Source organism: Salinicola rhizosphaerae (assembly GCF_014652715.1).
Classification (GTDB): Bacteria; Pseudomonadota; Gammaproteobacteria; order Pseudomonadales; family Halomonadaceae; genus Salinicola; species Salinicola rhizosphaerae.
In genome coordinates, this window is the sequence record NZ_BMZI01000006.1 from 214,753 (window position 1) to 397,655 (window position 182,903).

The following is a 182,903-nucleotide window of genomic DNA, read 5'->3' on the forward strand; positions in this document are numbered from 1 at the left end:
GCCCCCCGCCATGAAGCAGGTGCTCCACGGCGACCGTATCGAGGCGGTGATCAAGGAAGATGGCGACAAGAAGCAGGCCGATCCCGAATCCCTGATCGAAGCGTCGCTCGAACGCTTCGTGGCACGCGTCCAGAAGCGTGACGGCCGCCTGGCCGTCATTCCGGATCATCCGTCGATCAATCTGGCGCTGAAAGCACGGATCAAGCGCTCGCTCGACGAGTCGACCATCGCTGACGGCGACTGGGTCGTGGCGCGCTTGATCCGCCACCCGCTGCGCCCCGATGATCGCGGCTTTTTCACCCAGATCGACGAACTGGTGGTGAAGAGTGACGACCCGGCCGTGCCGTGGCGCGTCACGCTGGCCCGCCACGCCCTCGAGCAGGAGTGCCCGCCGGCCGCCGAGAGCTGGCCGATGGCCGACGAGGGCATCGAGCGTGAAGACCTTACCGCCGAGCCCTTCTTCACCATCGATGGCGAGAAGACCCGCGACATGGACGATGCGTTGCGCATCGAGGCGGCCGATGACGGCTGGCACCTGACGGTGGCCATCGCCGACCCGACCGCGTACGTGGACGAGTCTCATCCTGCCGACAAGGAAGCCCGCACGCGCGCTTTCACCGTCTACCTGCCGGGACAGAACGTGACCATGCTGCCGGAGGCACTGGCAGACGACCTGTGCTCGCTGAAGCCGGACGTCGAGCGGCCGGTGCTGGCCTGTCGGCTGCACGTGGCAAGCGATGGCACTCTCGGCGAATACCGCTTCTTCGGCGCGACGATTCGGTCGCAGGCGCGCCTGGTTTACGACCACGTCTCCGACTGGCTCGAAGGCAGTGCCGAGGCCGATGCCCCTGCCGAACCGATCGCCACGCAACTCAAGGCACTAGCCGACATGGCGGGCGCTCGTGCGGCGTGGCGCGAAGCCAATACGCTGGTGTTCAAGGATCGCCCTGACTACGCCTTCGACCTCGACGACGCCGGCAACGTGCTCGGCATCCGCGTCGAACAGCGCCGGGTCGCGCAGCGCATGATCGAAGAGGCGATGATCGTCGCCAACGCCTGCTGCGCCGATCTGCTGGCAAAAGAAGTCGGTCACGGCATCTTCAACGTGCACAACGCATTCGATCCGGAAAAGGTCGACCAGGCTCTCGAGTTCCTGACCGCACAGGAAATCGCCGTCGAGCGCGAGCAGCTGACGGAACTGGCGCGCTATCGCGAGCTGCGTCGAGCGCTCGACGACCGCGAGGATGCCTGGCTGGATGCGCGCCTGCGACGCTTCCAGGGTTACACCAACATGTCGGCACGCCCCGGGCCACATTTCGGCCTGGGACTACCGGCTTACGCCACCTGGACGTCGCCGATTCGCAAGTATGGCGACATGGTCAATCACCGTCTGATCAAGCGCGTGCTGAAATCCGAGGCCGCGCCGGAAGAGGCCAGCCTGCGCCTGACCGAGCAGCTCACCGAGCGTCGACGACTGAACCGAATGGCAGAACGCGACGTCAAAGATTGGCTTTACGTGCGCTACCTGGGCGCCACGCTCGAGCACGGCGAGATTTTCGATGCCGATATCATCGATATCCGCCGCGGCGGTATGCGGGTTCGACTGATCGCCAACGGCGCCACCGCCTTCGTGCCGGCGCCGCTGATCCACTCGGACCGCAGTCAGGTCGTGATCGATGACAAGGAAGGCCGCATTCAAGTGGCCGGCGAAGCGCGCTACCAGCTTGGTGGTTCGCTGCGCGTCAAGCTCACGGAAGCGCGTGAAGCCACGCGCTCACTGGTGGCAACGCCCGCCGAGTGAGCGCAGCCCGATTCTGCCGGGGCAGGGAGCGCCCTCGGCAGGCTACCACCATGGTGTTAAATCCCTGTGTCAGCGACACGGTATACTCAAGTTTGCGTCACAGTCGTTGAAGTCATCATCGTTGAAGTCACCGCCATTCAGCCGAATGCGCCTCATCAACAGGGACGATCTTGACAGGGATGGTTTTCAAGAGGAGCGGCTCGTTGCACATTGCCGACGTCACGATGTTCTATGCCCCTGCCAGCGGCGGGGTTCGTACCTATCTCGATGCCAAGCATCGGCGTCTTGCCAGACTGCCCGGCGTCACCTGTAGTCTGCTGATCCCCGGCCCGCAGCTGTTCAGCCACAACGGCATTCACGAAGTTCCCTCTCCCCCGCTTCCGTTCAGCCAAGGTTACCGTTTTCCGCTGCGTCGCCGTGGTTGGGAGCGCGAGCTGCTGCGCGTCGCGCCGGATATCATCGAGGCGGGGGATCCTTACGTCACCGGCTGGGCAGCGATCGATGCCGGACGCAAGCTCGATGTACCGGTGGTCGGCTTCTATCACTCTGACCTGCCTCGCCTGATCAGCAACCGCATCGGCTGCGGCAGCGACAAGCTGGTCGAGCGCTACGTCTATCAGCTCTACAAGCGCTTCGATAAGGTACTCGCCCCGAGCCGCGTGATGGCCGAGCGCCTGACACGTCTGGGTATCGAGCAGGTCGAAATCCAGCCACTGGGCGTCGACCTGGAGACGTTCCATCCGAGTCGCCGCGACGATGCGCTACGTGACCAGCTCAATCTGCCCGAAGACACCAAGCTGATGGTTTTCGTCGGTCGAGGATCGCGCGAGAAGAATCTCCAGTACCTGCTCGAGACGGCGCGCCGACTCGGCAAGGGCTACCATCTCTTGCTGGTCGGGCCGAGCATGCCCAACCAGGTACCCGACAACGTCAGCGTGATCGACCGCTACACGCCGACCGAGGAGGTCGCGAGCTGGCTGGCTTCGAGCGACGTGCTGGTGCACGCCGGCACGCAGGAGACCTTCGGCCTGGTCGCGCTGGAGGCGATGGCGAGCGGCATTCCGGTGGTGGCCGCGCGCGCAGGAGCACTGGCAGAGAACGTGCCGCTCGGCTGTGGCCTGCTCAGCGAGCCCCATGATCCGGCAGATATGGCACGGGCGGTGCGCGAGCTGTTCGCCAATCATGATGCTGCCAACGCCGGCCGCCGGGCGCGTCGCTACGTCGAACGCCATCATGACTGGGACATCGTCATCGACGGCCTGATGACACACTACCGTCGCCTCAGCAGTGCCACGGCCACGACGACTGAAGCACGCCAAGGCTCCCAGCATGGCTGAGCAACACTTCGCTCTGGTGCTTCACGATATCGCGCCGGAAACCTGGCCCGACTACAAGCCGTTCGTCGAGGCGATAGACCGCCTCGCCGAGCGTTACGGCCCCATCCCGATGACCTGGCTGGTCGTGCCCAACTTCCATGGCCGCGGCGAATGCCGGGATAGCCGCACCTTGAGAGGCGTGCTCGACGCGCGTCTGGCGAAAGGCGATGAACTCGCCCTGCACGGCTATTACCACCGCGACGATGCGCCATCGCCACGCTCGTTGCGGGCCTACTACATGCGCCGCATCTATACCTGGGAGGGCGAGTTCTACACGCTCGACAAGGCAACGGCAGGCGCCCTGCTCGATGATGGCCTGGCCCAGTTCGAAACCTGCGGATGGCCGCACGGCGGCTTCGTCGCACCGGCCTGGCTCATGAGCCAGGGCACGCGTGAGGCGCTTCGCACGCGCCCGTTCAGTTACACCAGCGATCCGCAGCACCTGTTTCGTCTGCCGAACTTCCAGACACTCGAGGCGCCCGGTATCGTCTGGAGTGCTCGCAGCGCCTGGCGGCGGCAGATGTCACGTGTCGTCAGCGCCGTCCAGTATCGTCGCATACAGCACGCCCCGCTGCTGCGTCTGGCACTGCATCCGGTGGACATGCGCCATCGGACCTCCTTCGACTACTGGTACAACCTGGTCGAGCAGCTGTTGGCTGGCGGGCGCGAAGCCGTCACCAAGGAGGCCTGGCTGACACGCTGGGCGCCCGATCTTCCCACCATGGCGAGCCGGGACCGCGACGCGGCATGAAACGGATTGTCTGGTTTCTGGCGCTGGGGTTGATCGCAGCGCTGACGATTCCGATTCTGATCGGCGGCGGCGGCATCGTCGATGAACTCCGCGGTTTCCCCACATCGCAACTGTTGCTGATGCTGGGGATGATCGTGGTGTGCTGGAATCTCAATGCTCTGCGCTTGCGCGTGCTGCTGGCCGGACGCGCGGGGCGGCTGCCGCAGTGGCGCGCCTTTTCCATTGTCATGGCGACCGAATTTGCCATCTGCGCCACGCCCGGTGGCACCGGTGGTCCATTGACGCTCCTGGGGCTGCTGGCTCGTCGCGGTGTCAGACCGGCCCAGGCCTCGGCGATTTTCGCCGTCGATCAGTTGACCGACCTGCTGTTCTTTCTCTCCGGTCTCATCGGCGTCGCGATCTACGTATTGATCGAGGCGGTCAACCTGGAACTCGGCTGGCTGGTCGGGCTGCCGACACTGCTGCTGATCACAGCGCTGGTTCTGCTGTGGCTGACGCTGAGCAACTATGCCCGCGTAATGCAGATCACCGGACGCTGGCTGGAGAAGCTCAACGTCAAGCGACGCTCGCGCTTTGGTCTCGCCAGACGTCTGCTGCATTTTCGCAACTCGCTGGTAGAGACGCTGCAACTCCCGCGCTGGCAATTGCTGGCCGTATTCCTCCTCTGCTGCGCCCACTGGCTGATTCGCTACAGCATCCTCTACCTGGTCATTCAGGGCCTTGGGCAGCATATCGACTGGGCCTGGACATTCCTGGTACAGATGGTATCCATGGCGGCCGGCCAGCTCAGCTTCCTTCCCGGTGGCGCCGGTGGCGCGGAGCTCACCTCGTCGGCCATGCTCACACCCTTGATCGGCGCGCAGAGCGCCGCCGCGGCCGTGCTGATCTGGCGCTTCGTCACCTACTATTTCTATCTACTCGCGGGCTTTCCGATCTTTCTTGCCACCGCAGGCAAGGCATTTCTCCGCATGATGAACAAGCGCAAGCGCGGCTGACCGAAGCTTCGCGCGCAAGCCATCACGCCTCCCGGCACTTCCATCTTCGCTGCTGCCATTGCGGCAGTCTTCGCTGCTGCCGCTTGCCCTGTTACCGGCCGGCTTCCCAAACGACAACGGCCCGCCGGGCGATGCCTGGCGGGCCGTTGTCGAGACGATGAAACGCTTACCAGCCGGTAGCGGCCTTCAGCGCATCGCCGATTTCGGCCAGCGAACGCACGGTCTTGACGCCGGCGTCTTCCAGCGCGGCGAATTTCTCGTCCGCCGTGCCCTTGCCACCGGAGATGATGGCACCGGCATGACCCATGCGCTTGCCCGGAGGCGCCGTGACACCAGCGATGTAGGAAACGACCGGCTTGGAGACATTGGCCTTGATGTAGGCTGCCGCTTCTTCCTCGGCGGTGCCGCCGATCTCGCCGATCATGACGATAGCCTCGGTCTGCGGATCACCCTCGAACATCTCGAGGATGTCGATGAAGGTCGAGCCCGGGATCGGGTCGCCACCGATGCCCACGCAGGTGGACTGGCCGAAACCATGATCGGTGGTCTGCTTGACCGCTTCATAGGTCAGGGTACCGGAGCGCGACACGATACCGACCTTGCCGGGCTTGTGGATGTGGCCCGGCATGATGCCGATCTTGGTTTCGCCCGGTGTGATGACACCCGGGCAGTTCGGGCCGATCAGGCGTACGCCCAGCTCGTCGCACTTCACCTTGACGTCAAGCATGTCGAGCGTCGGGATGCCTTCGGTGATGCAGACGATCAGCTTGATGCCCGCGTTGGCGGCTTCCAGGATCGAGTCCTTGCAGAACGGCGCCGGCACGTAGATGACGGACGCTTCAGCACCCGTCTTCTCGACCGCCTCCTTGACGGTATCGAACACCGGCAGGCCCAGATGTTCCTGGCCGCCCTTGCCCGGCGTCACACCACCGACCATGTTGGTGCCGTAGGCGATCGCCTGCTCGGAGTGGAAGGTCCCCTGGCCACCGGTGAAACCCTGGCAGATGACCTTGGTGCTCTTGTCGATCAGGATACTCATTACTTGCCCTCCGCCGCTTTGACGACCTGCTGAGCCGCGTCAGTCAGGCTGGTAGCAGCGATGATGTTCAGACCGCTGGAAGCCAGCTTCTCGGCGCCCAGCTCGGCGTTGTTACCTTCCAGACGCACCACGACCGGCACGTTGACGCCGACCTGCTCGACGGCACCGATGATGCCTTCCGCGATCATGTCGCAACGTACGATACCGCCGAAGATGTTGACCAGTACGGCTTTGACGTTGGTGTCGGAGAGGATGATCTTGAACGCTTCCGCCACGCGCTCTTTGGTAGCACCGCCGCCCACGTCGAGGAAGTTGGCCGGGCTACCGCCGTTGAGGTTGACGATGTCCATGGTGCCCATGGCCAGACCGGCGCCATTGACCATGCAGCCGATGTTGCCGTCGAGCGCGACGTAGTTGAGCTCCCACTCCTGGGCGTGTGCTTCGCGCTCATCTTCTTGCGACGGGTCACGCATCGCCTGCAGGTCCGGATGGCGGTACATGGCGTTGGCGTCGAGGTTGATCTTGGCGTCGAGGCAGTGCAGGTTGCCCTCGTCGGTGATCACCAACGGGTTGATCTCCAGAAGCGCCAGATCCTTGTCGTGGAACAGCTTGGACAGTCCCAGGAAGATTTTGGTGAACTGCTTGATCTGCTCCTTGTTCAGGCCGAGCTGGAATGCCAGCTCGCGCGCCTGGTAAGGCTGGGCGCCGACCAGCGGATCGATTTCGGCCTTGAGGATCTTCTCGGGTGTTTCCTCGGCGACCTTCTCGATCTCGACACCACCTTCGGTCGAGGCCATGAACACCACGCGGCGCGTGGCGCGGTCGACGACCGCGCCGAGATAGAGCTCGCTGGCGATGTCGGTGCAGTTCTCGACCAGAATCTTGGCGACCGGCTGACCCTTCTCGTCAGTCTGATAGGTCACCAGGTTCTTGCCGAGCCACTGCTCGGCGAACGCCTTGGCTTCGTCAGCGCTGGTGACCAGCTTGACGCCACCGGCCTTGCCGCGGCCGCCCGCGTGAACCTGTGCCTTGACGACCCACTTGTCGCCACCGATTTTCTTGCAAGCCTGAGCGGCTTCCTCGGGAGTGTCGACGGCAAAGCCCTTGGACACCGGAAGACCGTAATCGGCAAACAGCTGTTTACCCTGATACTCGTGAAGGTTCATCGATTCATGCCATTAGGTTGCATGTGACTCGAATGGCAGCGGGTCGTGACAATGACCCGCCGCCCCCGTGCCGCGTCCCAGTCGAGAGAGCGGCACCTCAATGCAAGAAGCCAGCGGGAAACTTACTTGCGCTTCTTGCGGTTGGCCATGTGGATGGCGTGACCATCGACAGCCAGTGCCGCCTCGTGCACCGCTTCGGATAGCGTCGGGTGCGCGAAGCAGGTCAGAGCCAGATCCTCGGCGCTGGAGCCGAACTCCATCGCGATCACGCCCTGAGCGATCATCTCGCCGGCGTGCTGACCGAGAATGTGCACGCCCAGAACGCGGTCGGTCTCGGCATCGGCGATGACCTTGACCATCCCTTCCGGCGCGTTGTTGGCGAGCGCGCGGCCGCTGGCGGAGAACGGGAACGACCCGGTCTTGACCTCGATGCCCTGCTCTTTCGCCTGCTGCTCGTTCATGCCGACCCAGGCCACTTCCGGCGCGGTATAGATCACACTGGGAATGGCGTCGTAGTTCATCTCCGGCTTCTGGCCAGCGATGATGTCGGCCACCATCACGCCCTCTTCGGACGCCTTGTGCGCAAGCATCGGACCGCGCACCACGTCACCGATCGCATAGACGCCGGAGACGTTGGTCCGGCACTGGTCGTCGACGAAGACGAAGCCGCGCTCGTCGAGCTTGATGCCGGCGCTGTCGTCGAGCAGGTTCTCGGTGTAAGGCTTGCGTCCCACGCACACGATCAGCTTGTCGAAGGTCTGCTCCTGCTCGCCTTCACTGTCGGTGTACTTGACCACGACTTCCCGCTTGTCGCCCTTGCCCTTGATGTCGGAGCCGGTGACACGCGCCCCCAGCTTGATGTCCAGACCCTGCTTCTTGAGCAGTTTCAGCGTCTCCTTGGAGATCGCCTGGTCGACCATCGGCAGGAAGCTATCGAGCGCTTCGAGCACGGTGACCTCGCTGCCCAGACGGCTCCAGACGCTGCCAAGCTCGAGGCCGATGACGCCGGCACCGATCACGCCGAGCCGCTTGGGCGCTTCGCTGAACTCCAGCGCGCCGGCGGAATCGACGATGATGTCGTCGGTCATGGGCGCCGGCGGAATGTTCACCGGCACCGAACCGGAGGCGATCACCACGTTATCGGCTTCGTAGGTCTGGCTCTTGCCGTCGTGGCCGGTGACCTCGACCTTCTTGCCGTCGAGCAGCTTGCCGGTACCTTCCAGCGCGGTCACGCCGTTGGCCTTGAACAGCATGCTGATACCGCCGGTGTTCTTGGCGATGACGCTGTTCTTGAACTCGAGCATCTTCTTCACGTCGGTCGAGACGTCGCCGACGTTGATGCCGATCTCGGCAAAGTGATCGCGCGTCTCGACGAACTTGTGCGAGGTCTCGAGCAGCGCTTTCGACGGGATGCAGCCCACGTTCAGACAGGTGCCGCCGTGGACGGTCTTGCCTTCCTTGTTGACCCACTTCTCGACGCAGGCCGTCTTGAGCCCCAGCTGCGCGGCATGAATCGCGGCCACGTAGCCGCCGGGGCCCGCGCCAATGACGATGACATCGAATTTATCGGCCATTATCGGTTTCCTGTTCGCTTCGTCGATCCTTCGCCGGGACGTGCCCGGCAAAAGATCAAAAATGACGAGATGAGTGGCTATCGGCTATCGCGCGACGCTTAGATATCGAGCAGCAGCCGTGCCGGATCTTCCAGCAGCGACTTGATCGCGACGAGGAACTGCACGGCGTCCTTGCCATCGATCATGCGGTGGTCGTAGGAGACGGCGAGATACATCATCGGTCGAATTTCGACCTTGCCGTTCACCGCCATCGGACGCTCCTGAATCTTGTGCATGCCCAGGATCGCGGTCTGCGGCGGATTGAGAATCGGCGTCGACATCAGCGAACCGAAGATGCCGCCGTTGGTGATGGTGAAGGTGCCGCCCTGCATATCTTCAATGCCGAGCTTGCCCTCGCGACCGCGCTTGCCGAAGTCGCCGATCGCCTTCTCGACGTCAGCGAGCTTCATGCTATCGGTATCGCGCAGCACCGGCACGACCAGACCGCGCGGCGTGGAGACCGCAACGCCGATATCCTGATAGCCGTGGTAGACGATATCGGTGCCGTCGATCGAGGCGTTGACGTCGGGGAAGCGCTTGAGCGCCTCCGTGGCCGCCTTGACGAAGAAGCCCATGAAACCGAGCTTGACGTCGTGCGCCTTGAGGAAGGTGTCCTTGTACTGGCTGCGCAGCGACATCACCGCACTCATGTCCACCTCGTTGTAGGTGGTGAGCATGGCGGCGGTCTGCTGGGCCTGGACCAGTCGCTTGGCGATGGTCTGGCGCAGGCGGCTCATCGGCACGCGCTGCTCCGGACGCTCGCCCTCGACGGCAGGCGCCTTGGGCGCGGCTGCACCGCTCTTGGTAGCAGGCGCCGGCGCGGCAGACTTCTTCGCCGAGCCGTCCTTGATCGCTTTCTGGACATCCTCCTTCAACACGCGGCCACCCTTGCCGGTGCCGGTGATCTTGCTGACATCGAGATCGTTCTCGGCGGCCAGCTTGCGTGCTGCAGGCGCCAGAATCTTGCCGTCGACCTGAGTGTCGTCTTCACTGCCTTCGGCGGCGGATGCCTGATCCTGATCGTCAGCGGACTCGGCAGACGCCGCGCTGCCGCTCGCGCCTTCCGCGAATACGGCCAGCAGCGCTTCGGATTCGACCTGCTCGCCTTCCTGAACCTTGATCTCGGAGAGCGCGCCATCCGCGGGGGCGACCACTTCGAGCACGACCTTGTCGGTCTCGATCTCGGCCAGCACCTCGTCACGCTTCACCGCCTCACCGACCTTCTTGGTCCAGCTGGCAACGGTCCCTTCCTGAACCGACTCCGGAAAGCTCGGCGCCTTGACGTCATGACTCTTGCCGGCGGCGGCCGGCTTGCTGTCACCGCCTGCCGGCTTGCTGTCCGCTTTCGCGTCGGCGGCGGGCTTCGCTTCTTTCTGGCCACCTTCGCCGGCAGCACCCAGCACGCCAAGCACCTGCTCGGATTCGCAGGTGTCCCCTTCCTCGATCTTGATCTCGGAGAGCGTACCCGCCTCCGGCGCCACGACTTCCAGCACCACCTTGTCGGTCTCGATCTCGACGATCAGTTCATCGCGCTCGACGCTGTCTCCCACCTTCTTGTGCCAGGTGGCAACGGTCCCCTCGGCAACGGATTCGGGGAACGTCGGCGCTTTGATATCAGTAGCCATGTCGTATCCTTAGTCTCATTTCTCTCGCATCTGTCTCAGCGGCATGGCGCCTCAGGCGTTGAAGGCGTCGTCGACCAGCTGGCTCTGTTGTGCAACGTGGACAGACATATAGCCTGCGGCTGGCGCGGCGGAAGCCGGACGACCAGCGAACTTGAGGCTGTGGTCCAAACCGTCCCGCACCATGCTCGCCACCAGGCGCAGATGATGCTGGCTCTGATACCAGGCGCCCTGGTTGAGCGGCTCTTCCTGACACCAGACGACCTGTTCCAGGTTCGGAAAGGCCTTGAGCGCTTCGAAAAGCTCTTCCTTGGGGAAGGGATAGAGCTGCTCGACGCGGATGATCGCCGTATCGTCGCGCTCGTTCTCGGACCGGTAGGTCGCGAGGTCGTAATACACCTTGCCCGAGCAGAGGACGGCGCGTTTGACGCCTTGCGGGTCGCGTTCGCCGACATCGGGAATGACCATCTGGAAGCGGCCTTCTGCCAGCTCTTCCATGGTCGAAGTCGCATCCTTGTGACGCAGCAGGCTCTTCGGCGACATGACGATCAGCGGCTTGCGCAGCGGACGGATGACCTGACGGCGCAGCAGATGGAAAATCTGTGCCGGCGTGGTCGGTACGCAAACCTGCATGTTGTGCTCCGCGCAGAGCTGCAGGAAGCGCTCGAGGCGAGCCGAGGAGTGCTCGGGACCCTGACCTTCGTAGCCGTGCGGCAGCAGCAGCGTCAGGCCGCAAAGACGCGCCCACTTCGACTCGCCGGAGGAGATGAACTGATCGACGACGACCTGCGCGCCGTTGAAGAAGTCACCGAACTGCGCCTCCCAGACGATCAGCGCGTTGGGCGTGGTCGTGGCGTAGCCATACTCGAACGCGAGTACGGCCTCTTCGGACAGGAAGGAGTCATGGATCGTGAACGCCGGCTGACCTTCCTTGATGTGCTGCAGCGGAATATAGGTCGACCCATCGGCCTGGTTGTGAACGACGGCGTGACGATGCGAGAAAGTCCCGCGGCCGGAGTCCTGGCCGGTCAGGCGGACCGGATGATCGGCATCGACCAGCGTGGCGTAGGCGAGCGTCTCGGCAAAGCCCCAGTTCATCGGCTGAGCGCCGGCCAGCATCTTACGACGCTCTTCGTAGACGCGTGCGACCTGGCGCTGCACTTCTACGCCATCCGGAATCTCGCTCATGCGCTGCGCCAATTGCGTCAGATGCTCGAGATCACAGCTGGTGTCGGTATCACCGCTCCACTCATGGCCGAGATAGGGCGTCCAGTCGACGAAGAGCCCCGTGTTGGGCTGCTTGACCAGGGCGTTGGCAACGTGATTGCCAGCCAGCAGATCATCGCGATACTGCTCGCCCATCTGCTTCGCCTGCTCTTCGCTGAGGAAACCTTCCTTGATCAACTGCTCGACATAGAGCGTGCGCGTCGACTTGTGCGACTTGATGGTCGCGTACATCAACGGCTGCGTGCCGGACGGCTCATCGGCCTCGTTGTGGCCGCGACGGCGATAGCAGACCAGGTCGATGACCACGTCACGCTGAAACTCCTTGCGGTAATCGACCGCCACCTGCGTGGCATGAAGAACCGCCTCGGGGTCGTCGCCGTTGACGTGAAAGATCGGCGCCTGAACCATCTTGGCGATGTCGGTGCAGTACTCGGTGGAGCGCGCATCGTCGGCGCGCGAGGTGGTGAAACCGACCTGATTGTTGATCACCACGTGCAGCGTGCCGCCGGTCTTGTAACCGCGGGTCTGCGACATCTGGAAGGTTTCCATCACCACGCCCTGCCCGGCGAAGGCGGCATCCCCGTGAACCACGACCGGGAGTACCTGCTTGCCGTCGCCATCGTCACGACGATCCTGGCGGGCACGCACGGAGCCCTCGACCACCGGCGAAACAATCTCGAGGTGAGACGGATTGAAGGCCAGCGCCAGATGGACTTCGCCGCCCGGCGTCATCACGTTGGAACTGAAACCCTGGTGATACTTGACGTCACCGGAGCCGCGTTCGATCTGTTTCTTGCCGTCGAATTCGTCGATCAGCTCGGACGGGCTCTTGCCGAGGATGTTGATCAACAAGTTGAGACGGCCGCGGTGGGCCATGCCGATCACGACTTCCTTGACGCCGTAGTTGCCGCTGCGCTGGATGACTTCATCCATCATCGGGATAAAGGACTCGCCGCCTTCCAGCCCGAAACGTTTCGTGCCCGGGTACTTGGACGCGAGATAGCTTTCGAGCCCTTCGGCCGCGGTCAGACGCTCGAGCAGATGCTCGCGCTCGCTCTGGCTGTATTTCGGCTTCGAGCGCACCGATTCGAAACGCTGCTGCAGCCAGCGCTTCTCCTCGGTGTTGACGATGTGCATGAATTCACAGCCGATCGAACGGCAGTAAGTCTGCTCGAGCGCCTCGACGATCTCCTTCAGCGGTGCTTCATCCTTGCCCAGGAACAGCGATCCCGTTTGGAACGCGGTGTTCATGTCAGCCTGGGTCAGGTCATGGAAGGAGAGGTCGAGATCCGGCACTGACTCGGAGCGCCGCAGACCCAACGGATCGATGTCCGCCCGCTGATGGCCGCGAAAGCGGTAGGCGTTGATCAGCTGGAGTACCTTGACCTGCTTGCGGTTCTCGCTGCTCGCGGTACCGCTCGCCGCGGCGCCTCGACGCTCGCGCGCCAGCTGGTAGAACTGGTCCCGGATGGGACCGAGGGGAACATCGTGGGCGGGGGTTCCTTCGAGGCGCGGCAGCTGGTCAAAGGTCTGGCGCCATTCGTCGGGGACAGTCGAGGGGTCGTTCAGATACTGCTCGTAGAGCGCTTCTACATAGTGGGCGTTGCCGCCGCTCATATGAGAAGTGCGCCACATCAACTCCATTATGCCTTCTTGCATCTCTCGTTCACCCTGCACTGATGGGGTGTTGTCGGCGCCGGTCGCGGTGGTGCGTCACGGCGTCACTCCGGAACCGTCGCGAGACGGCGTCACGATCATGCCCCACGAGGCGTCGTCATGATCGTCAAAGGCCGGTGCACACGGCACCGGCCAGCATTCTAGGGTTCGCGAACCCTGCGACAACGCGTCGCAGGGTTCGGCGGGAGCCCATGATAACAAGTCATGCTCTACGATTTAAGTCGTAGTTCATCTGCTCGCCGCTCAGGTCGCGTTGGAAAGCAGCATTTCACGAATCTTGCCGATGGCGCGCGTCGGATTGAGCCCCTTGGGACAGACCGATACGCAGTTCATGATGCCGCGGCAGCGAAACAGACTGAACGGGTCCTCGAGCTCGGCAAGGCGCGCCTGCGTGGCGTTGTCGCGCGAGTCGGCAAGGAAGCGGTAAGCCTGCAGCAGCCCCGCCGGGCCGACGAACTTGTCCGGGTTCCACCAGAACGAAGGGCAAGAGGTCGAACAGCACGCGCACAGAATGCACTCGTAGAGCCCGTCGAGCTTGTCGCGCTCTTCCGGCGACTGCAGACGCTCGATCGCAGGTGCTGCGGTGTCGTTCTGCAGATAGGGCTGCATACGCTCGTACTGCTTGTAGAACAGCCCCATGTCGACCACGAGGTCGCGCATGACCGGTAGCCCCGGCAGCGGACGAAGCACCAGCTTGTTGTCCTTGACCACGTCGGAGAGCGGCGTGATGCAGGCCAGACCATTGGAGCCGTTCATGTTCATGCCGTCGGAGCCACAGACCCCTTCGCGGCAGCTACGGCGAAAGGCCAGCGAGCTGTCCTGATCCTTGATCATGGTCAACACGTTGAGAACCATGATGTCGCGCCCCTGCGTATCGACCTGAAACTCTTGCATGTAAGGCGCGGAGTCGGTCTCGGGGTTGTAGCGATAGACGGAAACCTGAAGTGTGGACATCGGTGACAACCCCCTTAGTAGGTGCGGATTTTCGGCTCGAACGTATCGACCGTCTTCGGCGTGAAGTTGACTTCTCGCTTGGTCACGCTCTTCTCGCCCGGATGGTACAGCGAGTGCTTCAGCCAATTGGCGTCGTCGCGGTCCGGGTAGTCATAGCGAGAGTGCGCACCGCGACTCTCCTTGCGTTCGAGCGCAGCGATCGCCGTCGCTTCGGCCACCTCGAGCAGGTTGTCGAGCTCCAGCGCCTCGACGCGAGCGGTATTGAACGCGTTGGACTTGTCGCCCAGATGGGCCTGTCCGATACGCTCCCGCAGCTCGGCAAGTTTCTTCACGCCTTCCTGCATCGAGTCTTCCTGTCGGAAGACGCCGAAGGCGTTCTGCATGACGTTCTGCAGCTCGGTCTTGAGATCGTAGACGGACTCGCCGCCGCTCGACTCGTTCCAGCGCGCCATGCGGCTCATCGCCTGGTCGACATCGGACTGCGACGCGTCGAGGTACTCGATGCCCTCGTTCAACGCAGACTCGATGTGAATACCCGCGGCACGACCGAAGACGACCAGGTCGAGCAGCGAGTTGCCGCCAAGACGGTTGGCACCGTGAACCGACACACAGGCCGCTTCACCACAGGCGAACAGCCCGTTGATGATCTTGTCGTTGCCGTCGCCGTCCTGCATCAACGCCTGGCCGTGAACGTTGGTCGGGATACCGCCCATCATGTAGTGACAGGTCGGCGTGACCGGGATGGGCTCCTTGACCGGGTCGACGTGGGCGAAGGTCTTGGAGAGTTCGACGATACCCGGCAGCCGCTTCATCAGCACCTCCTCGCCGAGGTGATCGAGCTTGAGCATGACGTGGTCGGCATTCTCGCCGCAGCCACGCCCTTCGAGCACCTCCATGACCATGGCGCGGGCAACCACATCACGGCCTGCCAGGTCCTTGGCGTTGGGCGCATAGCGCTCCATGAAGCGCTCGCCATCCTTGTTGATCAGGTAGCCGCCCTCGCCGCGGCACCCTTCGGTCACCAGGCAACCAGCGCCGTGGATACCGGTCGGGTGGAACTGCCACATCTCGATGTCCTGCACCGGGAAACCCGCGCGCAGCGCCATGCCGATGCCGTCACCGGTGTTGATCAGGGCGTTGGTGGTCGAGGCGTAGATACGGCCCGCACCGCCGGTCGCCAGCACGGTCGCTTTCGACTTGACGTGCACGACTTCGCCAGTCTCGATGCAGAGCGCGATGCAGCCGACCACGTCACCGTTGGCATTCTTGACCAGATCGACGGCGTACCACTCGTCGAGGAACACCGTGTTGTTCTTCAGATTGTTCTGATAGAGCGTGTGCAGCAGCGCATGGCCGGTACGGTCGGCCGCGGCACAGGTCCGCGCGGCCTGACCGCCCTTGCCGAAATCCTTGGACTGGCCACCGAAGGGACGCTGGTAGATGCGACCGTTGTCGAAGCGCGAGAACGGCAGCCCCATGTGCTCCAGCTCGAAGACCGCCTTGGGACCTTCGTTGCACATGTACTCGATCGCGTCCTGATCCCCGATATAGTCGGAGCCCTTGACGGTATCGTACATATGCCAACGCCAGTCATCGTTGGGATCGGCGGAGGCGATCGCACAGGTGATGCCACCCTGGGCGGAAACGGTGTGCGAGCGGGTCGGGAAGACCTTGGAAAGTACAGCGGTTTTCTTGCCGGATTTGGCCAGTTCGAGCGCTGCTCGCAGGCCGGAACCGCCGCCACCGATGATGATGGCGTCGAAAGTCAGGTTACGCATGGTAGACATGGATCAGGCTCCCCAGAGGACTTGAACGCCCCACACCAGAAAAACGAAGATGGCGAGAATCACGACGACCTGAAAGCCGAAGCGAGCACCGGTGTGCTTGAGATAGTCGGTGGAGATCGTCCACAGACCGACCCAGGCGTGAGCGGCCATCGAGATGAAGGCCAGCAGGGAGAAGATGCGCATCCAGGTCTGGGCGAACAGACCGCTCCAGGCGGCGTAGTCCAGATTCGGATGGAACAGCAGGTACGCCACCATGAACAGGGCGTAGACCGCGAGAACGATGGCCGATACGCGCTGGATCAGCCAGTCGGATAGGCCACTGCGACCCAGATTCGTGATGTTGGTTACCATACCCACACTCCCGCCAGGACCACCAGGACGGCACTGATCACGACGGTGATCTGCGCCTTGCGATTACCGCCTTCGAGGTCGACACCGTAACCCGCGTCCATCAGCAGATGCTTGATGCCGGCAACGAAGTGGAAGCCCAGTGCCGACAGCAGGCCCCAGGCGATCAGTTTGGCCAGCACATTGTGCGCCAGCGCGTCGCGCACCGAAGCGAACCCCTCAGGGGAAGAGAGTGAAGCGTCCAACGCCCAGAAGCCGAAAATCAGCCCGACGAAAAGAATGACGCCTGTCACGCGGTGCGTAATGGAGGTTAAAGCGGGGAGTGGGAAATGGATGGTGGATAGGTCGAGGTTTACTGGACGTTTGCTATTCACGGCTCTCAAACACTCTCTTGTCCCAAGCGGGCCAAGCCCGTCAGGGGCGGTGGTTTTTAGAAGCAGGAACTCGGTCGCGGGATGCCTAGCGCGACGATCCCGATGCGGCCCAGGCCGGCTGACGATGCCAAATCGCGCGGACTGATTATAGGGTTTGGTCTGCAGTATGACAAACAGCCGCACCCCGCCCGACAGGGTGAAAAGGCTCGTTCGCCGTCACTGGATCACCTTTCAACCCTGTCAGAATGAGTCCGATCAGTTGTCGACACTGGGTCCGCGAGCGTGCATTGTGATCTTTTCGAAACCATCCTTGGCGAGAACGAGAATTTCGCTGAACCCGGCTCGGGGCCGCCAACGCCAGCGAGCGCCCGCCCAATCTCCCGGAAATCATTTCCATATTGGCGCAAAATCCCGCGCAAGCCCGCTGTCAAGGCGACTTAGGCGAATTGACAAACCACGGCGGAAATCTATAGTGGGCAAACTATTTTTCGCCCGTGCGGCAAGAAAGACAACGGCTTACGTCACGTTAAAGGAGGCCACAAAATGGCTGACAGAAAAGCGAAACTATCGGTCGATGGTGTCGACAATGCGATCGAGCTACCGGTCTATACCGGCACTATCGGCCCCGACGTCATCGATGTCCGCAGCCTCACGGGTGAGGGCCTGTTCACCTATGATCCCGGCTTCGTGGCTACCGCTTCCTGCGAGTCAGGCATCACCTATATCGATGGCGGCGCCGGCACCCTCCTCCATCGCGGCTACCCGATCGAGCAGCTGGCGGAGAACTCCAACTATGTCGAGCTCTGCTATCTACTGATGTTCGGCGAGCTGCCGACGGCTGAAGAATACGAAACATTCAGTAGCACGATCAGCCGTCACACGATGGTTCATGAGCAGATCGTCAATTTCTACAAGGGGTTTCGACGCGACGCCCACCCCATGGCGGTACTATGCGGTGTCGTCGGCGGCCTTGCGGCGTTCTATCACGACAACCTGGACATCACCCAGGCCGATCAGCGCAATGTGAGTGCGATCCGACTCATCGCCAAGATGCCGACCCTGGCAGCGATGTGTCACAAGTACAATATCGGCCAGCCGTTCATGTACCCGCGCAACGATCTCAGCTACTCAGAGAACTTCCTTCACATGATGTTCGGCAACCCGTGCGAGGCGTACCAGGTCAACCCGATCATCGCGAAGGCCATGGACCGGATCTTCATGCTGCACGCGGATCATGAACAGAATGCGTCGACCTCCACGGTTCGTCTCGCCGGCTCGACGGGCGCCAACCCGTTCGCCTGCATCAGCGCGGGTATCGCCGCGCTCTGGGGACCAGCACACGGCGGTGCCAATGAAGCCGTGCTCGCGATGCTCGACGAGATCGGCGACGACTCCGAAGAGAACATTCAGCGATTCATCGACAAGGCCAAGGACAAGAACGATCCGTTCAAGCTGATGGGCTTCGGTCACCGCGTCTACCGCAACTTCGACCCGCGCGCCAAGGTCATGAAAGAGACCTGTGACGAGGTGCTCGGCGAACTCGGCATCGGCGACGACCCGCAGCTGCAGATCGCCAAGCGGCTGGAACAGATCGCGCTGGAGGACGAGTACTTCATCGAGCGTAAGCTCTACCCCAACGTCGATTTCTACTCGGGCATCATTCTCAAGGCAGTCGGAATACCGACCAATATGTTCACCGTGATCTTTGCCATGGCGCGAACCGTTGGCTGGATCTCCCACTGGAACGAGATGATCACCAACGGCTATCGTATCAGCCGCCCTCGCCAGCTCTATACCGGCTACGACAAGCGCGATTACCCAAAGGAGTAGTCTCGCCAGCCCCAACGCCATCCCCCTACGAAAGTCCCGCAGACTTCCTCGACCGCCGACTGGATCGGCGGTTTTTTATGCCTACCGGTGCGTGGCGGACATCATGATCCTTGCCCGGCGGCAGACGGCCGCCCGCGAGATTTGCCCCACTGAACTGCCGGTGGCGTCGGGGCGGGAAGATTTCCACACATTCTGTGGATAAGCCTGTTAGCAACCACTAGATAATGTCACTCAGGCACCACCAGAACCGCCCTGCGAACAGATTGCTTAAATTTTAATCAAATATAACTGACTGATTTTAAAGGATTAAGCGGCAGAGACACGACAATTCAGCCAGTTACGACAGCGACAGACCAGAAAACCGCAATCAGTGGAAAAGCCACAGCCATGTCAAGCGTTTTCTGGAGGGTGAGCGGAAAGTTATCAACAGGCATGACGCAGCGGACCGCTACGATGCGAGCAGAATCAAACGAGGGAGATAAAGACAAGAAGTGGCGTCCCATAGGGGGTTCGAACCCCTGTTACCGCCGTGAAAGGGCGGTGTCCTGGACCACTAGACGAATGGGACGCTAAATAGGACTGATACGGTTCTTGGTGGAGCCTAGCGGGATCGAACCGCTGACCTCAACACTGCCAGTGTTGCGCTCTCCCAGCTGAGCTAAGGCCCCGTCTCAAGAACGGGGCAAACTATACGAGTATCTGGCTGATTCGTCAACGCTTTATGGCGAAGAATCTTTTCTATGCGGCCCCCGGGTCAACCCAGCTCTCGATAGCGCTTCTCGAACCGCTTGGCCTGCTTCTTGGATACGCCGCCCAGCACCTCGATGGCATGGCGCAGCCTGGCGCGTGTCATGTCGGAGCCAAGAATCGCCATGGCGTCGAGCACGGAAGTCGAATGCGCACTCCCGGTGACAGCGATGAATACCGGCGCCAGAAACGCTTTCATCTTCAGCTCGAAATGACCGGCGAGCTCCTTTACCTCGCCGAGCAGAGCCTCCTTGTTCCAGTCGCCGACCGCCTCGAACCGCCAGACGAGGAACTGAAGCAGCTCGAGCAACGTCTCGCGCTCCAGGTCGATACCCTCGAAACTCGTCTCGCTCACCGCCGGCAGGCCGGCGAAGAAGTGCCCGGCCAGCGGCATCGCGTCGGAGAGCGTCGAGATGCGCGGGCGAATCTGCGGCAGTATCTCGCCGACATAGCGTTCGTTAAACGCCCAGGCCTGCAGAGCCCGCATCAGGGCTGCGTCGTCCAGATCCTCGCGGATATAGACGCCGTTGAGCCAGGTGAGCTTCTCGAGATCGAAGACCGGACCGCCCAACGACACCCGATGAATATCGAAACTGGCCATCATCTCGTCGAGCGAGAACTTCTCCCGATCATCGGGCATCGACCAGCCCATACGGCCCAGATAGTTGGTGACGGCCTGCGGCAGAAAGCCCATCCGACGGTAGTAGTTGATCGAGGTCGGGTTCTTGCGCTTGGAGAGCTTGGACTTGTCCGGATTGCGCAGCAGCGGCATGTGGCAGAGTTGCGGTAGCGTCCAGCCAAAGTACTCGTAGAGCAGCTTGTGCTTGGGCGCGGAGTTGATCCACTCCTCGCCACGCAGCACATGCGTAATCCCCATGAGGTGGTCGTCGACTACGTTGGCCAGGTGGTAGGTCGGCATGCCATCGGACTTGAGCAGAATCTGCGCGTCCACCTGCGCCCAGTCGACCTCGATACGCCCCCGAAGCATGTCGTCGATCACGCAGACGCCGTCGCTTGGCACCTGCATGCGGACCACGTAGGGGTATCCCTCCGCCTCGCGGCGCGACTGCTCGGCCGGATCCAGGGCCAGGTCTTGTGGCTTGAGTGCCAGATGCAGGCCTGCTTCGCGACGCGACTCGCGCAGCGCCTCGAGCTCGTCGGCTGTGCGGTAGCACTTGAAGGCATGACCCTGCTCGATCAACCAGTCGGCATGCTCGGTATAGATAGCCCCTCGTTCGCTCTGCCGATACGGCCCATGTGGCCCCCCGACATCGGGGCCCTCGTCCCAGTCGAGCCCGAGCCAGCGCAGGGAGTCGAGAATCATCTGCTCCGAGGCCTGGGTCGAGCGAACCCGGTCGGTGTCTTCGATACGCAGAATGAACTGCCCACCGTGTTGTCTGGCGAAACAGAGATTGAACAGCGCGATGTAGGCCGTGCCGACGTGCGGATCGCCGGTCGGTGAAGGCGCGATGCGAGTGCGTACCGTCATGAAATCCATCCATCTTGAAGCGAGTCGCGATATTATACGCTTCCTCTACGGCCCCATGCAGCGCCTCGGATATTCGGATAACGTGTGATCGACCGTTTCGGCAGCACTAATAGAGCGGCAGCATCAGCAGAGCGGCAGCATCAGCAGAGCGGCAGCATCAGCAGAGCGGCGGCATTGACAGAAAAACTGGCGCTGGTCGGCCGATTACGCTGTCCTGATGGGGTGCGCTGTCGAGGAGGTCGCGGCGAGAATGCGCTATCGTGACAAGGGTACAAAGACGAACGTCACCCGGGCGCCGCCCTACCTACGCGGCAGTCGAATCAGAAAATGAGATTATTCTAAAACAACGTAAGATACGCGAAAATCGGCCATTCAACCCGAAACATACTTCGGCGATGAGTGGATATGCTATCGCATCGATACGCAGGCGAGATTGATGGATGGATGGGCTAGGACCACGAATCAAACAGCTTCGACTCCAGGCCGGACTGAGCAAGGCAGCGCTCGCAAGGCGCGTCGGTGTCTCTGACGTCACCATTTCCTACTGGGAATCGGGCACCATCAAGCAGATCGGTCACGAGCGCCTGGTCGCTCTGACAAGCGCGCTGGACTGCTCCATTCGCCAGCTGCTGGATGACGACTCACTGCAGGCAATGGCCTCGGCTCCCATGGGTGATCCCCAGAATCTGATGAGCCTGCATGCCGACATGCTAGCGCCCTGGGAACAACGGACACCGACCTCTGAACCCCCGGAGCAACTCGCGATGGCGCAGGTCATCATGCGAGGCTGCTACCTAGTCACGCCAGCCGATGGCGAGACTTTCGATTTCCTGTACGAAGGAGATCTTGCCGCCGTAGCGCCATGCGAACAGTTTCAGCAGGATGGCCTCTACCTGATCGAGCGTGAGGGCAAGCTCCAGATTCAGTATCTCGAGCGCTTGGCCGCCGGACGGCTGCGCGTCAGCGGCGAGCAGCTCAATGGCGTCATGGTCGAAAGCGTGCGCCACCCGCCCTTCCGGCTCGTGGGTTACGTGCGCGCTCGCTGGAGTCGCCAGTAAGCGATCGTGCTTCTGACTCCGTGAGTTGACCGTCACGCAGGCCGGCGCGCTGCGTAACCGCCGAACGACCTGAAGCCCCGCTCGCCGCTGCCGACAAGCGGGGCCTGCGCCTGTCTAGCCCAGCCGCTGCTGTTGGCGGTAGGCGAAGAAGAACACGACCAGTCCGCCAAGCGCCGCTGCCGCTCCGACATAGCCCGTCACGGTCCACCCCATCCCGGCGGAGATCGCCAGGCCGCCCATCCAGGGGCCCAAGGCATTGGCGACGTTGAACGCGGCATGGTTGGAAGCCGCAGCCAACGTCTGCGCGTCGGCGGCGACATCCATCAAGCGCGTCTGCAGCGCGGGCGACAGCGAGACCATCGTGCCCACGGCAAAGGTCACCGGCAGAATCGTCCACAGTGAATGCGCGGCGATCGGGAACAGCAACAGGATGGCAACGCACCAGAGCAGCAGCCACCCGACGCCGCGCAGCTGCATGCGGTCGTAGAGCTTGCCGCCAACGATATTGCCGACGATGGCGCCTGCGCCGAAGGCGGCCTGCGCGATCGGTATCCAGTATGACGGTGCCTGCGTCACGTTGATCAGCACCGGGGCCAGATAACTGAACACACAGAACATGCCGGCAAAACCGATCGCGCCGATCCCCAACGTCAGCCACACCTGGGAGCGGCGAAACGCCATCAGCTCCTGGCCGGGACTGTTGCGGCGCTCCTGACGATTCAACGGCAAGTAGATGAAAACCAGGATGACGGTCAAGATCGCGATCGCCCCGACGAGCGCAAACGCCAGCCGCCAGCTGAAGAGCTGACTCAGCCAGGTTGCGAGCGGATTGCCCAACAGCGTGGCGATCGTCAGCCCCGACAGCACACGGCTGACCGCCTGGGCGCGCTTGTGCGGTGGCACCAGCGACGCCGCCACCAGGGAGGCTACGCCGAAATAGGCACCATGCGGCAGGCCCGAGATGAAGCGGAACACCATCAGCGTGTGATAGTTCGGGGCCAGCGCGCTGGCGATATTGCCAATCGCGAAGAATACCATCAGCATCAGCAGCAGATGGCGCCGATAGAAATGGGAGCCCATGACCGCGATCAGCGGAGCCCCGACCACCACGCCCAGCGCATAGGCACTGATGACGTTACCCACCTGGGGCTCGGTAATGTTCAAGGCACTTGCCACATTCGGCATGAGTCCCATGATCGTGAACTCACCGACCCCGATGGCAAAACCACCGACGGCGAGCGCCAGTTCGATCAATAGCGTCGAGCGCCGCGAAGGCTTCGCAGCACCGACTTCCGCAGCATCAGCCACAAAGCCCTCCTACTTTAGTCTAACCAAGAAAGTCCCGACATTATTCACACCTGCCCATCGATTGGGAACCGCTGGCACCGAGAGAATCCTGCCGACACCGCAATGTCCTTGGGTGGCGGGACAGTTCACAGGATTGAAAGACGCTTGGCTATTCGATCCTATGGAAAACGCAGTTGTTGATTGCGGAAAAATAAACGAACGACTGTATTAAATGCCGATTTGATTTCCGCACTAGATACGGCAATGCCGACAATGTTTGAATCCTCGTTATCCATCGAAAAACGGGCGCATCATTCGCGACTCATCATAACTTATGAGAAATATCTAAAATGCGACGCTGCTTTTCTGCGGGCGTCTGCGAATAACGACACATGAGACGATGCCACCGAGAAAACTATCGACAAAACCGCCGTAAAGCCTGGCGTCACGGCATGCACTGGAGGCGAACCCCATACCAATTCGGCATCGGGAATCGCAAAGATTTCGTGCTAACTTTCTTTGGCAACATATCAAACTACAATCCTCTCAACGTCATTTCATAACATTAACTATGCCCATGACCGAGAAAACCGTAGCACCGTTTATTTCCCATCGACACGTCGTCCAATCGATGTCGCGATGGCTTACAACCAATGGTTATCAGTGCGAGAGCAAGCGCCTGGGAACGCGCAGCGAAATCGATCTTGAAGCCAAACATTCGTTCGAACGTCGTCGCCTGATCATCGACTGTCGAGGCGAGTTCGATCGCACGGCCAGCCACGACGCCTGGGCCGAGCTCTCTCAGGCCTTCTTCTACCTGATCCGTGACAGTGAAGATCCCGACGACCCAACCCATGTTTCCATGGCACTACCCGATACCACTGACTTCCGCCGTCGCATGGCCGGCATGAAAGCCTTCTGCGAGCGCCAGGGAATCACCATCTTCTGGATCAACGAGACGGGGTCCATCCGACAGTGGCAAGGCATCTCCGACGAGCCACACGGCGCGCAGGCTGCGGTCTGACCGTTTGATTCGCGCTCGTCGCCCCCGAAACCAGCAAGTCAAGGAACTTTTTGCGCGGCCCCGACTCTCAGTTAACAAGAGATTTCATCCGCAGTCGCTGATGAGTTCATCTCGAGTTTACTGTTCATAGATCGTTTCGCCGCCTTCGGGCGGCGATTTTTTTGCCCGGCTCCAGCATTCAGCCCTACCTCCCAGCAATAGCGTGTCGCGCCGCCAGCCCAAGATACGCCACTCCTCTATCCGGGATTTGCCCCGCAACCGCTAGCGTAAAAGCCAATGGAACGAATGGGCTCGATCCGGTAGTGTCGCGCGACCGCTCCCACGCGGACCATAACGATAGCCAGACCCGCTGATGACACATGAAGGGAAACGATCGATGCTTCTACAATCCCTCGCTGAGCCGGCTCCCGGTTCGCTGCATAGCCCCCACCCCCAGCGACGACACTCGACACTGAAGAGGCTTGCACTCGTGCTGCTTCTGGCCCTGGCCGGCTCGGTGCAGCCAGCCATGGCTCAAACCGGCCCCTCGGGCAAGGTCGACTGTATCGCGCCAGCCCAGCCCGGCGGCGGCTGGGACTTCACCTGCCGCTCGGTGGCCCGCACGCTGCAGACGCTCTCGCTCATTCCCGCCGCCATGCAGACAATCAACGTTCCTGGTGCCAGCGGCGGCGTCGCCTATAGCCATGTTCGGGCGAAGCGCTCGAGCGACGACGATCTGATCGTGGCGGCCTCGACGGCAACGACCACGCAGCTTGCGCTAGGCAATTATCCCGATGGCAGCGCGGACAAGGTGCGATGGGCAGCAGCGCTAGGCGCCGACTACGGCGTCATCGCCGTTGCCAAGGGTTCTCCCTACCACTCGCTGACTCAGATGCTCGATGATCTCAAGGCCGACCCCGGCAGCGTCACGTTCTCGGGCGGCGACGTGGCCGGTGGCTTCGACCACATCAAGGTACTGATGGCGGCGCGCAAGGCTGGCGTTAAACACATTCGACAGATCAAGTATCTGGCATTCGACTCGGGCTCGGTCGCCATCACCCAGCTCCTTGGTGGCCATATCGATGCCTTCACCGGCGACCTCAGTGAGGCCAAGAGTTTCGTCGACAGCGGCGATCTACGCATCCTCGCGGTGTTCGCCGAGGATCGACTACCTGGCGAGCTGGCCGACATACCGACCGCCCGGGAACAGGGTATCGACGTGGTTGCCCCGAACTGGCGCGGCTTCTACACGCCTGCCGGCGCCTCCGAGGAAAGTTATCGGTGGTGGGTGAAGACGCTCGACGCGCTCTATGCCAGCCCACAGTGGCAACAGGTGATGACACGCAACGGCCTGCTCCCCTTCCACAAATCCGGCGACAAGTTGACGGCGTTCGTGAATCAGCAGATCAGTGACATTCGCGAGATCGGCAGCGAACTGGGCATGGCGAAATAAGCCCCTTGAAGCCCTCTTCGGCCGACATGGTAAACTAGCGATTCGCTATGTCGGCCCGAGGCTCGATGTCTCGAATGCCCATCGAAGAGGTCCGGAGATGCCGATCTACCTGCTCGTTTTCGCGGTCTGCCTTCTGGTCAGCCTGGCTACCGTAGCCGCGCTGATGCTATCGCGCACGCCCCGATATCGTACGCAGGCGGAGGATCTTCTCGAGCTCTTCGATGCCGTCCTCGACAAGCGTGCCAGCGAGGCACGCTGGCATACGCTCATCGGTTATCCGATTCGCCACGATGCCTATCTGGAAAATCTGCGCCGCCGCGCTCAGCACCTGATGGATGAATATGGCCGACCGTGGCAGGTAGCGCACGGCGGTTCCCTGCTCTCGCGCAGCGGCCGCGAGGAGCTTTCGGCACTGCGCGATCATCTCGTCGCGCACCAGGCACTCCATCAGCGGCCGGAACGTCAGGACATCCCCAGCGGCGAATATCGCGCGTAATGGCGAGGGAGCCACGGCCATGAACGACGCCATTCGGCTGACGCCACTGGATAACGCCATCCAGCATCACCATCACGCGCATCACCAGATCGTGATCGGGCTCTCCGGCTACGCCGAATTCGAGATCGCCGGCCACGGCGGCGTGGTGGCACCGCTATCGGGCTGTCTGGTCCCGGCCGACGTCGAACACTACTACGAGGGCGTTGGCGACAACCGCCAGCTGATCATCGACCTACCCGACGATGCCAATGCGATAACGGGAAGCCATCGGGCGCTGCGCGCGCTGTTCGATCGTCCGGGCTACTTCGCACTCGATGAATCACTGCAGCACTATCTGCACTTCCTGGTCCAGGAGATGGCGCGCCCGCGCCATGCGCCGGGCGAGATGCTGGTCACGACGCTATTGAGCTCGATACACGCACGCCATCACGCGGCGCCACTGCGCCCCCGTGTGCCCAGGCGTCTGGCTCGAGCGCTCGAGATCGAAGCCCTCGAGCAGTTCGTCAAAGCGCGGCTCGACCGCCCGCTGAGCGTCTCCGATCTCGCGCGTACGGTGAGCCTGAGCGAGGCGCACTTCAGCGAACGGTTTCGTGTCCAGACCGGGCTCAGCCCCTATCAGTTCATCCTGCGCCTGCGCCTGGAGCGCGTGCATGAACTCGTCAGCGCCACCGCAATGCCACTGACGGAGATCGCGGCACTGACCGGCTTCGCCAACCCCAGCGCCCTGAGCCACGCCTTTCGACGTCGCTACGGCCACCCGCCAACGACCCTACGCCGCGCCTGACTCTCACCTTTTGAACACACCGACCTTTTTTGACCACACCGACTTTTTTTGACCACACCGATCTTTTGACCACACCGACCTTTTGACAAGGAATCCCCGAGGAATTGGCAAGAATCCTCGAGGTGCTTCACGCTAGAGTCATCGATCATGCCTTCCCGTTCCGTTCGTGCCGACCTCGCCCTCCTGAGCGCGTGACCGCCGACACCGACCATCTTGGGGTTGAATAATGCTAAAAGCCGATCAGATGCTCTCGCCCGCCACCTGGCAAACGTCTCTCGACACGCTGTTCGCGCGCGTCAGCGAACACTATCTCGTCGATGAAGACGCCTTTTTGACAGAGCTGACCGCGCTGCTCGGCAGCGACGACGCCGATTTCGCCCGCATCGGCGATAAAGCCGGGCAGCTCGTTCGCGACGTTCGCGAGATGGACACCGCCAGCGATTCCATCGATGACCTGCTGCAGCAGTACAGCCTCGATACGCAGGAAGGGGTACTGCTCATGTGTCTGGCCGAGGCGCTGCTCCGCGTGCCGGACAAGGCCACCGCCGATGCCCTGATCGAGGACAAGCTCGGCGTGGCCGACTGGAAGCGCTACATTGGCCAGAGCGAGTCCTGGTTCGTCAACGCCTCGACCTGGGGACTTCTGATGACCGGCAACGTGATTCAGATGGACAAGCCGAGAGAGGGCAAACCGGCCGGCTTCATCAACCGCATGGTCAATCGCATGGGCGAGCCGGTCATTCGCAGCGCCATGGTTCAAGCCATGAAGGTCATGGGCCAGCAGTTCGTGCTCGGCCGCACCATCGACGAGGCGCTCAAGCGCTCCAAACCGCTTTTCAACCAGGGTTTCACCTACTCCTACGACATGCTCGGCGAAGCCGCGCGAACGCGGCACGATGCCAAGCGCTACTTCGACGACTATGCCTCCGCCATCCGTCAGGTCGGCGAGACCAGCCGCAAGCTCGACGAGCGCACGCCGGCGCCTTCGGTCTCGATCAAGCTCTCGGCGCTGCATCCGCGCTACGAGTTCGGGCGTCGCACTCAGGTGCTCGAGGAGCTGGTCGACACGGTCAAGGCACTGGTCGAGATGGCGCGTGAACGTCAGGTCGCCATCACCATCGACGCCGAGGAGGTTGACCGCCTCGAGCTTTCGCTCGAGGTATTCCGCGCCGTCTACGAGAGCGATATCTGCCGCGGCTGGGGACACTTCGGACTCGTCGTCCAGGCCTACTCCAAGCGCTGCCTGCCGGTGCTGCATTACATCAACCGACTCGCCGACCAGCAGGGCGACGAAATTCCGCTGCGGCTGGTCAAGGGCGCCTACTGGGATACCGAGATCAAGGAGTCACAGAAGCTCGGTGTGGATGGCTACCCGGTCTACACCCGCAAGGCGTGCACTGACGTTGCCTACCTCGTCTGCGCGCGCTTTCTGCTGTCGGAAAATACCCGCGGACGTATCTTCCCGCAGTTCGCGACCCACAATGCCCACACCATCACCGCCATTCTGGAACAGGCCAACGACGCCGATCGCGCTTTCGAATTCCAGCGACTCCACGGCATGGGCGAGGCGCTCTACGAAGCCGCGCTGACCCGTGCACCCCAGGGCACCTACTGCCGCATCTATGCTCCGGTCGGCGCGCACAAGGACCTGTTGCCCTACCTGGTACGACGGTTGCTTGAGAACGGCGCCAACTCCTCTTTCGTCCACCAGTTGGTCGACCCACGCGTGCCGGTGGAGTCGCTCTGCGTCCATCCGGTCGCGACGCTCAGACAGTACGCAAGCTTTGCCAATTCCAGAATACCGCTACCCCACGACATCTACGGCTCTGCCCGCAAGAACTCCAAAGGCGTCAACTTGAACATCAACAGCGAATACCAGCCGCTCGTCGATCGTATGGGCGAATTCATGGAGCGCGAGTATCACGCACGACCGCTGCTCGGATTCGAGATCGAGGAAGATGCAGCGCAGCGTCAGACGGTCACCAGCCCCTATGACCGACGCCAGCCGGTCGGCAGTGTGCAGTGGGCGACGAAGGCGCAGGCCGAGCGCGCCGTCGACGTCGCCTGGCAGGCATTTCCCGCCTGGAGCGAAACCCCGGTCGAGACGCGAGCGACCATCCTGGAGCGCCTGGCTGACCTGATGGAAACGCATCTGGCCGAGCTGATGACGCTCTGCTCGCGTGAAGGGGGAAAGCTGTTGACCGACGGTGTCGACGAAATTCGGGAAGCCGTCGACTTCTGTCGCTACTACGCCGCTCGCGCGCGGGAACTCTTCGCCGAGCCGACTCAACTACCCGGCCCGACCGGCGAGTCCAACGAGCTGATGATGAACGGCAAGGGCGTCTTCGCCGCCATCAGTCCCTGGAACTTTCCGGTGGCAATCTTTACCGGTCAGCTGGTCGCCGCGGCGGTCGCCGGCAACACGGTACTTGCCAAACCCGCCGAGCAGACTTCGCTGGTCGCCCACCGGGTCATCGAACTGCTCCATGAAGCCGGCATGCCGCGAGAGGTGGTGCAGTTGCTGCCGGGAGACGGGCCGACCGTTGGCAGCGTGCTGAGTAGCGATCCGCGCATCACCGGCGTGGTCTTCACCGGCTCCACCGATACTGCGCAGATCATCAACCGGTCGTTGGCCGCGCGCGACAATGCCGCCCTACCCACGCTGATCGCCGAGACCGGCGGACTGAACGCGATGATCGTGGACTCCACCGCGCTGCCGGAACAGGTCGTGGCCGACGTCGTCCACTCCGCATTCCAGAGTGCCGGCCAGCGCTGCTCGGCGCTGCGCGTGCTCTATCTGCAGGAAGACATCGCCGAGCGAGTGATCGACATTCTGCGCGGTGCCATGGCCGAACTGAGAATTGGCGATCCACGCGATCTGGGCACCGATGTCGGGCCGGTGATCGACGAGGAGGCCCGCCAGGGTCTGCTCGCGCACGTCGAGAAGATGAAAGCCGAAGATCGCCTGCTGGCAGCGTCCGAACTCGATCCTGCGCAGACCGAACATGGCACCTTCGTGGCGCCGATGGCGTTCGCCATCGATGGCATCGACACCCTGGACGAGGAGCAGTTCGGGCCGCTGCTGCATATCGCCCGCTACCGTTCGGATCAGCTCGATGCCGTGATCGACACCATCAACGCCAGAGGCTACGGACTCACGTTCGGCGTTCATAGCCGTAATGAAAGCTTCACGCGTCACGTGGCCAGCCGAATTCGCGTCGGCAATGTCTATGTCAATCGCGACATCATCGGCGCCGTCGTTGGCGTGCAGCCCTTCGGCGGTCAAGGCTTTTCCGGCACCGGACCGAAGGCGGGCGGCCCGCACTATCTGTTACGATTCGCTACCGAGAAGACCCGCACGATCAATACGGCAGCGCTCGGCGGCAATGCGTCCCTGCTGGCGATGGGAGACTAATAGACGCAGCTTCCATGACGTCGGCCGATAGCGTGAGCCCGCACTGGTCAATAACAATACCCACGCGGGCTCGACAGCCCGCCGGAGCTTTTATCCGGTTGAAGGAAGCGTCGCGGCGATCGTCGGCCGGGTTCTACTCCGCCCTGCTATCGACCACACGCTTCTCCAATAATTAAGAAACAGGAGACGCCTTTATGGCTATTGGGGTTTGGATCAGTCTGATTGCCTATTTCGTGCTCATGATCGCCATCGGCTTGTACGCCATGCGCACGTCCACTTCCACCTCCGAAGATTACATGCTGGGGGGGCGAACCCTCAGTCCTCAGGTGGCGGCATTATCCGCCGGCGCCTCGGACATGAGCGGCTGGCTGCTGCTGGGCCTGCCCGGCGCAATGTTCGTTTCCGGCCTGGGCTCCGCGTGGATCGGTATCGGGCTGTTCGTCGGCGCCTTCTTCAACTGGCTGCTGGTGGCACCGCGCCTGCGCGAGCAAACCGTGCACTACGGTAACGCGATCACCATCCCCGCGTTTCTGGCCAACCGATTCCCGACGCGCGCGATGTCGCTACGCACGATCTCGGCCATCGTGATCGTGGTGTTCTTCTCGATCTATACGGCCTCCGGACTGGTCGCCGGCGGCAAGCTCTTCGACAGCGCCTTCGCCGGCGTGATCAACATCGGCGGGCTCAGCGACTACGCCACCGGCGTGATCATCACCCTTGGCGTGGTACTGGTCTACACGGTCGTCGGAGGATTTCTCGCGGTCAGCATGACCGACTTCGTGCAGGGCTGCATCATGATGCTGGCACTGGTCATCATGCCTGCCGTCGTCCTGTTCGGTGAGGGCGGTGGCGGCTTCTCGCAGGCCTCGCAGACACTCAACGAAGTCGACCCCTCGCTGCTCTCCTGGACCAGCGGTCTGACCTTCATCGGCTGGCTCTCTGCCGTCACCTGGGGTCTTGGCTACTTCGGTCAGCCGCATATCATCGTGCGCTTCATGGCGATCCGCTCGCTCAAGGACGTCCCCGTCGCCCGTAATATCGGCATGAGCTGGATGCTGATCTCGCTGATCGGCGCGGTCTCCGTCGGCATCTTCGGCCGCGCCTACGCCGTGCGCAACGGCCTGGACGTCCAGGACCCGGAGACGATCTTCATCGTGCTCGCGGATCTGCTGTTCAACCCGCTGATCACCGGCTTCCTCTACGCGGCCCTGCTCGCGGCGATCATGAGCACGATCTCCAGTCAGCTACTCGTGGCGTCCTCCTCGCTGACCGAGGACTTCTATCGCCTCTTCCTGCGCGAGGAGGCGACCGAGAAGGAAACCGTTCTCGTCGGACGACTCAGTGTCGTTGCCGTCGGTATCGTCGCGGCGATCATCGCCTCCGACCCGAACTCCCAGGTACTCGGATTGGTCAGCAACGCCTGGGCCGGTTTCGGCGCCGCCTTCGGACCGCTGATCATCCTGTCGCTGATGTGGTCGCGTACCAACGGCGCGGGTGCCATCGCCGGCATGGTCGTGGGGGCAGTCACTGTCATCGTCTGGATCTCGCTCGGCTGGAGCGCGTCGTTCCTCGGCGGCCCGGGAGTCTACGAGATCATCCCCGGCTTCATTGCCTCGTTCGTCGCGATCCTCGTGGTCAGCAGCGCAACGAGCGACGCCGGCGAGTACAAGGCGATCTCGCGATAAGCGCAGCGGATCGACGCCTGCCGGCGTCGGTCTCAAGCCTCGCCACTCCGGCATACGCCGGACAATGGGCTCCTGCGGGAGCCCATTGTGTTGTCGGACGGTCGAGATATCGTCTGCCTGTCGGGACTGCGTTTGCCACTGTCAGCGCCGCTCAGCCGCGCCGCTCGCGAAAGGCCCAGAGCCGCGACCCGATGTAGGTCACGATCGGCACGCTCAGGGTCGCAATGACGATCGCGCTGAAGCCACGAAAGGTTGTCGCCGCGAGCAACGACGCCAGTACGCCGTTATTGAGCAGGAAACCCAGCAGGGCGAGCACGAAGAATCGGCGCGCGCTCCCGCGACGCTGGAAGGTCAGTCGACGGTGGCCAGCCAGTGAAATCTGGAAGGCCACCAGAAATCCGCAGACATTGACGATGAACTCCGAAAGCGTCGGCCAGAGCGCGCTCAGCGCAGCGGCGATCAGCAGGTGCGCCGCCGTCGCCGAGCCGCCGACCAGACCGAATCGCGTTACGGTCTTCGCCTCGCGGACAATCCGCCGCTTCACGCAGCAAGCACCATCGAGAGACGCTCGTTGAAGCGCTGCCGGGTGAACGGCCTCACTGACCGTCGCCCGCGCGACCGAGACTCTCCAGACTGTCCTCCGCCACCAGGTAGAGCGGGCGCTGCTTGGCCTCGATGAAAAGCCGGCCGATGTACTCGCCGAGAATCCCGATCGAGAGCAGCTGCATGCCCCCGAAGAAGAGGATGGCGGTCATGATCGACGCGTAACCCGGCACATCATTGCCGACCACGATGACGCGGCCAACCAGGAGGAGGATGTAAAGAAAGGCGATGGCGGCGATGACGGCGCCGAAGTACATCCAGATCCGCAGCGGCCAGGTCGAGAAGCTGACGAAGCCGTCGATCGCGAAATTCCATAGCTTCCAGTAATTGAACTTGCTCTTGCCGCTCTCCCGCGCGGGGCGCGCATAGGGGACGCCGCAGGCACGATAGCCCGGCCAGTTGAACAGCCCCTTCATGAACCGGTTGCGCTCCGGCAATCGTTTGATCGCCTCGACCACCCGCCGGTCCATCAGTCGGAAATCACCGGCATTGCTCGGAATGGGCGATTCCGCCAGGCGGTTGAAGAAACGATAGAAGAGTCCGGCGGTCGCTCGCTTGGCCTGGGTATCCTCACCACGGGCCCCGCGCACCCCGTAGACCATGTCGTAGCCGCCCTCCCGCCACTGGCGGATGAATTCGAGAATCAGCGCCGGAGGGTCCTGAAGGTCGACATCCATCGGCACGACCGCATCGCCTCGAGCATGATCCAGCCCGGCGCTCATCGCCGCCTCCTTGCCGAAGTTGCGCGTCAGCGACAGGACTCTTACCCGCGGATCTCGGATTGCCGCCTCGCGCAACACGCCAAGCGTTGCATCGGTCGAACCATCGTCGATGAACAGGATCTCGAGTTCGGGCACTCGCCCCCCCAGTTCGGCATCGATCGCCGCGAGGAAATCGCCGATGGCGGCCTCCTCGTTCATGACCGGCACCACGATCGACAGCATCCAGTCTGCTTCACGGTTGTCCATGTCGCTTCCTCACGCGCCTCATACGAAATTGGCAAGCTCCGGGACGAGCAGCTACGGTAATCGTAGCGGGTCGAACCTATCCGCGCTCGGCAGTGATTTTGCCTGCCACCCGGTAAAAAAACGCTGTTTCAAAATTTTACTGGACTTAAAGAACACCGTTTCCTATCATGAGCGGCGTCAACTCAACGAATGTGAAGACCGGTGACACGGCTTCATGATGTAAGAAAGGGAGTACTTGATCATGACCAAGACCAAACTGTTCTCTGCGATGGTGGTTGCCGGCGCTTGCGCATTCGGAGCCCAGGCCGCGTTCGCCTACGGCGCCGGTGATTTCTACGGTCGTCTGGGTGTCGCCAAATCCGATTCCGACACCGGTTACATGGACGACAATGACAAGGGCGCCTACCTGGACCTGGGCTACCTGGTCACCGACAAGTTCGGCGTACAGCTGAGCTCCATGAGCGAGACCAAGGTCCACGCTGAAGGCGGCGACTTCAAGCAGGTTCCGGTCAACCTGACCGCGCAATACTACCCGCTGGGTGGCATGGACTCGCGCGTTCAGCCGTATGCCGGCGTCGGTGTCAACTACACCACGTTCTCCGACGAGAACGGCGTGGGTGACGTCGATGACTCCTGGGGCGCCGTTGGCCAGCTAGGTGTCGACCTCAACGTGACCGACAACTTCGGCTTCAACGCCTTCGCCCAGTACGCCGACGTCGATGCCGACATCAGCGGCGGTCGCAACATCGATGTCGACCCGGTCACCGTCGGTGCCGGTGTCATGGCTCGCTTCTAAGCGACCCGTCAGCCCGGGGCCTTCATACAGCCCCGGGCGACCAGACAGTGTCAAAAACCGGGCCTCGGCCCGGTTTTTTCATGCCCGCCTTTCTCGCTCGTCGCCTCAAGCCTCGGTCACGATGCGGTCGACTTCGGCGAGATCCCGTAGAAGACCATCGGCATCTTCGACGCGTACCTCTTTCAACCATACTTCCACCGCCGGCGCGACGGCGCAGGTTGCCGGTAACCCGGCGCGCGCATCCACCAGTGCCCAGAGCCGCGCGATGAAGACGTAGCGCAGCCAAGCGGGTAGCGTCATGGTGTCTAGGCAGAACGGCTGCTGGCTTTCGAAAGCCGCGGGCTCGGGGCGCCCGATATCCCAGATGCCGTTGTCCTGCAGCGTCTGTTCGAGCTGCCTCAGTGCGGTAGCCAGTGCCTGATGAGCGGACATGTTAACTCCTTGATGTTCGACGATTCGGGTTGCTCACAGATTCTCTGAAAGAGCTTGTGGATAAACTTGGGATACATCCGCGCGGCCGGCCGTTGATGGCCTTGACCAAGCATTGGTGCTTTTTTGATCAACCTCTGTTCAGCGGTTTCACCACGCGGTACAGTGCGCGCCTCTCAGAAGCGCCAAACGCTTCGGCAAGCAGGATCACTCACCAGAGACGACTCGACGTCGTGCCTCCACCGCGACGACAAGATTGCATGAGAACGCTGAGCGATTTTTTCAACCAGAGCCAGGCCGACCTGGCGATATCGAGCCTGGGCCGGCGCGTCGCGCCGATCTCGGCCGAGACGTTTGCGGCCTTCGAGCGCGAAGAACAGCCCTGGCCGCTTCCCTGGACCGGCAAGGCGCAGTTCGCCTGCGCCATGCGTTGGCCGGAGAGCGGAGCAGACCCGCTGATCTGGTTCCTCGCGCTCCCGCTCGACGAACAGGGCCAGCTGCTGCCTGCGCCCAGAGATGCCCTACTCGATCGCCTGCTCAAGACCCTGGAGACCCGCCCCGGCGTCGCAGGCGACAATCTGATGAAGGACAATCCGGTCGCGTTCGAACCCGAGCTGCATCAGCGTGCGGTGCTGCATGCTCGCCTGTCACGACGCTTCGAGCAACCGCTCGGCGCGCAGGCGGATCTGGCCAGACGCTATCTGCTGGGTGACGATGCGATCAACTGGCAGATGCTCGGCCTGCAGGGACTCGCCAACCAGGTTGTCGGTGCCGATGCTGCCATCGAGCGCGCGCTCGTCGACCGGCTGGAACAGCTGCCACGCGATGTGATCCTGCCGCTGTGCTATCTGCTGGAGCATGGAGACACGCCGTCTTCGCTGGTCCCCGGGCTGCAGCTCATGCTCGACGAGGCGCGGCAACAGCAGGACCTGGAGCGCTACTGCGCGCTCCTCCGCGCGCTGGTGGGCAGCGACGACGCCAGTGTCGGGGCATGGCTGGACGCCTGGCTCGAGGACGACGAGCTGATGGCCGCGGACTGCCTGGCCGCCGTCGCGGCGCGCGGCTGGCAATTCCTGGAGCACGAGACACGTCTGATTCGCTACCTCGAGCGGCTCGCGACGTGCGAGGAAGCCAATTTTCGCAGCGTGGTTCGCGACCTGGCATTGATACCGCGGCTGCGGCTGCCGATACTGATGTCACTGCGACAGGCACCTGGTGATTCTGCCATCGGCCGCCGTCTCGGACAGTTGCCCGATCACTAGCCCAAGGAACGGACTCATCGATGCCATGAAAGCGCTACCCTACACGGCGCAAGCCGTCATCGGCCGACGCGAAATGGTCACGCTACCCGATCTCCAGCTGACGCTCTGCTGCAAGGCGGATACCGGTGCCAGGACCTCGGCGCTTCACGCCGAGGCCATCGAGGCCTTCGAGGAGCACGGACACCCCTGGGTACGGTTCCTGACCCGCACCAGCGGCGGCGCTACCCCGCCGCACGAGTGCCAACTGCCACTGCACGATCGTCGCAAGGTGAAGAGCTCCAACGGTCAGGAGGAGTGGCGCTATGTCATCCGCACACGGCTACTTCTCGGCAGTCTCGACTTCCCGATCGAGTTGACCTTGACCGACCGCAGCAACATGCGCCATCCCATGCTGCTGGGGCGTCGGGCCATGCGACGGCTGCTGGTGGCGCCCGGCGCCGCCTTCCTTCACGGCGAACCCTGAATCGCGACGACCCGCCGACGACGCACGGGCTTTTTGATACTTCCCCGGCTAGGCTTACTCGACGCAGGCCACGATTCGGCCGCGCCGCCTTCTCATCGATCTCGACGCTCGACGTCGACATCCGGAGCACTGGTTCATGCATATCGGCATTCTGTCTCGTAACCGCAACCTCTACTCTACACGCCGGCTGATCGAGGCCGCCGAGCAACGCGGCCACGGCGTTCGGGTCGTCGACACCCTGCGCTGCTACATGAACATCGCCTCGCACCGCCCTTCGATCCACTACAAGGGGGAAGAGCTCGAGCCGTTCGATGCGATCATCCCGCGCATCGGCGCCTCGGTGACCTTCTACGGCTGCGCAGTGCTGCGTCAGTTCGAGATGATGAGCACCTACGTGCTCAACGACTCGGTCGCCATCACCCGCTCACGCGACAAGCTGCGCTCGCTGCAGCTGCTCTCGCGCAAGGGGCTGGGACTTCCGGTCACCGGCTTCGCTCACTCACCCGACGATATCCCCGACCTCATCACCATGGTCAAGGGCGCGCCGTTGGTGATCAAGCTGCTGGAGGGGACGCAGGGCATCGGCGTCGTACTCGCCGAGACCAATCAGGCCGCCGAATCGGTCATTCAGGCATTCATGGGCATGAAGGCCAACATCATGGTCCAGGAGTACATCAAGGAAGCCAAGGGCGCCGACATTCGCTGCTTCGTGATCGGCGACAAGGTCGTCGCGGCAATGAAGCGCCAGGCCGCCGAGGGCGAGTTCCGCTCGAATCTGCATCGTGGCGGTACCGCCAGCGTCATTCGGATCACCCCGGAAGAGCGCTCGACCGCCATTCGCGCCGCCAAGGCGATGGGCTTGCGCGTCGCCGGCGTCGACCTGCTGCGCTCCAACCACGGCCCGGTCATCATGGAGGTCAACTCTTCCCCTGGCCTGCAGGGGATCGAAGCAGCAACGGGCAAGGATATTGCCGGCCAGATCATCGAGCATCTCGAAAAAAATGCCGTCGCCCCGAAAAAAGCCCCGCCCAAGCCCAAAGGTTGAGCCTACGCGGCCGATAGGGAACAAAGCGGTCAGCTCGACTGCGATAAACAAATAGCCGAAAAACCTAAATTTTTCTGGCGCCAGGGGTAGCAAAACAGTGTTTCCGGCCGCACAATTTGTGTCACCTCAGGAGGTGACCGCACATGTTTCTCGATAATCGCCAAGTGGCGATGGACAGCGTGCTCGAAGCGCTGGCCGACAGTCTCGACTATTTTCAGGACAATCTCGATCGCCTGCGCCCCGCGCTGCGTAATGCCCTGAAACCTCACTATGAGGAGCGCGGGACTGCCATGCGAGAACTGCAGGGGCTGGTGCGTGAGCATCTCGACATGCTGCCGCGCGATGCCGATGTCGAACGCGACGACTATCTCTGGCTCTGGAGCCGCATCAAGAGCTTCGTCGGCAATGACAGTGCGGTCCTGCTGGGCGAGCTGCTCGAACAGGAGCGCGTGCTCATGCAGGCGCTGGGAACGGCCTTTACGCATCCGCTGCCGGACGCCCTGGAGCCGACGCTGGAACGCTGCTGGAAGAACTGCCGCGCACTGATTCGCGAGATCAACTCGCTGCAGCAGCGCCAGCGCTGAGCGCCCCGGCTGCCCCGGTCGTCGCCCGACGAGCCCTGGCGGACAAATATCCCAGCGCGCTACGGCGGCGAGAGCCGGATCGGCTCGAACGGCCCGAGGAAGTACGGCTCTCGCCCCCAGAAATAGAGATCACCGAAGGTCGCCGCTCGCGCCAGCCACTCCCGTACCCGCAACTGCCACTCGCCGCCCACGCCATCATCCGGCACGGCGCATCCCGTCGCGTCGATACCCAGCGAATCGGCAATGAACAGTGCCCGCGGCAGATGCCACGCCTGGGAAATCAGCATCAACCGATCCGCGCCGAAGACTTCCCTTGCTCTCACGACACTGTCGAACGTACTGAAGCCGGCGTAGTCGAGCGTCATATCGGCATCGGCGACGTTGCGATGCCGTAGCGATCGCCACATGCTGATCGGCTCGTTGTAGTAGCGCGTTCGGTTGTCGCCGGACAGCAGCAGGTGCTGGAGATGATGCAGCCTCAGCAGTTCGGCGGCCGTCTCCATGCGCGCACGATAGTAGGGATTAGGACCGCCCTTGCGCAGCCACTGCGCCGTTCCGAACACGAGCCCCACCGGTTGTGGCTTGCACAGCAGCACATCGTGCTCGATGCGCGGCTGAGTCTTGGCGAGTATCCAGACATTGATACCCACGACCCCCAGCACCAGCAAGAGCACACCGGCCAGCATCGCCTTCACCAGGCCTTTCAGCAGCCGCGTCATGAATCGCTACGCCAGCCGCGATCGAGCCGGAGAAGCCACCATGGGCAGCCTCCTGGGGATCGATGATGGGAGACATCGGATTTCGGTGAAGGATCGATCAACATGCCGCCAGCGCTATTGTGCAGAGTCCTTGAGTCGACAGCGCCTCCATTCACAGGCGCCGAACAGAAGATACGCTTTGCCGGCACGGCAAGCGATACAGGCTCGAACGACATACCGCTTCTGATCGCGACAGAAGCAGACTGACCGGACAGCCGCGCGGATACGCCTAGAACATGCCCAATTCGAGTCGGGCCTCTTCGCTCATCATCTCACGGCTCCACGGCGGATCGAAGACGATTTCGACGTGCACCTTGGCGAACTGTGGCGCGCCGAGGATCTTGCGCCTGGCGTCCTCGGCGATGACATCGCCCATGCCGCAGCCGGGAGCGGTCAGCGTCATGCGGATCGTCACCATCCGCTCGCCGGTCAGCAGCCGCTCGATGCGGCAGCCGTAGACCAGGCCCAACTCGACGATGTTGACCGGGATTTCCGGATCGAAACAGGTGCGAAGCTGATCCCAGACGAAGGCCTCCATCTCCTCCTCGGACGCCTCCGGGTCCAGCGTGGGGCGCGCGAGCGCCGGCAGCCCCAGCGCGTCCAGATCGTGCCCTTCCACCAGGTAGAGACGTCCTTCGTAGCTGACGCTGACCGAACTGCCCTTGGCCTGCATCACCACGACCACGCTGTCCTCCGGCAGCGAGATACTCTTGCCGAACGGGATCGAGATCACCTCGACGTCCCGCTGCAGCGGCATCTCCTGCCCCTTGTACAATTCGCTCAGGGTTTCCATCCTGACTCCCGCCCGCGTTGTGGAACGACGATCACGTCAGCGCAACATGCCGAGCACACGATTCAGCGCCTCGACGAAGGCGTCCACCTCTTCCGGGGTGTTATACACCGCCAGCGAGGCGCGGCAGGTCGCGTCGACCCCGAAATGGGACAGCACCGGCTGCGCGCAGTGGTGACCCGTACGAATCGCCACGCCGAGCTGATCGATCAGCAGCCCGATATCCTGCGCGTGAGCGCCGTCGACCACGAAGGAGATGACCCCCGCTTTCTCCGGCGCCGTGCCGATGATGCGCAGGCCGTCGATAGTCTCGAGTTGTCCCGTGGCGTGATCGAGCAGCCACTGCTCCCAGGCCGTCAGCCGCTCGATCCCGAGTCCGTTGACCCAGTCGAGCGCGGCGCCCATCGCGATGACTTCGCCGACGGCCGGCGTGCCAGCCTCGAAGCGGTGCGGTATCGCGGCGAACTCGGTACCCTGATCGAACGAGACGCGCGAGATCATCTCCCCACCGCCCTGCCACGGCGGCATCGACTCCAGAATCGCCGCCTTGGCGTAGAGCGCCCCGGCGCCCAGCGGGCCGTAGACCTTGTGGCCGGAAAATGCGTAGAAGTCAGCGTCGAGCGCCTGAACGTCAACCGCCTGGTGCGGCACGGCCTGCGCGCCATCGACCAGTATCAGTGCGCCCGCTGCATGGGCGTCGCGCGCCATGACAGCGATCGGGTTGATCGTGCCCAGCGCATTGGAGACATGATTGACGCAGACCAGTCGCGTGCGCTCGTTCAGCATCTCGCGATAGGCCTCGAGATCGAGCACACCGCGCGCATCGACCGGAATCACCCGAATCACGATTCCCAGCTCACGCTCGAGCAGCTGCCACGGCACGATGTTGGAGTGGTGCTCCATCAGCGAGACCACGACCTCGTCGCCCGCTTTCAGGTTGGCACGCCCCCAACTGTTGGCGACCAGGTTGATCGCCTCCGTCGTCCCGCGGGTGAACACGATCTCACGCGGTTCAAAGGCATTGAGGTGGCGCTGGACGGTCGATCTCACACCCTCGTAGGCTGCGGTCGCTTCGTCCGCCAGCGTGTGCAGCCCGCGGTGAATGTTGGCGTTATAGCGGCGATAGTAGTCACCGAGCGCATCGATGACGGCGGTCGGCGTCTGGCTGGTCGCCGCGTTATCGAGATAGATCAGCGGCTTACCGTGGACTTCCCGCTCCAGGATGGGAAAGTCGCGGCGCACGGCCGCGAGATCCAGTGTCAGGTCGGTGATTGCCGTCATGTCAGGGCTCCTGCACCGCCTCGGCGGTCTCGACCAGATCGGAGAGGTTGAAGCGTTCGGGCAAGCGCCCTGCCACTGCCCGCTCGACTCGCTCGGCAATGGCGCTCAGCTTCACCTGCTCCATGACCTCGCCGGCGAAGGCGAGCGTCAGCAGCGCCCGCGCCATGGCCTCATCGATACCGCGAGCGCGCAGCGCATAGACGGCCTCCTCATCCAACTGCCCGGTCGTCGCGCCGTGAGAGCACTTGACGTCGTCGGCATAGATCACAAGCTCCGGCTTGGTATCGATCTCGGCACGGTCCGACAGCAGCAGGTTGGCGTTATTCTGATACGCCTCGATCTGCTGGGCATCCTTCTTCACGAACACCTTGCCGTTGAACACACCGTGGGCGCGGTCATCCAACACGCCCTTGTAGTTCTCGTTGGAGAAGGTTCGCGGGGCGTTGTGATTGACCAGCGTATGGTTGTCGACGTGCTGCCGACCCTGGACGAAGAAGAGCCCGTTGTAGGCAGCTTCCGCGCCCTCCGCGTTCAGGTCGGTGACCAAGTCGTTACGCACCAGCGCCCCGCCCAGGCTGAGATTGAACGAGTTGAAGCGGCTGTCGCGCCCCTGATCGACGTGAATACTGGCCACGTGCAGGTCGCCCAATGACGCTTCCTGTAGCTTGTAGTGATTCACGATCGCGCCGCGATCGAGCAGCACTTCGGTGACCACATTGGTGAAGTTGGCCGCCTCGGGTTCGCCGGCGTAATGCTCGATGACCGTGGCCTCGCTGCGGCCACCAGCCTCGATCAGTATCCGCGGATGGCTCATCACCGGCTGCCCGCCCGCACGCGACAACAGTGCCACGTAGATCGGCTTGTCGACGACCGTGCCGGGGGCCAGGCGGATGATCGCGCCCTCTTCGGCAAAGGCGGTGTTGAGCGCGGTAAACGGCGAAAAGTCGACGCCGGCCAGGCGCCCGAGCGCCCCGCCCACGGCCTCGTGATTGCGCGTCAGCGCCTGCGACAGTGGCTCGACGGAGACACCCGCCGGCAACTGCCCCAGCGTCGACAGCTCGGCACTGAACACGCCATCGACCAGTACCAGCCGATGGGCGTCCAGATCCAGGCGCTGCGCTTCGAACCGGGACGCGTCGTAGCCAGGATCCGTCGCCAGCGCGAAATCGCCTTCGGCAATTCGTCGCACGTCGGTGTATTTCCACTCTTCGTCACGACGCGTCGGGAAACCGAGCGCTTCGAACCGCGCCGCACCCGCCTGCCGGCGCGCCGCGACCCAGCTTGGGTCCTCGGCTCGGCGTGCGGTCAGACGCTCGAGAAAGCGTTCCGGTGCACTCATGCAGCAGACTCCTCCACGACCCAGTCGTAGCCGCGCGCTTCCAGCTCGAGCGCCAGGTCCTTGTCGCCGCTCTTGACGATGCGGCCGTCGACCAGCACGTGAACGCGATCCGGCTCGATGTGATTGAGCAGCCGCTGATAGTGCGTGACCATCAGAATGGCGCGGTCGGCACTGCGCAGCGAATTGACACCCTGCGCAACGACCTTCATCGCATCGATATCGAGGCCGGAGTCGATCTCATCGAGCATCGCGAGCTTCGGCTGCAGCACCAGCATCTGAAGAATTTCGTTACGCTTCTTCTCGCCACCGGAGAACCCTTCATTGACCGCGCGCTGCAGAAAGCTGGTATCCATTTTCATTTCGGCGCTCTTCTCGCGCACCAGCTTCATGAACTCCGGCGCCGGAACTTCACCTTCACCGCGCGCGGCGCGGGCGGCATTGAGGGCCGCCTTGAGCAGATAGATATTCTTCACACCGGGAATTTCGATCGGGTACTGGAATCCCAGCAGCATGCCGGCACGGGCGCGCTCCTCGATCTCCATCTCCAGCACGTCCTGCCCTTCGAAGAAGATGGACCCCTGGGTGACTTCGTAGCCATCCTTGCCGGCGATGACGGCGGAGAGCGTCGATTTACCGGCCCCGTTGGGCCCCATGATGGCGTGAACTTCGCCCGCATTGACGGTCAGGTCGAGCCCTTTGAGGATCGCCTTGTCCTCGACCGAAACGTGAAGATCTTTGACTTCGAGCATGTGAAAACCTTGAGCAGTTGAAAGTCTGCGCGCCACGCGCAGCCTCTCGAAATAAGCATCGGCTGAAATCGAACGCGTCGTATCGACGGCGCGATCAGCCCACCGAACCTTCCAGCGTGACGTTGAGCAGCGCCTCGGCCTCGACGGCGAACTCCATCGGCAGCTCCTGGAAGACATCCTTGCAGAAGCCGTTGACGATCATGCTGACGGCGTCTTCCTCGTCGATACCGCGAGCGCGGCAGTAGAAGAGCTGGTCATCCGCGATCTTCGACGTCGTCGCCTCGTGCTCGACGGTCGCACTGGAGTTACCGATCTCCTGATAGGGGAAGGTGTGCGCGCCACACTGGTCGCCGATCAGCAGCGAGTCACACTGGGTGTAGTTGCGCGCGCCCTTCGCTCGCGGCCCGATCTTGACCAGGCCACGGTAGGCCTGATCGCTACGGCCAGCCGCGATGCCCTTGGCAACGATGGTCGAGCGCGTGTTCTCGCCGATATGGATCATCTTGGTGCCGGTGTCGGCCTGCTGGCGGCCATTGGTCACCGCGACCGAGTAGAACTCGCCGATGCTCTCCTTGCCGCGCAGCAGACAGGAGGGATATTTCCAGGTGATCGCGGAGCCGGTCTCGACCTGAGTCCAGCTGATTCGCGAGCGATCTCCACGGCAGTCGCCACGCTTGGTGACGAAGTTGTAGATGCCGCCCTTGCCATCTTCGTCGCCCGGGTACCAGTTCTGCACCGTGGAGTACTTGATGTAGGCGTCTTCCAGCGCTACCAGTTCGACGACAGCCGCATGAAGCTGATTCTCGTCGCGCTGCGGCGCCGTGCAGCCTTCCAAATAGGAGACCTGGGCCTTCTTGTCGCAGACGATCAGGGTGCGCTCGAACTGCCCCGTATTGGCGGCGTTGATGCGAAAATAGGTGGAGAGCTCCATCGGGCAGGTCACGCCTTCCGGCACGTAGACGAAGGAGCCATCGGTGAAGACTGCCGAATTGAGCGCAGCGAAGTAGTTGTCGGACTGTGGCACCACCGTTCCAAGATACTGACGGACCAGTTCCGGATATTCGCGAATCGCCTCCGAGATCGAGCAGAAAATCACGCCCGCCTCATGAAGCTTCTCCTTGAACGTGGTGGTCACGGAAACCGAGTCGAATACCGCATCGACCGCCACGCCAGCGAGCGCGGCACGCTCGTGCAGGGGAATCCCCAGTTTCTCGTAAGTTTCCAGGAGTTTGGGATCGACTTCGTCGAGACTCTGGGGACGATCTTCCGGCTTCTTGGGCGCGCTGTAATAGGAGATCGCCTGATAGTCGATCGGCGGATACTCCAGGTGCGCCCATGACGGCGGCGTCATCTCCAACCAGCGCCGATAGGCCTCGAGACGCCACTCCAGCATCCACTGCGGCTCTTCCTTCTTCTGGGAAATGAAGGCGATCACGCTCTCGTCCAGACCGGGCGGTACGGTATCGCTTTCGATGTCGGTCACGAATCCCTGCTTGTATTCGCGACGGACCAACTGCTCCATCTCTTCGCTAGCCATGGTCTCTCTCCTCTCCACCGAGAGTCTTATGACGAGGCTGGAATCGTATCGGGGAAGCACCAGAAACCGCCTTCTTCCCCGAGTGCTCCAACCTCTTAATAGGATTATCGCTTGTGCCGCATTGTCGCTCGACGCTTCTTCTCTCGCGACGCGCCGTCACGCCTTCGAGGCGGTCACCGGCAGCGTCACACTCTGAATCGGTAGCTGCACCGGCAGCTTGATCGGGCTCGACTGCGCCAGGTGAGCCAACGTCACGCCATCTAGCAGCGTCCGGATCGCCTGCGATACGCGCTGCCAGTTGTCAGCCACGCCACAGGTCTCGAACAGCTCGCAATCCCCGTCGGCATGACTGCACTCGGTCATGCCGATCGGCCCTTCGATCGCAGCGATGATGTCGCTCGCCGTAATCTCCCCCGGTGGACGCGAGAGCACGTAGCCGCCATGCGACCCACGGCGAGACTCCAGAAGCCCGTTCTTGGCGAGCATTTTGAGCGTCTTGCCGACCGTCGGTAGAGGTAGCTTTACCTGCGTTGCCAGCTCGGCCGCCGTGTGGGAATCACTAGGACTGCGCGCGATCTGCGCCATGATCACTGCCGCATAATCCGTCAGTTTCGATAGCTTCAGCACGTCGTGGCGATCTCCCCAGCTCGATCACTGTGATATAGGACCATTTTAGTCCTCTTTGCCGACGATTTGAACCGATACCGAAGACGGCCGAAGGCGATTCATGCCAGCTTCTTCTCGGCCGCCCTGCTAGTCACTCGCGAATCGGCGGAAAACGCTACCAGAGTCGAGGAAACGGGGTGAAATGTAACAGACGTAAACAACAACCACTCTCAAAGAGCCCTTTGTTATCCTGAAACAGTGCAAAATTCAAAAGGTCACAAAAAAGAACATTTAGAAAAACAGACTTCCTAAAAACACTATTCAATTACTTTTTGTTTCACAAGCCCGGTTTTTATGTCTTTTTTGCGTCGCCGGCTGGCGACATTAGACGTCTGTCTCAGAAGACCATGAGTGCAATGGAAGCGCAGGAAAACGCGTTTCCTCTTATATCAGATATTACCGAATTGGACCCTTGTAAGTTTTCTACCTAACGTTATCTCGCCATTTCGGGAACGCTGTTTGTCATCGGCTGTAAAGCCAAAAAATGAAGGCAAACCCAGTATAATCATATACTTACAACCCTAATTGAAGTTAAGTCTTTGATTTTCGGTTCTAAGCGTAACGATTACCGATCCAGGGGCGGCGTCCTTATCGATAAGGAAGGAATAGCCCTCAGCGTCCGGAATGATTGCCAGTGAGTCGGCACATTGAACGTCCCGCACTCGGCAAGCGCCCGACACTTCGGGACGGGTAACGACACGAAACCAGCAAGGAGAGCCATCATGCGGATTACCATTTTCGGAACAGGGTACGTCGGACTAGTCACCGGCACCTGCCTGGCGGACGCCGGACACGAAGTCATGTGCATGGACGTCGACAGCGCCAAGATCGAAGGACTGAAAAATGGCGTCGTCCCGATCTATGAGCCGGGCCTCGAGACACTGGTCAAGCAGAACGTAGCCGAAGAGCGCCTGCTGTTCACGACCGACCCGGCAGAGGCGGTCAGCTTCGGTACATTGCAGTTCATCGCCGTCGGAACACCACCGGACGAAGATGGCAGCGCCGATCTCAAGTATGTCCTGAGCGTCGCCGACACGATTGCCGAGCACATGCAGGAGTACAAGCTGGTCATCGACAAGTCTACTGTACCTGTCGGCACAGCTGATCGCGTCAGCGCAGCAATCGCTGAACGGCTCGAGGCGCGCGACGTGAATATCGATTACGACGTCTGCTCCAACCCGGAGTTCCTGAAGGAAGGCTCTGCCGTGGAGGACTTCTCCCAGGGCGCGCGTATCGTCATCGGCTGCGACTCTCCCCGCGTCGAACCGCTGATGCGCGAGTGCTACGCGCCTTATAACCGGCGCCAGGAGAAGCTGATGTTCATGGACATCCGGAGCGCCGAACTGACCAAGTACGCGGCCAACGCGATGCTGGCGACCAAGATCAGCTTCATGAACGAGGTCTCCAATCTGGCCGAGCGCCTGGGTGCGGATGTCGAGAACGTGCGCCGCGGCATCGGCAGCGATCCGCGCATCGGCTACAGCTTCATCTATCCCGGCTGCGGTTACGGCGGCTCCTGCTTTCCGAAGGATGTTCAGGCCCTGGCGCGCACTGCCAACGACGTCAATTACGACGCAGCCCTGCTCAACGCTGTGGAGGCCGTCAACGATCGCCAGAAGGCGAGTCTTTTCACCAAGCTTTCCCAAGCGCTCGACGGCGACCTGCAGGGCAAGACGATCGCGGTCTGGGGGCTGGCATTCAAACCCAACACCGACGACATGCGCGAAGCGCCGAGCCGTGCGCTGATGGAAGCGGTCTGGGCGGCGGGTGGCAAGGTCAAGGCCTACGATCCGGAAGCGATGGCGGAGTGCCGCCGCATCTATGGCGAGCGTGATGATCTCGAGCTGACGAAGCGTCGTGACGAGACCCTCGAGGGCGCCGACGCCCTGGTGATCTGCACCGAGTGGAAAGCGTTCCGCACCGTCGACTTCCGTCGTCTACGCGAGCAGCTGACCACGCCGGCAATCATCGATGGCCGCAACCTGTTCAACCCGGAAACGGTGCGCGCTGCGGGTCTGCTCTACTTCGCCGTGGGTCGGGCCGACTCCTTACAAGTGCCGCTCTCTGCGAAGGATGCCACGCAGAACATCCTGCCTGCCGAGCGCGGCGGCCCCAGCGTCGCCTACACGCTCTAGGCCACCTCTTGCCGACGGCACGGCTCGTGCCGTCGGTGTTCCCCGGAGGTATCTAACGCTGGCGCCCAGGCGCCGGCCAAGGAGACTCACGTCTCCAAAAAAGGGATCTGCGTTCACGACAACGCCAAGGGACTGTTTTCAAGGACCATTTGATGAGCCCGATCAACTACACCCAAGCCAGACCGAGCAAGGCGTCGCTTGCGACCGAAATCAGCGTCATGCTGCTGATCGTCGCGCTGGTCGTGCTGCTGGTCTCGCATCTGCCCGGTGAGGTCTTCCACCCCGGCTCGAAGAGCTTCATCTTCGCCGTCGGCCTGATCGGTGCGTGGCGCTACTCCTGGTGGTTCGTCCAAGCGCTGCGCTCGGTCTGGTACAACCGACGCATGTTTCCGCGCCTGCGCGCCGAAGCGGATGAAGCGGCCGCGACGCAGTCGCCTGATGCGCTCTACATACTCTGCACCTCCTTTCGGATCGAAACCGAAGTCACGTTTGCGGTCTACGATGCCTTGATCCGAGACGCTGCCGATTACGGCGTGCCGACGACGATCTTCGCCGCCATCGCCGACCGTAGCGACGTCGACATCATCGATCAGGTGATGGACGAACATGGCTGGCCGCAGAACATCTCCGTGCGTTACATGTTCCAGAAAGGCGATGGCAAGCGTTCGGCGATGGCCGAAGTGCTACGCGCCATTTCACGCTGCATGCCGACAGAAAAGTCGCTGCTGGTCAGCATGGACGGTGACATTCGCATCGAGCCCGGCACGCTGGAACGCTCGCTCTCGTTCTTCCTCGCGCGAGGCGATCTCGGCGCCATCACCACCAACAACAACGCGGTGGTGATCGGTAACGACGCGACCAAGGAGTGGTACGACCTGCGCTACGCCCAGCGCCATCTGGTGATGAGTTCGACTTCCGTGTCCGAGCGCCTGCTGGTGCTGACCGGCCGCTACAGCGCCTTTCGTGCCGACCTGGCCACAGAGCCGGAGTTCATCGAACTGGTCGAGAACGATCACGTCGATCACTGGCGCTTCGGCAACTTCAAGTTTCTCTCCGGCGACGACAAGTCGACCTGGTTCTGGCTGCTCAAGCACCGCTGGAAGATGCTCTACATCCCCGACGTCTACGTCACCGGGTTCGAGGAGCTGCCGGATCGCCACCGCTTCTTCAAGTCCTCGCTGGACCTGATGCGCCGCTGGTTCGGCAACATGCTGCGAACCAACGGCCGCGCCATTGCGCTAGGCCCGCGCCGGATCGGTCTGTTCACCTGGTGGAGCCTGGTCGACCAGCGGCTGTCGATGTGGACGACGCTCATCGGCCCGACCATCGCCGTACTGCTGACGCTGTTCGTGCGCCCGTCGTTCATCTTCGCCTACCTCCTCTGGATTCTGATGACCCGCGGCGTCACCAGCCTGGTACTCGCCTGGCAGCGTGGCCGCTGGAGCGCGCTGTGGGTGCCGATGCTCTATTACAACCAGCTGAGCGGGGCGATTCTCAAGACCTACGTCAGCTTTCGCTTCAACCGTCAGAAATGGTCGCGCCAGGGCATTTCCGCGGGTGAGCCGGACGATCCGCGCGCCGCGAGACGTCAGCGCATGGGCGGCCATCTGATCCACGCGCTCTACTTTGGCGCTCTGATCTTTGTGCTCGCCGTGGTCGGTGGCGTCATGGCGCCGGCGGATCGACTTTCGATCGCGGCCATGACCGGTGAAGAACCCGAGCCTGCCGATGGCACAAGTCAAGGCGACAGTTACTGGCTTGCACTGACGCTTGCCGATGCCCCCAGCGGCGGTCGAGTCCAGCTGCCGGCTGGGCGCTATCACCTCGATAGCAGCTTCAATGCACGTGTTGCCACACTCGACAAGGTTCGCGGCGCCAGCATTCACGGTTATGGCGATTCGGCGCAGCCGACCGCGCTCGCGGTCGATCCTGGTCTGGCGACGCAGATCGAGTCTAACGGCCAGTCGCTCGCTGCCGTCGGCAGCTTCGACTGCGATAGTGCCAGCCCATGCCAGTTGACCGTCGATGGCCACGAACTGCAGCTACTCGATCTCACGGTCGCACTCGCTACCCCTCGCAAGGAAGACACCCAGCTGGCACAGAACAGCCAGTGAGTCAGGGACAAACAAGGAGACCCATCATGTCAGATCACGACCGTCCGTCACACGATAGCTTTGATGACCACCGCGGCGCCGACCAGCTCCGTCACGAACGCCGTGACGAGCGACACTATGTCCGCGTGGAAATGCCCTTCAACGTTCGGCTTGGCGACGACCGAGTCGCCAAGGGCCACGACCTATCGATGGGTGGCTTTTCGGCCTACACCTCGATGCAGTTCGAGCCGGGTCGCGAAATTCCCGTTGCTCTGATGCTCGACGCAAGCGACGTGGAGATGAGCCTTTCTGCGCGCGCTCGACCGCTGCGCGAAGTCGGAGACGGCCGACATCAGCGAATGGCCTTCGAATTCACCGACCTGCAGCCACGGCAACGCGAAATCCTGCGCCGCGTCATCCGCGCTCAGATGAGCGGTCGGCATGTCAGCCTCGAGGGGCTGGTGGAAAGTCATGATGCGCAGACCCCGCGCAAACGCCAGGGCAACACGGCCAAGCCGGCCACGAAGCCGAAACGTCGCGTGCCGCTGTTCCGCTACACCGCCCTGTTGCTGGCTGCGGGCGTGCTGATCGCCGTCGTCGGCGCCACGGTCTACCGCAATGTGTTCTTGATCGAGCCCAACTTCGCGGCCGTGACCGCGCCGCGCACGGATATCATGGCCCCGGGCGCCGGACAGCTCAAAGACCTCCAACTCAAGGCCGGCGACAAGGTCAAGCGCGACCAGCCGCTGATTCAGGTCAATGATGCGGAGCTGCAGAACAATCTGCTTTTGGCTGAAGCCTCTTTCGACTACAACAAGCGGTTGATCGATAACCTGCAGAAGAGCATCGACGACTCGGGCAGCAACAAGGTTAGTGTGGCCACTTCTTCCAACCCCTCGAAGGGCGAGATGGGTTACGAAACGCTCTCACCGGAAATTGCCAAAACCCGAGTCGAGCAATTTCAGACCGCGCGCGACTACGAAAGCTCACGGATCGATGCCTACAAGTCGCGCGTCGCCGCCAACACGATCTATAGCCCCTGTAACTGCGAAGTGGCCTGGGCACTCAGCGCCGCCGGTGGTACCTACGTTAATCAGGGCGACCGTGTCATGACGCTGGTAAGCACTGAAAATAACGACGTCATGGTCGAAGCACTGGTGCACATGAGCGACATCGGCCAGATCGATAATCACCAGAAAGCCTATATTTCCCTACCCAACGCGTCGGAGCCCATTCCCGCACGCGTGCGCAGCGTCGCCCTGGATGTCGAGCGTCAACCGCGTGCCGGTTTCCCGGATTGGGTTCGTCAGCAGCAGAACGTTGCCAGCGTGCTGCTGGTGCCTGAAAAGCCGCTGCCGGCAGGTGCCGTTGGCACACCGGTCGATGTCCGTTTCACCGAAGCGCCGATGCTCGACACCGCCGCAGAGTGGACCTATCAAGCCGGACGCGCCGTCTATCAGGGCGTTCAATCGCTTTGGGGCAGCGCGTCGGACAAGCTGCAGAGCGCCATGAACTGAGCGCTCGCCACTCGCATCAAGCTATGAATTCAGTCACGACCGTGAACGATGGCATCTGCCAAGGAGACGATCATGAATCGTAATGACTCGACAGCGATCCGCCGGCCCCTGGCCGCGCTGATTGCAGCGGTGTCCACCGTCGCCACTTTCGCCGTTAGCGCACTCCCCGCCCAGGCGGATGACAACGACTTGAGCCGGCCGCAGGTCAGCGCCTGCGATAGCCGCTACACAACAGTGAAGACGATGGACATAGGTACCGCACCGGACATGAAGCAATGGGTCAAGCAGACCCTCGGCGCAGAGCGTCGCTGGGGAGAGCAGAATCTGAGCGTTACCGGTCCCAGCGAAAGCGGAACTGGCTCGCCCGTGTTGCGTGTGCGCTACCCCGAGGGCACCTCTTCGCCGAGCGATACCGAAGAGGGTGGCGCTGGCTTCGTCATGCCGGTGCCGGCACTGCGGCAGGCCAATAGCGCCTGCCTGCGCTATCGCGTGCGCTTCGAGCCCAACTTCGATTTCGTCAAAGGCGGCAAGCTGCCGGGGCTCTATGGCGGAGACGGCCCGACCGGCGGCGACGAGGTGACCGGAACAAACGGCTTTTCCATGCGGTTCATGTGGCGTAAGCAGGGTCAGGGCGAACTTTATGAATATGTCGTCAACAAGGACTCCGATTACGGCGAGTCCGTCGGCCGCGGCAAGTGGCGTTTCACGCCCGGCCAGTGGGTGACGGTCGAAGAGGAGATCGTCCTCAACGACCCCGACGCAGAAAACGGCGTCGCTCGCGTCTGGATCGACGGGCAACCGATTTTCGAGCAGCAGGGCATCGTCTATCGCACCACGGACGACGTGCATATCGACGGTCTGATGTTCTCGACCTTCTTCGGCGGCCACGGCAGTGACTGGCGCACGCCACGCGAACAGAGCGCCGACTTCGCCGACTTCACGCTGATGGCGCCCAAGGCGTGAATCCGCTTTCCGACAAGGAGTCGACTCTCATGAACCGGATGTCATTCGCATCCTTGCGTCTCGGCATGCTCCTGCTGCTGGGGACCGCCACGCTCGGCGTGGCGCTCTCCGCCCATGCCATGAGCTACGAGAAACGCCAGAAGCTGGACCTTTCCCAATACACGGTGAAAGACCCAGACGCATCCTTTTTCGACGTCAAATCCCGCATGGCGCTTCTGAAGCGCACCGACAACGACATGCTGGAATACAATCGCGACGCGCTGAAGGAAGGTCCCAGCTGTCGCCAGGAGCTGGCCAAACCGCCGCTGGATAGCGTTATCCGCATTCCCGGCTACTATCCGCAACCCAAGGCGTGGGAACTCGCCTCGCAGCCACTCTTCGACTTCGAGGATACCGTGTCCCACCTGGCTGGGTCCTACGTGGCCTCCGGTGACGACTACTACGCCGACTGCCTGGTGCAGTTCCTCGACAAGTGGGCCACGCACGACGCCATCAGCGACTTCTACTACACCCGACGCGAACCACAGGGCTGGTACTCCACGGAGTCGATGATGTTCGCGGCGGCGCTGTCATACTCGATCGTCCGCCCGGCCGTGGCTGACAAGCGCCCGGAGGCCATCGAGCGTATCAATCACTGGCTCAACACCCTCGCTCACAAGCACTCGGGGATTCGAGGTGGCGAGAACAGCTGCTGCAACAACCACTTCTATCGCCGGGCGCTCTATGCCTCGATGATCGGCGTGCTCACCGACGACGATGAGCTGTTCCAGTTCGGCGTCAGCGCGGTCTACTCGGCATTGAGTGACATGCTGCCGAACGGCGCGCTGCCAAGAGAGATGGAGCGCGGGCGTCGCGCGAGCCACTACCAGAACTATGCCCTGCTCTACCTCGTCAACATCATGCAGGTGGCCTATCGCCAAGGCTATGACCTGTTCGAGTTCAAATACGATGGCCACACCATCGACCAGGGCGTCCAGTTCGCGCTGGATACCTTCGATGATCCGGCCGCGCTTGGCGATCTCGCCACCCACAATCAGTACCGTGGTTTTCTGGATGACGAGCAGTATCTGGCGTGGATGGAAATCTATCTGAAGCACCATCCGGATCCACGTATTTCCCGCTACGTCAGCAAGAAGCGCCCCATCGACAACCGCAGTGCCGGCGGCTACGTGACGCTCTACTTCATGGACCCTGAAGCACAGCAGCACGCCGTTCTCGCGCCGAAGAAGAAAGAGATGGCCGCAACGTTCGAGCCGGACTGAGCCCGGCCACACGCGCGAGAGTTCTTGCAAGGAAGCGCCATCATTCAAGGAGACAGTGATATGAAAAACTCGACACTTGTCCATCGCGGACATCTTTCATCTCCCCTGCCCCGCCGTTATCTGCTGGGGCTCGCCTCGGCGCTGGTGCTCGGTGGTTGTGCCACCGGCCAGGTTCCGGATAGCCAGGTCCAGGTTCAACCCGAGGACCGGGGGCTGTTTGCCCATCGCTACACCGAATCGCTGCCGTCCACCGGCTGGAACCGCCTGGAGTACATTCGCGAGCTCGAGGAGAAAGGACAGGGCGAGAAAGCGATCGCCCTGTTGAAACCGTTGATCAGAAGCAACAGCACAGGCGAGATCAAGCTCAACTCTCAAGGCGCCAATGGCTCGCCGGAAGCCGCCTACGAACTGGGCCGGATCTACGAAGATGGCCGCGGCGGCATCGCGCCCAATCCCACCAAGGCCGCACACTACTACCGAATGGCCGTTCCGTTTGCCTACTCGGGACTGGATAACGCGTCGCTTCATCTTGGCCGTCTCTATCGCCAGGGCAACGGCGTCAAGCGCGACCCGGCGCTGGCCTGGAACCTGTTCCAGCAGGCAGTGGATCACGACGGCAACCCCAGTGCCCGCATCGAGCTCGCCGAGATGCAGCTCACTGGCGAAGGCGTGCCCCAGGATATCGACGGCGCCCGCCAGCAGTTCGAGCAAGCCGCCGCCGAGAATGAGCCTCGCGCACTACGAGCGCTGGCCGAGAACTACGCTCCCGGCGGGGCTTTTGGCAGCGACCCTGCCAAGGCGCGACGCTATGCCGAGCGCTATGCAGGCGCCCTGACCCCGCAAGCGGAACAGGGGGACGTCAGCGCCATGCTCGGCCTGTCGCGCCTCTACGCCGAAGACGGCCTGCTTCCCCAGCCGGCGCGCCAGAAACAGTGGCTGACACGTGCCGCCGACAGCGGCGACCCGCAGGCACTCGCGGCCGCCGGTCATTTGCTGCTCGACGACGCCGACCCGGCTCGCGGCATCGACATACTCACCCGTGCCGCGAAAAGCGGCAACGCCGACGCGGCCTACTGGCTGGGCCAGGCCTACCTGGGCGGCGACCGCGTTCAGTCAGCCCCCGACGACGCCGAGAAATGGCTTCGCGACGCCGTTCAACAAGGCAACTTGGACGCGGCTCGTACGCTGGGCAACGCCTACATCGAGGGCGATGTCCTGCCGCGGAATCCGGCCCAGGGTATCCCCCTGCTGGAGAGAGCGGCCAAGCACGACGACGCCTACGCCCTGGCGCTACTCGGCAACCTCTATCTCGACGGCGATCAGGTCAGGCGCCAGCCTCAACGCGGCATCGATTACCTGCGCAAGGCCCACGAACTCGGTCATCCCTACGCCACCGAGCGCCTGGGCGAGGCCTATCTCAACGGCGATGGCACACAGGCCGACCCCGTCCAGGGCGTTGCGTTGCTCAAGCAGGCCGCAACGCAGAATCAGAGCGGCGCCGCACGCAGCCTGGGTATAGCCTACATGGACGGCACCGGACTCCAGAAGGATCCCGCCAAGGCGAAGCAATGGCTGGCTCGAGCCGTCGATCAAGACCCTGATGACACCACCTCCAAGACACGACTGGGCCGCGGATATCTTGAGGGGACGTTGCCCGGTCGTAGCCAGGATGGCATCGACCTGCTACGCCAGTCGGCCAATCAGGGCGATGCCTACGCCATGGTCGTTCTCGGCCGCGCCTATCGTGATGGCGTCGGTGTCGAGCCGGACCTGCAGCGCTCCGAACTCTGGCTGCAGCGGGCACAGCGTGCGGGTCACCCCTCGGCGCAGCAGGCGCTGGCGCGCACCTATCGCACCAGTGGCGAGCAAGGCAACATCGATGACCTGATTCGCGCAGCGCAGATGGGTGAAGTCCCGGCCATGGCCGATCTCGGGCGTGCCTATCTACGCGGAGATGGCGTGCGAGCCAACTATTCGAGCGCCCGCAAGTGGCTATCCAAGGCAGCGGACGCCGGACACCCCGGTGCCACGGCATCACTCGGCCGCATGTATCAGGAAGGGCTGGGGGTCGACATCAACAAGGCCAGAGCCGCTAACTACTTCGAGCGTGCCGTGGCTGCGGGTCACGTCGGTGCAGAAGCCGATCTCGGCGAGATGCTGCTGCATGGCAATGGCGTACCGGCCAATCCGCAACGCGGCGTCCAATTACTGACCCGCGCCGCCAACGCCGGCCACGGCTCTGCGGGCGTGACCCTCGGGGAGGCCTATCTCAACGGCACCGGTGTTGCAGCCGATCCCGAGAAAGGCGTGCGCTACCTGGAACGCGCGGCCAACGCCGGCGACGACAACGCGCAACGTGTGCTCGGGCTTGCCTACCTCGACGGCAACGGCGTGAAGCGTGACGGCGAACGCGCCGTCAAGTGGCTGTCGCGCGCCGCCGATCGTGGCAACGTCTCGGCGCAGGCCGCGCTGGGCTCGGCCTATCTGGAGGGACAGGCCGGCATCGCGCAGGATGTGGAACGCGGAAAACAGCTACTCACCGCCGCAGCCGACACCGGCCACGCCGGTGCCGAGGCAGCGCTGGGCCGGGCCTATCTGAGCGGCGAAGTACTTCCCCGCGATCCGCATAAGGGTGCCGAGCTCCTGGTCAAGGCAGCAAAACAAGGCCATCAGTCGGCCCGGCTGTCGCTGGCGCAGGCTTACCTGCAGTCGCGGGGCATCGACTTCGTCAATCAGCAGCAGGCGATGATCTGGCTCGATGGCGTCATGGAGAGCGACAGCGGCAATGCCATTCAGACGCTGCAGGACCTGCTCGAAGACCCCCAGGTTGCCTCCGCGGCCAGCGCCGACACCTCCTCATGAGACGGCCACCGATACTCTGGAAGCCCGCCGTGCCGGCGGGCCTTTCCACCGTCTCGCTCTCCATCGCCGCGCCTGCCATAGTTGCGCTCTCCACAATTTTGCTAGCCGTAGCCGTTTCGACATTGCCGGCCTTCGCTGATGAGCGTGTACCCGAAGCGGTGCAGGCAGGCGCCGAAACCACGGTCGGCAGCGCGGCGAGAGAGGCCCTGAACGAGCCGCTTTTCAGCGTGGTCGACAAGACCCGGCTCGCCGCAAGCGGCAATCCACACGACTATTTCAGCTTTGCGCCCTACTGGTGGCCGGACCCGGAAAGCGAAGACGGCCTGCCCTATCTGCGCCGCGACGGCCACTACAACCCGGCGACACGAGGCGACGCCACCGACAAGCAGCGGATGATCGACTTCATCGATACCGTGAATGCATTGACCCAGGCGTACGTGACGACACGGGACGAGCGCTACGCGTCGCGCGCCGTGGTGCAGCTACGTCACTGGTTCTTGAATCCGGACACCCGCATGGCACCCAATCTACGCTATGCCCAGGCCATACCGGGGCGCGTCGACGGTCGCGGGATCGGTATCATCGAGAGCCGCCTGCTGATCGGCCTGACGCGGTCGATCGAGCAACTCGAGAAAGCGTCGGCAATGGACTCCAAGACGCTGGCCGGTCTGCAGCGCTGGTACGCCGATTACCTGCAATGGATGCTCAGCAGCGACAACGGTCACGACGAGCAGGCCAAGGCAAACAACCACGGCACCTGGTACGACGCTCAGGTCGTGACGTTCGCGCGCTTCACCGACCAGCCGGCCATCGCCGGACGGCAGCTCGATCATGCGCTGGATCGGCTAGATGCGCAGTTCCGAGTCGATGGCAGCCAGCCGCTGGAGCTCGAACGCACACGTCCCTGGCACTACGCCAACTTCAACCTGGAGGCGTGGTCGATTCTGCTGGATCAGGCAGCGGCAATGGACGTCGACTGGCCCCGGGGTGAGGCTCGCGACAAGCTGGCTACGGCCTACGGCTGGATAGTGGATCACGCCGCCCGCCCCGATGACTGGCCTTTCAAGGAACTGCACGGATTTCACCCCGAGCAGGCAGCGACCAATCTCATCGTGGCCAGGCGGCACGGCCTGATCGCCGGCAGGCCGGTCGATGCGCTCATCGCCCGATGGACGCCGATTGACGACGCAACGACAGCGGCGATATTCGACCTGCCGCCGTTCGATGCCGGGACCGGCTGATCCACGCCTTGGCCGACGAGCCGTCAAACCTGGTCGACGCCGCCAGAAACGACAGGGCCCGCTGCCGGAGCAGCGGGCCCTGTTTCGATACCGGCCGCGATTAGGAGAACGGGTTGCGCAACACGATGGTCTCGTTGCGATCGGGCCCCGTCGAGATGATATCGATCGGCGTGCCCACTTCCTGTTCGAGAAAGGTGATGTAGGCGCGGGCATTGGCCGGCAGATCCTCGAGTCGACGAGCACCGATCGTCGACTCGTTCCAGCCCGGCAGGTCGTGATACACCGGCTCGATCACCTCGTAGCCTTCGGAGTCGACCGGATTGTCGATCGTCTCGCCGTCCTTGCTGCGATAGCCAACACAGACGCGGATATTCTCGAGGCCGTCGAGCACGTCGAGCTTGGTCAGGCAGATACCCGAGACCGAGTTGATCTGCACCGCGTGGCGTAGCGCGACCGCGTCGAACCACCCGCAGCGGCGCGCACGGCCGGTGGTCGCACCGAATTCGTGACCCTTCTCCGCCAGATGGCGGCCGAATTCATCGAACAGCTCGGTCGGAAACGGGCCGGAGCCGACACGCGTCGTGTAGGCCTTGGTGATGCCCAGCACATAGTCGAGATAGAGCGGACCGACGCCGGAACCGGTCGCCGTACCACCCGCGGTGGTATTGGAACTGGTCACGTAAGGGTAGGTGCCGTGGTCGATGTCGAGCAGCGAGCCCTGGGCGCCTTCGAACAGAATGTTCTCGCCCGACTTGCGGAAGTCGTGCACCAGCGAGACGGTATCGCATACCATCGGGCGCAGTTCTTCGGCGAAGGCCATTGCTTCGTCGAGCACTTCCTGAAAATCCACCGCCGGCTCGCCGTGATAGCGGGTCAGCACGAAGTTATGGTAATCGAGCACTTCGCCGAGCTTCGAGGCAAAGCGCTCGCGGTGGAGCATGTCACCGAGACGCAGCCCGCGACGTGCGACCTTGTCTTCGTACGCCGGGCCGATACCGCGTCCCGTCGTGCCGATCTTGGCCACGCCGCGCGCCTTTTCGCGCGCCTGGTCGAGACGCACGTGGTACGGCAGGATCAGCGGGCAGGCCGGTGACAGCCGTAGACGCTGGCGGACCGGTACGCCCTTGTCCTCGAGCTCCTTGATCTCGTCGATCAGCGCTTCGGGGGACAGCACGACGCCGTTACCGATGACGCAAGTCTTGTCATCGCGCAGCACGCCGGAGGGGATCAGATGAAGCACGGTCTTCTGACCGTCGATCACCAGCGTATGGCCGGCGTTATGGCCGCCCTGAAAGCGCACCACCGCCGCCGCGGACTCGGTCAGCAGGTCGACGACCTTGCCCTTGCCCTCGTCGCCCCACTGCGTACCCAATACGACTACGTTCTTGCCCATTGCTCTCGTCTCTTGATCCATTCGTCGCGATCGAATCGCATCGCGGCAGCGACTCGGCGCCACCACCGTCTCAACCTGACTGTCTCGACTCAGCCCTTACGGGCCCGCCGGCTCAGCCCAGAGGCCGCGTCCACCACTCGCCGTCCTCGCGGACGAGATGACGGTTGCAGCGATGTGCCCCGGGGCCGGTATGCTGCCCCGGCAGGGCCTGAATGACACGTTCACCCTCGGCGCGGAGACGATTGATGACCTCGTTCAAGGCCGAATCCTCGTCCGCCGGCGCCCAGATGCCGTCGTTCGGCGGCTCGCGCTCGGCAAGCGTCGCCAGCTGTTTCAGATCCATCGAGAATCCGGTCGCCGGCCGCGCCCGCCCGAAGGCCTGACCGGTATCGTCATAGCGTCCGCCCTTGGCCAATGCCTGACCGTAGCCGGGCACATAGGCGGCAAACACCATGCCGGTGTGATACTGATAGCCGCGCAGTTCGGCCAGGTCGAAATAGACCGATACCCCGGGGTGCTCGCTGACGACTCCACGATGCAGCCGCACCAGCTGATCGAGGGCCGCGCCCACCGCAGCAGGTGCACCGGCCAACGCCAGCCTGGCCTGTTCCAGGGTTTCCGCGCCCCCGTGCAGTCGCGGCAGTTCGCAGAACATCCGCGCCAGCGCGGGGTCGCTCACGTGGGTCGCGACGAGCTCGTCGACCTGCTTGTAGGCCTTGCGCTCGATGGCATCGAAGAGTGCACGCTCGACCGCTTCGTCCCACTGCGCCTCTCGTGCCAGCTCGCGGTAGATGGCGATGTGACTCAGCGCCAGGTGAATCTCGCCAGCGCCGGCCGCCTCGAGACCGGAGAGCGCCAGTCGCAGCACTTCGATGTCGGCATCGAGCCCGGCGTGGCCGAAAAGTTCGACACCGACCTGCATCGGGCTACGCCCGCCCTGATGCTTGTCGGCCTGCGCCCTCAGTACGGTCGTGCAATAGCACAGTCGCACGGGGCCCTGGCGCTTCAACGAGTGCGCGTCCATCCTCGCCACCTGCGGCGTGACATCGGCACTCGCGCCCATCATGCGGCCCGTCAGCTGATCGGTCAGCTTGAATGTCTGCAGATCCAGATCGGTGCCGGTCCCGGTCAACAGCGAGTCGAGAAACTCCACGGGTGGTGGCATGACGAGGTCATAGCCCCAGCGGTCGTACAGGTCGAGCAGAGTCCGCCGCAGCTCCTCCATCCGGGTTGCCTGCGGCGGCAGCACTTCATCCATGCCGTCGGGAAGCAACCAGCGGTCAGCGATCGTCATGAGCCTGTCCTGCCAAGCGGTAAGTCGGTAATGATCGAGGGCAACACCCGGGCGGCGCCATTCTCGGATAGTCCAAGTCGAGCGAATCGCAGGCGGCCTGCCAGCCGTCGCCACACAAAAAAGCCGGGAGATGACCCGGCTGCGCGATGGTATCACGAAAAGCCCACGGAGAAATCCCGCGGGTCAGGTTTTGAATCGGTCAAACGCCATCCGCCAATGAAAGCGACCGCCCGGAGGCGGTCGCAGTGAGTCAAGGCGTGGCGGCACTCGCCGCGGCGCCAGGCTCGGGGTTCTTCAGATAGCGGAAGAAGTCGCTGTTGTCGGGACTCAACACCAGCAGGTCCTTGCCGCTGCCGTCGAAGCTGTCTCGGTAGGCCTGCATCGAGCGGTAGAAGCTGAAGAAGTCCGGGTCCTGCTGATAGGCGCTGGCATAGATCTTGGCCGCCTGCGCATCACCCTGACCGCGAGTGGTCTCGGCTTCCTGTCGGCCGCTGGCCAGAATTTCCTGGCGCTGACGATCGGCATCGGCACGAATCGCTTCGGCCTGCTGAGAGCCTTCCGCACGGTAGGTCCGCGCAGCCTGCTCACGCTCCGAGTTCATGCGCTCGTAGACCGCCTGGGTGACCTCGGTCGGCAGCTCGATACGCTTCACGCGAATGTCGAGAATGTGCACGCCCAGTTCCTTGCGCATCGCCGCATCGAGTTGCTGCACCGGCTCGACCATCAGCTCCTCGCGTGCGCCCTCGACCGTGTCGGCTGCCTTGTCACCGCCGGGCAGCTGCTTGTCGTTGCTCTCGGCCGCGATACGTTCCTGGATGATCGACGACATCTGGGTCTGGCCGAACTTGTTACGCAACGCCTCGTCGGTACGCGGCGAGATCAGATTTTCGGCGACCTGAATGTTGCCTCGCGTGGCTTCATAAAACTGCTGCGGATCCGCAATCTTCCATTTCACGAACGAGTCGACGATGACGGCCTTGGAGTCGGCGGTCAGATAACGCGTGGCACTGGAGTCCACTGTCTGCACCCGCGTATCGAAGATCCGCACCGTGTTGAACACCGGCAGCTTGAAATGCAGACCGGGCCCGATATCGTTCTCGATCACCTGACCGAAGCGCAGCTTGATGGCACGCTCGGTCTCGTTGACGACGTAGAAGCTGGCGCTGGCGAACCACGCCAGCAGCGCCAGGATAATGACGCCGATCAGGGCACGATTGTTAAACATTAGCGGCCCTCCCGCAGGCTGGAACTACGCGAAGACGACTGCGAGCTACTGCTGCTGTTCATGTGATCGACCACCTGCCGGGAAATCTGTTGGAGCTCCTGCATGCTCATCGAGGAACTGGCGCTTCCGCTCTTGCCGCCGCTCTGCATCTGATTGAGCGGCAGGACCGTGACGGCATCGCTGTCGCCCAGATCGACCAGCGCCTTGGGCGTATTACTCAACAACTGGCTGATCGTCTCGAGGTAGAGTCGCTCACGCGTGACGTTTGGCGCCTGCTGATACTGGCCCAGCAGAGACTGGAAGCGGTTGGTCTGACCGGTCGCGTCGGACACCGCCGCCGCCTTGTAGCCCTGCGCTTCCTCGACCAGGCGCTGCTTCTGACCTTTCGCCTCGAGCACGACGGCCTGGCTGTAGGCATTGGCCTGGTTGATCAGACGCTGACGTTCTTCGCGGGCACGAATGACGTCATCGAAAGCGTCCTGTACCTGATCCGGGGGCGAGGTGGATTCGACGTTGACCGTCTGCAGGCGCAGCCCGGTGCCGTAGGCGTCCATGTAGGCACTGAGGCGATCGAACACTCGCTGCCCCAGACGATCACGACCCGTGGTCAAGATCTCCTGCAGCGGCATGTTGCCGACCTCCTGCCTCAGTGCCGAGTCCATCGCATTCTGCAGCGTCATTTCCGGTTCGTTGACGTTGACGAGAAACGCGTGGGCATCGCTGACCACGTACTGCGCGGACACGCTGACGCGTACGATATTCTCGTCACTGGTCAACATCGAATCGGTCTGGTTGGCCGAACGGATACTGGTGACGTTGACGTTTTCGACGTGGTCCACGATCGGCGGATTCCAGTGCAGACCGGGGTTCAACGTCGTGGTGTACTTGCCGAAGCGGAACACGACACCGCGCTCCGACTGATCGATCAGGTGGAAACCGGAGCCGGCCCAGATCACCAGCGCCACGATGACCACGAGGATTGGCAGCACGAACGGATTGCGCTTGCCACCGCCGCTACCGTCACCGGTGCCACTGCGCTTGCCACCGCCCAGCAGACGATTGATGCGATCCTGAAATTTCTTCAGCGCTTCATCGAGGTCCGGCGGTCCCTGGTTCTTGCCGCCGCGGTTGTTACCGCCGTTGCCGCCGTTGCCGCCGTTGCCACCATTTCCCCCCGGACGACGGCCCCCTCCGCCACTCCACGGGTCCTGCTGGTTGTTGCCACCACCTGGCTCATTCCAAGCCATACCTATTCTCCACTGATGCAGTCAAAGCGTTGCGTCGGACGACACGCGCGCCACGCGCGAGTGCGACCGTCGGGCATGGAGAGCACGCGCCAGAAGGCGCCGTGGCAATGGCAGGCAGCGCACGCACTCGTCATCGAATCGTGGACACCCTGCACTTTTCGCGGCCGTCGGCCGGACCGCGAAACTCCCCTGCGATTATTCCTTGCTTCAGACCCGCTCTCGTTGCTGTCAGACCCGTTCCCAATCGGCAATCGGCGTCTGTTCGTGAGCGGGCAAATAGTCTTCTGCGCTTTCGCCCAGGCGAGCCATCATCTGCATAAACTCCCGCCGGGGCAAGCGAATCTCCAGGCAGGAACGGCCGCGTTCGTCGAAATCTTCCTGTCGCACGGCCTGCAGTTCATGCAGTGCCGCTCGTAGTCGACCCTGCTCGGGCGTCAGCGTCAAGCGGATGTCCAGGATATCGTCCGCCAGCCATTCGCCAAGCGCGTCGCCAAGCAGCTCCAGCCCTTGCTGGTTGCGCGCCGAGAGCCATACCACCTGCGGCCGCCCCTGATCGTCACGCTCGATGCGTGGCGAGGTACCCAGCAGGTCGATCTTGTTCATGACCAGCAGTCGCGGCACGTCGTCGGCATCGATCTCGGACAGCACCCGGTCGACCTGGTCCACGTTGAGCTCTCGGTCGGGGTCGGCGGCATCGATGACATGCACGATCAGGCTGGCTTCGGTGGCTTCCTGCAGCGTGGCCCGGAAGGCCTCCACCAGTTTGTGCGGCAGGTGACGAATGAACCCGACGGTATCCGCCAGTACGACTTCGCCCACGTCCGGCACCTCGAGGCGGCGAAGCGTCGGGTCGAGCGTGGCAAACAGCTGATCGGCAGCGTAGACCTCGGAGGACGTCACGGCGTTGAACAGCGTCGATTTACCCGCGTTGGTGTACCCCACCAGCGAGACGCTCGGCACCTCGGCGCGCGCCCGCGCACGGCGGTTCTGGTCGCGCTGCTTGCGTACTTTCTCAAGGCGCTTGTGAATCGACTTGATGCGAGCGCGCAGCAGCCGGCGGTCGGTCTCGAGCTGGGTTTCACCCGGACCGCGCAGGCCGATCCCGCCTTTCTGGCGTTCGAGGTGGGTCCAGCCGCGCACCAGGCGCGTCGACATGTACTCGAGCTGAGCGAGTTCGACCTGGAGCTTGCCTTCGTGGGTCCGCGCACGTTGCGCGAAGATGTCGAGAATCAGCCCCGTCCGGTCGAGCACGCGACAATTCAGCGAGCGCTCGAGATTCCTCTCCTGTGACGGAGACAGGGCGTGATTGAAAATGACCAGTTCGGCGTGATGGGCCTCGAGCGCCGCCTTGACGTCGTCGAGCTTGCCGCTGCCGATGAAGGAGCGAGGATCGGGACGACGCCGGCTGCCCTGGATCAGGGTCGCCGGCACCGCTCCAGCGGAGCGCACCAGTTCCAGGAGTTCACCCGGATCTTCGCGCTCCTGCTCGTCCTGAAAGTCCACATGGACCAGAATCGCCGTTTCGCCGGCGTCGGGACGTTCGAAAAACAATCACTACCTCTCGATCAATTATCGAGTCCGGGCGCAGCGTTGGGGTCCTGCGGCGGCAACCGGACGTTACGTGACGGCACTACCGTCGAAATGGCGTGCTTGTAGACCATCTGGCTCACGGTGTTGCGCAGCAGGATCACGAACTGATCGAAGGACTCGATCTGCCCCTGCAGCTTGATGCCGTTGACGAGAAAAATGGAAACCGGGATGCGCTCCTTGCGCAGAATGTTCAGGTACGGGTCCTGAAGGGACTGTCCTTTGGACATGTTGCTCTCCCTAATAATGTTATGAGTCGTGCTGTTTTAGTTGAGCGAAGATTCGTCCTGAATCGGCATCATATGGCGACGCTGGCGGCCGCTTACAACCCTTGTGACGAAGCCCACCATCTTACGCTAACTCCCATGGTCACGCACGATTTTCGCGATTCGCTCCAGCGTGTCCGGTGCACTGCTGTCGACCCAGTGAAGCCCGGGCCAGCGCCGCAGCCAGGTCAGCTGACGCTTGGCCAGTTGCCGGGTCGCTGCGATGCCCCGCTCACGCAGCGTTTCGCGATCGTACGCGCCCTCGAGGAATTCCCACGCCTGCCGGTATCCGACGCATCGCATCGATGGCAGATCCGCGTGAAGGTCGCCGCGCTCTCTCAATGTAGCCACTTCCTCCACGAATCCTCCAGCCAGCATCGCATCGAATCGATGCGCGATGCGCTCGTGAAGCACGGACCGTTGCGCGGGTGCGAGAGCTATGGACAACAGTCGCCACGGAAAGTTTGCCGCAGCCTGACGCTGCCAATGGACCGAGAGCGGCACACCGCTGAGACGGTAGACCTCGAGCGCGCGGACGAGGCGCTGCCGATTGCGCGGGTGGATGCCCCCGGCAGCAACCGGGTCGACGGCCTCGAGCTCGGCGTGCAGGACCTCGAGCCCTTCGGCTTCGGCGCGACGCTCGAGCGACGCGCGCAGCGACGGATCGGCAGGCGGCATATCGGCCACACCCTCGATCAGCCGTTTGGCATACATCATGGTCCCGCCCACCAGCAGCGGAACCCCGCCGCCAGCGCCGATAGCCGCCATCTCCTCGAGGGCATCGTGACGAAATTCGGCGGCCGTGTAGCTCTGCGCAGGGTCGCGGATGTCGATCAGGCGGTGCGGCGCCCGCGCCAACTCCTCGGCAGACGGCTTGGCGGTGCCGATATCCATGCCGCGATAGATCATCGCCGAATCGACGCTGATCAGCTCGGCGCCGAAATCATCGTGCAGTGCCATGGCGCTATCGGTCTTGCCCGCGGCGGTCGGGCCCAGCAGCATGATCGCCAGCGGACGGGAATCGGGTTCGTGGACGGGGGGCACGCGATCATTGACCTCTGAGAAACAGCTTGTCGAGCTGGCTCATCGACATCTCTGTCCAGGTCGGCCGCCCGTGGTTGCACTGACCGCTGCGTTCGGTGCGCTCCATGTCGCGCAGCAGCGCGTTCATCTCCGGCAGCGTCAGCAGGCGATTGGCGCGCACGCTGCCGTGGCAGGCCATGGTGCTCAGCAGCTCGTTGATCCGGGTTTCCAGACGGTCGGAGCGGCCGAACGCCTCCAGGTCGGCGAGCATGTCACGAATCAGCGGCTCGACGTCGCCATCCGCGAGCAGCGCCGGCACCTGTCGCACCAGCAGCGTTTCCGGCCCGGCGACATCCAGCTCGACGCCGAGCTTCTCGAATGCCTCGCGCTCCGCTTCCGCGACGTCCGCCTCGGCGGCGCTGACCGCCATCGACAGCGGCACCAGCAGCGGCTGGGCATGCAGCGCGCCGCCATGAATCTGCTGTTTCATGCGCTCGTAGACAATGCGCTCGTGCGCCGCGTGCATGTCGACGATCACCATGCCGCGCTCGGTCTGCGACAGGATATAGACACCGTGCAGCTGCGCGACGGCGTAACCCAATGGCGGCGCCTGCGTTGCGTCGGCTTCCGGCATCGTCGCGACCGGCGCGACCGGGCGCTCGCGTAGTGCCACCTCGGCCGCCTCACCGCCGGGACTGGCAGCGGCGCCGCCTTTAGGCGTCAGCAGCATCGTCTCGTGATCAGGATGCAGCGCATGATAACCGGCCATGAACTCGCGAATGCGCTGCGCGGGCGGGCGCTCGGCGCCTGACTGTCCGGCGTTCCCCGCATACCCACCTCCTGTATAACCACCACCTGCATGGCCGCTGGTTCGATCCGCCAGCGACATGCGCTGCTGCTGCCAGGCGGGCTGCTCTGCCGCCGGAGAAGCACCCTCTGCGCCGGTTTCTGCCGACGGCGAGCGTATCGCCTCTTCCTCACCCGCCTCTCCAGCGTTGGGCTTCACCGCCGCCAGCGCGCGATGCAGACTGGAGAAGAGGAAATCATGCACCAGACGGCCGTCACGGAAACGCACTTCGTGCTTGGTCGGATGGACGTTGACATCGACGACGCGCGGGTCGAGCTCGAGGTAGAGCACGAACACCGGATGGCGGCCGTGAAACAGAACGTCTCGATACGCCTGGCGAATGGCGTGTGCCACCAGCCGATCACGAACGATGCGCCCGTTGACAAAGAAATACTGCTGATCGGCCTGCGCGCGCGAGTGTGCGGGCAACCCGACCCAGCCCCAGAGGCGCAGCCCCGATGCCTCCAGATCCAGATGCAGCGACTCGTCGAGAAATCGCTTGCTCAGCAGCGAGCCGATACGTCGCTCGCGACCGGCCTGATCCTCGGCCACCGCCGGTAGCTGGTGTACCACTTTCTGGTTGTGCTTGAGCAGCCAGGTGATATCGAACCGCGATAGCGCCAGGCGTCGAAACGCCTCCTCGACGTGGCCGAACTCGGTCTTTTCGGTACGCAGAAATTTGCGCCGCGCCGGCGTGTTGAAGAAGAGATCACGCACCAGCACCGAGGTACCGCGCGGATGGGGCGCCGGCGTCACCCTCGGCTCCATCTGGCGCCCCTCTGCGACGACACGCCAGCCGCCATCGGGGCTTTCCGACACGTTGGAGATCAGTTCCAGCCGCGACACCGAGCTGATCGAGGCCAGCGCCTCGCCGCGAAAACCGAGACTCACGACATCCTCGAGATCATCCAGCGACGAAATCTTGCTGGTCGCGTGCCGCGAGAGTGCCAGCGGCAGATCGCTCTCGTCGATGCCGATGCCGTCGTCGCGAACGCGGATCAGCCGGGAGCCACCGGACTCCAGTTCGACCTCGATGCGCCGGCTTCCGGCATCAATGGCGTTCTCGACGATCTCCTTGACCACCGATGCGGGACGCTCGACCACTTCGCCGGCGGCAATCTGGTTGGCCAGCCGGGGATCGAGAATGCGGATGCGGGCTGATTCGGTCATCTCGGTCTCCCTCTCATCGTTGGCGGCCTCATGGAATCGTCAGTACCTGGCCCACGCGCAGAATATCGGTATCCATGCCGTTGGCCTGTTTCAGCGCCTTCATGCTGATGCTGTGGCTGGCCGCCACCTGAGACAAGGTATCGCCCGGCTGCACGCGATATTCATCACCGGCGCCGCCTCGCCCCTGATCGCGCTGCCACGCGAGCAGGCTGGAGGGCGGCGGATGCTGTCTGAAGTGCGCCACGATGCCGGCGTAGATCGCTTGCGCCAGCTCCGCCTGGTGTGACGAGGATTTGAGCGCGCGCTCCTCGCGTGGGTTGGAGATGAACCCGGTCTCCACCAGCAGCGAGGGAATATCCGGCGATTTCAGCACGACGAACGCGGCCTGTTCGACGCTCGACTTGTGCAACTTGTTGACCCGACCCAGTTGATCGATCACCTGAGAACCGGTGGCGAGCGAGTCGTTCATGGTCGCGGTCATGGTCAGATCGAGCAGCACGCCGCGCAGCACCTCGTCCTTGTCATCCAGGCTCAGGTTGCCGTCGACGCCACCGATCAGATCCGACTGGTTCTCGTTGACAGCCAGCCAACGCGCGGTCTCCGAAGATGCGCCATGCTGCGACAGCGCATAGACCGAGCTGCCGAAAGGCTGGCTGCTGCGCACCGCGTCGGCGTGAATCGAGACAAAGAAGTCGGCTTTCTGCTGTCGCGCGATCAGCGTGCGCTGACGCAGACCGACGTAATAGTCGCTGTCACGCGTCAGGAAGGCCTTGAATCCGGGAGTTTGATCGAAGCGCGCCTTGACCTTGCGTGCGATCTGCAGCACCACGTCCTTCTCGTGCGTGCCTCCCGGACCGGACGCCCCCGGGTCTTCCCCGCCATGACCAGGGTCGACCGCAATGATGATGTCGCGTTTCGGGTGCGGCTGCGCCTCGACGGTCGCGGCAACCTCTTCGGCCTGCTCGGGCTTGCCCTCGGCCACGGCCTCGGTCTTCGCCCGCTGCGCGGCGATCTCCTGATCGCGAATCATCGCCTCGATCGGGTCGATCGGGTCCTTGACTGCGCTCTCGCCGGGATATTCGAGATCCACCACGAGCCGGTCGCTGTACTGCTCGTTGGGCGCCAGCGTGAAGCTCTGCGGCACGACGCGACGGTTGACGTCGAGCACGACACGCAGGCCGCCGCTCTCGCGCACGCCGGTGCGCACGGCATCGATCGCGCTGTCGTCCAGATCGAGCGCATCGACGTCGAAGTCCAGATCCGCGCCATCGAGATCGATCACAACCCGGTCGGGGTCATCGAGCGTGAAGACGTTGGCATTGACCGGCCCGGACATGTCGAACACCAGACGCACGTGGTCCGGCGCCGACCAGAGCCGCATGTTATCGACGTCGACCGCCTGTGCCGGCACCGCAATGCCGAGACATCCCAGCACGGTCAACGGCCAGCGCACCCAGCGGCGGCATAAAACGCGGTGCAGCCCGCCAAGCGCCATCGACAACAGGCACTGCAACCCGATCATCATGGATACCAGCCACTGCTCGACTCGACAGTGATCGTCAGTTACCGACATTCGTCGCCCTGCTTTCAACATGCATCATCCTTGTCCGACGGTACTTCGCGAAGCGACGCCGGTAGCCGACTCAGTGCGGCCTTTCCGTGTTCCGTGTGCGGCACCGCCCATGCCTGACGCCCGCTGCCTTCGAGCCTCAGGTGCAGTTCGATATCCGGCTGCGGCAGCCAGCCCGCACCCCGGCTCGACCATTCGATCAGGCTCAGCGCCTCCGGGCTCAGCATGTCTCTCGCGCCCATGAATTCGAGCTCTTCCGGATCGCCGAGTCGATAGAGATCGAAATGGTAGATATGGTGCGGACCGAGCTCGTAGGGCTCGACCAGCGTGTAGGTCGGGCTCTTGACGGCGCCTTCGTGGCCGTAGGCGCGAAGAACGCCCCGCGTCAGCGTCGTCTTGCCTGCACCGAGTTCGCCGATGAGGTGAACCTGGCCGCGCCCTTCCAGGGCGTGACCGAGATCGGCACCGAACGTGACCTGCGCAGTTTCATCGTCGAGAAAGATCGGCATGGCGGGGCTGACTTCAAGGGTTGGCCAAAAGACGCGCATAGGATGCCAGATCACTGGCGAGCAGGCCACGCTCACCGCCGTCGGCCGCGGCGGCATCGGCCGCCAGCGCATGAATCATGACGCCGATCCGCGCGGCCAGATCGGGCTCGCCCAGCTGGCCGAGCAGACCGGCGACGATCCCCGTCAAGGCATCGCCCATCCCGCCGCTCGCCATCCCGGGATTGCCGTATGGGCAGAGCTCGAGTCGCTCGCCGTCGGTGATCAGCGTGCCCGCGCCCTTGAGCACGACCGTTCCGCCCCAGCGCCGCTGCAGCGCGATCACCGCGCCGCGGCGGTCGCGCTGCACCTCCGCCGTCGAGCAGTCGAGCAGACGAGCGGCTTCGCCGGGATGCGGTGTCAGAACCCAATCGTCACGTCGGGTCCCCTGCCAGTGCTTCACCAGCAGATTGAGCCCGTCGGCGTCGACGACACAGGGCTTGTCGGCCGAGAGCACGCTGGCGAGCGCCGCCTCTCCCCACGCGCCGCTGCCGATGCCCGGGCCGACCGCGATGACGTTGGCTGCTTCGATCATCGGTGCCAGATCCGGGGCGCCGCGCACGCCGCGCGCCATGATCTCGGGAAACCGGGTCAGGCTCGCCGCGACATGGGCGGCATCGGTGGCCAGGCTGACTTTACCGGCGCCGACACGGGCAACCATCTCGCTGGTCATCAGCGCGGCGCCGCCCATGCCCGGCGCGCCGGCGACCACGAGCACGTGACCGTGGGCGCCTTTATGACTATTGGGCGTGCGTCGCGGCAGCGCCTGCCGCAGCCACGTTCGATCCTGCAGCCAGCCCACCGGCCGAACGTCGGCAACGTCGAGCGCGCGGGTCCCGAGCGCGTCGTGGATCACATCCCCCACCACATCCAGCGCCGCACCGGTGTGCAGCCCCGGCTTGTCGCCGATGAACGTGATCGTGATCGCCGCGTTAACGGCCGCGGCCAAGATCTCGCCGGTGTCGACATCGACACCTGAGGGCACATCGATCGCCAGCACCGGCCGCTCGGCGGCATTGATCTGCTCAATGGCGGCGGCGAACGGCTCGCGCGGGGCGCCTGTCGCCCCTGTGCCCAGCAGCGCATCGACGATCACCTCGCCGTCGAGCGTGAGCTCGTCATGCCAGGCGACGGGCTCGACACCGGCTTCCGCGGCCAGCTCCGCCGCTCGCCGCGCGTCGCCAGCGAGCGAATGTACGGGCTTCAAGGCGATCAGATCGACGGCCAGACCGTCCGCAGCGGCCAGTGCCGCGACCACGTAGCCATCACCGCCATTATTGCCGCCACCGCACAGCACGCAGAGACGCCGCGCCTGGGGCCAGCGTGCTCTCAACAGCTGGTACGCTGCTTCGCCGGCACGACGCATCAGGGCGAAACCATCGCTTTCGGCGGCGATGAACCGCCGCTCCAGCTCTCGCACCTGTTCGGCCAGATATAGCGGGTGCGCTGCGGTCAAGGTGGCCATGGAGACTCCTGTCATGAGAAATGAAAACGCGAGCACGATCGAACCGGAACGCCATGTCTGGCGCATCGAGCGCGGGTTGCGGAGTAACATCTATCGTGTGATGCGACACTCATGATGTAGGGTAGCGCACCCGACGACGACGACGCGTCTTGCCACTGCCTTCTTGCCACGCCTTCTCGATGCCCGATCCCGACATGCCCCAGCGACCGACACTCGATCTCGACGACCTCGCCGCACGGCTCAAGCAGTGGGGGCGCGAGCTCGGCTTTCAGGCCATCGGCATCACCGATACCGACCTGTCGACACACGAGCGCTATCTCGAGCGCTGGCTCGAGGCCGGCCATCACGGCGAAATGGATTACATGGCGCGCCACGGCACCAAACGCACCCGCCCGGAGGAACTGGTGCCGGGTACGCTGCGGGTGATCAGTGCGCGCATGGACTATCTCCCGCCGGAGGTCGAGACCACGCGCACGCTGGGGCAGCCGGAGAAAGCCTACATCTCGCGCTACGCGCTGGGCCGCGACTACCACAAGCTGATCCGCAAACGACTCGATCGTCTGGCCAGGCAGCTGCAGGCGGAGATCGGCCCGGTCGGCTACCGCGCCTTCGTCGACTCGGCGCCGGTCATGGAACGGGCGCTGGCGCAGAAGGCCGGGCTCGGATGGTTTGGCAAGAACGCCATGCTGCTGGATCCGAAGGCGGGTTCGCTGTTCTTTCTTGGCGAGATCTATACCGACCTGCCGCTGCCGGTCGATCCGCCTTTCGAGAGAGAGCACTGCGGCTCCTGCTCGAGCTGCCAGACGGCGTGTCCGACCGATGCCATCGTCGACGACAAGGTGATCGACTCGCGCCGCTGCATCTCGTATCTCACCATCGAGCTGCACGGCAGTATCCCGGTCGAGTTCCGGCGCGCCATGGGCAATCGCGTCTATGGCTGCGACGACTGCCAGCTGTTCTGCCCTTTCACCCGCTTCACACGCGCCAGCCACGAGCCCGACTTCGCGCCGCGCCACGATCTCGATCGCGCCGCGCTGGTCGACCTGTTCGCCTGGAGCGAGTCCGAATTTCTCAAGCGCACCGAAGGCAGCCCGATCCGGCGCATCGGCTACGAGCGCTGGCTGCGCAATCTGGCTATCGGTCTCGGTAACGCGCCCTGGAGCGAGGAGGTCGAGCACGCCCTGCGCGCCCGCCTTGCCTACCCTTCGGACCTGGTCCGCGAGCACGTCAGATGGGCGCTCGCCGAGCAGCGCAACAAGCATGCGGCGCGAATCGCGACGGCTTGACGCTCGGCGACAGCCAGCAGGGGCGCGTTAAGGCGCCAGCTTGAGGAAGGTTTCCCGGTAGTGCTTGAGCTCGGCGAGCGACTCGCGAATGTCGTCGAGCGCCTGATGCGTGTTGCGCTTGGTGAACCCCTTGGCGGCGCCGGGGTTCCAGCGCTTGGCCAGCTCCTTGAGCGTCGAGACATCGAGATTGCGGTAGTGGAAGAAGTCGTTGAGCGCCGGCATCTCGCGTTCCATGAACCGGCGATCCTGATGCACGCTGTTGCCGCAGACTGGCGACGTGCCGGGCTGGACGTAGGTGGCCAGAAACTCGAGCGTGCGTCGCTCGGCTTCCGCCGTACCGATGGCGCTTTCGCGCACGCGCTCGATCAGGCCAGATTCGCCGTGCGTCTTCTGGTTCCACTCATCCATGCCGTCAAGCAGCGCATCGGCCTGCTTCACGGCGAGCACGGGACCCTCGGCCACCAGATTGAGCGCATCGTCGGTGATCAGCGTGGCGACTTCGATGATGCGCTCCCGGTCGGGATCGAGCCCGGTCATTTCCAGATCGATCCAGACAAGCAGATCGCTGCGCGGCGAGGTGGCGGGTGACGACATGATGAACTCCGGTTGCGTCGGCGATCGCCCGCTCACGATCGATTGGCGGGCGGACACGACGAGTCAGTAAAGCTACAATGCCGGCCATTCTACCCCCGACTCACGAGCGATGAGCAAACGCCGACCATGAGCCGACGCAAACTGACCCGACAGCAGCGCTGGCGCGTCGAGAAGATTCAGGCGGAGCGCGCCGAACGCGCCGAACGTAAGGACGCACGTGACAGCGAACGCCTCGACGCCGGCGAATACGGCCCCGAGCGGGGCGGGCGCATCGCCGCGCACTTCGGCCGCACGCTCGAGGTCGAGGCGCTCGGCGATGACGGCGAGTTCAGCCGCCACCGCTGCCACCTGCGCGCCAACCTGGAAGGCCTGGTCACCGGTGACCGCGTGATATGGCGCGCGGCCAGCGACAGCAGCGGCGTGGTGGTCGCCCGCGGCGAGCGCGAGAGCGTGCTCGAGCGACCCGATGCCCAGAGCCAGATGCGTCCGGTCGCCGCCAACCTCGATCAGATCCTGATCGTCATCGCCGCCGAACCCGTCCCTCACCCCAACCTGATCGACCGCTACCTGGTCGCCGCCGAGAATACCGGCATTCCACCGGTGATCGTGCTCAACAAGAGCGATCTGCTGCCCGCCACCGGCGGCGAACTGCGTGCCCTGCTCTCGCGCTACGCCATGCTCGGTTACCCGCTGATCGAGGCGTCGGCCAAGGGCGATCACGGACTCGATGCCCTTCACGCGCAGCTGCGCGGCAAGACCTCGGTGTTCGTTGGCCAGAGTGGCGTCGGCAAATCCTCGTTGATCGACCGGCTACTACCGGAAGAGACACTGCGGATCGGCGCGCTCTCGGCGGATACCCGCAAGGGCAAGCACACCACGACGACGGCGCGCCTCTACCCGCTGCCCGAGAACGGTGAGCGCGGCCGCCCACGTGAGGGCGATCTGATCGACTCGCCCGGCATCCGTGAATTCGGCCTCTGGCACCTCGACGAACAGCAGATTGCCGACGGCTTCATCGAATTTCGCCCCTTCCTCGGCCGCTGCCGCTTCCGCGACTGTCGGCATCGTGGCGAACCCGGCTGTGCGCTGCTCGGCGCCGTCGAGCGCGGCGAGATCCATCCCGAACGCTTTGCCAGTTTTCAACGCATTCGGGATGACGTCGCCAACGCCTGAACGCGGCCGCTCGTCCTGCCTTGCAACAACGAAAATCGCCGCGTCGAGACGCGGCGATCCTTTTCAAGCCTTGGCGATGGCTCGACTACCCACCTTAAGACCAGCCGAGCGAAGATCAATCGGGGCAAAAAGCGGCGAGAAGACGGAGTTTACGTGTTGGTAAATGAGTACTTCGAGCCGCTTTTTAACGAAGAGTGATCGAGCACAGGCTGTCTGGATCACCCCTCGAACAGCATCAGGATGGATAGGAAGAACAGCACCCACATCGCCGGGCGCACTTCGTGCGACTTGCCGACGCCGACCTTGACCACCACGTAGGTCAGAAAGCCGAACACGACCCCATGAGTGATCGAGTAGGTCAGCGGGATCAGCAGCATGGCCACGAACGCGGGGATTGCATCGTCGTACTGCTGCCAGTCGATGGTGCGGATCGGCGAGAGCATGAAGACACCGACCATGATCAGCGCAGGCGCCGTGGCGATGGCCGGGACCAGTGCCAACAGCGGCGAGAGGAAGAGAAACGGCAGGAACAATAGCCCGGCGACGACCGCCACCAGTCCGGAGCGGCCACCCTGACTGATGCCGGCGGCGGATTCGACGTAGGCGTTGGCCGGACTGGTTCCCAGCGGTGCGGAGATCAGCGCCGACGCGGCATCGACCATCATCGACCGGCGGATATTGCGCGGCTCACCGTGCTCATCCAGCAGGTTCCCCGCCTGACACACGCCGATGAACGTCGACATGGCATCGAAGAAGGTGGTGAAGAGAATCACGAAGATGAACGGCCAGTAGCCGATCGACAGCGCGCCGAGAAAGTCGACCTGCCCCATGGCGCCGAAGTCCGGCCAGGCAAAGATGCCCTGGAAGTTGACCAGCGTCGCCGAGCCGGTCGGCGACATGGCGCTGGCATCACCCCACAGCCGCCCGATGGGAATGGCGATCAGCGTGGTGAAGACGATGCCGAGAATCAGGGCCCCCTGGAACCGGCGTGCGACCAGAATCGCGGTGACGCCGAGACCGACCAGAAAGGTGACCAGCGTCGGCGACATCTCGCCCAGCCCGACCACCGTCGCCGGATTGGAGACCAGCATGCCGGCATTGACCAGGCCGATCACGGTGATGAAAAGACCGATGCCGCAGGCGATGGCGTGGCGTAGCGTCGCGGGAATGGCGTCGACCACATAGCGGCGCACGTTGAATAGCGCCAGCACACCGAACAGAACCCCCGACCAGAACACGCAGCCGAGCGCCGTCTGCCAGGGAATGCCCGCGCCCATGACCATCGTGTAGGTGAACAGCGCGTTGATGCCCATGCCCGGCGCGACGAGAATCGGGTTGCGCGCATAGAGCCCCATCATCACGCTGCCGAAGAAGCTGATCAGCACTGTTGCCGTCAGCGCGCCGGCGAAGGGAACGCCGGCCCCGGAGAGAATCGAGGGGTTGACCACGATGATGTACATCGCCGCCAGGAAGGTGGCGACCCCGGCCAACACCTCGTTCTTCGGCGTGGTGTTCAGGTCACGGAGGGAAAACAGTTTGTCGAGCACGGAGTTATCTCCTGGACGGGACGATCGTTGTTGTTGGCGGTGACACGCTTGCTTCATGGATGCCGCGAACGAAACTGATGGCAATGGCGAGAAACGCAACCACCACATCGAACGCGGAGCGCTTCGTTTTGCCCAAGCGCCTTGCCATTTTGTATACAAGAACGATGACAATGAAAAGCCAAAAGTTGACTTATCGGTCAACTTTCTGGGCTCAGGCCGCCAAGCGGGACGCAGTATAACCAATGGCCGAGCGCTCTGGCAGGCCGCACACCTGACGCGCAACGGATGCCTGTGCCATCATCGTCACGAACAGGAGATCGCTGAAAGCGCGATAGCCGGTGTCCTGAGCAATGCCATGACGTCAGGCCCGGCTGATTGTCATCCGCCGATGCGATCCGACACCGCCAAGGAGAGATCCCATGAGTTCCGAGACGCCGCAGTTTCCGCTGATCCTCGAGCCCGGCATTCTGGCCGCCCACCTAGACGACTCCGACTTGATGATCGTCGATGTGCCGCTGAAGCCCGACAGCTATCGCGAAGGTCACGTGCCTGGTGCGGTGTTTCTCGATCACCGCCGCCTGCTCGCCGGCGGTGGCGACGTCCCCAACGATGTGCCGTCCGAAGAGGCGCTGAGCCAGCTCTTCTCGGAACTGGGCTTGACCCCGGAGACACATGTCGTTGCCTATGACGACGAAGGCGGCGGCTGGGCAGGAAGGCTTCTGTGGACGCTGGAGCTCATTGGCCATCGCCGATACTCCTACCTCAACGGCGGCATCCACGCCTGGCGCGCCGACGGCCACCCTACCACTACCGCGCCGAGCGAGCCGACGCCAAGCGACTATCAAGCCGAGATTCTCAATCCGCAGGTGCAGATTCGCCGTGAAGAGCTGCTGGAAAAAGTGGGATCTCGCGAGCTGGCGATCTGGGATGCACGCTCGGCAGCCGAGTATCAGGGCACGAAAGGCGACAACCGCAAACTCGGGCACATTCCCGGTGCGGTCAATTTCGACTGGCTGGATGTCATGGATAAAGATCGCGACCTGCGCCTGCGCGACTACGCTGAGCTCGTCTCTGAACTCGAAGCGCGTGGCCTGACAGCGGACAAGGAGATCGTCACCCACTGCCAGAGTCACCATCGCAGCGGCCTGACCTGGCTCGCGGCCAAGGCGTTGGGCTACGAGAACGTTCGCGCTTATCCCGGCTCCTGGAAGGAGTGGGGCAACCGCGACGACACTCCAGTCGAGAAATAGCCGCGAGCCGCGAGCCGCAAGCCGCAAGCCGCAAGCCGCAAGCCGCAAGCCGCGAAAATCAGGGTGACATTCTCTACGGAAGAGGCCAGCGAAGAATGTTGCTGGCCTCTCCGTAGCTCGCAGCTCGCAGCTCGCAGCTCGCAGCTCAGTGATTATCCCGCGGCAGATCCCAGGCGATGGCGCGGTATTTCGTTGCCGGTGACAGCGTCATGCCGCGATCCAGCGATTCGACCATGCAGCGCTGAATCTCCTGCCACGGCGTCTGATGATCACGATAGGGATAGCCGCCGCCGGCTTCGAGCCTGTTGCGCCTCGCCGCCAGCTCGGCATCGTCAACGAGCAGATTGGCTTCGCCTCGTTTGAGATCGATGCGAATACGATCGCCGGTCTCCAGCAGCGCCAGGGGGCCGCCGGTCGCAGCTTCCGGAGAGGCGTTGAGAATCGAGGGCGAGCCGGAAGTTCCTGACTGACGCCCGTCACCAAGGCAAGGCAGAGAGTCGATACCGCGCTTGAGGAGCGCTTGTGGCGGCTGCATGTTGACCACTTCCGCCCCACCGGGATGACCGACCGGGCCAGCGCCGCGCATCACCAGAATGGTGTTTTCGTCGATGCCGAGGGTCGGATCATCGATGCGGGCGTGATAGTCCTCGGAGCCATCGAATACAGCGACCTTGCCTTCGAAGGCGTTCGGGTCATCGGGGTTCGAGAGATATCGGCGGCGGAAATCATCGGAAATGACGCTGGTCTTCATCAGCGCCGAGTCGAACAGATTACCTTTCAGGTTGAGAAAGCCCGCGGCCTCCACCAGCGGATCGTTATAACGCCGAATCACATCGTCGTCCTGAGTCTCTCGACCTCGACAGTTTTCCGCGAGCGTTCGCCCGTTGGCGGTAATGGCATCGCCATGCAGCCGCCCTGCCCCCAGTAGCTCGTTGACGATGGCGGGTACGCCCCCGGCACGAAAAAACTCTTCGCCGAGATAGGCACCCGCCGGCATCACGTTGGCGAGTAGCGGAATATCGTGACCCAGGCGCTGCCAGTCGCCGTTGGTCAGTTCTAGCCCGGTGTGTCGGGCGATCGCGTTGATGTGGATCGGCGTGTTGCTCGAGCCTCCCAGCGCGGAGCAGACGACAATGGCGTTTTCGAACGCTTCCCGGGTCAGAATACGGCTCGGGCGCAAATCCTCCCATACCATCGAGACGATCCGCTCACCGGTCGCGTAGGCCGCCATCGGACGCTCCTTGTAGGCAGCGGGAATCATCGCCGATCCCGGCAGACTCATGCCCAGCGCTTCCGCCATCGAGTTCATCGTCGACGCCGTACCCATGGTGTTGCAGTGCCCGACCGACGGCGCGGAGTCGGCGATGCGGGCGAGAAATTCGGGATAGTCGATCTCTCCGGTCGCCAGTCGCTTGCGCAACTCCCAGACGATCGTGCCGGAGCCCACGCGCTCCTTGCCACGCCAGCCGTTCAGCATCGGGCCACCGGAGAGCACGATCGCCGGGATGTCCGCCGTGGCCGCGGCCATCAGACACGCCGGCGTGGTCTTGTCGCAGCCGGTGGTGAGGACGACGCCGTCGAGCGGATAGCCGTGAAGTACCTCGACGAGACCGAGATAGGCCAGATTACGGTCCAGCGCGGCCGTCGGCCGCCGTACGTTTTCATGAATTGGATGCAGCGGAAACTCGAACGGCACGCCCCCGGCCGCGCGAATGCCCGCCTTGGTCCGCTCGACCAGATCGAGATGGTGGCGATTGCACGGCGTCAGGTCGGAGCCGGACTGGGCAATGCCGATGATCGGCCTGCCGGAAGAGAGCTCTTCCAGCGTGATGCCGTAGTTCATGTAGCGCTCCAGACAGAGCGCCGTGGTACCGGCATGTTGGGGGTTATCGAACCACCAGCGCGAACGCAGTCGCTCCGGGGAAACGCGGGGTTGATCGGTCATGATGGCGTCGCTCGGCGCGGGACAGGAACAAGAGCACTGCTCGCGCACTCTCCTGATGGAAAATCAAAGGCCTGGCGCACGATCAGAGCGCGCGAGCCGCCGAATAGCCGAAGTCCGACTCGCTGGCGAGCGCATTGCGCAGCGGTCGCCCCAGCGCCGGCAGGTCAATCTCGTAGCGGTCGCCGGGTTCGACCACGATCTTGTCGGCAAAGCTCAGGGTGGCAGTCCCGAAGAAGTGAACATGCACGTCGCCGGGGCGGCGAAAGTTGCGATACTTGAAGTGGTGGTGCTCGAGATTGGCAAGGCTGTGGGCCATGTTGGCTTCACCGGTCAAAAACGGCTTTTCCCACAGCGTGCGCCCCTCGCGGACGATGCGGCTGGTGCCCTCCAGGTGCGCGGGAAGCTCGCCGACGAACAGCTCCGGGCCGAAGCTGCAGGCCCGCAGCTTGGAGTGCGCCAGCCACAGGTAGTTGAAGCGTTCGGTCACGTGGTCGGAAAATTCGTTGCCGATCGCATAGCCCACCCGCCACGGCGAACCGTCGTCGCCGATCACGTATAGCCCGGCCAGTTCCGGCTCTTCACCGGCATCCTGGGCAAAGGCCGGTGAAGGAATCTCGACCTCCGGCGCGACCACGCAGTCGCCGTCGCCCTTGTAGAACCACTCGGGCTGCGGCCCGACCTCTCCCGCCTTCGGCTTGCCGGCTTCAACACCCATGCGGAACATGCGCATCGAGTCGGTCAGTTCGCTCTCGTCCACCTTATCGGCAGAATGCATTGCCGAACGAGTATCGGCGCTGCCGAGATGCGTCAGCCCCGTGCCGGTGACCAGACAGTGCGCGGGATCGGGATGGGTCAGCGGTGGCAGCAACCGACGCTCCTCGACGATCTGCGCATAGTCGAGCCGCGAATCGGTCGCCGCAGCCTCGACCACGCTAGCCAATGACCGCCCGCTGGCGATGGCCTGTCTGGCCAGGCCGTAGACGCCCTCCTCGGCGGCGATGACACGAACCTCGGCGTCGGACATGACCTGAGCCACCGTCAGACGGTCCTCGTGCAGGCATTGAATCAGTCGCATGACGTACTCCTGGAATGGCTGATACCGCGAATGGCTGATACCGCGAGTCGATAAGGACCCGCCGGCGCGGGATATCGGGCGCCCGTTCGGGGCGGACGCTCATTACTTCCGCCTATGTTGAACATATAACCAATAAGTACAACATAGACTTTCGCCGCAGCGACGATGGCGCCGGCACCGGTTAGTTTCGTCATCTATCGCCGTCGAACTCGTCTTCGGTCCTGCTCGAAGGCGGTGAAGAGCGCTGACTACGCTCGAAAAACAGCTGACGACACTGCGCATCATTTTTCCATTTCCCTGAAGCAAATTAAGGCGCGATCAACGATTCCTATACCAATGTCTAGCCTTTACGGATATTGCACTCAATGGTCATTGATCATAGCTTCGAGTAACGAAAAGAACACCCAGTGGCTCCATCTATCGACGAGGAATGCGCCATGTCTCATACCAGAAAGCACCGTCTACTCTGCAACATTCTTGGCGCCGGACTGGCTCTGACGCTGCCACTGACGGCACTGGCCGACTATCCCGAGAAGCCGATCACGCTGATCGTGCCGTGGGCAGCCGGCGGGGGTACGGATGCGACGGCGCGCACCATTGCCGCGGCGATGGAAGAAGAGCTCGGGCAGACGGTCAACGTGGTCAATCGCACCGGCGGCAGCGGCGTGGTCGGTCATACCGCCATGGCGATGGCCAGACCGGATGGCTACACGCTCGGTCTGATCACCGGCGAGATCAACATGATGCACTGGCAGGGGCTGACGCAGCTCACCTACCAGGATTACACCCCGATCGCGCAGATCAACTACGACTATGCCGGCATCCAGGTGGCGGCCGATGGGCCTTTCGATTCCGTCCAGGCGCTGGTCGACAAGGTCAAGAGTGAGCCGGCGCGTACCTATACCGCTTCCGGTACCGGTCAGGGCGGCGTCTGGCATCTGGCCTTCGCGGGATTCCTGCTCGATCAGGGCATGGAGGCGGATCGCGTCTCCTGGATTCCCAGCCAGGGCGCGGCACCGGCCATGACCGAGATGGCCGCCGGCAGCATCGATATCGTGCCGAGTTCGGTACCCGAGGGGCGATCGATGATCGATGCCGGCAAGGCGAAAAGCCTCGCGATCATGGCGCCCGAGCGGCTCGAGACCTTCCCCGACGTACCCACGCTGAAGGAGGCCATCGGCAGCGACTACACCATCGGCGAGTGGCGCGGCATCGCCGGTCCGAAGGGAATGGATCCGGCCGTCGTCGACAAGCTGACGAGCGCGATCAAGGCGGCCTACGAAAGCGATACCTATCAGAGTTTCATGGCCAAGCAGGGCTTCGGTACCGAGTGGCGAGCGGGGGATGACTTCGGTCAGTTCATGGCGGAGCAGGATGCACGCTTCGGCAAGATCGTCGAACAGGTCGGCCTGGCCAAATGACCTTGAGCCCCGCGCGAGAGCGCATCGTTTGAGAACGCATCCTGTGAGACAGTCACGGTGAGAGTAAGCCCATGAGAGACTTCCTGCTCGGACTGGTCTTTGCCATCGGCGGCGGCGTAGTCATCGCCGTCGCCCAGACCTATCCCACCATGCCGACGCTGCAGTTCGGCCCTTCGCTGTTTCCCTCGCTGATCGGCGCAGGCATGGTGATCGGCGGCCTGCTTCTCGCCCTGACGCAGATTCGACAGCTCAAGACCGCGATGGCGGATCGGCGCTTGCCCTCGAGTCGCTACGACGTTCGCGGGCTGCTGATCTCGCTGGTGCCCTGCGCACTGATCGTGTTCTACATCCTGGCCAGCGACGTTCTCGGTGCACCGCTTTGCATGGCGATGGCCATGATCGTGCTGATGCTGATGCGCGGTGCCAGGCTCTGGCTGGCGCTGGTCGTCTCGATCGTCGTCGCGGCGCTGATCTACTGGCTGTTCTCGAGCTACCTGCTCATCCCGCTACCGGAAGGCGCTCTGTTTGCGCAGACCTCGCCTGTCGGCATAACGGCAAGCCCACTGCGCACGCTCGCTGACGCGATGGAGGTCGCTCATGGCTGATTTCCTGCAAGGCCTGGCCATGGTCTTCAACGCCCAGACGCTGCTGGTCATCGTCGCGGCCGCCGTCTTCGGTCTCTTCGTCGGCGCCATTCCCGGTCTGACGGCGACCATGGCGGTCGCGCTGCTGGTACCGATCACTTTCTACATGGACGCGACGCCCGCCATTGCAGCGATCGTTGCGACCTCGGCGATGGCGATCTTCGCCGGTGATATTCCAGGCACCTATCTCAATATTCCCGGCACGCCGGCCTCCGCCGCCTATGTCGGCGAGTCCCATCGTCTGGCCCAGCAGGGCCGAGCGCGAGAGACACTCGGCACCAACCTGATCTGCTCGGTCATCGGAGGCCTGTTCGGCACGCTCGTGCTGGTCTTCGTCTCGCCGACGCTGGCCGAGGTAGCGCTCAACTTCAGCTCTTTCGAGTACTTCTGGCTGGCCCTGCTTGGTTTGAGCAGCTCGATCTTCATTGCCATCGGCTCGCGTCTCAAGGCGTTTCTGTCGCTCACCGTCGGGCTTCTGCTCTCCACCGTCGGACTCGATATGATGAGTGGCGCACCGCGATTCACGTTCGGCGTCCCCGATCTGATGGCCGGTATCAACTTCATACCGGTCATGATCGGCATGTTCGCGCTCAACGAGATCATGATGTTCTACGGCACGAAGACGGAAGCGCGTCGCGTCCCGGTCAAGGCGACAGACAGCGTGTTCAGCGAAGCGCCACGCCATCTGCGTAAGTACTGGCGAAACGTGCTCCGCGGCAGCTCGCTCGGCACCTTGATCGGCGCCCTGCCAGGCGCCGGCGCGGACATCGCCGCGTGGATCGCCTATGCGCTCGGCAAGAGCCGCTCCCGACACAAGGAGAAGTACGGCACCGGGCATATCGAGGGGATCGTCGACGCCAGCTCGGCCAACAACTCCGGCATCAGCGGTGCCTGGGTACCGGCGCTGGTGTTCGGCATCCCCGGCGATACCATCACCGCCATCGTGATCGGCGTCCTTTACATGAAGGGTATGAACCCGGGGCCGACGATCTTCATGGAGGGTGGCGGCCAGGTCTATGCCCTGTTCACCGTTTTCTTCGTTGCCAACCTGATCATGCTGCCGATCGGCTACCTGGCGATTCGCGCTTCCAAGGTTTTCATTCTCACGCCGCGCAAGATGCTGATGCCGGTCATCCTGAGCTTCTGCATCGTCGGCGCCTTCGCGATCAACAACGCGATCACCGACATCTGGATCATGCTGATCATCGGACTGGTCGCTTTCGTGCTGGCGCGCAACGACTTCCCCATGGCCCCGGCCATTCTCGGGCTGGTTCTCGGCGGTACGCTCGAAAACAGCTTCATGAGCTCGATGCTTAAGTCCAATGGCAACCTGCTCGCCTTCTTCGAGCGGCCGATCAGTGCCGGCCTGGGTGCCCTGGTGATCCTGATCTGGCTGCTGCCGACGCTGATTCGACTGATCCGGCGCTCGCGCCACCAACCGTCCCTGGAACCGTCCGAAAACCGAGGTCCCCATGACACGCCATGATGCCGCCACGCTGCGCCAGACGCTGGAGTCCCTGTTCGCCGAAGCCGGCGCCACGCCCACGGTTGCCGAAACCACTGCCCACGTGCTCGTGGAGGGCGATCTGCTGGGCCACCATACGCACGGCGTCAAACTGGCCAACGGCTATCTGAAGGATCTGATCTCGGGGCACGCCAAGGGTGACGACAGCGTACTGGAGATTCATCGCACCAGCCCGGTGGCGGCGCTGTTCGACGGGCACTATCTGCTAGGGCCCTACGTCGTGCAGCGTGCGCTCGATCACTGCCGGGACGCCGCCAGCGAGTTCGGCATCGGCATGGTCAGCGTCAAGCGCGCGCACCATATCGCCTGCCTCGCCGCCTACCTCAAACCGCTGGTCGAAGCCAACCTGATCCCGCTGGTCCTGAGCTCCGACCCGGCGGTCGCCTCGGTCGCGCCCTTCGGCGGGCTGGAGCGCGTCTACACGCCAAATCCCCTGGCGATCGGGATTCCCGGGCGCGAGCAGCCGATGCTGATCGATGTCAGCATGTCGACGATCACCAACGGCACCGTCGCCAAGACTCGCGCCGCTGGCGGCAAGCTCCAGCATCCGGCGATTCTCTCCGGGCGGGGCGAGGCCAGCGACGACCCCGAGGATTACTTCGCCGAGCCACCGGGCAGCATTCTGCCGCTAGGCGAGCTGGCGTTCGGCCACAAGGGATTCGCGCTGGGCTTGATGGTCGAAGCCTTGACTTCGGCACTCGCCGGGTTCGGCCGCAAGGATGCCCCGACCGGCTGGGGCGCCTCGGTCATGGTGATGGTCATCGACCCGGCCAGATTCGGCGGCACGCAGGCATTTCTCGATGAAACCGACTTCGTGGCGCGCCGCTGTCTCGATGCCACGCCGCGCGATTCGAAAAACCCGGTCCGCCTGCCCGGACAAACCGGTCTGGCCTGCCGCAAGCGCTATCTCGCCGAGGGCATTCCGCTGCCGGAAGACGTCGTCGAGGCGATGCGGGAGGCGGTGTCGCGCTCGTCACTGGCGGGCACCACCGCCTTTGGCTAGCGCCGGTGATGCTGATCGGCCCCTCTTTTTCCCCAAGTTCCCCCAGCTACCCCCGTTTCACCCGTTGGACAACCGGAGACGAATGACTCATGTCGCAACCGACCGATCTCGACTGCCTCCCCGAAGACGCCGCCCGCGCGCTGCTCGTCGGCCGCGTCTGGCGAACCTACGATGACGCCTCCGCCGGCCCGGCTCTGGTCGCCCTTCGTGAAGGCGAGCTGTTCGACATCTCCAACCACGCCGCGACCATGGCCGATCTGCTGGAGCGCAGCGACGCTGCCGACATCATCCGCCTGGCCCCCGGGGAGTCACTGGGCACGCTCGCCGGCATTCTCGCCAACGCGCAAGAACGCGAGCCGACACCGCCGTATCTGCTCGCCCCGTGCGACGTGCAGGCGATCAAGGCGTGCGGCGTAACCTTTGCGGTCAGCCTGCTGGAACGCGTGATCGAAGAGCAGGCCGGCGGTGATCTGAATCGCGCCAACGCGCTGCGTCAGGAGATCCAGTCGCTGATTGGCGGCGATCTTTCACGCATCGAGCCGGGTTCACCGGAAGCCATGGCACTCAAGGCCGAGCTGCAGGCGCGCGGCGGCTGGTCACAGTACATGGAGGTCGGCATCGGGCCGGATGCGGAAGTCTTCTCGAAGGCGCAGCCGCTGTCTGCCGTCGGTCACGGCGCTCGGGTCGGGCTGCATCCGGCCTCGCAGTGGAACAATCCCGAGCCGGAGATCGTGCTTGCCGTGGACGCCAGCGGACAGGTGCGAGGTGCCACGCTCGGCAACGACGTCAATCTGCGCGACATCGAGGGGCGCAGCGCCCTGCTGCTCGGCAAGGCCAAGGACAATAATGCCTCGTGCGCCATTGGCCCGTTCATCCGGCTGTTCGACGAGCACTTCGGCATCGACGATGTGCGCTCGGCCAAGGTGTCGCTGCGAATCGAGGGCGAGGACGACGATTTCGTGCTCGAGGGCGAGAGCGACATGCGTGAAATCAGCCGCGATCCGCTCGACCTGGTGGCACAGACCCGAGGCGCTCACCATCAATATCCGGACGGCTTCATGCTGTTCCTCGGCACGATGTTCTCGCCCATTCAGGATCGCGACGGCAAAGGCCAGGGATTCACGCACCACGTCGGCGATCGCGTGACGATCGCCACGCCGCGACTAGGCGCCCTTTGCAATACTGTCGACCGCAGCGATCGACTGCCGCCCTGGGAGTTCGGCATCCGTGCGCTGCTTGCCCACCACGCCCGACGACGCGCCGCCAGCGAGGGCACCGACGGTGATACCGGCCGGCCATGAAACCTGTCAGTCTCCGCGAGCCAGCAGCATGTCGATGAACTCACCGACCAGCGCCGGCACCTCTTCGCGCTTGCGCGTCAGTACGCCGTAGTATCCGAGCGGTTCGCCAATGGTCAGCGGCAGCGCCGCGAATGCGCCTGCCGACACTGCCGTTCGAAGCACCGAGGTCGGCAACAGCGCAATGGCGTCGGAGGCCCCGACCATCTGCAGCGTGGTCTGGGTCGACGTCGTCTCGACCACGTTGCGTGGCGAAGGTACCCCGGCTTCCGCCAGCGCCGCCTCGAACAGGCCGCGCATCGGACTCCGCATCGGGTGCAGCACCCAAGGCCAGCGAATTACCTCACCCAGCCCCGGCATCCCCTCGCACAGCGGATGCCCTGCCCTGACGACAACGGAGACAGGCTCCGCCTGAAGCGGCACGAAATCGAACAGATGGCGCTGTGCCGCGTCGGTAAACCGACCGATCGCCACGTCGAGGCGCTTGTACTCGAGATCCACCAGCAGCCGATCGCTGGAATTCTCCACCAGACTCACCGCCAGTTGCGGCCGGCGCGCCTTGATCGCGGTAATCGCCTGCGGCAATACCAGCGGCGCGGCACCGGGCACTGCACCGATCGCCAACTTGCCGTGACCGCCCTCCCGCAATGACACCAGGTCATCGATCAATCGATCGGTATCGTTGAGCACGCTGCGGGCGTAGCGCACGAGCAGGCGTCCGGCATCCGTGACCTCCATTGCTCGCGGCTGACGACGAAATAGCGTCATGCCGAAGAAGGTTTCGATGTCCTTGAGCATTTTGCTGGCCGCCGGCTGGCTCATGTTCATGTGCCGAGCGGTGCTGTGAAGGTTGCGACTTTCGTCCAGCGTCACCAAAAGCACCAGGTGCTTGAGTCGCAGCCAGCTCTTCACGTGAATTCGACTATCGTTGGACATCCACCGCTCCTCGCCACCAACCAACGCTCGAAAGCCAGTCAAAAATCATTCCTTAGTCACAAACAATAACCTCAGGTTATCCGGGGCGCAAAAAAAACGATTATCCCGAAAGCCGACCTGTCATTAGTCTCTATCCCACAAAATAAAAACGGTAAATCATCGAAAATTTTCCGGCATGACTAAAGTATTATTGCCGAATTAAACAAAATTAACTCCTCGAATTGACGTTCTCGCCGATCGGTAATTCGAGCCAAATGACGCACAATCTTTAGCGATGGCGTTGCCGGCTCAGGGGTTCGTTCAGCCTGGCCGGCTACGAAAAAGGACCCTATCAGCATGCCCAGGATCGAACGCATCGAAGTTCACGACATCCGGTTCCCCACGTCTCGCCAACTCGACGGCTCCGACGCGATGAACGCTGCGCCGGATTATTCGGCGACCTACGTGATACTGCACACGTCCGGTGATGCGCTCAGTGGCCACGGCCTGACGTTCACCATCGGTCGCGGCAACGATCTCTGCGTCGCCGCGGTCCAGGCGCTGTCGGCCCAGGTCGAGGGTCGCGATCTCGCCGAGATCACCGCGGACATGGGACGCTTCTGGCGGGAGCTGACCAGCGGCGACAGTCAGCTGCGCTGGCTGGGTCCGGAAAAAGGCGTCATGCACCTGGCCTCGGCGGCACTGGTCAACGCGGTCTGGGATCTGTGGGCCAAGCACGAAGAAAAACCGGTCTGGAAACTCTTGACCGACATGACGCCGGAGGCCCTGGTCCGCTGCCTCGATTTTCGCTTCGTGACCGATGCGCTGACACCGGAAGAGGCGATCGGCCTGCTCAAGCGCCAGCAGAGCGGTAAGGCCGAGCGTGAGTCATGGTTGCGCGAGCACGGCTACCCCGGCTACACCACCTCGGCAGGCTGGCTCGGTTACTCGGAAGAGAAGATGCGCACGCTTTGCCGAGAGGCGCTCGCCGATGGCTGGGATCAGTTCAAGCAGAAGGTCGGCGGCGACATCGAGGAGGATCGTCGTCGCGCCCGCATCCTGCGCGAGGAGATCGGCGAGTCGCGCGTGCTGATGATGGATGCCAACCAGATGTGGGATGTCGACGAATCGGTCGAAAACATGCGCCGCCTCGCCGAGTTCAACCCCTACTGGATCGAGGAACCGACCAGTCCCGACGACATTCTGGGCCATGCGGAGATTCGCCATCGCCTCGGCTCGATCCGCGTCGCCACCGGCGAACACTGCCACAACCGGGTGATGTTCAAGCAGTTCTTCCAGGCGGAGGCGCTCGACGTGTGTCAGCTGGATGCCGCTCGCCTGGGCGGGCTCAACGAGGTCATCCTGGTGCTGCTGCTCGCCGCCAAGTTCGATATCCCGGTCTGTCCCCACGGCGGCGGCGTCGGCCTTTGCGAGTACACCCAGCATATCTCGATGTTCGACTATATCGCCGTCTCCGGCTCGCTCGACGGCCGGGTGCTGGAATATGTCGATCATCTTCACGAGCATTTCGTCGACCCGGTCACGGTCGTTCGCGGGCGTTACCAGCTGCCGCGGGCGCCGGGTTACAGCGCCACCCTGAAAGCCGACTCGCTCGCTGCCCATCACTACCCCGACGGCAGCGCCTGGCGCGACGCGCAGGCACACGCATGAACGCTATCCACCACCGTCGTCGGGTGACGCGCGCCCTGCCGCCCCCCCATTTCACTCACAACCCAGGAGATCCATCGCCGTCGCCGACTGCGCGACGCTGTTCGACAAGACCCTGCGGAACGTCCGCTCTCCCGCAGTCCGTTACGCCATTCACGCATTCGATCTGACCGGCATCGAGACGCCGGCCACGTTCTGGAGCCGAAGATGAAAACAACCACCCCGCATTCAAGATCGTTCCCGCTGCGTCGCGCCGTCGCCTCGCTGATGACCGCTGCCGTGTTCGGCCTGGGCACTCTCTCCGCCAGCGCGGCGACCGAGATGCCGCCATTCCCGGATGTCACCGGCGACGTCGTTCAGGGCGATGGCAACGACTACAGCCTCAAGTTCAATATCGGGCTGACCCAGTCCAGCGCCCAATACCGCGGCCTCGAGTACTTCAAGAAGATCGTCGAGCAGCGCAGCGATGGCCATATCCAGGTGCAGATGTTCCACAGCGCCCAGCTCGGCGACGACCTGCAGTCGGTCAGCGCGCTGCAGGCTGGCACGCTGGAGATGACCTCCCCCTCGACCTCGCCGATGGTGAGCATGTTCCCGCAGTTCGCGGTGTTCGATCTGCCGTTTCTATTTCCCAAGCCGGAAGTCGCCGACCAGGTCCTCGACGGTCCGATCGGTCAGCGAATGCTGGAAGAAGCCTCCACCAAAGGCCTGGTCGCGATCGGCTGGTCAGAGAACGGCTACCGTCAGCTGACCAATAGTAAACGTGCGGTGACCAAGCCTGCCGACCTCGAAGGCCTGAAAATCCGCACCATGCAGAACCCGATCCACCTGGATATCTGGCGCACGCTGGGTGCCAACCCGACCCCTATGTCATTCGCGGAACTCTTCACCGCGCTCGAGCAGCACGTGGTCGACGGCCAGGAGAACCCCTGGATCACGATCAAGTCCTCCAAGTTCAACGAGGTACAGCAGTACGCCACCGAGACGAATCATGTCTACACGCCCTTCATCACGCTGGTCTCCGAACGCTTCTGGAATCGGCTGCCCGAGAACTACCAGCAACTGCTGCGTGATGCCGCCAAGAAGATGGGCGACTACGAACGTCACGTGAGCCGCACGATGAACGACCAGATCAAGGAAGAGCTGAAAAGCGAAGGCATGGAGGTGACCGAGCTGACGCCCGAGCAGGTGAAAGTGTTCCAGGACAAGCTCGAGCCGGTCTACGCCGATTGGCGCGACAAGATCGGTGGCGATCTGATCGACAGCATCCGCGACGCCGCTGCCAACGCCGAATGACGATCGCCTGACAGGCACCTCGAACGCCGGACGTGGGCCTCCCCGTCCGGCAACTTTTGCACGGCCTCCACTGGCCTCATTGGGAGATCGCGATGAACGATGCGACGTCATCCGCCACCCGGGGATTACTGGGATGGTTGAAGCTGACGCTTGAGATCGCCGTCGGGCTGCTCGTCCTCGGTGTCGTCTTCTGCGTCACCGCCAACGTGTTCGGCCGCTACGTGCTCAACTACTCCTATACCTGGGCCGAGGAGCTCTCCCGCGTGCTGTTCATCTGGCTGGTGCTGCTCGGCGCCGGAGTCGGCAGCCTGGGCAACGAACATGTGGCGGTCACTTTCTTTCGCGACAAGGCGCCTACCGCGCTGAAGATGGCGGCCTCGCTGCTGGCGATCGCCGTGATCTACATCGTCTGCATCTGCATTCTGCTCGGTTTCAAGGATCTGATCTCCGGCTACACCAGCGCAACGCCGATGCTGGGCATTCCGCAGACCTGGCTCTACAGCGCCATGCCGGTGATGGCGGGACTCACGTTGATCGCCAACACCATCGCGCTGGTGAACCTGCTCAGGGGCAGGCTGCCGCAAGGAGAAACGCCATGATTCTCTCGAGCATCTTGATCGGGCTGGCGATCTGCATCGTCATCGGCATGCCGATCTCCTTCGGTCTCGGCGCGATTACCCTGTTCATCTTCTACGAGGCGGACTACGCGCTGTCACCGATCGTCTCGCAGGCGGTCAACGGCCTGGACTCCTTCCCGCTGCTGGCGATTCCACTGTTCATTCTGGTCGGCGAGGTCATGAGCGAAGGCGGCATCGCGACCCGCCTGGTAAGGCTCGCGAGCGCCTTGGTCGGCTTCGTCGCCGGCGGTCTGGGTCAGGTCGCGGTGCTCACCTCGATGTTCTTCGGCGGGATCAGCGGCTCCGCAGTCGCCGATGCCTCGGCCGTCGGCAGCATGATGATCGAGCCGATGAAGCAGCACCGCTACTCGGGCCCGCTCGCTACCGCGATCGTGGTGGCCGCCTCGGTCGTCGGCATCATCATTCCGCCGTCGATCCCGATGATCCTGTTCGGCGTGGTGACCAGCACCTCGATCTCGGAGCTGTTCATGGCCGGCATCGTGCCCGGCATCCTGATCACGCTGGGCCTGGCGATCACGACTTATATCCAGTCGCGCAAGAACGGCCGCGGGCAGCCGTTTTCGGTGCCGGAACTCGCCAGCGCGCTGAAGGATGCCTCGCTCGCACTGCTGCTGCCGGTGATCATCGTCGGTGGCATTCTATCCGGCGTCTTCACGCCGACCGAGAGTGCCGCCATCGCGCTGGTCTATGCCTTCGTGGTGTCGTTCGTGGTCTACCGCAGCCTGTCGCTCAAGCGATTCTTCGCGCTGTGCATCACCACCGGCAAGCTGACCGGCGTGGTCATGCTGCTGCTCGCCTTTGCCAGCGTGCTGGCGTGGCTGCTGACGGCGAACATGATTCCGCAGCAGCTCGTGGTCACGCTCTCGTCGCTGACCGAGAACAGCTTTTTGCTGCTGCTCATCCTGTCCGCGTTCCTGCTGGTGGTCGGCTTCTTCATGGATCTGACCCCGGCCATGGTGATTCTCGCGCCGCTGATGACGCCCGTGGTGGTCAAACTCGGCATCGACCCGGTCTACTTCGGCGTGCTGATGTCATTCATTCTTGGCATCGGCCTCATCACGCCGCCGGTCGGCACGGTGCTTTACGTCGGCTGCGGCGTCGGCAAGGTCGGCATGGAGAAGCTGGTGAAGAGTCTGTTGCCGTTCTATTTCACGCTGATCGGCCTGCTTGTGCTATTCCTGGTCTTTCCGCAGATCGTGCTGTGGTTCCGCTGAACCCGCCGCCTTGAGTGACAAGAGAGTTCGCATGACATCCAACGACGCACTTCTCGACACGCGCCTCGAAGACCTGGCCGGCCTGCTCGGCAAGGGTGGGCTGCTCACCGCCGCCGAGGACATGGAGCGCTATCGGGTCGACTGGCCCGGCTATCGCGGCGCGCTGCCGCTGGCCGTGGCACGACCGGCGACGACACAGCAGGTCGCCGACGTGGTCGGCTACTGCCACCGTCACGATATACCGCTGGTGCCTCAGGGTGGCCATAGCGGTCTGGTCGGCGGCGCCCTGCCGGATGCCGAGACGCCGGAGCTGGTGTTGAGCCTGGAGCGACTGGCAACGATCCGCGACGTCGATCCGATCAACTTCACCATGAGTGTCGATGCCGGCTGCGTGCTGCAGTCGATCAAGGACGCGGCGGCCGAGGCCGACTGCGACTTCCCGCTCTCGCTCGGCGCCCAGGGCAGCTGCCAGATCGGCGGCAATATCTCGACCAACGCTGGCGGTTTGAACGTGCTGCGCTACGGCATGATGCGCCAGCTGGTTCTCGGCCTGGAGGTGGTGCTGCCGGACGGGCGTATCTACAACGGCATGAAGGCGCTGCACAAGAACAACACGGGCTACGATCTCAAGCAGCTGTTCATCGGCGCCGAAGGCACGCTGGGGGTCGTCACCGGCGCCGTGCTCAAGCTTTCGCCGCGCGCGCAGACCACCCGCAGTGCGCTGCTCGCCTGTCCCGACGTCGATGCCGTGCTGGGGCTTTATGCGCTCGCTCGCCGGCGCTGCTGCGACCTGCTCACCGCTTTCGAGCTGGTGCCGCGCACCTGCCTGGAACTGGCGCTGGAAGCGGCACCCGATCTGCGCGATCCACTCGAGACGCCCTCGCCGGTCTATGTGCTGATGGAGGTCGCGGCGAGCGGCCCGATCGATCTCGATACCATGATCGAAGGCCTGTTCGAGCAGGGTCTGGAGGCCGGCCTGCTGAGCGATGGCGTGCTCGCCGGCAGCGACGCGCAGGCCGAGAGCCTGTGGCGGATTCGCGAGGCCATGCTGGAGGGCCAGAGAAACCGCGGCGAGCATCTGAGAACCGACGTCGCGTTGCCGATCTCGTCGCTCGGCGAATTCCACGCACGCGCCAGCCAGGAGATTCTGGCACTGTCGCCCGAGGCGACCATCATCGCTTATGGCCACATCGGCGACGGCAACCTGCATTTCAACATTCTGCCGCCGCCCGGCCTGGAAACCGAAGCACGCACGACACTGTTGCATGAGCTCGAGGAGCGGCTGTTCGAGATCGTCACGGAATTCGACGGAAGCATCAGTGCCGAGCATGGCATCGGCCGCTTCAAGCAGGCGGCGTTCCTCGAACGGCTCTCGGAGCCGGAATTCGACCTGATGCGCGGGCTCAAGTATCTGCTCGACCCGCGCAGCCTGCTCTCGCCGGGGCGCATCCTGCCACGACCCGGCGACTGAGCCGCGCCGCCGGAGTGCGACCGACACTCAGCGCACGTGTGCACATTCGGCCAGCAGCGCCAGGGGGGAATCGCCCCTTTCAGGTCTCGCGCTTGTCGGCGAGCCATCGCAGATAACCCGGCACCGCGATCTCGCCGGCGCGGTGGAAACTCGCCAGCCGGTCCTGGACCAGGGATTCGGACTCCTTGATGTGACGATACAGGGCGTCGCTCGCCTCGTGCGGCCGGCGCGCCTGCATCGCTTCGAAAACCCGCCGGTGGGCCGCGAAAAAAGGGTCTCCCGGCGGCAGCGCAATCGCTTTGCCCAGCAGGTGCTTGCTGATCAGCAGGATGGGGCGCGTACGCTGCAACATGATCAGGATCTCGGTATTACCGCCAAGCGCCAGCGCTTCGTGATGCAGATCGTTCTCGAGCGCATCGAGCTCGTTCGGCGTCACCTTCGGATACGCCACCCTCGCCCGCTCGAGCCGCTCCAGATAACGCTCGACCGGTGCCGCCTCGGCACGCTCGCTGGCCAGACCGATCATGAAGGGTTCGAGCTGGCGGCGGGCCTCGTAGAGCTGATGGAGCCGGTCGGCATCCAGCGGCACCACGTTCCAGCTCGAGTACTTGACCTTCTCGACCACCCCCAGCGACTGCAGCTGCAGAAGGATACGGTGGGTCGTGGTGCGACTGACACCCAGCGTCTTGGCCAGCTGCAGCTCATTGAGTTCGAGCCTTCCCTTCATCGAGCAGAGCACCACATCGTGCTCGACCTGCTCGGCCAGCTCTCGCCAGGACTCGGTCCGGGTCACTGAGGCCCTTCCCCCGGCGGCGCGAAAATCGGCGGCGCTCAACGTACGCCTGACGACCTCGCGCGGTGCTCGCCCGACCACGAAACCGCGCCCCTCGAAGCGGCTGATCACGCCCTCCTCGTGCAGCCGGCCGAGTGTCTGGCGGACCGGCGAGCGACTCATGCCGAAGATATCGGCGATATTGCCCTCCAGCAGCACCAGCCCGGGCTCGAGATGGCCGCTGGCCATACTGCGCAGTAGCGCATCGTAGAGTTGATCCTTGAGCGTTCTGGACATGACTCTCCCTGTTGGCTCTCTGTTGGCCCTCGCGACGAACGGTCAACGGCTCGATATAACGAGTATTGCATACAAAGGTCAGCAGCAGCCGCTAGACCAAGGCGCAAGACAACCGCCAGATCCCGTGGCGCCCGCTTTTTAACGGCCAAACGAAAACGCCAACGGCCAAACGAAAACGCCAACGGCCAAACGAAAACGCCGCCCCTGCGAACAGGGGCGGCGTCAGGCGAAGGCCAGTCGCGATCAGGCGCGAGAGCGGCGTACCGGTCCGTCGCCATCATTGCGGCGGCGCGGTGCACGTTCCGGTGCGCCTTGATCCTCGGAGATCTCGAGCTGACGGCCACCGACGCGAGCGCGGGCCATCTTGGCGAGAATCGAGGACGGCAGGCCGCTCGGCAGCTCGACCACCGAGAAGGCGTTGCGAATATCGATGCGACCGATCCGGGCACCTTCGATACCGCCTTCGTTGGCGAGCGCGCCGACCAGCTGTCCCGGCTTGACGCCATCCTTGTGGCCCACCGACACGCGGTAGCGGGTCATGCCTTCACGCGGGGCGCTGTCGCGACGACGCGGGCCACGATCGCGACCGCCATCACGGCCGCCGTCGCGCCCGTTGTCGCGTCGCGACGGGCCGCTGGTGATGCGGCCGATCGGTGCTTCACCGGCACGCGCCAGCGTCGCGAGTGCCGCTGCCAGTTCGATCGGGTCGTGCCCCTCTTCGACCAGCTTCTCGATCAGCTCGCGCTGCTGGCCGGCGCCCGCTTCGAGCATCTCGCGCAGTCGCGCGCTGAAACGGTCGTCGCGGTGGCCACGAATGGCCGCTTCGTCGGGCAGCGGCATCTCGCTCATCGGCTGGCCGGTCGCCTGCTCGACCCAGCGCACCTTGCGGGTCTCGCGACCGCCGGCAAAGGTGATCGCGACGCCGTTACGCCCGGCACGACCGGTACGGCCAATGCGGTGGATGTAAGCCTCGGAGTCCTGCGGCAGGTCATAGTTGATGACGTGCGTGATGCGCGGCACATCGAGACCGCGCGCGGCCACGTCGGTCGCGACCAGGACATCGACCTTGCCACGCTTCAGACGCGTGACGGTGCGCTCGCGCAGGCTCTGATCGAGATCGCCGGAAAGCCCGGCGGCGTTGACACCGCGAGCGGTCAACTGCTCGACCAGCGTGGTGCAGGCAGCACGTGTACGGACGAAGACGATCGCCGCGTCGACCGGCTCGACCTCGAGAATACGCGCCAGCGCTTCCAGCTTGCTCGGCCCTTCGACGCGCACGACACGCTGCTCGATATTTTCGCCGGTGCTGACCTTGGATTCGATCGCGACCTTGACCGGGTCGACGAGATAGCGATTGACGATACGCTCGATCTCGGCCGGCAACGTGGCAGAGAAGAAGACGCGCTGCGAGCCCTGCGGCGTTTCGGAGACGACACGCTTGACGTCATCGATGAAGCCCATGCGCAGCATCTCGTCGGCCTCGTCGAGTACCAGCGCGGAGAGCCCTTCGAGTTTCAGGCTCTTGCGATCGAGATGGTCGATGATGCGTCCCGGCGTGCCGACGACGATCTGCGCACCGCGCTTGAGCGCAGTGAGCTGCTCGCGGTAGTCCTGACCACCGCACAGCGTGGCGATCTCGAGACCCTTGAGATTCTGACCATATTTGGAGAAAGAGACGGCGACCTGCTGCGCCAGCTCACGGGTCGGTGCCAGCACCAGCACCTGGGGCTCGCGGCGATCGAGCTCGACGCGGCTCAACAGCGGCAGCGCGAAGGCTGCGGTCTTGCCGGTGCCGGTCTGGGCCTGGCCCAGCACGTCGCGGCCGTCCAGCAGCGCGGGAATCGTCTGCGCCTGGATCGGGGAGGGGGTTTCGTAACCCAGTTTATCGAGGGCAGACAGTACATCCGGCAATAGCGCCAGATCGCCAAAGCTTGGCGTCGCTACGTCAGTCGAGGTCATTTCACACCTTGGAGTGGCCGGTGGACACCGGCGAAAATGTCATGGTACCGAGGGTGACTGGCCGTCGAGCGCGGCTCACCTGCCATCCATCGATGGCGGCGCGTCGTTCGTCGAAAACAGTCGGTCCTGTCGGATACCGGTCGCACCTGGCATTGGGCCTGTCGTATCGCGATCCATCACGATAGCGTCGGCTTCTGTGGCGACCTTGTTGCGCCCGGCTGCGGGAATCGTCAGCCGCTGTAGCGCTCCATCGTTGCATCCGGACGCTGGCATCGGCTCGCGCCGTGCGTCATTCACGAGATACGTCCGGTCGGCTCATCGATCACGGGTCGATGGCAAAATTGGCAGACATATCGGCAGGATGGTGGGGTCAACACATGCGAGGAAGCGCAACTATACCATCGGCGAAGTCGCTTCTCCAAACACAAACGTAATTTTCCTACCAATCTTCCCGACCGATACCGGCGCAGGCGATTCCGACGCAAGCTCGAAGTGCGGCTGGGACGATCAGCGGATAGACTGACGCGCCGGACACGCAAGGGACGCGACAACAACCATGCCGACACTCTGGATCGATGCCGATGCCTGCCCCAAGGTCGCCCGCGAGATCATCGTACGCGCCGCCGAGCGCACCGGGACCCGGACCTGGATGGTCGCCAATCACGCCATTCCGCTACCGCCCTCCCGCTGGGTGAAGTCGCGCACGGTCGCACACGGGTTCGACGCCGCCGACGATGCCATCGTCGAAGCCGTCCTCTCCGGTGACCTCGTCGTCACCAGCGATCTTCCCTTGGCCGAGGCCGCCATCGCCCGCGGCGCCCATGTCATGACCACGCGCGGCGAAGCGCTGACGCGAGACAACATTCGGGCACGCGTCCAGATGCGCGATTTCATGGAAACGCTGCGCGCCAGCGGCGAACATACGCGCGGACCCAATGCCTACGACGATGCCGATCGGCGCGAGTTCGCCAACGCGCTGGATCGCTGGCTACGCCGCCACGCCTGACGCTCGCGCGACGCCTTTCACTCATCGGCGCTCACGAATTCCGCGGCCGGTCAGACGTTCGCGATCATGTGGGGCATCGAGATCCAGCGATGGCCCCAGCGGCACGATGCGCGTCGGATTGATCGTCGGATGGCTGTAGTAGTAGTGGCGCTTGATGTGATCGAAGTCGACCGTTTCGGCGACGCCCGGCCATTGATAAAGCTCCCGCAGGTAGTGGGAAAGCTGCGGATAGTCGGTGATGCGTCGCCGGTTGCACTTGAAGTGCCCGTGATAGACGGCGTCGAAGCGAACCAGGGTGGTAAAGAGCCGAATATCGGCTTCCGTCAGCCACTCACCCGCCAGATACCGCTGCTGGGCCAGTCTCGCTTCGAGACGATCCAGACAGTCGAATAGCGCGCGAAAGTGCTTCTCGTAGACTCCCTGCTCGGTCGCGAAGCCGGTCTTGTACACGCCGTTGTTGACGTTGTCGTAGACATCGGCATTGACGGCATCGATCGTTTCGCGCAGATCCGTCGGATAGAAATCCAGCCGATTGCCGGTCAAGTCGTCGAACGCCCCATTGAAGATACGCAGAAGATCCGCCGACTCGTTGTTGACGATGCGCCCGTTGCGCTTGTCCCACAGTGCCGGCACGGTGACGCGCCCGGTATAGTCCGGATCGGTCAAGGTATAGAGCTGGTGATGAAACTCGACGTGATTGAGCGAGTCGCCACTCGATCCTTCATCGACATGATACGACCATCCCTGATCCAGCATCAGCGGGCTCGTCCAGGAGACATCGATCACCTTCTCGAGCCCCTTGAGCTTGCGCATCACCAGCGCCCGATGCGCCCACGGACAGGCGTAGCAGACATAGAGATGATAGCGCCCCGACTCGGCCTTGAGTCCTGGCTGTCCTTCCGGACCCGGCTCGCCATCGGGCGTGACCCAGTCACGCAGTTTGGCGGATTCGCGGACGAACTCACCTCCGTTGCCCTTGGTGTCATACCACTGATCCTGCCACTGTCCTTCGATGAGAAGTCCCATTGCCTGCTCCCTGATCGGATGTCATCGCCTGCAGAGGATAGGCGCTAACCGATAAAGGTCGAGCCCCGATGGCCATCATGGCAAGCGCGACCCCGCTCAGTGCGCGCCGCCGGATATCTCATGGTTACCCGGCAGCGTGTCGCGCGGGCAGGTCGCGACGACGCTTGCGAGCAGTGCGCCCGCCAGAGACCGTGTCGCAGGCCCAGCGCCGTCCATATCGCGATAGATCAACTGCAACGACGCGTGTCGGATGCCGCCGACCCGCAACGGCAGCGCCTTCAGCCGCCCGGCGGCCAGCGCATCGGCAATTCGTGTCTGCGGCACCCAGGCGAAGCCCAGCCCGCGCTCGAGCATGTCGACGGACGTCGAAAGGTGGCTCAGCGTCCAGCGCTGCTCCGCCTTGAGCCAGCCGACATCCATCCGATGGCGGACGGCGGAGTCGCGAATCACCAACTGGCGGTGCTGTTCGAGATCGCGCAGGTCGAGCTCTCGCCCCATGTCGTGAAGCGGATGGTGAGGATTCGCCACCGCGATGAACGGCACATCGACCAGCGGCTGCCCCAGAAATCCCTGCGCGCTCACGCCGGAAACGATCAGATCCGCCCGCGCCTCGTAGAGCATCTCCACCGCCCCGTTGAGTACGGTTTCGTGAAGCTGCACGCGAACATGGGGAAAGGCTTCCGAGAAGCGCGTCAGGGCATCGGCCAGCGCATCCGCCGGGAATATCTGATCGACGGCAAGAATGACCTCGGCCTCCTGTCCGCCCGCCAGGTGTTCGGCGACATCCTCGAGCGAGGCGGCATTGTCGATCAGCTGTCTCGCTCTTCGCAGCAGCATGGCCCCTGCTTCAGTCAACACCACCTGTCGCCCCTGTGGCTCGAAAAGCGTCACGCCCAGTTGCTCCTCGATCTTGTGGATCGCATGGTTGAGCGTGGAAGGACTTTTATGGATCACTGCCGAGGCCTTGGCAAAACCACCGTGATCGGCTACTGCTGCCAGCATTTGCCACTGCAGCAACGTGACTTTGGGCACGACTGTCTCCTCGTCTGTCCGGCGTATCCGACACCGCCCGGCGGGAATGCCCCTCGGACACGCCGCCACCGCCTGGTGTAAGAATGACGGATAGTTCAACGCCTGCAGGCATCTTACTTTTTGTCACCGGCGACGAAAATGTGCCGGAAGACAGGAACAGAAAAAGTCCGACAATTCTCATACAAGCCCTTTACGCCTGGAATATTAGCCGGCAAAACAATGATTTTTAATGCACCATATCAGTGCAATGAATTGCACCACCAGGTTACACCCGCTTACTTTCCCATCAGGTTTACCGGTAGGCGTTCAGCGATCCCGAAAAACGTGAAAGCCCGGCTCATGGCACTTCGTATACTGTATTTAAATACAGACTAGGCAATTAACACTGCACTAGGGTAAGGTTCATCAGCCTTTATTTAGTTTTGTCATCTTTTTTTATTCCGGGCCTTCATCTTCATGTTGCGAATTTTCCATTCGCTGCCCCGCACGCATAAGGTTCTTCTACTGCCGGTGGCCACCATGGTCACCGTGCTGGGCGCGCAAAAGATCATCGGTGTTTTCGGCGATTCCGAGAACACCACCGAGCCGCTAAATGTCGCCACGACGACCACGATTTCCCAATCGATCGTCAATGCCGCCGCCACTCAATCGGGCGATGGCCAACGCAGCGACGACAGCGACACCTCCCTCGATACGCCGCTGGCTCAACTCGAGCCGCTCGAGGTCATGAGCGTCGATTTCGTGCCCGAGGCGGAAGCCGACGATGCCATTCCGTCCACCTCGATCGCCAGACCGGTCGCTTCGAAGCCCGCGACTGCTCTGGCCAGCGATACGCTCCAGGTGGCCAACCGAGTTGCTCTCTCGTCCGGGACGCCGGCGTTATCCGACGAGGACAATGACGATGTCGGCGGTACTTCCTACGAGGACTGGACCTTCGACAACGCCGCCGATCCGAGCGGTAGCACGCAGCTCGGTGACGAAATCGCCTCCAAGGAGGACTACGTTCCCGAGTGGCAGAGCTACACCATCCAGAGTGGCGACTCCTTCGCGAAGACGGCTGAACGCACGCTGGGCCTTGGCTACTCTTCGGTGATGCAGATCCTCGGTACCGTGCCTGACAAGAAGGTCCTGACCCGCTGGCGCCAGGGCAGCAGCTTCGACTACAAACTGGATGCGTCCGGTGAGCTCATTGCGCTGCGGGTGATGAAGAACCCGCGCGAGGGCTATCTGATCCAGCGAAAGGACGAGAACCAGGATTTCGCCTACACCTCCATCGAAAAGACGGGTGAAGCGGCGCAGCGTGTCTTCAGCGGTACGGTCAGCGGCTCGTTCGCGTCGTCGGCGCAGTCCACCGGCCTTTCGACCGCCGAAGTCGCCGAACTGACTCAGGTGCTGTCCAAGAAGCTCGATTTCCGTCGCAATGCACGCGCGGGCGATCAGTTCCAGGTCGTCGTCGAGTCGGACATGATCGACGGCCAGTCGATGGACTCGAAGATCCTGGCCGCCCAGTACAAGGGTGAGCGCATGGACCTGACGGTGGTCCGCAATGATGCCGACGATCACTTCTATACGCCGGACGGCAATGGCCTCGACCCGGCCTTCAATCGCTACCCGTTCGAAGGTCACTACCGGATCAGCTCGCCGTTCAACCTGCGCCGACTGCATCCGGTCACCGGGCGTATCAGCCCGCATAAGGGCACCGATTTTGCCATGCGCTCCGGTACGCCGATCGATGCGCCAGCCGACGGTGTCGTCACGCGCGTGGTCGATCATCCGCTGGCCGGCAAATACATCGTGATCCACCACCCCAACGGCTACGACACGCGCTATCTGCACCTCAGCAAGTCGCTGGTCAAACCGGGCGAACACGTCAAGATGGGTGAGGAGATCGCGCTCTCCGGCAGTACCGGCCGCGTGACCGGTCCTCACCTGCATTACGAAGTCCTGGTCAACCACCACCAGGTCGATGCCATGCGAGTGAAACTGCCGGAATCCCAGAGCCTCACCGGCAAGGCGCTGGCCGCCTTCCAGAAACATTCCGAGGATCTGCTGGCCAAGCTCGATACGCAGAGCGGCGACGAACCCGCCATTGCTCAGGTCAAGCGCGGCAAGTCGGAGTCCGATGACAGTATCTGATCTCTTGCGGTAGACAGGCTCCCTCCTAAAAGCCCCGCTTCGGCGGGGCTTTTCCGTGCTCCGTTGAAGCCATGGTATGGCGCCGCCATGGAGACGCTCCAACCTCTTGCAGAGACCTGTCTGTTGCCAAGGCTTTGCGCTTGCAGAAACGGTTATACCGCCTGGAAGACGCCTCTCTAGCTCTTCCAGGCGCCTGCGTGTGCTGGCAAGGAGGCCGAGGATGACTCGCCGATCAGGCGTTTGAGCAGCTCGGCCTCACATAACCTCACCGCACCGCATTCAGGGCTGGCACTTTCGCTCACATAGGATCATTCTGGTAGCCACTCCATCCGCCAGCGAGGTGATGCCGACACAGCCTTTGGCTAGACACGGTGCCCTTTCCCCGGAATCAAGGTGCCGAGATAGTAGTGCTGAGCTAGTGGCACTGATGGAGATGGCCTGGACATCGATTTGTCACGGCGCTCTGTCAGGGTCGAAGAAGCCTTGAACTCACAGGAGTGCTTTTGCCGATGGTGCGAATCGACAAGAAAGCGAACAGGCTCTACGTACTGGACACCAACGTCCTGATCCACGACCCCGCAGCCCTCTACCAATTCGAAGAGCATGATGTCGTCATCCCCATGACGGTGCTCGAGGAGCTCGACAAACACAAAAACGGCATGCGCGAGATCGCGCGAACCGCGCGGCAGATCAGCCGCACGCTCTCCGACCTTACCGCCAACGTCACCCCCGAACAGATTCAGCAAGGCATTCCCATTCCCCGCGTTACCGGTGGACCTTCCGGCCGGCTGCGCTTTCTCTGCTACCGCGACCTGACACCGTCCGAAGGACTGGAGAACTCGCCGGACAATCGCATCCTCGCCGAAACCTGCCGACTCAAGCACGACCGCCCAGATGCCTCGGTCATTCTGGTGACCAAGGACATCAATCTACGCGTCAAGGCCGCGGCGCTCGAAGTGCCCGTGGAGGACTACCTCAACGACCGCGCTTTCGACGATCTCGATGCCATGATCGAAGGGGCCAAGATCTACGCCGATGCCGGTCGAGACGGCCGAAGTCTGTGGGGATCGCTCGACGTCGAGGTCATGGTCGAGCGCTGCGAGGGCAGCACCTTCTACCATCTCGAGGGAAGAATTCCGAAAGACTGGCACGTCGGTATGCTGGTCTCGGACAGCGACAATGGCGCAGAATTCGAGGCGATCGTGCGCAGCCACGGGCCCTCGAAGGCGACGCTTCAGCTACTCACCAACTACCGACACCACGACGGCGTGTGGGGGGTTCACGCTCACGACAGTCGTCAGAACTTCGCGCTGAACCTGCTGATGGACCCATCCATCGATTTCCTCACCCTCGCCGGCAGCGCGGGCACCGGCAAGACCTTCATGACGCTGGCCGCCGCCCTGCAACAGACGCTCGATACCAAGCAGTTCGAACGGATCGTCTTCACGCGGGCACCGATACCGATGGGCGAGGACATCGGCTTTCTGCCCGGCACCGAAGAGGAGAAGATGTCACCCTGGATGGGGGCCTTTCATGACAACATGGACAACCTGCTGCGCGACGAACGAGAAGGATCCTCGAGCTGGAGCGACGGAGCCACACGCCAGCTGATCGGCTCGCGGGTGCAGATTCGCTCCCCGACCTTCATGCGTGGCAGAACGCTCAACGATACCTTCCTGATCATCGACGAGGCGCAGAACTTCACACCCAAGCAGTTGAAGTCACTGGTCACTCGGGCCGGCCGTAACACCAAGATCGTCTGTCTCGGCAACGTCGGTCAGATCGACACACCGTACCTGACGGCCAACACCTGTGGCATGGCGGCCGTGGTCGAGCGTTTTCGCGACTGGCCTCACGCCGGGCACATCACGCTGAAAAGCGTCGAGCGTTCTCGCCTGGCACTGGCAGCGGAGGAGCTGCTGTAACAATATCGATAACCCCTCACCGCAAAGCCCCGGCCATCGAGCCGGGGCTTTACGTTTGAGCTGGACGCGCCGCCCAGCGAACGCAGCGGACGACTCGACCTCGCTCAATCAGTGATTGTCATCCGTCGAGGGCTTCTTGTTGTTCATCACATCCTCGATCAACTGCTCGGCTTCGCTGCGCGGGGTCTCGGCGAGAATCTGCTCGGCATCGGCCCAGGCACAGACGTCCGTGTTGCAGGACGTGCAGAAGACCCGGTCATCGGGGTTTTTCTCCTGCGATACCTTCATCATGTGGTTGCCGCAATTGGGGCAGCCTTTCGGCATACGAAATTCCACGGAAAAATCCGACACGACTCGACTCCTTTCATGGGTCATCTTTCATGGACCATTGCGGTTGCGACCCGCTTTCCATGTCGATTCAGTTCACGATCCCTACAGTGTAGATGCCACGACGTCATCGCGCGTTCCTGCTCCGCGAAACGCCAACGCGCCACGAAGCGTCAGCCATCGCGCCGCCACACCACGCCGAGATTGTTGGCGGGCATGTCGTGAACCGATTGCCTGACGAGACCGTGCCTCGCCGCCAGCGCTTCGACGGCTTCAAGATCACGCACGCCCCACCGGGAATCGCGCGTGCGCAGGTCTCGGTCGAAGCGCTCATTACTCGGCGCGGTGTGCTGCCCATCGCGTTTGAAGGGTCCATAGATCACCAGGACACCGTCAGGCGGCAGTGCTCGCCCCGCAGCGGCAAACAGTGCCTCGGCCGCCGCCCAGGGCGAGATGTGAATCATGTTGATACAGACCACGGCCGCGAGCGCGGGAATCTGCGGCCAGTTACCCGAGACATCGAGGCGTAACGGGGTCAGCAGATTCTCGAGACCGGCTTGCTGGCGCCACGCTTCGATGGATGCCAGCGCTGACTCGCTGATATCGGAAGGCTGCCAGCGCAGTGGCGCCAGAGCCTCGGCGAAAGCGATCGCATGTTCACCGCTGCCACTGGCGATCTCGAGCACCGTCCCCCGGTTGGGCAGGGTCCCGCGCAGCACGTCGAGAATCGGCTGACGATTGCGCAGGGCCGCCGGACTGGACAGTCGTCGGTCGGCGCCATCTTCGAGCACGTCCATGCTGTTCATGACGCCGTCGGCACCGACAGTACGCCAGCGAGCCAGGAGGCGATATCCACCGCCTGCTCCGGGCAGAGACTGTGGCCCATCGCGTAGGTGCGGTAGTGCACCGGATAACCCAGCGCCTCTGCCCTTTCGGCGCCCTCCCGCCCCAGCGATTCGGGAACGACGGGATCCTGGGTGCCGTGATGAACTTCGACGGGGAGCTGGCGATTGGCCGGTGCCAGGGCGATCGTGTCGGCGGTCGCGAAGTAGGTCGACAGCGCCAGCAGCCCGGCCAGCGGTTTATCGCAGGCAAGCGCTGCCTCATAGGCCACGGCACCGCCCTGCGAAAAGCCCGCCACCACGATGCGCCGGCTGTCGATGCCAGCGGCGATCTGATCATCGATCAGGCCCTGGACCCGGTGCGCGGAGGCACGCAGCTGATCGACATCGACCCGACGCCCGAGATTCATCTCGAGAATGTCGTACCAGGCCGGCATGCTCATGCCGCCATTCACCGTGACCGACAGTGTCGGTGCATGGGGCAGCACGAATCGCACGGCGAGTTCGTCCGGCAGCCCCAGTGCAGGTACCAGCGGTTCGAAATCGTGGCCGTCGGCACCCAGGCCGTGGAGCAGGATGACGCAGGCATCGGCCTGCCGACCGCCCGCCGGTTCGATGATCAGTTCTTGCGCTTGAGCCATGCGACGCTTCCTCGAAAAAATGGAGTCGATACCGAAATGACAAGTCTAACGCGCCATCCAAACGCTTGCCCGCTGCGTAAGGACTCGATGCCATCGCGCCCGACCCGGCTCGGGCGCCTCGTGCTGCTATGCTCAATTCGTCATGCCGACTCAAGGATGAGAGATGCCGCTTTCCCTGTCCCGTGCGCCCCGCTGGTGCCTGCTGCTTGCTCTGATACTGCTCGATATCCTTTTTTTAAGCCCCGAGTTTCCCTGGGCCGGATTCCCCCCTATGCACTGGATCGCCCTGGAGGCGCTTCTGGTCGTCGGGCTGATGGCGTTGATGCCTGCCTGCCGCTTACGGCGCTGGCTTTGCGGCCTGGTCGCGCTGTTCGCCGTGACCATTGCTCTCTGCGCGCTCGGCGACGGCCTGACGCAGTCGATGCAGGGGCGTTCGCTGAATCTCTACACCGACATCAAGCTGATTCCGATTCTGATCGAACTGGTCGTTGCCAATCTCGGTCTGCCGCTGGCGCTGGTCGGATTCATCGCGCTCGGGCTCGTTCTCTTTCTGGTCGCGTCACTTCTCGCGGCGCTGCTCAAAGGATTCCACGCCGGTAACGTCTCTCGACGCTGGGCGCTACTGCTGATCATTCTGGGGGGCGCGGGCATTGCCAGAATCGATGCCATGCGCCAGACCGACGCAAGCCCATGGGTGGCCAAGCTAGGCCATCCGGTGGTCAACTTCATCGACTTCGAGTGGTCGCGAGTGCAGGACACGCGTCGGGCCATGGCGGACTTCGGTAACCAGCTCTATCACGACGACCACCCGTGGGCCGGCCCCGGCGGCGCGCCGCTTCCGGGTCTCGCCAATGTCGACGTGATTCTCGGCTTCATCGAGTCCTACGGCGTGGCTGCCATCGAGCGGGAGCCGTTCGCCGACGAGATACGTCCGCGCCTGTATCAGGTTCAGCAACAGCTCTCCTCGGCCGGGCTCTCGGTCGTTACCGGCCGGGTCACCGCCGCAACGCTCGGTGGCCAGTCCTGGCTCAATCACGCCACCTTCTCGAGTGGGCTACCGGTCACGTCGCAGCTGCGCTTCGAGCTGATGATCAACAGCCAGCACTCGACGTTGATCGATGATTTCAAGGCGACCAATCATGTCACTTCGGCGATCATGCCAGGCGTCGTGCGTGATTGGCCCGAAGGCGATCTCTATGGCTACGACGAGATTCACACGTCTGACAGCATGGGCTATCAGGGGCCGTCGATGGGCTGGGCCAGCATGCCCGACCAGTTCACCTGGCAGCGCGTCGAGGATTACGTGCTCGCAGCCCATGAGAAGTCGACCTTCACCGAGCTTGCGACGCTATCGAGTCACGCGCCGTGGTCGCCGGTGATCGACATGATCGACGACTGGTCGACGCTGGGCGACGGCCAGGTTTTCGATCGCTGGCAAGGGGCGGGTGATGACTACGCTTCGCTATGGCACGACACGCAAGCGATGCGTCAGAACTACGGGCCGGCCATCGACTATGCACTGCAGGCTGCCAGCGGGTTCGCCACCCACTACCTGGTCGAGGGCCAGTCAACGGCCGGAACTCGCGATACAGCGCCGCAGAACCATCACACCCTGATGATGATTCTGGGTGATCATCAGGCAGCGCCCGCCGTGATCGGCGACAACCCGGGCAAGGACGTGCCGTTGCACATCATCAGTGACGATCCTGCACTGCTTCAGGGCTTCATCGACCACGGCTTCCGACGCGGCATGGTCCCGCCGGGGCCGGATAGCGCCATTCCGATGGAGAACATGCGTGCCCTGCTACATGAGCTCTACGGCGGCGATGCCGCCGTCGATCGGCTGGGCGCTAACGGCGAGCGGATCAGTGCTGGCGCGACGGTTCCCGAGACAGATTCCGGCTCTTGATCAAGCTGGCCACGGTCGTGATAACCAGGGTGCCGAGAATGATCGTCATCGACAGCCAGATCGGGATTTCCGGCACCAGGTGAAGTGGCTCGCCACCGTTGATGAATGGCAGGTTGTTCGTATGCATCGCCTCGACGATCAGCTTCACCCCGATAAAGGCGAGGATGAACGAAAGCCCCAGGCTCAAGTAGACCAGGCGCGCGAGCAGCCCGCCGAGCAGGAAGTAGAGCTGCAGCAGCCCGAGCAGCGCGAAAGCGTTGGTGGTGAAGACGATATAGGGCTCTTTAGTCAGCCCGTAGATGGCCGGAATCGAGTCCAGTGCGAACAGGACATCGGTCATGCCGAGCGCAACGACGACCATCATCAGCGGCGTCGCCAGACGCTTGCCGTTTTTCACGGTGAATAGCCGGTCTTGGTCGAACTCGTCAGTGGCCGGTAACCGTTTCTGGATCCAACGCACCATGGCGTTGGGTTCGTACTCCTCGTTCTCGTCGTGTCCGCCGGTGCCCTCTCGCACCAGTTGAATCGCGGTGTAGAGCAGGAACAGACCGAAGAGATAGAAGATCCAGCTGAACTGCGCGATCGCCGCCGCGCCAACGGCAATGAAGATGCCGCGCAGGATCAGGGCGATCACGATACCGATCAGCAGCGCCTTCTGCTGATAGGCGCGCGGCACCGCGAACTTGGTCATGATGATCAAAAAGACGAAGAGATTATCGACCGACAGGCTCTTCTCGGTGATGAAGCCAGCGAAGTATTCGGCACCATGCTGCGCGCCCCAGACCCACCAGAGGCCGCCGCCGAAAACGGCCGCCAGCGCGACGAAGAACACCGACCACCAGGCCGCTTCGCGGAAGGTCGGGTCGTGGGGTTTACGCACGTGGGCGTAGAAATCGAAGACGAACAGTGCGGCGATGCCGGCAACAGTAGCCAGCCAGACCCAGACGGGTACGTGCATACAGAGACCTCCGGTAGACGGTGAGCGTCACCGAAAGTCTCTCCCATCGCTCCGCTGACGAAGCGACCCGTAACGCCGGGGCATGTGGCCCGTGCTGACGACGTCACGGTCGAGGCGGGTCGGGCGACCCGGCTCGCGGGATACTCCCCTTCCGTGCTGAGCGCATTGTGGCCGCAAGCGCTGCCCGGCGCAACTGTCGTTCCAGCGTTAACGACCGCCGTCAGCCAGCCAGCACGACAGTCCGGCCGGCGTGCAGAAACACGCGTTTTTCCTGGTGGTAGCGCACGGCTCGCGCCAGCGTCAGGCATTCGATATCGCGCCCCTTGGCTACCAGATCCTCGGGATAATGAGCGTGATCCACGGCCTCGACGCCCTGAGCGATGATCGGCCCCTCATCGAGATCATCGTTGATGTAATGGGCAGTCGCACCGACCAGCTTGACGCCCTTCTCGTAGGCCTGATGATACGGTCGGGCGCCCTTGAAACCCGGCAGCAGCGAATGGTGAATATTGATCGCCCGCCCGGCAAACTCGTGACACAGCGCGGCCGACAGCACCTGCATGTAGCGCGCCAGAATCACCAGCTCAGCTCCGCTCTCGTCCACCACCCGCTTGACGGCCGCTTCCTGCTGCGGCTTGGTCTCCGAGGTGATCGGCAAATGGTGATAGGGCAAGCCGTGCCAGCTTGCCAGCGGCTCCAGATCCGGATGGTTGGAGATGATGGCGCGCACGTCGATCGCCAGCTGTCCGGTGCGGTAGCGATAGAGCAGATCGTTCAGGCAGTGATCGGCCTTGGAGACCATGATGACCACCGGCAGTCGCGTCTCCGGCGCCATCAGTTCGAACGTCATGCCGAACTCTACCGCACGGGCTGCCAACTGCTCGCGGAACGTCGATTCTTCAAAGTCCGCCACCTCCGGTCGAAACGCCGCGCGAATGAAGAACTGCCCCCCACGATAGTCATCGAACGAGTGCAGCTCGGTGATGTAGCAACTCTGCTCCTTGAGAAACCGGGTGACCACATCGACGGTGCCGAGACGGCTCGGACATTGGGCCGCCAGTACCCAGGCCCCGCGCAAGGCACTCATGTGGTCATCTCCGCCTCGCCGGCAGGCGCCGCCTCTCGCGCATCGACCTCGTGCTCGGCCCGCTGAAACGCGATGCCGAACTCCTCGCCGGCGTCCAGCAGCCAGCGCAGACAGTAATCGGCGAAGCTGCGCCGCACCACCAGCTCCCAGCGCGTGTCGTCGACACGGCGAATGATCGCGTTCGCCTTGGCGAAGACGCTGGTGACCCCCTTGCCGACGGGAAAATGACGCGGGTCGACGTCGTAGACCGTCGATTTCATCAGCACCGAGATTGCCTCTTCGCCCTCGAGCGAGAGCAATGTCTGTCCGCCGCTGACGTCGACGATGCTGAAATGGGCATCACCCAGCGCCTTGCGCAGCTCGCGCTGAAGACGAAACCCTTCCCCGCCGGGCACGATCAATAGCCACTCATCCGGCGACAGCCACTGCAGCGACGTGCCATCGCCGAACACCACCTGCTGCGGCTCGAGCGGCAGTGCAAGCCCCGTCACGGACTCCACCGCGGATGCCAGCACCCCCGGCTCACCGCGCAGGTTCAGATGATCGCGAAAGGCGTGTTCGCGCAGCGTCACGGCAACATCGCCAGTCGGCGCTATTTCTGCCATGTGATGCAGCGGCGACTGACGCGGCACCGTCGGCGCCGGGTGCGGATCGAAATAGGCAACTCTGGTCATCCAGACGCTCCTTTCAAAAAATCGGCCGATGGCTTTCAAACAATGAGCCAACGGCCAGGATTCAGGCCAATGGCGCTTGTATTAGAGGTTCTGACGCTGCCCTTTCGGGTCAAAGAAGATCGAGCTGACCACTTCGGCTACGTGCGTGACGCCATCGGCCATCGGCAAATAGACGCGCTCTCCGAGACGCTTGTGGCCGCCCTTGACCACGGCGAGGGCAAAGCCATGATCCAGTGTCGGGCTGTAATAGCTCGACGTGACATGGCCGACCATTCGCATCGGGATTGCCTGCTTCGGATCGAGCACGATCTGTGCCCCCTCTTCCAGCACGACCTCGGCGTCGAGCGGTTTGAGCCCGACCAGCTGCTTGCGGTCCTCGCGGCGAGTGTCCGAGCGCGTCAGGGCGCGCTTGCCGATCCACGGATAGGGCTTGTTGTAGCCCACGCACCACTGCATGCCGAGGTCCTCCGGCGTCATCGAGCCGTCGGTGTCCTGACCGACGATGATGAAGCCCTTCTCTGCGCGCAGCACGTGCATGGTCTCGGTGCCGTAGGGCGTCAATCCGTACTGGTCGCCATGCGCGAAGAGCGCCTCCCAGACGGGCATGGCGTAATTGGCCTGGACGTTGATCTCGAACGAGAGCTCCCCGGTGAACGATATTCGGTAGATCCTGGCCGGTACCCCGGCTACCGTGCCCTCGCGCCACTCCATGAACTTGAACGCCTCACGATCGAGATCGATATCGGTCAATTCACTCAGCAGATTGCGCGCCTCGGGGCCGGTCAACGTCATCGTCGCCCAGTGATCGGTCACCGAGGTGAAGTAGACCTCGAGTTCCGGCCACTCCGTCTGGTGCCAGATCTCGAGCCACTCCAGAATCGCCGCCGCACCGCCGGTCGTGGTGGTCATCAGGAAGTGGTTGTCCGCCAGGCAGGTGGTAACGCCGTCATCCATCACCATGCCATCGTCCTTGCACATCAGGCCGTAGCGCGCCTTGCCGACCGCCAGCTTTTCCCAGCCATTGGTGTAGATGCGCCCGAGGAACTCCCGCGCGTCCGGTCCCTGGATATCGATCTTGCCCAGCGTCGAGGCATCCAGCACACCCACCTGCTCGCGCACGGCGCGACACTCGCGGGCAACGGCTTCGTGCATCGTCTCGCGCTCGCCCGAAGCCTTCTGACGTGGATAGTACCAAGGGCGCTTCCACTGCCCGACATCCTCGAACGCCGCGCCCTGCTCGACGTGCCATTGATGCATGGCGGTGTAGCGCTCGGGGTCGAAAAGCTCGCCGCAGTGGCGCCCGACGATCGCGCCGAAGTTGACCGGCGTGTAATTGGGGCGGAACACCGTCGTGCCGGTCTCGGGAATCGTCTGACCGAGGCAGCGTGCGGCGATGGCCATGCCGTTGATATTGCCGAGCTTGCCCTGATCGGTACCGAAGCCCATGGCCGTGTAGCGTTTGACGTGCTCGATCGACTCGAAACCCTCGATCGTCGCCAGTTCGATAGCCGCGGCCGTCACGTCGTTCTGCAGATCGACGAACTGCTTCGGCGCGCGCATGGTCGGCTTGTCGTGCGGCACGTGATAGAGCCCGACCGCCTCGCCTTGCGCCAGCGTCTCGAGCTGCGGTGGCGCGCTCGGCGCGAGAGCAATGCCGTCGGCCGCCAGCGCGGCCGGCAGATGCTCGGCGATCGCGTCGAAGGCCATCCCTAGTGAATAAACGCCAGCGGCGGCGCCGACCGGGTGGAATCCCTTAACCGGGGCGACGGTCTGCCCGGGGACGAAGCCCAGAATGTCGTCTCGCCACACCGGGCGCACGCCGGTGTGCGCCGCCAGATGAACCACCGGGCTGTAGCCGCCGGAACTCGCCACCGTATCGCAAACCAGAGTCTCGATGCTGCCATCGATCCGATGACCGGCAATGTCGACCGCCGCGACGCGCGCGCCATTGACGCGGTGCCCCTTGCGGTCGGTCGTCGCCTCGATTACCGCGCTGCCGGCGATGATCCGCATGCCGGCCGCCCTGGCCCGTTCGACCATTGCGCCTTCCGGATTCGCGCGAGCGTCGGCGATCGCCACGACCTCCCCACCCGCGGCCTGCCAGTCGAGCGCCGCGCGATAGGCAGTGTCATTGGTCGTCGACAGCACCAGCCGCTCCCCGGGGCGAACCGCCTGACGCCGAATCCAGCTCGACACCGCGCCTGCCAGCAGGTTGCCCGGCACGTCGTTGCCGGCGTAGACCAGCGGCCGCTCATGAGCGCCTGTCGCCAGCACGACGTGGCGCGCACGGACCCGGTGCAGACGTGACCGCGCCTGACGCCGACCGCCGGTCATCGCCGCGCTGTCGCCAAGATGTTCGGTGCGCCGCTCGTGAAGCGTGACGAAGTTGTGATCGAAATAGCCGTTGGCGGTCGTTCGCACCAGCAGCGTGACGTTGTCCATCGCTGCCAGCCGCTCGACGATCTGCGCCACCCAATGCGGCGCCGGCACGCCATCGAGCGTCTCGTCGCTGTCGCGCGCCGAGCCACCGAAGCGCTCCTGCTCGTCGCAGAGAATGACGCGGGCACCACTCTTCGCCGCCGTCAACGCCGCGAACAGTCCTGTCGGGCCCGAGCCGATGACCAGCACGTCGCAGTGGCGATGCACATGATCGTAGATATCCGGGTCGCCTTCGCTCGGCGCTCGCCCCAGCCCGGCCGCCTTGCGGATCATCTTTTCATAGGTCAGCCACATCGACGCCGGTGCCTTGAACGTCTTGTAGTAAAATCCGACTGGCATGAACGGCCCGCCGACCTTACCGATCAGGCTCATCATGTCGCGCTGGGCATCGGGCCAGCCGTTGGTGCTGCGCGCCGTCAGCCCCTCGTAGAGCGCCTGTTGCGTCGCTCTCACGTTAGGCGTCTGCGTCGCCTCGCTGGCACCCAGCTGGACGATGGCGTTGGGTTCTTCCGCCCCGGCAGCCACGACGCCGCGCGGACGCGAATACTTGAAGCTGCGGTTGACCACGTCGACCCCGTTGGCCAGCAGCGCCGAGGCCAGCGTATCGCCGGCGTAGCCCTGGTAGGCCTTGCCGTTGAACGTGAACGCCAGCGGCCGATCCCGATCGATCTCCAATCCCAAACCCGCGCCTGCCGCCACGCGACGTTGCTGTAGTTCGCTCATGCCTGGACTCCCGTCAGGGTGGCGGTCGATGCTGCCGAACCCGTCGATACCGAATCGGCCGTCACGCTCGGCTGCTCGCCAATCCGATAGGTCTCGAGAATCGCGTAGGTTCGGGTATCTCGTGTGACGTTGAAGAATTTGCGACAGCCCACCGCGTGTACCCACAGTTCGTGATGCACGCCTCGCGGATTGTCACGGAAGAAGAGATAGTCGCCCCAGGCGTCATCGGAAGTTGCCATCGGATCCAGCGGACGCGCGATGTGCGCCTGCCCTTTCGGGTGGAACTCCTCCTCCTCGCGATACTCGGCGCAGTAAGGGCAGTAGATATAAAACATCGCCAATTTCCTCTTTCCAGCCGCGATGACTAGCGTCGGCAAATCTCTCTAAGGTTGTTCTGGTCAGCGAGCCGCGTGAGGGCAAGGCGTCCGACGATCGAGGAGCCGGAATGTACGTGGTTGTACATGAGGACTCCGAAGAGGCGGACAACGCTGCCATCGTGTGGCGCAGCTCGCAGAACTCAGTGCGCGACGCCGGCAGCGCCGTGTTCATCAATCAAGGCCCCGGTCCTGAATCGATCGATCGAGAACGGCGCCGCGATCGGGTGCATCTGGCCGTGGGCCAGGGACCAGGCGAAGACGTTGCCGGAGCCCGGGGTTGCCTTGAACCCACCGGTGCCCCAGCCACAGTTGAAGTAGAGACCGCGCACCGGCGTTCTGGAGATGATCGGGCAGGCATCCGGCGTGGTGTCGACGATGCCGCCCCACTGGCGGTTCATGCGCACGCGCGAAAAGACCGGGAACATCTCGACGATGGCCTGCAGCGTGTGCTCGACGATGGAGAAACTGCCGCGCTGTCCGTAGCCCAGGTAGCCGTCTATCCCGGCTCCGATCACCAGGTCGCCCTTGTCGGACTGACTGATATAACCGTGAACGTGGTTGGACATCGTCACGGTATTGAGAATCGGCTTGAGTGGCTCGGAGACCAGCGCCTGCAGCGGGTGCGACTCCAGCGGAAGCTGGAAGCCAGCCATCTTAGCCAACGTCCCCGAGTTGCCTGCCGTGACACAGCCGACCGTTTTCGCCCCGATATCGCCACGATTGGTGTGAACGCCGACGACCTTGCCGTCGAGCATCTTGAAGCCGGTCACCTCGGTCTGCTGCAGCAGATCGACACCCAGCGCATCGGCGCCGCGTGCGAAGCCCCAGGCCACCGCGTCATGGCGGGCGACGCCACCGCGCGGCTGCCACGAAGCCCCCAGAATCGGATAGCGCGCCCGGGCCGAGACATCCAGCGCCGGCTCGATCTCCTTGATTCTCTCCGGCGTCACGACTTCACCGTCGATACCGTTGAGCCGATTGGCGTTCACGCGGCGCTGGATATCACGCATGTCCTGCAACGTATGCCCCAGATTGAGGACACCGCGCTGGGAGAACATGACGTTGTAGTTGAGGTCCTGCGATAACCCCTCCCACAGCTTCATCGCGTGCTCGTAGAGCGCAGCGGCTTCGTCCCACAGATAGTTGGAGCGCACGATGGTCGTGTTGCGGGCCGTGTTACCGCCGCCCAGCCAACCCTTCTCGATCACCGCCACATTGGTGATGCCGTGCTCCTTGGCCAGATAGTACGCGGTCGCCAGCCCGTGACCGCCGCCGCCGACGATCACGACGTCATACTCTTTCTTCGGCGCGGGATTACGCCAGTGACGCTGCCAGTTCTCGTGATGACTCAGCGCGTGCTTGACCAGACTGAAACCGGAATAACGTTGCATGTGCCCCTCTCTGCGCCAGGCCCGACGCCGACGCCCGGCGACGAAAACGGTGATTTCCGGCGATGGTATCGCCGGGCCAAGAGGGCATGATGTTCGGCCACGTCACACGCTGGCGCGTTTGCGACAAGACCATAGAATTTGCGACAGAGAGGGATTCGCGACAGAGAGGGATTGGCTACTCCAGCTCCCAATGCCAGTGTCTCGTAGCTCGTAGCTCGTAGCTCGTAGCTCCAGTCTGCCTCACCCCATCGTTTCGACAGGCCCACGACGATGACACGCCTCGTCATGGTCGTTGACCATACCCACCGCTTCCATCCAGGCGTAGACGATCACGGGGCCGACGAACTTGAAGCCGCGCTGCTTGAGCGCCTTCGAGATCTGCAGCGAGAGCGGCGTCTGGGTTGGGGCATGAGTGCCGGCGGGAATGACGTTCTGGATCGGGCGGCCGCCGACCATGCCCCACAGAAATTCGGAGAAGTCTTCGCCGCTATCGCGCATGGCGAGGTAGGCGCGGGCATTGCCGATCGTCGCCTCGATCTTGGATCGGGAGCGGATGATCCCGGCATTGCTCAGCAGACGCTCGACATCATGCTCGTCGTACCTGGCGATGATGTCGGGATCGAAGCCGTCGAACGCCACTCGAAAAGCGTCGCGCTTTTTGAGGATGGTCAGCCACGAGAGGCCCGCCTGAAAGCCATCGAGGATCAACTTCTCCCATAGCGCTCGGCTGTCGTACTCCGGCACGCCCCACTCTTCATCGTGATAGGAAGCATTCAGCGGATGGGATTGCGCCCAGGCACAGCGCGGCAGATCGGCATTCGGTTCGGTCATCGTTGGCTCTTGTCGGCATGAGGCAGTGCCCTCGATTGTGCCGTGCGCGAACCGACTCGCCAAACGCAACCGCTCATCGACGCCTGTGGCGTCAACGCAGGCACTTCAACTTACTGCAAGTACTCCAACTTACTGAAAGTCGCTTCGCCGCTGTCGCGGGCTGACGCCATGCCATCGCCGGAACGCTCGCGAGAAGGCGCTGGCCTCGGAAAAACCCAGCAGCAGCGCCACCTCCGAAATCGAGAGATGCGGCTGACGAAGATAGTGATCGGCCATTTCACGACGCACACCGTCGAGAAGTGTGCTGAAGCTCACCCCCTCGCGGTTGAGTCGCCGCTGCAGCGACCAGCTCGAGAGATCGAGGCGGTGAGCGGCGCGCTCGAGCGTCGGCTCTCCCTGAGAGAGGGTCTGACGCACCTGATCCCGCACTCGGTCGACGAGCCCCTGCGGCGTGCGCTGCCCGTCGAGCCGGCGGATAGCGTCGACGATCACGCCGAGCAGGAGAGGATCGCTCTCGGGCATCGGTCGGCTCAGGTCGCGCTTGGGAATCAGCATCGAATTCCACGGCTGGTCGAAGTAGATCGGCGCATCGAAAGACTTGCCGTGATCGTGCCACTGCTCGGGCCGTGGATGCTCGAACATCACCGCGCGCGGCGCCCAGGTCGGCCCGGCCGCGTGACGAATCAGGTTGAGCGCCATGCCCATGGTCAGCTCCGCATCCTGGCGCCGGCAGAGAATACGCCCGTGCTGCACCTGATAATCGAGCCGCCAGCAGTCGTCGGAGTCCACCAGGCGGATCAGGGTTTCGTGCTGGTGATACGGAAAGGCGGCAACCCAGTTGGAGAGCGCCGTCTCGAGCGTCGACGAACACAGACCGATATAGCCGATCAAACCCAGTGCCTGAGGTTTGAACTGCTGGCCGTAATAGAGGCCGAAATTGCCGCACTGAGAGTCGCGGGCGGCGTTTTCCATGACCCGGCAGTATTCGTCGAGGCCAAGGCTCAGCGTCGGCTGCGCCAGCAACTCCGGGTCGACGCCGCTGGCACCCAGAATACGGTCGGCATCGCCACCGTGGCGACCGATAAAATCGTACAGACCGCTAGCCGCGGCAGAGAGCACACCTCGGTTGCCGACACCGCTGATGCCGCTGTCGGCCCCGAGGCCGCCCGAAAGAAGCGATAGGTCCATGATGGTTTTACCAGCTGATGCGACGTTGCTATTAGCCAGCAAGTTTCGTACCAGTCGTGACGGCGAATCCTCCGCCGCCGGTAACGCCGGGCTCGCGGAGGCAGCAACTCACCGGCAGGCACGATTTTCGAGTGCCCGACTGGCGCGCCCATGTCCTTCGGCGCACCATTTTAGAGCACAGATTCAGTCCGCACCGACTGGCAGTTTGCCATCGAGATAGCGTTGTACCAGCCGCACGGAGTGGTCCGCCCAGTCAGGCCCGAGATCCACCGCCTGCTGCGTCTGCGCGTGCGACCCGGCCCAGGCGAGCAGTTGGATGCGCCGCTGCGCGATCATCGCCGGAATGATATCCAGATCCGCCTGTTCGAGCGTCGTCACCTGGCGATAACCGGCGAGCCACTGATCCACCCACTCGGCGGCGCGCGGGTGGTGCTCCTCGAAGCTCAGTGCCGCGGCAAGATCGTGCAGATACCAGCCGAAGCCGCAGTCGTCGAAGTCGATCACGCGCGTCTCGTGGCCCTCCAGCAGCAGGTTGGTCAGGCGCAGGTCGGCATGAATCAGGCCGTAGCGTTGCGGAGACTGACCGTAGGCAGCCAACTCGGCGCCGATTTTCGCCAATGCCCTTTCGATCACCGGCCAATCGCTTGTCTTCAGGTTGGGCGCATCGCGCCAGTTTCCCCAGTGGCCGCCGTCACCGACCATGGTCTCGTGATTCCAGACGATGCGCTGAAAACCCGCGGGCCGCTGCCAACCACGGCTATGACGATGCAGGTGCGCGGTGATCTCGCCCAGGCGCCGGAACGCCCGGGGATGAACGGCGTTGGTCGGCATGTCGCCCGAGATCCAGCCGAACAGCACCGCGTGGCGCTCGCCATCGGGATCGCGGTTTGCGTCCTCGAGCGGCAGCGTCAGCACCGTTTCACCGTCGCGATCGGCAATCGGCTCGGGGACCTGGTGCCCGGCGTCACGCAGTGCTGCCAGCCACGCCAGCTCGCTGGCGATGTCCTCCCGTCGATGATAGCCGCCGCGATGCAGTCGCAGCGCGTAGCGCTCGCCTCGGTTTCCCTCGACCACGAAGGTGGCGTTCTCGGAGCGGCAGAGCAGGCGAACTTCACCGCGAAACGGTTCGGAATAGCGCGCGACCGCCGCCTCGGCAAGGCGCGTGACCGCCGCGTCGTCAAGCGCATCTGCCTGAGGTGTGTCGAGCGCTGGATCGGTTTTCAGCTTGGAGGCGTGGACCATGAGAATCTCCCTGGAGCAGTGAACGATCGATCGGACGATCATCGATGTCCACAGCATGAGACTCCTGCCCGCCACTCGGCTTGACTCTGCATCGCGCTGCCTTGACCGGGGAAGACAGATTCGCGCTACCGACGCGCTTACTTGACCCCAAGACACAGGCACCGCCGGTGTGCGGTCAAGTCTTCGCCCCACCGCCCGGGGCATGATCGACACCATCGAGTCGCTACCGGGCTCATGTTGTCATTCGACGGAAGCCGTTCGTCTCCGTCACCGGTTCGATGACAGCCGGTCCGATATCAGAACCTGCCCGATACCAGAACCTGTTCAGGGGGAAATCATGCTCAAGACCAACGCCTTCGACGCCAGCGCCGGCGACACGGTCTCGGAAGAGAAGCTCGAGATGATCGAGCGCCGCCGGCGCCTGCTCGGCCCGGCCTATCAACTTTTTTACAAGGATCCGCTCCATCTGGTTCGCGGCGAGGGTGTTTGGGTCTTCGACGCGGATGGCAACCGCTATCTCGATGTCTACAACAACGTGCCATCGGTGGGCCACTGCCATCCGCATGTGCTGCAAGCGCTGACAAAGCAGGCCAGCGAGCTGAACACCCACACTCGCTACCTGCACGATAATGTGCTCGATTTTGCCGAGAAACTGATCGGCACCATGCCGGATGCACTGAGCCAGGTCATGTTCACCTGCACCGGCAGTGAAGCCAACGACCTGGCGTTGCGCATCGCCGAGGACTACACCGGTGGTACCGGCGTGATCGTCACCGACTACAGCTACCACGGCATGACCAAATCGATCGCCGCGCTGTCGGCGTCGATGGGGCCCTACGTCAAGCTCGACAAGGACGCCCGTGCCATCCCGGCGCCAATCCACGACCCGGCCCATCCAGAAGCGGTCGGCAAGCGCTTCGCCGCCGACGTGCGCGCGGCAATTGCCGACATGCAGCGCCACGGCATCAAGCCGGCGGCGCTGCTGATCGACACCTTCTTCACCAGCGATGGCGGCTTCTTCGATCCCCCCGGCTTCCTGCAGGAAGCGGTCGAGGCGATCCGCGAGGCCGGCGGCCTCTACATCGCCGACGAGGTGCAACCCGGCTACGGCCGCAGCGGCGAGCACATGTGGGGCTTTCAGCGCCACGGCCTCGTGCCCGATCTCGTCACCCTCGGCAAGCCGATGGGAAATGGCCACCCGATGGCGGCGACCGTGGTCAAACCGCACATTCTCGAGCGCTTCGGCAGTGAATCCAGCTACTTCAACACCTTCGGCGGCAATACCGTCTCTGCTGCCGTGGGCCTGGCCGTCCTCGAAGTGATCGAGCAGGAGAATCTGCTGCCATCGATTCATCAGGCCGGCAAGGCGATCGTCGATGGCATCGGGGCACTGGCGACGCAATATCCCGTGCTGGCCAATGTCCGCGGCGTGGGCCTCTACGCCAGCGCCGAGATCGTCGATGCCGAAGGCAAACCCGACGCCGCGATGGCGCTGGCGATCGTCAATGCCCTGCGGGACGAAGGCATCCTGATCGGCGCCATCGGTCCTCACGCCAATATTCTCAAGATCCGCCCGCCGCTGGTCTTCAAGGAAGAGCACAGTCGCCTGCTGGTCGAGGGCCTGGAAAAGGTGCTATCGCGGCTCTGAGCACCGCAGTCGTGAGAGGCAATTGTCGTCAGACATGCGAACAACAACAGGGAGAAAACGATGAGCGCATCGACAACCACAAACGCGCTGAAGCCGACGCTAGGTCCCATTCAGCTCTGGGGCATCGCCGTTGGGCTGGTCATCTCGGGTGAATATTTCGGCTGGAGCTACGGCTGGGGCGTCGCCGGTACGCTGGGTTTTCTGGTGACCACGGTGATGATCGCAACAATGTATAGCTGCTTCATCTTCAGCTACACCGAGCTGACCACCGCGATCCCCCACGCCGGCGGCCCCTTCGCCTTCAGTCGCCGCGCCTTCGGCGAATTCGGCGGCATGATCGCCGGCATGGCGACGCTGATCGAGTTCGTTTTCGCACCACCCGCCATTGCGCTGGCAATCGGTGCCTATCTCAACGTCCAGTATCCTGGCCTCGATCCCAAGCTCGCGGCGATCGGCGCCTACGTCGTGTTCATGTCGCTCAATATCATCGGCGTCAAGCTGGCTGCGATGTTCGAACTGCTGGTCACCTCGCTCGCGGTGATCGAACTGCTCGTCTTCATGGGCGTGGTCGCCCCCGGCTTCAGCATGGCCAACTTCGTCGCCAACGGCTGGGCCGGTGAAGACGGTTTCAACGGTCAGGCCGTCGCCGGCATCTTCGCCGCGATTCCGTTCGCGATCTGGTTCTTCCTTGCCATCGAGGGCGCCGCGATGGCCGCCGAGGAGACTCGCGATCCGCGCCGGACCATTCCCAAGGCTTACGTCAGCGGCATCATCACGCTGGTCATCCTCGCCTTCGGCGTGATGCTGATGGCCGGCGGTGTCGGCGACTGGCGCACGCTCTCCGACATCAACGACCCGCTTCCGCAGGCAATGAAGATGGTGGTCGGCGAGAACTCACGCTGGATGCACATGCTGGTCTGGATCGGCCTATTCGGACTCATCGCCAGCTTCCACGGCATCATCCTCGGCTACTCTCGCCAGTTCTTCGCCCTGGCGCGAGCCGGCTATCTACCCCGCGGGCTGGCCAAGCTGTCGCGCTTTAGAACCCCGCACCGGGCGATTCTGGCCGGCGGCGCGATCGGCATCGCCGCCATCCTCAGCGACGGTCACATCGACCTGCAGGGCATGAGCTTGACCGCAGCGATGATCACCATGGCCGTGTTCGGCGCCATCGTCATGTACCTGATGAGCCTTCTGAGCCTGTTCAGACTTCGCCGCACCGAGCCGGAGCTGGAGCGCTGGTACCGCGCCCCAGGCTACCCGGTCGTGCCGATGATCGCCCTGATTCTGGCGCTGGTCTGTCTCGTCGCCATGCTCTGGTTCAACCCGATGATCGCCATTCTCTTCGTCGGCCTGATGATCCTCGGCGGCATCTACTTCTCGCTGACCAAGGCACAGCGTCAAGAAGCCGAAGACTCGCTGGCCGTGACTTCCTGAAGGACGCCAGCTCCAGCATGACGGACGAAGCGCTTATACAGTGCCTCGTTCGTCAACGTCTTTTCACAGGAAGGCGCGCTTGCCAAGCGCCGAGCCCGCTCAGGCATCGAAAAACACTCTCAGCACGTGATCCATATGCGCCTCCATGGCGTGCCGCGCGGCATCCGGGTCGCGGCGCTCGATCGCGGCGAGAATGCGTTCGTGATCATCCTGGGACTGCTTCGGCATGTCCGTTTCCATGAACAGCTCCTGAAGCCGACGAAACATCATGCCGTACTGATGCCCAAGCAGGTGTTTGATGGTCATCGCGTAGGCCGCATTGCCGGAAGCCTCCGCAATGCGGATGTGCAGCAGTCGATCACCCGCCTGATTGCGTCCCCCATGAACGTTGTCCTCGACGTTGCGCGCATAGGCCTCGCGTATGGCGGCCAGATCCTCATCGCTGGCATTGATTGCCGCCAGTGCCGCCGTCTCCGGCTCGAGGTAGCGGCGCGCCTGAAGCAGTGAAAACGGCGGAATTTCCTGATCCAGATCGAGCTCGATCTCGCTATCGAACTCCGGGTCCAGCGACCATGGCGCCTTGCGTCGGGCTTCGCTCATCACCGATCTGCCTCCGGCGCTCTCGCGCTCCAGCACCAGCACGCCGTGCCCCACTCGCACCTCGACCTGTCCGACGACTTCCAGTGCGATCAGCGCCTCGCGCACCGAAGCGCGACTGACGCCCAGCTGCTGCGCCAGGTCCCGTTCTGCCGGCAATAGCGTTCCTGGCGGGAACTCTCCCTCGCGAATCAGCGCCAGCAGTTGATCGGCGATCTGGCGATAGAGACGCTGGGCGCGAATGGTCTGAATCGGCATCGACCGCCCTCCCGAGACGCGTTGATGGTTAGACATAAGTCGCAAAAAGCGACGAAATTGCGGCCTTCTGTCGCGATATTAGACGTTTGGCGATTTGCACCTTGTGAGACCGGAGGATAATACTCGGCCCAAAGGTCAGGCCTTTAGACATTAGCACCAAGCGAACGCACGGCCTACCGATTCCACCGCCTACGCTTTTTGCCGGAGCCCGATGACCATGCGACTCACCGACAAGACAGCCTTGATCACCGCCGCAGGCCAAGGAATCGGGCGCGCAACCGTGCGCCGGTTTCTCGATGAAGGCGCGCGCGTTATTGCGACGGATATCGATCCCGGCAAGCTGGAGGACCTGGAAGGCGCTGAATGTCATGGGCTGGATGTCACCGATGCCAATGCGGTGCTGGCGCTGATCGACTCGCTGCCGCCGCTGGACATACTGTTCAACTGCGCTGGCACCGTACCGCCGGGCTCGATTCTCGAGTGCGACGACGGCCAATGGTCGTTCGCGCAGCGTCTCAACGTCGACTCGATGTTCTACACCATTCGCGCGGCCTTGCCCGCGATGCTCGACAACGGCGGCGGCAGCATCATCAACATGGCCTCTCTGGCCTCGAGCGTAAAAGGCATTGTCAACCGGTGCGCCTACGGCACGACCAAAGCGGCCGTGGTCGGCCTGACGAAGTCCGTCGCCGCCGATTTCATGACACGCGGCATTCGCTGCAACGCCATCTGCCCCGGTACGGTGGACTCGCCCTCGCTACGCGAGCGTGTCGCCGAACAGGCCCGCCGACAAGGGCGTAGCGCCGATGAAGTCTTCGCAGAGTTCGTCGCCCGCCAGCCCATGGGCAGGCTAGGCAAGGTGGAAGAGGTCGCGGCACTAGCGGCCTGGCTGGCCTGTGACGAGTCCAGCTTCATCACGGGAACGACGCAGATGATCGATGGGGGCTGGTCCAATTGATCTCTTGAGTTCTCGTAGCTGCGGTCCAGCGCCCCGAAACCGGCGCTGTCGTAGCTCGTAGCCAGACTTAAGTCATTAACGCTTACAGAAAAGGAGACCGCATGAAACTGCTACGCCACGGCCCCAAGGGTCAGGAAAAGCCGGGACTGGTCGACGCCAACGGGATCGTTCGCGATCTCTCCGGCAAGATCGATGACATCGCCGGCGACGTGCTCTCCGATGCCGGCTTGAAAACGCTGGCCGAGATCGATACCGCCGGCCTGCCCGAAGTCTCCGCCGACACCCGGCTCGGCCCCTGCGTCGCTCGCGTCGGCAAGTTCATCTGCATCGGCCTCAACTACTCGGATCACGCTGCCGAGACCGGCGCCGAAGTGCCAGCGGAGCCGGTCATCTTCAACAAGTGGACCAGCGCGATCTGTGGTCCCAACGACGATGTCGAGATCCCGCGCGGCTCCAGGAAGACCGACTGGGAAGTCGAGCTCGGTGTGATCATCGGCAAGGGCGGACGCTACATCGACGAAGCCGATGCCATGAGCCATGTGGCCGGCTTCTGCGTGGTCAACGATGTCTCCGAGCGCGAATATCAGCTCGAGCGCAGTGGCACCTGGGACAAGGGCAAGGGCTGCGACACCTTCGGCCCGCTCGGCCCCTGGCTGGTCACCCGAGATGAAGTCGCCGACCCGCAGAATCTATCGATGTGGCTCGAGGTCGACGGCAAGCGCTACCAGGACGGCTCGACCCAGACCATGGTGTTCCAGGTTCCGCACCTGGTGGCTTATCTCAGTCGATTCATGAGCCTGCAGCCGGGCGATGTCATCTCCACCGGTACGCCCCCCGGTGTCGGCATGGGCCAGAATCCCAAGGTCTTCCTCAAGCCGGGACAGGTCATGCGCCTGGGTATCGAGGGGCTCGGCGAACAACACCAGCGCTGCGTCGAGAGCTGATACCGGCTCGTCGTCCACGGAGGTCACCGTCATGCGTATCGATGCCCATCAGCATTTCTGGCGCTACCGGGCGAGCGACTTTCCGTGGATCGACAATGCCATGGGCGAGCTCAAGAGGGATTTCCTACCGCCGGATCTGACCGCTGAGCGAGAGGCTTGCGGAATCGAGGCGACGATCGCGGTGCAGGCGCGGCCACTGTATCAGGAGACCGACTTCCTGCTGGATCTCGCCGAGCGTGACCCTTCGATCGTCGGCGTGGTCGGTTGGGTCGATCTGCTAACGGACGATCTGGACACTACGCTCGAGCACTGGCACGGGTCCCCGCTCTGTGGTTTTCGCCATCTGATCCAGGACGAGGCCGCCCCCGGTGACTATCTGCGCCGGCAGAGCGTGCAGCGCGGTGTCCAGCAGCTCCAGCGGGCCGGCTGGTGCTACGACGTGCTGATCACTGCCGACCATCTCCCGGCGACGCTCGATTTCTGCCGCGCCTGCGACGGACACTCGCTGATCCTCGATCACTTGGGCAAGCCCGACATACGCAACCATCTAACCCCCGCGAGTCGAGCCGAATTCGATGACTGGCGGCGCGAGTTCGCCCGTCTGGGAGAGCTACCCCATCTCGCGTGCAAACTCTCGGGGCTGATTACCGAAGCCGACTGGCAGCGCTGGCAGCCGGAGCAGATTCACCCTTACCTGGACGTGGCGCTGGAGACCTTCGGCGACGATCGCCTGCTTTTCGGCTCCGACTGGCCCGTGTGCCGAGTGGCCGGCGACTACCACAACGTCTTCTCGCTGATCGATGACTGGGCCACCGCACGCGGCCTCGACCGGGAAGCGCTGTTCGGCGGCAACGCTCAGCGCTGGTACGGGCTGACACCGACAGCTTCGCCTCCCGACATCCACGCCCACTCTTCCCTCCAGGAGCGCCATTCATGAATCTCGAGCTAGCTGGCAAGGTCATGATTGTCACCGGCGGCGCCTCGGGTATCGGCGCGGCGATCACCGAGGGGCTAGTCGCTGAGGCGGCCATCGTCGTGATCGTCGCCCGCGACGCCCCGCCAGCGAGGTGGCTCGGCGGGCTGCGTGAATCCGCCACGGTGGACTTCGTCGCCACGGAGCTGACCGACGACCGCGCCTGCCGAGCAGCGGTCACTCATGCCGTCCAACGTCACGGCCGCCTCGACGGGCTGGTCAACAACGCCGGCGTCAACGACCGGGTCGGGCTCGACGCTGGCGCCGAGGCGTTCCAGGGCTCGCTGGATCGCAACCTCCTCCACTACTACGCCATGGCACATCACAGCCTGCCGCATCTGCGCGAGAGCCGTGGAGTGATCGTCAATGTCGCCTCCAAGACCGCGCTCACCGGCCAGGGCGGCACGAGCGGCTACAGCGCCGCCAAGGGCGCGCAACTGGCGTTGACCCGAGAGTGGGCGGTGAGCCTCGCCGGCGACGGTATCAGAGTCAACGCCGTTGTGCCGGCAGAGGTGATGACGCCCCTCTATCGCCGCTGGATCGACAGTTTCGACGATAGCCGCGCACGACTAGCATCGATCGAGGCCGCCATCCCCTTCGGCCAGCGCATGACCGAGCCACGGGAGATCGCCGACAGCGTGCTCTTCCTTCTGTCGACGCGGGCATCGCACACAACCGGTCAGTGGCTTCACGTCGATGGCGGCTACGTCCATCTCGATCGCGCCATGACGGCGCCCTGATCGCGGAGACCGACGACATGCGCTACTGCCTCGCGTTGGATCTGGTCGACGACGACGCGTTGATCGCCGAGTACGAGCGACATCACCGCGAGGTCTGGCCGGAAGTCGAATCACACCTCAAGGCTTGCGGCGTCACACGACTCGAAATCTTTCGATTGGGCACGCGGCTGACGATGGTCATGGAGACCGACGATGACCAGTTCAGCTTCGACGCCATGGCCGCCGCCGAGCGTGAAAATCCGGCGGTACAACGGTGGGAAACGGCAATGTGGCGATTCCAGCGCCCCACGCCTTGGACGGAGGAGAACCACAAATGGCAGCGCATGACGCCAATCTATCGCTTGGGCGACGCATGAAAGCGCCGGCCGCCACGCGGACACGACACCTGCGCAAGTGGGGGCTGCCGGTGGAGACCCTGGTTCTCGGTCTCACCCTGGCGCTATGGATCGTCATGGCTCTGACGACCTCGACCTTCCTCACCGCCAACAACCTGGTCAACATTCTGCGTCAGGTGTCGATCGACAGCATCATCGCCTTCGGCGTCCTGTTCCCGATCCTGATTCGCGGCATCGACCTGTCAGTGGGCTCGGTGGTGGCGCTATCCGGCGTCGTCTGCGCGACCCTGCTGACCGCGGGCTTACCGATCCCGCTGGCGATCGGAGTGACGCTGTTGCTTGGCGTGGCGATCGGCTCTCTCAATGCCTTCGCCGTCTACCGCCTCGGCATTCCCGCTTTCATCATCACCCTGGCGGGTCTGCAGGCGTTTCGCGGCGGCGCCTTTCTGGTCAGCGACGGCACCAGCGTCTTCGGCCTGCCCAAGGCGCTCTCCACCTTCGCCCGCGCCGAGTGGCTCGGCATCCCGTCGCTATTCTGGAGCATGCTGGTCATCGGCCTGGTGCTGCATTTCATTCTCAGCCGCACCCGCACAGGCCGCTACATGGTAGCGATGGGCAGCAACCACGAGTCCGCCCGGCGCGCTGGCATCAACATCAAGCGCATCGTCTTCTTCGCCTACATCATCAGCTCCGTCACTGCCTGCATCGCCGGCATGCTGCTGATGGCACGGATGAGTATCGGTTCGCCCACCGCCGGGGTCGCCTATGAACTCAATGCCATCGCCGCCGCCGTCGTGGGTGGCGCCAGCCTTTTTGGCGGTCGCGGCAGCGTGCTCGGTACCTTCATCGGCGCCCTGCTGTTCGCCACGATCGCCAACGCCGCCAACCTGCTCGGCATCGACTCGTTCTGGCAGATGGTCGCCACCGGCGTGCTCATCGCCGCAGTCGTCTACGTCGACAACCTGCATAAACGCCGCCAGAGCGGCGTCAAATAGGAGCCCGACCATGTCACTACTCGAAGTCAGGGAGCTCAAGAAACGCTTCGGTGCCGTGGAAGTTCTCTGCGGCGTAGATCTCGCCCTAGAGGCCGGCGAGGTGCTCGCCGTCGTAGGAGACAATGGTGCCGGCAAATCGACTCTGATCAAACATATCTCCGGCGTCTACCGCCGCGACAGCGGCGATATCGCCCTCAGCGGCGAGGCGGTCTCGTTCGACTCGCCGAAGGAGGCGCGACGCGCCGGTATCGAGACCGTCTATCAGGATCTAGCGCTGGCCGACGAACTCTCGGTAGGCGCCAATATCTTTCTGGGTCGCGAACCGATACGGCGCTGGCTGGGTCTGCTACCGGTGATCGACCGTGGGCGCATCCAGCAAGAGACCCAGCGGCTGATTGACAGCATCGAGAGCCACATCCCCGATGGTGCGACGACGGTCGCCGGGCTCTCCGGCGGGCAGCGTCAGGCCGTCGCCATCGCTCGTGCACTCTACTGGGACGCCAAGGTGGTAATCCTCGACGAGCCCACCGCCGCACTGGCAGTGATGGAGCGGGAGAACGTCATCAAGCTTTCGCGAATGCTCGCCGCCAAAGGCGTTGGCGTGATCTACATCGGCCACAACCTGGTAGAGATCCTTGAGGTCGCCGACCGTATCGCCGTGATGTATCGCGGTCGCATCGTCCACGTCACTCGATCAGAGGAGACCACCCAGGAGGAGTTGATCAAGTACATGACCGGCTACAGCGAACGCCAGGAAAACGCCGCCTGAGGGCAGCAGGTTTAGAGCGCAGCACAATTCAGTAGATAGCAAAGATCGACAGACAACGACCGCAGGATCCGAAGACCAACCACAACATGCGGAGAACGCTCATGCCACGCCACATACCACGCTCACGTCGACTCGCCCCGCTCACACTCGGCGTTGCCCTCGCCGGGCTTTCGGCGAGTCCGCTCGCCTCCGCCCAGAATGCCGACATCACCATCCCGGTGGTGATCAAGGCGACCTCTGCCTCCTACTGGCAGGCGGTGTTCGACGGCGCTCATCAGGCCGCCGAGCGACTCGGCATCAAGATCGAGGAACTGGGGCCGGCCAACGAGACCGAGGTCGCCCGCCAGATCGCGATCATGGAGAACCTGATCAGCCGCCAGCCCTCGGCAATCGTGCTCGCCCCGGTCTCGACCGACGCCATGGCAGGTCCCGTCGAAAGCGCGACCGACGCCGGCATCCCCGTCGTCATCATCGATTCCGGAGTCGAAACCGATCGCTACGCGTCGCTGATCGCCACGGACAACTTCGCCGCCGGCCAGCGCGCCGGTCATGCGCTGGCCGAGTGCATGGAGCGCACCGGCGGCGAAGCGGCGGGTCAGGTCGCCTACCTGCGCACCAACCCTAATGGCGAGTCACTGGTCTCGCGGGACAACGGCTTTCTCGACGCGATCAAGCAGTATCCGGATATCGAGGTGGTCGACAACCGGGTCGCCAATAACGATACCGCCAAGGCGATGAACGACACCCTCGATCTGCTCAATCGCTACCCCGAGCTCAAGGGCATCTTCGCCGACAATCAGTTGATGGGCGATGGCGCCGGCACCGCATTCGCCGAGCAGGGCGCAGATGATGTCTGTCTAGTCGCCTTCGATTCCAGTGAACTGGAGGTCGATTTCCTGCGCCAAGGCGTTATTGACTCACTCGTCGTTCAGGATCCCTACATGATGGGCTACACCGGCGTGTGGTTCGCCTATGCCGCCTCTCAGGGCGTTGCGCTGCCGAAGAGCGTCGATACCGGCGTCCACGTTGCGACCACCGAAAGCGTCGACGAACCCGATTTCACTGGCCTGCTCGATCCCAAACAGCGTCAGCTGACGCCGTATCTGGCACCGATGGCAACGGCGAGCGGCGACGAGTAGGAAGCCTGTGCTCGGTGACGCCTGCGTCCAACGGGTCATCCATCCACGCAGTGGTCCGACCTTTGATCCTTTAGCAAACGAGGTCGGCTTTTCAGGAGTCCACCTATGCAAGTCATTGTCTGTTCAAGGCCCGGCGAGATGGCGCTTGTCGAGCGTCCGGTACCCGATTGCGCGCCCGGCGAGGCGCGCGTCGCGATTCGCCGTATCGGCATCTGCGGGACGGACATTCACGCCTTCGGTGGCAACCAGCCCTACTTCGTCTATCCGAGGGTGCTGGGGCATGAACTGAGTGGCGAGGTGGTCGCGACGGCTGACGACGTCGATTCGGATCTTGTCGGCCAGCCGGTCTACGTCATTCCCTATCTGCACTGCGGCGAATGTCGCGCCTGCCGCCAGGGCCGCACCAACTGCTGCCAGCGCCTCGAGGTGATCGGGGTGCACCGCGATGGCGGCATGGCGGAGACGCTCAACGTGCCCGCTTCGCATTTGATTCCCGTGCCGACAGTGACGCCGGATCAACTGGCGCTGGTCGAGTGTCAGGCGATCGGCGCCCACGCGGTCAGACGCGCGCAGATCGAACCCGACGAGCTGGTCATCGTGGTCGGTGCCGGGCCGATCGGCATGGGAGTCCTGCAGGTGGCCAGGAGCCTTGGCGCCCGCGTGGCGATGGTCGATACCAACCGCCAGCGTCTCGATCTGTGTCGGGACGAGCTCGGCGCGGAAGCCGTCTGGCATGCGTTGGATGACGACATCATGGCCGAGATCGAGGCGATCAACGATGGTGCCTTGGCGGACGTGGTTTTCGATGCCACCGGCAACCCCAAGGCGATGAATCGCGGCTTCGATTTCGTCGGCCACGGCGGCCGCTACGTGCTGGTCAGCGTGGTCAAGGCGGACATCACCTTCAGCGACCCGGACTTCCACAAGAAGGAGCTGACGCTGATGGGGAGCCGCAATGCCACCTTAGAGGATTTCGAGACGGTAACGCGTCTGATGGCGAGTGGCGAGCTGAAGACCGCGCCACTGATCACCCATCGCGGCTCCCTCGAGGAGCTACCCACGTTGATGCCGCAGTGGTGCGATCCCGCCAGCGGCGTGATCAAGGCGATGGTGACACTGGACTCGACCGACGCCAGCGAGGTGATCGCGTGAACGCATCCATCGCCACCGATAGCCCCGCCCGAGTCAGCCTGCGTATTCACCCGCGAGACAACGTGGCGGTGGCGCTGACCGACCTGCCCGCCGGACGCGAGCTCGAGATCGACGACCGGACACTGCGGCTTGCCGACAATGTTCGGCACAAGCACAAATTTACCCTCGAGGCGCTCTCGCCGGGCGACATCGTCACCATGTACGGCGTGGTGGTGGGCAAGGCGACACGACCGATTGCCGAAGGCGGCGTGATCGGCACCGACAACGTTGCTCACGCGACCGGCGATGACGATGCCCGACCCGGCAGCCACGTCTGGACAGCGCCGGAAGTGAAGCGCTTTCAGGGCCAGACCTTCGACGGCTATCACCGTGCCGATGGCCGCGTGGGCACGGCCAACGTCTGGCTGGTGATACCACTGGTGTTCTGCGAGAACCGCAACGTCGAAGTGCTGCGCCAGTGCGTCGCCGACGCGCTGGGCGACGATCCCTATCGCAATTACAAGCGCATGGCGCGTCAGATGCTCACAGGCGAGGGTGACAAGAGTGATGCGATCGAGGCCGAAGCGCCCCGCCGCTTCCCCAATGTCGACGGTGTTCGCTTTCTCACCCATACGCTCGGCTGCGGCGGTACCGACGACGACGCCCAGGCACTGTGCCAGCTGCTGGCCGGCTACATCTGTCACCCCAACGTGGCTGGCGCCACGGTGCTGAGTCTCGGCTGCCAGAAAGCGCAGATCCAGATGCTCAAAGCAGCGGTTGCCGAGCGTGATCCGCTGGGTCTGCGTACGCTCGATATCTTCGACCAGCAGTCTTCCCCCAGTGAAGATGCGCTGATTCGCCATGCGCTGCAGTCGATCTTCGACGGGCTTGCCGCGGCCGATCGCATCACCCGCCAACCGGCGCCCCTGAGCCAGCTTACGCTCGGCGTCGAATGCGGCGGTTCGGATGGCTTTTCCGGGATCTCCGCCAATCCGCTGGTCGGCGGCGTGGTCGATCGCCTGGTCGCGCTCGGTGGCAGCGGGATTTTGAGCGAGTTCCCCGAACTCTGCGGGGTCGAGCATGAACTCGTTGCCCGCTGTATCGACGAGCCCACCGCCGAGCGCTTTCGCCAGCTGATTCAGGCCTATCAACACCACGCCGAAGCCGTGGGCGCCGATTTCGCCATGAATCCGTCGCCCGGCAACATCCGCGACGGCTTGATCACCGATGCGATGAAGTCAGCGGGTGCCGCCAAGAAAGGCGGCGATAGTCCGGTGGTCGAGGTGCTCGACTACGCCGAGCCCCACCGCCGCGCCGGACTCGGCCTGCTCTGCACGCCCGGCAACGACGTCGAATCCACCACCGCACTGGCTGGCTCCGGCGCCAACCTGATTCTGTTCACCACCGGGCTCGGCACGCCGACCGGCAACCCGGTGGCGCCGGTGCTCAAGATCGCCAGCAACAGCGAGCTGGCCAGACGCATGAGCGACATCATCGATTTCGATGCCGGCCCCATCGTGCGCGGCGAGCGCGATATCGGCGAGCTCGCCGATGACCTACTCACGCTATGCATCGAGACCGCGTCCGGGCGCTATCAGTCACGCGCCCAGCGCTTGTCTCAACACGACTTCATTCCCTGGAAGCGCGGGGTGTCGCTATGAGCGCAGATCGCCAATCGATCCACGCCGGTATCGTGCAGTTCGGCACCGGACGGTTTCTGCTCGCCCATGTCGATACACTCGTCAGCGAGTCACTGGCAGCGGGTGATAGCGAGGACCGCATTCTCGTCGTGCAGAGTTCGAGCCGAGCGGAAGGCAAGCGCAAGGCCCGCCTGCTCGCCGAACGGCGCCACTATCCGGTACGCATTCGCGGCTATCGCGGTGGCGAGACTGTCGATATCGAACAGACCGTCACCAGCGTCGCCGACTGCGTGATCGCCGAAGAGCAGTGGCCGGCACTGGAGCGTCACTTCGTCGAACAGGCCCGCATCGTCGTCTCCAACACCGCCGACAGCGGTTTCGATGTCGGTAACGATTCGAGCCTGGCAGCTATCCCCACAAGCTTCCCCGGCAAATTGACCAGGCTGCTGCGAGCACGCTTCGAGGCAGGCAATGATGGCCTGACGGTCCTGCCCTGCGAGCTGATCGAGCACAACGGCCAGCAGCTTAAGTCACTGGTTAGCGGACTCGCCAGGCGCGATGGGGCCGGCCAGCGCGACAACGACGCCTTTCTCGACTGGCTGGAAACCCGCTGCGTGTGGGCGGACACCCTGGTCGACCGTATTGTCTCCGCCCCGCTGGAGCCGATCGGCGCCATCGCCGAACCCTATGCGCTGTGGGCCATTGCCCGCCAGCCCGACATGGCCGTGCCCTGCGTGCATGCCGACGTCGAGCTCGTCGACGATCTAACACCGCAGGCGCTGTGCAAGCTGCACATTCTCAATCTCGCTCACACCTTCCTGGTGCACCGCTGGCGGCAAGCCGGGCAGTCCACCGAATTCGTCCGCGAAGCGATGGCGACGCCTTCGATGATCGAGCCGTTACGCCAGCTCCTCGACGACGAGGTGATCCCGACGCTGGCCTCGCGACTGCCGCGAGAACGCCTGACCCGCTACCGCGACATCACGCTGGAGCGTTTCGCCAACCCGTTTCTCGACCATCGGCTCGCCGATATCGCCCAGAACCATGACGCCAAACTGATCCGCCGAGTCCAGCCGGTGGTGGAGATGGCGAGAAAGCTGGAACTGGAGACACCACGGCTCGACGAGGTGCTGGCGACCCAAGGCGGATAGCCAGCGGACTCCCGAAGCCGCCACAACAACTCTCGACGAACGCCACATCAAAGCCAAAAAACCACAACGCCATAACGCCACAACGAACGTTGGATTGATACATCAGGAGCACGCTATGACCCAGAATCGATTCGTTTACCTGACCGCGTCACTCACGCTGGCCGGAATCACCGCACTAGCCGCCGCGACTCCCACACTGGCGGCTACCGAGATCCGCGTCGCCTACGGCAATCAGCCCGGCGAGCCGGTCGACGTGGCCGTCAAGGCCTGGGCCGAGCGCGTCAAGGAGGAGAGCAATGGCGAGCTGACGCTGCAAGCCTTCCCCGCCAGCCAATTGGGTGGTGAAACCGAAGTCATGGAGCAGGCCCGCTTCGGCTCGCCGTTGATCACCATTACCGCCTACTCGAACTTCATCAGCTCGGTGCCGGATCTGGCCGTCCTCGACGCGCCTTATCTTGCTGACGATTTCGACAGCAAGCTGAAGGTGTTCGACTCCGACTGGTTCGCCGAGCAGGAGCAGAAAGTCGAAGCCTCCGGCTATCACATCGTGATTCCCGACACGGTCTACGGCGTGCGCCAGTTGCTCTCCCGCGAGCGGGTCGCGACGCCGGAGGATCTGGCCGGGGTCAAGATCCGGGTGCAGAACTCGCCGATGTACGTGGCCGCGATCAAAGCCATGGGCGCGGTGCCGACACCGATGTCACTGGGTGACGTCTATCCGTCGCTGGCCCAGGGCCTGGTCGATGGCGTCGAGAATCCGCTACCGGTGCTCTACGGCGGCAAGTTCTTTGAGGTGGTCAAGAACCTCAACATGACCGCGCATATGCACACCGTCGCGCCTTTCGTGACCGGTCAGGCGTTCTGGGAGCAGTTGAGCCCGGAAGAGCAGCAGATTCTGACCGAGACCGGTCAGGAGATGGCCGCCAACCTACGCACGCTGGTCGAGAAAGAAACCGACAAGTCACTGCAACAGCTCAAAGATGCAGGTGTCCAGGTTCACGAGGTCGATACCGCCCCGTTCCGTGAACGCGCTCAGGAAGAGATTCCGAAGGCCTTTCCGCAGTGGAGCGACGGGCTGTATCAACAGGTCAGCGACATCATCAACGGCTGACAAAATCGCCGGGAGCGATTTTGGACGTCGCACAGCGACGGTTTGAGCGGCGACCGCCAGGGATGGCGGTCGCAATCTCGATTCCAGCGAGGACTCGGCGTCCCCAACAAATCGCGCCTTGCGACCCATATGGATGTGGGAAGTGGGGTTGTGCGTCGGGAACGAACATAGCCGCTTCATCTCGCTCGGCTATCGATACTCCTCTGCTCGACGCTGCGACTCAGGCTATCGCTCACGTATTGGGAGTCGAATATTCATGCAAACGCTTTTCAGGGCGATCGACCGCCTGATGCGGCTCGACGAAGTGGTCGCCAGCCTGGCGCTGTTCGGTCTGTTCGTGGTCGCCATCGCCAACGTCTTCATGCGCTACCTGTTCTCTTCGCCGCTGGCCTGGAGCGAGGAGATCCTGCAGTTATTGATGGTCTGGGCAACCTTTCTCGGCGCCAGTGCGCTGGTGCGGCGCAACGAGCACGTGCTGATCGGCTTGCTGGGCGACAAGCTGCCGCCCCGCCTGGCGCAGTGGAACACCCGCGTTTTCAATATTGTCATCGTCATGCTGTGCGCACTGGCAATGCTGTTCTGGGGCCTGGAACTGTTGCCGTTCTCGCGTTTTCGCAGCACACCAATGCTGCAGATCCCCTACACCTGGATTCACGTGGCGATACCGATCAGTGCGGTATTGATGCTCTATCACGCGCTGGTGCGACTGATCACCAATGACCGAGACGTTTCTCAGCCGACGGCCGAGATCGACGCCCCCACCTTTTCCAAGGAGTGATGTCATGGCTGTCGGTTCCGCCATCGTCGCGCTGTTCATCTTGTTCTGCCTGGGGACGCCGGTCGCGTTTGCCCTGTTCGCATCGAGCCTGCTCTATTTTCTGATCGGCGCCGATCAACCCATGGTGATGCTGATCCAGCGTCTCGCCGGCGGGCTCGAGTCGATTTCGCTGCTGGCGATTCCGTTTTTCATCATGGCCGGCGTATTCATGAATCACTCCGGTATCACCGAACGGCTATTGAAACTGGCCGAGCTGATGACCCGACGCCTGCATGGCGGTCTGGCTCAGGCCAACGTGCTGCTCAGTACCTTCATGGGCGGGCTTTCCGGCTCCAACATCGCCGATGCCGCCATGAACGCCAAGTTGCTGGTGCCGAGCATGAACGCCGCCGGTTATCCCAAGGCGTTTTCCAGCGCGATCACCGCCTCGTCGTCGCTGATCACCTCGACGATTCCGCCAGGCATCGCGCTGATCGTCTACGGCTACGTCAACAACGTCTCCATCGGTCGGCTGTTCCTGGCCGGCGTCGTTCCGGGCGTGTTGATGGCCATCGCGATGATGGGGCTGGTGGCGTGGCAGTGCCGCCGTCGTGGCTATCAGCCACCACGTCGCGAACGGGTCACCCGGCACGAGTGGATCAGCGTGACCCGTGCCGGGATCATTGCCCTGCTGCTGCCGGTGGTGGTGATCGGCGGAATTCGCGTGGGTGTCTTCACGCCGACCGAGGCGGGCGCGATGGCGGTGCTCTACGCGCTGATCGTGGGATTGTTCGTCTATCGCCAGATGGGGCTGAAGAGCGTCGCGGTGGCGACGCAGGAATCGCTGATGGCCTCGGTCAACGTGCTGTTCATCATCGCCGTGGCCTCCGGTTTCGCCCGCGTGCTGACCTGGGAGCAGATCCCGCAGCAAATTGCACTGCTGCTCTCATCCGGCGTGGGCAGCGCGGTGGCGTTTCTGCTGATCGCCAATCTCCTGCTGCTGGTGCTGGGCATGTTTCTCGAAGGCAACGCCATCCTGATCGTGCTCTCGCCGCTGCTGGCGCCGGTCGCCGCGCAGTTCGGCATCGACCCGGTGCACTTCGGTATCGTGTTCATTCTCAACGCCTCGATCGGAACCGTCACGCCGCCACTGGGAACGGTGATGTTTACCACCTGCAGCATCACCGGCATCTCGATCGGCAGCTTCATTCGCGCCATCGTGCCCTATTGGCTGCTGCTGGTTGCGCTGTTGCTCGTCGTGACCTTCGTGCCGGCGGTGTCGCTGGCGCTACCCAACTGGGTTTTCTGACACCCAGTCGACAAATCGCCGTCGATGCCGCAGCCATCGGTCATTCGCGTGCAGGGCGGCGAGACAGTTAAGATGAGCCGATACGATCAAGAGAAGTCACAGACGTGAAGGATACGCCCGCCTCCCTTTCATCGCCTCGCTCGAGCGTTGCCGAAACGCTGGTGCGCCAGATCTTCGCCGGGGATTATCAACCCGGCGATTTCGTACCCCGAGAGATCGATCTGTGCGAGCAGTTTTCGCTCAACCGCTCGGCGGTGCGCAGCGATCTGCGCCGGCTGGTCGATACAGGATTGATCGAGCGTATTTCCGGCTACGGCTCTCGAGTGCGTGATTTCTCGGAGTGGAACATTCTCGACCCGCAGATCACCGACTGGATGACACGTTTCGCTGCACCCAATCCGGGCATTCAGCGCGAGGTTTTGAGCTTTCGCCTCGACGTCGAGCCATTCGTGGCGATGAACGCGGCCAAGCGCGCAACGGCGCGCGACCTTGTCGCCATCGAAGAGGCGTTCGAGGGCATGGGTCGAGGCCTGAGCGAGGGCGCCCCCGAGACGCCCCACCCCGGCCGCCTGCATAGCGAGCACGATGTCGCGTTTCACGTCGCGATCTTCAAGGCCACGCACAATATCGTCTGGACCCAGCTTTCCCACATTCTGCGCCCCTCGATTCACCTGCTGGTCGAGACTTCGAACGTCAGCGCGAGCGATCCCGAGGCAAGTCTGGAGCGTCACCGCGAGCTGATGGAGTGCATTCGCACCCGCCGCCCCCGCGATGCCTTTTTCGCCTCCGTCGCGGTTCTCCAGGGCACCGCCACCGCGCTCGGCATGGAGATGCCAGAGACGCTACTCGGTGAAGTCCCGCAACGATTGTCGTAGCCCTGAAACCCGCAGCTGTTGCGAAGGATCGGGAGTCCCGCTAAGTTGTCGGGCCTTCTGCTCGTTCGTTCATCTTCATCGAGGTCGCCATCGTGGATCGCCAGGAACTCTTCGCCAGAATTCAGTATCCGCTGCCGCAACACGCGATCTCTCGGCTCATCGGCAAGCTCGCCGACTGTCGGCTGTCGTGGATCAAGGACCCGTTCATCCAGCGCTTCATCAAGATCTACGGCGTCGATATGAGCCAGGCGCACGAGCCCGACCCGACGGCCTATGCCTGCTTCAACGACTTCTTCACCCGCGCGTTGAAGCCGGACGCGCGGCCGATCGGTGAGGATCTCGTCTCCCCGGCCGATGGCGTGCTCTCGCGCTATGGTCGAATCGAACACGGCACGCTGATTCAGGCCAAAGGGCAGACCTATTCGCTCAGCGCGCTGCTTGGCGGCGATACCGCCCGCGCCGCGCCGTTTCGCCAGGGCAGCTTCGCCACGGTCTATCTCTCGCCCAAGGATTATCATCGCGTCCATATGCCGGTCACCGGTACCCTGCGCGAGATGACCTATGTGCCAGGCCGGCTTTTCTCGGTCAACAGCGCCACGGCGAACCACGTTCCCGGGCTTTTTGCGCGCAACGAGCGCCTGGTGTGCATTTTCGACACCGAGCAAGGGCCGCTGGCCATGGTGCTGGTCGGTGCGATGATCGTCGCCGCCATCGAAACGGTGTGGGCCGGCCAGATCACGCCGCTGAGCGGAAAGGTCCAGACCACGCGCTTCGATGAACCCATCGTGATCGAAAAAGGCCAGGAGATGGGCCGCTTCAAGCTCGGCTCGACGGTCGTCATGTGCTTCGGTCGCGAAACCGCATTCGGCGAGTTCGACCCGGAAGGCAGCCCGGTCAGCATGGGCCAGACGTTGGGTGCGCTGCCCGGCTTGCCCGCAACGGCTTGAGCTGCCGTTAACCGCCCTATCTGAACTGAAGGACTGACGCTTCCATGCCGCTGGATATCTCTCGTAACGTCTCGATCCCCGATCACGAGATCGAGCTCCACGCCGTGCGCTCTCAAGGCGCCGGTGGACAGAACGTCAACAAGGTCTCTTCAGCGATTCACCTGCGTTTCGATATCCGCGCCTCGAGCCTGCATCCCGGCTTCAAGGAGAAACTCCTGGCGCTGCGCGACAAGCGCATCACGCGTGACGGCGTAGTGGTGATCAAGTCGCAGGAGCATCGCACTCAGGAGCTCAACCGGGAAGCGGCGCTGGCCCGGCTCAAGGAACTGATCAAGCCGATTCTCTACGGTGACAAACCCCGCCGCGCGACCAAGCCATCCCGTAGCGCAAAGCGCAAACGCACCGACCAGAAGACCAAGCACGGCCAGAAGAAACGCCTGCGCGGCAAGATCGATGGCTAGAATCTAGCTCCGGCGTCGCCACGGCCTCAACAACGCGGGGTGGTAAACGCCATCACCTCGGCAATGCTCGACTTGCCCAGCGCGAGCTGAATCAGGCGGTCGACGCCGAGGGCGACGCCGCTGCCGGATGGCATGCCGGCATCGAGCGCGGCAAGCAGGCGCCGATCGATCTCGACGTTCGGCAGTTCGAGGCGCTGGCGCTGCTGGGCGTCCTGCTCGAAGCGCGCGCGCTGCTCGGTGGCATCGGTGAGCTCGTCATAGCCGTTGGCGAGTTCGAGCCCCTGCAGGTAGATCTCGAAGCGTGCGGCCACTTCGACGCCATCCTCCGGATCGCGATGCCGACGTGCCAGGGCAGCCTGAGCCGCAGGATAGTCGACGACGACGTCGATTCCCGAGCGACCCAGTTCCGGCTCGATAGTGAGACTCATCAGCAGATCGAGACAGGTTTCGCGGTCGGCATCCGCCATCGCGAGCCCCCCACGCTCGGCAGCGAGATCCCGCAACGCGCCGAGCGGCGTCGTGAACGGATCGACGCCGAGTCGTTCGCGGAATAGATCGCGGTAGCGGTGTCGACGCGTCTCGCCCGGGGGCACCGGCAGCACCTGGCGGATCAGCGCATCGCACTCGGCGATCAGCGCATCGAGCGAGAACCCGGGGCGATACCACTCGAGCATGGTGAATTCGATATTGTGGCGCCGCCCCACCTCGCCGTCGCGAAAGCTGCGGGCCAGCTGGAAGATCGGGCCGCTGCCGGCGGCCAGCAGACGCTTCATGGCAAACTCCGGCGACGTCTGCAGCCATAGCCGCTCGCGACCGGCCTGCGTCACCGCCTCGACCGAGAGCGAAGCCAGATGCGGGTCGGTGCTGCCGCCATGGCCGAGCACCGGCGTCTCAACCTCCAGCACGTCACGCTCGGCGAAGAAAGCCCGCATCCGGGCGATCAGCCGAGCCCGCCCCCGCAATGTCTCGATCGACGCCGTCGGTTGCCAGTCGGCCACGCTCTCCGAATCCTTCACGGTCCCCTCCAGAACGACGAAAGCCACGCAGTTGTGTGGCTTGAATCCAGGCGCGGGAGCCATTCATCCAGCGCCTGGTCCTCTTCGAGCGCAGTAGCGCGATACCAACACGATCAAGCGCGGGAGACATACTCACCGGTACGCGTGTCGACCTTCAACACCTCGCCCTGATTGATGAACAGCGGCACACGGACCACGGCGCCGGAAGAGAGCGTCGCCGGCTTGGAGCCGCCCTGGGCGGTGTCGCCCTTGAGCCCGGGATCGGTCTCGACTACTTCGAGTTCCAGGAAGTTGGGCGGGCTGACGGCGATGGCATTGTCGTTCCACAGCGTCACGGTGTAGACCGCCTGCTCCTTGAGCCACTTCTCGACGTCACCGATCGCCTTCTTGTCGACGGCGTACTGCTCGAAAGAGCCGTCGGTCTTCATGAAGTGCCACATGTCGCCATCGGTGTAGACGTACTCCATGTCCAGGTCCATGACGTCAGCGCCCTCGAGCGACTCGCCGGACTTGAACGTGCGCTCCCAGACGCGGCCGGTGATCAGGTTGCGCAGCTTGACCCGGTTGAACGCCTGGCCTTTACCCGGCTTGACGTACTCGTTCTCGAGAATGTTGCAGGGATCGCCATCCAGCATGACCTTCAGGCCACCCTTGAATTCGTTGGTAGAATAGTTCGCCATGATTCCTCACTGATAACCGTTCGCGGGCCGTCCGCGACGACAATTCCGTTCTCGTGCTGCCGCAGGCAGACGTTCCAATTTGAGTGGTGCGCATGATAACCCGAACCCCGATCGCTGTGCATTGCGAAGAGGTCGTATCTCCCCCGGCGGTCACGAGCTGGCAGCGCCAGCTTGGCGATGTCATTCGCGATCCGGCCGAGCTCTGCCGGCGCCTCGATCTCGAACCGACCGCGCTTCTCGGCGCCAATACCGGCCATGCGCTGTTCCCGGTCAGAGTGCCTGAGGCCTATCTGAAGCGCATTCGCCGTGGCGATCCCGACGACCCGCTGCTGCGTCAGGTACTGCCGGTCGCCGCCGAGGCCGAGCCGACACCGGGGTTTGTCGACGACCCACTGGCCGAGAGCGCGCACACCCCGAAAGCCGGGCTCATTCACAAGTACGCCGGCCGCGTGCTGCTGATCGCGAGCCCCACCTGCGCCATCAACTGCCGCTACTGCTTCCGTCGTCACTTTCCTTATGCCGACAACGCGCCGTCGCTGCGCGAATGGGACGACACGCTCGACTACCTGCGTGCGGACGCCTCGATTCACGAAGCCATCCTTTCCGGCGGCGACCCGCTCGCCTCTCCCGACCGCCGGCTGGCGAGCCTGGTCGAGCGCCTCGGTGCGATTGCCCATCTCAAGCGGCTGCGGATTCATACCCGTCTGCCCGTCGTGATTCCGGATCGCGTCGATGAGGAACTGCTCGCCTGGCTCCGCGCGACCCGGCTGCAGAAGGTGATCGTGCTGCATATCAACCACGCCCAGGAGATCGACGACGATGTCATCGCCGCCTGCCGCCGCCTGCAGGCGGCCGGTGCGACGCTGCTCAATCAGAGCGTGTTGCTGAGAGGCGTCAACGACGATGTGGGTACGCTCTCGGCGCTGTCGGAGCGACTGTTCGAGGCGGGCGTGCTGCCCTACTACCTGCACGTTCTCGATCCAGTCACCGGCGCCGCTCACTTCGATATCAGCGATGACGACGCCCGCACGCTGGTCGCCGAGCTGCGCAAGACGCTGCCAGGGTTTCTGATGCCGAGGCTGGTTCGCGAAATTCCCGACGAGGCGAGCAAGACCCCGCTGTGAGTGGACGGCCCGCTGGGCCGGGTCAACCAACGTGCGCGACGCCCACGATCACGCCACCGGCAGCTCAACCTTGACGCTCAGGCCGCTGTCGGCCGGCAGTGTCGTATCCGCCAGCTCGATAGTGCCACCAAGGCGCTCGACCAGCTCGCGCACGATGGCAAGCCCGAGCCCGGAACCGCTGGTCTTCTGACCCGCCAGACGCACGAAGCGCTCGAACACGCGCTCGCGATCGCCCGTCGCGATGCCGGGGCCGCTGTCGGCGACATCGATCAGCACGTGATCCGACGCTCGCGATATCGCTAAGCGCACTTGCCCGCCTTGCGGCGTATAGCGGACCGCGTTGTCGAGCAGATTGCGCATGAGCACGTAGAGGCCGTTTTCGTAACTCTCCAGATGCAGGCCGTCGGCAACCTCGAGCGTCAGTGTGATATCGCGCTGCATCAGGACCGGCTGCAGATCACGCTGAAGCTCTCTCCCCAGGCGTTCGAGGTTGACCGACTGACGCGTAACCGCCTGACCGCTCTCGAGCCGGGAGAGCGTCAACAGCTGCTCGACCACTCGGGTCATGCGATCCACGCCGTGGATGATCGAACGCGCGCCCTGACGCGCTTCGGGCTCGATCTCCTCACTCAGGAGGTTCTGCGCATGAACCTTGATCGCGGCCAGCGGGGTTCTCAACTCGTGAGCCGCATTGGCGGTGAAGCGTCGCTCCTTCTCGAGGGTCTCCGCCAGACGCGCGAACACTCCATTGAGCGCCTTGACCATGCCGCCGATCTCTTCCGGCGTCTGGCTGGCGTCGATCGGCTCCAGGTAGGAAGGTTTGCGTGCGGCAATCTGGCGACTGACACGCAGCAGCGGCGAGAACCCTCTGGCGATGAAGAACGGAATCACCAGCGCGATGATCAACGTGCCGATCACCGGCGGCATCAGATCGCGCATCGCGATCTGCCAGGTCAGTTCGTCGCGAACGTCGTCGCGCTGGGCGGCGGTCGCCCAGACCTGATGCCGATCGTCATAGAGGGTGAAGGTTCGCCATTGGTGGTCACCGCCGTCATGAACGCCATAGCCGGCGTCCGGGTCGAGCTCGAGCCTGACGCCTTGCGTCTTCATGCCCATCAGCGGCTGGCCGTCGCGATTCCAGATCTGGAACCCGAGCTTTTTTTCGTAGGGATGGCCGGCGGCGGTCGGCGAGTCGGTCCAGTTGTCAGGAATCTTCGGTGACGAGAGTTCCAGACCGGGCTCGCTCGCGGTGGTGCCGCCATGCTCGAAATAGAGAGCCACCATGGTGCGCGCCGTCTGGGCGAGCTCGGCATCGAACAGTTCATCGATCTGGTCACGCGTATCGTGATAGCTCCAGACGGCCGCCACCGCCGTGACGAGCGTGACCGAGACCAGCAGCGAGCGCCGCAGATTACGCCGAATCGAGATCAACCGGCCTCTCCCAGACGATATCCGACGCTTCTGACCGTAGAGACCACGCCCGCGCCGAATTTGCGCCGCAGGTGATGCACGTGCACTTCGATGACGTTGCTCTCGACTTCCGCATCCCAGCCGTAAAGCACTTCGACCAGCTGGTCGCGCGTGAATACCTGACCAGGATGCGTCATCAGATAGGCGAGCAGATCGTGCTCCCGGCGACCGACGGCGACGATCTCATCGTCGAAGCGAATCTCGTGCGCCGCCGGATCGAGCACCAGGCGGCCGTGATTGACGGTGGGCGAGACGCGCCCGGCGCTGCGACGCACCAGCGCTCGCAGTCGCGCCAGAAGCTCACCGTTGTCGAACGGCTTGATCAGATAGTCGTCGGCGCCGCTGTCGAGCCCGCGGATACGATTATCGACGTCATCCCTTGCCGTCAGGATCAACACCGGCACCGGACAGGCCGCCTCTCGAAGCTGTCTCAGCACTTCGAGCCCATCGACGTCCGGCAGTCCGAGATCCAGTATCAGTGCGTCGAAGGTGGACTTCTCGAGCGCCGCACAGACGCCGCTGCCCTCGCTGAGCCATTCCGGCACGAACTTTTCCCGACGCAGCACCGCCACGACCCCTTCTCCCAGAAGCGGATCGTCTTCGACCAGCATTACCCTCATGGATCATCTCTCTGTACGCCGTCCGGCATGGCCGACGGCTCGCGATCGTCTTGAATTTCCCTGTCATGCCCTACCACTACAACGCCGATCGCCAATTGGTTCCCCAACGGCCTGTCCGGCGTGCCGCAAAAGCGTCATCAAAAGCTGGCAGGCTGCGGATACGCTGGGTCTTCCTCCGCGCCAGCCCGGTCGCCACGGCAATCTAAGTCGCCGTTAAGGAATCTTTGTCATAGTGGCGCGTCACAACGGGAAAATAAAATTTCGTGCAGGGCCAACTCAACAGGAGTTCATCATGCTCGCACTTCCCAGCCTGTCGATCGTCATCGTCGTGGCCGATGCGCGCCATCGCGTTGCCGACATCATCGCCGAGACTCGTCGGGCACTGGTGCATGCCAGCGATCTCGAGTTCGTCGTCATCGACGACGCGACCGATGATGACACCGCCAGAGGCCTGGTCGCGATGGCCGCGCAGGATGATCGAGTTCGCCTCTATCGGCAAGCCACACCGGTCGGCAACGATGCGGCGCTCTGGCAGGCGAGCAGCGAGGCGGCGAGCGAGTGGATCATAACGCTCGACGCCTACGGCCGCGACGACCCGAACGACCTGCCGACGATGATCGCCGATGCGCGGCATCAAGGTCTGACCCTGGTCGAGGGCGTGCCACTCGGCCCGCACTGCCGCTGGCGGGCGACGATGCGCCGGGCCGGTCAGGCAATGGGCGTGGCCGGGCCGGAGGGCGGCAAGGGGGGCCTTCGCGTGGTGCAACGCGAGGCACTCCTGGCGCTGCCTTGTGTCGACCGGCTGCAGGCGTTTCTGCCGCTGCTGATTCGTCGTGGTGGCGGCTGCGTCGGCAGCTGCCCCGTCAACGTCCGCCATGTCGATCAGGCCCCGAGCGCCAGCTGGCGCAGCGCACCTTCGCAGCGGCTGGCCGATACCCGCGACTGGCTGGGGATGTGGTGGCTCTCGCGTCGGTGGCATGCCAAGCGTCTGTCGGGACGTGGTCGACAACGAGCCTACGCTCGCTGAAGGATTTACCGACGTCGTTGGCACGGCATCGAGCCAGGCAACCCCGCCCGCCGGACACCGAGGGCGGCTTCTATCGGTACTGTCTGCCGTTGACCTCGATCCATCCACCGACCTGTCGGCCCGACGGATCGCGATGCGTCCAATGAACGACGCCCCCTTTGGCGTTCCAAGCATATTCCCCGCGAAAGCTCACCTCATCGCCCGGCGAGAGTAGCGCGACTCGCGGTGCGAGATCGATGTTGTGCGCGACCAGCAGCGTCTGCCCGGTGCGCAGTCGCACAATGAAACGCTGATGGCGACTGCCCTCCAGGTCATCCGGCAAGACTCTGACGACCTCGCCCGTCGCCTCGACCCAGATATCGCTCTGCCGCGCATCGAAGGCGGCCTGCAGGCGCGCTGCCGACGTCTCGCTCGCCTGCGAACGGTCACCGTCACGCCCCGGCAGCGAGAGTATCGCGCCAAGCACCAGAGCAACGATCGCAAGCGCGACCACGACAAGTGCTCTCGAACGCCTGCGCTGGCGAAAAATCATCGGCGCCCCCCGGCCAAGAGTGAAGAATGAAGCGTGAAGCGTGAAGCGTGAAGCGTGAAGCGTGAAGCGTGAAGCGTGAAGACGATGCTGGCCGACGCAGAGACCGCCAATCTCATCGACGAAAAAAGCGAGCCCGGAGGCTCGCTGAAGATAGACCATGAACGTTCAACCGTCTCGATGGCTGATTGCCACCGTGACGCTGACGGCGAGTGTCGCCACCTATCGTACGCTTCCTGCGTGTCGCGACGTCCTTGTGGCACCGAAGTCGACGCCGAACGGGCTCCGTGGCAGTGATGGCCTTCCGTGGCCGGCCCGATACCCATCGCTATCGAACGGTATCGCTGCCCCCGCCTCCCTGCCCTCTCCGATTCGCATCCGGCGTCCTGCCGGACGAGGCTCGAATCGTCTTGCTCGTCGCTCTGCACTCGGAAAAAAGCTAGACAGGGGACGCGCACCAGGCAAGCCAGCGCCGGCTTTCCGGCATCGAAAGAAGAGTTCCATTTCGTGCAAGAAAGCTCGTGAAGGAAAGCGCTCCAGATCTTGTCGCGGCGGGAAGCGCGGAAGGAGACACGGTATCGGCATGCACAGCACGGTGCGAGATGCACAAAAAAAGAAGCCGGACCCAAATCGGGCCCGGCCTACGCTGTGCGCCCGTCCTGGGCTACTACTTCAGAGTACGCTCACCATCAAAAGTTCCGCGGGTCGAGAAAAAATCAGGCCCTGCCGGCTTTTCCCGGTTAGTCACTACTCGCTTGCAGGCTTCTCGCCACTCGCGAATTCAATCACCGAGGGCGGCCGGACCGGATTTCCATAGCCTGTTCAAGCTTTTGGGTGTCAGTGACTCGTCGACCAGGCGCTCCCAGCTGGGAGTTTCACCCGTATCTTCGAGCGTGATGCGAAAGACCATTCGATCATTTCCGCCCGGCGATCCAGGACTGCCGAGGCTTTCGATCTCGTCGATCAACGCTTGAAGCCGCGCGCGCTGTCCTTCGGTCAAGTCTCGACAGGCGAAACGTCGCGGTCGCGAAAGCCCGGGCATGGCCGCAAACCCGCCCTCCCGAGCAATCGCCACCACGCTGCCAAGCGTCAAACGCGGGCAGTCTGCCCTGCTCATGGCAGAACTCCGACATCCGCCCAGGCCTGGGTGACGGCACGCTCTGCCTCGCTGCCACCGCCAAAGCGGGCGGTCGCGCGGTCGATCGTCAGACGCGCGAACGTGGCAAAGTCGGCATCACGCGCCAACCGTGCGTCGATCAGGGCATCCAACCACACTGGCCCGGCGGCCTCCCAGGCGAAACCGCCAAGCCGCGTTGCGGCGAGGTAGAAGGCGCGATTGGGAATCCCGGAGTTGATGTGAACGCCGCCGTTGTCGGAAGCGGTCTGCACGAAATCGTCCATGTGACCGGGCTGCGGGTCCTTGCCGAGTACCGGATCGTCGTAGGCCGTGCCGGGGTGCGCCATCGAGCGCAGGGCTCGACCATTGACGCGCTCGGTCAAAAGCCCCTCGCCGATCAGCCAGTCCGCTTCGTCGACGGTCTGCTCGAAGTGATGCTGCTTGACCATGACCCCGAAGACGTCGGCCAACGACTCGTTGAGCGCGCCGGACTGATCGGCATAGATGAGACCGGCTTCACGTTCGATCACGCCGTGCGTCAGCTCGTGCGCCACGACTTCGAGCGCGGCGGTAAAGCGGTTGAAGAGCTCGCCGTCACCGTCGCCAAAGACCATCTGCGCGCCGTTCCAGAACGCGTTGTCGTAGTCTTCCCCATAGTGCACGGTGCCGATCAGTGCCATGCCCTCGTCGTCGATCGAATGTCGCTCGAACACCTCCCAATAGAATCGATAGGTCGCGCCGAGCCACTGGTACGCCTCGTCGACGGCGACATCGCCGCTGTCCGGAGCGCCCTCTTCGCGCACGAGCGAGCCGGGGAGCGTCTGCTGCCGATTGGCCGTGTAGATATAGCGTGCGACCTGCCCCGGCCGCGGGCTGTCTGCGGGCCTGGCGCTGGGGCGAGACGCATTGCGCAGGCGAAACTGCGCATCGGCCTGCAGCGTATTGCGCGCACACTGCTTGAGCCGCGCGTTGCCGTGGGACGCCACACGCTCCAGAACGTGAGGCGGCATAAAAGCGGTCAGCCGGGAACTTGTCGGCATGCCTGTCATCCGAGCCCTCCTGCAATCGATGTACCCGCTCTGCAGTGTGGCTCATGTTGGCTGCCGGCACCGGGCTGCGACTGTCTCTTTTTGTGACTCACGCTCGCCCGGAGTTCGTGCAGGAGCCGCCAGCGGGCCTTCGAGGCGACCGACGCGCTCGCCCCGCACGCTCACTGTTGCGGCGGTACGTCCAGGAACTGCCATAGCGCCTGCATCGCCGGCCACATGACGGTACCGTGCCCGGCGCCGTGGAATGTCCGCGACGCGATGGTCCAGTTCGGATGCGACGCGACCAGCGCCTCGGCCAGGCCGGCAGCATCGATGGCGGGGCTCGCGTGCACCTCATCCTTTCCCACCGTGGCAAGACGCGGGCGCCTCCCCGCCTCCTTGTCGCCGACCCCGATCAGTACCCGGCGTGAGGCCTCATCGCCATCGAGAGCTACCAGCGAGCGAAGCGGCTCGCCGCCATGCCACCAGAGCGATGGGCTGATCGCCACGTAATCGCTGAACAGCGCCGGACGAGTCAGCAGCGCGTAGAGGGTCAGCAATCCACCGAAGGAGTGGCCGACCAGCGCCTGGCGGGAGCCGTCGACAGCGTAACGCTCGGCGACCGCCGGCTGGATCTGATCGGCGATGACATCGAGAAACCGATCTGCCCCACCGCTGGGTCGCTGCGCGCATCTCGCCCCCGTTTCCCTTGCTGGGCTTTCATTACCTTCCGTCTTGCACTCTGTCTTGCACCCTATCTTGCACCCCGTCTTACCCCCAGGCGGCGTGTAGTCCTCGCTCCTCGCATCACCCCCGAAGCGTTCGACGTCGGGATAGCCGATACCGACGATCAGCCACGGCTCGGTCGTGTCGTAGGGTCCGCGCAGGGTGAGAGAGTCTCTCGACACTACCGCCAGCGGAAAGCGCGAATTACCATCGAGCATGTAGACCACGGGATAGCCCCCGGGCGGTGGTGGCGAGTCCGGCACGGCGACCTGGATCAGGTAGTCGCGATTCGTGGCCTCGCCATGCAGCGTCCACTGTTCGCTACCCGCCAGCGTCACCCTCGCCGCTTCGCGGGCACGCGGCGACGCGGATTCGCTGGCGAGAGCGTCAGAACCCAAACCGGCTGCCCAGAGGCAGCCGGCGATCAGGGTCCATCGCCGCAGCGATGTCGCGATAGCGTCAGAAGTCATAGCGCAACGAGGCAACGACATTGGATGGCGCACCATACATGTTGAACGTCGAGACGGAGCCCACGCGCTCGTAGTAGGTCTTGTCGAGAATGTTGTTGAAGTTCAGCTGACCCTTGATGTGGCTGGTGAACCGATAGCCGACCATCGCATCGACCACCGCGTATCCCGGCGCTTCGACCTGCGGACTCGAGAGCGTTTCGAAATCGCTGAGCGCGGTCACGCCACCGCCGACCTCGAGTCCGTCGAGTGCTCCACCCGCAAAGCCGTACTTGGTCCACAGATTGAACTGATTCTTCGGCATTAGCGTGAAGGCGACATCGTTGTTCCCCGCGGCCTCGCGCACGTCGATATCGAGATAGGTGTAACCGGCGATCACGCTCCACTGCGGCGTCAACGCTCCGGAGACCTCGAACTCGGCGCCGTCGATTCGCGTCTTGCCGAGCGCGGCGGAGTACGCAGAAGAGCCCGCGCCCACCGAGGCGGCGCGATTTTCGTCGTACATGCGGAAGGCGCTGATGCGCGCGTTGAGATCCCCATCGAAGTAGCTACCCTTGACCCCGACCTCGTACTGCTCGCCTTCTCTCGGCTTGATCAGCTCACCGTTCTCGCCGACGGCGTCGGACTGCGGTGTGAACACCTCCGAGTAGCTGGCATAGAGCGAGTGATGATTGTCGAGATCGAACACGATGCCGGCATAGGGCGTGAACTTGGCATCGTCACTGCGCGAGTCAGAGGAACCATCGAGGTAGCTGGTCAAGTCTTGACGATAGGAACTGACGCGGCCCCCGGCGATCAGCGCCAGCGGCTGGATCGGACGGAACGTCAGCTTGGAGTAGAGGCCGTACTCTTCCAACGTAGTGCGGTTGTCGGCACGGGTGTAGGCGATATCCGGCTCATCGAACTGATCCGACGAGTAGTCATAGACATCGATAGTGCCAAGCCGCGCAACACCCTGCGCCGTCTCGGTCTCGTAACGCTTGTAGTCGGTCCCGACCACGAACTCGCTGACGCCGCCGAAGGTCTGGAACGGCTGGCTGTAGCTCGCATCCACCGACCAGGTCTCCTGGTTCACCTTGCCACCCAGTCCGACCAGGCTCGAGTTACCGTCTTCATCGACACCGCTGAAGGTATAGGCGTATTGATAATCGGCATCGCGATTGGAGTAGCGTGTCGCGACGCGGCCATAGCCGCCGTTATCGAAGCGATGCGTCAGCTCGGCGATCCAGTCGTTGCTCTGGCTGTTGAAGGTGTTCCAGTCTGCACCGAAATAGCTGCTGCGGGTGAAATCGAGCAGCGAACCGTCTTCGGCCGCCGGCACACCGTTGGTCGGCACGATATCGCGATGCTGACGCAGGTAGGCCAACGAGAGCGTCGTCGCGTCATCCAGGTCGATATCGATATCGCCGTAGAAGGTCTGGTTGGTGTTGTCGTTCTCGTCGACGTAGCCGTTGCTGTCGTCGTTGGCGATCACCATGCGGCCGCGCACGCTGCCGTCGCTGTTGATCGGCCCGGAAAGATCGACCTCTTCATGGTTCTGGTCCCAGCTACCGTAGCGACCCAGCACGTGGCCCTGGAAGTCGTAGGTCGGGCGTTTGCGCACCATGTTGACGATGCCGCCGAGCTCGCTGGTACTGTTGAACAGCCCGGAAGGCCCGCGCATGATCTCGACCCGGTCGAACGCCTCGAGATTGGGCACCGAGCCGAGAATGCTCGCCATCGGCGCCGGCAGCCCGTCGATGTTGTACTCGTTGTACTCGTAACCACGAGAGTAGATCGAGGAGCGGCCGCTATCGTTGGGCAACACGCGCATGCCCGGCGTACGTTTGGCCATTTGATCGAGGGTATTGAAGTTCTGATCCTCGAGCGCTTCGCGCGTCATCACGCTGACCGACTGCGGAATATCACGCAGGGACGCAGGCGTCTTGGTGCCGACCGTGGCCGCGTCGACGGTATAGCCGCCGGTCATCTCCGAAGGCAGCATTTCATAGAGCCGGTTACCCTTGACGGTCAGGGTGTCGAGCTCGGCGTCGCTGCCCGCGGTCTGAGCCAGCACCATCTGGCTGGAGGCGGTCAGACTCAGGCCGAACGCCAGCGGCCATCCCCAGTGACGAGCTCGATGGAAAGAAGAAGCCATACCTTCGGTGTCCCTTGCAGTGATCCGACGACACAGGGCGATCCAGGTCGTCGTTTTTAATGAGAATGAGATTCAACAACCACAACAAAGGAAGATACCCGAGATCCGTCTCAAAAGCATCCGCAGATGATAATCATTCTTCAAAAGGTGCATATAGCTCTCGGCCCGCGAGCGTCTTCAGCGGGCGTTGGCTATTACTGGCGAAGCAGCATGGTGATAGTGAATCAGAGTGGTAATAACGACGGTGACGGTCGGTTTCACGAAAGCGACAGGGCTTACCGGCGCGATGCCGGCGCCCCGAGGCTGAATCACGCTGTGCGCTCGGCTCACTCCCTGGCAGGCGCCAGCGAGAGACCGAAAGCCTGCGGGTCGACAACGCCCTCCAGCCGGCCAAGCTGATCGATATCGCCATCCATCAGCAACTGATCGAGTCGCCGCTGACGACTGTTGACGTTGAGCACCAGATGAACCTGGCGCGGTCTGCCTCGATCGTCCAACCGCTGCACCCAGGCCAGCGCACCGCTGGAGAAGCGCGCCAGGGCTCCCACCGGGGCCGTGCCGAAGCGCTTGACGTAGCGCTGCACCCAGACAGTGTCGAACTGCTCCGGATGCCCCAGCAGATGACGATAAACCTCCGTCAGCGGCCAGGCCGCCCGATCCGGGCGTGGGCGAGTCATGGCTTCCACCACATCGACGACGGCCATCATCCGTCCCAGGTCGCCAATCGAATCGCCGCCGGCGCCCACGGGATAACCGCTGCCATCGAGACGTTCGTTGACCTCGCCGATGATCTGATCGGCAATGTGCGGCGAGAGCCAACGGCAATTGTCCAGACGCTGCCGAATGAACGCCACGTGCTCCACCAGCTGGTCGCGCTGGGCAGAGTCCAGCGCGGAGGCACTCTCCAGAATCGCGCTCGGCAGCAGCGCCTTGCCCAGATCGTGTATCAGCGCGCTGGCCGTGACTGCCTTGAGCGTTTCGGTGTCATGCCCTTGCCCGCGAGCCAGATCGGCGGCACGTACCGCCACGCCGAGCCCGTGGCGAATCGGTGCCGGTTCGGTGTCGAGATAGGCCAGCGCAAAAAGCAGCGATTCGCGACTCTGCGCTGCGAGCCTCAGTAGCGTATCGGTGTGGCGCGAGAGTAGCGTGGAAGCGATTTCGCCACCGTTCTGCAGCTCGAGAATCTGGGCGTAGAGATAATCGGCGATCTTGAACAAATAACGCGCGGCGGTGTTGCCGGCCACGGTCGCCGGCGTGCGCGCTGGCAGCGCGACAGGCGCTGGCTTCTTGCCCTCTGGCGTCAGAAACAGCGTCGATGGCTGCAGGGGCGTTGCGCTCTGCGAAACCCGGCGAGCACTCTCCCGCTCGGCCTCCTTGACGCAGTGCCAAAGCATTCGCTCGCCGTCGATCGGCAACTCGGCAAACTCGCAACCCACCCTCGCCGTGGTCCACTCGTCGTCTGTTCGCACATGGCGAACCCACCCGGCGAGCGTAAGTCGCTGGCCGTTGGGAAACTGCAGCGACAGCTGTTCGAACGGCTGATCCGACGTCAACCTCACCGCATCGGCGAGGCGCAGCGTCAGCAGGCAGCCGCCGAGCGACAGGTTATCCAGCTCAACCGGCATGTCGGCTGCATCTGCATTCAGACGAAAGTGCGCCGCCACGCCCATCTCCGAACGGATCGGCGCGCGAAAGGTGCCGCGTCGGTGGACGGTACTGAGCATCTCGGGATAGCTGCAGCGCAGCCGCACGCGCCCGGCTTGATCGAGCCGGCCCTGCACCGTCAGTGCCGAGGTCCGCACCATCGCGCCGTTGACGTGACCGATGAGGTGGAAGGACTCCCCCGCTTCCAGCCGATCGGTGAGTGCGGGTGTGGCAGTGATATCGATGATGATGGCTTCATCGCGCTCGATATCGTCGAGAACGACCGGCCAGGAGGCGCCGAACGCGCCAGCGAAAGCGAGATTGACGCTGCCGTGAAGACATAGCGGCTCGAGCCATTCCCACTTGGCATTGGCCTTCGAAATATCGGTCGTGGCTGACTCTGCCATTGGAGCTCCGGTAACGAGAGATAAAGGTAAAAACGCTCCTGTAACGCTTCGTTATCGACCGGAGACGGCGCTTCTTGATGGCGATTCGGGATATCGCGCCGGATGTTCGTTGATTCTGAATGCTGATGAACGCGGCTCGAGGCTGCCCCGCCGCCGCGCTCTAGGCTGTCCCGCCGCCGCGCTTGGGCGGCAGCGCAAAACGCAGCGCGCGCTGTATCGCCACCATCAGTACCGAGGCGTGATCCTCCTGCGGAAATTCCTGGAAAGTGACCCGCTCGCGGCCCAACCGGGTTTCCAGCTCGCCGGCCATGTCTCGAGCACGCTCGACCATCCGGCGCTCGCGCCGTCGCGCCAGCAGAGCCTCACGCCCGGGGATGTCGCGCTGCCACGGCGGCAATACCGACTCCCACTCCCCGACGGCCATGAACACTCGGGCGCGACTGTCGTCGAGGGCTGCCAGCCGCTGGCGCAGCGAGCTCTCGTCCCACCAGATCGAAGGACTGATCGCAACAAATGTCTCGAAAGCCTGCCGATGACGTAACAGCATCTGAAGCACGAAATAGCCCGCCAGCGAGTGCCCGAACAAGATTCGGCGGTCGGGATCGAGCGGAGCAAGCGAAGCCATATCGACGCTGACGCGGTCGTCGAGAAAGGCAGCAAAGGCCTCGCCCCCGCCGACGTCGGTTTTATCGACATGCACGGAGGGCCCGAACGTGTAATCGCGAAAGCGCCGCTCGGTCGCGAAGAGCGCGTCGCCCGCGTGCGCGATGCCGACTACCGCCGCGGGCGCGATGCCGGTCGCATCAGGGCGTCGACTGGAACGCTTGAGCGCCTCGACGAAGGTGGCGAAGAGCGCATTGGCGTCCAGCACATGGATCGCCGGCCAGCCCCGCGGCGGCGGCTCCCCCGGCGGCGTCCAGAGACTCAGTCGATAACGCTCGCCGCTCGCCGCTTCCAGCTCCTGGACCCGAGTATCGGCGAGCGTGACCGGATCTCCCATCATGGCAGCGTCTCCGTTGGTGAATGAGGTCCGCCGCGGCGGACGAAGCTAGGCTTTGTCTGAAAAGTCGACGAGCGAAGGCCAGACAAGGCGAAAAATGGCGAAGACGGACCGGGCTGGCGACCCAGTTTACGGGGTGTAAATGAGCATCTTGATCGGACTGGCGCACCAGCCGATTTTTAACGCTGAATGGGCAAGCGCAGTACGTTTCAGACATAGCCTTAGTGACTGTTGTCCAGATCGACCCACCCGGTGCCCTCGTAGGGAACCGCCAGGAAACGACGATTGATCGTCTCGAGCGTCGCGGCGGGGTCGATATCGGCAAAGAGATCGGGATGAATCCAGTGCGCGAACGCCTCGATGGCGACGATATCGAGCGGCGAGTTGAGGAGCTGATGTGCCAGGCCGTGCACGTTGCCCTCTTTCACCGCCGTGAGCTCGGCGATGCCGGGGCGCTGCGTGATCCGTTCCAGCGAGTCGCGCGACGTGTCGGCATCCACGCCGCCGCCCAGCACCAGGCCGTTGGCGCCTTTCAAATCCGGCCCGCCGGTGGCGATATAGACATCCGGGTCGCGAGAAATCACGTACTCCAGATTCAATTTGCCGGAGGGCCGATCGAGCACATCGGCGCCGATGTTGTGGCTGCCGACGAAGTCCAGATACTGTCCGATGCCGCCCTTGCCGACAGCGAAACAGCAGTCATTGGTCATCCCGGCGTGAGCTTCCAGAAACACGCTCGGCGCCGGGGTCTGGTCATCGAGACGGGAAGAGATTCGGTCGAGATGCTCGCGGCGAAAATCGAGATAGGCCTGAGCCTGCTGTTGATGCCCCGTCAATTGACCCAACAGTTTCAAGCTCTGCGCCTGGTGAGCGAACGGATCGGTAAAGAAATCGATGAACACCACGGCGATACCGGCCGCCTGAAGCTGAGCGATCTGCGTATCGGTGGGCCCGCGACCCAGCGAGACCACGGCGACATCCGGCGCCGCGGCCAGCACCGCTTCCGTGTCGAAGTCGTCCGCCGAACTGGCCACTCGTGGCAGCGAATCGAGGCGCGGAAACGCCTTGCGATAGCGCTGCCAGGACGCTTCGCCGAGACGGTTGATGTCACGCGGCCAGGCGGCCAGCAGGTCGACCGGATCGGACGAGATCAGCGACAGCGCGATCAGATAACGACCGTCGTCGATCGAGAGCTTGTCGACGTGGTCAGGCACCGTCACGGTACGACCGCGCAGATCGACGACCTCGGCGGCCTGAGAGGCCTGCGGCATCAGCAGCATCGCCACCAGGGCGACGCCGGCTCCCAGGCCAGCGAGGCGACGTAGAACTTCGATCATGAACTCTCCTTGATGCAAACTGCGCGGAGGCCTTCGCTCCCGCGCCTTTGGGCCGTCATTCGGCCCCGTGATGACGACGCCGCCGTAACACCCGCTCAGGCGCGCAGTGTGGCTCCGCCATCGACGTAGAGATCACTCATCGCGACATGGCCTGCCTGATCGGAGAGCAGGAACATCACCGCGTGCGCGACATCCTCGGGCGTTGCCAGCTTGCCAAGTGGAATCCCTGCCTTGTACTGCTCGGGCAGACCGGCGATCACCCGTTGTTCGCCCTGATCGTCAGCCCACATTCCCGTCTGCATCGGCGTCAGGGTCGAGCCAGGGGCGACAATATTGCAGCGAATGCCCAGCGGTGCCAACTCGAGCCCCAAACAGCGAGTGAACATCGTCGCCGCCGCTTTGGATGCCGCGTAGGCGGCCATGGCGTGGCGCGGCACGCCGGCAGCATTGGAGCTCACGGTGACGATGGCGCCGCGCCGTCGCGGTGTCATCACTCTCGCCAGGGCCCGCGACAGGTGGAAGACACCGTCGGCATTGACCGCGAACACTCGCCGCCACTCGTCATTCGTGATCGTCTCCACGATACCCGACTGCAGCACGCCAGCGACATTGAGGCCGAACTCGATCGGCCCGATCTCGCGCTCGACGCGTTCCACCAGCGCATCCACCGCCGCTGCATCGGTAACGTCCAGCGCCTCGGCATGGGCGGATGACGGCAGCGCCTGTTCGGGCGCCATCAGGTCGGTGGCAACGACCGTGACCCCGCTCTCGGCCAGCAGCGCCACCAGCGCTCGACCGATGCCGCCTCCCGCGCCGGTCACCACGGCAACCTTGCCATCGTATCCCGTCAGTTTCATGCGCTCTCTCCCATCGAAACTCGAGTGCGTTGCAGTCGTTCGATCAGCAACGGCGCGATGCGATTCGCCGCATCGCGACTGGTCATTTCCGCATGCGTCAGCGGCAGTTCCAGCGCCTCCACTTCGCGCGCGTACGGCTGCCACAACCCGGCCTGAAGCTCGGGCCGATCGGCATGATCCAGCCCTGCCCGCAGATGCAGCAGCGTGCCGCCATAACGGCTGTGGTAGTGATTCCTGATCAGTCGGTTGGTCCCGGTCACTGCGCGCACGACCCCATTCAGCGCTGCCTCCGGCAGGTTGCCGAGCGTGCTGTCGCCGCGGCGCAGGAACCCGACGATCTTCTCGCGGCTATCGAGCTCCGGGTGCGCTTCGGGATCGTGTCCGGCAATCGCCAACAGCGCTCGCAGCGCGGCCACCGGATCGGGCTCGGGCTCGTTGCGCCAGCACTCCGCAGGGTAAGCATCGAGCAGCGCGACCAGGCCCACTTCGCGCCCCAGCGCGCGCAGCCTCACCGCCATCGCCTGGGCGATGATGCCGCCGACCGACCAGCCGACCAGATGCACTGGCCCGCGCGGATGGAGCTCGCGAACTCGCTCGACGTAGTCACGGGCGAGCGCATCGATGCTCGAGGGCAGCGCCTGCTCGGGATCGAGGGCCGGCGACTGCAGTCCGAACGCGGGTCGGCCGATCGCCCGCGCCAGGGCGCGATAGTTCCAGGCGACGCCACCGGCCGGGTGAATCGCGAATAGCGGTGCCTCGTCGCTCTCCGCTGGCGACAGCCGGACCCAGGGCCCGAGCCCGTCGTCTCCGGCGACGCTGGCGCTATCGATCAACGCCGCCAGGCCTGCCACGGTCGGCGTGGAGAAGATCGCGCCCAGGCCGATATCGCGCTGCCAGCGCTGCTGGATCGCCAGTACCAGATGCACGGCGGTCAGCGAATCGCCGCCGAGGTCGAAGAAATCGGCATCGACGCCAGGCGGGCGCTCGCGACCGAGCACTTCGCTGAACAGTGCCGCCATGTCACGCTCGGTCTGGCTGCGCGGCGCGGCGCCCTCGTCTGCCTCGCACATCGGTAACGGCAACGCGCGGCGATCGAGCTTGCCGTTGGCGGTCAACGGCCAGCTCTCCAGCGCCACGAAGGCCGCCGGGATCATGTAATCGGGCACTCGGGCAGCGAGGTGGGTCGCCAGGCGAGATCGCAGCGCGGCCGCCCTCTCGCTGTCAGGCTGCTCGCCTTCAAATTTCTCGTTGCCAGCCGTCTCGAGCTGGACATAGCCGACCAGGCGCGGCTCGCCGGGCAGGTCCTCGCGCAGCATCACTTCGGCTCGCATCACCGCCGGGGCTGTCAGCAGTGCCGCCTCGATCTCGCCAAGTTCGATGCGTAGCCCGCGCAGCTTGACCTGATCGTCGCCGCGGCCGAGAAACTCGAGCGCGCCGTCGCGGCGCCAGCGCGCGATGTCGCCGCTCTTGTAGAGCCGCCCGCCCGGCACATGCGGGTCGCCGATGAAGCGCTCGGCGGTCAGCGCGGGGCGCCGTAGATAGCCGCGGGCCAGCTGCACGCCGCCGAGGTAGAGATCCCCGGCGACGCCGGGGGGCAGAGGCCGCATCCGAGCATCGAGGACGTAGAGACGCGTGTTCCAGACCGGGTAGCCGATCGGTACGGCGCGGGAGCGGTCCTCCCGCCCCGCCGGCCACCAGCTGACGTCGACGGCAGCTTCCGTCGGGCCGTACAGGTTGTACAGCTCGGCATCGATCAGCGTATGGAACCGATCACGCAATTCGGCGCCGAGCGCCTCACCGCTGACGAATACGCGGGTCAGCGTCAGTCCGTGCGTGTCCGGCGTGGCGAGGAATGCCGCCAGCATCGACGGTACGAAATGCAGCGTGGTGATCCGATGCTCGCGGATCAGCGCCGCCAGCGCCCGCGGGTCACGATGCGCCTCCGGCGGCGCCACGACCAGGGTCGCGCCAGCCAAGAGCGGCAGGAAGAATTCCCATACGGAGACGTCGAAGGTGGCCGGCGTCTTCTGCAAAATGCGATCGTCGCTCGAGAATCCGAACTGCTCGCGCATCCACTCCAGCCGATTGACGATGGCGCGGTGCTCGACCACCACCCCCTTGGGTTCGCCGGTCGAACCGGAGGTGTAGATCACGTAGGCCGCGTCCTGCGGGCGTGGCGCGCTGTCGAGCGTCGCTTCGGTCGGCTGCTCGCGCCATGCCTCGGGCGTCAACGTGGTGAGACCGTGGAAACGATGTCGGGCGTCGGCACTCACCAGCACGCAGGGCGGCCGAGCCGAGTCCAGAATCCGCTGCAGTCGCTCATCGGGATGGGCGAGATCCAGCGGCAGATAGGCCCCGCCGGCGCGCTGGACGGCGACCAGCGCGATGACCTGCTCCAGCGAGCGCGGCATGGCGACCGCGACGACCGACTCGCGTCCCACCCCGCCCTCACGGAGCTGCTGAGCCAAGGCGCGCGTGCGCCGCTCGAGTTCGGCATACGTCATCCGGCAGCCCGGCGCTTCGAGCGCCACCGCCGCGGGCGAATCGGCCATGGTCTGCTCGTAGAGCGAGACCAGCGTCGCTTCCGGCAGCGAGTGCGCCGTCGCGTTGACGTCATGAAGATAGCGCTGCGCCTCTGCCGGCGTTGCCAGCCCGACGTCATCGAGCCCGGCACCGCGAGCGTGGGTTTCGATCGCCGCCTGCAGAAAAGTCGACAGGCGCAGCGCGTGCGCCTCGACCTGATCCGCGTCGTAGAGCGCGGGATTGGCCTCAATCTCGAGCGTCAGGACCTGAACCGCATCGCCACGAAACCCCAGCGTGACGTCATCGACCGGACCGGTGGCGAGAATCTCCAGCCGGGTATCCAGCCCCTCGGAGAGCTTCAGCGGTCGCTCGAACGGCTGCACGTTGATCAGCGGGCCGTGCAAGCGGCGCTGACCGCCGATCAGGCCCAGATCGCGGCGGATCTGCTCGCCGCGATAGCGACCGTGGCGGCGCGCTTTCATCAGCGCCGTGGCGGTCTCGTCGACGAGCGTGGCAACATCATCAGCCCGTGCGACCCGCAGGGGCAGCACGTTCATGACCATCGCCGGCACCCGCGCGGAGGCGCTGCCCAGGCGCCCCATCCAGGGTACGCCGACGATGCACTCCGCGCCGCCGACATGGCGCCGGCAGTACTCGGCCGTCAGCGCCGTCAACACATCCGGCCACGGCTGCCCGAGCGTCTGCGACAGCGCCCGCAGGCCCTCGCGAAGCGTGGCGTCCAGCGCCATCGCGTAACGATGGCTATCGTCGCTGGCCGGTGCCAGCACCGCCGTCTCCAGGCCGGTCGCAGCGGGTGCGCCACTCAGGGTTTCCCGCCACCAGGCAGCATCACGCTGACGTTTCTCGCCCTGGGAATAGGTAGCATCCTCGTCGAGCACCGCCGAGAACGCGCCGAGCTGACGCTCGGGCGTCTCGTCAGCCGCCTGCAGCGCCAGTCGATAGCGCTCGGCGAGGCGCTCGCCCAAGAGCGCCATGCCGTAGCCATCGGTCGCGAGGTGATGAACGCGCAGATACCACACGAAGTGCCGCTCGCCGAGCCGCAGAAGACGCTGGCACGCCAGCGCATCGCGCGTCGGGTCGACCGGCGTCAGTCGCTCTTCGCGCATCCACGCCTGCGCCGCTTGCGCGGGCTGTGGCGTTGCCGACAGATCGATCCGCTCCAGACGCGGCCACCCGTCGGGATCGACCCACTGCCGCGGGCCGGTGTCGCCGTCGGTCATGCACAGGGCCAGCGCCTCGGTTTCCCTGGCGACGCGGTCCGCGGCACGCGTGAAGGTCTCGACATCCAGCTCGCCCTCGATCCACAGCGCGTGGGCGGTATTGCAGAACGGATTGTCGGGGGCCAGCTGCTGGGCATACCAGAGCCCGGTCTGCGCCTCGCTTAGCGGTCGCATCGTCGGCGTCACCTTCGCGCGCGGCGTGCGCACCTCGTTTTCCTGCACGCTGCTCATGGCGCCTCCGGCGCGCGACGCTGCAGCGCGTCGATCCGCGCCCACCACTCGTTCAGCGTCGGCTGCTCCATCAGCTCGGCAAACGGTATCTCGACGCCCGTTTCGCTCCAGCGCGAGGCCAGATTGAGCACGCGCATCGAATCCAGGCCGTGGTCGACCAGATTGTCGTCGTCGGCGATCTCCTCCGGCGACTCCCCCAGTATCTGGGCAATATCCGCGCGCAGGCGCTCGAGGCTCAGCGCCGGGTCTCGAGCATCGGTCGGGGTGGATGCGTTCATGACAGCACCTCCAGCAGTCGTTCGGTAGTCAGCGGTACGCCGCAGGTACGCGCCACCCAATGCAGTGCGCGCTCGTGATCGGCGCGGGAGAAATCGGCCAGCGCATCGGCGACGAAGAACGGCTCGATATCGCGCTGAAAGGCCTCGACCGCGGTCGCGGCACAGCCAATGTGGGCGTAGACGCCGGTGATCGCCAGCTGGTCGCGCTGGCGCACCCGTAGCAGGGTCTCCAGGTTGCTGCGCTGAAAGGCGCTGTAGCGATGCTTGACCAGCACGTGATCGTCCGGCCCCGGCGCAAGCGCGTCGACGATCGCTTCGTGCTCGTCGATCGCCTGCATGCCGGGCCCCCACAGGTCGGCCTGGAGCCCGCGATCGCGACGGTCCTGATTGCCCTGCTGGGCGGTGTAGAAAACCGGAATGCCCTTGGCGCGGCACTGCGCGATCAGTCGCGCCATATTGGCGATCGCCGGGGAGAGCGGCGTCGAATCCACCGCGTAGGCAGCGAGAAAATAGCGCTGCATATCATGCACGAGTAGTGCCATACGTTCGGGTTGCGGCTGCCACGGCGCGCGCGGTTCGGGCAGTTCGTCACCCGTCGGCAGCGCGTAGGCGGGAATGGTCGGTAGACCCATCAGGAACTCTCCCCCTGTTTGACGGCGTCATGGGGCTCGGGATCGTTTCGCTCACCCCCTTGCTGTTCGGTCACGAAGCGCTCACGCAGATGCGCGCGCAGCTCGCGCCGGCTCACCTTACCGACCGCCGTGGTGCCAAAGGCGTCGACGAAAACGACCTGATCCGGCACCTTGAACGCGGCCAGTCCGCGCTCTCGCACCCAGCGCTTGAGCTCGACCGCGCGCGGACGCTCGGCGCGGGCGATGACGAAAGCACAGCTTCGCTCGCCAAGGTAGGCATCGGGAATCGAGACCACGGCGGCGTCGAACACCGCAGGATGGGCCAGCAGATGATCTTCGATCTCCTCGGCGGAGATCTTCTCGCCGGCGCGGTTGATATGATCGGTGGCGCGCCCCTGCACGACCAGATATCCGCCCGCCAGCCGCTGTACCACATCACCGGTGCGATAGAAGCCGTCATCGGTGAAGCTGCGCGCGTTGGCGCCGTCGTCGTTGTGATAGCCGCGAATGGTGTAAGGACCGCGCACCAGCAAGTGTCCGGCGCTGCCCTCGGGGACCAGATCGCCGTGATCGTCGACGATGAGCACCTCATCGTCGGGACTGATCGGGCGTCCCTGGCTCTGCAGCACGATCTCTTCGCGATCATCGAGTCGCGTGTAGTTGACCAGCCCCTCGGCCATGCCGAATACCTGCTGCAGCTGACAGTCGAGGGTTTCCTTCAGCCGTCGCGCCGCTTCCGGCACCAGCTTGGCGCCACCGACCTGCATGACCTGCAAGCTGGAGAGATCATGAGACGACGCCTTGGCGGCGTCAGCCCACAAGAGCGCCAGCGGCGGCACCAGGCCCACGCAGGTGACACGCTCGGCCTCGATCAGCGGAAACGCCTGTGCCGTCCCCGGGCCGGGGCTGAGCACGACCCGCGCGCCGGCGTATAGCGCCCCGAGCCAGCCGGGCGAACTGGCCGGAAAGTTGTGCGCGGCCGGCAACGCGACCAGGTAGACGCTCTCTCGGTCGATCCCGCAGATCTCGTTGCTGGCCCGAAACGAGTAGATGTAGTCATCGTGGGTGCGCGGAATCAGCTTGGAGAGTCCGGTACTGCCACCGGAGATCTGCAGGAATGCGACCGACTGCGGGTCCGGGTCATCAGGCAGCGCCTGGTGGTCTCCCGCCAGCGCGGCGAGTGAAGTGAACTCCTCGGCGTCTCCGGCGATGATCACGTTCGCTACCGCCGGCACCTCCGCGCGCAGCGCCCGGGCCAGCGTGCGGTGGTCGAAGCCCTCGTGCCGTGCCGCGGTGATATAGGCGCTGGCCTCGGCCTTGCGGGCGAAGTGCACGAGCTCCGTCAGCCGATGCGCCGGCAGCGTATAGACGGGAATCAAGCCGGCGCGGAACAGTCCGCACACGACCGGGATGAACTCGGCGACGTTGCCGAACTGCACCAGTACGCGGTCACCGGGAGTGAGTCCGAGCGCCAGCAGGCCGGCGCCGATGCGCTCTGCCTCCTGCCACAGCTCGGCGTATGTGTAGCGGGCATCGCCGGCGACCAGCGCCGTGCGGTCAGCGCACTCTCGCGCCCGTTCCCGCAGGAAGCCCGGCATCGTCTCGCCGCGCCAGTAACCGGCGGCGCGATAGCGTTCGACGAACTCGTCAGGCCACACCTGGCGCAGCGGCAGGCGGGCAGCGTGATGTTGGCTCATGAAATGACTGGCCTCAACGGTTGATGAATGGGTCATCGAGCGGCGACGGCCCTGTCGCGGGTCGCGCGCTCCTCGATGCCGAGCGCCGTCAGCAGCGCCATGAACTTGGCCGCGGTCTCCTCGACTTCCAGCGCCGGCGTGGAGTCGGCGACGATGCCGGCACCGGCGAACAGGCGCAGGTCCTTGCCCTGCACGCGGGCGCAGCGGATCGCCACGTACCAGTCGCCATCCCCCTGAGCATCGACCCAGCCGACGGCGCCGGCGTAGAAGCCGCGATCTACCGGCTCGAGTGACTGGATCAACGCCATCGCGCTCTCCCGCGGCGTGCCGCAGACCGCGGGTGTGGGGTGCAAGAGCGCCGCCAGTTCGGCACTGGACGGCGCCGGCGACTTGAGCGTGCCGACGATTGGCGTGCCGAGATGCCACATCGTCTCGGTGGCGTGCAGCGAGGGCACATCGGGAGCGTCGAGCTCGCTGCATAGCGGCGCCAGTGCCTCGACGATCGCTTCCACCACATAGCGGTGCTCGGTCAGATCCTTGGCCGATGCCTGAAGCGAGCGCGCAACGCGTTGATCCTCCTGCGGATCGCTCGAGCGTCGCGCGGAACCGGCCAGCGGGTGAGAGGTGATCGTCAGTCCGCGACGCGAGAGCAGAAGCTCCGGTGACGCGCCGACCAGCCAGGCCGGCGCCTGCCCGGCGTCGACCGGGAGTGGCACCGTATAGGTGGTGACGCTCGGATCGCGTTGCAGGCATCCAGCCAGCGCCAGCGGGTCGACGGCCCGCACCGCCTCGAAGCGCAGACTGCGCGCGAGCACCGCCTTGCACAGATCGGTGGTGTCATCGTGCAGACGCTCGACGCAGCTCGAGACCATGCCAGCGTAGCCATCGGCAGCCGGCTCGGGTCGGGCCGGGCCGGCCAGCGCAGGCGGTTCTGCGACTGCCGCCGGCCAGTCGGACAAGACCCGTTCCGGCTGATATAGCGCATCGTCGGCGTCACGATCGAACGGCAGCGCGCCGACCAGCAGTGCCGGACCCTTGGGGCCGGCATCGAAGAAGGTCCGCACCCGCTCCGCCAACGTGGCAGCCGGCCCGCGAGACAGCGCCGCCCGATGCCCGCTGGTGGCCAGCTGGAACTGCGCGGCGCGCAGCGTGAAGGTTGCCGCATCCGCGGACATGAGCGTGGCGTCGCCGGGGCGACGAGAGGATAAGCGTGTCATGAAATGTCTCCCGAACCATGAATGCGATGTCGCCAGAGGGCAATCGCGAGACCCAGCAACAGTGCGCCGACGACGAGATAGGGCGCGCTCGGCGACCCGCGATAAAGCAGCGTGCCCGCCAAAGGGCCGACGACCATGCCCAGCCCCTGCATGGAGCCGATCAGCCCGGCCGCTGCGCCCTGCTCGTGGGACTCGACGGCGTTGGCGGTCAGCGCCTGCAGTGACGGCCGGACCAGCCCCATGCCGACCCCGGCGATGGCGTAGACCGCCAGCAGCTGCCACTGGGCGAACACCAGCGAGACACCGGTAAAACCGACGGCGGAGAGCAGCGCACCGCACAGTAGCCAGCGTCGCGGAGGCCAGGTCAGCCGGGTCATTGCCCACTGCGACGCGATCAGACCGACGCCCACGGCTGTCAGTGCGAATCCCGCGACGCGGGCGCCATCCGCCGCCGAGAGCGAGAGTCGGTCGATGGCAAAGAAGCCGATCGTGACCTGAGTGACGCTGATCGAAATCATCGCGGCAAAGGCGGCGAAGATCGGCAGGCGCAGTCGCGCATCCCGCCAACCGACGGCGGATGGGGCCGGCGCACGTGCCGAGGCAGGACGAGCCCGCGGCAGTCGCCAGCCGACGGCCAGCAGCGCAAGCAGCGGCAGCAATGTGGCCGCGTAAAGCACCAGCGACAGGTCGTAGATCGCGATCCAGCCCGCGATCATGGGGCCCGCCACCATGCCGACGGCGTTGGCCGCGCCGAGGCGTGCCATGGCGCTGGCTCGCCGATTGGGTGGTACCTGGTCGGCGATATGCGCCGCCGCGCTCGGCGGCACCGCGGCATAGACGAGCCCGATCAAGGCTCGCGCGCCGACGATGACCATGACCGACACGAGCACCCGGGGCGGATGCGCCAGTGCGCGATCGACGAACAGCGCGAGCAGACCGCAGATCAGCGTGAAACAGGCAAGCGACACCATCAGCACGCGGCGTCGGCCGATACGATCGCTGTACTGCCCCCAGCGCCGGGCCGAGAGCATCCACAGCACGCCGGCTGCCGTCATCGAAAGCCCGGCATGCCATTCGGATAATCCAAGCAGACGGGTCAAAGGACCGACGACGGCGACGAATGCCATCATCGCCATGGTTCCGGCCAGCGCCACGAACGCGACGGCATTCAGACCGACCGGTGCCTGCGTGCCAGCTTCGCCGATGCCAGTGTCGGTCAAACCCTCGACACGCCTGGCACGGTGCGGATCAGCGTTGCGAAATTGCGTTCCGGACATGTGAACCTTCCGGGAAGAGGAAGTCTCTCGCCGCGAGATCGGCGGCGAGGCGAAAACGCGCTGCCGGGCCAACCCGGCCGGCAGCGACGGGCAGACGCGTGATCAGGGCGCGATGCGGATCACGGTATTCCCGTCAGGCTCGAAGGGCGTCGGCACATCGTCCGGCGCGTGCCGCCCACGCCCTTTCGCTTTATTGCTGACGTAGACATCGCCGTCTTCGGCATCTATGGCAACGGTCTGAGGATGGCTCCCGGCAGCCAGATAGGCGCTCACGTGACGGGTATCGCCATCGATGACGGCGACGCTGCCATCGCCACGATTGGCGACGTAAAGATTGCCGTCGTGCGGGTTGAGCCTGGCACTGAGCGCCCCTTCGCCAGTAGCGATGTCGTCGATGACCTCGCCGCTATCGAGATCGATCACGCCGATCCCGCCGGCTTTCTGGTTCACGGCATAGAGCACGCCCCGATCGTGATCGATCTCGACGTTGACGGTCCCTACCCCACCCATGATGCCCTCGGTGGATTGCTTCTCGATCTGGGACTGCGGGGCGGCTGGCAGGCGGCGCAGGACTTCGTGGCTGTCGGCATCCAGCTCCGCAATTTGCGAATTGGCCAGGTCGGCGACGTAAAGACGCCGCGTCTGTGGATCGAGCGCCAGGCCGGTCGCCACCTTGACCGGATTGTCGATCACGTCGGTGAGGCTGTCGTCGCTGCCGTCGATCACCCAGATCGTGCTGTTGCGCACGGGTGCGTCACCCTTGGCAAAACCGCCCACGACGCTGACATAGATCGTGTTGGTCGTCGGGTCGACCACCGGCTGACGGACGTGGTCGGCCTGCCCTTCCGGTGCGTGAATCAGCGCCGTGCGCTCGCCGCTGGCGATATCGAACACGGCGACGGTGCCGCTGCGCGTGTCGGTGGCGTAGAGCTTCTGCGTTTTCGGGTTGAGGGCAAGGCCGAACGGGCTGACGTTGCCGGTATCGATGCGTTTGACCACCTCCAGCGTGTCGGCGTCCAGCACCACGATGCCGGCCGGTGTGTCATGCGCGCTCCCGTCGGCGGCGACCACATGGTTGCTCACCGTCGCGGCATAGAGACGGTGGTTCTGCGGGTCGAAAGCGATCTCGTAGACACTGCCCGCCACCTGGGTTCGCTGGGCGACGAACGGATGCGTCTGGTTTGCCGGACCACTGGCGAGCGCCTGATGAGTCATACCGATCGAAACCGCCAGGAGCGACAGCCCCACCCAGCGCTTCGCAGCGCCGCGAAGGCTCCCGTTGTAACTATTGAGCTCGTGCATCGAAAGCATTTCCCTTGAACTGGATGACGTCGAATTTCGGAGGCACGGCCACCGAATCCGAATCGCCGATCTTTTTAACACGAATAATAGTAATTCTCATCCGTATTCGAGAAATGGTTACAATTACAAACCAAACCCTCCCCGGACCGCCTGGATGAAGACGCTGTCGTGCGAAGAAAGCGCGCAATTCGATGCGCGACGTCTGAAGCGGAACGCCCGATTGGCAGGGTGTGACGCGCAATGCAACGCGTCACAAAATCACGGCAAGAAGCACGGAGACATGACGGCTGCCAATTGCGGCAAATCGCGGCCAGGCGCGAGAGTTGGCAATGGCATCGAGGAACACCCGTTAGGCAGGGCTTTCAGACATCCAGGAGGGAGAGGAAGACCCCGGCGCCGCGCTTGACGCAGCGCCGGGATGACGAGGCTAGACCGCGCCTCGATCGAGGGTTTTCAGCTCGGTCTCGTCGTAACCGAGCAGGTAAAGCAGCGCATCGAGACCGAGCGTCGAGACCGACTGTCGGGCCTGGCGCTTGACCAGCGGCTTGGCATGAAAGGCGACGCCGAGGCCGGCCACCGCCAGCATCTTGAGATCGTTGGCGCCATCTCCGACCGCGATGGTCTGCGCCATCTCCCATCCTTCACGCTCCGCGATCTGGCCGAGCAGCAGCGCCTTGCGATCGGCATCGACGATCGGCTCGGCGACTTCGCCGGTCACCTTGCCGTCCCGAATCACCAGCTCGTTGGCGTGAATTTCGTCGAAACCCAATCGGCGCTGGAGATAGCGCGCAAAGTAGGTAAAGCCACCCGAGAGAATAGCGGTACGATAGCCGAGCCGCTTCAGCAGTCGCAGCAAACGCTCGGCGCCCGGCATCAGCGGCAGCGACTCGGCGATCTCCGCCAGCACCGACTCATCCAGCCCTTCGAGTTTGCTCATGCGCTCGCGGAAGCTCTGTTGGAAATCGAGCTCTCCGCGCATGGCGCGCTCGGTGATCGCTGCCACTTCATCAAAGACGCCGTGACGTCGCGCCAGCTCGTCGATGACTTCAGCCTGGATCAGCGTCGAGTCCATATCGAAGCAGACCAGGCGCCCCTGCCGGCGCCATAGCGTGGCGGGCTGGATCGCCACGTCGACATCGAAGCGCTCGGCCAGCGCCAGCGACGCTTCATGCAGCGCCTCGGCATCCGCCGGCTCTCCTCTCAGGCGCCACTCGAGACAGACACCCGCTGCCTCGATCGGCGCGTCGGCGCGCTGTAGCTCAGGCGATGCCGACAGTCGCTTGACGCGCTCGATGGTCAACCCCTGCGTCGCCGTCAAGGTGCCGACTTCCGCCATGACCTCGGCGCCCAGTCGCTCCCCCATCAGCGTCAGAATCCAGCGCCGAGCGTCGGCATCCTGCTGCCACTGGGCCTCGTCGTCGGCCGCGACCGCCTCCACGCGACAGTCGAGTCCGAAGATATCGCCAGCGGTCGGCAGCACGCTCGCCACATCGATATCGTCAGGCGCCTCGATGAGCGCCTCGAAGCTGACGCTGCCAAAGGCAACGTGCTGGCTGATATCCAGCAATCGGCACTGCGCACTGACCAGCGCCGTGCCCAGCGCGGCGGTCTGTCCGGGTCGGGCCGGGCCGGTGGCTTTCACCACAAAACGTCGTGACATCATTTCCCCACGAGGCACCGTTCAGCGCCTGTATGACTCTCTGTTGATGATTTATCGAGTGATCGTTCGTCTGTTGAGCGTTCGCTGCGGATTCAGCTTTCGACCTCGAGCCGATCCACCTTCTGGAACCCGCGCGCCAGCTTGCTGCCTCGGCGCCCGCGCTCTCCCGCGTAGTAGTCGAGATCGGATGCCTTGAGCGTCTGCTTGCGCTTGCCGGCATGCACGATGAGCGCCGACCCTTCCGGCAGCAGCACGAGATCGCGGACGAACTCTTCGCGGTTGGCCGCCCGCGTACCGGGAATATCGATCATCTTGTTGCCTTTGCCTTTGGCCATCTCCGGCAGTTGCGACAGCGAAAAGACCAGCAGGCGCCCCTCGTTCGAGACCACGGCGACGCGTTGCCCTTCGCCCTCGGGAATCGCCTTGGGCGACATGACGTTGCAACCCTTAGGCATCGACAGCACCGACTTGCCTGCCTTGTTCTTGCCGAGCAGGTCCTCGAGCCTGGCAACGAAACCGTAGCCGCCGTCCGAGGCCAGCAGATATCTCGCACTGGGTGAATCGAGCATCAGGCCGACCATGCTGGAACCCGCCGGCGGATTGATCCGGCCTGTCACCGGTTCACCCTGCCCTCTCGCCGACGGCAGGTTGTGCGCGGTCAGCGTGTAGCTGCGCCCACTGTCATCGAGCAGTACCAGCGGCTGATTGGTCTTGCCACGCGCGGCAAGATGGAACTGGTCGCCGGCCTTATAGGAGAGACCGGCCGGGTCGATATCGTGGCCTCGAGCGGCACGAATCCAGCCCTTGTCGGACAGCACCACGGTGACCGGATCGGCCCCAACCAGCTCCACCTCGGAGAGCGCCTTGGCCTCCTCGCGCTCGACCAGCGGGGAGCGACGCGCGTCGCCGTATGCCGCAGCGGCCTCGCGCAGCTCCTTCTCGATCAGATCGGTCATCGCCGCGTCGCTGCCGAGGAGTTTCTTGAGACGCTTGCGCTCGGCCTCCAGCTCGTCCTGCTCGCCGCGAATCTTCATCTCTTCGAGCTTGGCCAGATGGCGTAGCCGCAGCTCGAGAATGGCCTCCGCCTGACGCTCGGTGATGCCAAAAGCGTTCATCAACGCGGGCTTGGGCTCATCCTCCTCGCGAATGATGCGGATCACCTCGTCGATATTGAGATAGGCGATCAGCAGGCCTTCGAGGATATGCAGGCGATCCTCGACCTTGCCCAGGCGGTGCTCGGTGCGCCGCCGCACCGTGGTCCGACGGAACGTCAGCCACTCGCCAAGCATCTCGTTCAGCGCCAGCACCTTCGGCCGGCCATCGAGCGCGATGACGTTGAGGTTGACGCGCACGTTCTTCTCGAGATCGGTCGTGGCGAACAGATGCGCCATCAATCCTTCGACATCGATACGGTTGGAGCGCGGTTCGATCACCAGCCGTGTCGGCGTTTCGTGGGTCGACTCGTCGCGAAGGTCGGCGACCATCGGCAGCTTCTTGGCATTCATCTGCGCCGCGATCTGCTCGAGCACCTTGGCCCCGCTGACCTGATACGGCAGCGCAGTGATGACGATGTTGCTCGCTTCGCGCTCGTAGCGTCCGCGCAGCTTGACCGAACCTCGGCCGCTCTCGTAGAGCTTGCGCAGGTCGGATGCCGGAGAAATGATCTCCGCTTCGGTCGGAAAATCCGGCGCCGGCACGTGCTGCATCAGATCCGCAACGGTCGACTCCGGCTGGCGCAGCAGATGGCAGGTCGCCTCGACCACTTCGACCACATTGTGCGGCGGGATGTCGGTCGCCATGCCCACGGCGATACCGGTGCCGCCATTGAGCAACACGTGCGGCAGCCGCGAGGGCAGCACCGCCGGCTCGTTCATGGTGCCATCGAAGTTCGGCGTCCAGTCGACAGTACCCTGACCCAGCTCGGCCAGCAGTGTTTCGGAGAAGCGGGAGAGACGCGCCTCGGTATAGCGCATCGCCGCGAACGACTTGGGATCGTCCGGACTACCCCAGTTGCCCTGGCCGTCGACCAGCGGATAGCGATAGCTGAACGGCTGCGCCATCAGCACCATCGCCTCGTAGCAAGCGCTATCACCGTGCGGATGGAATTTACCCAGCACGTCGCCGACGGTACGCGCCGACTTCTTGTACTTCGCGTTCGCCGTCAGCGACAGCTCGCGCATCGCATAGACGATACGCCGCTGCACCGGCTTCATGCCGTCGCCGATATGCGGCAACGCGCGGTCGAGAATGACGTACATCGAATAGTCGAGATACGCCTTCTCGGTGTACTCCTTGAGCGAAAGGCGTTCGACGTCGCCCTCCGCCACCTGAATATCCATGGTCATAGCACGGTGACCCTAATTACGATTTTGGAACCGTCGAGGGCAGTGCCCTCTTAAGACTCTGTGATGAGCTGTAAGCCATGAGCTATAAGCCGTAAGTAACCCCACCAGACGGCATTGCTTTTCTTACCGCTTACAGCTTTCGACTTACAGCTCCCGGCGAAGCCGGTTCAGACTTCGATTTCGGCGAGATTGCCGTAATCTTCCAACCAACTCTTCCGATCGGCCGCTCGCTTTCTCGCCAGCAGCATGTCCATCATCTCCAGCGTGCCGTCGTCGAGCTCACGTGTGAGCTGGACCAGCCGGCGTGTATCGACGGCCATGGTGGTCTCGCGCAGCTGTAGCGGGCTCATCTCGCCAAGGCCCTTGAAACGCTGCACGTTGGGTGTGCCACGCTTGCCCTCGAGGCGCTTGAGCGTGGCGGCCTTTTCGCTCTCGTCGAGGGCGTAGTAGACCTCTTTGCCGAGATCGATGCGGTAGAGCGGTGGCATGGCTACGAAGACGTGACCGGCATCGACCAGCGCCGGAAAGTGGCGCACGAAGAGCGCGCACAGCAGCGTGGCGATATGCAGACCATCGGAGTCGGCGTCGGCGAGAATGCAGATCTTGTGGTAGCGCAGCTTGGAGAGATCGTCGCTGGCCGGATCGAGCCCGATCGCCACGGCGATATCATGCACCTCCTGGGAGCTGTAGATATCGCCGGACTCGACTTCCCAGGTGTTCAGAATCTTGCCGCGCAACGGCAAGATCGCCTGGGTTTCCCGGTTTCGCGCCTGTTTGGCGCTGCCGCCGGCGGAGTCGCCCTCGACCAGAAACAGCTCGCTCGCCACCGGGTCCTGGCCGGAGCAGTCCGCCAGTTTGCCGGGGAGCGCGGGGCCGGCGGTGACCTTCTTGCGCGCCACCTTCTTGGCGCTCTTCTGACGCCGCTGTGCCGCGTTGATGACCAGTTCGGCGAGCGCTTCGGCCTGATCGACGTGATGGTTGAGCCACAGTGAGAAAGCATCCTTGACCACGCCGGAGACGAACCCGGCAACGGTACGCGAGGAGAGCCGCTCCTTGGTCTGACCGGCGAACTGCGGGTCGAGCATCTTGATCGAGAGCACGAAGGAGACGCGCTCCCACAGATCTTCCGGCGTCAGCTTGACGCCGCGCGGCAGCAGGCTGCGATACTCGCAGAACTCGCGTACTGCCTCGAGCAGACCGCTACGGAATCCGTTGACGTGCGTGCCGCCGAGCGGCGTCGGAATCAGGTTGACGTAGGATTCGAGCAGCGGCTCGCCCCCTTCCGGCAGCCACTGGATCGCCCAGTCGACCGCCTGCTCCTCGTCCTCGAAGTGACCGGTGAACGGCGACGATGGCAACACCTCGAAACCATCGGTGGCCTGAGCCAGATAGTCGCGCAGTCCGTCCTCGTATTGCCAGACGTTCTCGCTGCCATCGGTCTCGACGAGCGTGACCTTGAGGCCGGGACAGAGCACCGCCTTGGCGCGCAGCAGGTGCTTCAATCGCGGCAAGGAAAGTTTGGGACTGTCGAAATACTCGGCTTCCGGCCAGAAGCGGACCACGGTACCGGTCGCTCGCTTGGCGCAGCTGCCGATGACGGAGAGCTCCTCGACCTTCTCGCCCTTCTCGAACGCGATGCCGTGACGACTGCCTTCGCGACACACCTCGACTTCCAGGCGCGTCGACAGCGCGTTGACGACCGAGACACCGACCCCGTGCAGACCGCCGGAGAAGCGATAGCTCGACTGCGAGAACTTGCCGCCAGCGTGAAGCCGCGTGAGGATCAGTTCGACCCCGGACACGCCATGCTCAGGATGGATATCGATCGGCATGCCGCGACCGTCATCGGAGACTTCGATGCCCCCATCCGCGAGCAGCACCACGCGAATCTCGCGAGCGTGGCCGGCCAGCGCTTCATCGACGCTGTTGTCGATGACCTCCTGCGCCAGGTGGTTGGGTCGGGTCGTGTCGGTATACATGCCCGGCCGCTTGCGGACCGGATCGAGGCCGGATAGCACCTCGATGGAGCTGGCACTGTATTGGGTCATGCAGGGTCTCGCCGTATTGAAAGATCGAAGGCCGCGATCACGTCGGGTTCACTCGAGCCGCGGACTCACGAAGAGGTCATCATACACCACTGTTCATTCGTCCAGCACCCTCGACCATGCCCGCAACGCGTCACTCGTCGCACAGTGGCAACTGCCAGCCACCGTGGGCGAATAGCGCCGGCAAGTAAGCCGGCAGCACGTCGAAAGCGTGGTCGCCTCCCGGATGGATCAGCGTGCGACACCCCGCATAGGCATGCAGCGCATCGCGGCAGTCGAGGGTTTCGTCAGCGCTACCCAGCAACAGCAGGTATCGCTGCGGATGCACGATGTGCTGCCACTCCATCGCGGTCAATTCATCGAAGTGGGAATGACCAACCGTGAACGTCTCGCCGGTGTAACCATTGACCAGCGTCTGTCCCTGATAATCGGCCACGAAGCGCGCGGGCTTGACCGCCGGGTTGATCAGTACGGCCGGCAGACCGTACTTTTCCGCCAGACAGGTCGCCAGAAAGCCGCCCATCGAACTACCGACGATCAGCGTTTCCGAGGGCTCGATTTGCCGCAGCTCGCCAAGCGCATGCTCGGCGACGGCCAATGCCGCCGCGGGCTGATGGGGAAGGTCCGGCGTCAGGCAGTCGAGACGCCTGCCGTAGCGCTCGGCCAGCGCCTGACAGGTCGACTTGACCAGCTGCGCCTTGGGCGAGGCGCTGGCGCTGTTGAAGCCGTGCAGATAGAGCACGGCCCCGACCGAGTTGGTGTTCGAGAGTGGCGCGGACATAGAGGTCGGCGCGCTCATCGAATGGGAGGCACGAGCGTCATTTGCCCTGCTGACCGCGCCAGATCGATTCGATCAAGCCGCGGCTGGAGTCATCGAGCGAATCCAGCCCTTGCTGGGTGGCGATGATCTCCTCGGTCTCGGTGGCGATCTTCTTGCCGAGCTCCACGCCCCACTGATCGAAGGAGTCGATATCCCAGATCGTCCCCTGCACGAACACCTTGTGCTCGTAGAGCGCGATCAGCGCGCCCAGGGTGGCCGGATCCAGGCTATCGAACAGCATCGTCGACGACGGCTGATTGCCACGGTAGCGCTTGTAGCTTGGCGGCGTGCCGTCGGACTTGACCGCGTCGTCACCCAGCATCAGCACACGAGACTGCGCGAAGCAGTTGGCCAATCCCAGGCGATGCTGCGCCATCAGGTCCTCGCGGAAGTGCTCGTCCTCGACGTTGTTGTAGCGATTGATCGGCGCCAGAAAGTCGCAGGCAACCGGCTGCGTGCCCTGGTGCAGCAGCTGATAGAACGCGTGCTGGCCGTTGGGGCCGATCTCGCCCCAGATCACCGGGCAGGTGGAGTAGTCGACCTGCTGCTCGTCGTTGGTCACCGACTTGCCATTGGACTCCATCTCGAGCTGCTGGAAGTAACCCGGCAGGTGCTTCAGCCGCCCATCGTAAGGCAGCACCGCGTGAGAGCGAATATCCAGGAAGTTGACGTTCCAGATGCCGACCAGCGCGAGCTGCACGGGCAGGTTTTCCTCGAGTTCCGCGGTGCGAAAGTGCTCGTCCATGGCGTGGGCCCCGGCGAGCAGTCGGCGGAAATTGTCCATGCCGACGCGAATGGCGATCGGCAGCCCGATGGCGCTCCACAGCGAATAACGTCCGCCGACCCAGTCCCAGAACAGGAGCTGGTTGGCCGGCGCGATCCCCCACTCGGTCATCTTTTCCGGTTTGGTCGAGACACCGACGAAGTGGAAACGCTTGATCAGCTCCTCGTCGCCGCCCAGGCGCTTGGCGAGCCAGTCCAGAGCCGTCGAGGCGTTGGAGAGCGTGTCGATGGTGCCGAAGGATTTCGACGACAGGATGAACAGCGTCGTCTCGGGATTGAGCCAGCTCAGGAAGTCCGCGAGCTGCGAACCATCCATGGTCGAGGCGAAGTGCGTGGAGACCTCGTGGGCATTCTTCACTTCGAAGTCGGAGAGCGCCGAAGTCACCATCAGCGGTCCGAGATCGGAACCGCCGACGCCGAGGTTGACGACATCGGTGATCGGCTTGCCGGTCGCGCCTCGCCACTGGCCATCGAGGAGCTTGTCGACCAGCGTTTCCATCTTGTCGAGCGTCGCATGGACTTCACTGACGACCTCGACACCTTCGACCTCGAGCTTGGCATCTCGCGGTAGACGCAGCGCCGTGTGCAGCGCGGGGCGGTCTTCGGTGAGGTTGACCCGCTCGCCGGAGAGCAGGCGCTGGATCGCGTTCGGTACGTCGGCTTCACGCGCCAGCGCGATCAGATTCTCGCGCACTTCCGGCGTCCAGCGCTGCTTGGAGAGATCGAGCTGAATACCGGCGGCATCGAGCGAAAAGGTCTTGAAACGCGCCGGCTGCTGAAACAGCGTCTTCAGATGGACATCGCGCATGCCCGCCTCGAGCTGCTGTTCGAGGGCTTTCCATGCCTGGGTGTCACGAATCGACATCTCGTTACTCTCCTTGTCTCTTGGCGGCCGGCTCGTCGCGGCCTTGTTGCGTAGAAGTCCACTCTCGTGGAGATGGCGTCTCGCGTAGGACAGCACCTGACAGATGCAGCGAAGAGGTGCAAAACGTACACTGTCTCCCGCCAGAGCCTGGCGTTTCGACAACGCCTGTCCCGTGCGTTTCACGCTCTCTTTATTCGGATAATCTTCCGGCAATGACTGACGCATCTTACCGTGACGCCATCTTTTCGACACCCCTCGATCGCGTGGCGAGCTTCTCGTTCGACGAACAGGTCGTGGCCTGCTTTCCCGATATGGTTCGCCGCTCGATCCCCGGTTACGGCCAGATTCTGGGCATGCTGGGCCTGATCGCCGAGCGCCATCTGCGCCACGGCTCGCATGTCTACGACCTGGGCTGTTCGCTTGGCGCCGTGGGCCTGGCGCTCGCCGGGCGTCTCGCCCCGGAAGCGTTCGCCCTGACCGGCATCGACCTCTCGCCGACCATGATCGCACGAGCGCGTGACACTGCCGCGAAAGAGAGCCCGGACCATCGACTGGACTTCATCGAAGGCGATATCCGCCAGGTGGACTATCAGCCCAGTGGCATGATCGTGCTCAATTTCACGCTGCAGTTTCTGCCGCCGGCGGATCGCGATGCGGTGATCGGCAAGCTGTTCGACGCGCTCGAGCCCGGCGGCGTGCTGGTGCTTTCGGAAAAGATCATCGCGCGGGACGAGGCGGAGAACGCCTGGCTGGTCGAGCGCTATCACGACTTCAAGCGCGCCAACGGCTATAGCGACATGGAGATCAGCCAGAAGCGCACGGCACTCGAGAACGTGCTGGTGCCGGATACGCTCGACGACCATCATGCTCGCCTCGCCACTGCGGGATTCGAGCGCGTCACGACCTGGTTTCAGTATCTCAATTTTGCGTCTCTGATCGCGTTCAAGCCGCGAGCCGGCGTCAATCCGCCAGCGGTGACGCATGACTGAGCCGAACCTCGACCCGCTGCAGGCGGCGGAACGTCGTCTTTATCTCGCCTTTCTCGAGCACGGGCTGACCCACTGGCTGGCTGCGCTGCCCGAGCAGCTCGCCAGGGGACTGGATCGCAAGCGCCACGGCGACCTGCCCGGATGGGAGAAAGCGGTGGCCAAGCTACCGACGCTGCCCGCGCAGAGAGCGGTCGACCTGAACGCCGATCATGTCAGTGTCGATCTAGAGCTGACCGACGCCGAACGCCGCCGCTGCGAGAACCTGCTGCGGATTCTGATGCCGTGGCGCAAGGGCCCTTACCGACTCGGTGGCATCACCATCGAGACCGAGTGGCACTCGGACTGGAAGTGGCAGCGCGTGGCACCGCACCTGTCGCCGCTGGCCGGACGCCGCATTCTGGATGTCGGCGGCGGCAACGGCTACCACGCTTGGCGCATGGCTGGCGCAGGGGCTGCCTTCGTGCTGGTGATCGACCCCTCGCCGCGCTTCTACTGCCAGTTCCAGGCCGTGCGCCATTTCATCGGCGACGCGGACGCTCATCGCACGCACTTTCTGCCGGTGGGCATCGAAGACGTCCCCGCAAGACTCGAAGCGTTCGACACCGTCTTTTCGATGGGCGTGCTCTATCACCGCCCCTCTCCGCTCGAACATCTGCAGCAGTTGAAGGATGCCTTGGCGCCCGGCGGCGAGCTGGTGCTCGAGACCCTGGTCGTCGAGGGAGACGAGCAGACCGTGTTCATGCCCGGCGAACGCTACGCCAGCATGCCCAACGTCTACTTCCTGCCCTCCTCCCGAGCCTTGATTCATTGGCTCGAGCGCGTCGGCTTCGATGACGTGCGCTGCGTCGACGAGACCGTCACCACGCTCGACGAACAGCGCACCACCGACTGGATGACCTTCCACTCGCTCGCCGACTTCCTCGACCCGGAAGATCGCACCCGAACCATCGAAGGCTACCCTGCCCCGCGACGCGCGACGCTGATCGCCAGCAAGCCTGATCGCTAACAAACCAAGGCGCTGACATGAAACGGCCTGCGCCTGGCGGTGCGCCGGCATCGGCCACGGGATCGCTTTCAGGCGCGCGCTGGTCTCCAGTCAGCCGTGCACTGGCGCACAATCCGCGAGAGCCGGCGCGAACGAGCCGGAATCGGCCACCGGATCGCCTTCAGACGTGCGCTGATCGGTGATGGACAAGCGGGGGCTGGCGACAGGGATGTCGCCAGAGGCGTGCCGGGACAGGGATGTCCCTGCGCGCCGACCCCAGGCGCGGGCCATCAAGCGATCAGGGTTTCGCACGCCTGGGGCGTGAAAGAGGGGGAGCGGCGAGGGGGCGAGCGTTAAGCCCCCTCGTCAGACAGTGCGATACATCGGGCTGCTCTCGGCAGTCAGGAGTCTCGATTACGCCCCGACTGCCCAGTCACCAACGATCACCGCTCTTCGAGCTTCTCCAGATCCCGAACCGCGCCGCGGTCGGCGGACGTGGCGAGCATGGCATAGGCCTTGAGCGCGGCGGAGACCTTGCGATCCCGCTGGATCGTCGGCTTCCACGCCTTGGCGCCACGGTCCTCCATCGCCTGCCGGCGATGGGCCAGCTCTTCGGTAGAGAGCAAGACATCGATGGTACGGTTCGGAATATCGATGCGGATGGTATCGCCACTCTCGACCAGTCCGATCGCGCCACCAGCGGCAGCTTCCGGCGAGACGTGACCGATCGAGAGCCCCGAGGTGCCGCCGGAGAAGCGGCCATCGGTCATCAGCGCGCACGCCTTGCCGAGGCCTTTCGACTTCAGATAGGAGGTCGGGTAGAGCATCTCCTGCATGCCGGGCCCGCCTTTCGGTCCTTCGTAGGTGATGACGACGACGTCCCCTTCCTTCACCTGGCCGCCGAGAATGTGCTCGACCGCTTGATCCTGAGACTCGACCACGTGAGCCGCCCCCTCGAAGACAAGAATGGAATCATCGACGCCGGCAGTCTTCACCACGCAGCCGTTCTCGGCGATGTTGCCGTAGAGCACGGCGAGCCCACCCTCGCGCGAGAAGGCGTGTTCGAGGCTGCGAATACAGCCCTCGGCGCGATCTCCATCGAGCGATGGCCAGCGCGCGGCCTGCGAAAACGCCTGCTGGGTCGGCACGCCACCGGGACCGGCCTTGTAGAACTCGATCACCTCCGGCGTCGGGCTGCGCATGATGTCCCATGCTTCCAGCGCCGCAGCCAGTGAGTCGCCGTAGACCGTGGGCACCGAGGTATCGAGCACGCCCGCGCGATCCAGCTCGCCGAGAATGCCCATGATGCCGCCGGCGCGGTGGCAATCCTCGATATGATACTTCTGCGTGTTGGGCGCAAGCTTGCAGAGCTGCGGCACTTCCCGCGAGAGGCGGTCGATATCGGCCATGGTGAAATCCACTTCCGCTTCCTGCGCGGCGGCCAGCAGGTGGAGAATGGTATTGGTCGAGCCGCCCATGGCGATATCCAGCGTCATCGCGTTGCGGAAAGCGGTCTTGGAGCCGATGGCGCGCGGCAGCAGATGCACCTCGTTGCCTTCGTAGTAGCGCTTGGCGAGCGAGACGATGCGCTCGCCAGCGGTCTCGAACAGGCGGCGGCGGTCGGCGTGGGTCGCCAGCATCGTGCCGTTGCCGGGCAGTGCCAATCCCAGCGCTTCGGTCAGGCAATTCATCGAATTGGCGGTGAACATGCCGGAACAGCTGCCGCAGGTCGGGCAGGCGCTACGCTCGATCTCGGCGATCTCGTCGTCGCTGTAGCGCTCGTCGGCGGCCGAGATCATGGCGTCGATCAGGTCGAGCCCGTGATCGAGCAGCTTGGTCTTGCCGGCCTCCATCGGGCCGCCTGACACGAAGATGGTCGGGATATTGAGGCGCATGGCCGCCATCAGCATGCCCGGGGTGATCTTGTCGCAGTTCGAGATGCAGACCAGCGCATCGGCACAGTGCGCGTTGACCATATACTCCACGCTGTCGGCAATGATGTCCCGACTCGGCAGCGAGTAGAGCATGCCGTCGTGACCCATGGCGATCCCGTCATCGACGGCGATGGTGTTGAACTCCTTGGCGACGCCGCCGGCTTTCTCGATCTCTCGGGCGACCAGCTGGCCCATGTCTTTCAGGTGAACGTGACCCGGCACGAACTGGGTGAAGGAGTTGGCGACGGCGATAATCGGCTTGTGAAAGTCGTCATCCTTCATGCCGGTAGCGCGCCAGAGTGCGCGAGCGCCGGCCATGTTGCGACCCTGAGTGGTCGTGTGGGAACGATAGGTGGGCATGGTGTCCTCATCTTTTCAGGTAATGGCGTCTGCGGTGTGAAGCCAGCCGCCAGAGCCCGTCGGCGAGCGCGGGCCTTCTGTTGAACAGCGTATATCCAGCGGTTGGCAAGTTTGTCACTAACCTTGGCCGCTGACCATGCTGTCGGCCGGTTTGAAGCCGCTGGCGGATGCCCGATGCCACCTCAAGTTGTCGTCATCAGTGCCAAGACGCCGCTCTTTTCTATACTGGACGCCATCGGCACTTCGTCAGACAAACGGACGAACCCTCAATCGGGCACGAAATCAGGCACAGGGAGAACGCATGAAAGCGGCGGATCTGTTCATCAAGGCACTGGAAGCGGAAGGCGTCGAATATGTATTCGGCGTTCCCGGCGAGGAAAATCTTGACCTGCTCGATGCGCTGCACCGCTCGCGGATCAAGCTGATCACCACGCGTCACGAGCAAGGGGCGGGCTTCATGGCTGCGACCTATGGGCGGCTGACCGGCAAAGCCGGGGTCTGTCTTTCGACCCTGGGGCCCGGCGCGACCAATCTGGTGACAGCCGCAGCCTACGCGCAGCTCGGCGGCATGCCGATGGTGATGATCACCGGGCAAAAACCGATCAAGTCGAGCAAGCAAGGTCAGTTTCAGATCATCAACGTGGTCGACATGATGCTGCCGATCACCAAGTACACGACGCAGCTGGCCAGCGGCGATACCGTGGCCGCCCGCATCCGCGAAGCGTTCCGTCTCGCTCAGGAGGAGCGCCCGGGGGCGACTCATCTCGAGCTACCCGAGGATATCGCGCGGGAAGAGACCGACATGCCGCTGCTGCCGAAGAGCAACCATCGGCGCTCGGTAGCCGAGCACAAGGCGCTGCGAATGGCGGCAGACGCCATCCGCGAGGCCAAGCACCCGCTGTTGATGATCGGCGCCGGTGCCAACCGCAAGCTGTCGTGGAAGATGCTGCATCGCCTGATCGACAAGCTCGGCATTCCCAGCATCTCGACGCAGATGGGTAAGGGCGTGGTCAACGAAACGACGCCCAAATTCATCGGCACCGCCGCGATCTCGGACAATGACTTCGTGCATCGCGCCATCGATGCCGCCGACCTGATCGTCAACATCGGCCACGACGTGGTCGAGAAACCGCCCTTCTTCATGTCACCGCAGGGCGCCAAGGTCATTCACATCGATTACAACTCGGCCCAGGTCGATCCGGTCTATTTTCCGCAGATCGAAGTCCAGGGCGATATCGCCAACGCGCTATGGCAGCTCGGCGAGGCACTCGAGCCACAGGCACACTGGGATTTCCGTCCGTTCGAGGCGGTACGCCGCGCGCTGCACGACCATATCGAAAGCTGCGGCGCAGTGGATGGCTTTCCGGTACAGCCCCAGCGCCTGGTGCGGCTGGTGCGCGAGTTCATGCCGGAAGACGGCATCATTGCGCTGGACAACGGCATCTACAAGATCTGGTTCGCGCGCAACTACCCGGCCTATCAGCCCAATACCGTGCTGCTCGACAACGCGCTCGCCAGCATGGGTGCCGGCCTGCCCTCCGCTATGGGCGCCAAGATGGTCAACCCCAAGCGCGAGGTCATGGCGATCTGCGGCGATGGCGGCTTCATGATGAATTCGCAGGAGCTCGAAACCGCGGTGCGTCTCAAGCTCGACCTGATCGTGCTGATCCTGAACGACAACGCCTACGGCATGATCAAGTGGAAGCAGCACCAGATGGGGCTATCGGAATTCGGGCTCGACTACGGCAATCCTGACTTCGTCACCTATGCCCAGTCCTATGGCGCGACCGGGCATACGCTCGAGGAAGGCGGCGACCTGCTGAGTCTTCTGCGCAAGGCACGCGAAGCCGGCGGCGTGCACGTCGTCAACGTGCCGGTGGACTACAGCGTCAACCAGACCATTCTCAACGAGGAGATTCCGCGGCTCGCGGGCAAGCTCGATCTGGATGCGTGAACCGCGGATCCGACGCGCCCGAGTCGACATCTCGGGCGCAGCATTTCAGGGGCACGGCCCCGACTGGGTATTGGCCTGGGTGACGTTACGGCCCGGCTCCACGCTGCAGGTCAACCAGACGTTCCCGCCGATGACGGCCCCCTTACCGACGGTGACGCGGCCCAGGATCGTCGCGCCAGCGTAGATCACCACGTCGTCCTCGACGATCGGGTGGCGCGGCAGGCCCTTCTCGAGATGTCCTTTTTCGTCGGCCGGGAAGCGTTTGGCACCTAGCGTGACCGCCTGATACAGCCTCACCCGGTTGCCGATGATCGCGGTCTCGCCGATCACGACGCCGGTGCCGTGGTCGATGAAGAAGCTCTCGCCGATCTGCGCGCCCGGATGGATATCGATTCCGGTATCGGAGTGGGCCAGTTCGGCGATGACACGCGCGACCAGCCCGGCCCCAGCGCGGTAAAAATAGTGCGCAATACGGTGATAGATCACCGCATGCACGCCGGGATAGCAGAGCAGCACTTCATCGACACTGCGAGCGGCGGGATCGCCGTAATAGGCCGCCATGACGTCACCGTCGAGCCGCCGGCGCAGCGCCGGCAGGCTGTCGGCAAAGCCCTGGATGATCTGCGTGGCGGTCTCGGCGTGCTCGGCGCTCCTGTCCCCACCATTCAGACGCGCCATGTAGCGCAGTTCGAGCAGCACCTCTTCATGCAGCGCGTTGAGCGCCCGGTCGAGCGTATGCCCGACGTAAAAGTCCTCGCTTTCCTTGCGCAGATCCGATGGCCCCAGCCGCATGGGAAAGATCGCACCGCTCAACTGGTCGAGCGTATCGCGCAGGCGGTGGCGAGACGGCAGCTCACGGCACCCCTTCTCTTTCTCCCGGCCATTCTGGGCACGCCACTGCTCGCGGGTGGCACGAAGCTGGGTCACGATGCCGTCGAGCTGCCAGTTGGCATGTTGCATGGCGAGGTTCCTTTTCACGGAGCGGGAGAGGCGGTTCTATCGAGCGAGACCCGCAATATTTGCGCTCGGTCGTTAATGATAGAGGCCCGCCGGTCTGACGACCATGCGGGCCTGGGTCTATTGGCAATCAAGGCGCGTGCTGGGCTAGTTGGGGCTACCGGAGCGCGCTTTCAATAGCTGCCCGATATCTTTCGCCTCCCAGTGCGGGAAGTGCTTGCGGATCAGTGCGTTGAACTCGACCTCGAATGCCTGCCAGTCGACCTCGTGCTCGCCGGACTCCCCAGCGTCATCGAGCGCCCCGCGCACCAGTCCCGCCCCAACGGTGATGTTCGTCAGGCGGTCGATCACCACGAAGCTGCCCGTGCCCGGGCTCTTGCGGTAGTCGTCCAGCGGCACGCTCGCGGTCAGCGCCACCCGGCAGCGGCCGATGGCATTGAGCGGCAGACTCTCCGCTGCCTGATGTTCGAGCGTGTTGACGTCGATCTGATAGTCGATCGCGGCGATCTTGCCGGCGATCTCCTGGGTGCCGATCTTGAAGTCGTAAAGACGCCCGGGCTCGAGCGCGGTGTCGTGCATCCAGACGATGTCGGCTTCCAGCGCGCTCGACTGGGCGACGTCGGCATCCGCCGCGACCAGCCAGTCACCGCGGGAGATGTCGATCTCGTCCTTCAGCGTCACGGTGATCGCCTGGCCGGGATAGGCTTCTTCGAGGTCGCCGTCGTAGGTAACGAGGCGCTCGACGGTGGAGAGCTTGCCCGAGGGCAGCGCCTTGACCGACTGGCCGGGACGCAGGATGCCGGCCTCGAGCGTGCCGCAGTAGCCGCGGAAATCGAGGTTGGGCCGGTTGACGTACTGCACGGGAAAGCGCAGATCGGAGAGATTGGCGTCGTGGGCCACTTCGACCGTCTCGAGCAGTTCGAGCAGCGCCGGCCCCGGCTGACCATCGACCCGGTACCAGTCCATCTTCTCGCTGCGGTTGACGACATTGTCGCCTTCGAGCGCCGACATCGGCACGAAACGGATGTCGGTGGCGTCGAGCTTCTTGGCGAACGCGCGATACTCGGCGACGATCTCGTCGAAGCGCGACTCGGCGTAGTCGACCAGGTCCATCTTGTTGACCGCGATCACCAGGTGCTGGATACCCAGCAGGTCGGCGATGAAGCTGTGGCGGCGGGTCTGGGTCTGCACGCCGTGGCGGGCATCGATCAGAATGATCGCGAGGCTGGCGGTCGAGGCGCCGGTCGCCATGTTGCGGGTGTACTGCTCGTGGCCCGGCGTGTCGGCGATGATGAACTTGCGCTTGTCGGTGGAGAAGAAACGGTAGGCGACATCGATGGTGATGCCCTGCTCTCGCTCCGACTGCAGGCCGTCGACCAGCAGCGCCAGATCGACCTTGTCGCCGGTGGTGCCGCTGGTTTTCGAGGCCTGGGTGATCGCGGCGAGCTGGTCTTCGTAGATCATCTTGGAGTCGTGCAGCAGTCGCCCGATCAGGGTCGACTTGCCGTCATCGACGCTGCCGCAGGTGATGAAACGCAAGAGATCCTTGTTCTCGTGCTCCTTCAAATAGGCTTCGATGTTTTCCGCGATCAATCCGGACTGGTGAGACATTGGGCAAACCCCGCTAGCTGTAAGCTGTAAGCCGTAAGCTGTAAGTCACCCCACAGCCCATCGCTTCCAGCTCTCGATTCATTCGTTATCCAGAGTGACTATCAACCCGTTGAGCATCGAAGATATCTCTCGGGTTTCC

General features: G+C 63.6%; 147 protein-coding genes and 2 tRNA genes (1 of these 149 running past the window's edge). 65 read left to right on the forward strand and 84 right to left on the reverse strand.

Annotated elements, in window-relative coordinates; genetic code table 11:
* The 4 genes from IE125_RS14375 to gpgF form a co-directional block, all read left to right on the forward strand.
* On the forward strand, window positions 1-1,801 hold the 3' portion of the coding sequence (locus tag IE125_RS14375; RefSeq protein ID WP_189445514.1) for an exoribonuclease II. The gene continues 140 nt to the left of window position 1, outside the view; the window shows 1,801 of its 1,941 coding nt (coding positions 141-1,941); its start codon lies off the left edge, out of view; its stop codon occupies window positions 1,799-1,801.
* A gap of 203 nt (window positions 1,802-2,004) precedes the next feature.
* On the forward strand, window positions 2,005-3,138 hold the full coding sequence (gpgS, locus tag IE125_RS14380; protein WP_189445361.1) for an N-acetylglucosaminyl phosphatidylglycerol synthase: 1,134 nt from the start codon (window positions 2,005-2,007) through the stop codon (window positions 3,136-3,138).
* A complete protein-coding gene (gene gpgD, locus IE125_RS14385) occupies window positions 3,131-3,928 on the forward strand; it encodes an N-acetylglucosaminyl phosphatidylglycerol deacetylase (RefSeq protein WP_189445362.1) in 798 nt (265 codons plus the stop codon). Before gpgS ends, gpgD begins: the two co-directional genes overlap by 8 nt.
* Window positions 3,925-4,923 (forward strand): glucosaminyl phosphatidylglycerol flippase, encoded by a 999-nt coding sequence (gene gpgF, locus IE125_RS14390; protein ID WP_189445363.1) that lies wholly within the window; start codon window positions 3,925-3,927, stop codon window positions 4,921-4,923. The genes gpgD and gpgF overlap by 4 nt, the downstream gene beginning before the upstream one ends.
* 166 nt (window positions 4,924-5,089) lie before the next feature.
* Here the strand turns inward: gpgF and sucD are convergent, their stop codons facing one another.
* The 9 genes from sucD to sdhC form a co-directional block, all read right to left on the reverse strand.
* Window positions 5,090-5,962, reverse strand: a complete 873-nt coding sequence (sucD, locus tag IE125_RS14395) for a succinate--CoA ligase subunit alpha (RefSeq protein ID WP_189445364.1) — start codon at window positions 5,960-5,962, stop codon at window positions 5,090-5,092.
* Complete coding sequence (sucC, locus tag IE125_RS14400; RefSeq protein WP_189445365.1) at window positions 5,962-7,128, reverse strand: ADP-forming succinate--CoA ligase subunit beta; 1,167 nt, start codon at window positions 7,126-7,128, stop codon at window positions 5,962-5,964. Before sucC ends, sucD begins: the two co-directional genes overlap by 1 nt.
* 122 nt (window positions 7,129-7,250) lie before the next feature.
* The gene (gene lpdA / locus IE125_RS14405) at window positions 7,251-8,702 is read right to left on the reverse strand and encodes a dihydrolipoyl dehydrogenase (RefSeq protein WP_189445366.1); all 1,452 of its coding nucleotides are present in this window, start codon (window positions 8,700-8,702) and stop codon (window positions 7,251-7,253) included.
* Between the two features lie 98 nt (window positions 8,703-8,800).
* Window positions 8,801-10,366: a 2-oxoglutarate dehydrogenase complex dihydrolipoyllysine-residue succinyltransferase gene (gene odhB / locus IE125_RS14410; protein WP_189445367.1), complete on the reverse strand. Its 1,566-nt coding sequence runs from the start codon at window positions 10,364-10,366 to the stop codon at window positions 8,801-8,803.
* A gap of 51 nt (window positions 10,367-10,417) precedes the next feature.
* A complete protein-coding gene (locus tag IE125_RS14415; RefSeq protein WP_189445368.1) occupies window positions 10,418-13,249 on the reverse strand; it encodes a 2-oxoglutarate dehydrogenase E1 component in 2,832 nt (943 codons plus the stop codon).
* Window positions 13,250-13,510: 261 nt separating this feature from the next.
* Window positions 13,511-14,221 carry a succinate dehydrogenase iron-sulfur subunit gene (locus IE125_RS14420; RefSeq protein WP_189445369.1) on the reverse strand — a complete coding sequence of 237 codons (711 nt, stop codon included), beginning with the start codon at window positions 14,219-14,221 and terminating at the stop codon, window positions 13,511-13,513.
* Window positions 14,222-14,235: 14 nt separating this feature from the next.
* On the reverse strand, window positions 14,236-16,008 hold the full coding sequence (gene sdhA / locus IE125_RS14425) for a succinate dehydrogenase flavoprotein subunit (protein WP_189445370.1): 1,773 nt from the start codon (window positions 16,006-16,008) through the stop codon (window positions 14,236-14,238).
* A gap of 3 nt (window positions 16,009-16,011) precedes the next feature.
* Window positions 16,012-16,359: a succinate dehydrogenase, hydrophobic membrane anchor protein gene (gene sdhD / locus IE125_RS14430; protein WP_189445371.1), complete on the reverse strand. Its 348-nt coding sequence runs from the start codon at window positions 16,357-16,359 to the stop codon at window positions 16,012-16,014.
* Entirely contained in the window at window positions 16,353-16,730 is a 378-nt protein-coding gene (gene sdhC / locus IE125_RS14435) for a succinate dehydrogenase, cytochrome b556 subunit (RefSeq protein ID WP_189445372.1), read from the reverse strand. The genes sdhD and sdhC overlap by 7 nt, the downstream gene beginning before the upstream one ends.
* 543 nt (window positions 16,731-17,273) lie before the next feature.
* Between sdhC and gltA the strand changes: the two genes are divergently transcribed.
* Complete coding sequence (gltA, locus tag IE125_RS14440) at window positions 17,274-18,560, forward strand: citrate synthase (protein ID WP_189445373.1); 1,287 nt, start codon at window positions 17,274-17,276, stop codon at window positions 18,558-18,560.
* 492 nt (window positions 18,561-19,052) lie between these two features.
* On the opposite strand, the gene IE125_RS14445 is transcribed toward gltA, so the two are convergent.
* The 3 genes from IE125_RS14445 to gltX form a co-directional block, all read right to left on the reverse strand.
* A tRNA-Glu gene (locus IE125_RS14445) sits at window positions 19,053-19,128 on the reverse strand.
* 24 nt (window positions 19,129-19,152) lie between these two features.
* Window positions 19,153-19,228 (reverse strand) — tRNA-Ala (locus IE125_RS14450).
* 86 nt (window positions 19,229-19,314) lie between these two features.
* Window positions 19,315-20,796 (reverse strand): glutamate--tRNA ligase, encoded by a 1,482-nt coding sequence (gltX, locus tag IE125_RS14455; protein WP_189445374.1) that lies wholly within the window; start codon window positions 20,794-20,796, stop codon window positions 19,315-19,317.
* 440 nt (window positions 20,797-21,236) lie between these two features.
* Here gltX and IE125_RS14460 point away from each other — a divergent pair, with 440 nt between their 5' ends.
* Window positions 21,237-21,854: a helix-turn-helix domain-containing protein gene (locus IE125_RS14460; protein WP_189445375.1), complete on the forward strand. Its 618-nt coding sequence runs from the start codon at window positions 21,237-21,239 to the stop codon at window positions 21,852-21,854.
* Window positions 21,855-21,968: 114 nt separating this feature from the next.
* On the opposite strand, the gene IE125_RS14465 is transcribed toward IE125_RS14460, so the two are convergent.
* Window positions 21,969-23,162, reverse strand: coding sequence for an MFS transporter (locus tag IE125_RS14465; protein ID WP_229809129.1), 1,194 nt, complete (start codon window positions 23,160-23,162; stop codon window positions 21,969-21,971).
* 610 nt (window positions 23,163-23,772) lie between these two features.
* Between IE125_RS14465 and IE125_RS14470 the strand changes: the two genes are divergently transcribed.
* The 6 genes from IE125_RS14470 to putP all read left to right on the forward strand — a co-directional run bounded on the left by IE125_RS14470 (window position 23,773) and on the right by putP (window position 31,977).
* A complete protein-coding gene (locus IE125_RS14470; protein WP_189445376.1) occupies window positions 23,773-24,165 on the forward strand; it encodes a hypothetical protein in 393 nt (130 codons plus the stop codon).
* A 376-nt stretch (window positions 24,166-24,541) separates the two neighbouring features.
* Window positions 24,542-25,597 carry a Bug family tripartite tricarboxylate transporter substrate binding protein gene (locus IE125_RS14475; RefSeq protein WP_229809130.1) on the forward strand — a complete coding sequence of 352 codons (1,056 nt, stop codon included), beginning with the start codon at window positions 24,542-24,544 and terminating at the stop codon, window positions 25,595-25,597.
* Window positions 25,598-25,694: 97 nt separating this feature from the next.
* Window positions 25,695-26,093, forward strand: a complete 399-nt coding sequence (locus IE125_RS14480; protein ID WP_189445377.1) for a hypothetical protein — start codon at window positions 25,695-25,697, stop codon at window positions 26,091-26,093.
* Window positions 26,094-26,112: 19 nt separating this feature from the next.
* Entirely contained in the window at window positions 26,113-26,877 is a 765-nt protein-coding gene (locus IE125_RS14485) for a helix-turn-helix domain-containing protein (RefSeq protein WP_189445378.1), read from the forward strand.
* Between the two features lie 226 nt (window positions 26,878-27,103).
* On the forward strand, window positions 27,104-30,292 hold the full coding sequence (gene putA / locus IE125_RS14490; protein WP_189445379.1) for a bifunctional proline dehydrogenase/L-glutamate gamma-semialdehyde dehydrogenase PutA: 3,189 nt from the start codon (window positions 27,104-27,106) through the stop codon (window positions 30,290-30,292).
* A 194-nt stretch (window positions 30,293-30,486) separates the two neighbouring features.
* Window positions 30,487-31,977 carry a sodium/proline symporter PutP gene (putP, locus tag IE125_RS14495; RefSeq protein WP_189445380.1) on the forward strand — a complete coding sequence of 497 codons (1,491 nt, stop codon included), beginning with the start codon at window positions 30,487-30,489 and terminating at the stop codon, window positions 31,975-31,977.
* Between the two features lie 151 nt (window positions 31,978-32,128).
* On the opposite strand, the gene IE125_RS14500 is transcribed toward putP, so the two are convergent.
* Both IE125_RS14500 and IE125_RS14505 read right to left on the reverse strand, forming a co-directional pair.
* The gene (locus IE125_RS14500) at window positions 32,129-32,521 is read right to left on the reverse strand and encodes a GtrA family protein (protein ID WP_189445381.1); all 393 of its coding nucleotides are present in this window, start codon (window positions 32,519-32,521) and stop codon (window positions 32,129-32,131) included.
* 52 nt (window positions 32,522-32,573) lie between these two features.
* Window positions 32,574-33,548, reverse strand: coding sequence for a glycosyltransferase family 2 protein (locus IE125_RS14505; protein WP_189445382.1), 975 nt, complete (start codon window positions 33,546-33,548; stop codon window positions 32,574-32,576).
* Between the two features lie 241 nt (window positions 33,549-33,789).
* Between IE125_RS14505 and IE125_RS14510 the strand changes: the two genes are divergently transcribed.
* Entirely contained in the window at window positions 33,790-34,344 is a 555-nt protein-coding gene (locus tag IE125_RS14510) for an OmpW/AlkL family protein (protein WP_189445383.1), read from the forward strand.
* 105 nt (window positions 34,345-34,449) lie between these two features.
* Here IE125_RS14510 and IE125_RS14515 read toward each other — a convergent pair whose 3' ends face one another.
* Window positions 34,450-34,776: a YqcC family protein gene (locus IE125_RS14515; RefSeq protein WP_189445384.1), complete on the reverse strand. Its 327-nt coding sequence runs from the start codon at window positions 34,774-34,776 to the stop codon at window positions 34,450-34,452.
* 257 nt (window positions 34,777-35,033) lie between these two features.
* Between IE125_RS14515 and IE125_RS14520 the strand changes: the two genes are divergently transcribed.
* The 4 genes from IE125_RS14520 to IE125_RS14535 all read left to right on the forward strand — a co-directional run bounded on the left by IE125_RS14520 (window position 35,034) and on the right by IE125_RS14535 (window position 38,127).
* Complete coding sequence (locus tag IE125_RS14520; RefSeq protein WP_189445385.1) at window positions 35,034-36,035, forward strand: DUF3549 family protein; 1,002 nt, start codon at window positions 35,034-35,036, stop codon at window positions 36,033-36,035.
* Between the two features lie 25 nt (window positions 36,036-36,060).
* Complete coding sequence (locus tag IE125_RS14525; RefSeq protein WP_189445386.1) at window positions 36,061-36,498, forward strand: ATP-dependent zinc protease family protein; 438 nt, start codon at window positions 36,061-36,063, stop codon at window positions 36,496-36,498.
* 136 nt (window positions 36,499-36,634) lie between these two features.
* Window positions 36,635-37,543 (forward strand): 30S ribosomal protein S6--L-glutamate ligase, encoded by a 909-nt coding sequence (rimK, locus tag IE125_RS14530; RefSeq protein WP_189445387.1) that lies wholly within the window; start codon window positions 36,635-36,637, stop codon window positions 37,541-37,543.
* Between the two features lie 143 nt (window positions 37,544-37,686).
* On the forward strand, window positions 37,687-38,127 hold the full coding sequence (locus IE125_RS14535) for a hypothetical protein (RefSeq protein WP_189445388.1): 441 nt from the start codon (window positions 37,687-37,689) through the stop codon (window positions 38,125-38,127).
* Between the two features lie 59 nt (window positions 38,128-38,186).
* On the opposite strand, the gene IE125_RS14540 is transcribed toward IE125_RS14535, so the two are convergent.
* From IE125_RS14540 to IE125_RS14570, 7 genes are all read right to left on the reverse strand, one after another.
* On the reverse strand, window positions 38,187-38,846 hold the full coding sequence (locus IE125_RS14540; protein WP_189445389.1) for a SanA/YdcF family protein: 660 nt from the start codon (window positions 38,844-38,846) through the stop codon (window positions 38,187-38,189).
* A gap of 268 nt (window positions 38,847-39,114) precedes the next feature.
* A complete protein-coding gene (gene sufT, locus IE125_RS14545; protein WP_189445390.1) occupies window positions 39,115-39,678 on the reverse strand; it encodes a putative Fe-S cluster assembly protein SufT in 564 nt (187 codons plus the stop codon).
* 36 nt (window positions 39,679-39,714) lie between these two features.
* Window positions 39,715-40,956 carry a cysteine desulfurase gene (locus IE125_RS14550; RefSeq protein ID WP_189445391.1) on the reverse strand — a complete coding sequence of 414 codons (1,242 nt, stop codon included), beginning with the start codon at window positions 40,954-40,956 and terminating at the stop codon, window positions 39,715-39,717.
* Between the two features lies 1 nt (window position 40,957).
* On the reverse strand, window positions 40,958-42,295 hold the full coding sequence (sufD, locus tag IE125_RS14555; RefSeq protein WP_189445392.1) for a Fe-S cluster assembly protein SufD: 1,338 nt from the start codon (window positions 42,293-42,295) through the stop codon (window positions 40,958-40,960).
* Window positions 42,292-43,044 (reverse strand): Fe-S cluster assembly ATPase SufC, encoded by a 753-nt coding sequence (gene sufC / locus IE125_RS14560; protein WP_189445393.1) that lies wholly within the window; start codon window positions 43,042-43,044, stop codon window positions 42,292-42,294. The genes sufD and sufC overlap by 4 nt, the downstream gene beginning before the upstream one ends.
* Before the next feature lie 94 nt (window positions 43,045-43,138).
* Window positions 43,139-44,581: a Fe-S cluster assembly protein SufB gene (gene sufB / locus IE125_RS14565; protein ID WP_189445394.1), complete on the reverse strand. Its 1,443-nt coding sequence runs from the start codon at window positions 44,579-44,581 to the stop codon at window positions 43,139-43,141.
* Between the two features lie 156 nt (window positions 44,582-44,737).
* The gene (locus IE125_RS14570) at window positions 44,738-45,208 is read right to left on the reverse strand and encodes an SUF system Fe-S cluster assembly regulator (protein ID WP_189445395.1); all 471 of its coding nucleotides are present in this window, start codon (window positions 45,206-45,208) and stop codon (window positions 44,738-44,740) included.
* Between the two features lie 761 nt (window positions 45,209-45,969).
* On the opposite strand from IE125_RS14570, the gene IE125_RS14575 reads away from it, so the two are divergent.
* The 7 genes from IE125_RS14575 (at window position 45,970) to IE125_RS14605 (ending at window position 57,320) form a co-directional block, all read left to right on the forward strand.
* On the forward strand, window positions 45,970-47,382 hold the full coding sequence (locus IE125_RS14575) for a UDP-glucose dehydrogenase family protein (RefSeq protein ID WP_189445396.1): 1,413 nt from the start codon (window positions 45,970-45,972) through the stop codon (window positions 47,380-47,382).
* Window positions 47,383-47,534: 152 nt separating this feature from the next.
* Complete coding sequence (locus IE125_RS14580; protein WP_189445397.1) at window positions 47,535-49,496, forward strand: glycosyltransferase; 1,962 nt, start codon at window positions 47,535-47,537, stop codon at window positions 49,494-49,496.
* 26 nt (window positions 49,497-49,522) lie between these two features.
* Window positions 49,523-50,992: a PilZ domain-containing protein gene (locus IE125_RS14585; RefSeq protein WP_189445398.1), complete on the forward strand. Its 1,470-nt coding sequence runs from the start codon at window positions 49,523-49,525 to the stop codon at window positions 50,990-50,992.
* Between the two features lie 72 nt (window positions 50,993-51,064).
* The gene (locus IE125_RS14590) at window positions 51,065-51,955 is read left to right on the forward strand and encodes a polysaccharide lyase (RefSeq protein WP_189445399.1); all 891 of its coding nucleotides are present in this window, start codon (window positions 51,065-51,067) and stop codon (window positions 51,953-51,955) included.
* A gap of 29 nt (window positions 51,956-51,984) precedes the next feature.
* Window positions 51,985-53,217: an alginate lyase family protein gene (locus IE125_RS14595; protein WP_229809131.1), complete on the forward strand. Its 1,233-nt coding sequence runs from the start codon at window positions 51,985-51,987 to the stop codon at window positions 53,215-53,217.
* A gap of 60 nt (window positions 53,218-53,277) precedes the next feature.
* Entirely contained in the window at window positions 53,278-56,079 is a 2,802-nt protein-coding gene (locus tag IE125_RS14600; RefSeq protein ID WP_189445400.1) for an SEL1-like repeat protein, read from the forward strand.
* Entirely contained in the window at window positions 56,076-57,320 is a 1,245-nt protein-coding gene (locus tag IE125_RS14605; protein WP_189445401.1) for an alginate lyase family protein, read from the forward strand. The genes IE125_RS14600 and IE125_RS14605 overlap by 4 nt, the downstream gene beginning before the upstream one ends.
* Window positions 57,321-57,420: 100 nt before the next feature.
* Here IE125_RS14605 and IE125_RS14610 read toward each other — a convergent pair whose 3' ends face one another.
* The 11 genes from IE125_RS14610 to IE125_RS14660 all read right to left on the reverse strand — a co-directional run bounded on the left by IE125_RS14610 (window position 57,421) and on the right by IE125_RS14660 (window position 70,952).
* Window positions 57,421-58,713, reverse strand: coding sequence for an adenylosuccinate synthase (locus tag IE125_RS14610; protein WP_189445402.1), 1,293 nt, complete (start codon window positions 58,711-58,713; stop codon window positions 57,421-57,423).
* A gap of 112 nt (window positions 58,714-58,825) precedes the next feature.
* Window positions 58,826-60,007, reverse strand: coding sequence for an ATP phosphoribosyltransferase regulatory subunit (locus tag IE125_RS14615; RefSeq protein ID WP_189445403.1), 1,182 nt, complete (start codon window positions 60,005-60,007; stop codon window positions 58,826-58,828).
* 250 nt (window positions 60,008-60,257) lie between these two features.
* A complete protein-coding gene (gene hflC, locus IE125_RS14620; RefSeq protein ID WP_189445404.1) occupies window positions 60,258-61,232 on the reverse strand; it encodes a protease modulator HflC in 975 nt (324 codons plus the stop codon).
* Entirely contained in the window at window positions 61,232-62,479 is a 1,248-nt protein-coding gene (gene hflK / locus IE125_RS14625) for an FtsH protease activity modulator HflK (RefSeq protein ID WP_189445405.1), read from the reverse strand. The genes hflC and hflK overlap by 1 nt, the downstream gene beginning before the upstream one ends.
* Before the next feature lie 228 nt (window positions 62,480-62,707).
* The gene (hflX, locus tag IE125_RS14630) at window positions 62,708-64,030 is read right to left on the reverse strand and encodes a ribosome rescue GTPase HflX (protein WP_189445406.1); all 1,323 of its coding nucleotides are present in this window, start codon (window positions 64,028-64,030) and stop codon (window positions 62,708-62,710) included.
* Between the two features lie 14 nt (window positions 64,031-64,044).
* Window positions 64,045-64,296 carry an RNA chaperone Hfq gene (hfq, locus tag IE125_RS14635; protein ID WP_035469968.1) on the reverse strand — a complete coding sequence of 84 codons (252 nt, stop codon included), beginning with the start codon at window positions 64,294-64,296 and terminating at the stop codon, window positions 64,045-64,047.
* 126 nt (window positions 64,297-64,422) lie between these two features.
* Window positions 64,423-65,334: a tRNA (adenosine(37)-N6)-dimethylallyltransferase MiaA gene (miaA, locus tag IE125_RS14640; protein ID WP_189445518.1), complete on the reverse strand. Its 912-nt coding sequence runs from the start codon at window positions 65,332-65,334 to the stop codon at window positions 64,423-64,425.
* Window positions 65,335-65,380: 46 nt separating this feature from the next.
* Window positions 65,381-67,372 (reverse strand): DNA mismatch repair endonuclease MutL, encoded by a 1,992-nt coding sequence (gene mutL / locus IE125_RS14645; protein ID WP_189445407.1) that lies wholly within the window; start codon window positions 67,370-67,372, stop codon window positions 65,381-65,383.
* A 28-nt stretch (window positions 67,373-67,400) separates the two neighbouring features.
* Window positions 67,401-68,867 (reverse strand): N-acetylmuramoyl-L-alanine amidase, encoded by a 1,467-nt coding sequence (locus tag IE125_RS14650; protein ID WP_189445519.1) that lies wholly within the window; start codon window positions 68,865-68,867, stop codon window positions 67,401-67,403.
* A gap of 92 nt (window positions 68,868-68,959) precedes the next feature.
* The gene (gene tsaE, locus IE125_RS14655) at window positions 68,960-69,451 is read right to left on the reverse strand and encodes a tRNA (adenosine(37)-N6)-threonylcarbamoyltransferase complex ATPase subunit type 1 TsaE (RefSeq protein ID WP_189445408.1); all 492 of its coding nucleotides are present in this window, start codon (window positions 69,449-69,451) and stop codon (window positions 68,960-68,962) included.
* Between the two features lie 13 nt (window positions 69,452-69,464).
* Window positions 69,465-70,952: an NAD(P)H-hydrate dehydratase gene (locus tag IE125_RS14660; RefSeq protein WP_189445409.1), complete on the reverse strand. Its 1,488-nt coding sequence runs from the start codon at window positions 70,950-70,952 to the stop codon at window positions 69,465-69,467.
* Between the two features lie 179 nt (window positions 70,953-71,131).
* On the opposite strand from IE125_RS14660, the gene queG reads away from it, so the two are divergent.
* Complete coding sequence (queG, locus tag IE125_RS14665) at window positions 71,132-72,238, forward strand: tRNA epoxyqueuosine(34) reductase QueG (protein WP_189445520.1); 1,107 nt, start codon at window positions 71,132-71,134, stop codon at window positions 72,236-72,238.
* A 27-nt stretch (window positions 72,239-72,265) separates the two neighbouring features.
* Here queG and orn read toward each other — a convergent pair whose 3' ends face one another.
* Window positions 72,266-72,832, reverse strand: a complete 567-nt coding sequence (gene orn, locus IE125_RS14670) for an oligoribonuclease (RefSeq protein WP_189445410.1) — start codon at window positions 72,830-72,832, stop codon at window positions 72,266-72,268.
* Window positions 72,833-72,958: 126 nt separating this feature from the next.
* Here orn and rsgA point away from each other — a divergent pair, with 126 nt between their 5' ends.
* Window positions 72,959-74,005: a small ribosomal subunit biogenesis GTPase RsgA gene (gene rsgA / locus IE125_RS14675; protein WP_189445411.1), complete on the forward strand. Its 1,047-nt coding sequence runs from the start codon at window positions 72,959-72,961 to the stop codon at window positions 74,003-74,005.
* A gap of 218 nt (window positions 74,006-74,223) precedes the next feature.
* Here rsgA and IE125_RS14680 read toward each other — a convergent pair whose 3' ends face one another.
* Window positions 74,224-75,609, reverse strand: a complete 1,386-nt coding sequence (locus tag IE125_RS14680; RefSeq protein WP_189445412.1) for an NCS2 family permease — start codon at window positions 75,607-75,609, stop codon at window positions 74,224-74,226.
* A 362-nt stretch (window positions 75,610-75,971) separates the two neighbouring features.
* Here IE125_RS14680 and IE125_RS14685 point away from each other — a divergent pair, with 362 nt between their 5' ends.
* On the forward strand, window positions 75,972-76,802 hold the full coding sequence (locus IE125_RS14685; RefSeq protein ID WP_189445413.1) for a sulfurtransferase: 831 nt from the start codon (window positions 75,972-75,974) through the stop codon (window positions 76,800-76,802).
* A gap of 145 nt (window positions 76,803-76,947) precedes the next feature.
* On the opposite strand, the gene IE125_RS14690 is transcribed toward IE125_RS14685, so the two are convergent.
* Complete coding sequence (locus IE125_RS14690) at window positions 76,948-78,747, reverse strand: IlvD/Edd family dehydratase (RefSeq protein WP_189445414.1); 1,800 nt, start codon at window positions 78,745-78,747, stop codon at window positions 76,948-76,950.
* Between the two features lie 82 nt (window positions 78,748-78,829).
* Entirely contained in the window at window positions 78,830-79,822 is a 993-nt protein-coding gene (gene araD1, locus IE125_RS14695; RefSeq protein WP_189445415.1) for an AraD1 family protein, read from the reverse strand.
* Between the two features lie 437 nt (window positions 79,823-80,259).
* On the opposite strand from araD1, the gene IE125_RS14700 reads away from it, so the two are divergent.
* The 5 genes from IE125_RS14700 (at window position 80,260) to IE125_RS14720 (ending at window position 85,716) form a co-directional block, all read left to right on the forward strand.
* Window positions 80,260-81,243: a tripartite tricarboxylate transporter substrate binding protein gene (locus IE125_RS14700; protein WP_189445416.1), complete on the forward strand. Its 984-nt coding sequence runs from the start codon at window positions 80,260-80,262 to the stop codon at window positions 81,241-81,243.
* A 71-nt stretch (window positions 81,244-81,314) separates the two neighbouring features.
* Window positions 81,315-81,848 carry a tripartite tricarboxylate transporter TctB family protein gene (locus tag IE125_RS14705; protein WP_189445417.1) on the forward strand — a complete coding sequence of 178 codons (534 nt, stop codon included), beginning with the start codon at window positions 81,315-81,317 and terminating at the stop codon, window positions 81,846-81,848.
* A complete protein-coding gene (locus tag IE125_RS14710) occupies window positions 81,841-83,373 on the forward strand; it encodes a tripartite tricarboxylate transporter permease (protein ID WP_189445418.1) in 1,533 nt (510 codons plus the stop codon). The genes IE125_RS14705 and IE125_RS14710 overlap by 8 nt, the downstream gene beginning before the upstream one ends.
* Window positions 83,360-84,415: an Ldh family oxidoreductase gene (locus tag IE125_RS14715; protein ID WP_189445419.1), complete on the forward strand. Its 1,056-nt coding sequence runs from the start codon at window positions 83,360-83,362 to the stop codon at window positions 84,413-84,415. Before IE125_RS14710 ends, IE125_RS14715 begins: the two co-directional genes overlap by 14 nt.
* 89 nt (window positions 84,416-84,504) lie before the next feature.
* On the forward strand, window positions 84,505-85,716 hold the full coding sequence (locus tag IE125_RS14720) for a fumarylacetoacetate hydrolase family protein (protein ID WP_189445420.1): 1,212 nt from the start codon (window positions 84,505-84,507) through the stop codon (window positions 85,714-85,716).
* Window positions 85,717-85,722: 6 nt separating this feature from the next.
* Here the strand turns inward: IE125_RS14720 and IE125_RS14725 are convergent, their stop codons facing one another.
* On the reverse strand, window positions 85,723-86,649 hold the full coding sequence (locus tag IE125_RS14725; protein ID WP_189445421.1) for a LysR substrate-binding domain-containing protein: 927 nt from the start codon (window positions 86,647-86,649) through the stop codon (window positions 85,723-85,725).
* Window positions 86,650-86,985: 336 nt separating this feature from the next.
* Here IE125_RS14725 and IE125_RS14730 point away from each other — a divergent pair, with 336 nt between their 5' ends.
* The 5 genes from IE125_RS14730 (at window position 86,986) to IE125_RS14750 (ending at window position 92,915) form a co-directional block, all read left to right on the forward strand.
* Complete coding sequence (locus tag IE125_RS14730) at window positions 86,986-88,299, forward strand: L-fuconate dehydratase (RefSeq protein WP_189445422.1); 1,314 nt, start codon at window positions 86,986-86,988, stop codon at window positions 88,297-88,299.
* A gap of 204 nt (window positions 88,300-88,503) precedes the next feature.
* Entirely contained in the window at window positions 88,504-89,592 is a 1,089-nt protein-coding gene (locus IE125_RS14735; RefSeq protein ID WP_189445423.1) for a TRAP transporter substrate-binding protein, read from the forward strand.
* A gap of 92 nt (window positions 89,593-89,684) precedes the next feature.
* A complete protein-coding gene (locus tag IE125_RS14740; protein WP_189445424.1) occupies window positions 89,685-90,191 on the forward strand; it encodes a TRAP transporter small permease in 507 nt (168 codons plus the stop codon).
* Window positions 90,188-91,444 (forward strand): TRAP transporter large permease, encoded by a 1,257-nt coding sequence (locus tag IE125_RS14745; RefSeq protein WP_189445425.1) that lies wholly within the window; start codon window positions 90,188-90,190, stop codon window positions 91,442-91,444. The genes IE125_RS14740 and IE125_RS14745 overlap by 4 nt, the downstream gene beginning before the upstream one ends.
* Before the next feature lie 31 nt (window positions 91,445-91,475).
* Entirely contained in the window at window positions 91,476-92,915 is a 1,440-nt protein-coding gene (locus IE125_RS14750) for an FAD-binding oxidoreductase (RefSeq protein WP_189445426.1), read from the forward strand.
* Between the two features lie 79 nt (window positions 92,916-92,994).
* Here the strand turns inward: IE125_RS14750 and IE125_RS14755 are convergent, their stop codons facing one another.
* Window positions 92,995-93,984 (reverse strand): GntR family transcriptional regulator, encoded by a 990-nt coding sequence (locus IE125_RS14755; protein WP_189445427.1) that lies wholly within the window; start codon window positions 93,982-93,984, stop codon window positions 92,995-92,997.
* A 243-nt stretch (window positions 93,985-94,227) separates the two neighbouring features.
* Window positions 94,228-95,943 carry a DEAD/DEAH box helicase gene (locus tag IE125_RS14760; protein ID WP_189445428.1) on the reverse strand — a complete coding sequence of 572 codons (1,716 nt, stop codon included), beginning with the start codon at window positions 95,941-95,943 and terminating at the stop codon, window positions 94,228-94,230.
* 556 nt (window positions 95,944-96,499) lie between these two features.
* On the opposite strand from IE125_RS14760, the gene IE125_RS14765 reads away from it, so the two are divergent.
* Window positions 96,500-96,949, forward strand: coding sequence for a YaiI/YqxD family protein (locus tag IE125_RS14765; protein ID WP_189445429.1), 450 nt, complete (start codon window positions 96,500-96,502; stop codon window positions 96,947-96,949).
* A gap of 21 nt (window positions 96,950-96,970) precedes the next feature.
* Here the strand turns inward: IE125_RS14765 and IE125_RS14770 are convergent, their stop codons facing one another.
* Both IE125_RS14770 and IE125_RS14775 read right to left on the reverse strand, forming a co-directional pair.
* Window positions 96,971-97,975: a glutathione S-transferase family protein gene (locus tag IE125_RS14770; protein ID WP_189445430.1), complete on the reverse strand. Its 1,005-nt coding sequence runs from the start codon at window positions 97,973-97,975 to the stop codon at window positions 96,971-96,973.
* Between the two features lie 96 nt (window positions 97,976-98,071).
* Entirely contained in the window at window positions 98,072-99,007 is a 936-nt protein-coding gene (locus IE125_RS14775) for a LysR family transcriptional regulator (protein WP_189445431.1), read from the reverse strand.
* A gap of 456 nt (window positions 99,008-99,463) precedes the next feature.
* Between IE125_RS14775 and IE125_RS14780 the strand changes: the two genes are divergently transcribed.
* Complete coding sequence (locus IE125_RS14780; protein ID WP_189445432.1) at window positions 99,464-101,143, forward strand: peptidoglycan DD-metalloendopeptidase family protein; 1,680 nt, start codon at window positions 99,464-99,466, stop codon at window positions 101,141-101,143.
* Between the two features lie 509 nt (window positions 101,144-101,652).
* Complete coding sequence (locus IE125_RS14785; RefSeq protein ID WP_189445433.1) at window positions 101,653-103,068, forward strand: PhoH family protein; 1,416 nt, start codon at window positions 101,653-101,655, stop codon at window positions 103,066-103,068.
* Between the two features lie 108 nt (window positions 103,069-103,176).
* Here the strand turns inward: IE125_RS14785 and IE125_RS14790 are convergent, their stop codons facing one another.
* From IE125_RS14790 to IE125_RS14800, 3 genes are all read right to left on the reverse strand, one after another.
* A complete protein-coding gene (locus IE125_RS14790) occupies window positions 103,177-103,419 on the reverse strand; it encodes a hypothetical protein (protein ID WP_189445434.1) in 243 nt (80 codons plus the stop codon).
* Window positions 103,420-103,568: 149 nt separating this feature from the next.
* Window positions 103,569-104,201 carry a DUF938 domain-containing protein gene (locus tag IE125_RS14795; protein WP_189445435.1) on the reverse strand — a complete coding sequence of 211 codons (633 nt, stop codon included), beginning with the start codon at window positions 104,199-104,201 and terminating at the stop codon, window positions 103,569-103,571.
* Window positions 104,198-104,878 carry an alpha/beta hydrolase gene (locus tag IE125_RS14800; protein ID WP_189445436.1) on the reverse strand — a complete coding sequence of 227 codons (681 nt, stop codon included), beginning with the start codon at window positions 104,876-104,878 and terminating at the stop codon, window positions 104,198-104,200. Before IE125_RS14800 ends, IE125_RS14795 begins: the two co-directional genes overlap by 4 nt.
* A 163-nt stretch (window positions 104,879-105,041) precedes the next feature.
* Here IE125_RS14800 and IE125_RS14805 point away from each other — a divergent pair, with 163 nt between their 5' ends.
* Entirely contained in the window at window positions 105,042-106,787 is a 1,746-nt protein-coding gene (locus IE125_RS14805; protein WP_189445437.1) for an alkaline phosphatase family protein, read from the forward strand.
* Here the strand turns inward: IE125_RS14805 and IE125_RS14810 are convergent.
* The 9 genes from IE125_RS14810 to IE125_RS14850 all read right to left on the reverse strand — a co-directional run bounded on the left by IE125_RS14810 (window position 106,744) and on the right by IE125_RS14850 (window position 117,754).
* Window positions 106,744-107,745: a TerC family protein gene (locus IE125_RS14810; protein WP_189445438.1), complete on the reverse strand. Its 1,002-nt coding sequence runs from the start codon at window positions 107,743-107,745 to the stop codon at window positions 106,744-106,746. The two genes, IE125_RS14805 and IE125_RS14810, sit on opposite strands and share 44 nt — an antisense overlap.
* Window positions 107,746-107,965: 220 nt before the next feature.
* Window positions 107,966-108,832 carry a formyltetrahydrofolate deformylase gene (gene purU, locus IE125_RS14815; RefSeq protein WP_189445439.1) on the reverse strand — a complete coding sequence of 289 codons (867 nt, stop codon included), beginning with the start codon at window positions 108,830-108,832 and terminating at the stop codon, window positions 107,966-107,968.
* Window positions 108,829-109,506, reverse strand: coding sequence for a sarcosine oxidase subunit gamma (locus IE125_RS14820; protein WP_189445440.1), 678 nt, complete (start codon window positions 109,504-109,506; stop codon window positions 108,829-108,831). The genes purU and IE125_RS14820 overlap by 4 nt, the downstream gene beginning before the upstream one ends.
* Before the next feature lie 81 nt (window positions 109,507-109,587).
* A complete protein-coding gene (locus tag IE125_RS14825; protein WP_189445441.1) occupies window positions 109,588-112,668 on the reverse strand; it encodes a sarcosine oxidase subunit alpha family protein in 3,081 nt (1,026 codons plus the stop codon).
* Complete coding sequence (locus IE125_RS14830; RefSeq protein ID WP_189445442.1) at window positions 112,665-113,003, reverse strand: sarcosine oxidase subunit delta; 339 nt, start codon at window positions 113,001-113,003, stop codon at window positions 112,665-112,667. The genes IE125_RS14825 and IE125_RS14830 overlap by 4 nt, the downstream gene beginning before the upstream one ends.
* Before the next feature lie 182 nt (window positions 113,004-113,185).
* On the reverse strand, window positions 113,186-114,436 hold the full coding sequence (locus IE125_RS14835) for a sarcosine oxidase subunit beta family protein (protein WP_189445443.1): 1,251 nt from the start codon (window positions 114,434-114,436) through the stop codon (window positions 113,186-113,188).
* Window positions 114,437-114,676: 240 nt separating this feature from the next.
* The gene (locus IE125_RS14840) at window positions 114,677-115,267 is read right to left on the reverse strand and encodes a DNA-3-methyladenine glycosylase I (RefSeq protein WP_189445444.1); all 591 of its coding nucleotides are present in this window, start codon (window positions 115,265-115,267) and stop codon (window positions 114,677-114,679) included.
* A gap of 129 nt (window positions 115,268-115,396) precedes the next feature.
* A complete protein-coding gene (gene qhpR / locus IE125_RS14845; RefSeq protein ID WP_189445445.1) occupies window positions 115,397-116,455 on the reverse strand; it encodes an AraC-like transcriptional regulator QhpR in 1,059 nt (352 codons plus the stop codon).
* Window positions 116,456-116,638: 183 nt separating this feature from the next.
* A complete protein-coding gene (locus IE125_RS14850; protein WP_229809133.1) occupies window positions 116,639-117,754 on the reverse strand; it encodes a phosphotransferase enzyme family protein in 1,116 nt (371 codons plus the stop codon).
* A 280-nt stretch (window positions 117,755-118,034) separates the two neighbouring features.
* Between IE125_RS14850 and IE125_RS14855 the strand changes: the two genes are divergently transcribed.
* Window positions 118,035-119,345, forward strand: coding sequence for an aspartate aminotransferase family protein (locus IE125_RS14855; protein WP_189445446.1), 1,311 nt, complete (start codon window positions 118,035-118,037; stop codon window positions 119,343-119,345).
* A gap of 60 nt (window positions 119,346-119,405) precedes the next feature.
* Window positions 119,406-120,782 (forward strand): ethanolamine permease, encoded by a 1,377-nt coding sequence (eat, locus tag IE125_RS14860; protein ID WP_189445447.1) that lies wholly within the window; start codon window positions 119,406-119,408, stop codon window positions 120,780-120,782.
* A 99-nt stretch (window positions 120,783-120,881) separates the two neighbouring features.
* Here eat and IE125_RS14865 read toward each other — a convergent pair whose 3' ends face one another.
* Window positions 120,882-121,637: a FadR/GntR family transcriptional regulator gene (locus IE125_RS14865; RefSeq protein ID WP_189445448.1), complete on the reverse strand. Its 756-nt coding sequence runs from the start codon at window positions 121,635-121,637 to the stop codon at window positions 120,882-120,884.
* A gap of 217 nt (window positions 121,638-121,854) precedes the next feature.
* Between IE125_RS14865 and IE125_RS14870 the strand changes: the two genes are divergently transcribed.
* The 17 genes from IE125_RS14870 (at window position 121,855) to arfB (ending at window position 137,872) form a co-directional block, all read left to right on the forward strand.
* Window positions 121,855-122,595: an SDR family oxidoreductase gene (locus IE125_RS14870; protein WP_189445522.1), complete on the forward strand. Its 741-nt coding sequence runs from the start codon at window positions 121,855-121,857 to the stop codon at window positions 122,593-122,595.
* A 101-nt stretch (window positions 122,596-122,696) separates the two neighbouring features.
* Window positions 122,697-123,539 (forward strand): fumarylacetoacetate hydrolase family protein, encoded by an 843-nt coding sequence (locus tag IE125_RS14875; RefSeq protein ID WP_189445449.1) that lies wholly within the window; start codon window positions 122,697-122,699, stop codon window positions 123,537-123,539.
* A gap of 31 nt (window positions 123,540-123,570) precedes the next feature.
* Window positions 123,571-124,476, forward strand: coding sequence for an amidohydrolase family protein (locus IE125_RS14880; RefSeq protein ID WP_189445450.1), 906 nt, complete (start codon window positions 123,571-123,573; stop codon window positions 124,474-124,476).
* Complete coding sequence (locus IE125_RS14885; RefSeq protein ID WP_189445451.1) at window positions 124,473-125,252, forward strand: SDR family oxidoreductase; 780 nt, start codon at window positions 124,473-124,475, stop codon at window positions 125,250-125,252. Before IE125_RS14880 ends, IE125_RS14885 begins: the two co-directional genes overlap by 4 nt.
* Before the next feature lie 17 nt (window positions 125,253-125,269).
* Window positions 125,270-125,608, forward strand: coding sequence for an L-rhamnose mutarotase (locus IE125_RS14890; RefSeq protein WP_189445452.1), 339 nt, complete (start codon window positions 125,270-125,272; stop codon window positions 125,606-125,608).
* Window positions 125,566-126,582 carry an ABC transporter permease gene (locus tag IE125_RS14895; RefSeq protein ID WP_189445453.1) on the forward strand — a complete coding sequence of 339 codons (1,017 nt, stop codon included), beginning with the start codon at window positions 125,566-125,568 and terminating at the stop codon, window positions 126,580-126,582. Before IE125_RS14890 ends, IE125_RS14895 begins: the two co-directional genes overlap by 43 nt.
* A 10-nt stretch (window positions 126,583-126,592) precedes the next feature.
* The gene (locus IE125_RS14900; RefSeq protein WP_189445454.1) at window positions 126,593-127,351 is read left to right on the forward strand and encodes an ATP-binding cassette domain-containing protein; all 759 of its coding nucleotides are present in this window, start codon (window positions 126,593-126,595) and stop codon (window positions 127,349-127,351) included.
* 101 nt (window positions 127,352-127,452) lie between these two features.
* Complete coding sequence (locus IE125_RS14905) at window positions 127,453-128,490, forward strand: ABC transporter substrate-binding protein (protein ID WP_189445455.1); 1,038 nt, start codon at window positions 127,453-127,455, stop codon at window positions 128,488-128,490.
* A gap of 105 nt (window positions 128,491-128,595) precedes the next feature.
* Window positions 128,596-129,642 carry a zinc-binding alcohol dehydrogenase family protein gene (locus IE125_RS14910; RefSeq protein ID WP_189445456.1) on the forward strand — a complete coding sequence of 349 codons (1,047 nt, stop codon included), beginning with the start codon at window positions 128,596-128,598 and terminating at the stop codon, window positions 129,640-129,642.
* Window positions 129,639-131,282, forward strand: coding sequence for a UxaA family hydrolase (locus IE125_RS14915; RefSeq protein ID WP_189445457.1), 1,644 nt, complete (start codon window positions 129,639-129,641; stop codon window positions 131,280-131,282). The genes IE125_RS14910 and IE125_RS14915 overlap by 4 nt, the downstream gene beginning before the upstream one ends.
* Complete coding sequence (locus tag IE125_RS14920) at window positions 131,279-132,412, forward strand: mannitol dehydrogenase family protein (RefSeq protein WP_189445458.1); 1,134 nt, start codon at window positions 131,279-131,281, stop codon at window positions 132,410-132,412. Before IE125_RS14915 ends, IE125_RS14920 begins: the two co-directional genes overlap by 4 nt.
* 115 nt (window positions 132,413-132,527) lie before the next feature.
* The gene (locus IE125_RS14925) at window positions 132,528-133,523 is read left to right on the forward strand and encodes a C4-dicarboxylate TRAP transporter substrate-binding protein (RefSeq protein ID WP_189445459.1); all 996 of its coding nucleotides are present in this window, start codon (window positions 132,528-132,530) and stop codon (window positions 133,521-133,523) included.
* Window positions 133,524-133,779: 256 nt separating this feature from the next.
* Complete coding sequence (locus IE125_RS14930; protein ID WP_189445460.1) at window positions 133,780-134,301, forward strand: TRAP transporter small permease; 522 nt, start codon at window positions 133,780-133,782, stop codon at window positions 134,299-134,301.
* A gap of 4 nt (window positions 134,302-134,305) precedes the next feature.
* Window positions 134,306-135,589: a TRAP transporter large permease gene (locus tag IE125_RS14935; RefSeq protein ID WP_189445461.1), complete on the forward strand. Its 1,284-nt coding sequence runs from the start codon at window positions 134,306-134,308 to the stop codon at window positions 135,587-135,589.
* Between the two features lie 104 nt (window positions 135,590-135,693).
* The gene (locus IE125_RS14940; protein WP_189445462.1) at window positions 135,694-136,464 is read left to right on the forward strand and encodes a FadR/GntR family transcriptional regulator; all 771 of its coding nucleotides are present in this window, start codon (window positions 135,694-135,696) and stop codon (window positions 136,462-136,464) included.
* Between the two features lie 92 nt (window positions 136,465-136,556).
* Window positions 136,557-137,411: an archaetidylserine decarboxylase gene (gene asd, locus IE125_RS14945; RefSeq protein WP_373297427.1), complete on the forward strand. Its 855-nt coding sequence runs from the start codon at window positions 136,557-136,559 to the stop codon at window positions 137,409-137,411.
* Between the two features lie 44 nt (window positions 137,412-137,455).
* Window positions 137,456-137,872 carry an alternative ribosome rescue aminoacyl-tRNA hydrolase ArfB gene (gene arfB, locus IE125_RS14950; RefSeq protein ID WP_189445463.1) on the forward strand — a complete coding sequence of 139 codons (417 nt, stop codon included), beginning with the start codon at window positions 137,456-137,458 and terminating at the stop codon, window positions 137,870-137,872.
* 26 nt (window positions 137,873-137,898) lie between these two features.
* Here the strand turns inward: arfB and epmA are convergent, their stop codons facing one another.
* A complete protein-coding gene (gene epmA / locus IE125_RS14955; RefSeq protein WP_229809134.1) occupies window positions 137,899-138,888 on the reverse strand; it encodes an EF-P lysine aminoacylase EpmA in 990 nt (329 codons plus the stop codon).
* Between the two features lie 113 nt (window positions 138,889-139,001).
* Window positions 139,002-139,568 (reverse strand): elongation factor P, encoded by a 567-nt coding sequence (gene efp, locus IE125_RS14960; protein ID WP_189445465.1) that lies wholly within the window; start codon window positions 139,566-139,568, stop codon window positions 139,002-139,004.
* Window positions 139,569-139,660: 92 nt separating this feature from the next.
* On the opposite strand from efp, the gene epmB reads away from it, so the two are divergent.
* On the forward strand, window positions 139,661-140,692 hold the full coding sequence (gene epmB, locus IE125_RS14965) for an EF-P beta-lysylation protein EpmB (RefSeq protein ID WP_189445466.1): 1,032 nt from the start codon (window positions 139,661-139,663) through the stop codon (window positions 140,690-140,692).
* Between the two features lie 48 nt (window positions 140,693-140,740).
* On the opposite strand, the gene IE125_RS14970 is transcribed toward epmB, so the two are convergent.
* Both IE125_RS14970 and IE125_RS14975 read right to left on the reverse strand, forming a co-directional pair.
* Window positions 140,741-142,123 (reverse strand): ATP-binding protein, encoded by a 1,383-nt coding sequence (locus IE125_RS14970; RefSeq protein WP_189445467.1) that lies wholly within the window; start codon window positions 142,121-142,123, stop codon window positions 140,741-140,743.
* A complete protein-coding gene (locus tag IE125_RS14975; RefSeq protein WP_189445468.1) occupies window positions 142,120-142,782 on the reverse strand; it encodes a response regulator in 663 nt (220 codons plus the stop codon). The genes IE125_RS14970 and IE125_RS14975 overlap by 4 nt, the downstream gene beginning before the upstream one ends.
* Window positions 142,783-143,074: 292 nt before the next feature.
* On the opposite strand from IE125_RS14975, the gene IE125_RS14980 reads away from it, so the two are divergent.
* Window positions 143,075-143,809 (forward strand): glycosyltransferase, encoded by a 735-nt coding sequence (locus tag IE125_RS14980; protein WP_189445469.1) that lies wholly within the window; start codon window positions 143,075-143,077, stop codon window positions 143,807-143,809.
* Between the two features lie 70 nt (window positions 143,810-143,879).
* On the opposite strand, the gene IE125_RS14985 is transcribed toward IE125_RS14980, so the two are convergent.
* From IE125_RS14985 to pgi, 21 genes are all read right to left on the reverse strand, one after another.
* Window positions 143,880-144,500 (reverse strand): DUF3465 domain-containing protein, encoded by a 621-nt coding sequence (locus IE125_RS14985; RefSeq protein WP_229809135.1) that lies wholly within the window; start codon window positions 144,498-144,500, stop codon window positions 143,880-143,882.
* A 619-nt stretch (window positions 144,501-145,119) separates the two neighbouring features.
* Complete coding sequence (locus tag IE125_RS14990; RefSeq protein WP_189445470.1) at window positions 145,120-145,455, reverse strand: protealysin inhibitor emfourin; 336 nt, start codon at window positions 145,453-145,455, stop codon at window positions 145,120-145,122.
* On the reverse strand, window positions 145,452-146,495 hold the full coding sequence (locus IE125_RS14995; RefSeq protein ID WP_189445471.1) for a M4 family metallopeptidase: 1,044 nt from the start codon (window positions 146,493-146,495) through the stop codon (window positions 145,452-145,454). Before IE125_RS14995 ends, IE125_RS14990 begins: the two co-directional genes overlap by 4 nt.
* 170 nt (window positions 146,496-146,665) lie before the next feature.
* A complete protein-coding gene (locus tag IE125_RS15000) occupies window positions 146,666-147,607 on the reverse strand; it encodes an alpha/beta hydrolase (protein WP_189445472.1) in 942 nt (313 codons plus the stop codon).
* Between the two features lie 61 nt (window positions 147,608-147,668).
* Entirely contained in the window at window positions 147,669-149,813 is a 2,145-nt protein-coding gene (locus IE125_RS15005; RefSeq protein ID WP_189445473.1) for a TonB-dependent siderophore receptor, read from the reverse strand.
* A 326-nt stretch (window positions 149,814-150,139) separates the two neighbouring features.
* Window positions 150,140-151,864 (reverse strand): HD domain-containing phosphohydrolase, encoded by a 1,725-nt coding sequence (locus IE125_RS15010; RefSeq protein ID WP_189445474.1) that lies wholly within the window; start codon window positions 151,862-151,864, stop codon window positions 150,140-150,142.
* Window positions 151,865-152,024: 160 nt separating this feature from the next.
* Entirely contained in the window at window positions 152,025-152,867 is an 843-nt protein-coding gene (locus IE125_RS15015) for an alpha/beta hydrolase (protein WP_189445475.1), read from the reverse strand.
* Window positions 152,868-153,085: 218 nt separating this feature from the next.
* On the reverse strand, window positions 153,086-154,201 hold the full coding sequence (locus IE125_RS15020) for an ABC transporter substrate-binding protein (protein ID WP_189445476.1): 1,116 nt from the start codon (window positions 154,199-154,201) through the stop codon (window positions 153,086-153,088).
* A gap of 95 nt (window positions 154,202-154,296) precedes the next feature.
* Window positions 154,297-155,058 (reverse strand): 2,3-dihydro-2,3-dihydroxybenzoate dehydrogenase, encoded by a 762-nt coding sequence (gene dhbA, locus IE125_RS15025; protein WP_189445477.1) that lies wholly within the window; start codon window positions 155,056-155,058, stop codon window positions 154,297-154,299.
* On the reverse strand, window positions 155,055-159,053 hold the full coding sequence (locus IE125_RS15030; RefSeq protein ID WP_229809136.1) for a non-ribosomal peptide synthetase: 3,999 nt from the start codon (window positions 159,051-159,053) through the stop codon (window positions 155,055-155,057). Before IE125_RS15030 ends, dhbA begins: the two co-directional genes overlap by 4 nt.
* Window positions 159,050-159,331: a phosphopantetheine-binding protein gene (locus IE125_RS15035; RefSeq protein ID WP_189445478.1), complete on the reverse strand. Its 282-nt coding sequence runs from the start codon at window positions 159,329-159,331 to the stop codon at window positions 159,050-159,052. Before IE125_RS15035 ends, IE125_RS15030 begins: the two co-directional genes overlap by 4 nt.
* On the reverse strand, window positions 159,328-159,963 hold the full coding sequence (locus IE125_RS15040) for an isochorismatase family protein (RefSeq protein ID WP_189445479.1): 636 nt from the start codon (window positions 159,961-159,963) through the stop codon (window positions 159,328-159,330). The genes IE125_RS15035 and IE125_RS15040 overlap by 4 nt, the downstream gene beginning before the upstream one ends.
* Window positions 159,963-161,660 (reverse strand): (2,3-dihydroxybenzoyl)adenylate synthase, encoded by a 1,698-nt coding sequence (locus IE125_RS15045; protein WP_189445480.1) that lies wholly within the window; start codon window positions 161,658-161,660, stop codon window positions 159,963-159,965. Before IE125_RS15045 ends, IE125_RS15040 begins: the two co-directional genes overlap by 1 nt.
* Before the next feature lie 32 nt (window positions 161,661-161,692).
* Window positions 161,693-162,877 (reverse strand): isochorismate synthase, encoded by a 1,185-nt coding sequence (locus IE125_RS15050; protein ID WP_189445481.1) that lies wholly within the window; start codon window positions 162,875-162,877, stop codon window positions 161,693-161,695.
* Window positions 162,874-164,154, reverse strand: a complete 1,281-nt coding sequence (locus IE125_RS15055; RefSeq protein WP_189445482.1) for an MFS transporter — start codon at window positions 164,152-164,154, stop codon at window positions 162,874-162,876. Before IE125_RS15055 ends, IE125_RS15050 begins: the two co-directional genes overlap by 4 nt.
* 102 nt (window positions 164,155-164,256) lie before the next feature.
* The gene (locus IE125_RS15060; protein WP_189445483.1) at window positions 164,257-165,456 is read right to left on the reverse strand and encodes a YncE family protein; all 1,200 of its coding nucleotides are present in this window, start codon (window positions 165,454-165,456) and stop codon (window positions 164,257-164,259) included.
* Window positions 165,457-165,883: 427 nt separating this feature from the next.
* Window positions 165,884-167,116 (reverse strand): phosphoserine phosphatase SerB, encoded by a 1,233-nt coding sequence (gene serB, locus IE125_RS15065; protein ID WP_189445484.1) that lies wholly within the window; start codon window positions 167,114-167,116, stop codon window positions 165,884-165,886.
* Between the two features lie 92 nt (window positions 167,117-167,208).
* Complete coding sequence (gene parC / locus IE125_RS15070) at window positions 167,209-169,461, reverse strand: DNA topoisomerase IV subunit A (protein WP_189445485.1); 2,253 nt, start codon at window positions 169,459-169,461, stop codon at window positions 167,209-167,211.
* Window positions 169,462-169,628: 167 nt separating this feature from the next.
* Entirely contained in the window at window positions 169,629-171,509 is a 1,881-nt protein-coding gene (gene parE / locus IE125_RS15075; RefSeq protein WP_189445486.1) for a DNA topoisomerase IV subunit B, read from the reverse strand.
* Between the two features lie 130 nt (window positions 171,510-171,639).
* A complete protein-coding gene (locus IE125_RS15080; RefSeq protein ID WP_189445487.1) occupies window positions 171,640-172,287 on the reverse strand; it encodes a YqiA/YcfP family alpha/beta fold hydrolase in 648 nt (215 codons plus the stop codon).
* Window positions 172,288-172,324: 37 nt separating this feature from the next.
* Complete coding sequence (pgi, locus tag IE125_RS15085; protein WP_189445488.1) at window positions 172,325-173,974, reverse strand: glucose-6-phosphate isomerase; 1,650 nt, start codon at window positions 173,972-173,974, stop codon at window positions 172,325-172,327.
* A gap of 212 nt (window positions 173,975-174,186) precedes the next feature.
* On the opposite strand from pgi, the gene cmoA reads away from it, so the two are divergent.
* Window positions 174,187-174,963 carry a carboxy-S-adenosyl-L-methionine synthase CmoA gene (gene cmoA / locus IE125_RS15090; RefSeq protein WP_189445489.1) on the forward strand — a complete coding sequence of 259 codons (777 nt, stop codon included), beginning with the start codon at window positions 174,187-174,189 and terminating at the stop codon, window positions 174,961-174,963.
* On the forward strand, window positions 174,956-175,969 hold the full coding sequence (gene cmoB, locus IE125_RS15095; RefSeq protein ID WP_189445490.1) for a tRNA 5-methoxyuridine(34)/uridine 5-oxyacetic acid(34) synthase CmoB: 1,014 nt from the start codon (window positions 174,956-174,958) through the stop codon (window positions 175,967-175,969). The genes cmoA and cmoB overlap by 8 nt, the downstream gene beginning before the upstream one ends.
* 422 nt (window positions 175,970-176,391) lie before the next feature.
* Here the strand turns inward: cmoB and ilvD are convergent, their stop codons facing one another.
* The gene (gene ilvD / locus IE125_RS15100; protein ID WP_189445491.1) at window positions 176,392-178,242 is read right to left on the reverse strand and encodes a dihydroxy-acid dehydratase; all 1,851 of its coding nucleotides are present in this window, start codon (window positions 178,240-178,242) and stop codon (window positions 176,392-176,394) included.
* Window positions 178,243-178,543: 301 nt separating this feature from the next.
* On the opposite strand from ilvD, the gene IE125_RS15105 reads away from it, so the two are divergent.
* Window positions 178,544-180,196, forward strand: coding sequence for an acetolactate synthase large subunit (locus IE125_RS15105; RefSeq protein WP_189445492.1), 1,653 nt, complete (start codon window positions 178,544-178,546; stop codon window positions 180,194-180,196).
* Between the two features lie 45 nt (window positions 180,197-180,241).
* Here IE125_RS15105 and epsC read toward each other — a convergent pair whose 3' ends face one another.
* Window positions 180,242-181,156 (reverse strand): serine O-acetyltransferase EpsC, encoded by a 915-nt coding sequence (epsC, locus tag IE125_RS15110; protein ID WP_189445493.1) that lies wholly within the window; start codon window positions 181,154-181,156, stop codon window positions 180,242-180,244.
* 144 nt (window positions 181,157-181,300) lie between these two features.
* Entirely contained in the window at window positions 181,301-182,764 is a 1,464-nt protein-coding gene (gene cysN / locus IE125_RS15115) for a sulfate adenylyltransferase subunit CysN (protein ID WP_189445494.1), read from the reverse strand.
* Window positions 182,765-182,903: the final 139 nt, after the last annotated feature.

Bases quoted from the DNA above. Each gene is read 5' to 3' on its own strand.
- IE125_RS14985 (WP_229809135.1), bottom strand. From the start codon at position 144,500: ATGGTCTATCTTCAGCGAGCCTCCGGGCTCGCTTTTTTCGTCGATGAG.
- IE125_RS14535 (WP_189445388.1), top strand. From the start codon at position 37,687: ATGTTTCTCGATAATCGCCAAGTGGCGATGGACAGCGTGCTCGAAGCG.
- mutL (WP_189445407.1), bottom strand. From the start codon at position 67,372: ATGACCGAATCAGCCCGCATCCGCATTCTCGATCCCCGGCTGGCCAAC.
- IE125_RS14755 (WP_189445427.1), bottom strand. From the start codon at position 93,984: ATGTCCAGAACGCTCAAGGATCAACTCTACGATGCGCTACTGCGCAGT.
- IE125_RS14850 (WP_229809133.1), bottom strand. From the start codon at position 117,754: ATGCTGTGGACATCGATGATCGTCCGATCGATCGTTCACTGCTCCAGG.
- epsC (WP_189445493.1), bottom strand. From the start codon at position 181,156: ATGCAACATGCCAACTGGCAGCTCGACGGCATCGTGACCCAGCTTCGT.
- dhbA (WP_189445477.1), bottom strand. From the start codon at position 155,058: ATGAAACTGACGGGATACGATGGCAAGGTTGCCGTGGTGACCGGCGCG.
- IE125_RS14515 (WP_189445384.1), bottom strand. From the start codon at position 34,776: ATGTCCGCTCATCAGGCACTGGCTACCGCACTGAGGCAGCTCGAACAG.
- IE125_RS14785 (WP_189445433.1), top strand. From the start codon at position 101,653: ATGGTGCGAATCGACAAGAAAGCGAACAGGCTCTACGTACTGGACACC.
- gpgF (WP_189445363.1), top strand. From the start codon at position 3,925: ATGAAACGGATTGTCTGGTTTCTGGCGCTGGGGTTGATCGCAGCGCTG.
- sufD (WP_189445392.1), bottom strand. From the start codon at position 42,295: ATGAGTGCACCGGAACGCTTTCTCGAGCGTCTGACCGCACGCCGAGCC.
- IE125_RS14485 (WP_189445378.1), top strand. From the start codon at position 26,113: ATGAACGACGCCATTCGGCTGACGCCACTGGATAACGCCATCCAGCAT.
- eat (WP_189445447.1), top strand. From the start codon at position 119,406: ATGAGCGCATCGACAACCACAAACGCGCTGAAGCCGACGCTAGGTCCC.
- putP (WP_189445380.1), top strand. From the start codon at position 30,487: ATGGCTATTGGGGTTTGGATCAGTCTGATTGCCTATTTCGTGCTCATG.
- IE125_RS14700 (WP_189445416.1), top strand. From the start codon at position 80,260: ATGTCTCATACCAGAAAGCACCGTCTACTCTGCAACATTCTTGGCGCC.
- IE125_RS14825 (WP_189445441.1), bottom strand. From the start codon at position 112,668: ATGAGCGAACTACAGCAACGTCGCGTGGCGGCAGGCGCGGGTTTGGGA.
- IE125_RS14715 (WP_189445419.1), top strand. From the start codon at position 83,360: ATGACACGCCATGATGCCGCCACGCTGCGCCAGACGCTGGAGTCCCTG.
- IE125_RS14760 (WP_189445428.1), bottom strand. From the start codon at position 95,943: ATGACCTCGACTGACGTAGCGACGCCAAGCTTTGGCGATCTGGCGCTA.
- IE125_RS14415 (WP_189445368.1), bottom strand. From the start codon at position 13,249: ATGCAAGAAGGCATAATGGAGTTGATGTGGCGCACTTCTCATATGAGC.
- IE125_RS14920 (WP_189445458.1), top strand. From the start codon at position 131,279: ATGAGCGCAGATCGCCAATCGATCCACGCCGGTATCGTGCAGTTCGGC.
- IE125_RS14735 (WP_189445423.1), top strand. From the start codon at position 88,504: ATGAAAACAACCACCCCGCATTCAAGATCGTTCCCGCTGCGTCGCGCC.
- gltX (WP_189445374.1), bottom strand. From the start codon at position 20,796: ATGACGGTACGCACTCGCATCGCGCCTTCACCGACCGGCGATCCGCAC.
- IE125_RS14795 (WP_189445435.1), bottom strand. From the start codon at position 104,201: ATGAACAGCATGGACGTGCTCGAAGATGGCGCCGACCGACGACTGTCC.
- IE125_RS14660 (WP_189445409.1), bottom strand. From the start codon at position 70,952: ATGGCCACCTTGACCGCAGCGCACCCGCTATATCTGGCCGAACAGGTG.
- IE125_RS14750 (WP_189445426.1), top strand. From the start codon at position 91,476: ATGACATCCAACGACGCACTTCTCGACACGCGCCTCGAAGACCTGGCC.
- IE125_RS14840 (WP_189445444.1), bottom strand. From the start codon at position 115,267: ATGACCGAACCGAATGCCGATCTGCCGCGCTGTGCCTGGGCGCAATCC.
- IE125_RS14505 (WP_189445382.1), bottom strand. From the start codon at position 33,548: ATGGACAACCGTGAAGCAGACTGGATGCTGTCGATCGTGGTGCCGGTC.
- IE125_RS14995 (WP_189445471.1), bottom strand. From the start codon at position 146,495: ATGCCGACAAGTTCCCGGCTGACCGCTTTTATGCCGCCTCACGTTCTG.
- parE (WP_189445486.1), bottom strand. From the start codon at position 171,509: ATGACCCAATACAGTGCCAGCTCCATCGAGGTGCTATCCGGCCTCGAT.
- gltA (WP_189445373.1), top strand. From the start codon at position 17,274: ATGGCTGACAGAAAAGCGAAACTATCGGTCGATGGTGTCGACAATGCG.
- putA (WP_189445379.1), top strand. From the start codon at position 27,104: ATGCTAAAAGCCGATCAGATGCTCTCGCCCGCCACCTGGCAAACGTCT.
- cmoB (WP_189445490.1), top strand. From the start codon at position 174,956: ATGACTGAGCCGAACCTCGACCCGCTGCAGGCGGCGGAACGTCGTCTT.
- IE125_RS14575 (WP_189445396.1), top strand. From the start codon at position 45,970: ATGCGGATTACCATTTTCGGAACAGGGTACGTCGGACTAGTCACCGGC.
- miaA (WP_189445518.1), bottom strand. From the start codon at position 65,334: ATGCTGCTGGGCCCGACCGCCGCGGGCAAGACCGATAGCGCCATGGCA.
- araD1 (WP_189445415.1), bottom strand. From the start codon at position 79,822: ATGCGACTGATTCAATGCCTGCACGAGGACCGTCTGACGGTGGCTCAG.
- IE125_RS14460 (WP_189445375.1), top strand. From the start codon at position 21,237: ATGGATGGGCTAGGACCACGAATCAAACAGCTTCGACTCCAGGCCGGA.
- IE125_RS14990 (WP_189445470.1), bottom strand. From the start codon at position 145,455: ATGAGCAGGGCAGACTGCCCGCGTTTGACGCTTGGCAGCGTGGTGGCG.
- IE125_RS15055 (WP_189445482.1), bottom strand. From the start codon at position 164,154: ATGTCCGGAACGCAATTTCGCAACGCTGATCCGCACCGTGCCAGGCGT.
- IE125_RS15030 (WP_229809136.1), bottom strand. From the start codon at position 159,053: ATGAGCAGCGTGCAGGAAAACGAGGTGCGCACGCCGCGCGCGAAGGTG.
- IE125_RS14820 (WP_189445440.1), bottom strand. From the start codon at position 109,506: ATGACCAGAGTTGCCTATTTCGATCCGCACCCGGCGCCGACGGTGCCG.
- IE125_RS14855 (WP_189445446.1), top strand. From the start codon at position 118,035: ATGCTCAAGACCAACGCCTTCGACGCCAGCGCCGGCGACACGGTCTCG.
- IE125_RS15010 (WP_189445474.1), bottom strand. From the start codon at position 151,864: ATGGCAGAGTCAGCCACGACCGATATTTCGAAGGCCAATGCCAAGTGG.
- IE125_RS14550 (WP_189445391.1), bottom strand. From the start codon at position 40,956: ATGACGGCAATCACCGACCTGACACTGGATCTCGCGGCCGTGCGCCGC.
- epmB (WP_189445466.1), top strand. From the start codon at position 139,661: ATGATAACCCGAACCCCGATCGCTGTGCATTGCGAAGAGGTCGTATCT.
- queG (WP_189445520.1), top strand. From the start codon at position 71,132: ATGCCCGATCCCGACATGCCCCAGCGACCGACACTCGATCTCGACGAC.
- tsaE (WP_189445408.1), bottom strand. From the start codon at position 69,451: ATGCCGATCTTTCTCGACGATGAAACTGCGCAGGTCACGTTCGGTGCC.
- IE125_RS14705 (WP_189445417.1), top strand. From the start codon at position 81,315: ATGAGAGACTTCCTGCTCGGACTGGTCTTTGCCATCGGCGGCGGCGTA.
- IE125_RS14720 (WP_189445420.1), top strand. From the start codon at position 84,505: ATGTCGCAACCGACCGATCTCGACTGCCTCCCCGAAGACGCCGCCCGC.
- IE125_RS14650 (WP_189445519.1), bottom strand. From the start codon at position 68,867: ATGGCGCTTGGCGGGCTGCACCGCGTTTTATGCCGCCGCTGGGTGCGC.
- hflK (WP_189445405.1), bottom strand. From the start codon at position 62,479: ATGGCTTGGAATGAGCCAGGTGGTGGCAACAACCAGCAGGACCCGTGG.
- IE125_RS14810 (WP_189445438.1), bottom strand. From the start codon at position 107,745: ATGCACGTACCCGTCTGGGTCTGGCTGGCTACTGTTGCCGGCATCGCC.
- qhpR (WP_189445445.1), bottom strand. From the start codon at position 116,455: ATGGACCTATCGCTTCTTTCGGGCGGCCTCGGGGCCGACAGCGGCATC.
- IE125_RS14420 (WP_189445369.1), bottom strand. From the start codon at position 14,221: ATGTCCACACTTCAGGTTTCCGTCTATCGCTACAACCCCGAGACCGAC.
- sdhD (WP_189445371.1), bottom strand. From the start codon at position 16,359: ATGGTAACCAACATCACGAATCTGGGTCGCAGTGGCCTATCCGACTGG.
- orn (WP_189445410.1), bottom strand. From the start codon at position 72,832: ATGTCGTCACCCGCCACCTCGCCGCGCAGCGATCTGCTTGTCTGGATC.
- serB (WP_189445484.1), bottom strand. From the start codon at position 167,116: ATGTCACGACGTTTTGTGGTGAAAGCCACCGGCCCGGCCCGACCCGGA.
- IE125_RS14870 (WP_189445522.1), top strand. From the start codon at position 121,855: ATGCGACTCACCGACAAGACAGCCTTGATCACCGCCGCAGGCCAAGGA.
- IE125_RS14900 (WP_189445454.1), top strand. From the start codon at position 126,593: ATGTCACTACTCGAAGTCAGGGAGCTCAAGAAACGCTTCGGTGCCGTG.
- IE125_RS14890 (WP_189445452.1), top strand. From the start codon at position 125,270: ATGCGCTACTGCCTCGCGTTGGATCTGGTCGACGACGACGCGTTGATC.
- IE125_RS14585 (WP_189445398.1), top strand. From the start codon at position 49,523: ATGTCAGATCACGACCGTCCGTCACACGATAGCTTTGATGACCACCGC.
- IE125_RS14580 (WP_189445397.1), top strand. From the start codon at position 47,535: ATGAGCCCGATCAACTACACCCAAGCCAGACCGAGCAAGGCGTCGCTT.
- IE125_RS14745 (WP_189445425.1), top strand. From the start codon at position 90,188: ATGATTCTCTCGAGCATCTTGATCGGGCTGGCGATCTGCATCGTCATC.
- sufC (WP_189445393.1), bottom strand. From the start codon at position 43,044: ATGCTCGAAGTCAAAGATCTTCACGTTTCGGTCGAGGACAAGGCGATC.
- IE125_RS14905 (WP_189445455.1), top strand. From the start codon at position 127,453: ATGCCACGCCACATACCACGCTCACGTCGACTCGCCCCGCTCACACTC.
- cysN (WP_189445494.1), bottom strand. From the start codon at position 182,764: ATGTCTCACCAGTCCGGATTGATCGCGGAAAACATCGAAGCCTATTTG.
- hfq (WP_035469968.1), bottom strand. From the start codon at position 64,296: ATGTCCAAAGGACAGTCCCTTCAGGACCCGTACCTGAACATTCTGCGC.
- IE125_RS14725 (WP_189445421.1), bottom strand. From the start codon at position 86,649: ATGTCCAACGATAGTCGAATTCACGTGAAGAGCTGGCTGCGACTCAAG.
- IE125_RS15060 (WP_189445483.1), bottom strand. From the start codon at position 165,456: ATGCACGAGCTCAATAGTTACAACGGGAGCCTTCGCGGCGCTGCGAAG.
- IE125_RS14765 (WP_189445429.1), top strand. From the start codon at position 96,500: ATGCCGACACTCTGGATCGATGCCGATGCCTGCCCCAAGGTCGCCCGC.
- IE125_RS15045 (WP_189445480.1), bottom strand. From the start codon at position 161,660: ATGAGCCAACATCACGCTGCCCGCCTGCCGCTGCGCCAGGTGTGGCCT.
- IE125_RS14595 (WP_229809131.1), top strand. From the start codon at position 51,985: ATGAACCGGATGTCATTCGCATCCTTGCGTCTCGGCATGCTCCTGCTG.
- IE125_RS15050 (WP_189445481.1), bottom strand. From the start codon at position 162,877: ATGACACGCTTATCCTCTCGTCGCCCCGGCGACGCCACGCTCATGTCC.
- IE125_RS15035 (WP_189445478.1), bottom strand. From the start codon at position 159,331: ATGAACGCATCCACCCCGACCGATGCTCGAGACCCGGCGCTGAGCCTC.
- IE125_RS15105 (WP_189445492.1), top strand. From the start codon at position 178,544: ATGAAAGCGGCGGATCTGTTCATCAAGGCACTGGAAGCGGAAGGCGTC.
- sucD (WP_189445364.1), bottom strand. From the start codon at position 5,962: ATGAGTATCCTGATCGACAAGAGCACCAAGGTCATCTGCCAGGGTTTC.
- IE125_RS14680 (WP_189445412.1), bottom strand. From the start codon at position 75,609: ATGAAGCAAGCGTGTCACCGCCAACAACAACGATCGTCCCGTCCAGGA.
- gpgD (WP_189445362.1), top strand. From the start codon at position 3,131: ATGGCTGAGCAACACTTCGCTCTGGTGCTTCACGATATCGCGCCGGAA.
- ilvD (WP_189445491.1), bottom strand. From the start codon at position 178,242: ATGCCCACCTATCGTTCCCACACGACCACTCAGGGTCGCAACATGGCC.
- sucC (WP_189445365.1), bottom strand. From the start codon at position 7,128: ATGAACCTTCACGAGTATCAGGGTAAACAGCTGTTTGCCGATTACGGT.
- arfB (WP_189445463.1), top strand. From the start codon at position 137,456: ATGCCGCTGGATATCTCTCGTAACGTCTCGATCCCCGATCACGAGATC.
- IE125_RS14710 (WP_189445418.1), top strand. From the start codon at position 81,841: ATGGCTGATTTCCTGCAAGGCCTGGCCATGGTCTTCAACGCCCAGACG.
- purU (WP_189445439.1), bottom strand. From the start codon at position 108,832: ATGAGTGCCTTGCGCGGGGCCTGGGTACTGGCGGCCCAATGTCCGAGC.
- IE125_RS14770 (WP_189445430.1), bottom strand. From the start codon at position 97,975: ATGGGACTTCTCATCGAAGGACAGTGGCAGGATCAGTGGTATGACACC.
- IE125_RS14475 (WP_229809130.1), top strand. From the start codon at position 24,542: ATGCTTCTACAATCCCTCGCTGAGCCGGCTCCCGGTTCGCTGCATAGC.
- rimK (WP_189445387.1), top strand. From the start codon at position 36,635: ATGCATATCGGCATTCTGTCTCGTAACCGCAACCTCTACTCTACACGC.
- IE125_RS14980 (WP_189445469.1), top strand. From the start codon at position 143,075: ATGCTCGCACTTCCCAGCCTGTCGATCGTCATCGTCGTGGCCGATGCG.
- sufB (WP_189445394.1), bottom strand. From the start codon at position 44,581: ATGGCTAGCGAAGAGATGGAGCAGTTGGTCCGTCGCGAATACAAGCAG.
- IE125_RS14590 (WP_189445399.1), top strand. From the start codon at position 51,065: ATGAATCGTAATGACTCGACAGCGATCCGCCGGCCCCTGGCCGCGCTG.
- lpdA (WP_189445366.1), bottom strand. From the start codon at position 8,702: ATGGCCGATAAATTCGATGTCATCGTCATTGGCGCGGGCCCCGGCGGC.
- IE125_RS14600 (WP_189445400.1), top strand. From the start codon at position 53,278: ATGAAAAACTCGACACTTGTCCATCGCGGACATCTTTCATCTCCCCTG.
- IE125_RS14830 (WP_189445442.1), bottom strand. From the start codon at position 113,003: ATGTTTTATATCTACTGCCCTTACTGCGCCGAGTATCGCGAGGAGGAG.
- cmoA (WP_189445489.1), top strand. From the start codon at position 174,187: ATGACTGACGCATCTTACCGTGACGCCATCTTTTCGACACCCCTCGAT.
- rsgA (WP_189445411.1), top strand. From the start codon at position 72,959: ATGAGCCGACGCAAACTGACCCGACAGCAGCGCTGGCGCGTCGAGAAG.
- IE125_RS14930 (WP_189445460.1), top strand. From the start codon at position 133,780: ATGCAAACGCTTTTCAGGGCGATCGACCGCCTGATGCGGCTCGACGAA.
- IE125_RS14780 (WP_189445432.1), top strand. From the start codon at position 99,464: ATGTTGCGAATTTTCCATTCGCTGCCCCGCACGCATAAGGTTCTTCTA.
- IE125_RS14925 (WP_189445459.1), top strand. From the start codon at position 132,528: ATGACCCAGAATCGATTCGTTTACCTGACCGCGTCACTCACGCTGGCC.
- parC (WP_189445485.1), bottom strand. From the start codon at position 169,461: ATGACCATGGATATTCAGGTGGCGGAGGGCGACGTCGAACGCCTTTCG.
- IE125_RS14740 (WP_189445424.1), top strand. From the start codon at position 89,685: ATGAACGATGCGACGTCATCCGCCACCCGGGGATTACTGGGATGGTTG.
- IE125_RS14935 (WP_189445461.1), top strand. From the start codon at position 134,306: ATGGCTGTCGGTTCCGCCATCGTCGCGCTGTTCATCTTGTTCTGCCTG.
- IE125_RS14540 (WP_189445389.1), bottom strand. From the start codon at position 38,846: ATGACGCGGCTGCTGAAAGGCCTGGTGAAGGCGATGCTGGCCGGTGTG.
- IE125_RS14510 (WP_189445383.1), top strand. From the start codon at position 33,790: ATGACCAAGACCAAACTGTTCTCTGCGATGGTGGTTGCCGGCGCTTGC.
- IE125_RS14685 (WP_189445413.1), top strand. From the start codon at position 75,972: ATGAGTTCCGAGACGCCGCAGTTTCCGCTGATCCTCGAGCCCGGCATT.
- sdhA (WP_189445370.1), bottom strand. From the start codon at position 16,008: ATGTCTACCATGCGTAACCTGACTTTCGACGCCATCATCATCGGTGGC.
- IE125_RS15080 (WP_189445487.1), bottom strand. From the start codon at position 172,287: ATGTCCGCGCCACTCTCGAACACCAACTCGGTCGGGGCCGTGCTCTAT.
- pgi (WP_189445488.1), bottom strand. From the start codon at position 173,974: ATGTCGATTCGTGACACCCAGGCATGGAAAGCCCTCGAACAGCAGCTC.
- IE125_RS14480 (WP_189445377.1), top strand. From the start codon at position 25,695: ATGCCGATCTACCTGCTCGTTTTCGCGGTCTGCCTTCTGGTCAGCCTG.
- odhB (WP_189445367.1), bottom strand. From the start codon at position 10,366: ATGGCTACTGATATCAAAGCGCCGACGTTCCCCGAATCCGTTGCCGAG.
- IE125_RS14865 (WP_189445448.1), bottom strand. From the start codon at position 121,637: ATGCCGATTCAGACCATTCGCGCCCAGCGTCTCTATCGCCAGATCGCC.
- IE125_RS14615 (WP_189445403.1), bottom strand. From the start codon at position 60,007: ATGACGATCGCTGACCGCTGGTTGCTTCCCGACGGCATGGATGAAGTG.
- IE125_RS14610 (WP_189445402.1), bottom strand. From the start codon at position 58,713: ATGGGCAAGAACGTAGTCGTATTGGGTACGCAGTGGGGCGACGAGGGC.
- IE125_RS14875 (WP_189445449.1), top strand. From the start codon at position 122,697: ATGAAACTGCTACGCCACGGCCCCAAGGGTCAGGAAAAGCCGGGACTG.
- IE125_RS14895 (WP_189445453.1), top strand. From the start codon at position 125,566: ATGGCAGCGCATGACGCCAATCTATCGCTTGGGCGACGCATGAAAGCG.
- IE125_RS14805 (WP_189445437.1), top strand. From the start codon at position 105,042: ATGCCGCTTTCCCTGTCCCGTGCGCCCCGCTGGTGCCTGCTGCTTGCT.
- IE125_RS14690 (WP_189445414.1), bottom strand. From the start codon at position 78,747: ATGACCGATCAACCCCGCGTTTCCCCGGAGCGACTGCGTTCGCGCTGG.
- IE125_RS15040 (WP_189445479.1), bottom strand. From the start codon at position 159,963: ATGGGTCTACCGACCATTCCCGCCTACGCGCTGCCGACGGGTGACGAA.
- IE125_RS14605 (WP_189445401.1), top strand. From the start codon at position 56,076: ATGAGACGGCCACCGATACTCTGGAAGCCCGCCGTGCCGGCGGGCCTT.
- IE125_RS14730 (WP_189445422.1), top strand. From the start codon at position 86,986: ATGCCCAGGATCGAACGCATCGAAGTTCACGACATCCGGTTCCCCACG.
- IE125_RS14835 (WP_189445443.1), bottom strand. From the start codon at position 114,436: ATGCAACGTTATTCCGGTTTCAGTCTGGTCAAGCACGCGCTGAGTCAT.
- IE125_RS14800 (WP_189445436.1), bottom strand. From the start codon at position 104,878: ATGGCTCAAGCGCAAGAACTGATCATCGAACCGGCGGGCGGTCGGCAG.
- IE125_RS14975 (WP_189445468.1), bottom strand. From the start codon at position 142,782: ATGAGGGTAATGCTGGTCGAAGACGATCCGCTTCTGGGAGAAGGGGTC.
- efp (WP_189445465.1), bottom strand. From the start codon at position 139,568: ATGGCGAACTATTCTACCAACGAATTCAAGGGTGGCCTGAAGGTCATG.
- IE125_RS14470 (WP_189445376.1), top strand. From the start codon at position 23,773: ATGTCGCGATGGCTTACAACCAATGGTTATCAGTGCGAGAGCAAGCGC.
- IE125_RS14880 (WP_189445450.1), top strand. From the start codon at position 123,571: ATGCGTATCGATGCCCATCAGCATTTCTGGCGCTACCGGGCGAGCGAC.
- IE125_RS14525 (WP_189445386.1), top strand. From the start codon at position 36,061: ATGAAAGCGCTACCCTACACGGCGCAAGCCGTCATCGGCCGACGCGAA.
- IE125_RS15005 (WP_189445473.1), bottom strand. From the start codon at position 149,813: ATGGCTTCTTCTTTCCATCGAGCTCGTCACTGGGGATGGCCGCTGGCG.
- IE125_RS14910 (WP_189445456.1), top strand. From the start codon at position 128,596: ATGCAAGTCATTGTCTGTTCAAGGCCCGGCGAGATGGCGCTTGTCGAG.
- IE125_RS14885 (WP_189445451.1), top strand. From the start codon at position 124,473: ATGAATCTCGAGCTAGCTGGCAAGGTCATGATTGTCACCGGCGGCGCC.
- IE125_RS15020 (WP_189445476.1), bottom strand. From the start codon at position 154,201: ATGATCGAAGTTCTACGTCGCCTCGCTGGCCTGGGAGCCGGCGTCGCC.
- hflC (WP_189445404.1), bottom strand. From the start codon at position 61,232: ATGTTTAACAATCGTGCCCTGATCGGCGTCATTATCCTGGCGCTGCTG.
- sufT (WP_189445390.1), bottom strand. From the start codon at position 39,678: ATGGAAACCCTGAGCGAATTGTACAAGGGGCAGGAGATGCCGCTGCAG.
- IE125_RS15015 (WP_189445475.1), bottom strand. From the start codon at position 152,867: ATGATGGGAGATCCGGTCACGCTCGCCGATACTCGGGTCCAGGAGCTG.
- IE125_RS14520 (WP_189445385.1), top strand. From the start codon at position 35,034: ATGAGAACGCTGAGCGATTTTTTCAACCAGAGCCAGGCCGACCTGGCG.